This window comes from Pseudomonas sp. NPDC089401 (assembly GCF_044749485.1).
Lineage (GTDB): Bacteria > Pseudomonadota > Gammaproteobacteria > Pseudomonadales > Pseudomonadaceae > Aquipseudomonas.
In genome coordinates, this window is sequence record NZ_JBIVIA010000002.1 from 1 (window position 1) to 167,686 (window position 167,686).

At 64.6% G+C, this 167,686-nt stretch carries 140 protein-coding genes, 1 tRNA gene and 2 pseudogenes; 73 read left to right on the forward strand and 70 right to left on the reverse strand.

The genetic code is table 11. The annotated features are described in order from the left end of the window. Positions 1-324: 324 nt before the first annotated feature. The gene (gene tyrS / locus ACIP21_RS04185; protein WP_400684309.1) at positions 325-1,524 is read right to left on the reverse strand and encodes a tyrosine--tRNA ligase; all 1,200 of its coding nucleotides are present in this window, start codon (positions 1,522-1,524) and stop codon (positions 325-327) included. Between the two features lie 215 nt (positions 1,525-1,739). Between tyrS and ACIP21_RS04190 the strand changes: the two genes are divergently transcribed. Both ACIP21_RS04190 and ACIP21_RS04195 read left to right on the forward strand, forming a co-directional pair. Then, positions 1,740-3,152, forward strand: a complete 1,413-nt coding sequence (locus ACIP21_RS04190) for a peptidoglycan DD-metalloendopeptidase family protein (protein WP_400684311.1) — start codon at positions 1,740-1,742, stop codon at positions 3,150-3,152. A gap of 4 nt (positions 3,153-3,156) precedes the next feature. Further along, a complete protein-coding gene (locus ACIP21_RS04195; protein ID WP_400684314.1) occupies positions 3,157-4,248 on the forward strand; it encodes an anhydro-N-acetylmuramic acid kinase in 1,092 nt (363 codons plus the stop codon). 59 nt (positions 4,249-4,307) lie between these two features. Here ACIP21_RS04195 and erpA read toward each other — a convergent pair whose 3' ends face one another. Next, positions 4,308-4,658, reverse strand: a complete 351-nt coding sequence (gene erpA, locus ACIP21_RS04200; protein WP_172229747.1) for an iron-sulfur cluster insertion protein ErpA — start codon at positions 4,656-4,658, stop codon at positions 4,308-4,310. A 146-nt stretch (positions 4,659-4,804) separates the two neighbouring features. Further along, on the reverse strand, positions 4,805-5,839 hold the full coding sequence (gene argC, locus ACIP21_RS04205) for an N-acetyl-gamma-glutamyl-phosphate reductase (protein WP_019472953.1): 1,035 nt from the start codon (positions 5,837-5,839) through the stop codon (positions 4,805-4,807). 142 nt (positions 5,840-5,981) lie between these two features. Between argC and hemJ the strand changes: the two genes are divergently transcribed. The 6 genes from hemJ to ACIP21_RS04235 all read left to right on the forward strand — a co-directional run bounded on the left by hemJ (position 5,982) and on the right by ACIP21_RS04235 (position 10,411). After that, the gene (gene hemJ, locus ACIP21_RS04210) at positions 5,982-6,407 is read left to right on the forward strand and encodes a protoporphyrinogen oxidase HemJ (protein WP_400684316.1); all 426 of its coding nucleotides are present in this window, start codon (positions 5,982-5,984) and stop codon (positions 6,405-6,407) included. A gap of 30 nt (positions 6,408-6,437) precedes the next feature. Further along, positions 6,438-7,397, forward strand: coding sequence for an NAD(P)H-dependent flavin oxidoreductase (locus ACIP21_RS04215; RefSeq protein ID WP_400684319.1), 960 nt, complete (start codon positions 6,438-6,440; stop codon positions 7,395-7,397). Positions 7,398-7,461: 64 nt separating this feature from the next. Beyond that, the gene (locus ACIP21_RS04220; protein WP_400684321.1) at positions 7,462-8,244 is read left to right on the forward strand and encodes an SDR family NAD(P)-dependent oxidoreductase; all 783 of its coding nucleotides are present in this window, start codon (positions 7,462-7,464) and stop codon (positions 8,242-8,244) included. 63 nt (positions 8,245-8,307) lie between these two features. Further along, positions 8,308-8,646 (forward strand): histidine triad nucleotide-binding protein, encoded by a 339-nt coding sequence (locus ACIP21_RS04225; RefSeq protein WP_400684323.1) that lies wholly within the window; start codon positions 8,308-8,310, stop codon positions 8,644-8,646. A gap of 66 nt (positions 8,647-8,712) precedes the next feature. Next, a complete protein-coding gene (gene coq7, locus ACIP21_RS04230; RefSeq protein WP_400684325.1) occupies positions 8,713-9,360 on the forward strand; it encodes a 2-polyprenyl-3-methyl-6-methoxy-1,4-benzoquinone monooxygenase in 648 nt (215 codons plus the stop codon). Between the two features lie 10 nt (positions 9,361-9,370). Then, on the forward strand, positions 9,371-10,411 hold the full coding sequence (locus ACIP21_RS04235) for a DUF2157 domain-containing protein (RefSeq protein ID WP_400684328.1): 1,041 nt from the start codon (positions 9,371-9,373) through the stop codon (positions 10,409-10,411). A gap of 116 nt (positions 10,412-10,527) precedes the next feature. Here the strand turns inward: ACIP21_RS04235 and ACIP21_RS04240 are convergent, their stop codons facing one another. Next, the gene (locus ACIP21_RS04240; RefSeq protein ID WP_004376171.1) at positions 10,528-10,950 is read right to left on the reverse strand and encodes an OsmC family protein; all 423 of its coding nucleotides are present in this window, start codon (positions 10,948-10,950) and stop codon (positions 10,528-10,530) included. Positions 10,951-11,141: 191 nt separating this feature from the next. Here ACIP21_RS04240 and crp point away from each other — a divergent pair, with 191 nt between their 5' ends. Continuing rightward, a complete protein-coding gene (gene crp, locus ACIP21_RS04245) occupies positions 11,142-11,786 on the forward strand; it encodes a cAMP-activated global transcriptional regulator CRP (RefSeq protein ID WP_400684331.1) in 645 nt (214 codons plus the stop codon). Here the strand turns inward: crp and ACIP21_RS04250 are convergent. From ACIP21_RS04250 to ACIP21_RS04265, 4 genes are all read right to left on the reverse strand, one after another. Continuing rightward, positions 11,783-12,487, reverse strand: a complete 705-nt coding sequence (locus ACIP21_RS04250; protein WP_400684334.1) for a biotin/lipoate A/B protein ligase family protein — start codon at positions 12,485-12,487, stop codon at positions 11,783-11,785. The genes crp and ACIP21_RS04250 overlap by 4 nt on opposite strands. Positions 12,488-12,656: 169 nt before the next feature. Next, positions 12,657-13,490: an indole-3-glycerol phosphate synthase TrpC gene (gene trpC, locus ACIP21_RS04255; RefSeq protein ID WP_400684335.1), complete on the reverse strand. Its 834-nt coding sequence runs from the start codon at positions 13,488-13,490 to the stop codon at positions 12,657-12,659. Beyond that, positions 13,487-14,536, reverse strand: a complete 1,050-nt coding sequence (trpD, locus tag ACIP21_RS04260) for an anthranilate phosphoribosyltransferase (protein ID WP_400684338.1) — start codon at positions 14,534-14,536, stop codon at positions 13,487-13,489. Before trpD ends, trpC begins: the two co-directional genes overlap by 4 nt. A gap of 9 nt (positions 14,537-14,545) precedes the next feature. Next, positions 14,546-15,139: an aminodeoxychorismate/anthranilate synthase component II gene (locus tag ACIP21_RS04265; RefSeq protein WP_400684341.1), complete on the reverse strand. Its 594-nt coding sequence runs from the start codon at positions 15,137-15,139 to the stop codon at positions 14,546-14,548. A gap of 388 nt (positions 15,140-15,527) precedes the next feature. On the opposite strand from ACIP21_RS04265, the gene estP reads away from it, so the two are divergent. Then, positions 15,528-17,429, forward strand: coding sequence for an esterase EstP (gene estP, locus ACIP21_RS04270; RefSeq protein WP_400684343.1), 1,902 nt, complete (start codon positions 15,528-15,530; stop codon positions 17,427-17,429). A gap of 133 nt (positions 17,430-17,562) precedes the next feature. Here the strand turns inward: estP and trpE are convergent, their stop codons facing one another. From trpE to ACIP21_RS04315, 9 genes are all read right to left on the reverse strand, one after another. After that, positions 17,563-19,044 carry an anthranilate synthase component I gene (gene trpE / locus ACIP21_RS04275; protein WP_400684346.1) on the reverse strand — a complete coding sequence of 494 codons (1,482 nt, stop codon included), beginning with the start codon at positions 19,042-19,044 and terminating at the stop codon, positions 17,563-17,565. A gap of 70 nt (positions 19,045-19,114) precedes the next feature. Next, on the reverse strand, positions 19,115-19,933 hold the full coding sequence (locus ACIP21_RS04280) for a phosphoglycolate phosphatase (protein ID WP_400684349.1): 819 nt from the start codon (positions 19,931-19,933) through the stop codon (positions 19,115-19,117). Beyond that, the gene (gene rpe, locus ACIP21_RS04285) at positions 19,930-20,604 is read right to left on the reverse strand and encodes a ribulose-phosphate 3-epimerase (RefSeq protein ID WP_400684351.1); all 675 of its coding nucleotides are present in this window, start codon (positions 20,602-20,604) and stop codon (positions 19,930-19,932) included. The genes ACIP21_RS04280 and rpe overlap by 4 nt, the downstream gene beginning before the upstream one ends. 158 nt (positions 20,605-20,762) lie before the next feature. Next, the gene (locus ACIP21_RS04290) at positions 20,763-21,590 is read right to left on the reverse strand and encodes an ABC transporter permease (protein ID WP_400684354.1); all 828 of its coding nucleotides are present in this window, start codon (positions 21,588-21,590) and stop codon (positions 20,763-20,765) included. Positions 21,591-21,601: 11 nt separating this feature from the next. Next, complete coding sequence (locus tag ACIP21_RS04295) at positions 21,602-22,849, reverse strand: ABC transporter permease (protein ID WP_400684356.1); 1,248 nt, start codon at positions 22,847-22,849, stop codon at positions 21,602-21,604. 65 nt (positions 22,850-22,914) lie between these two features. Further along, the gene (locus ACIP21_RS04300) at positions 22,915-23,946 is read right to left on the reverse strand and encodes an ABC transporter substrate-binding protein (RefSeq protein ID WP_400684359.1); all 1,032 of its coding nucleotides are present in this window, start codon (positions 23,944-23,946) and stop codon (positions 22,915-22,917) included. Positions 23,947-23,986: 40 nt separating this feature from the next. Beyond that, positions 23,987-25,111 carry an ABC transporter ATP-binding protein gene (locus ACIP21_RS04305; RefSeq protein WP_400684362.1) on the reverse strand — a complete coding sequence of 375 codons (1,125 nt, stop codon included), beginning with the start codon at positions 25,109-25,111 and terminating at the stop codon, positions 23,987-23,989. Between the two features lie 293 nt (positions 25,112-25,404). After that, a complete protein-coding gene (locus tag ACIP21_RS04310; RefSeq protein ID WP_159408657.1) occupies positions 25,405-26,034 on the reverse strand; it encodes a response regulator transcription factor in 630 nt (209 codons plus the stop codon). Positions 26,035-26,044: 10 nt separating this feature from the next. After that, positions 26,045-28,429 carry a PAS domain S-box protein gene (locus tag ACIP21_RS04315; RefSeq protein WP_400684364.1) on the reverse strand — a complete coding sequence of 795 codons (2,385 nt, stop codon included), beginning with the start codon at positions 28,427-28,429 and terminating at the stop codon, positions 26,045-26,047. A 95-nt stretch (positions 28,430-28,524) separates the two neighbouring features. On the opposite strand from ACIP21_RS04315, the gene ACIP21_RS04320 reads away from it, so the two are divergent. Beyond that, positions 28,525-29,532 carry an alpha/beta hydrolase family protein gene (locus ACIP21_RS04320; RefSeq protein ID WP_400684366.1) on the forward strand — a complete coding sequence of 336 codons (1,008 nt, stop codon included), beginning with the start codon at positions 28,525-28,527 and terminating at the stop codon, positions 29,530-29,532. 102 nt (positions 29,533-29,634) lie between these two features. On the opposite strand, the gene ACIP21_RS04325 is transcribed toward ACIP21_RS04320, so the two are convergent. The 3 genes from ACIP21_RS04325 to ACIP21_RS04335 are packed head-to-tail and all read right to left on the reverse strand — an operon-like array spanning position 29,635 to position 32,088. After that, on the reverse strand, positions 29,635-30,399 hold the full coding sequence (locus tag ACIP21_RS04325) for a TerB family tellurite resistance protein (protein ID WP_400684368.1): 765 nt from the start codon (positions 30,397-30,399) through the stop codon (positions 29,635-29,637). 1 nt (position 30,400) lies between these two features. Next, positions 30,401-31,072, reverse strand: a complete 672-nt coding sequence (gene murU / locus ACIP21_RS04330) for an N-acetylmuramate alpha-1-phosphate uridylyltransferase MurU (protein ID WP_400684370.1) — start codon at positions 31,070-31,072, stop codon at positions 30,401-30,403. Continuing rightward, entirely contained in the window at positions 31,069-32,088 is a 1,020-nt protein-coding gene (locus ACIP21_RS04335) for an aminoglycoside phosphotransferase family protein (protein WP_400684373.1), read from the reverse strand. Before ACIP21_RS04335 ends, murU begins: the two co-directional genes overlap by 4 nt. A 131-nt stretch (positions 32,089-32,219) precedes the next feature. Here ACIP21_RS04335 and ACIP21_RS04340 point away from each other — a divergent pair, with 131 nt between their 5' ends. The 11 genes from ACIP21_RS04340 to ACIP21_RS04390 all read left to right on the forward strand — a co-directional run bounded on the left by ACIP21_RS04340 (position 32,220) and on the right by ACIP21_RS04390 (position 46,209). Continuing rightward, positions 32,220-35,027, forward strand: coding sequence for an LPS-assembly protein LptD (locus ACIP21_RS04340; RefSeq protein ID WP_400684376.1), 2,808 nt, complete (start codon positions 32,220-32,222; stop codon positions 35,025-35,027). Next, on the forward strand, positions 35,008-36,327 hold the full coding sequence (gene surA, locus ACIP21_RS04345; RefSeq protein WP_400684378.1) for a peptidylprolyl isomerase SurA: 1,320 nt from the start codon (positions 35,008-35,010) through the stop codon (positions 36,325-36,327). Before ACIP21_RS04340 ends, surA begins: the two co-directional genes overlap by 20 nt. Then, positions 36,324-37,313, forward strand: coding sequence for a 4-hydroxythreonine-4-phosphate dehydrogenase PdxA (gene pdxA, locus ACIP21_RS04350; RefSeq protein WP_400684381.1), 990 nt, complete (start codon positions 36,324-36,326; stop codon positions 37,311-37,313). The genes surA and pdxA overlap by 4 nt, the downstream gene beginning before the upstream one ends. Further along, positions 37,310-38,110, forward strand: a complete 801-nt coding sequence (gene rsmA / locus ACIP21_RS04355) for a 16S rRNA (adenine(1518)-N(6)/adenine(1519)-N(6))-dimethyltransferase RsmA (protein ID WP_400684384.1) — start codon at positions 37,310-37,312, stop codon at positions 38,108-38,110. Before pdxA ends, rsmA begins: the two co-directional genes overlap by 4 nt. A gap of 175 nt (positions 38,111-38,285) precedes the next feature. Continuing rightward, positions 38,286-38,666, forward strand: coding sequence for a Co2+/Mg2+ efflux protein ApaG (gene apaG / locus ACIP21_RS04360; protein ID WP_400684387.1), 381 nt, complete (start codon positions 38,286-38,288; stop codon positions 38,664-38,666). Further along, entirely contained in the window at positions 38,666-39,532 is an 867-nt protein-coding gene (locus ACIP21_RS04365) for a symmetrical bis(5'-nucleosyl)-tetraphosphatase (protein ID WP_400684389.1), read from the forward strand. Before apaG ends, ACIP21_RS04365 begins: the two co-directional genes overlap by 1 nt. 15 nt (positions 39,533-39,547) lie before the next feature. Next, positions 39,548-39,880, forward strand: a complete 333-nt coding sequence (gene glpE, locus ACIP21_RS04370) for a thiosulfate sulfurtransferase GlpE (RefSeq protein WP_400684391.1) — start codon at positions 39,548-39,550, stop codon at positions 39,878-39,880. Positions 39,881-40,163: 283 nt separating this feature from the next. Beyond that, on the forward strand, positions 40,164-42,086 hold the full coding sequence (locus tag ACIP21_RS04375) for a PrkA family serine protein kinase (protein ID WP_400684394.1): 1,923 nt from the start codon (positions 40,164-40,166) through the stop codon (positions 42,084-42,086). 128 nt (positions 42,087-42,214) lie between these two features. Beyond that, entirely contained in the window at positions 42,215-43,486 is a 1,272-nt protein-coding gene (locus ACIP21_RS04380; RefSeq protein WP_400684397.1) for a YeaH/YhbH family protein, read from the forward strand. Next, the gene (locus ACIP21_RS04385; protein WP_400684400.1) at positions 43,483-45,051 is read left to right on the forward strand and encodes a SpoVR family protein; all 1,569 of its coding nucleotides are present in this window, start codon (positions 43,483-43,485) and stop codon (positions 45,049-45,051) included. Before ACIP21_RS04380 ends, ACIP21_RS04385 begins: the two co-directional genes overlap by 4 nt. 60 nt (positions 45,052-45,111) lie before the next feature. Then, on the forward strand, positions 45,112-46,209 hold the full coding sequence (locus tag ACIP21_RS04390; protein WP_400684403.1) for a multifunctional CCA addition/repair protein: 1,098 nt from the start codon (positions 45,112-45,114) through the stop codon (positions 46,207-46,209). Between the two features lie 100 nt (positions 46,210-46,309). On the opposite strand, the gene folK is transcribed toward ACIP21_RS04390, so the two are convergent. Next, the gene (folK, locus tag ACIP21_RS04395; protein WP_400684405.1) at positions 46,310-46,819 is read right to left on the reverse strand and encodes a 2-amino-4-hydroxy-6-hydroxymethyldihydropteridine diphosphokinase; all 510 of its coding nucleotides are present in this window, start codon (positions 46,817-46,819) and stop codon (positions 46,310-46,312) included. After that, positions 46,810-47,166, reverse strand: coding sequence for a dihydroneopterin aldolase (gene folB / locus ACIP21_RS04400; RefSeq protein ID WP_400684408.1), 357 nt, complete (start codon positions 47,164-47,166; stop codon positions 46,810-46,812). The genes folK and folB overlap by 10 nt, the downstream gene beginning before the upstream one ends. A 74-nt stretch (positions 47,167-47,240) precedes the next feature. On the opposite strand from folB, the gene plsY reads away from it, so the two are divergent. Next, the gene (gene plsY, locus ACIP21_RS04405) at positions 47,241-47,810 is read left to right on the forward strand and encodes a glycerol-3-phosphate 1-O-acyltransferase PlsY (RefSeq protein ID WP_400684411.1); all 570 of its coding nucleotides are present in this window, start codon (positions 47,241-47,243) and stop codon (positions 47,808-47,810) included. Positions 47,811-47,826: 16 nt separating this feature from the next. Here the strand turns inward: plsY and tsaD are convergent, their stop codons facing one another. After that, positions 47,827-48,852 carry a tRNA (adenosine(37)-N6)-threonylcarbamoyltransferase complex transferase subunit TsaD gene (gene tsaD / locus ACIP21_RS04410; RefSeq protein WP_400684414.1) on the reverse strand — a complete coding sequence of 342 codons (1,026 nt, stop codon included), beginning with the start codon at positions 48,850-48,852 and terminating at the stop codon, positions 47,827-47,829. 205 nt (positions 48,853-49,057) lie between these two features. On the opposite strand from tsaD, the gene rpsU reads away from it, so the two are divergent. From rpsU to ACIP21_RS04440, 6 genes are all read left to right on the forward strand, one after another. Continuing rightward, a complete protein-coding gene (gene rpsU, locus ACIP21_RS04415; RefSeq protein ID WP_003255575.1) occupies positions 49,058-49,273 on the forward strand; it encodes a 30S ribosomal protein S21 in 216 nt (71 codons plus the stop codon). A 290-nt stretch (positions 49,274-49,563) separates the two neighbouring features. Then, on the forward strand, positions 49,564-51,546 hold the full coding sequence (dnaG, locus tag ACIP21_RS04420) for a DNA primase (RefSeq protein ID WP_400684417.1): 1,983 nt from the start codon (positions 49,564-49,566) through the stop codon (positions 51,544-51,546). Between the two features lie 67 nt (positions 51,547-51,613). Continuing rightward, entirely contained in the window at positions 51,614-53,464 is a 1,851-nt protein-coding gene (rpoD, locus tag ACIP21_RS04425) for an RNA polymerase sigma factor RpoD (RefSeq protein WP_400684419.1), read from the forward strand. Positions 53,465-53,585: 121 nt separating this feature from the next. Further along, entirely contained in the window at positions 53,586-57,329 is a 3,744-nt protein-coding gene (locus ACIP21_RS04430; RefSeq protein ID WP_400684422.1) for an EAL domain-containing protein, read from the forward strand. A gap of 15 nt (positions 57,330-57,344) precedes the next feature. After that, a tRNA-Ile gene (locus tag ACIP21_RS04435) sits at positions 57,345-57,421 on the forward strand. 187 nt (positions 57,422-57,608) lie between these two features. Continuing rightward, entirely contained in the window at positions 57,609-58,799 is a 1,191-nt protein-coding gene (locus tag ACIP21_RS04440) for a Fic family protein (RefSeq protein WP_400684425.1), read from the forward strand. Positions 58,800-58,806: 7 nt separating this feature from the next. Here ACIP21_RS04440 and ACIP21_RS04445 read toward each other — a convergent pair whose 3' ends face one another. Further along, positions 58,807-59,490: a glycosyltransferase family 25 protein gene (locus ACIP21_RS04445; protein WP_400684428.1), complete on the reverse strand. Its 684-nt coding sequence runs from the start codon at positions 59,488-59,490 to the stop codon at positions 58,807-58,809. A 230-nt stretch (positions 59,491-59,720) separates the two neighbouring features. On the opposite strand from ACIP21_RS04445, the gene ACIP21_RS04450 reads away from it, so the two are divergent. The 10 genes from ACIP21_RS04450 to ACIP21_RS04495 all read left to right on the forward strand — a co-directional run bounded on the left by ACIP21_RS04450 (position 59,721) and on the right by ACIP21_RS04495 (position 70,480). Then, positions 59,721-60,182 carry an Lrp/AsnC family transcriptional regulator gene (locus ACIP21_RS04450; protein ID WP_400684431.1) on the forward strand — a complete coding sequence of 154 codons (462 nt, stop codon included), beginning with the start codon at positions 59,721-59,723 and terminating at the stop codon, positions 60,180-60,182. A gap of 235 nt (positions 60,183-60,417) precedes the next feature. Continuing rightward, the gene (locus tag ACIP21_RS04455; protein WP_400684434.1) at positions 60,418-62,100 is read left to right on the forward strand and encodes a flavin monoamine oxidase family protein; all 1,683 of its coding nucleotides are present in this window, start codon (positions 60,418-60,420) and stop codon (positions 62,098-62,100) included. Positions 62,101-62,115: 15 nt separating this feature from the next. Continuing rightward, positions 62,116-62,910 carry a carbon-nitrogen hydrolase family protein gene (locus ACIP21_RS04460; protein WP_400684437.1) on the forward strand — a complete coding sequence of 265 codons (795 nt, stop codon included), beginning with the start codon at positions 62,116-62,118 and terminating at the stop codon, positions 62,908-62,910. A 112-nt stretch (positions 62,911-63,022) separates the two neighbouring features. Beyond that, a complete protein-coding gene (gene pqqF, locus ACIP21_RS04465) occupies positions 63,023-65,302 on the forward strand; it encodes a pyrroloquinoline quinone biosynthesis protein PqqF (RefSeq protein ID WP_400684439.1) in 2,280 nt (759 codons plus the stop codon). A gap of 168 nt (positions 65,303-65,470) precedes the next feature. Next, positions 65,471-65,542, forward strand: coding sequence for a pyrroloquinoline quinone precursor peptide PqqA (pqqA, locus tag ACIP21_RS04470; RefSeq protein WP_008365141.1), 72 nt, complete (start codon positions 65,471-65,473; stop codon positions 65,540-65,542). An 80-nt stretch (positions 65,543-65,622) separates the two neighbouring features. Beyond that, positions 65,623-66,534, forward strand: coding sequence for a pyrroloquinoline quinone biosynthesis protein PqqB (pqqB, locus tag ACIP21_RS04475; RefSeq protein ID WP_400684442.1), 912 nt, complete (start codon positions 65,623-65,625; stop codon positions 66,532-66,534). 27 nt (positions 66,535-66,561) lie between these two features. Further along, positions 66,562-67,299 (forward strand): pyrroloquinoline-quinone synthase PqqC, encoded by a 738-nt coding sequence (gene pqqC / locus ACIP21_RS04480; RefSeq protein ID WP_400685850.1) that lies wholly within the window; start codon positions 66,562-66,564, stop codon positions 67,297-67,299. Then, the gene (gene pqqD, locus ACIP21_RS04485) at positions 67,296-67,571 is read left to right on the forward strand and encodes a pyrroloquinoline quinone biosynthesis peptide chaperone PqqD (protein WP_400684445.1); all 276 of its coding nucleotides are present in this window, start codon (positions 67,296-67,298) and stop codon (positions 67,569-67,571) included. Before pqqC ends, pqqD begins: the two co-directional genes overlap by 4 nt. Next, entirely contained in the window at positions 67,543-68,691 is a 1,149-nt protein-coding gene (pqqE, locus tag ACIP21_RS04490; RefSeq protein WP_400684448.1) for a pyrroloquinoline quinone biosynthesis protein PqqE, read from the forward strand. Before pqqD ends, pqqE begins: the two co-directional genes overlap by 29 nt. Continuing rightward, positions 68,657-70,480, forward strand: coding sequence for a S9 family peptidase (locus tag ACIP21_RS04495; protein ID WP_400684450.1), 1,824 nt, complete (start codon positions 68,657-68,659; stop codon positions 70,478-70,480). The genes pqqE and ACIP21_RS04495 overlap by 35 nt, the downstream gene beginning before the upstream one ends. A 117-nt stretch (positions 70,481-70,597) precedes the next feature. Here ACIP21_RS04495 and ACIP21_RS04500 read toward each other — a convergent pair whose 3' ends face one another. Together ACIP21_RS04500 and ACIP21_RS04505 are read right to left on the reverse strand one after the other, a co-directional pair. Then, the gene (locus tag ACIP21_RS04500) at positions 70,598-70,756 is read right to left on the reverse strand and encodes a YqaE/Pmp3 family membrane protein (protein ID WP_009681539.1); all 159 of its coding nucleotides are present in this window, start codon (positions 70,754-70,756) and stop codon (positions 70,598-70,600) included. 139 nt (positions 70,757-70,895) lie between these two features. Next, positions 70,896-72,173 (reverse strand): aspartate aminotransferase family protein, encoded by a 1,278-nt coding sequence (locus tag ACIP21_RS04505; protein ID WP_400684453.1) that lies wholly within the window; start codon positions 72,171-72,173, stop codon positions 70,896-70,898. Between the two features lie 208 nt (positions 72,174-72,381). On the opposite strand from ACIP21_RS04505, the gene ACIP21_RS04510 reads away from it, so the two are divergent. Continuing rightward, entirely contained in the window at positions 72,382-73,284 is a 903-nt protein-coding gene (locus tag ACIP21_RS04510; protein WP_400684456.1) for a LysR family transcriptional regulator, read from the forward strand. A 350-nt stretch (positions 73,285-73,634) separates the two neighbouring features. Here ACIP21_RS04510 and ACIP21_RS04515 read toward each other — a convergent pair whose 3' ends face one another. The 10 genes from ACIP21_RS04515 to bioB all read right to left on the reverse strand — a co-directional run bounded on the left by ACIP21_RS04515 (position 73,635) and on the right by bioB (position 86,774). Further along, positions 73,635-75,413 (reverse strand): acyl-CoA dehydrogenase C-terminal domain-containing protein, encoded by a 1,779-nt coding sequence (locus tag ACIP21_RS04515; RefSeq protein ID WP_400684459.1) that lies wholly within the window; start codon positions 75,411-75,413, stop codon positions 73,635-73,637. 104 nt (positions 75,414-75,517) lie between these two features. Continuing rightward, entirely contained in the window at positions 75,518-76,801 is a 1,284-nt protein-coding gene (locus ACIP21_RS04520; protein WP_400684461.1) for a diguanylate cyclase, read from the reverse strand. 286 nt (positions 76,802-77,087) lie between these two features. Continuing rightward, positions 77,088-79,217 carry a cytochrome-c peroxidase gene (locus ACIP21_RS04525; RefSeq protein ID WP_400684464.1) on the reverse strand — a complete coding sequence of 710 codons (2,130 nt, stop codon included), beginning with the start codon at positions 79,215-79,217 and terminating at the stop codon, positions 77,088-77,090. A 465-nt stretch (positions 79,218-79,682) separates the two neighbouring features. Next, complete coding sequence (locus ACIP21_RS04530; RefSeq protein WP_400684467.1) at positions 79,683-81,488, reverse strand: phenylacyl-CoA dehydrogenase; 1,806 nt, start codon at positions 81,486-81,488, stop codon at positions 79,683-79,685. A gap of 304 nt (positions 81,489-81,792) precedes the next feature. After that, positions 81,793-82,089 carry a pyrroloquinoline quinone biosynthesis protein PqqE gene (locus ACIP21_RS04535; RefSeq protein ID WP_400684470.1) on the reverse strand — a complete coding sequence of 99 codons (297 nt, stop codon included), beginning with the start codon at positions 82,087-82,089 and terminating at the stop codon, positions 81,793-81,795. A 228-nt stretch (positions 82,090-82,317) separates the two neighbouring features. Further along, on the reverse strand, positions 82,318-82,998 hold the full coding sequence (gene bioD / locus ACIP21_RS04540) for a dethiobiotin synthase (RefSeq protein WP_400684472.1): 681 nt from the start codon (positions 82,996-82,998) through the stop codon (positions 82,318-82,320). A gap of 10 nt (positions 82,999-83,008) precedes the next feature. Next, positions 83,009-83,827 carry a malonyl-ACP O-methyltransferase BioC gene (gene bioC / locus ACIP21_RS04545; protein ID WP_400684474.1) on the reverse strand — a complete coding sequence of 273 codons (819 nt, stop codon included), beginning with the start codon at positions 83,825-83,827 and terminating at the stop codon, positions 83,009-83,011. Then, positions 83,820-84,551, reverse strand: a complete 732-nt coding sequence (locus ACIP21_RS04550; RefSeq protein WP_400684477.1) for an alpha/beta fold hydrolase — start codon at positions 84,549-84,551, stop codon at positions 83,820-83,822. The genes bioC and ACIP21_RS04550 overlap by 8 nt, the downstream gene beginning before the upstream one ends. Beyond that, on the reverse strand, positions 84,544-85,716 hold the full coding sequence (gene bioF / locus ACIP21_RS04555) for an 8-amino-7-oxononanoate synthase (RefSeq protein ID WP_400684480.1): 1,173 nt from the start codon (positions 85,714-85,716) through the stop codon (positions 84,544-84,546). The genes ACIP21_RS04550 and bioF overlap by 8 nt, the downstream gene beginning before the upstream one ends. Beyond that, positions 85,716-86,774, reverse strand: a complete 1,059-nt coding sequence (gene bioB / locus ACIP21_RS04560) for a biotin synthase BioB (RefSeq protein WP_400684483.1) — start codon at positions 86,772-86,774, stop codon at positions 85,716-85,718. The genes bioF and bioB overlap by 1 nt, the downstream gene beginning before the upstream one ends. An 89-nt stretch (positions 86,775-86,863) precedes the next feature. Here bioB and ACIP21_RS04565 point away from each other — a divergent pair, with 89 nt between their 5' ends. The 4 genes from ACIP21_RS04565 to rarD all read left to right on the forward strand — a co-directional run bounded on the left by ACIP21_RS04565 (position 86,864) and on the right by rarD (position 90,484). Beyond that, the gene (locus ACIP21_RS04565; RefSeq protein WP_400684486.1) at positions 86,864-87,601 is read left to right on the forward strand and encodes a ComF family protein; all 738 of its coding nucleotides are present in this window, start codon (positions 86,864-86,866) and stop codon (positions 87,599-87,601) included. A 26-nt stretch (positions 87,602-87,627) separates the two neighbouring features. After that, positions 87,628-88,392: a TOBE domain-containing protein gene (locus ACIP21_RS04570; RefSeq protein ID WP_400684489.1), complete on the forward strand. Its 765-nt coding sequence runs from the start codon at positions 87,628-87,630 to the stop codon at positions 88,390-88,392. Positions 88,393-88,566: 174 nt separating this feature from the next. Further along, the gene (locus ACIP21_RS04575) at positions 88,567-89,541 is read left to right on the forward strand and encodes a serine/threonine protein kinase (RefSeq protein WP_400684492.1); all 975 of its coding nucleotides are present in this window, start codon (positions 88,567-88,569) and stop codon (positions 89,539-89,541) included. Positions 89,542-89,596: 55 nt separating this feature from the next. After that, on the forward strand, positions 89,597-90,484 hold the full coding sequence (gene rarD / locus ACIP21_RS04580) for an EamA family transporter RarD (protein WP_400684495.1): 888 nt from the start codon (positions 89,597-89,599) through the stop codon (positions 90,482-90,484). A 329-nt stretch (positions 90,485-90,813) separates the two neighbouring features. Here the strand turns inward: rarD and ACIP21_RS04585 are convergent, their stop codons facing one another. Further along, a complete protein-coding gene (locus ACIP21_RS04585) occupies positions 90,814-91,332 on the reverse strand; it encodes a glycine cleavage system protein R (RefSeq protein WP_400684498.1) in 519 nt (172 codons plus the stop codon). Positions 91,333-91,784: 452 nt separating this feature from the next. Here ACIP21_RS04585 and ACIP21_RS04590 point away from each other — a divergent pair, with 452 nt between their 5' ends. After that, entirely contained in the window at positions 91,785-93,962 is a 2,178-nt protein-coding gene (locus ACIP21_RS04590) for a malate synthase G (protein ID WP_400684501.1), read from the forward strand. Between the two features lie 99 nt (positions 93,963-94,061). On the opposite strand, the gene ACIP21_RS04595 is transcribed toward ACIP21_RS04590, so the two are convergent. Continuing rightward, complete coding sequence (locus ACIP21_RS04595; protein ID WP_400684502.1) at positions 94,062-94,601, reverse strand: response regulator; 540 nt, start codon at positions 94,599-94,601, stop codon at positions 94,062-94,064. A gap of 115 nt (positions 94,602-94,716) precedes the next feature. Between ACIP21_RS04595 and ACIP21_RS04600 the strand changes: the two genes are divergently transcribed. From ACIP21_RS04600 to ACIP21_RS04635, 8 genes are all read left to right on the forward strand, one after another. Then, on the forward strand, positions 94,717-96,654 hold the full coding sequence (locus tag ACIP21_RS04600) for a DUF294 nucleotidyltransferase-like domain-containing protein (RefSeq protein ID WP_400684505.1): 1,938 nt from the start codon (positions 94,717-94,719) through the stop codon (positions 96,652-96,654). Continuing rightward, complete coding sequence (locus tag ACIP21_RS04605) at positions 96,651-97,361, forward strand: PolC-type DNA polymerase III (RefSeq protein ID WP_400684507.1); 711 nt, start codon at positions 96,651-96,653, stop codon at positions 97,359-97,361. Before ACIP21_RS04600 ends, ACIP21_RS04605 begins: the two co-directional genes overlap by 4 nt. 192 nt (positions 97,362-97,553) lie before the next feature. Then, the gene (locus ACIP21_RS04610) at positions 97,554-98,099 is read left to right on the forward strand and encodes an RNA polymerase sigma factor (protein WP_400684510.1); all 546 of its coding nucleotides are present in this window, start codon (positions 97,554-97,556) and stop codon (positions 98,097-98,099) included. After that, a complete protein-coding gene (locus tag ACIP21_RS04615; RefSeq protein ID WP_400684512.1) occupies positions 98,096-99,040 on the forward strand; it encodes a FecR domain-containing protein in 945 nt (314 codons plus the stop codon). Before ACIP21_RS04610 ends, ACIP21_RS04615 begins: the two co-directional genes overlap by 4 nt. 358 nt (positions 99,041-99,398) lie before the next feature. Continuing rightward, positions 99,399-101,831 carry a TonB-dependent siderophore receptor gene (locus tag ACIP21_RS04620; RefSeq protein ID WP_400684514.1) on the forward strand — a complete coding sequence of 811 codons (2,433 nt, stop codon included), beginning with the start codon at positions 99,399-99,401 and terminating at the stop codon, positions 101,829-101,831. 83 nt (positions 101,832-101,914) lie between these two features. Continuing rightward, on the forward strand, positions 101,915-103,027 hold the full coding sequence (locus ACIP21_RS04625; RefSeq protein WP_400684516.1) for a PepSY-associated TM helix domain-containing protein: 1,113 nt from the start codon (positions 101,915-101,917) through the stop codon (positions 103,025-103,027). Next, entirely contained in the window at positions 103,024-103,197 is a 174-nt protein-coding gene (locus ACIP21_RS04630) for a hypothetical protein (protein ID WP_400684519.1), read from the forward strand. The genes ACIP21_RS04625 and ACIP21_RS04630 overlap by 4 nt, the downstream gene beginning before the upstream one ends. A 70-nt stretch (positions 103,198-103,267) precedes the next feature. Next, the gene (locus tag ACIP21_RS04635) at positions 103,268-106,069 is read left to right on the forward strand and encodes a dermonecrotic toxin domain-containing protein (RefSeq protein ID WP_400684522.1); all 2,802 of its coding nucleotides are present in this window, start codon (positions 103,268-103,270) and stop codon (positions 106,067-106,069) included. On the opposite strand, the gene ACIP21_RS04640 is transcribed toward ACIP21_RS04635, so the two are convergent. The 8 genes from ACIP21_RS04640 to glnE all read right to left on the reverse strand — a co-directional run bounded on the left by ACIP21_RS04640 (position 106,030) and on the right by glnE (position 116,146). Further along, on the reverse strand, positions 106,030-107,472 hold the full coding sequence (locus tag ACIP21_RS04640) for a lipopolysaccharide kinase InaA family protein (RefSeq protein WP_400684525.1): 1,443 nt from the start codon (positions 107,470-107,472) through the stop codon (positions 106,030-106,032). The genes ACIP21_RS04635 and ACIP21_RS04640 overlap by 40 nt on opposite strands. After that, positions 107,472-108,224, reverse strand: coding sequence for a lipopolysaccharide kinase InaA family protein (locus tag ACIP21_RS04645; protein WP_400684527.1), 753 nt, complete (start codon positions 108,222-108,224; stop codon positions 107,472-107,474). The genes ACIP21_RS04640 and ACIP21_RS04645 overlap by 1 nt, the downstream gene beginning before the upstream one ends. Next, complete coding sequence (locus tag ACIP21_RS04650) at positions 108,221-108,955, reverse strand: lipopolysaccharide kinase InaA family protein (RefSeq protein WP_400684530.1); 735 nt, start codon at positions 108,953-108,955, stop codon at positions 108,221-108,223. The genes ACIP21_RS04645 and ACIP21_RS04650 overlap by 4 nt, the downstream gene beginning before the upstream one ends. Continuing rightward, on the reverse strand, positions 108,955-109,761 hold the full coding sequence (rfaP, locus tag ACIP21_RS04655; protein ID WP_400684533.1) for a lipopolysaccharide core heptose(I) kinase RfaP: 807 nt from the start codon (positions 109,759-109,761) through the stop codon (positions 108,955-108,957). Before rfaP ends, ACIP21_RS04650 begins: the two co-directional genes overlap by 1 nt. Further along, positions 109,758-110,882: a glycosyltransferase family 4 protein gene (locus ACIP21_RS04660; protein ID WP_400684535.1), complete on the reverse strand. Its 1,125-nt coding sequence runs from the start codon at positions 110,880-110,882 to the stop codon at positions 109,758-109,760. The genes rfaP and ACIP21_RS04660 overlap by 4 nt, the downstream gene beginning before the upstream one ends. Continuing rightward, positions 110,882-111,940, reverse strand: coding sequence for a lipopolysaccharide heptosyltransferase I (gene waaC / locus ACIP21_RS04665; protein WP_400684538.1), 1,059 nt, complete (start codon positions 111,938-111,940; stop codon positions 110,882-110,884). The genes ACIP21_RS04660 and waaC overlap by 1 nt, the downstream gene beginning before the upstream one ends. Beyond that, a complete protein-coding gene (gene waaF, locus ACIP21_RS04670) occupies positions 111,941-112,990 on the reverse strand; it encodes a lipopolysaccharide heptosyltransferase II (RefSeq protein ID WP_400684540.1) in 1,050 nt (349 codons plus the stop codon). Between the two features lie 222 nt (positions 112,991-113,212). After that, on the reverse strand, positions 113,213-116,146 hold the full coding sequence (gene glnE / locus ACIP21_RS04675) for a bifunctional [glutamate--ammonia ligase]-adenylyl-L-tyrosine phosphorylase/[glutamate--ammonia-ligase] adenylyltransferase (protein ID WP_400684543.1): 2,934 nt from the start codon (positions 116,144-116,146) through the stop codon (positions 113,213-113,215). Positions 116,147-116,529: 383 nt separating this feature from the next. Here glnE and aceE point away from each other — a divergent pair, with 383 nt between their 5' ends. The 5 genes from aceE to ACIP21_RS04700 all read left to right on the forward strand — a co-directional run bounded on the left by aceE (position 116,530) and on the right by ACIP21_RS04700 (position 125,322). Continuing rightward, the gene (aceE, locus tag ACIP21_RS04680; protein WP_400684545.1) at positions 116,530-119,175 is read left to right on the forward strand and encodes a pyruvate dehydrogenase (acetyl-transferring), homodimeric type; all 2,646 of its coding nucleotides are present in this window, start codon (positions 116,530-116,532) and stop codon (positions 119,173-119,175) included. Positions 119,176-119,188: 13 nt separating this feature from the next. Next, entirely contained in the window at positions 119,189-120,838 is a 1,650-nt protein-coding gene (aceF, locus tag ACIP21_RS04685; protein WP_400684547.1) for a dihydrolipoyllysine-residue acetyltransferase, read from the forward strand. A gap of 337 nt (positions 120,839-121,175) precedes the next feature. Next, entirely contained in the window at positions 121,176-123,860 is a 2,685-nt protein-coding gene (locus tag ACIP21_RS04690) for a putative bifunctional diguanylate cyclase/phosphodiesterase (RefSeq protein ID WP_400684549.1), read from the forward strand. A 168-nt stretch (positions 123,861-124,028) separates the two neighbouring features. Continuing rightward, positions 124,029-124,697, forward strand: coding sequence for a peptide-methionine (S)-S-oxide reductase MsrA (gene msrA / locus ACIP21_RS04695; protein WP_400684551.1), 669 nt, complete (start codon positions 124,029-124,031; stop codon positions 124,695-124,697). Position 124,698: 1 nt separating this feature from the next. After that, positions 124,699-125,322 carry a glutathione S-transferase gene (locus tag ACIP21_RS04700; protein WP_400684552.1) on the forward strand — a complete coding sequence of 208 codons (624 nt, stop codon included), beginning with the start codon at positions 124,699-124,701 and terminating at the stop codon, positions 125,320-125,322. 180 nt (positions 125,323-125,502) lie between these two features. On the opposite strand, the gene creD is transcribed toward ACIP21_RS04700, so the two are convergent. From creD to ACIP21_RS04720, 4 genes are all read right to left on the reverse strand, one after another. After that, positions 125,503-126,831 (reverse strand): cell envelope integrity protein CreD, encoded by a 1,329-nt coding sequence (gene creD, locus ACIP21_RS04705; protein ID WP_400684553.1) that lies wholly within the window; start codon positions 126,829-126,831, stop codon positions 125,503-125,505. Between the two features lie 84 nt (positions 126,832-126,915). Beyond that, positions 126,916-128,349 (reverse strand): two-component system sensor histidine kinase CreC, encoded by a 1,434-nt coding sequence (creC, locus tag ACIP21_RS04710; protein ID WP_400684555.1) that lies wholly within the window; start codon positions 128,347-128,349, stop codon positions 126,916-126,918. Then, positions 128,349-129,029, reverse strand: a complete 681-nt coding sequence (gene creB, locus ACIP21_RS04715) for a two-component system response regulator CreB (RefSeq protein WP_400684557.1) — start codon at positions 129,027-129,029, stop codon at positions 128,349-128,351. The genes creC and creB overlap by 1 nt, the downstream gene beginning before the upstream one ends. Before the next feature lie 188 nt (positions 129,030-129,217). Next, positions 129,218-129,718 (reverse strand): ATP-dependent zinc protease, encoded by a 501-nt coding sequence (locus ACIP21_RS04720; RefSeq protein ID WP_400684559.1) that lies wholly within the window; start codon positions 129,716-129,718, stop codon positions 129,218-129,220. 182 nt (positions 129,719-129,900) lie between these two features. On the opposite strand from ACIP21_RS04720, the gene ACIP21_RS04725 reads away from it, so the two are divergent. Together ACIP21_RS04725 and ACIP21_RS04730 are read left to right on the forward strand one after the other, a co-directional pair. After that, entirely contained in the window at positions 129,901-130,788 is an 888-nt protein-coding gene (locus tag ACIP21_RS04725) for an acyltransferase (RefSeq protein WP_400684561.1), read from the forward strand. Positions 130,789-130,974: 186 nt separating this feature from the next. Then, the gene (locus ACIP21_RS04730) at positions 130,975-132,315 is read left to right on the forward strand and encodes an APC family permease (RefSeq protein WP_400684563.1); all 1,341 of its coding nucleotides are present in this window, start codon (positions 130,975-130,977) and stop codon (positions 132,313-132,315) included. Between the two features lie 91 nt (positions 132,316-132,406). On the opposite strand, the gene ACIP21_RS04735 is transcribed toward ACIP21_RS04730, so the two are convergent. Further along, positions 132,407-132,979 carry a DUF2780 domain-containing protein gene (locus ACIP21_RS04735; protein WP_400684566.1) on the reverse strand — a complete coding sequence of 191 codons (573 nt, stop codon included), beginning with the start codon at positions 132,977-132,979 and terminating at the stop codon, positions 132,407-132,409. A gap of 180 nt (positions 132,980-133,159) precedes the next feature. Here ACIP21_RS04735 and ACIP21_RS04740 point away from each other — a divergent pair, with 180 nt between their 5' ends. Then, entirely contained in the window at positions 133,160-134,311 is a 1,152-nt protein-coding gene (locus ACIP21_RS04740; RefSeq protein ID WP_400684569.1) for an ATP/GTP-binding protein, read from the forward strand. Further along, positions 134,308-134,784 (forward strand): hypothetical protein, encoded by a 477-nt coding sequence (locus ACIP21_RS04745; protein WP_400684572.1) that lies wholly within the window; start codon positions 134,308-134,310, stop codon positions 134,782-134,784. Before ACIP21_RS04740 ends, ACIP21_RS04745 begins: the two co-directional genes overlap by 4 nt. 86 nt (positions 134,785-134,870) lie before the next feature. Here the strand turns inward: ACIP21_RS04745 and fdhA are convergent, their stop codons facing one another. The 7 genes from fdhA to ACIP21_RS04780 all read right to left on the reverse strand — a co-directional run bounded on the left by fdhA (position 134,871) and on the right by ACIP21_RS04780 (position 143,920). Further along, on the reverse strand, positions 134,871-136,070 hold the full coding sequence (gene fdhA, locus ACIP21_RS04750) for a formaldehyde dehydrogenase, glutathione-independent (RefSeq protein WP_016393294.1): 1,200 nt from the start codon (positions 136,068-136,070) through the stop codon (positions 134,871-134,873). Positions 136,071-136,365: 295 nt separating this feature from the next. Continuing rightward, entirely contained in the window at positions 136,366-137,223 is an 858-nt protein-coding gene (gene purU / locus ACIP21_RS04755) for a formyltetrahydrofolate deformylase (protein ID WP_400684574.1), read from the reverse strand. An 11-nt stretch (positions 137,224-137,234) separates the two neighbouring features. Continuing rightward, positions 137,235-137,867, reverse strand: coding sequence for a sarcosine oxidase subunit gamma (locus ACIP21_RS04760; RefSeq protein ID WP_400684576.1), 633 nt, complete (start codon positions 137,865-137,867; stop codon positions 137,235-137,237). Between the two features lie 172 nt (positions 137,868-138,039). Beyond that, positions 138,040-141,054 carry a sarcosine oxidase subunit alpha gene (locus tag ACIP21_RS04765; protein WP_400684577.1) on the reverse strand — a complete coding sequence of 1,005 codons (3,015 nt, stop codon included), beginning with the start codon at positions 141,052-141,054 and terminating at the stop codon, positions 138,040-138,042. After that, positions 141,051-141,386: a sarcosine oxidase subunit delta gene (locus tag ACIP21_RS04770; RefSeq protein ID WP_400684579.1), complete on the reverse strand. Its 336-nt coding sequence runs from the start codon at positions 141,384-141,386 to the stop codon at positions 141,051-141,053. Before ACIP21_RS04770 ends, ACIP21_RS04765 begins: the two co-directional genes overlap by 4 nt. 14 nt (positions 141,387-141,400) lie before the next feature. Continuing rightward, a complete protein-coding gene (locus ACIP21_RS04775; protein WP_003255680.1) occupies positions 141,401-142,651 on the reverse strand; it encodes a sarcosine oxidase subunit beta family protein in 1,251 nt (416 codons plus the stop codon). Between the two features lie 15 nt (positions 142,652-142,666). Continuing rightward, on the reverse strand, positions 142,667-143,920 hold the full coding sequence (locus ACIP21_RS04780; RefSeq protein WP_400684582.1) for a serine hydroxymethyltransferase: 1,254 nt from the start codon (positions 143,918-143,920) through the stop codon (positions 142,667-142,669). A gap of 335 nt (positions 143,921-144,255) precedes the next feature. Between ACIP21_RS04780 and ACIP21_RS04785 the strand changes: the two genes are divergently transcribed. Further along, positions 144,256-145,296: a low specificity L-threonine aldolase gene (locus tag ACIP21_RS04785; RefSeq protein WP_400684585.1), complete on the forward strand. Its 1,041-nt coding sequence runs from the start codon at positions 144,256-144,258 to the stop codon at positions 145,294-145,296. 106 nt (positions 145,297-145,402) lie between these two features. On the opposite strand, the gene ACIP21_RS04790 is transcribed toward ACIP21_RS04785, so the two are convergent. The 4 genes and pseudogenes from ACIP21_RS04790 to ACIP21_RS04805 form a co-directional block, all read right to left on the reverse strand. Then, a complete protein-coding gene (locus tag ACIP21_RS04790; RefSeq protein ID WP_400685853.1) occupies positions 145,403-146,140 on the reverse strand; it encodes a methyl-accepting chemotaxis protein in 738 nt (245 codons plus the stop codon). Between the two features lie 126 nt (positions 146,141-146,266). Next, positions 146,267-147,340, reverse strand: a pseudogene (locus ACIP21_RS04795) (cache domain-containing protein); the annotation flags it as partial. A gap of 181 nt (positions 147,341-147,521) precedes the next feature. Further along, entirely contained in the window at positions 147,522-147,824 is a 303-nt protein-coding gene (locus ACIP21_RS04800; RefSeq protein ID WP_400684587.1) for a cell division protein ZapA, read from the reverse strand. Continuing rightward, positions 147,821-148,051: a hypothetical protein gene (locus tag ACIP21_RS04805; protein ID WP_400684590.1), complete on the reverse strand. Its 231-nt coding sequence runs from the start codon at positions 148,049-148,051 to the stop codon at positions 147,821-147,823. Before ACIP21_RS04805 ends, ACIP21_RS04800 begins: the two co-directional genes overlap by 4 nt. A 292-nt stretch (positions 148,052-148,343) precedes the next feature. On the opposite strand from ACIP21_RS04805, the pseudogene ACIP21_RS04810 reads away from it, so the two are divergent. After that, positions 148,344-149,099, forward strand: a pseudogene (locus tag ACIP21_RS04810) (MCP four helix bundle domain-containing protein); the annotation flags it as partial. After that, entirely contained in the window at positions 149,091-149,954 is an 864-nt protein-coding gene (locus ACIP21_RS04815; RefSeq protein ID WP_400685856.1) for a methyl-accepting chemotaxis protein, read from the forward strand. The pseudogene ACIP21_RS04810 and the gene ACIP21_RS04815, both read left to right, overlap by 9 nt. A gap of 130 nt (positions 149,955-150,084) precedes the next feature. Here ACIP21_RS04815 and gbcB read toward each other — a convergent pair whose 3' ends face one another. Then, on the reverse strand, positions 150,085-151,185 hold the full coding sequence (gene gbcB / locus ACIP21_RS04820) for a glycine-betaine demethylase subunit GbcB (RefSeq protein WP_400684593.1): 1,101 nt from the start codon (positions 151,183-151,185) through the stop codon (positions 150,085-150,087). Between the two features lie 295 nt (positions 151,186-151,480). On the opposite strand from gbcB, the gene gbcA reads away from it, so the two are divergent. Both gbcA and ACIP21_RS04830 read left to right on the forward strand, forming a co-directional pair. Next, entirely contained in the window at positions 151,481-152,773 is a 1,293-nt protein-coding gene (gene gbcA, locus ACIP21_RS04825; RefSeq protein ID WP_400684596.1) for a glycine-betaine demethylase subunit GbcA, read from the forward strand. A 678-nt stretch (positions 152,774-153,451) separates the two neighbouring features. Next, complete coding sequence (locus ACIP21_RS04830; RefSeq protein WP_400684598.1) at positions 153,452-153,655, forward strand: cold-shock protein; 204 nt, start codon at positions 153,452-153,454, stop codon at positions 153,653-153,655. Positions 153,656-153,692: 37 nt separating this feature from the next. On the opposite strand, the gene ACIP21_RS04835 is transcribed toward ACIP21_RS04830, so the two are convergent. The 6 genes from ACIP21_RS04835 to ACIP21_RS04860 all read right to left on the reverse strand — a co-directional run bounded on the left by ACIP21_RS04835 (position 153,693) and on the right by ACIP21_RS04860 (position 161,496). Further along, on the reverse strand, positions 153,693-154,463 hold the full coding sequence (locus ACIP21_RS04835; protein ID WP_400684600.1) for an electron transfer flavoprotein subunit beta: 771 nt from the start codon (positions 154,461-154,463) through the stop codon (positions 153,693-153,695). Positions 154,464-154,473: 10 nt separating this feature from the next. Beyond that, positions 154,474-155,706 carry an electron transfer flavoprotein subunit alpha/FixB family protein gene (locus ACIP21_RS04840; RefSeq protein ID WP_400684602.1) on the reverse strand — a complete coding sequence of 411 codons (1,233 nt, stop codon included), beginning with the start codon at positions 155,704-155,706 and terminating at the stop codon, positions 154,474-154,476. After that, complete coding sequence (gene dgcB, locus ACIP21_RS04845) at positions 155,706-157,658, reverse strand: dimethylglycine demethylation protein DgcB (RefSeq protein WP_400684605.1); 1,953 nt, start codon at positions 157,656-157,658, stop codon at positions 155,706-155,708. Before dgcB ends, ACIP21_RS04840 begins: the two co-directional genes overlap by 1 nt. A gap of 177 nt (positions 157,659-157,835) precedes the next feature. Continuing rightward, positions 157,836-159,896: a dimethylglycine demethylation protein DgcA gene (gene dgcA / locus ACIP21_RS04850; protein WP_400684608.1), complete on the reverse strand. Its 2,061-nt coding sequence runs from the start codon at positions 159,894-159,896 to the stop codon at positions 157,836-157,838. A gap of 15 nt (positions 159,897-159,911) precedes the next feature. Beyond that, entirely contained in the window at positions 159,912-160,442 is a 531-nt protein-coding gene (locus ACIP21_RS04855; RefSeq protein WP_400684611.1) for a DUF5943 domain-containing protein, read from the reverse strand. Positions 160,443-160,518: 76 nt separating this feature from the next. Then, entirely contained in the window at positions 160,519-161,496 is a 978-nt protein-coding gene (locus ACIP21_RS04860) for a dipeptidase (protein WP_009682902.1), read from the reverse strand. 285 nt (positions 161,497-161,781) lie between these two features. On the opposite strand from ACIP21_RS04860, the gene ACIP21_RS04865 reads away from it, so the two are divergent. After that, complete coding sequence (locus ACIP21_RS04865; RefSeq protein WP_400684614.1) at positions 161,782-162,183, forward strand: lysozyme inhibitor LprI family protein; 402 nt, start codon at positions 161,782-161,784, stop codon at positions 162,181-162,183. 118 nt (positions 162,184-162,301) lie between these two features. Here ACIP21_RS04865 and ACIP21_RS04870 read toward each other — a convergent pair whose 3' ends face one another. Continuing rightward, positions 162,302-163,246, reverse strand: coding sequence for a GlxA family transcriptional regulator (locus ACIP21_RS04870; RefSeq protein WP_400684617.1), 945 nt, complete (start codon positions 163,244-163,246; stop codon positions 162,302-162,304). 146 nt (positions 163,247-163,392) lie between these two features. On the opposite strand from ACIP21_RS04870, the gene choX reads away from it, so the two are divergent. The 5 genes from choX (at position 163,393) to ACIP21_RS04895 (ending at position 167,372) form a co-directional block, all read left to right on the forward strand. Further along, the gene (gene choX, locus ACIP21_RS04875; protein ID WP_400684619.1) at positions 163,393-164,337 is read left to right on the forward strand and encodes a choline ABC transporter substrate-binding protein; all 945 of its coding nucleotides are present in this window, start codon (positions 163,393-163,395) and stop codon (positions 164,335-164,337) included. A gap of 167 nt (positions 164,338-164,504) precedes the next feature. After that, positions 164,505-165,389: a 3-keto-5-aminohexanoate cleavage protein gene (locus ACIP21_RS04880; RefSeq protein ID WP_400684622.1), complete on the forward strand. Its 885-nt coding sequence runs from the start codon at positions 164,505-164,507 to the stop codon at positions 165,387-165,389. Positions 165,390-165,407: 18 nt separating this feature from the next. Next, positions 165,408-166,373 (forward strand): L-carnitine dehydrogenase, encoded by a 966-nt coding sequence (locus ACIP21_RS04885; protein WP_400684625.1) that lies wholly within the window; start codon positions 165,408-165,410, stop codon positions 166,371-166,373. Between the two features lie 10 nt (positions 166,374-166,383). Then, complete coding sequence (locus ACIP21_RS04890; protein WP_400684628.1) at positions 166,384-166,851, forward strand: thioesterase family protein; 468 nt, start codon at positions 166,384-166,386, stop codon at positions 166,849-166,851. 263 nt (positions 166,852-167,114) lie between these two features. After that, a complete protein-coding gene (locus tag ACIP21_RS04895) occupies positions 167,115-167,372 on the forward strand; it encodes a hypothetical protein (RefSeq protein ID WP_159412923.1) in 258 nt (85 codons plus the stop codon). The last annotated feature ends 314 nt before the right edge of the window (positions 167,373-167,686 follow it).

Below are 167,686 nucleotides of genomic sequence, written 5' to 3' on the forward strand. Positions count from 1 at the left end.
GCGACCATGGCCTGACAGGTTCGGCACGTTGCAACAAATGTGGGAGCGGGTTTACCCGCGAAGCGCCGCGCGGGCGGCGCTCGATCTCACAGGCGGTGCAAGGGTTGTGGCGAACACCTCTCAAACCCAACACAACCCCAAGACAGACACTCTCAACCCCACCCCATCCTCAAGGCAGACACTCTCAACCCCACCCCATCCTCAAGACAGACACTCTCAACCCCAACCCAACCTCAAGACAGACACCCGCCAGCCCCACCACCAAAAACAAAGCGGGGAGGCCTTCCGGCCTCCCCGCTTCTATATAGCTACACCACCAGCCAATCACTCAGCCTTGAGGGTAACCCGGCCAAACGACTTCTTGCCCGCCTGGCACACATGGGTAGCACCCAGCGCAAACACGAAGTCCTTATCAACTACCGCGCCATCAACCTTCACCGCACCACCGCTCAGCAGATCCCGCGCCTGCGCCGAGTTCTTCACCAGGCCCGCACGATTCAGCACGGCAGCGATCGGCAGGTCTTCAGCCGCCACCACTTCGATCTCCGGCAGGTCCTCCGGCAGCTCGCCCTCCTTCATGCGGTTACCCGCCGCACGGTGAGCGTTGGCCGCAGCCTCCTCACCATGGAAGCGCGCCACGATCTCTTCCGCCAGCTTGATCTTGATGTCACGCGGATTGGCGCCATTGGCGACATCGGCACGGAACTGCTCGATCTCTTCCATCGAACGGAAGCTCAGCAGCTCGAAGTAACGCCACATCAGCGTGTCCGGGATCGACACCAGCTTGCTGTACATCACCCCCGGAGCTTCCTGGATGCCGACATAGTTGCCCAGCGACTTGGACATCTTCTTCACGCCATCGAGACCTTCGAGCAGCGGCATGGTCACGATGTTCTGCGCTTCCTGACCGTAGGAACGCTGCAACTCGCGCCCCATCAGCAGGTTGAACTTCTGGTCGGTACCGCCCAGCTCGACGTCAGCCTTCAGCGCAACCGAGTCATACCCCTGCACCAGCGGATAGAGGAACTCGTGAATGGCGATCGGCTGATTGGTGGTGTAGCGCTTGTCGAAGTCGTCACGCTCGAGCATGCGCGCCACGGTGTACTGCGACGCCAGGCGGATGAAGTCGGCCGGCGTCAGCTTGTCCATCCAGGTGGAGTTGAACGCGACTTCGGTCTTGGCCGGGTCGAGGATCTTGAACACCTGCTGCTTGTAGGTCTCGGCGTTGTCCAGCACCTGTTCGCGGGTCAGCGGCGGGCGGGTGGCGCTCTTGCCACTCGGGTCGCCGATCATGCCGGTGAAATCACCGATCAGGAAAATGACCTGGTGCCCCAGCTCCTGGAACTGGCGCAGCTTGTTGATCAGCACCGTGTGCCCCAGGTGCAGGTCAGGCGCAGTCGGGTCGAAGCCTGCCTTGATGCGCAGAGGCTGGCCGCGCTTGAGCTTCTCGACCAGTTCCGACTCGACCAACACCTCTTCCGCACCGCGCTTGATAAGCGCCAGCTGCTCTTCAACCGACTTCATAGACAGACCCGCAAGGCTCAGATTCAAAGGGAGCCAACCATACAAGATCGGCCATCAAATACAAGTTTCGAAATGGAATGTGACCTGACCGCCGCGTCACGGCGTCTACGCGCCCTTGCGCGAAGATGGATTTGGTTATATTTTATACAGTTATTTCATCTTCATCATGTCATTCATCTTTTCCATATTCATTTTTCTTCAAAGTCACCTTACCTATGAGCAACGAAACGCCTAAAGCGCCCCCGCTTTATCCGAAAAGCCATCTGCTGGCCGCAAGCGGCATTGCCGCCCTGCTCAGCCTGGCCCTGCTGGTATTTCCGTCCAGCGAAGTCGAGGCCAAGAAGACCACCCTCAGCCTGGAGCTGGAAAGCCCGGCCGACCAGCTGAAGGACGAATCCAGCGCCGCACCGCTGGTGCAGGCCGGTAACGAGCAGGATTCGCCTTTCGCCCAGATCGATGGCGCCGAATCCAACACCGCGCAGGCCAACGAAACCAAACCCGAAGCCAAGCCCGAAGCCAAGGACCCCGCGCATCGCGAAGTCACCGTGGCCAGCGGCGATACCCTGTCGACCCTGTTCGCCAAGGTCGGCCTGCCGGCCAACGCCGTGCACGACCTGCTGGCCAGCAACAAGCAGGCCAAACAGTTCAGCCAGCTCAAGCATGGCCAGGTCCTGCAGTTCGAGCTGGACAAGGACGGCCAGCTGGCCAGCCTGCACAGCAAGGTCAGCAACCTCGAAACCATTCGCCTGACCAAGAGCGCCAAGGGCTACACCTTCGACCGCGAAATCAGCAAGCCGGTGGTGCGTACCGCCTACGCCCACGGCGTGATCAAGAGCTCGCTGTCGGCCTCGGCCCAGCGCGCCGGCCTGTCCCACAGCATGACCATGGACATGGCCAAGGTGCTCGGCTACGACATCGACTTCGCCCAGGATATCCGCCCAGGCGACGAATTCGACGTGGTCTACGAGCAGAAGGTGATGGACGGCAAGGTGGTCGGCACCGGCAACATCCTCTCCGCGCGCTTCACCAACCGCGGCAAGACCTACACCGCCGTGCGCTACACCAACAAGCAGGGCAATACCAGCTACTACACCGCCGACGGCAACAGCCTGCGCAAGGCGTTCATCCGCACGCCGGTGGACTTCGCGCGCATCAGCTCGCGCTTCTCCGCCGGTCGCAAGCACCCGATCCTGAACAAGATCCGCGCCCACAAGGGTGTCGACTATGCGGCCCCACGCGGTACGCCGATCAAGGCTGCCGGTGACGGCCGCATCGAGCTGGCCGGCCGTCGCGGCGGTTACGGCAACACCGTGATCATTGCCCACGGCAACAGCTACAAGACCCTCTATGGGCACATGCAGGGCTTTGCCAAAGGCATCAAGACCGGCAGCAGCGTGAAGCAGGGCCAGATCATCGGCTACATCGGCACCACCGGCCTGTCCACCGGCCCGCACCTGCACTACGAGTTCCAGGTCAACGGCGTGCACGTCGACCCGCTCAGCCAGAAAGTGCCGATGGCCGACCCGATCGCCAAGAACGAGCGCCAGCGTTTCCTGCAGCAGAGCCAGCCACTGGTCGCCCGCATGGACCAGGAAAAGGCCACCCTGCTCGCCGCGAACAAGCGCTGAGCCCGTGGCGCGCTACCTGGGGGTGATGTCCGGCACCAGCCTCGATGGCCTGGACATCGCCTTGATCGAACAAGGCGAGCAGCTCGAACTGCTCGCCACCCGCTACCTGCCCATGCCCGGCGACCTGCGCCAGCAGTTGCTCGACCTGTGCAGCAGTGGCCCGGACGAGATCGCCCGGGCCGCCCTCGCCGAAAACCGCTGGGCCAGCCTGGCCGCCGAGGGCATCCAGCAGCTGCTGGCCGAGCAAGGGCTCCAGCCCGACGCCATACGCGCCATCGGCAGCCACGGCCAGACCATCCGCCATGAGCCCGCCCGCGGCTTCACCGTGCAGATCGGCAACCCCGCCCTCCTCGCCGAACTCACCGGCATCAGCGTGGTGGCCGACTTCCGTCGACGCGACGTAGCCGCCGGCGGCCAGGGCGCGCCCCTGGTGCCGGCCTTCCACGAAAGCCTGTTCGGCCACCTGGGCCAGCGCCTGGCGGTGCTCAACGTGGGCGGTTTCAGCAACCTCAGCCTGATCGAGCGCGACAGGCCGGTACACGGCTTCGACTGCGGCCCCGGCAATGTGCTGCTGGATGCCTGGATCGAGCGCAAGCACGGCAAGGCCTACGACGCCGATGGCGCCTGGGCGGCCAGTGGCAGCGTACAGGCGGGCCTGCTGAACAGCCTGTCGAGCGACCCGTTCTTCGCTGGCAGCGGCCCGAAGAGCACAGGCCGGGAAGTCTTCAACCTGCCCTGGCTGGATAGCCACCTGGCCGCCCTGCCCGCCTATCGCGACGAAGACGTGCAGGCGACACTGCTGGAACTGACCGCGCACAGCATCATCGAGTCCCTGCTGGGCGCCCAGCAAGGCACCGAAGCGCTGCTGGTGTGCGGCGGTGGCGCACGCAACGGTGCATTGATGGCCCGCCTCGGCGAACTGTTGCCCGGTGCCCAGGTTTCCAGCACCGGCGCCCACGGCGTGGACCCGGACTGGGTCGAGGCCATGGCCTTTGCCTGGCTCGCCCACTGCTGCCTGGAAGGCATTCCTGCCAACCGCCCAAGCGTCACGGCGGCCAAGGGCTTGCGCGTACTCGGCGCCATCTATCCAGCGTAAAGCCTACGGCAGAAAGCAAAACGCCGCGCAATTGCGCGGCGTTTTCGTACAGCCTGCAGCTAGATCGAGAACGACGAACCGCAGCCACAGGTGGTGGAAGCATTCGGGTTCTTGATGACGAAACGCGAACCTTCCAGGCCTTCCTGATAGTCCACCTCGGCGCCAGCCAGGTACTGGAAGCTCATCGGGTCGACCACCAGGGAAACGCCTTCGCGCTCGACGATGGTGTCGTCCTCGGCCACATCTTCATCGAAGGTGAAACCGTACTGGAAGCCCGAGCAGCCACCGCCGGTGACGAACACACGCAGCTTCAAGCGGTCGTTGCCTTCCTCGGAAACCAGGTTCTTCACCTTCTGCGCAGCGCCATGGGTGAATTCCAAAGCCGTGGGGGTGAAGGTTTCGACGCTCATGTTGATTCTCCCGGCGCGGTAGCCGCCATAAAACTCGATGACGCGCATTATCCGCTTCCCCGAGAAAATCGGTCAACAATTGTCCGCCTTTAGTCGTGACAAACAAAAAGGCCCGCACGAGGCGGGCCCTTTCCGGCAACGCCGGCTTACGGCAGCAGGCCGGCGTGGGAAAGACCCATGCGCTCGTCCAGGCCGAACAGGATGTTGAGGTTCTGCACCGCCTGGCCGGACGCGCCCTTGACCAGGTTGTCGATTACCGACAGCACCACCACCAGGTCACCACCCTGCGGGCGATGGACGGCGATACGGCAGACGTTGGCACCACGCACGCTGCGGGTTTCCGGATGGCTGCCGGCCGGCATCACGTCGACGAACGGCTCATCGGCGTAACGCTTCTCGAACAGCGCCTGCAGGTCGACCGAGGTGTCGACGACATTGGCGTACAAGGTGGCGTGAATGCCACGGATCATCGGCGTCAAGTGCGGCACGAAGGTCAGGCCAATGTCCTTGCCCGCTGCCAGGCGCAGGCCCTGGCTGATTTCCGGCAGGTGGCGATGGCCCTTGACCGCGTAGGCCTTCATGCTTTCACCGGCCTCACAGAACAGCGAGCCGACGGCAGCGCCACGGCCGGCACCGCTGACACCCGACTTGCAGTCGGCGATCAGCCGCGAGGGGTCGGCCAGGCCGGCTTCGAGCAGCGGCAGGAAGCCCAGCTGGGTGGCAGTCGGGTAGCAACCCGGCACGGCGATCAGACGCGCCTGGCGGATCTTCTCGCGGTTCACCTCGGGCAAGCCGTACACGGCGTCCTTGAGCAGTTCCGGCGCGCCGTGCGGCTGGCCGTACCACTTGCCCCACTCGGTAGCGTCCTGCAGGCGGAAGTCGGCGGACAGGTCGATGACCTTGGTGCCAGCGGCCAGCAGCTCGCCGGCCAGGGCGTGGGCCACGCCATGCGGAGTGGCGAAGAACACCACGTCGCAGGCCGCCAGGGCCTTGCTGTCCGGCACGCTGAAGGCCAGGCCGTCGTAGTGACCACGCAGGTTCGGGTACATGTCGGCGACCGCCACGCCCGCCTCGGAGCGCGAAGTGATGACCGCCACTTCGGCCTGTGGATGCTGTGCCAGCAGACGCAACAGTTCGACGCCGGTGTAACCCGTGCCGCCGACGATACCGACCTTGATCATAACGCTTGCCCCTTATCAACGAGCCGTCTGGAAAGCGCACGATAATAGGGGCGCGGGCCGCCTGTAACAACTCTTGGGGTGCCCCTTCGGGCGCTTGACCTCTACTATCTGACGACCGTGATTACCTGAAGGAACTCCCTCCATGCTCTACCTATGGATCAAAGCGCTGCATATTGTCAGCGTGGTCTGCTGGTTCGCCGGCCTGTTCTACCTGCCCAGATTGTTCGTCTACCACGCCCAGAGCCAGGACAGCATCAGTCAGCAACGCTTCGTCACCATGGAGCGCAAGCTGTACCGCGGCATCATGAACCCGGCGATGATCGCCACCTACGTGTTCGGCGCCTGGATGCTCTACCTCACGCCCGGCTGGCTGAGCCAGGGCTGGCTGCACGCCAAGCTGACCCTGGTGATCCTGCTGACCGGCTACCATCACATCTGCGGCGCCCAGCGCAAACGCTTCGAAGCGGGCACCAACACCCGCGGCCATGTGTACTACCGCTGGTTCAACGAGGTGCCGGTGCTGTTCCTGCTGGGCATCGTGATACTCGTGGTGGTCAAACCGTTCTGACATAAATCGACTCGTACTGGAGCCTCGCCCATGTCCCTGCCCGCTTCGCTCGAACAACGCCTGCGCCTGCCCGTGGTCGCAGCGCCGATGTTCCTGATTTCCAACCCGCAACTGGTGCTGGCCTGCTGTGCCAGCGGTGTGGTCGGCAGCTTCCCGGCGCTGAACCAGCGCGACAGCGCCGGCTTCAAGGCCTGGCTGGAAGAAATCGAGGCGGGCCTGGCGCAGCTGGAGGCGCCAGCCCCCTACGCGGTCAACCTGATCGTCCACCCGAGCAACCCCCGCCTGCAGGCGGACCTGGCCCTGTGCGTCGAGCACCGAGTGCCGATCGTCATCACCAGCCTCGGCGCTGTGAAAGAAGTAGTCGACGCTGTTCACAGCTATGGCGGCCTGGTGTTCCATGACGTGACTACAAGACGTCACGCGGAAAAGGCTGCCGAAGCCGGGGTCGATGGCCTGATCGCCGTGGCGGCGGGCGCGGGTGGGCATGCCGGTACCTGGAGCCCGTTCGCCCTGGCCGCCGAGATCCGCCAGTTCTTCGACAAGACCCTGCTGCTGGCCGGCTGCATCAACCATGGCCACGAGATCCTCGCCGCCCAGTTGCTCGGCGCCGACCTGGCCTACATGGGCACCCGCTTCATTGCCACCCAGGAAAGCCATGCCCAGGCCGACTACAAGCAGATGCTGCTCGACGCCCACGCCGCGGACATCGTCCACACCCCGGCCGTGTCCGGCATCCCCGCCAGCTTCCTGCGCCCCAGCCTGGAGCAGGCCGGCTACGACATGGCCGCACTGAAGTCCGGCCACGAACAGGGCAAGCTCAAACCCATCGACGAAGAAGCCAAGGTCTGGAAGACCGTCTGGTCCGCCGGGCAAGGGGTCGGCGCTATCCATGACCTGCCCAGCGCCACCGCGCTGATCGAGCGCCTGCAGGACGAGTACCGCGCAGCCCTCGCGCACAGCCAGGCCCTGCTGGCCTCGCAGAAGCAATAAGGCAACACGCTGTCAACGGGCAGGCTGTACACTAGGCGCCCTCTTTCGCCCCCAGGAGCCTTGCATGACCCGTTACGCCATGATCACCGGTGCTTCCAGCGGCCTGGGCCTGGCCCTGGCGGAAGCCCTGGCACGGCGCGGGCGCAACCTGATCCTGGTGGCACGCCACCGCGAAACCCTGGAGCCGGTCGCGCTCGAACTGGCCCAACGCTTTGGCGTCGAGGTGCTGTTGCGCGCCTGCGACCTCAGCCAGCCGCTGCGCCTCTCGGGTTTCGTGCTGGAGCTGGAAGAAGGCGAGCGGCGCATCGACCTGCTGGTCAACTGCGCCGGCCAACGGACCTATGGCCCGTTCCTGGCCCATGAGTGGGCCGACGAGCAGGACCTGCTGGAAGTCAACATTCTTGCCTTGAGCCGCCTGTGCCATGCCATCGGCAACCTGATGGCGGTGCAAGGCGGCGGGCAGATCCTCAACGTCGCCGGCCTGGCCGCCGTGGCGCCGGGCCCCTACATGGCCACCTACGCCGCCAGCAAGGCCTACGTGATGCACTTCAGCGAGGCCCTGCGCGAAGAGCTCAAGCCCGCCGGCATCAAGGTCTCGGTGCTCTGCCCCGGTCCGGTTCGCTCGTCGCGCCGGCCCATTCCCCGGCTCGACGGCAACAGCCGCTGCCTGAGCCCCGAGGAAGTGGCGTTGTACGCCGTGCGCGCACTGGCCAGCAACCGCGCGGTGATCATGCCCCTGCGCCGCAACCGCTGGCTGGCCTTCGCCCCGCGCCTGTTGCCGCGCTGGCTGGCACGCAAGCTGGCCGGCTTCATCCACCGCCGCTACTGCCCGGTCGGCATGGAATAGCCTCTGGGCGAGCGACGCCTGGCTGAGTACACTCGGCCCGACCCTCACCATGGAGCAAGTGCTGTGGACGATCTATTCCTCAAAATCATCAACCGGGAAATCCCGGCGGACATCATCTACGAAGATGAGCAGATCCTCGCCTTCAGGGACATCGCCCCTGCGGCGCCGGTGCATTTTCTGGTCATCCCGAAGAAACACATCCGCACCCTCAACGACCTGACCGAAGAGGACAAGGCCCTGGCCGGGCATATCCTGTTCACTGCCCAGCGCCTGGCGGTCGAGCAAGGCTGCGAGGAAGGCTTCCGGGTGGTCATGAACTGCAACCCGAAAGGCGGCCAGACCGTCTACCACATCCATATGCACGTCCTTGGCCAGCGCCAGATGAACTGGCCACCGGGCTGACCCAAGGCAAGCCCCTACCGGGCGATTGAGGTAAACTGTCGGGCATCACTTCAGCGGAGGTGCCCGATGGCCACCGAACGTCACTACTCGCCGCTCGACCGCTTGTTGCTGCAGGCCGATACCGCCATGCGCACCTTGCTGCCCTTCAGCGGCCAACCGTCCCGCCCATCGCCGGCGATCATCCAGCCGGACGCCGAACTGGACGACAACCAGACCCGCCACATCGCCGGGCTGATGCGCATCAACCACACCGGCGAAGTCTGCGCCCAGGCGCTGTATCAGGGCCAGGCCCTGACCGCCAAGTTGCCGCAGGTGCGCAAGGCCATGGAGCATGCCGCCGAGGAAGAGGTCGACCACCTGGCCTGGTGCGAGCAGCGCATCCGCCAGCTGGGCAGCCACCCGAGCGTGCTCAACCCGCTGTTCTATGGCATGTCGTTCGGCATCGGCGCCCTCGCCGGCCTGGTCAGCGACAAGGTCAGCCTTGGTTTCGTCGCCGCCACCGAGCATCAGGTGTGCAAACACCTGGACGAACACCTTGAGCAACTCCCCCAGGAAGACGAAAAGTCCCGCGCCATCCTCGAGCAGATGCGCGTGGACGAGGAGCAGCACGCCGAATCCGCCCTCGAAGCCGGCGGCTATCGCTTCCCGGCCCCGGTGCGCCTCGGCATGAGCCTGCTGGCCAAGGTCATGACCAAGAGCACCTACCGCATCTGAAGGCCCCGCCATGACGGACCGTATCGACGCCAAGGACCTGGCGCGCGCCGTCCAGGCCGGCATCCTCCAGCCCGGCCAGGACCAGGCTTTGCTGGCGTTCCTGCGCCAGCAGCCGGCCACCCGCGGCAGCTTCCAGCTGGCCCACGTCGCTTTCTACCTCGGCGCATTGCTGATCATGGGAGCGATGGGCTGGCTGCTCACCGAAGCCTGGATGCGTATCGGCGACGGGGCGCTGCTGGCCATCGCCGTCCTCTACATCGCCGCACTCACCCTCTTCGCCCTCAACCTGCAGAGTCGCCAGCAGCCTGTTGCCGCCGGCGTGCTTGCCGCAGTCGCGATCAGCATCGTGCCGCTGGCGGTGTTCGCCATCGAACGCCTGGCCGGCTGGTGGCCCCTGGATGACGCGCAAGCGGACTATCACCAGTACTACACCTATGTGCAGGACGGCTGGCTGGCGATGGAAGTAGCTACAGTGCTGGCCGGTTTGCTGATGCTGCGGCTGATCCCCTACCCGTTCATCGTCATGCCGATCGCCGTGGCGCTGTGGTTCATGTCGATGGACCTGAGCGAGTGGGTGTATGGCTCACCGTTCAGTTGGGAACAGCGACGCACGGTTTCGCTGTGGTTTGGGATCGCTTTGCTGCTGGTGTTCGTGGTGGTGGACGGGCGCACCCGTGAGGACTATGCGCACTGGGGCTACCTGGCGGGGCTTGCGGCGTTCTGGGGCGGGCTGACGATGATGGAAAGCGACAGTGAACTGGGCAAGGCAGCGTATTGCCTGATCAACCTGGGGCTGATGGGCCTGGCGGTGCTGCTGCGCCGGCCGCTGTTCATGGTGTTCGGGGCGCTGGGGGTGGCGGCATACCTTGGGTACCTGTCATACGAGGTGTTTGCCGAGTCGTTGCTGTTCCCGCTGGTGGTGACCTTGATCGGGCTGGGGGTGATCGGGCTGGGGCTGGGGTATCAGAAACGGCGGGAGCGGTTGAGTCGGGTGGTCAGGGGGTGGTTGCCGCAGTGGTTGCGAGTGGCACTGCCGGCCTTGCGTGACTGACTGACGATTGCCGGGGCCGCTTCGCGACCCTTTCGCGACACAAGGCCGCTCCTACAGGATTGTAGGAGCGGCCTTGTGTCGCGATAGGGCTGCAAAGCAGCCCCAAAATCTCTGCCTCAACCCAGCTCGACGATTTCATAGCCATGGGTGATTTCCACCCCGGCGCGCTCGAGCATGATCGACGCCGAGCAATACTTCTCCGCCGACAGCTCCACCGCACGCTTGACCTGGGCCTCTTTCAGCCCGCGCCCCTTGACCACGAAGTTCATGTGGATCTTGGTGAACACCTTGGGGTCTTCACTGGCACGCTCGGCCTCCAGGAACGCCTCGCAGCTTTCCACCGCCTGGCGCGACTTCTTCAGGATACTGACCACGTCGAAACTGCTGCAGCCACCCAGGCCGAGCAGGAGCATTTCCATCGGGCGCACGCCCAGGTTGCGGCCACCGGCCTCGGGCGGGCCGTCCATCACCACCACGTGGCCGCTCCCCGATTCGCCGAGGAACATCGCTTCACCGGCCCACTGGATGCGTGCCTTCATCTGTCCGTACTCCTGGATTTCGCAAAAGGGTGTCAGCTTAAGCCTTGTATGCCTGTCGGAAAAGCTCAACACGCGTCGCTTTAGTACCGAAACATCCCGCACTGTCTGATAAGCTGGCGCCAATTGACTGGCGCGTCGCGCCAGACAACCACTAACAAGAGCCTATGCGTCGCATCGAACAGGATTTCGTGATGGTTGCCTCCGCCCTACCCGCCAAGATCAAGAACATCGACAAGCTGCTGGTGCACTGCCAGCGCCGCCGCTACACCGCCAAGAGCAACATCATCTGCGCCGGTGATCGTGCCGAAACCCTGTCGTTCATCATCAAGGGCTCGGTCACCATCCTGATCGAGGACGACGAAGGCCACGAAATGATCATCGCCTACCTCAACAATGGCGATTTCTTCGGTGAGCTGGGGCTGTTCGAGCCGGCTGGCAGCGATCAGCAGCGCAGCGCCTGGGTACGCGCCAAGACCGAATGCGAAGTGGCGGAAATCAGCTACGACAAATTCCGCGAACTCGCACGCCAGGACCCGGACATCCTCTACGCCCTCGGTAGCCAGATGGCCCAGCGCCTGCGCAACACCACGCGCAAGGTCGGCGACCTGGCCTTCTTCGACGTCACCGGGCGTGTGGCCCGCTGCCTGCTCGACCTGTGCAAGCAGCCCGACGCCATGACCCACCCCGACGGCATGCAGATCAAGATCACCCGCCAGGAAATCGGCCGCATCGTCGGTTGTTCGCGGGAGATGGTCGGCCGCGTTCTCAAAGACCTCGAAGAACGCAGCCTGGTACAGGTCAAGGGCAAGACCATGGTGGTCTACGGCACCCGTTAATCTTTCGGCAAGGCGTCCAGCACGTCGCGATAGGCCAGGGACAGGCGCTCGAACCAGGGCGCCGCAGGCGCCACTTCGTGCAGGGCGATATGGCTGTCGGCGCGGCAGCGCTGCTCCAGGTCGCAACATTCATTGAAGCGGTTGACCGCCGCGACCATCGACTCGCGCTCGTTGTCCAGCAACAGCGCACCGTGCACCAGCACCACCGGGCGCTTGCCACCGAGCCCCTGGCGCCAGCGCTGGGCGGTGCCGACCAGCTTGCGGCCATTGAGGTTGACGTTGTAGCGGCCATCGCAGAAGGCACCGTCGATCTCGCCCACCGAGGCCACCCCACCCCACTCGCGCAGCACGTCGCACAACGGCAGGCACAAACGTTCGTAGGCATTTTCGATACGGCCATGGTCGCCCTCACTGCGTGGCGCGACGTAGACCAGAGCGACGTTCACGGTCGAATGCGACTGCGGCACCGGCTCGCCACCGGTTTCGCGCAACAGCACCGGCCAGCCGGCAATGGCCAGTTCGGAGCAGGCGGCCTCGAAGTTTTCCAGGCGGCTCATGCGCCGGGGCATGACCAGGGCGTGGTCGGTAGGGCGCCAGAACAGCACGCCGGAATCGCGTTCGCCGCGGCACACCGCAGCCAGCAGATCTTGTTCGGCGTGAAGGCCCTGCTCGACAGTCAGGGCGAGGGGTTGATCGGTCATTGATCCACCTTGGATGTCAGAATCACTGGCCTCTTCGCGGGTAAACCCGCTCCCACAGGATCTCAACCATGGTCAGGATTGTGGTGACCCTGTGGGAGCGGGTTTACCCGCGAAAGGGCCGGAACAGGCATACAAAAAAGCCGGCAACAAGCCGGCTTCATTTTTTCGATCAGTCCAGAGGCTGAACAGTCTTCTTCACCTGATCCGGGAAGAACAACCGCTGCAACTCCAGCCCCGGCTGCGCGGCGCGCATGAACGCCTCGCCGACCAGGAACGAGTAGACCTCGTTGATCTCCATCAGCTCGACGTCGGCGCGGTTGAGAATACCGCTCTCGGTAATCGCCAGACGGTCACGTGGAATGCGCGGCAGCAGGTCGAGGGTGGTGTCGAGGCTGACCTCGAAGGTGTGCAGGTTGCGGTTGTTGACCCCGACCAGCGGCGTGTCGAGGGTCTTCAGCGCGCGTTCCAGCTCGTCGCCGTCATGCACTTCGACCAGCACGTCGAGCCCGACGTCCTTGGCCGTGGCAGCCAGCTCGGCCATTTTCACATCATCCAGCGCCGAGACGATCAGCAGTACACAGTCGGCGCCCAGGGCACGGGCCTCGACGATCTGGTACGGGTCGACCATGAAGTCCTTGCGGATCACCGGCAACGATACCGCGGCGCGGGCCTGCTGCAGGTACTCGTCGGCACCCTGGAAGTAGTCCACGTCGGTCAATACCGACAGGCAGGTCGCCCCGCCCTTCTCGTAGCTGACGGCGATGTCCGCCGGCACGAAGTCCTCGCGGATCACGCCCTTGCTCGGCGAGGCTTTCTTGATTTCGGCGATGACTGCCGGCTTCTTGAGCTTGGCCTGCTCGATCAGGGCGTTGGCGAAACCACGGGGGGCATCGGCCGCCTTGGCCAGGCGCTCCAGCTCGGCGAGGCTCACGCGCGCGCTGCGCTCGGCCACTTCCTGGAACTTGCGGGCGATGATCCTTTCCAGCACCGTCGGCACACTCATGCTTCGTTCTCCACCTTGAATACTGCAGTAAAGGCGCCCAGTTCCTGCAGCTTCTCCCAGGCCAGGCCCGTGTGCAGTACGTCGTGGGCCAGTTCCACGCCCGACTTGAGGCTCATGGCATGGTCCGCGGCGTAAAGTGCCGCGCCAGCATTGAGCACGATCATTTCGGCGGCCTTCTGGCCGTTTTCGGTCTTGCGACGGCCCAGCGCATCACGGATCAGTTCCAGCGACGCCTGCGGGTTCTCGACCGCCAGGCCATGCAGGCTCTGGCTCTTCATGCCGAGGTCTTCCGGCTCGACCCAGTACTCGCTGATCTGGTCGTTCTTCAGCTCGGCGACGAAGGTCGGTGCGGCAAGGCTGAACTCGTCCAGGCCGTCCTTCGAATGCACCACCAGCACGTGCTTGCTACCCAGGCGCTGCAGCACCTCGGCCAGCGGGCGGCACAGCGCCTGGGTGAACACCCCGACCACCTGGTGCTTCACGCCAGCCGGATTCGTAAGCGGGCCCAGCATGTTGAACAGGGTGCGCAGGCCCAGGTCGCGACGCGGGCCGGCGGCGTACTTCATGGCGGTGTGATGGCTCTGGGCGAACATGAAGCCAATCCCCAGGCTGTCGATACAGCGGGCAACCTGGGTCGGGGTCAGGTTCAGGTAGATGCCGGCGGCTTCCAGCAGGTCGGCGCTGCCGCTCTTGCCGGAGACCGCGCGGTTGCCGTGCTTGGCCACGGTGCAGCCGGCCGCCGCGAGAACGAACGACGACGCGGTGGAAACGTTGAAGATGTTGGCGCCGTCACCGCCGGTGCCGACGATGTCGACCACACCGTCGAGGGATTTCAGTTCGACCTTGCCGCACAGCTCGCGCATCACCGACACCGCGCCGACGATCTCGTCGATGCTCTCGCTCTTCATGCGCATGGCCATCAGGAAGGCGCCGATCTGCGCCTCGCTGCACTGGCCGGTCATGATCTGGCGCATGACGTCGCGCATTTCCTCGGTGCTGAGGTCAAGCTGGCTGACCACGCGGTTCAGCGCACCTTTGATATCCATGATCGCTCCTTAGCGGTGGCCGCCGGTCTGTTTTAGGAAGTTGGCGAACAGCTCGTGGCCCTGCTCGGTGAGGATCGACTCGGGGTGGAACTGCACCCCTTCGATGTTCAGGGTCTTGTGGCGCAGGCCCATGATCTCGTCGACCGAACCGTCTTCGTGGGCAGTCCAGGCGGTGACCTCAAGGCAATCCGGCAGGGTTTCGCGCTTGACCACCAGGGAATGGTAGCGGGTCACGGTCAGCGGGTTGTTGAGTTCGGCGAACACGCCCAGGTCGCGGTGGTGCACCGGGCTGGTCTTGCCATGCATCACCTGGCGCGCGCGCACCACGTCACCGCCGAAGGCCTGGCCGATCGACTGGTGGCCGAGGCACACGCCGAGGATCGGCAGCTTGCCGGCAAAGTGCAGGATGGCCTCGATCGACACACCGGCCTCGCTCGGGGTGCACGGGCCTGGGGAAACGACGATGCGCTCGGGGTTGAGGGCTGCGATCTCGGCGAGGGTCATTTCGTCGTTGCGAATGACCTTGACCTCGGCACCCAGCTCGCCAAGGTATTGAACGACGTTGTAAGTGAATGAGTCGTAATTGTCGATCATCAGTAACATCGGGCTAAACCTCTTGAATCTACTGACTTCAAAATTCGAACCTTCCTACTCCTGTCGAAGTCAGCAACCACGGACGTGGCTTGGCCAAGAAGGACAGTCGCTATACAGGCGGGAAGGCAAACGGGGACGGGCCGGACGGGCCGGCAGGAGATAAAGTCAGGCGCGCCAACGCCAACGGGCGTGGGCCTTGATAACGCGCATCAAGAGTTTGCTGACGATCAACACAGGAATGGTCTCGCTCATACGTTCCGGCACAGTAGCTTACCGGGGCGGCGGGCGCAACATGCCCGTAAACACGGGGAAACGAATGGACTTGGGAGCGATGCCCGGCGATTTGCTATGGTCGATCCGGTAGTCCCCATAAAAACAATGAAAAGGATGTTCAACGATGCGAAAAGCTCCTTTATTGCGCTTTACCCTCGCTTCACTGGCCCTGGCCTGCAGCCAGGCATTTGCTGCACCCTCGCCCTACTCGACGTTGATCGTGTTCGGCGACAGCCTGAGCGACGCCGGGCAGTTTCCCGACCTGACCGGCGGTACCCTGGGCATGCGCTTCACCAACCGCGATGCCAACGGCAACTACGCGCCGGTGTCGCCGATGATCCTCGGTGGCAGGCTTGGCGTCAGCCCGAGCGAACTGGGCCCCTCGACTTCGCTGAGCTACCAGGCGCTGGGCCTGCCCGACGGCAACAACTGGGCGGTGGGCGGCTATACCACGCAACAGATCCTCGACTCGATTACCGACACTTCCGAAACGGTGATTCCACCAGGCACTGCTGGAGCGGGCCTGGTCCTGCGTGAGAAAGCGGGCTACCTGGCCAACGGCCTGCAAGCCGATCCCAACGCCCTGTACTACCTGACCGGCGGTGGCAACGACTTCCTCCAGGGCCTGGTCAACAGCGCCGGCGACGCCGCAGCCGCCGGCGCCCGCCTCGCTGCCAGCGCCCAGGCCCTGCAGCAAGGGGGCGCGCGCTACATCATGGTCTGGCTGCTGCCGGACCTGGGGCAGACGCCGAACTTCAGCGGTACCGCACAAGAAAATGCGCTGTCGCAACTGTCCGGGGTGTTCAACCAGTCGCTGCTCAGCCAGCTGCGCCAGGTCGATGCCGAAATCATCCCGCTGAACATTCCCGTGCTGCTCGGCGAAGCCCTGGCCAGCCCCGACCAGTTCGGCCTGGCCAGCGGGCAGAACCTTGTGGGCACCTGCTACAGCGGCAGCAACTGCGTCGAAAACCCGGTCTACGGCATCAACGGCAGCACGCCCGACGCGACAAAGCTGCTGTTCAACGATTCGGTGCACCCGACCATCGCCGGCCAGCAGCTGATTGCCGACTACGCCTACTCGATCCTCTCCGCCCCGTGGGAGCTGACACTGCTGCCGGAAATGGCCCACGCCAGCCTGCGCGCGCACCAGGACGAACTGCGCAACCAGTGGCAGACGCCCTGGCAAGCGGTGGGCCAATGGCAGGCGTTCGTCAGCACCGGCGCCCAGGACCTGGACTTCGACGACCAGCGCAGCGCCGCCAGCGGCGATGGTCGCGGCTACAACCTGACCCTGGGCGGCAGCTACCGGCTGAACGACGCGTGGCGCCTGGGCCTGGCCGGCGGTATATACCGGCAGAAGCTGGAAGCCGGTGAGCAGGACTCCGACTACAAGCTCGACAGTTACCTCGCCAGCGCCTTCGCCCAGTTCCGCCAGGACCGCTGGTGGGCCGATGCCGCCTTGACCGCCGGGCACCTGGACTATCGCGACCTCAAGCGCACCTTCGCCCTGGGCGTGAACGACCGCAGCGAAAAAGGCGACAGCGATGGCGAGGCCTGGGCGGTGACCGGCCGGTTGGGCTACAACCTGGCGGCCGACAGCAGCAGCTGGCAACTGGCGCCGTTCATCAGCGCCGACTATGCGCGGGTCAAGGTCGATGGCTATGACGAGAAGAGCGGGCGCTCGACGGCACTGGGCGTCGATGACCAGGAGCGGACGTCGCGGCGCCTGGGCGTGGGGTTGCTGGGCAGCGTGCAGGTGTTGCCGAGTACCAAGGTGTTCGCCGAGGTGGCGCAGGAGCATGAATTCGAGGATGACCAGCAGGATGTGACCCTGCACCTGACCACATTGCCGGGCAATGACTTCACCTTGACCGGGTATACGCCGCACAGCGATTCGACCCGGGCGAGCCTGGGGGTGAGCCATGAGCTGGTGGCGGGGGTGCATCTGCGTGGGAACTACAACTGGCGCAAGAGTGATGAGCTGACCCAGCAGGGGGTGAGCCTGGGCATTAGTGTCGACTTCTAAATTGTTGGGGCCGCTTTGCGGCCCATTCGCGGCTAAAGCCGCTCCCACAGGGACTGCACAGGTTTCAAGCCCAGCGTATTCCCTGTGGGAGCGGCTTTAGCCGCGAATGGGCTGCAAAGCAGCCCCAATCGATTTACTTGGCCGTGGTCTGCTCAGCAAGCGCCACCGCACGGAACATCGCCCGGCGCTTGTTGATGGTTTCTTCCCACTCCAGCGCCGGCACCGAGTCGGCGACGATGCCGCCACCGGCCTGCACATGCAGCTCGCCGTCCTTGATCACTGCGGTACGGATGGCAATCGCGGTGTCCATGTTGCCGTTCCAGGCGAAATAGCCGACAGCACCGCCATACACACCACGCTTGACCGGCTCCAGCTCGTCGATGATTTCCATCGCACGGATCTTCGGCGCGCCCGACAAGGTCCCCGCCGGCAGGATCGCCCGCAGCGCGTCCATCGCGGTCAGGCCCTCGCGCAGCTGGCCGGTGACGTTGGAGACGATGTGCATCACATTGGAGTAGCGCTCGATCACCATCTTCTCGGTCAGGCGCACACTGCCGGTGGACGACACACGGCCCACGTCGTTGCGCCCCAGGTCGATCAGCATCAGGTGCTCGGCGATCTCCTTGTCGTCCGACAGCAGGTCGTCTTCCAGCGCGCGGTCGGCTTCCTCGGTCGCCCCACGCGGACGGGTGCCGGCAATCGGGCGCACGGTGACCAGGTTGTCTTCCACCCGCACCAGCACCTCGGGCGAGCTGCCGACCACGTGGAAGTCGCCGAAGTTGAAGAAGTACATGTACGGCGTCGGGTTGAAGCAGCGCAGCGCGCGGTACAGGTCGATGGGCGCGGCCTTGAAGTCGATCGACATGCGCTGCGACGGCACCACCTGCATGCAGTCGCCGGCCAAGATGTATTCCTTGATCCGGCCCACGGCATTTTCGTAGTCGTCACGGGTGTAGCTGGAGCGGAACTCCGGCTCGGCGGCCATCGGCCCACTCAGATCCAGGCCGCGTCGCGGAGTGATCGGCTGGCGCAGGGTTTCGAGCAGGCCTTGCAGGCGTGCCTGGCCCTGTTCGAAGGCCTGTTCTTCGGCCGGGTCGACCAGCACGATGGCGTGCATCTTGCCCGCCAGGTTGTCGAACACCACCACCGCGTCGGAAACCATCAGCAGGATGTCCGGCACGCCCAGCGGGTCCGGGTTCGGGCTGGCACCCAGGCGCTTCTCGACATAGCGCACGCAGTCATAGCCGAAGTAGCCGACCAGGCCTCCGTTGAAACGCGGCAGGCCGGGGATGTCGGCGACCTTGTAGCGGTCCTTGAAGGACTCGACGAAGGCCAGCGGGTCCTCGACGTCATGGCTTTCCACCTCGACGCCATCCTGGAGGATGCTGACGTGGTAGCCATGCACACGCATCACGGTGCGCGACGGCAGGCCGATCATCGAGTAGCGGCCCCATTTCTCGCCGCCCTGCACGGACTCGAGCAGGTAGGAGTTGGGCTGGTCGGCCAGTTTCAGGTAGATCGACAGCGGCGTGTCGAAGTCGGCCAGGGTTTCGCAGGCCAAGGGAATGCGGTTGTAGCCGGCAGCGGCCAGGCGCAGGAATTCTTCGCGGGTCATGGAGTAGCCTCGTGGCAAGCAGCAATGGGTCAGGCAAACGGACGGGCCGGCACGCGCCGGCAGGCAGAAGTCAGGCGCGCCAACGCCAACGGGCCAGGGCCTTGATGACTTTCATCCAGAATTTGCCAGTGACCGCCACGGTGGACTCTCTGTCTTGGGAGGCTTGAAGGTCCGCCAACGTTATCCCAGTGGCCGGGTCTGCGCAACCGGGCAGCAGCGCACGCAGGTCATCGATCACCAGGCTCGGCGCCTCATCGGTGATCGGCCGGCCATGGTTGTAGCCATAGGTCAGGCCAACGCACTGCACGCCCGCCGCCTTGGCCGCCAGCACGTCGCTGCGCGAATCGCCGACGAACAGCGACTGCTGCGGGGTGACGCCGGCCATCTGCATGACGAACAGCAGCGCCGCCGGGTCGGGCTTTTTCTGCGGCAGGGTGTCGCCGCCGATGATCCAGCGGAAATAGCGGCCGATCTTCATCTGGTCGAGCAAGGGCGCGACGAAACGCTCCGGCTTGTTGGTGATCAGCGCCATCTCCACCCCCTGCTTCTGCACCCAGCGCAGGGTGTCCTTCACACCGGGATAGACCACGGTGAGCTCATGGCTTTCGGCATAGGCCTCCATGAACAGCGCCAGGCCCTGTTCGGCCAGCGCGTCGTCCACGCCAGCATGCTCGATGCCACCGGCCAGGGCCCGGCGCACCAGCACCTGGGCGCCATTGCCCACCCAGTGGCGCACCGCCTCGAGGCCGGCGGGCGGGCGCCCGAGTTCGAGCAGCATGCGGTCCACGGCGGCGGCCAGGTCGGGTACCGAATCGATCAAGGTACCGTCCAGATCGAACATCACCAGCCTGGGCAGCGTCCCCGGGAACAGCTGCTCGAAGCCGCTCATGGGCGGGCCTGGGCCAGTTCGGCGCGCATCTTGGCGATGACTTCCTGGTAGTCCGGGGCGTTGAAGATCGCCGAGCCGGCGACGAAGGTGTCGGCGCCAGCGGCGGCGATCTCGCGGATGTTGTTGACGTTGACGCCGCCATCGATCTCCAGGCGGATGTCACGGCCACTGGCGTCGATCAGCGCGCGCGCTTCGCGCAGCTTGTCGAGGGTGCCGGGGATGAACTTCTGCCCGCCGAAGCCTGGGTTGACGCTCATCAGCAGGACCATGTCGACCTTGTCCATCACGTACTTCAGCGCGTCCAGGCTGGTCGCCGGGTTGAACACCAGGCCGGCCTTGCAGCCACCGGCCTTGATCAGCTGCAGCGAGCGGTCGATGTGCTGCGAGGCTTCCGGGTGGAAGGTGATGTAGGTCGCACCGGCCTCGATGAAGTCGCCGATGATGCGGTCGACCGGGCTGACCATCAGGTGCACGTCGATCGGCGCGGTCACGCCATACTTGCGCAGCGCGGTGCAGACCATCGGGCCGATGGTCAGGTTGGGCACGTAGTGGTTGTCCATCACGTCGAAGTGGACGATGTCGGCACCTGCGGCCAGAACCTTGTCGACGTCCTCGCCGAGGCGGGCGAAGTCGGCGGAAAGAATGGAGGGGGCAATAGCGTAGGGCTGCATGGCGCACCTGTTGGGCAGAATCACGGTGGCGCGCATTGTAACCGTTTTAACCTGTACTGGCCTCTTCGCGGGTGAACCCGCTCCCACAGGATTTGTGCAGATCTGTGGACTGTGGGAGCGGCTTTAGCCGCGAAGAGGCCAGCACAGCCAACCCTTCATCAAGCGGGCTGCTGTGTCCTGAGCTTCTCGCTGCGCCCACGCAACCATTCCAGGGTCAGCAACAACACCACCGAAAACGCGATCAGCAAGGTCGCCGCCGCCGCGATGGTCGGGCTCAGGTTCTCGCGAATGCCACTGAACATCTGCCGCGGCAGGGTGGCCTGCTCGGGCCCGGCGAGGAACAGCGTCACCACCACTTCGTCGAACGAGGTGGCAAAGGCGAACAGCGCCCCCGAGATCACCCCGGGCGCGATCAGCGGCAAGGTCACCCGACGGAAGGCCAGCAATGGCGAGGCGCCGAGGCTGGCCGCTGCGCGCACCAGGTTGTAGTTGAAGCCCTGCAAGGTCGCCGACACGGTGATGATGACGAACGGCACCCCCAGCACCGCATGCACCAGGATCAAGGACACGAAGCTGTTGCCCATCCCCAGCGGCGCGAAGAACAGGTAGCTGGCCACGCCGATGATCACCACCGGCACCACCATGGGCGAAATCACCAGCGCCATCACCAGCGACTTGCCGGGGAAGTCGCCGCGGGTCAGGCCGATCGACGCCAGGGTGCCGAACACCATGGCCAGCACCGTGGCCGCCGGGGCGACGATGATGCTGTTCTTCAGCGCCCGCATCCATTCGGCCGAGGCGAAGAAGTCGTGGTACCACTGCAGCGAAAAGCCCTGCAGCGGGTAGACCAGGAAGCTGCCGCTGTTGAACGACAAGGGCACGATCACCAGCACCGGCAGCACCAGGAACAGCAGGATCAGGCCGCAGAGAATGCGCAGGGTGTAGAACCACACCCGCTCGACGGGCGACATGTACGGGCTCAGCATCTCGAGGCTCCTCAGCTCAGGCGCAGGCGGCTGGCGCCGACCAGCCAGCTATAGATCAGGTACAGCAGCACGGTCGCCAGCAGCAACAGCCCGCCCAGGGCGGTGGCCATGCCCCAGTTGATGCTGGTGTTGGTATAGAAGGCGACGAAGTAGCTGACCATCTGGTCGTTCGGGCTGCCGAGCAGCGCCGGGGTGATGTAGTAGCCGATGGCCAGAATGAACACCAGCAGGCAACCGGCGCCCACGCCCGCATAGGTCTGCGGGAAGTACACCCGCCAGAAGCTGGCGAACGGGTGGCAGCCCAGCGAGATCGCCGCGCGCATGTAGCTCGGCGAAATGCCCTTCATCACGCTGTACAGCGGCAGGATCATGAACGGCAGGAGGATGTGCACCATCGAGATGTACACGCCGGTGCGGTTGAACACCAGTTCCAGCGGCTGGTCGATGATGCCCATCGCCATCAGCGCGCTGTTGATCAGGCCGCCGGACTGCAGCAGCACGATCCACGCCGCCACCCGCACCAGGATCGAGGTCCAGAACGGCAGCAGCACCAGGATCATCAGCAGGTTGCTCTGCCGGGTCGGCAGGTTGGCCAGCAGGTACGCCAGCGGGTACGCCAGCAGCAGGCAGATGACGGTGATCACCACACCCATCCACAGGGTGCGGGCGAAGATATCCAGGTAGATGGCCTGGTCGGGGGTGGCCTTGGCCAGCTCGCCGAGGTCATCGATACGGTGGTCGAGCGATGCCAGCAGGTAGAACGAGGTGACCGAACTGGTGTTGCGGCGGATCGCCTGCCAGTAGGCCGGGTCGCCCCAGCGTTCGTCGAGGGCCTGCAAGGCATCTTTATAGGAGGCCGGCTCAGCCTTGAACGGCAGCGCCCGCGCCGTCTTGGCCAGCAGGCTGCGGTAGCCGGCCAGCTCCATGTTCAGGCGCTTGGAAAGGTCGCCCAGGGTCTGGTTCTTGCGCGATTCGGCCAGGTCCTGGCTCAGCGCCTTGTACACATCCTCGCCGGGCAGGCTCTTGCCGTCCCACTGGCCGATCACCTCGACCGTGCGCGGCAGGCCGCCGACCACTTCCGGGTTGCCGACGCTCTTGTACAGCAGCGCCGCGATCGGCACCAGGAACACCAGCAGGAGAAACAGCGCCAGCGGCGCGATCAACGCCTGCGCCTTCCAGCGGTTGACCCGCTCGGCGTGCTTGAGGCGCTGCTTGAGACTTGGACCTGCGCCTTCGTTGAGGGGCACTGCAATGGCCATGGCGGACTCCGCAAGACAGGGAAAACGGGGAGCGCCAGCCAGGCGGCCAGCGCTCCTTCAGGCGTTTACTTGGCCGCCCAGGCGTTGAAGCGTTGCTCCAGCTGCTCGCTGTTGTCGGCCCAGAAGGCCACGTCGATCTGCACCTGGTTGGCGATGTTCTCGGGCGTGGTCGGCATGTCCTTCTTCACCGCATCGGCCAGCAGCGGCACAGCTTTGGAGTTGGCCGGGCCGTAGGCGATGTTTTCCGAGTAGGTCTTCTGCTGCTCGGGCTGCACGGTGTAGGCGATGAACTTCTTCGCCTCGTCGGCATTCTTCGCGCCCTTCGGGATCGCCCAGGCATCGAAGTCGTAGATACCGCCGTTCCACACCACCTTGAGGTTGCTCTCCTTCTGCACCGCGGCAATACGGCCGTTGTAGGCCGAACTCATGACCACGTCACCCGAGGCCAGGTACTGCGGCGGCTGGGCGCCGGCTTCCCACCACTGGATACTCGGCTTGAGTTCGTCGAGTTTCTTGAAGGCGCGGTCCTGGCCTTCCTTGGTGCCCAATACCTGATACACGTCCTTGGGCGCCACGCCATCGGCCATCAGGGCGAATTCGAGGGTGTACTTGGCGCCCTTGCGCAGGCCGCGCTTGCCCGGGAATTTCTTCGTATCCCAGAAGTCCGCCCAGCTGGTCGGCGCGCTCTTGAGCTTGTCGGCGTTGTAGGCCAGCACCGTCGACCAGACGAAGAAGCCCACGCCGCAGGGCTGGATGGCGCCCTTCACGTAGTCCGACTCGTTGCCGAACAGGGCCGGGTCGAGCTCTTCGAACATGCCCTCGTCGCACCCCCGGGCCAGCTCCGGCGATTCCACCTCCACCAGGTTCCACGACACACTGTTGGTGTCGACCATGGCTTTGACCTTGGCCATTTCCCCGTTGTACTCGCCGGCGACGATCTTGCCCTTGCCGGCCTTCTCCCAAGGTTCGTAGAACGCCTTGACCTGGGCCGCCTTGTTGGCACCGCCGAAGGAGACCACGGTCAGGTCCGCCGCCATGGCCTGGCCGGCGACGCACAGGCCGAGGGCCAGGGCGGTCAGTTTCAACTGCTTGTGCATTATTGTTATCTCCACAGTACAGGGTTGATGAAGCAATCCATCAGTGGGCTTCGGCAATCGGATCGAGCGCGCGGGCGTGTTCCACCTCCCAGCCCAGCGGTACCACATCGCCCACGGCCAGGGCCGGGTCGAGTTCGGCGATCGGCTGCTTCACGAAGAAGTCGGCCTTGCCGCAGACTTCCAGGCGCACCCGTACGTGGTCGCCCAGGTAGATGAACTCGGCCACGCGGCCGGAAAAGCGGTTCACGCAGTTTTCGCTGTGGCCGTTCAGGCGCACGCGTTCCGGGCGCACCGACAAGGTCACCGGCTCGCCGGCCTGGCCGACGTTGACCGCCAGCGCCTCGACCCGCTCGCCCCGCGCCAGCTGCACCTGGCAGCGCTTGCCGTCGCTGGCCAGCAGGGTGCCGTTGATGCGGTTGTTCTCGCCGATGAAGTTGGCGACGAAGGTGTTGCGCGGCTCTTCGTAGAGCGTGCGCGGGTCGGCGATCTGCTGGATCTCGCCCTGGTGGAACACCGCCACGCGGTCGGACATGGTCAGCGCCTCGCCCTGGTCGTGGGTCACGTAGACCACGGTGACGCCGAGGCGCTGGTGGATGTGCTTGATCTCCATCTGCATGTGTTCGCGCAGCTGCTTGTCAAGCGCGCCGAGGGGTTCGTCCATCAGCACCAACTGCGGCTCGAACACCAGTGCCCGGGCCAGGGCCACGCGCTGCTGCTGGCCGCCGGACAGCTGGCCGGGGTAGCGCTTGGCGAAGGCATCGAGCTGGACCATGCCCAGCACCCGCTTGACCCGCTCGCTGATGTCGGTCTTGCTCAGGTTGCGCACGCTCAGCGGGAAGGCCAGGTTCTCGGCCACGGTCATGTGCGGGAACAGCGCGTAGTTCTGGAACACCATGCCGATGTCGCGCTTGTGCGGCGGCACGTTGTTGATCGAGCGGCCGGCCAGCTGGATCTCGCCGGCGGTCGGGGTCTCGAAGCCGGCGAGCATCATCAGGCTGGTGGTCTTGCCCGAGCCGGACGGGCCGAGCAGGGTGAGGAATTCCCCCTTGCGAATGTCCAGGTTGAGGTCTTTGACGATCAGCGATTCGCCGTCGTAGCTCTTCTGCACACCCCGGAAGCTGACCAGCGTCTCACCCGTGACCGCGTTCGAATTCGCCTCGCTCATGCCTGCACCTTCTTGTTGGAATGACTGCGTAGGCAAAAGAGTAGAAGAGGCGCAAGCCGGCGGAAATCGGGGCGACTGAGAGAATGCCATCATCCGGATGGAAGATTGGCTGTAGGGATCGCCCTACAAGAGCGGCGTATTCAGGAAAGATAAACAACCCTGTGGGAGCGGGCTTGCCCGCGAAGAGGCCGGCTCAGCCACCGATATCTGCAGGCCAGGCCCTTTCGCGGGCAAGCCCGCTTCCACAGGGAGTACCGCCGTGGCGGATAGAACACCTGTCGCAACCAGAACAATCAGACCAGCTTGTGCTCCATGGCGTATTTCACCAGCTCCGCCAGCGAATTGACCTTGAGCTTCTGCATCAGCCGCGCCTTGTGGGTGCTGATGGTCTTGCTCGACAGCGCCAGCTGCTGGGCAATGTCGTTGACGTTGGCGCCCTGGGCCAGGCGCTCGAACACCGAGAACTCGCGCTCCGACAGCAGCGTGTGCAGCGGCCGGGTCTCGGTCAGCCCGACCTCGAAGACCATGCGGTCGGCCAGCGCCGGATCGATGTAGCGCCCGCCCCCGGCGACCCGGCGGATCGCCGTGAGCAGCAGGGCCGGGTCGCTGTCCTTGGTCGCATACCCAGCGGCGCCGGCCTTCAGCGCCCGCGCCGCCATCTGCGCCTCGTCGTGCATCGACAGCATCAGGATCGCCGGCGCATCGTTCAGCGCGCGGATCCGCGGGATCGCCTCCAGGCCATTGACCCCGGGCATGGAGATATCCAGCAACACCACTTCGCACGGGGTATGGCGCAGGGTCTCGAGCAGTTGCTCGCCATTGCCCGCCTCCCCCGCCACCTGCATGTCTTTGGCCAGGCCGATCAATTGCTTGATGCCTTCCCGGACGATGGTGTGGTCTTCGGCCACCAGCACTCGTATCACGCTCGCTCTCCTATTCCAACGCAATGGCCACGCTCAGGCAGGTGCCCTCGCCCGGCTGACTGTCCAACGTCATGCTGCCGCCCAGCATCAGCACCCGCTCGCGCACACCGACCAGGCCGAACGAGGTCGGCCGGGCCTGGTCACGACAGAAGCCGATGCCATCGTCACTGACGCTCATGCGCAACTGCCCGTCCTCGCATACCAGTTCGATCTCCACACTGTGTGCCTGGGCATGGCGCATGACGTTGGTCAGCGCCTCCTGGAGGATGCGGAACAGGCCGGTGGCCTTGGCATCGCTCAATGCTGGCAGATTATCCGGCACCTGGACCAGACACGGGATCTGCGTGCGCGCTTCGAAGCGCCGCGCCTGCCACTCGATGGCCGAGGCGATGCCAGCGTCGAGGATCGGCGGGCGCAGCGCACTGGCCACGTCGCGCACCAGCTGGAACAACTGGGCGATCAGGCGCTTCATGCTGGCCAGGCGTTCGTTCAGGCCGGGGTCGAGCTCGGCGAAGGCCAGCTCGCACATCGACACCTCCAGCTTGAGCACGGTCAGCATCTGCCCCAGTTCATCGTGCACTTCGCGGGCGATGCGGGCCTTTTCTTCCTCGCGCACGCTTTCCAGGTGCGCCGACAGCTCGCGCAGTTGCTCCTGGGAGCGGGCCAACGCCAACTCGGCGCGCTTGCTCTGGGTGATGTCCCAGACGATGCCGTCCCACACCACCCGGCCGTCCGCCAGGCGCCGGGTGCTGGCCTTGATGTCGGCCCAACGCTGCTCGCCCTGGCGGGTGAGGATACGGCCCTGCCACGACCAGTCCTGGTCACCGGCGATGGCCAGGTCCTGGACCTGGTGATAGTCCGCCCGGTCTTCGGGGTGGACGAGGTTGCGCAGGCCCATCTGCGGGTCCTGGATCTGCGCGGGCGTATAGCCCACCAAGGCCTCGCTGCCCTCGCTGATATAGGGGAATTCCGGCGCGCCTTCGGCGGGCGAGGGCTCCAGGCGGAACACCAGCCCCGGCACGTTGCCGGCGATGCCCTTGAGCCGCCCTTCGCTTTCACGCAGCGCCGCCAGGGCCCGGTGGCGCTCGGTGACATCGGCGAGGTACACCACCAGGTACTCGGCATCCCGAAAACGCAGGAAGCTCAGCGATAGCTCCACCGGCAGCAGGCTGCCATCGGCGCGCAGGCAGTGGGTCTCGAACTGGCGCGTGCCGTCCCCGGTGCGCGCGCCCTTCCACAGCTGCAGCCAGCGGTCCATGCTCAGGTTCGGCTCGAAGGCGATCAGCGGGCGCTCCAGCAACTGCGCCTCGGCATAACCCAGCATGCGCTCCACGGCATGGTTGGCGTAGCGCACATGGCTGTCCCAGTTGACCCAGAGGATGCCCACGGTGCTCTGGTCGATGGCGAACTGGCTCAGGCGCAAGGCCTCCTCGCGCACCTGCCGCTCGGCCAGGTCTTCGCGCGTGGCCAGCAGCCTGCGCTCCAGCCGCCGTTGCTGGCGGCGCTGCAATGCCAGCGTGGCCAGGGCACACAGCAGCAGCAGGCCGAACACCAGGGCGAGGTTCTGCCAGAAACCGGGCGACTCGCTCAGGCGCGGGTACTTGGGTTGCAGCCAGCGCTGGTGCAATTGCTCCAGCGCCTTGGCCGGCATGGCCTGCAGGCCGCGTTCGAGGACATCGGCCAGGATGGGCCAGTCGCGCCGCGAGCCGATGCGCAGCAACTGCGGCAGGCCGATATCGCCCACCACCGCCAGCTCGCCGAATTCGCTCTCGCGCGACAGCCGGCCGAGCTGGGCCTCGTCGAGCACGGCATAGCTGGCCTGCCCGCCGACCACCAGCTGCAAGGCCTCGCGTTCGCTGGGCACACCCTGCAGGTTGAGGTTGGCGTAATTGCCGCGCAGGTAGTCGGCCAGCGCACTGGGCATGCGCACCGCCACGCGATCGTCACTGCCGAGCTTTTCCAGCTCCACGGCCATTGCCCCGGTACGTGGCCCGACCACCAGTTGCGGCACGCGCATGTACGGGTCGCTGAACAGCCACAGGCGCAGGCTGGCAGGCGTTTGCGTGAGGCCCGGGGCAAAATCGATCTCGCCGGCCTGCAACGCATGTTCGAGGGCCGCCTGGTCGGCGAAGTTGCGCCAGGTCAGGTCCAGCTGAAGGGCTTGTGCCAGGCCATCGAGCAGTTCGACATTGGCCCCGTACAACTGCTGCAGGCGGCGGTCGAACTGAGCGTAGGGGGCCTGCAGCACCAGGCCCACGCGCAGCTGGCGGTGCGCGTCCAGCCATTGCTGCTGGGCCGGCTCCAGTGCAGGCGCCGGTATCGCCTCGGGCCTTGCCAGGGCGATCAAGGGCAAGCACAACCAGCCGATAACCCACAGGCGACGCAATCGCTTCATCTACACGCTCGTCTTGGCAAAGGCGGCCATGCAGCATGGCCGCCACGGGCAAATACTATTAGGCTGCCGGTATCATTCTGGCCTTGGGTTGATTCATGTCCACACTTTATCGCACGACGCTGGCAATCTGCTGCCTGGCCTCGCTCCTCCCGCTCGGCGCCCTGGCCGCCGATGCCGAACAACCGCAGGCCGCTGCCGAAGCGCCGGCGGTCCCCACCACCCCACGCGCGCCCCTGCTCGAACGCAGCCAGGAGGACGCCCAGGCCCTGGAACGCCTGGTGCCCAAGGCCGAGCAGCAAACCCTGCAAGCCGGTGCCGACAGCTTCCTGGCGCTGTGGAAAGCGGCCAACGACAGCGACCCGAAAGGCGCGGTGATCATTGTCCCCGGTGCCGGCGAAACCGCCGACTGGCCCAATGCGGTCGGCCCGCTGCGGCGCAAGTTCCCCGATATCGGCTGGCACAGCCTGAGCGTGAGCCTGCCCGACCTGCTTGGCGACGCACCGGTGGCGCGGGCCGAGGCCAAGCCGGCCGAGCAGCCGGCCAAGGAGCAGGGCGAAAGCGCACCGGTCAAGGACACTCCGGCCGATGCCAACGCCAACGTCGCCCAGGCCACGGCGGCCGACGCCGATACGGCTGAGAGTACCGATGCCGAACAGGCCGGCGAGCAGAACGACAAGGCCGATGCCGAACGCATCTTCGCGCGCCTCGACGCGGCGGTAGCCTACGCCCAGCAGCACAACTCGCGCAGCATCGTGCTGATCGGCCATGGCAGCGGCGCCTACTGGGCCGCGCGCTACCTGAGCGAGAAACAGCCGCCACAGGTGCAGAAGCTGGTGATGGTGGCCGCGCAGACCCCGGCGCGGGTCGAGCACGACCTGGAAAGCCTGGCGCCAACCCTCAAGGTGCCGACGGCCGACCTCTACTACGCCACCCGCAGCGCCGACCGCAATGCCGCCGCGTTGCGCCTGCAGGCCAGCAAGCGGCAGAAGGACAGCCAGTACAAGCAGCTGTCGCTGATTGCCATGCCGGCGAACAGGGAGGGCGAGCAGGAGCAACTGTTCCGCCGGGTTCGCGGATGGATGAGCCCCACACCGCAGGAATAAACGGGTTGCGGCCTTCGCGGCTGAAGCCGCTCCCACACGGACTGCACAGGTCTTGGAGTCGGTGCAGTACCTGTGGGAGCGGCTTCAGCCGCGAAGAGGCCCTTACAGCCCCCGCCGCTTGCGGACGATGGCATAGGCCTGATGCAGCTCGCGGGTCCTTTCGGTCGCCTCGCGCACCTGCGCCTCACCGGCCCCGCTGCCGACGAGCTTGTCCGGATGATGCCGGCTGACCAGCCTCCGATAGGCCTGCTTGACCTTGTCCGCCTCGCTGTCGGCCTCGATCCCCAGCAATCGCAGGGCCGCCGCATAGGTCATCACATTGCCGGAAATCGCCGCCTTGCGCGGCTCGTACTCCAGCGACATGGCCTGCACCTGGCGCCGGCTCAGGCCCAGCTTCTCGCCCCACTCCAGCAAGAGATCGCGCTCTTGCTGCCCCGCCTTGCCATCTGCCCAGGCCATGCGCCAGCAGGCGCGCAGGGTACCCTCGGCGGCGTGCGGCTGCAGGCGGATGCGGCGCAGGTGGCTGGCCAGGCGGTCCTTGCCCGCCTTGCCGCGGTTGAACGCGGCGATGGCACGCAGGCGCGACGCTTCGGCCAGGTCCAGGCGCACCATTTCCTGGCGCGCCTGCTGGATGTGCTGCTCGGCCACCCGACCATCGCTCTTGGCCAGCCGCCCAAGCAGCACGAACAGCAGTTCCTCGTCACGCAATGCCGGGCGCCCGCCCAGGCGTTCGCGCATGTCGTCCCAATCCTGCACACGGATGCGCCGGTCCATGGCCTGGCCCAGCAGAGCGCCGAGCAACGCACCGGGAATGCTGGCGACGGCGAACCCCGCGCCCAGGCCGATCACCGTCCCTGGCCACCACATGTCAGGCGCGCTCGCCAATCAGGCGCTCGACCTCGGCCAGGCGCTCCAGGGTCCCTACATCGACCCAGTGGCCCGGGTAGTGCTCGCCGCTCACCTGCCCTGCCGCCATGGCCTGGCGCAGCAGGGGCGCGAGCTTGAAGGCAGCGGCCTGGCAACCGTCGAACAAGGCCGGGTGCAGCACCGACAGGCCGCTGAAGGTCAGGGTGCCGGGCCCCTCGTTGCCATCCACAACGCGTTCGCCCAACAGGCGGAAGTCGCCACGGCCGTGATGCCCCGGATTGTCGACCAGCACCAGATGGGCCAGGCCCGGCAACGGCGCACGCAGGCGGGCGAAATCGAAATCGGTCCAGACATCGCCGTTGATCAGGGCAAACGGCTCATCGCCAAGCAGAGGCAACGCCTTGAAAATACCGCCGCCGGTTTCCAGCGGCTCGCCCTCCGGGGAATAACGGATGCTCAGGCCGAAGCGGCTGCCGTCACCCAGGTGGTCCTCGATCTGCTGGCCAAGCCAGGCATGGTTGATCACCACCTCGGTAAAACCGGCGCCCGCCAGGGCGCGCAGGTGATACTCGATCAACGGCTGGCCTGCCACCGGCACCAGGGGTTTTGGCGTGTGCAGGGTCAGCGGGCGCATGCGCTCGCCTTTGCCCGCCGCCAGGATCATCGCTTTCATGCACGCGCTCCGGCTTTCAGTTCGGCGATCAGCTGGCCCAGATCGGCGAGCTCCGGGCGGCGGCCGATCACTTCATCTATATAGGCGAAGAAACGCGGCACGTCGGCCAGGTAACGCGGCTTGCCGTCACGGTGGCAGATGCGCGCGAAAATGCCGATGACCTTGAGGTGGCGCTGCACGCCCATCAGGTCGCTGGCGCGCTGGAAGTCCTCGAACGCCGGCTGCACCGGGATGCCGGCGGCCAGCGCCTTGCCCCAGTAAAGCCGCAGCCAGGCTTCGACCCGCGCTTGCGGCCAGCTGAGGAAGGCGTCCTTGAACAGGCAGGTGATGTCGTAGCTGACCGGGCCGTAGACGGCGTCCTGGAAGTCCAGCACACCTGGGTTCGGCGCGCTTTCCATGAGGTTGCGCGGCATGTAGTCGCGGTGCACGAACACCTTGGGCTGGGCCAGGGCGCTGTCGATCAGCAATTGGCTGATGCGCTGCCAGCTGGCCTTCTGGGCATCGCTGAAGGTCAGGCCGAGTTCGCGGCCCACGTACCATTCCGGGAACAGCTCCGCTTCGCGGCGCAGCAGGGCGTCGTCGTAGCTTGGCAGCGGCGCATCCATCGGCAGGCGCTGGAAGGCCAGCAGGGCCTCGATGGCATCGGCGAACAGCGCATCGGCGTTTTCTTCGCTGATGATGTCCAGGTAAGTCTGATGCCCCAGGTCGCCCAGCAGCAGGAAACCGCGCTCCAGGTCCTGGGCGTGGATCGTCGGCACATGCACGTCGGCGCTGGCCAGCAAATGATCGATGGCGACGAACGGTCGGCAGTTTTCCTGCGGCGGTGGCGCGTCCATGATCACGAAACTGTGGCCCGCGCCCTGCCAGCGGAAGTAGCGGCGAAAGCTCGCATCGCTGCTGGCGGCGGTCAGCGTGCCTTCCGGCACCTCGCCCCAGGCGTTGTCGCGGAAAAGCACAACGAGCTGCTCGTGGAGCCAGACCGTCAGTTGTTGCAGGCGTACATCGTGTTCAGGCATTACAAGGGTCTCCGACGGCCCTAGCCGTCAAGCGGGTCATGCTTTATTATCCAGCATCTTTTTCAGACCATCGAGAGGCGTGCGGCCCCCACACGCGGGCAGATGGCACGCAGGAAGCCCGGACTAATAAGATGGCATTGAAATCCCCCGCGTTTCGTAGAAAGTTCCCGTTGCTGGTGACCGGCGGTCTGCTGGCCCTGCAACCTCTGGCCACCTCGTATGTCGTGGCAGCCGAGCAGTTCGACTGCCAAGTGTCCGCCTCCGGTGGCTGGGACTGCAAGCCCAAGACCCCAACCAACAACCTGCCGCCGCGCCCGGTGCATGAAGGTGCTGCGCTCACGTCCGGTACCGAGGCCCCTGCGGCCGAAGCCGAGAGCGCGGACAAGCCGATGCTGGTCACCGAGGCCAAGGGCCGTGGCCTGAAGTCGCGCAGCGCCGACTACAGCCACCTGGACTGGGTCCCGCGGGAGAAGCTCACGGCTGCCCAGCTGGCCGAGACCGGCCCGTACTGCGGCGGCGCGTACATCGAGCCGACCCGCCCGGGCATGGCCGACACCACGCCCAAGGACGAGTCGCCGACCTACATCAACGCCAAGGTCTCCAAGTACCAGCAGGAGCAGCAGATCGCTACCCTCGCCGGTAACGTGGTAATGCGCCAGGGCAGCATGCAGGCCGAGGCCGATGAGGCCAACCTGTACCAGACCGAGAACCGTGGCGAGCTCAAGGGCAACGTCAAGATTCGCGACAACGGCTCGCTGGTGGTCGGCGACCAGGCCGAAATCCAGCTCGACACCGGCGAAGCCCAGGTCGACAACGCCGAATACGTGATGCACAAGTCGCACATCCGCGGCAACGCCCTGTACGCCAAGCGTGGCGAAAACGCCATCATCCGTCTCAAGGACGGTACGTACACCACCTGCGAACCGGGCAGCAACGCCTGGCAGCTGAAGGGCAACAACATCACCCTGAACCCGGCCACCGGCTTCGGTACCGCGACCAACGTCACCCTGCGGGTCAAGGATATTCCGGTGCTCTACACGCCGTATATCTACTTCCCGATCGACGACCGTCGCCAGTCCGGCTTCCTGCCGCCATCGTTCAGCTCCAGCAGCGACACCGGCTTCATGCTGGTCACGCCGTACTACTTCAACCTGGCGCCGAACTACGACGCCACGTTGTACCCGCGCTACATGGCCAAACGCGGCCTGTTGATGGAAGGCGAGTTCCGCTACCTGACCAAGTCCAGCGAAGGCCAGTTCGGTGGTGCGTACCTCAACGACGAGGACGACGACCGCAAGCTGCAGACGGATTACGAAAAACAGCGCTGGATGATCAACTGGCAGCATAAAGGTGGCCTGGACGAGCGCCTGATGACTGAAGTCGACTACACCGACATCAGCGACCCGTACTACTTCCAGGATCTGGAGTCCGACCAGATCGGTGTGGAGAACCGTGATTTCCTGAACCAGCAAGGTGCGCTCACCTGGCGTGGCGACAGCTACACCGCTCGCCTGAATGCACAAGCGTACGAGGCGGCGACCCTGTCGCAGATCACCCCGTACAACAAGCTGCCGCAGATCACCCTGGACGGCATGCTGCCGTACCACCCGGGCGGGTTCGACTTCAGCTATCAGACCGAAGCCGTGCGCTTTGATCGTGACCTGAAGAACGACTTCGTGACCGACAAGGATGGCAATCCGGACTTCACCGCAGGCGCTGCAGGTCGTCGCCTCGACGAAAACGTCTTCGGCGTTGCACGCGCCAACGGCACCCGCCTGAACCTCGCCCCGGCCATCAGCCTTCCGATGACCGCCAGCTACGGCTATGTCACGCCGAAGCTGAAATACATGTACACCCATTACGACCTGGACCTGGATGGCAAGGGCAAAAGCGACATCGCCAACAACCCTGGTACGGTCGCTCTCAATGGTGATTTCAACAGCACCCTGAACCGTGACGTGCCGATCTTCAGCGTCGACAGCGGCCTGTACTTCGACCGCAACACCTCGCTGTTCGGCACCAACTATCGCCAGACCCTCGAACCGCGCCTGTTCTACCTCTACGTCCCGTACAAGGACCAGAAGGACATCCCGCTGTTCGACTCGGGCGAAACACTGTTCAACTACGACTCGCTGTTCCGCGACAACCGCTTCAGCGGCACCGACCGCGTTGGCGACGAGAACAAGCTGTCGCTGGGCGTGACCACCCGCTGGATCGAGGAAAACGGCTTCGAGCGGCAGAACTTCAGCATTGGCCAGGCGTACTACTTCAAGGATCGCAAGGTCCAGCTGCCAGGCATCGACTACCGCACCCGCAAGGATTCGCAGTCCGATGTATCGCCGTACGCGCTGGTGTACAACTACTACTTCAACCGCGACTGGCGCTTCAATTCGGACTTCAACTGGGACCCGGACAGCCGCAGCACCCGCTCGGGCAGCGCGATGTTCCACTACCAGCCTGAAGACAACCCGAACAAGATCGTCAACCTCGGTTATCGCTACCGCAACGATACCATCGCCTACGACTCCACCACCGGTACCTGGAAGGTGGGCGGTGGCGACTACGGCACCCCGGGCAGCGACAACTACATCAAGGATTACTACAAGATCCAGCAGCACGACTTCTCGGTCATCTGGCCGGTCGTACCGCAATGGAACGTGATCGCCCGCTGGCAGCACGACTACAACCGTAACCGCACCCTGGAAGCCATGGGCGGTTTCGAGTACGACAACTGCTGCTGGAAACTGCGCCTGATCAACCGTTACTGGGTCGACTACGACGACTTCAGCCAGGCCACGCCGTCCAACGAAAAAGGCGACCACGGCATCTTCCTGCAGATCGTCCTCAAAGGACTCGGCGGCGTAGTGGGCAACAAGGTGGAATCGTTCCTCGACAAAGGCATTGAAGGTTACCGTACACGTGAAGACCAAGCTTATTGATCGACTGCGCCCGGTGTTGCTGGGCGCTGCTTTGCTGAGCGGCGCGGTGCATGCCGCGGTGCAACCCCTGGACCGCGTGGTAGCCATCGTCGACAACGACGTGGTCATGCAGAGCCAACTGGACCAGCGCGTCCACGAGGTTCAGCAGACCATCGCCAAGCGCGGCGGCGGCGTGCCGCCGACCGGCGCCCTGGAGCAGCAGGTACTGGAACGCCTGATCGTCGAGAACCTGCAACTGCAGATCGGCGAACGTTCGGGCATCCGCATCACCGACGAAGAGTTGAACCAGGCCATCGGCACCATTGCCCAGCGCAATGGCATGTCGCTGGAGCAGTTCCGCGCCGCCCTGGCCCATGACGGCCTGTCGTTCGACGACGCCCGCGAGCAGGTCAAGCGTGAGATGATCATCAGCCGCGTGCGCCAGCGCCGCGTGGCCGAGCGCATCCAGGTGTCGGAGCAGGAGGTGAAGAACTTCCTCGCCTCCGACCTGGGCAAGATGCAGATGTCGGAAGAGTACCGCCTCGCCAACATCCTCATCCCGACCCCGGAAGCCGCCAACTCGGAAGACATCCAGAAGGCAGCGCGCCAGGTCGGCGATGTCTATCAGCAGCTCAAGCAAGGCGCGGACTTCGGCCAGATGGCCATTGCCCGCTCCGCCAGCGAAAACGCCCTGGAAGGCGGCGAGATGGGCTGGCGCAAAGCCGGCCAGCTGCCTCCGGACTTCGCCAAGATGCTCAGCAGCATGGCCACCGGCGACATCACCCAGCCGATCCGCATCCCCAACGGCTTCATCATCCTCAAGCTCGAGGAGAAGCGCGGTGGCAGCGAGAACGTGCTGCGTGACGAAGTGCATGTGCGCCATATCCTGATCAAGCCGAGCGAAGTGCGCAGCGAAGCAGCCACCCAGCAGCTGGCCGAAAAGCTCTACGAGCGGATCAACAACGGTGAAGACTTCGCCACCCTGGCCAAGAGCTTCTCGGAAGACCCGGGCTCGGCGCTCAACGGTGGCGACCTCAACTGGGTCGACCCGAACAGCCTGGTACCGGAGTTCCGCGAGCAGATGGCCAACGCCCAGCAAGGCGTCGTGACCAAGCCGTTCAAGACCCAGTACGGCTGGCACGTCCTGGAAGTGCTGGGCCGCCGCGCCACCGACAGCACCGAACAGGCGCGCGAGCAACAGGCCCTGAACGTCCTGCGCAACCGCAAGTACGACGAAGAGCTGCAGACCTGGCTGCGCCAGATCCGCGACGAAGCCTACGTTGAAATCAAGCTGCCTGGCGCTGACCAGGCCGCGCAGTGAAGCCCCTGCGCTTCGCCGTCACCCCCGGCGAACCAGCCGGCATAGGCCCCGACCTGTGCCTGCTGCTCGCCGCCGACGCCCAGCCCCACCCCCTGATCGCCATCACCAGCCGTGACCTGCTCGCCGAGCGGGCCACGCAGCTGGGGCTGGCTGTCACCCTGCTGCCGGTGACGCCGGGCCAATGGCCCGACCAGCCAGCTGCAGCAGGCAGCCTGTACGTCTGGGATACCCCGTTGGCCGCCCCCGTGGTGCCAGGCCAGCTGGACACGGCCAACGCCGCGTTCGTGCTGGAGACCCTGAACCGCGCCGGCCAAGGCTGCCTCGACGGGCATTTTGCCGGGATGATCACGGCCCCGGTGCACAAGGGCGTGATCAACGAAAGCGGTATCGCCTTCTCCGGGCATACCGAGTTTCTCGCCGAGCTGACCCACACCGCCCAGGTGGTGATGATGCTGGCCACCCGCGGCCTGCGCGTGGCCCTGGTGACCACGCACCTGCCGCTGCGCGATATCGCCGATGCGATCACCGCCGAGCGCGTGGAACGGGTCACCCGCATCCTGCACGCCGACATGCGCGACAAGTTCGGCATCGCCAACCCGCGTATCCTGGTCTGCGGCCTCAACCCGCATGCCGGGGAAGGCGGCCACCTTGGCCGCGAAGAAATCGACATCATCGAGCCGACGCTGGAACGCCTGCGCACAGAAGGCATGGACCTGCGCGGCCCATTGCCGGCCGATACCCTGTTCACCCCCAAATATCTGGAGCACTGCGACGCGGTGCTGGCGATGTACCACGACCAGGGCCTGCCTGTACTCAAGTACAAAGGCTTTGGCGCTGCAGTGAACGTGACCCTGGGCCTGCCGATCATCCGCACGTCGGTCGATCACGGCACCGCCCTGGACCTGGCCGGCAGCGGCAAGGTCGACACCGGCAGCCTGCGCGTGGCCCTGGAAACCGCCTACCAGATGGCCGAGACACGACCATGAACGAGCAATACCAACACCGGGCGCGCAAGCGCTTCGGCCAGAACTTCCTGCACGACGCCGGCATCATCGACCGCATCCTGCGTGCCATCAACGCCAAGGCCGGCGAACACCTGCTGGAAATCGGCCCGGGCCAGGGCGCCCTGACCGAAGGCCTGCTGGGCAGCGGCGCACAGCTGGACGTGGTGGAACTGGACAAGGACCTGGTGCCGATCCTCCAGCACAAGTTCGCCGGCCGCGACAACTTCCGCCTGCACCAGGGCGACGCCCTGAAGTTCGACTTCAACCAGCTGGGTGTCCCGCCACGCAGCCTGAAAGTGGTCGGCAACCTGCCCTACAACATCTCCACCCCGCTGATCTTCCACCTGCTCAGCCACGCCGGGCTGATCCGCGACATGCACTTCATGCTGCAGAAGGAAGTGGTCGAGCGCATGGCCGCAGGGCCAGGCGGTGGTGACTGGGGCCGGCTGTCGATCATGGTCCAGTACCACTGCCGCGTGGAGCACCTGTTCAACGTTGGCCCAGGCGCGTTCAACCCGCCGCCGAAAGTCGACTCGGCGATCGTGCGCCTGGTGCCTCATGAGGTGCTGCCGCACCCGGCCAAGGATGCAAAGTTGCTGGAGCAGGTGGTCCGTGAAGCGTTCAACCAGCGCCGCAAGACCCTGCGCAACACCATGAAGGGCCTGCTCGACAGCGCCGCCATCGAGGCCGCTGGCGTAGATGGCAGCCTGCGCCCCGAACAGCTCGATCTGGCCGCCTTCGTGCGCCTGGCCGACCAGCTGGCCGACCAGCAAGCCTGACTCATTCCCACAGCGACCGCACAAGCTTCAACGCTGCGCGGTCCCTGTGGGAGCGGGTTCACCCGCGAAGAGGCCGGCACTGACTACACCTATCCACCAAGCCCCACACCGCTGGCCCTCCCCCCTCCCAATGGCCTAGACTGCGTTATTGCGTCAGCTCTCCCAAGGCCCTTGCATGTCCGACCCCCGCTATCAGATCGACGTCAGCGTCGTGACCCGCTACCTCAAAGAACAATCCGACCCCGAAAGCAGTCGCTTCGCGTTCGCCTACACCATCACCGTGCAGAACAACGGCTCGCTCAAGGCCAAGCTGCTGTCGCGCCACTGGCTGATCACCAACGGTGACGGCGAGGTGGAAGAAGTGCGCGGTGCCGGCGTCATCGGCCAGCAACCGACCATCGAGCCGGGCGCAAGCCACACCTACAGCAGCGGCGCGGTGATCAGCACCCACGTCGGCACCATGCAGGGCAGCTACCAGATGTTCGCCGAAGACGGCAAACGCTTCGACGCCGACATCGCGCCCTTCCGCCTGGCGGTCCCGGGGTCGCTGCACTGATGGCCACCTACGCCGTCGGTGACCTGCAAGGCTGCCTGCAGCCGCTCAAGTGCCTCCTCGAGCGGGTGAAGTTCGACCCCGCGGTCGACCGCCTGTGGCTGGTCGGTGACCTGGTCAACCGCGGCCCCGAGTCGCTGGAAACCCTGCGCTACCTGTACTCGATCCGCCAGTCGCTGGTCTGCGTGCTGGGCAATCATGACCTGCACTTGCTGGCCGCCTGGCACAACGTCGAGCGCCTGAAGAAAAGCGACACCCTGCGCGAGATCATCGAAGCCCCGGATGCCGACCAGCTGTTCGACTGGCTGCGCCAGCAGAAGCTGCTGCATTACGATGAACCGCGCGGCATTGCCCTGGTGCACGCCGGCATACCGCCACAGTGGACGCTTGGCCAGGCGCTGCAACTGGCGGCGGAAGTCGAGCAGGTGCTGCGCGACGACAACCGCCTGCCGCTGTACCTGGACGGCATGTACGGCAACGAGCCGAACAAGTGGAGCAAGCGCCTGGCCGGCGTCGAGCGCCTGCGGGTGATCACCAACTGCCTCACGCGCATGCGCTTCTGCACCGCCGAAGGCAAGCTCGACCTCAAGAGCAAGGAAGGCCTGGGCACCGCACCCAAGGGCTACAAGCCCTGGTACGCACACAAGGACCGCCGCTCGCGCCATGTGAAGATCATCTTCGGCCACTGGGCCGCACTCCAGGGCAAGGTCGACGAGCCCGGCATCATCGCCCTGGACACCGGCTGCGTGTGGGGCGGCGCGATGACCCTGTACAACGTCGACAGCGGCGAATACCACCACTGCGACTGCACCGACGACGGCCATGTCCGCCCACCGGCGCAACCCACTACACTGAATCATCAATTCTGAAGGAAGGCCTTACCCATGAGCGAATTCAAGCGCATCCCCCCCGAGCAGGCCTTGGAGCTTCGCAAGAAGGAAGGTGCGGTGGTCGTCGACATTCGCGACCCGCAAGCCTATGCCGCTGGACATATCACCGGGGCGAAACACCTGGACAACCATTCGGTGGCCGACTTCATCCGCAACGCCGACCTCGATGCCCCGACCCTGGTGGTCTGCTACCACGGCAACTCCAGCCAGAGCGCGGCCGCCTACCTGGTCGGCCAAGGCTTCTCCGAGGTGTACAGCGTCGATGGCGGCTTTGAGCTGTGGCGCGCCACCTACCCGGCCGAAACCGCCCAGGGCACTGCCGAATAATTTTTTCATTTTTACTGCAGCCCGCGCCCCACGCGGGTTCGCAGCCAAGCTGACGAACGGTCGTCGGCAACTTCTCCGCCCCTCGCCCTTGACCTTGCGGATAACCAACTATTCTTAAGCGCAGGCCATCCAGAAAAAGGGGAGAGCCGGTACACCGGCGTGCGGGTCATCGGTAGCGTTACAGGGTGTTCTGGGGGGTATACAGCAATCGGCCAACCCGGTTGCATGCCAGCATCAGCTGACTGATCCGGCGTCGTCTCCACGTATCGAGCGAGGTGACGTCATGAGTATTTTTAGCCACTTCCAACAACGCTTCGAGTCCACGCGTCAGGAAGAACTTTCGCTGCAGGAGTACCTCGAGCTGTGCAAAGAGGATCGCAGCGCTTACGCCTCCGCGGCTGAACGGCTATTGCTGGCCATCGGCGAGCCGGAACTGATCGACACCTCTAGCAACTCCAGGCTGTCGCGAATCTTCTCCAACAAGGTCATCCGCCGCTATCCGGCCTTTGCCGACTTCCATGGCATGGAAGAGTGCATCGACCAGATCGTCTCGTACTTCCGCCATGCCGCCCAAGGCCTGGAAGAGAAGAAGCAGATCCTCTACCTGCTGGGCCCGGTGGGCGGCGGCAAGTCGTCGCTGGCCGAGAAGCTCAAGCAACTGATGGAAAAGGTGCCCTTCTACGCCATCAAGGGTTCACCGGTATTCGAATCGCCACTGGGCTTGTTCAACGCTACCGAAGACGGGGCCATTCTCGAGGAAGAGTACGGTATCTCGCGGCGCTACCTGAACACCATCATGTCGCCCTGGGCCACCAAGCGCCTGCAGGAGTTCGGCGGCGATATCAGCAAGTTCACGGTGGTCAAGCTGTACCCGTCGATTCTCAACCAGATCGCCATCGCCAAGACCGAACCCGGTGACGAGAACAACCAGGACATCTCGGCGCTGGTCGGCAAGGTGGATATCCGCAAGCTCGAAGAATTCCCGCAGAACGACGCCGATGCCTACAGCTACTCGGGCGCGCTGTGCCGGGCCAACCAGGGCCTGATGGAATTCGTCGAGATGTTCAAGGCGCCGATCAAGGTCCTGCACCCCTTGCTCACCGCCACCCAGGAAGGCAACTACAACAGTACCGAGGGCCTGGGGGCCATTCCCTATACCGGTATCCTGCTGGCCCACTCCAACGAATCGGAGTGGCACACCTTCCGCAACAACAAGAACAACGAAGCGTTCATCGACCGGATCTACATCGTCAAGGTGCCCTACTGCCTGCGCGTCAGCGACGAGATCAAGATCTACGACAAGCTGCTGGTCAACAGCTCGCTGGCCAAGGCCCATTGCGCGCCGGACACCCTGAAGATGCTCGCCCAGTTCACCGTGCTCTCGCGCCTCAAGGAGCCGGAAAACTCCAACATCTACTCGAAGATGCGGGTCTACGACGGCGAAAACCTCAAGGACACCGATCCAAAGGCCAAATCGATCCAGGAGTACCGCGATTCTGCAGGCGTCGACGAAGGCATGAACGGCCTGTCGACCCGCTTCGCCTTCAAGATCCTCTCCAAGGTGTTCAACTTCGACCCGCATGAAATCGCCGCCAACCCGGTGCACCTGCTGTACGTGCTGGAGCAGCAGATCGAGCAGGAACAGTTCCCGGCCGAAGTGCGCGAGCGTTACCTGCGCTACCTGAAAGAGTACCTGGCGCCGCGCTATATCGAGTTCATCGGCAAGGAAATCCAGACGGCCTACCTGGAGTCCTACAGCGAATACGGCCAGAACATCTTCGACCGTTATGTGCTGTACGCCGACTTCTGGATCCAGGACCAGGAATACCGCGACCCGGAAACCGGCGAGATCCTCAACCGAATCGCCCTCAACGAGGAGCTGGAGAAGATCGAGAAACCGGCAGGCATCAGCAATCCGAAGGACTTCCGCAACGAGATCGTCAACTTCGTGCTGCGTGCCCGTGCCAACAACAACGGCAAGAACCCCAGCTGGCTCAGCTACGAGAAGCTGCGGGTGGTGATCGAGAAGAAAATGTTCTCCAACACCGAGGACCTGCTGCCGGTCATCAGCTTCAACGCCAAGGCCAGCAAGGAGGATCAACAGAAGCACAACGACTTCGTCACGCGGATGGTGGAGCGTGGCTACACCGACAAACAGGTGCGCCTGCTGTCGGAATGGTACCTGCGGGTCAGGAAATCGCAATAAGGCATCAAGCTACACGCCGCGCGTCCAAGGCTGGCCTGTCGGCCACGGGCCGCGGCGGCTTTGCTGCCTTGTACGTGCAGCAGCTCGTAGCTTGAAGCGTGCAGCTGTTCCCAGCTACCGGAGGGACCATGAGCTACGTTATCGACCGACGCCTGAACGGCAAGAACAAGAGCACGGTCAACCGCCAGCGCTTCCTGCGGCGTTACCGTGAACACATCAAGAAGGCCGTCGAAGAGGCCGTGAGCCGCCGCTCCATCATGGACATGGAGCACGGCGAGCAGATCAGCATCCCAGGCCGGGACATCGACGAGCCGGTGCTGCACCACGGTCGTGGCGGCAAGCAGACCATCGTGCATCCGGGCAACAAGGAATTCACCGCCGGCGAACACATCCCCAGGCCCCAGGGTGGTGGGGGTGGCGGCGGCCGCGGCAAGGCCGGCAACTCCGGCGAGGGCATGGACGAATTCGTCTTCCAGATCACCCAGGAAGAGTTCCTCGAATTCATGTTCGAAGACCTCGAGCTGCCCAACCTGGTCAAGCGCCACCTGACCGGCGCCGACACCTTCAAGACCGTACGCGCCGGTATCGCCAACGAAGGCAACCCGTCGCGCATCAACATCGTCCGCACCTTGCGCTCGGCCCACGCCCGGCGCATCGCCCTGACCGGAAGCAGCCGCGCGCTGCTGCGCGAGGCACAGAAGGAGCTGGACCGGCTGAAGGTCGAGGAGCCGGACAACTTCACCGACATCCAGGACGTCGAGCAGGAAATCGAACGGCTCAAGGCACGCATCAACCGCCTGCCCTTCCTCGACACCTTCGACCTCAAGTACAACCTGCTGGTCAAGCAGCCCAACCCCAGCTCCAAGGCGGTGATGTTCTGCCTGATGGACGTGTCCGGCTCGATGACCCAGGCCACCAAGGACATCGCCAAGCGCTTCTTCATCCTCTTGTACCTGTTCCTCAAGCGCAATTACGACCGCATCGAGGTGGTGTTCATCCGCCACCACACCAGCGCCCGCGAAGTCGACGAGGAAGAATTCTTCTATTCCCGGGAGACCGGCGGCACCATCGTCTCCAGCGCCCTGAAAATGATGCAGGAGATCATGGCCGAGCGTTACCCGGCGGCCGACTGGAACATCTACGCCGCCCAGGCCTCCGACGGCGACAACTGGAACGACGACTCGCCGATCTGCCGCGAAATCCTCTCCAAGCAGATCATGCCCCACGTGCAGTACTACACTTACGTCGAGATCACCCCCCGTGAACACCAGGCGTTGTGGTACGAGTACGAGCGAATCGGCGAGGCCTTCCCCGACACATTCGCCCAGCAGCAGTTGGTATCGGCCGGCGATATCTATCCGGTCTTCCGTGAACTCTTCCAGCGCAGGTTAGCCACATGACCGCCAGAGCACAGAGACGCCAACCCATCTCCACCGGGTCCGAGTGGACGTTCGAGCTGATCCAGACCTACGACCGGGAAATCAGCCGCCTGGCCGCGCGTTACGCCCTGGACACCTACCCCAACCAGATCGAGGTGATCACCGCCGAGCAGATGATGGATGCCTATGCTTCGGTCGGCATGCCATTGGGTTACCACCACTGGTCCTACGGCAAGCAGTTCCTAAGCACCGAAAAGTCCTACAGCCGTGGCCAGATGGGCCTGGCCTACGAGATCGTCATCAACTCCGATCCGTGCATCGCCTACCTGATGGAAGAAAACACCATGTGCATGCAGGCACTGGTCATCGCCCACGCCTGCTACGGCCACAACAGCTTCTTCAAGGGCAACTACCTGTTCCGCACCTGGACCGACGCGACATCGATCATCGACTACCTGGTATTCGCCAAGCAGTACATCGCCCAGTGCGAGGAGCGCCATGGCATCGATGCCGTCGAAGACCTGATCGACTCCTGCCACGCCCTGATGAACTACGGCGTGGATCGCTACAAGCGCCCTTATCCGATCTCCGCCGAAGAAGAGCGTCGGCGCCAGAAAGACCGTGAAGAGCACCTGCAGCGGCAGATCAACGACCTGTGGCGCACCATCCCCAAAAGCGCCGAAAAAGGAGGGGAACGGGACGATGTGCGGTTCCCGTCCGAACCCCAGGAAAACATCCTCTACTTCATCGAGAAGAACGCCCCGCTGCTGGAGCCCTGGCAGCGTGAAGTGGTGCGCATCGTGCGCAAGATCGCCCAGTACTTCTACCCCCAGCGCCAGACCCAGGTGATGAACGAGGGCTGGGCGACCTTCTGGCACTACACGCTGATGAACGACCTGTACGACGAAGGCCTGATCACCGAAGGCTTCATGATGGAGTTCCTGCAGTCACACACCAGCGTGGTGTTCCAGCCCGGCTTCGACAGCCCCTACTACAGCGGCATCAACCCGTACGCGCTGGGCTTCGCCATGTACACCGACATCCGCCGCATGTGCGAAGACCCGACCGAGGAGGATCGCCGCTGGTTCCCCGACGTTGCCGGCAGCGACTGGCTCTCCACCATCAAGTTCGCCATGAGCAGCTTCAAGGACGAAAGCTTCATCCTGCAGTACCTGTCACCCAAGGTGATGCGCGACCTGAAGCTGTTCAGCATCCTCGACGACGACCAGCGCGACGACCTGCTGGTCCCGGCGATCCACGACGAGGCCGGCTACCGGATCATCCGCGAGCAACTGGCGGCCCAGTACAACCTCGGCAACCGCGAGCCCAACGTGCAGATCTGGAGCATCGACCGCCGCGGTGACCGCTCGCTGACCCTGCGCCACCAGCAGCACAACCGCAAACCGCTGGGCGACTCCACCGAGGAAGTGCTCAAGCACCTGCACCGCCTGTGGGGCTTCGACATCCACCTGGAGACCGTGCAGGGCGACCAGATCATGAAAACCCACCACATGCCACCCCGTGGCGAACATGGCGACAGCGGTGATTACGGCCGCATGGACCTCGCCGTCATCCACCACCTCTAGCCACCGCCCACCACCGTTGCCGCCGACAGGGTATCCTGTCGGCAGTAATGGAGGCTGCACATGCACATCTACAAAGTCGGCGGCGCGGTACGCGACCGCCTGCTCGGGCGCCCGGTCAGCGATATCGACTGGCTGGTGGTCGGCGCCACGGTCGAAGACATGCACGCCCAGGGCTTTCGCCCGGTGGGCGCTGATTTCCCGGTGTTCCTGCACCCGAAGACGGGCGAGGAATATGCCTTGGCGCGCACCGAGCGCAAGAGCGGACGGGGTTACGGCGGGTTCACCTTCCACGCCAGCCCCGAGGTGACACTGGAAGAAGACCTGATTCGCCGCGACCTGACCATCAATGCCATGGCCGAGGATGAACAGGGCACCGTTCACGACCCCTACAACGGCAAGAGCGATCTCGAACAGCGCATCCTGCGCCATGTTTCCCCGGCGTTCGCCGAAGACCCCCTGCGCGTGCTGCGCGTTGCCCGTTTCGCGGCGCGCTATGCCCCACTGGGTTTTCACGTCGCCGAGGAAACACTGGCACTGATGCGCCAGATCGCCGAATCCGGCGAATTGCAGGCGCTGACGGCAGAACGCAGCTGGAAAGAGATCGAGCGGGCGCTGATGGAAAGCGAGCCGCAGGTGTTCATCCAGGTGCTTCGCTCATCTGGAGCCCTGCAGGAATTGATGCCGGAGCTGCAACACGCAGCGGATTCGCTGGCGGCGCTGCACCAGGCTGCCGTGCATCAGCAGCCGCTGGCAGTGCGCTGGGCGTGCCTGCTGCGCGGGCTGGAGCCGGTGGCGATAAAGGCGCTGAACCAGCGTTTCAAGGCACCGCGTGAATGCCAGGAACTGGCCGTGCTGGTGGGGGAGTTTGCCGCAGATGCTGACGATGCCTTGCAGCTAACGCCTGTGAAACTGCTGGAAATACTGCAGAAATTCGATGTCTATCGGCGGCCGCAACGCTTCGAGGATTTCATTGCGGCGTGTGCGATGGCCCAGGGTGATGCCAGTTATCCACAAGCCGACTATCTGCGCGGGGCAGCGGCCGCGGCGCGAGCGGTGGATGTGAAACCGCTGGTGGATGCCGGGCTGACCGGTCAGGCTCTAGGCGAAGCCCTCAAGGGGGAACGGTTGAAAGCGCTCCAGGCTTACAAGCTTGGCTGACTCTGCTGGCCTCTTCGCGGCTAAAGCCGCTCCCACAGGGGCCGCATGATGGCGAGGTCCCTGTGGGAGCGGCTTCAGCCGCGAAAGGGCCGGCACAGGCTCACATCTGGGTCAGCTGCAAGCCTCGCCACTCGAAGGCGACCGGTGCCAGCACCTGGTCGATCTGCGCCTCCTGCCACAACTGCGCCATGCTCTTCTGCGCCCCGGGGTGAACCAGCTCCGGTGCCAGTAGCGACAAAGGCCACAGCACGAAGGCATTCTTCAGGATCTCCGCCCGTGGCAGCACCAGCCCATCGAAGGTGCCATGCAGGTCGTCATACATCAGCACATCGATATCCAGCGGCAAACCCTTGCGGTCCGGCGCGTAGCGGCCATTGTCGGCCTCGATGAACTTGAGCCTGCGGTCCAGCTCGATCAGCGGCAGGTCGGTCTTGCCGGTCACCACGAAGTTGATGAACGGCCCGCTCTTGATCCCCACCGCCTGGCTCTCGAACGCTGGCGAGCAACGCATGTCCGAGAGCATCGCCGCCAGCGCATCGAGCCCGGCACACAGGTGCTGGTGGCGGTCGATGTTGCTGCCAAGGCCCAGGTAAACCGTGCTCAGAGACATCCGCGCTCGATCTCCACGCCAACGCCACCACGGGCCGCCGGCACCGCGCCTGGCTTGGTCAGTTTCAGCCGCACCCAAGGGATGTGGAATTCTTCCATCAGCACCGCGACCAGGCGCTCGGCAAAGGTCTCCACCAGCTCGAAACGCGCCTGCTCGGCAAAGGCCTGGACCCGTGCCGAGACGCTGGCGTAATCCAGCGCCAGTTCGAGGTCGTCACCGGCCGCCGCCGGGCGGTTGTCCCAGGCGAAACTCAAGTCCAGGCGCAGGCACTGGCGAATATCCCGTTCCCAGTCATAGGCACCGATCACGGTATCGACTTCCAGGCCTTCGATGAACACTCTGTCCAAGCACTTCTCTCCACAGCACGACAAGGGCGACGGGCGCCGTTAGAATCAGGGCGTCCTCGCCCGGAATAGTTAGCATGTTTTGGTTATTGGCGCTGCTCGCCTACCTGCTCGGCTCGCTGTCCTTCGCCATCGTCCTCAGCCGCCTTTCGGGCAGCCCGGACCCGCGTTCCAGCGGTTCGGGCAACGCCGGCGCCACCAACATGCTACGCCTGGCGGGCCGTAAACTAGCGATCCTGACCCTGCTCGGCGACCTGTGCAAGGGCTTGTTGCCTGTCCTGCTGGCCAGCGCCGCCGGCCTTGGCCTGCGGGACCAGGCCTGGGTCGGCGTCTGTGCGGTGCTCGGCCATCTGTTTCCGCTGTACTTCCGCTTCCAGGGCGGCAAGGGCGTCGCCACCGCCGCCGGCATGCTCATGGGCCTGTACTTCCCGGCTGCACTGCTGGCCATCGGCGCCTGGTTATTGACCTTCTACCTCACCCGCACCAGCTCGCTGGCGGCCCTGATCGCCACGCCGCTGACCCTGCCACTGCTGGCCTGGCGCGAGCCGGAGGCGCTGCTGCCGATCGCCGTACTGACGCTGATGATCGTCTGGCGCCACCGCAACAACCTGCGTGACTTGTTCGCCGGGCGCGAAAGGCACTTCTGACACACCCATCAACCGATCACAGCGGCGGCAGCTGCTCCATCGGCCAGCGCGCCTGCACACTGATCGCCAGGTCCTGCTGCTGCCCGGCCAACAGGCGCTGGCAACCGGCATAGGCGATCATCGCGCCGTTGTCGGTGCAGAACTGCGGACGGGCGTAATACACGTTGCCCTTGATACTGGCCAGCATGTCTTCCAGCGACGCACGCAGCGCCTTGTTGGCGCTCACGCCACCGGCGATGACCAGGCGCTTGAGGCCGGTCTGCTTGAGGGCACGCTTGCACTTGATGGTCAGAGTCTCCACCACCGCCTGCTGGAACGCCAGGGACAGGTCGCAACGGGTTTGCTCGCTGTCGTCACCAGCCTGCTTGCACTGCTGCCAGGTGTTCAGGGCAAAGGTCTTGAGGCCGCTGAAGCTGAACTCCAGGCCCGGACGATCGGTCATCGGCCGCGGGAACACGAAGCGCCCCGGCACACCCTGTTCGGCGAGGCGGGCGATTTCCGGCCCGCCCGGGTAATTCAGGCCGATCAGCTTGGCGGTCTTGTCGAACGCCTCGCCGGCCGCATCGTCCAGGCTCTCGCCCAGCAGCTCGTACTGGCCGATGCCATCGACCTTGACCAGCTGGGTGTGGCCGCCGGAGACCAACAAGGCGACGAACGGAAACTCCGGTGGATTTTCCTCCAGCATCGGCGCCAGCAGGTGGCCTTCCATGTGGTGCACGCCGACCGCCGGGATGTCCCAGGCGAACGCCAGGGCCTGGGCGCATGAAGCGCCCACCAGCAGCGCGCCGACCAGGCCAGGGCCCGCGGTGTAGGCGATGGCGTCGATCTCGGTGGCGACGCAGCCGGCCTCGGCCAGCACCTGACGGATCAGCGGCAGCATGCGCTTGACGTGGTCCCGCGAGGCAAGCTCGGGCACCACCCCACCGAACACGCGGTGCAGGTCGATCTGACTGAACAGCGCGTCGGCTAACAAACCGCGCTCACTGTCGTATAATGCGACGCCGGTTTCGTCGCAGGATGTTTCCAATCCCAGTACTAGCATGGGCTCGTCCCTTGTGGGGGCTGAATTCGAAGCCGCGCATGATAGTCCCCGTGCCGGGTGCCGACCAGCGGTTTTCGATCAGAGGCTTTGCATTCCGGCGTACTAAGGGTTAACATCCGCAACCCTTGAAAACCGACGTTCTCCAGCACACCTTTTGTTTTGCCAGGAGCACGTCTACCCCGGTAATGAATTAAGGTAGCCCTGGATGCCAGCCGTCAAAGTTAAAGAGAACGAACCCTTCGACGTCGCTCTGCGTCGTTTCAAGCGCTCCTGCGAAAAAGCCGGTGTACTGGCTGAAGTTCGTAGCCGCGAGTTTTACGAGAAGCCGACCGCCGAGCGCAAGCGCAAAGCAGCTGCCGCTGTCAAGCGTCACGCCAAGAAAGTTCAGCGCGAACAGCGCCGCGCCGTTCGCCTGTACTAATACAGACGTTCGACGCACAAGAGCTTCTGCCCTGCCCGGCTCACCGCCGGGCCGATGGCAGCAGCGTGCTTCAAGCCTTGAGCAGCTAGCCCAAGGTGCCCGTCGCAACCTGCAGTGGGCAAATGCATCAAAGCGTCAGAGCTGGCTCCGGCCAGGCGTGCACGTCCTGACTGACGGGCCCTTGCGGCTACCGACGAGCACATATTCCCTCGCACCTCTCCTATTCGGCATTCGCCCCTCTGCGGCGCGTTAGCGATTAGACTTGCCAGTTGCCAGATGACGAGACTGCCATGGCCGGGCTGATTCCCCAAAGCTTCATCGACGACCTGATCAACCGCCTCGACATCGTCGACGTGGTGAGTTCACGTGTCCAGCTGAAAAAGACCGGCAAGAACTACTCCGCCTGCTGCCCGTTCCACAAGGAGAAAACCCCCTCCTTCACGGTCAGCCCCGACAAGCAGTTCTACTACTGCTTCGGCTGCGGCGCCGGCGGCAACGCCCTCGGCTTCGTCATGGACCACGACAACCTGGACTTCCCCCAGGCCGTCGAGGAACTGGCCCGTGCCGCCGGCATGGAAGTCCCCCGCGAACAAGGCCGTCGTGACCACAAGCCACGCCAGCCGACCGATTCGCCGCTGTACCCGCTGCTGGACGCCGCTTCGGAGTTCTATCGCCAGGCCCTGCGCGGACACCCGACCCGCAAGGCCGCGGTGGACTACCTCAAGGGCCGCGGCCTGTCGGGCGAGATCGCCCGCGACTTCGGCCTGGGCTTCGCCCCGCCGGGCTGGGACAACCTGCTCAAGCACCTGGGCGCCGACACCCTGCAGCAGAAGGTGATGATCGATGCCGGCCTGCTGATCGAGAACGCCGAGAGCGGCAAACGCTACGACCGCTTCCGCGACCGCGTGATGTTCCCGATCCGCGACAGCCGCGGACGCATCATCGCCTTCGGCGGCCGGGTGCTCGGCGACGACAAGCCCAAGTACCTGAACTCCCCGGAAACCCCGGTATTCCACAAGGGCCAGGAACTCTACGGCCTGTACGAAGCGCGCAAGCACAACCGCAACCTCGACGAGATCATCGTCGTCGAAGGCTACATGGACGTCATCGCCCTGGCCCAGCAAGGCTTGCGCAACGCCGTGGCGACCCTCGGCACCGCCACCAGCGAAGAACATCTCAAGCGCCTGTTCCGCGTGGTGCCCAGCGTGCTGTTCTGCTTCGACGGCGACCAGGCCGGGCGCAAGGCCGCGTGGCGTGCGCTGGAGTCGACCTTGTCGGCCCTGCAGGACGGGCGCCGCGCGCGCTTCCTGTTCCTGCCCGAAGGCGAAGACCCCGACAGCCTGGTCCGCGCCGAAGGTACCGATGCCTTCAAGGCCCGCATCAACCAGCACGCCCAGCCGCTGGCCGACTATTTCTTCGAGCAGTTGAGCGCCGAAGCCGACCCGCGCTCGCTGGAAGGCAAGGCGCACATGGCGACCCTGGCCGCACCGTTGATCGAAAAGATCCCCGGCGCCAACCTGCGCCAGCTGATGCGCAACCGCCTGAAGGAGATCACCGGCCTCGACCCGCAGCAGGTCGAGCAGCTCGCCCAGCAGGCTCCAGCGCCCAGCAGCGTGCCGGACTACGACCCTGGCTACGACTACGATGCCATGGCCAGCTACACCCCCGACTACGGCGACATGCCGCAGCCCGACTATGCCCCGGCTCACCAGGAACCGGAGTGGAAACCGAACAAGGGTGGCGGGAAAAAGCCATGGAGCGACAAGCCCTGGGACAAGAACCGCAAGGGAGGCAAGCCCTGGCAGCAGCGCGATGAAGCCCCGCCCAGGGTGCCAGCACCGGTCGAGCCCCCCACCCTGGCCGCCCTGCGCACCCTGCTGCACCACCCGCTGCTGGCGGGCAAGGTCGAGGACGCCAGCCACTTCGCCGACGAAGAACACCTGTACAGCCAGTTGCTGGTGGCGTTGATCGAAGCCGCGCAGAAAAATCCTGGGCTAAGCTCAATGCAGTTGATCGCGCGCTGGCACGGCACCGAACAGGGCCGCCTGCTGCGGGCCCTGGCGGAAAAGGAATGGCTGATCGTGGCCGACAACCTTGAACAACAGTTTTTCGACACTATAACTAGCTTGTCCGCCCGCCAACGCGAGCGCAGCCTGGAACAACTGCTCAGGAAATCACGTCAAAGCGAATTGACCAGCGAGGAAAAAACCCAGCTCCTCGCCCTGCTGAGCCGGAATGTTCCCGCACAAACGCCGACCTCATCTGGCGCGTGAGGCCCATGCTCGGGTATAATCCTCGGCTTGTTTTTTGCCCGCCAAGACCTTCAGTGGATAGGGTGTTATGTCCGGAAAAGCGCAACAGCAGTCTCGTATCAAAGAGTTGATCACCCGCGGTCGTGAGCAGGGCTACCTGACTTACGCGGAGGTCAACGACCACCTGCCTGAGGATATTTCAGATCCGGAACAGGTGGAAGACATCATCCGCATGATCAACGACATGGGGATCAACGTATTCGAGAGTGCTCCGGATGCGGATGCCCTTCTGTTGGCGGAAGCCGACACCGACGAAGCCGCGGCCGAAGAAGCCGCTGCTGCGTTGGCGGCCGTTGAAACCGATATCGGCCGCACGACCGACCCGGTGCGCATGTACATGCGCGAAATGGGTACCGTCGAGTTGCTGACCCGCGAAGGCGAGATCGAAATCGCCAAGCGCATCGAGGAAGGCATCCGCGAAGTCATGGGCGCCATCGCCCACTTCCCGGGCACTGTCGACTATATCCTCGGCGAATACGACCGCGTCACCGCCGAAGGCGGCCGCCTGTCCGATGTCCTCAGCGGTTACATCGACCCTGACGACAACATTGCCGCGCCGACCGATGAAGTGCCGGTTCCAGGCGCCAAGGCCCCTGCGGCCAAGGAAGAGTCGGACGACGAAGACGAAGAAAGCGAAGGCGGTGATGACGAGGAAGAGACCGAAAGCGGTCCCGATCCCGTCATCGCGGCCCAGCGTTTCGGTGCCGTTGCCGATCAACTCCAGGCCACCAACAAGGTCCTGAAGAAGAGCGGCCGTGGCGTCAAGGAAAGCATCGAGGCCCTGCAGGCCCTGGCTGACCTGTTCATGCCGATCAAGCTGGTACCCAAGCAGTTCGACGTGCTGGTCGAGCGCGTGCGCGATGCCCTGAGCCGCCTGCGCCAGCAAGAGCGTGCGATCATGCAGCTGTGCGTGCGTGACGCCCGCATGCCGCGTGCCGACTTCCTGCGCCTGTTCCCGAGCAACGAGACCGACCAGACCTGGTCCGGTGACCTGGCCAAGCGCAGCACCAAATGGGCAGCCGCCCTGGGTGAAAAGGACGCCGCCATCGTCGCCTGCCAGCAGAAGCTGATCGACCTCGAGATCGAGACCGGCCTGACCGTCGCCGAGATCAAGGAAGTCAACCGTCGCATGTCCATCGGCGAGGCGAAAGCCCGTCGCGCCAAGAAGGAAATGGTCGAGGCGAACCTGCGTCTGGTGATTTCGATCGCCAAGAAGTACACCAACCGCGGCCTGCAGTTCCTCGACCTGATCCAGGAAGGCAACATCGGCCTGATGAAGGCGGTGGACAAGTTCGAATACCGTCGCGGCTACAAGTTCTCGACCTACGCCACCTGGTGGATCCGCCAGGCGATCACCCGCTCGATCGCCGACCAGGCGCGCACCATCCGTATTCCGGTGCACATGATCGAGACGATCAACAAGCTCAACCGTATTTCCCGCCAGATGTTGCAGGAAATGGGTCGTGAACCGACCCCGGAAGAGCTGGGTGAGCGCATGGAGATGCCTGAGGACAAGATCCGCAAGGTACTGAAGATCGCCAAAGAGCCGATCTCCATGGAAACCCCGATCGGTGACGACGAAGATTCGCACCTGGGCGATTTCATCGAGGACTCGACCATGCAGTCCCCGATCGACGTGGCCACGGTCGAAAGCCTCAAGGAAGCCACCCGTGACGTGCTCTCGGGCCTCACCGCACGCGAAGCCAAGGTGCTGCGCATGCGTTTCGGCATCGACATGAACACCGACCACACCCTCGAAGAGGTGGGCAAGCAGTTCGACGTGACCCGTGAGCGGATCCGTCAGATCGAAGCGAAGGCGTTGCGCAAATTGCGCCACCCGACTCGCAGCGAGCATCTGCGCTCCTTCCTCGACGAGTGATGACGAACCCCGGCCCAGGCCGGGGTTTTTCTTATGTGACAAATGGCTAGGGCAAGTAGCTATCCAGTGGGCAGATTGCCCGTCTACACTCGACTTCAGACCACCTGAACGAGAGGCCGCTATGCCGCCGATGCCGGCCATTCTGTTGCTGCTCCTTGTCCTTTGGAACACGACGGCCGGCGCCCTCACCCTGACAGACGAGGAAAAAACCTGGCTCTCTGCGCACCCGCAGCTGAAGCTGGGCGTCGACGCCTCCTGGCCACCGTTCGAGTTTCGGGACCAGGAAGGCCGGTACCAGGGATTGGCCGCCGATTACATCGCCTTGCTCCAGGAACGCCTTGGGGTCTCGCTCACGCCGGTCGAGCCCAGCAGCTGGACCGAAGTGCTGCAGCAGGCACGCCAAGGCAGCATCGACCTGCTACCGGGCATCATGTCGACCCCGGAGCGCCAGAACTACTTGGCCTTCACCCGCCCCTACCTGGATTTCCCCATCGTCATCCTTGCCCACGAAGGCAGGCCGCAGCCGCACACCCTCAAGGACCTCTACGGCCTGAAGGTTGCGGTGGTGGAGAACTACGCCCCCCACGAACTCCTGCGCACCCACCACCCGGACCTCAACCTGGTGGCCATGCCCAACGTGAGCTCGACCCTCCAGGCCTTGGCCACCGACGCCGTGGACGCCGTGGTCGGCGACCTCGCCTCGAGCATCTGGAGCCTGCGCCAGCTCAAGCTCGAAGGGCTGTATGTCAGCGGCGAAACACCCTACCGCTACCAGCTGGCAATGGCCGCGCCACGCGAGCAGCAGGTATTGATCGGCATTCTCGACAAGGTCATGGCCGACATGACCAGCGAGGAGGTCAGCCAGATCCAGCAACGCTGGGTCGGCAATGTGGTCGACCAGCGCAGCTTCTGGCATGACACCCTGATGTACGGCCTGCCGGCCGTGCTGCTGCTGGTCGCCATCCTGGCCGTGGTGATCCGCATCAACCGCCGCCTGAGCTCGGAAATCTCCCGGCGCATCGCCCTGGAACAGGAACTGCGCAGCAGCGAGTACCACTACCGCGGCCTGATCGAAAGCCTCTCGGCCATCGCCTGGGAGGCCGACGCCAACGATTTCACCTACAGCTACGTCTCGCCCCATGCCGAGGACCTGCTCGGCTACCCGCTGCACGACTGGCTCAAGCCAGGCTTCTGGCGCAGCGTGCTGCACCCGGAGGATGCACTCTGGGCCCAGGCCTTCTGCGAGAGCGAGACCGCCGCGGGCCGCGACCACAGCCTCGATTACCGGGTCATGCGCGCCGACGGCCAGGCGCTCTGGGTGCGCAACATCGTCAGCATGATCGAGCACGGCCACCAGCCGGTGATGCGCGGGCTGATGATCGACATCAGCGAAACCAAGCGCACCGAGGATGCCCTGCGCCTTTCCGAACAGAAGTTCGCCTCGGTGTTCGAACAGTGCCCGGACATCCTGCTGATCGCCCGCCACAGCGACGGTGCGCTGCTGGAGGTCAACGAAGCGTTCGAAGAACAGATCGGCCTGAGCCCTGGCGAGGTGATCGGCCGCACCGCCACCGAACTCAACCTGTGGGGCGCCGAGGGCATGGGCCCGAAGCTGCTCGAACGCCTGCACCAGGGCGGAATCCGCAACCTGGAGATGACCTTCCGCCGCAGCAACGGCCAGTTGTTCACCGGCCTGACCTCGGCCGAAACCTTCGAGCTCGATGGCCAGCTGGCGCTGGTGGTGGCAGTGCGCGACATCAGCCAGCTCAAGGAGACCCAGCAACAGCTGCAGACCTCCGAGGAAAAGTTCGCCAAAGCCTTCCACGCCTCGCCCGATGGCCTGCTGCTGTCGCGCCAGAGCGACGGCCTGCTGCTGGAGGTGAACGATGGTTTCTGCCGCCTGACCGGTTACGATTTCAATCCATCGGTCGACCAGACCTCGTTCGACCTGGGGATCTGGGTCGACCTGAACGAGCGCAAGCGCCTGATCGAGCAACTGGCCCGTGATGGTTTCGTGCGCGACTTCACCTCCCACCTGCGCCGCAGCGACGGCCAGATCCGCCTCTGCGAACTGTCGGTGCGGCCATTGCCGATCGCCGGCGTCGACTGCATGCTGACCATCGCCCGCGATATCACCGAACGCCACCTGATGCAGGAAAAACTGCAACTGGCCGCCACGGTATTCGAGAACACCGCCGAAGGCGTGCTGATCACCGACACCGACCAGCGCATCAGTGCGGTCAACCGCGCCTTCAGCGAGATCACCGGCTACAGCGAGATCGAAGCCCTCGGCCAGACCCCGCGCCTGCTCGCCTCCGGCCAGCACGACAGCGCCTTCTACGCGTCGATGTGGCATCAGCTGAACGACGAAGGCCACTGGCAGGGCGAGATCTACAACAAGCGCAAGAACGGCGAGCTGTACCCCGGCTGGCTGACCATCAGCGCCGTGCGCAACCACGAACGTGAGATCACCCACTTCGTCGCCGTGTTTGCCGACATTTCCAGCCTCAAGCATGCCCAGGCCAAGCTCGACTACCAAGCCCATCACGACCCGCTCACCGGCTTGCCCAACCGCGCCCTGTTCGAGAACCGCCTGCAGGCGGTGCTCACCTGCGCACAGGCGTCCAACCGCCAGGGCGCGGTGCTGTTCCTCGATCTCGACCGCTTCAAGCACATCAACGACAGCCTCGGCCACCCGGTCGGCGACCTGCTGCTCAAGGGCATCGCCCAGCGCCTCAAGGAGCAGGTCCGTGACGTCGACACCGTGGCCCGCCTGGGCGGCGACGAATTCATCATCCTCCTGCCCGGCCTGCACAAGCCCGCCGATGCCAGTGCCATCGCCAGCAAACTGCTGGCCTGCTTCGTCGCGCCGTTCCAGGCCGGGGAACACGAGTTCTTCACCAGCGCCAGCATCGGCATCAGCCTCTACCCCCAGGACGGCAGCGATGTTGCCACGCTGATCCGCAACGCCGACGCCGCCATGTACCGCTCCAAGGCCAAGGGCCGCAACCGCGTCGAGGCCTACACCCGCGACCTGACCGCCCAGGCCAGCGAACGCATCGCCCTGGAACACGAATTGCGCCGCGCCATCGAGCGCAACGAAATGAGCCTCAGCTACCAGCCCAAGTTCAGCCTCAAGACCCAGACCCTGGTCGGCGCCGAGGCGCTCATCCGCTGGAGCCACCCGACCTTCGGCGAAGTGCCGCCGGAGCACTTCATTCACCTCGCCGAAGAGAACGGCACCATCCTCCAGCTCGGCGACTGGGTACTGGAGCAGGCTTGCCAGCAGATGCACCGCTGGAAGAAACACTACCAGGCCTTCGGCCCGCTCTCGATCAACCTGGCCGGTGCCCAGCTGCGCCAGCCCAATCTGGCCAAGCGCATCGAACACCTGCTGCGCACCTACCAGCTCAAGGCCGGCGACCTGCAGCTGGAGATCACCGAGAACTTCATCATGAGCCAGGCCGAGGAAGCCCTGGCCGTGCTGCACCAGCTCAAGCAACTGGGCGTGCAGCTGGCGATCGACGATTTCGGCACCGGCTACTCGTCCCTGAGCTACCTCAAGCGCCTGCCGCTGGACATCCTCAAGATCGACAAGTCGTTCATCCGCGGCCTGCCGGACGACCCCCACGACGCCGCCATCGCCCGCGCCATCATCGCCCTGGGGCGCAGCATGCAACTGACCATCATCGCCGAGGGCGTGGAGAACCAGGCCCAACAGCGCTTCCTTGCCGCCGAGGGTTGCGAGCAGATCCAGGGCTACATCGTCAGCCTGCCGCTGCCGCCGGACGAGTTCGCGGCGACCTTTCTTCGTATAGCACTAAGTGATCTTTCGGATGGCACGGTCTGGAAACCCTCGTTATAATCCGCGCACTACTGAGGGCCTATAGCTCAGTCGGTTAGAGCAGAGGACTCATAATCCTTTGGTCCACGGTTCGAGTCCGTGTGGGCCCACCAGATACGACAAAGCCGCGCATCCGCGCGGCTTTTTTGTGCCCGCAGATCAACCCCCATCGCTCATTCCACCATCCTGGTTGGCCCTGGAACGCCCCAGTTGGACGATGAGCCGAATACGCACCATAATCGGCTCACAAAATGAGCCGAATAACCTCGCTATTCGGCTCACCCCCACCACGAGGCCTCCATGAACCTACCTTTCTGGATATGGCAGCAACCCGATTGGCCTGAACTCCACTGGCAGATGGATACGCTGGCGCCGTTACTACGTGCCTGTACCCAAGCCCTAGGCCGCTTATTGGGCATGGCGGGGGCTATCAGTACAGATGAGCAGGCGCAGAATACGCTCGATGCTTTGCTGCAAAACATCATCACTAGCTCGGCGATCGAGGGTGAGCGGCTCAATGTGGAGTCCGTGCGCTCATCGCTGGCCCGGCGCATGGGGCTGCCGGCCGAAGGGCAAGAGTCCGCTCGCAGCAAGGGGCTCGCCGAGTTGATGCTCGATGCCACTCAGTCCCATGGCGAACCTCTGACACTGGAGCGTCTGCTGCATTGGCACCAACTGCTCTTTCCTGCCTCCGAGCAACTGCTATCGACGCCTTTACGAATCGGCGAGTTGCGCGGTAGCGAACCCATGCAGGTCGTCTCGGGTCGCCTCGACAAACCGACGGTGCATTTCGAGGCGCCGCCCCGAGACGGCCTGGAGACTCAGTTGCAACGTTTCCTCGACTGGTTCAGCGACTGCCTGCACGATCCGAAGCTCGACCCGCTGTTGCGTGCAGGGATCGCGCACTTCTGGTTTGTCACACTTCATCCCTTCGACGACGGCAATGGCCGGCTTACCCGCGCCATCACCGACCTGGCGCTGACCCAGGCGCAGCCACAATCAATCCGGCTCTACGCCATGTCGGCCAGCATTCTCGAGGACCGACGTGGCTATTACGAGGCTCTGCAAAGCAGCCAGAGGGCGGGGATGGACATCACCGCATGGCTCGAATGGTTCCTGCAGACCCTGTTGAACAGCATCGAACAGGCCCTGGCGCGAATAGAACGGGTACTGGGCAAGGCCCGTTTCTGGCATAGCCACGGTCAGGGCGGATTGTCCAAGGAGCAAGTCAAGGTCCTCAACCGCCTGCTCGATGGCGATGTTCTCGATGCCCGTGGCGGTTTTGCCGATGGCATCAGTGCCAAGCAATATCAGGCCGTGGCCAAGGTGTCGAAGGCTACCGCCAGCCGTCACCTTGCTGACTTGCTGGAAAAGGGCTGCCTGGTGCGACTGCCAGGTGGCGGGCGAAGTACCCGCTACCAGATCAACTGGACCGGCGAAGCTGAAGGGACTGCAAGCGACGAATCTCTCGAGACCCCTTCAAAGCCTTGAGCGCAGTTTACAGATCCCGCAACAACAGCGTCTTGCCAAAATTCCTGAATACCTGCGTGTACTGCTTGCGCCAGTTGGCCGCCCAGAACGCGGCATCCGGGAAGGTGCCGTCATCCGAGCGCGCCGCCAGTACATCGCTGGGTGCGATCTCTTCCGGCTGTTGCTGGCTGAGCATGGGGAACGCCATGTAGGCCTTGAACTGCTTGGAGAACACCTTGTCGATGGCGATGCCTTTGTACGGCGCTTGCATCAGCAGGCGCTGGCAGCCCTCGTGGGAGAGGATGTAGGCATGGGTGCCCTTGGTGCGCACGCGGGCGATGCCGCGGGCCCAGGTCAGCCAGACCTTGCCGAGGTTGGCCCCCAGGTAGAACAGCTCGGGGTCACGCCGGCGGAAGAATGCGTTCATCTGCTTCACCTGCACCGGGGCGAATTCCAGCAGCGTGGCGTCATCCTCGAGGATCAGCACGCGGCGATAGTTACGCTCCAGCGCCAGCCGGGCACATTTCATATGGGAGTCGAAGCAACCCCGTTCCGGGCTCTGGCTATCGCGCTCGACAATCAGAAATTCGACATTCAAGCCGCTGCCGGCGAACTCCTGGGTCAGCAGTTCGCGACGGTCGATACGCTCTTGCAGGCTGATACAGAAAATGCCGTCGATTTGCAGGCGGCTGAGGTCCTTGGCCTTGGACATTCCACATTCTCACGATGCGTTACAGGGCACGCTTGGGCCCACGGGAGCGCCATTCTCAGGCAAGTAATGGCGGCGCGACATCAGTACAATCGTGAAAGAGTGTAAGCAATTTTCCAGTCGAATCGGCCCACCATGATGTCGGAGTATTCCTATCGCTGTTGCCCTCAACCTGGTATTGCCCTGCCGACCACAGGCTGGCTAGGCTAACGGGCCAACTGCCGAGACTTGCCATGCTGGATTCCCGCCCTATCACCCTCGATGAGATCGACCGCCAGTTGATCGCCCTCCTGCAGATCAACGCCCGCGAAAGCGTCGCCACCCTCGCCCGCCACCTGGGCATCGCGCGCACCACGGTCAATTCACGTCTCGAACGCCTGGAAAAGAACAAGGTCATCACCGGCTACGGCGTGCGCCTGGGCCAGCGCCTGATCGGCGGTGGGCTGCAGGCCTATGTCGGGATCAAGGTGCAGCCACGCTCCGGCAAGGAGGTGGTACGCCGCCTGAGCGGCATGGGTCAGGTGCAGCAGCTCTGCGCGGTCAGTGGCGAATTCGATTACGTGGCCTGGCTGCACAGCGAGTCGCCAGAGCAGCTGGATCAGTTGCTGGACCAGATCGGCAGCGTCGAAGGGGTGGAGAAGACCACCACGTCGATCATTCTCAGCAGCAAGGTGGACCGGGGGCAGCCCGTCTGACGCCACTACTGACTACCGGGCATGCAGTTCTGCTTGTTCACCCGGTATGAAGTACTTGGCTGCTCTGAGCCGAACCATCGAAATTAACAATTTAACCGTCGATATGACGACTCACAGTTCATTACGCCAACAATCTGCTTCTTAATTACGAGCAGCACGCTTCATAAAATGACCTCCAGCCATCTCCTATACTCAGGCTCCGCTCCCCGCGCAGCCGCTCTGGCAAGGTCAGTTCATGAACAAGAAAAACCGCCATCCCGCCGACGGCAAGCCGCCCATCACCATCTTCGGCCCAGACTTCCCCTTCGCCTTCGACGACTGGCTGGAGCACCCGGCCGGCCTGGGCAGCATCCCGGTCGAACGTCACGGTGAAGAAGTCGCCATCGTCGGTGCCGGCATCGCTGGCCTGGTGGCGGCGTACGAGCTGATGAAGCTGGGCCTCAAGCCGGTGGTGTACGAAGCTTCGAAGCTCGGTGGGCGCCTGCGTTCGCAGGCCTTCAACGGCGCCGACGGGATCATCGCCGAGCTGGGCGGCATGCGCTTCCCGGTGTCATCCACGGCGTTCTACCACTACGTCGACAAGCTGGGCCTGGAGACCAGACCCTTCCCCAACCCGCTGACCGCCGCCTCCCACAGCACGGTCATCGACCTCGAGGGCCAGACCTACTACGCGGAAAAGGCCAGCGACCTGCCCAAGCTGTTCCACGAAGTGGCCGATGCCTGGGCCGATGCGCTGGAAAGCGGCGCGCAGTTCGCCGACATCCAGCAAGCCATCCGCGACCGCGACGTCCCGCGCCTGAAAGCCCTGTGGAACAAGCTGGTTCCACTGTGGGACGACCGCACCTTCTACGACTTCGTCGCCACCTCGCGCGCGTTCGCCGAACTGAGCTTCCAGCACCGCGAAGTGTTCGGCCAGGTCGGTTTCGGCACCGGCGGCTGGGACTCGGACTTCCCCAACTCGATGCTGGAAATCTTTCGCGTGGTGATGACCAACTGCGATGACCACCAGCACCTGATCGTCGGGGGCGTGGAGCAGGTGCCGCAAGGCATCTGGCGCCACGTGCCGGCGCGCTGCGCGCACTGGCCCGAAGGCACCAGCCTCAGCTCGCTGCATGGCGGTGCGCCGCGCACCGGGGTCAAGCGCATCGCCCGTGCCGCCGACGGGCGCCTGGCAGTCACTGACAACTGGGGTGATACCCGCCACTACAGCGCCGTGCTCGCCACCTGCCAGAGCTGGCTGCTGACCACCCAGATCGACTGCGAGGAGTCGCTGTTCTCGCAGAAGATGTGGATGGCCCTGGACCGGACTCGCTACATGCAGTCATCGAAGACCTTCGTCATGGTCGACCGGCCGTTCTGGAAGGACAAGGACCCGCAGACCGGTCGCGACCTGATGAGCATGACCCTGACCGACCGCCTCACCCGCGGCACCTACCTGTTCGACAACGGCGATGACAAGCCAGGGGTGATCTGCCTGTCCTACGCCTGGATGAGCGACGCGCTGAAGATGCTCCCGCACCCCGTGGAAAAGCGCGTGCAACTGGCCCTGGATGCGCTGAAGAAGATCTACCCCAAGACCGATATCGCCGGGCACATCATCGGCGACCCGATCACCATTTCCTGGGAGGCCGACCCCCACTTCCTCGGCGCGTTCAAGGGCGCACTGCCGGGCCACTACCGCTACAACCAGCGCATGTACGCGCACTTCATGCAGCAGGACATGCCTGCCGAGCAGCGCGGCATGTTCATTGCCGGTGACGACGTGTCATGGACCCCGGCCTGGGTGGAAGGCGCGGTGCAGACTTCGCTGAACGCGGTGTGGGGTATCATGAACCACTTCGGTGGCCACACCCACCCGGACAACCCGGGCCCGGGCGATGTGTTCGATGAGATCGGGCCGATCGCCCTGGCCGACTGACACCAAGGAGGCAGCATGCGCATCGCTTTGTTCCAGGGCGCCCCCCAGCCGCTTGACGTCCCCGGCAACCTGCAACGGCTGCGCCACCAGGCGCAGCGGGCGGCCGAGCAAGGGGCGCAGCTGCTGGTGTGCCCGGAGATGTTCCTGAGCGGCTACAACATCGGCGTGGAACAGGTCGAACGGCTGGCCGAGGCCGAGGACGGCGCGGCTGCCATGGAGGTGGTGGAGATTGCCCAGGCGCACCGCATCGCCATCGTCTACGGCTATCCCGAGCGCACCGATGACGGGGCCATCTACAACAGCGTGCAATTGATCGATGCCCAGGGTCGCAGCCTGTGCAACTACCGCAAGACCCACCTGTTCGGCGAGCTGGACCGGGCCATGTTCAGCGCCGGCGCCGACCACTTCCCGGTGGTCGAGCTGGAAGGCTGGAAGGTCGGCCTGCTGATCTGCTACGACATCGAGTTCCCGGAAAATGCCCGGCGCCTGGCCTTGGCGGGCGCCGAGCTGATCCTGGTGCCGACCGCCAACATGACGCCGTACGACTTCGTCTGCCAGGTGACCGTGCGCTCGCGGGCGCAGGAAAACCAGTGCTACCTGGTATATGCCAACTACTGCGGCGCGGAGGGCGAGATCCAGTATTGCGGGCAGAGCAGCATCATCGGGCCGGATGGCAGCCTGCTGGCAATGGCCGGGCGCGAGGAGTGTCAATTGCTGGCGGAGCTTGAACGTGAGCGGGTGGTGCGCGGGCGCGAGGCGTTTCCGTACCTGACCGACCTGCGCCGGGAGCTGCATTTGCGTCAGCGCTGACAGGGGCCGCTCTGCGGCCCATTCGCGGGTAAACCCGCTCCCACAGGGACCCGCGAAGAGGCCGGGCCTGCCACCCAAATGGGTTAGCATGAACCCCTGCCCCGGAGTTCCCATGCCTGACACCACCCGCCACCTCACCCTCGCCAACGGCCTGCAGCTGACCCTGCGCCACGCCCCGCGCCTGAAGCGCTCGGCCGCCGCCGTGCGGGTGCATGCGGGCAGCCACGACGCCCCGCGCCAGTGGCCAGGCCTGGCCCACTTCCTCGAACACCTGTTCTTCCTGGGCACCGCACGCTTCCCCTTGGAAGACGGCCTGATGCGCTACGTCCAGGCCCTCGGCGGCCAGGTCAACGCCAGCACCCGCGAACGCACCACCGACTTCTTCTTCGAAGTACCGCCCAGCGCCCTGGGCGGCGGCCTGGAGCGGTTGTGCCAGATGCTCGCCGAGCCAGACCTGGGCCTTGAACGACAAGCCCGCGAGCGGGAAGTGATCCACGCCGAATTCATCGCCTGGTCACGCAACCCGCAAGCGCAGCAGCAGTTCGCCGTGCTGCAGTCAGTGGCAGGCGATCATCCGTTGGTCGGTTTTCATGCCGGCAACCGCTATACCCTCGCCCTGCGCAACAGTGCCTTCCAGCAAGCGCTCAAAGGCTTTCACCAGCGTTACTACCAGGGTGGCCAGATCACCCTGAGCCTCTGCGGCCCACAGTCGCTCGATGAGCTGGAGCGGATCGCCAGGCAGTTCGCCAGCGGCTTTGCGACGGGCGCCAAGGTGGTGCAGGCACCAGCCCCTGCCTTGGGCAGCAAACAGGCACTGCTGTTCGCCCACGAAGACCTGCCCGCAGCCGCCGAACAGGCCCTGGAGCTTCTGCTGGCCCTCCTCGACGACAACGCCTCTGGCGGTTGGCGGCATGCCTTGGAGCAGCGTGATTGGCTCAGCGGCTTCAAGGCCGAGAAACTCTACGCCTTTGCCGGGCAACTGCTCTGGCACCTGGACTTGCAGCTCGGCCCGGACGCCGATCGCGATGAAGCCCTGAAGCTGTTGCACGGCTGGTTCGCGTTCATCCGGCAGGCCGATCCCGTGCAGCTCAACAGCGCGTTCGGCCGCTTGCAGCAAAGCCGCGAACGCAATGCCAGCGCACTGGAACTGGCCCGCCGCGACAGCGCCGGGCAGCCATTTGCCGCACTGGATGCAGCGGGACTGGCCGCATTTCGAGCGCTGCTTGAACAGTTGCCATGCCACCCACGCGGGCAGTGGCAGCTGCCGACGACTGATACCTTGCTGCTCGATGAGCTGCCCGCCGCCCAGGCTGCACCGCTGCCGGCGGCACTGAGCACCTGCGGCCTGCTGCCGGCGGCTCGCCAGTACGCAGCGCTTTATCTGCGCTGGCAGATACCATCGGCGCAGCGCCAACGCTTGCAGACCGTGCTCGAGCGCGCCTTGCAGCCACTGCGGGCACGGTGCGAGCGCGCATCGGTGCAACTGCAGTTCAATGCGGCGGGCGAGTACTGGCAACTGCGCCTCACGGGCAATCCCCCAGCAGTGATCCGCGCCGCGGGACAAGCACTGGCACTGATGCAAGCGCCCTCCAACTGGCTGCCAACCGGGCCTGAAGCACCACCCCTGATACCGATCAGGGCACTGATCAATCAACTGCCTGACGCCCTGCTTGGCGCGGCCGCCACCACTGTTGTGCCGTGCGACCTTGACCAGGCGCTGCTTGGCCAGGCCTGGCAGCACAGCTGCTGGCACGGGTTGGCCGTGGGCTTCGATGCCAGCGCCTTGCAGGTACTGGGTGCCCACTTGGGAAACTGCCCTGGGCAAGGCACCATGCCCGCCCCCGTCCCCTGCTGGGCAGGGCAGCGCTGGCACCAGGCCAACGTGCCTGGCAGCGAAAACGCCCTGCTGCTGTTCTGCCCGCTGCGCCCTGCGCAACAGGCCGCTGGCCGCCTGCTCGCGCAGCTGCTGCAGGGCCCGGTGTACCAGCGTCTGCGCGTCGAGTTGCAACTGGGCTATGCGGTGTTCAGCACCTTCCGTCAGATCGAAGGCATCGGCGGCCTGTTGTTCGGCGTGCAGTCGCCCTTAGCCCGCCAGGCCGAAATCCTCGGCCACCTGCGCACGCTGCTGTCCGTTGGCGTCACCCTCGACACCAACGCCCGCCAGAACCTGGCCGGGCAGTTCGAGGAAACGGCCATGGCCAACGCCGAGGTCGCCGAATGGGCCTGGCAGACATACCTGGCCACACAACCCGCCGACCTGCCTGCGCTGCAACGGTCTATCCTGATGACGCAACAAGCGGATCTGGACGCCCTGCTTGGCGAACTTCTCGGCCCCGATCGCACCTGGCTGTGCCTGGCCAACGCCACCGCGCCAGACGCGTCCTGGCACTGATCACCCCGGGATTGTTACGTTTCATGCAAGGGCGCTTATCAAAGAATTAACCTTTCGGTACAAATTTTTCTTGTAAGATAACGCTATCTCAGCCAGCGGAACCTCCTGCTCCAGGCGGCACCCAATCATCAGCTGAAGTACCCCAACCCAACCTGAAGGAGAACGCCCATGTGGACCAAACCTGCATACACTGACCTGCGTATCGGCTTCGAAGTGACCATGTACTTCGCCAGCCGCTAAGCCCTGCTTTGCGGCATGACGCCTCGGTCCGCCGGGGCGTCGTCGTTTTCCGGATACGGCTTTTCGCAGAAGGAGTGGCCATGTACATCCAGATTCTCGGTTCCGCCGCCGGCGGTGGTTTCCCGCAGTGGAACTGCAACTGCGTCAACTGCAAGGGCTTTCGCGACGGCAGCCTGCGCGCCACGGCACGCACCCAGTCGTCCATCGCCCTGTCCGACGACGGTGAGCACTGGGTCCTGTGCAACGCCTCGCCCGACATCCGCGCCCAACTGCAGGCCTTCGCGCCGATGCAGCCGGCGCGTGCCCTGCGCGACAGCGGCATCAACGCCATCGTCCTGCTCGACAGCCAGATCGACCACACCACCGGCCTGCTCAGCCTGCGCGAAGGCTGCCCGCACCAGGTCTGGTGCACCGACATGGTCCACCAGGACCTGACCACCGGTTTCCCGCTGTTCAACATGCTCAGCCACTGGAACGGCGGCCTGCAGTGGAATCGCATCGCGCTCGAAGGCAGCTTCGTCATCGACGCCTGCCCCAACCTGCGCTTCACCCCCTTCCCGCTGCGCAGCGCCGCGCCGCCCTATTCGCCGCACCGCTTCGACCCGCACCCGGGCGACAACCTCGGCCTGCTGGTGGAAGACACCCGCACCGGCGGCAAGCTGTTCTATGCCCCCGGCCTGGGCCAGGTCGACGCCAAGCTGCTGCAGATGATGGACGGCGCCGACTGCCTGCTGGTCGACGGCACCCTGTGGGAGGATGATGAAATGCAGCGTCGCGGCGTCGGCACCCGCACCGGCCGCGAGATGGGCCACCTGGCGCAGAACGGCCCCGGCGGCATGCTCGAGGTGCTCGACGGCTTCCCGCGCCAGCGCAAGGTGCTCATCCACATCAACAACACCAACCCGATCCTCGATGAAGACTCCCCCGAGCGCGCCGAAGTCCTGCGCCGCGGTGTCGAAGTGGCCTTCGACGGCATGAGCATCGAGTTGTAAGGAGGCCTCGTGAGCGACGCACTGCCGATGTCCCCTGCCGAGTTCGAGCAGGCCCTGCGCGCCAAGGGCGCCTACTACCACATCCATCACCCGTATCACGTGGCGATGTACCAAGGCCGTGCCAGCCGCGAGCAGATCCAGGGCTGGGTGGCCAACCGCTTCTACTACCAGGTCAACATCCCGATGAAGGATGCCGCGATCCTGGCCAACTGCCCTGACCGCGAAATCCGCCGCGAGTGGATCCAGCGCCTGCTCGACCACGATGGCGCGCCCGGCGAGGACGGCGGCATCGAAGCCTGGCTGCGTCTTGGCCAGGCAGTCGGCCTCGACCCCGACCAGTTGCGCTCCCAGGAGCTGGTGCTGCCCGGCGTGCGCTTCGCCGTCGACGCCTATGTCAACTTCGCCCGCCGCGCCAGCTGGCAAGAAGCCGCCAGCAGCTCGCTGACCGAGCTGTTCGCCCCGCAGATCCACCAGTCGCGGCTGGACAGCTGGCCGCAGCACTACCCGTGGATCGACCCGGCCGGCTACGAATACTTCCGCACCCGCCTGGGCCAGGCCCGGCGTGACGTGGAACACGGTCTGGCGATCACCCTGCAGCACTACACCACCCGCGCGGGCCAGGAGCGTATGCTGGAAATCCTGCAGTTCAAGCTGGATATCCTCTGGAGCATGCTCGACGCCATGAGCATGGCCTACGAGCTGAACCGCCCGCCCTATCATTCCGTCACCCAGCAACGGGTCTGGCACAAGGGGATCGCCCTATGAGCTTCGAACGCAACCAGGTGCCGAACTGGCGCCCCGGCTACCGCTTCCAGTACGAACCGGCGCAAAAAGGCCACGTGCTGCTGTACCCCGAGGGCATGATCAAGCTCAACGACAGCGCCGCCCTGATCGGCGGGCTGATCGACGGCAAGCGCGACGTGGCGGCGATCATCGCCGAACTGCAAGAGCAATTCCCAGGTGTGCCCGAGGTCGCCGACGACATCGAGCAATTCATGGAGGTGGCCCGTGGCGAACACTGGATCACCCTCGCCTGAGGTGCCGGTCGGCCTGCCGCTGTGGCTGCTGGCCGAATTGACCTACCGCTGCCCGCTGCAGTGCCCGTACTGCTCCAACCCCCTGGACTTCGCCGCCCAGGGCCAGGAGCTGAGCACGGCGCAGTGGTTCAAGGTGATGGCCGAAGCCCGCGAGATGGGCGCCGCACAGATCGGTTTTTCCGGCGGTGAGCCGCTGGTGCGCCAGGACCTCGCCGAGCTGATCGGCGAGGCCCGCCGCCTGGGCTACTACACCAACCTGATCACCTCCGGCATCGGCCTCACCGAAGCGCGCATCGCCGCATTCAAGGACGCCGGGCTGGACCATATCCAGATCAGCTTCCAGGCCAGCGACGAGCAGGTCAACAACCTGCTGGCCGGCTCGAAGAAGGCCTTCGCGCAAAAACTGGCGATGGCCCGCGCGGTGAAGGCACACGGTTACCCGATGGTGCTCAACTTCGTCACCCACCGGCACAACATCGACAAGATCGACCGCATCATCGAACTGTGCATCGCCCTCGAAGCCGACTTCGTCGAACTCGCCACCTGCCAGTTCTACGGCTGGGCCCACCTCAACCGCCTGGGCCTGCTGCCGACCCGCGAACAACTGGAGCGCGCCGAGCGCATCACCAACGAGTACCGGGCAAAACTCAAGGCCGAGGGCAACCCGTGCAAGCTGATCTTCGTCACCCCGGACTACTACGAAGAGCGCCCCAAGGCCTGCATGAACGGCTGGGGCAGCCTGTTCCTGACCATCACCCCGGACGGCACCGCCCTGCCCTGCCACGGCGCGCGCCAGCTGCCGGTGCAGTTCCCCAACGTGCGCGAGCACGACCTGCACCACATCTGGTACGACTCGTTCGGCTTCAACCGCTTCCGCGGTTACGACTGGATGCCGGAACCCTGCCGCTCGTGCGACGAGAAGGAAAAGGACTTCGGCGGCTGTCGCTGCCAGGCCTTCATGCTCACCGGCGATGCCAGCAACGCCGACCCGGTGTGCGCCAAGTCAGCCGACCACGGCATCATCCTCAAGGCCCGCGAGGAGGCGCAAACCGCCGAACTCGCCATCGACGAGATGACTTTCCGCAATGAGCGCAACTCCCGTGTCATCGTCCGCGGCTGACTTCAGCGCCGCACAGGCGGTCGCCGCCGGCACCGACTTCAGCGAACTCAAGGTCAGCGAGGCGGGGCTGTTCTGGATCGAGTTCCGCCCGGCCGACGGCGCTTGCCGTATCTGGCACTGGTACGCAAACCAGGCCCGCTGCCTGACACCGGACGGCTTCAGCGCGCGCAGCCGGGTGTACGAATATGGCGGCGGCAGCTTCTGCCTGGGTGGCGACGGCTTGCTGTTCGTCAACGAGAAGGACCAGCAGGTCTATACCCAGAGCCTCGATGGCGGCGCGCCCCGCGCGCTGACCGGTGACGGATCACGACGTTACGGCGATGTGCAATGGCATGACGGTCGGGTACTGGCGGTGGAAGAGCAGCACGGCGCCACGGTCGAGCATCGCTTGGTGGCCTTGGGCGAGGGTTCGCGTGAGGTACTCGCCGAAGGTGCCGATTTCTATGCCTCGCCGACGCTCAGCCGCGATGGCCATCGCCTGGCCTGGATCGAATGGGACCGCCCGGCGCAACCCTGGACCGTCACCCGCTTGATGGGTCGCGAACGCGACGCCAGCGGTGGCTGGTGCGCAGCACGCTGCATCGCCGCCGAGGACGAGTCGTTGCAACAGCCGCGCTTCGATGCCCAAGGCCGCTTGTACTGCCTGTCCGACCGCAACGGGTTCTGGCAACCCTGGGGCGAAATCGCCGGCCACTGGCAGGCACTGCCGGCCCAGCCCGCGGACCACGCCTCCGCACCTTGGCAACTGGGCACCTGCACCTGGTTACCCGCCGGCCCGCAAGGCTATCTGGCCACCTGGTTCGAAGGCGGCTTCGGGCAACTGGGCCTGTGCGGTGAAGACGGCCGCACCGAGCGCTTCGCCAGCGCCTACACGCGCTTTCGCAACCTGGCCATGGATGCCGGGCACATCTACTGCGTCGCCGCCTCGCCGATCAGCCCGCCGGCGGTGATTTCGATTGACCGAAACAGCCACGAGGTCGATGTGCTGGCCGGTGGCGCCGAAGTGCTGCCGGCCGAGCGCATCAGCCTGCCGCAATCCATCCACTACGATAGCGGCGGTGCCACAGCCCATGGTTTCTTCTACCCTGCGGCTTCCCGCAAGGGCCCTTCGCCGTTGGTAGTATTCATTCATGGCGGCCCGACTTCGGCGTGCTATCCGGTGCTCGACCCACGCATCCAGTACTGGACCCAGCGTGGTTTTGCCGTCGCCGACCTGAATTACCGGGGCAGCACCGGTTATGGCCGTGCCTACCGCCAGGCGCTGCACCTGCGCTGGGGCGAAAGCGATGTGCAGGATGCCTGCGCGGCAGTCGAGTACCTGGCGGCACAAGGCCTGGTCGACCGCGACAAGGCCTTCATTCGCGGTGGCAGTGCCGGTGGCTACACCACCCTGTGCGCCCTGGCCTTCCACGACATGTTCCGCGCCGGCGCCAGTCTGTACGGGGTCAGCGACCCGATCGCCCTGGGCCACGCCACGCACAAGTTCGAAGGCGACTACCTCGACTGGCTGATCGGTGACCCACGGCAGGATGCCGAACGCTACCGCCAGCGCACGCCGCTTTTGCATGCGGGCCAGATCAAGGTGCCGGTGATCTTCTTCCAGGGTGAACTGGATGCTGTGGTGGTGCCACAGCAGACGCAATCGATGCTGGAGGCCTTGCAGGCCAATGGCATCGAGGCGGTGGGGCATTTCTACGCTGGGGAAAGGCACGGCTTGCGCAAGGCCCGGAACCTGGCGCATGCCCTGGAAGAAGAGTGGAAGTTCTACTGCCGAGTGTTGGAAGGCTGATGGTCGGGGGCTGCTTTGCAGCCCTTTCGCGACACAAGGCCGCTCCTACAAGGGCAGCGGTCTCCTGTAGGAGCGGCCTTGTGTCGCGAAAGGGCCGCACAGCGGCCCCCTGCGTTCTCAACGCTTGGCGATGATGTACACCGCATGCACGATTCCCGGAATGTACCCCAGCAGGGTCAGCAGAATATTCAGCCAGAACGCCCCGCCAAACCCCACCTGCAGGAACACGCCCAGCGGCGGCAGGATGATGGCGATGATGATGCGAATGAAGTCCATGCGGGTCACTCCTCAAGGGGTTAACAGAAAGACCCGCTGCGCTTGGCAGTGGTTCCACCGGCCAAAAAAAACGCCCCGGGCCAAGTGAAACAGGCCAGGGGCGATGCGCAGAAACGCCAGACGGTTCGTTGAGTTCGGATCAGGCCGGCATTTCCCGGCGGGCCTGTTGTTGCGCATGCAGCCGGGCAAAGGCCCGGGCCAGGCGCAGGAGCATTTCGTCGATGTTGCCCTTGCTCACGGTCAGCGCCGGCGAGAAGCGCACCACATCGGCCTGGGGTGCGTTGAGCAGCAGCCCTTCATGCAGGGCGGCCTCGACCAGGTCCTTGGCCAGGTCGTCCTGCAACTGCAGGGCCCAGAGCAGGCCCTGGCCGCGCACCTCGCCCTGGCCGTAACGGCCGGCCAGGCGGCTCAGGCCATCGCGCAGATGCCGGCCACTGTCCTGCACCTGCTGGAAAAAGCCCGGCTCCAGCACGCAGTCCAGCACGGCCAGGCCGGCCGCACTCATCAGCGCGTTGCCGTGGTGGCTGCCTTCCAGCTCGCCCGGCTCTGCGCAGCACGCCGTACCACGGGCCAGCAGGGCCGCCAGCGGTACGCCGCCGCCCAGGCCCTTGCCCAGGGTGATGATATCGGCGCGCACGCCGTAGGATTCTTCGGCCAGCATCGCGCCGCAGCGGCCGATGCCGGTCTGCACCTCGTCGAGGACCAGCAGGATGCCCAGTTCGCGACACAGCTTCTCGACGCCTTGCAGGTACTCGCGGCTGGCCGGAATCACCCCGGCCTCGCCCTGGATCGGCTCGAGCATGATCGCCACGGTGCGCGAGTCGACTTCGGCATGCAGCGCCGCCAGGTCGTTGAACGGCACCTTGCTGAAACCCGGCAGGCCCGGTTCGCAGCGATTGCACGGCAGCGGGTCGGACGCCGACAGCGCACCCAGGCTACGGCCGTGGCAGGCCTGGCTGGCGGTGATGATGTGGTAGGCGCCGTTGCGATGCCGCTGGCCCCACTTGCGCGCCAGCTTGATCGCCCCTTCGCAGGCCTCGGCACCGCTGTTGAGCAGGTAGGCCTGATCGCTGCCGGTGCTCTGGCAGAGGCGCTCGACCAGTGCCAGCAACACCCGGCTGTGGTAGCCAACGCCTGGGTTGATCAACGCCTGGGCCTGGTTGCCCAGGGCCTTGACCAGCGCGCTGGGGCTGTGGCCGAGGCTGTTGACCGCGCCGCCCTGGGTGAAGTCGAGGTAGGCATGCCCCTGGTTGTCCCACAGCCATGAGCCCTGGCCACGCACGAATACCTGCTCGGCACGTTCACTGCCGGGCATCAGCCGCTCGCGGGAAGGCGGCGCATCCGCCACCACCCGCGGCGCACGCTTGGCCTCGGCAACTGCGACAGGGGCCGAACGGCGCAGGTTGAACAGGTTCATCGGGGCTCCAGCCAATCACGATAAAGGGGCCAGGGTCCGGTCTTGATGCCGGCGCTGGTTATTTTGTCTTGCCTATCAAAAGTGTTTCTCAAAACCGGTAACAATGATCTGATCGATCGCTGTAACCCGTTGGAATACGGCGATAGACTAGGCGTCGGCAGCGATCGCGGCCATTTCGTTTTCCCAGCTTTTTCGATAAGTGTTGCTTATGGATTTCCGCCAACTGCGTTATTTCGTCGCGGTGTATGAAGAAGGCCACGTTGGCCGCGCCGCCGAACGCCTGTCCCTGTCCCAGCCGGCACTTTCCCAGCAGATCCGCCAGCTCGAGCACAGCCTCGACCTGAGCCTGTTCGAACGCAGCAACAAGCGCCTGCTGCCGACCCTGGCGGCGCATACCCTGTACAACCATGCCCTGCCCCTGCTCGATGGCCTGCAGCGGGCCCACGAGGCCATGCGCAACTTCAAGGGCCAGTCGCTGCGCACCCTGGCCATCGGCGTGCTGCAGACGGTGCGGCCGAGCCTGGTGCCACAGTTGCTGGAGCGCGTGCGCAAGGCGCAGCCGCACCTTGTAGTGCAGATCTACGAACTGTCGGGGCTGGAGATCGAACGGCGGCTGCTCAACGGCAATCTGGACATCGGCATCAGCTACCTGCCGCCGCGCCAGCCGGGGCTGCATGGGTCGCTGCTGTATGAAGACGAGTTACAGGTTGTCATCCCGGATACCCATCCCTTGAAGGACTTCAAGAAGGTATCCATCAAGCAGGCCGGCGAATTGCCGATGTTGATGCTGGGCGAGGAATTCCAGATCCGCCAGATCTGGAAGGAACAGCTGGCCGCCCAGGGGCGCAGGCCGCAGGTACAGGCGGAGATGAACAACATGGCAGGGATTCTCGACAGCCTGGCGCACACCTCGCTGGCCACCATCCTGCCCGGCCGGGCCAAGGACGCCGCCGAGGACGACCAGGGCCTGCTGTGGAAGCCGCTGAGCGAGCCGCGGGTGCCACTCAAGGTAGGCCTGGTGTTCCGCGATGCCCAGCGCCAGCAGGCGTCGGTGGAATTGCTGCGCACGCTGCTCGAGGAAGAGACGGATGCGCGGCAGCTGGGCAGCTGAAACACGCGCACAAAGAAAACCCCGCCGAAGCGGGGTTCTCTAGACTGTTTCCCTGTGACATCCCTATCGCCCCGCCATCCTGGCAGGAAATCCTTCGTTGTCCCTGTTCTGTCCTTTGCGCTTCCTGCGCAACGTCCATGTAGAAAGATTAACCGTGGATCCAATCTGACACCAGTGGCGAAAAGGCACCACGTAATGTAGGAAAATGCTTACAAGGGGTAATCATTCTCAGATAGATCGTGTGAGGGCCATTCGCGGGTAAACCCGCTCCCACAGAATCAGCGCAGGCCCTTGGACCTGTGCAGTACCTGTGGGAGCGGGTTCACCCGCGAAGGCCCTCACACGACCTGTCAGAACTGCTCGGCATCCAGCAGGTACAACGACTCACTCCCCGCCTTCACCGAAGCCACCAGCGAATCCACCCGAGGCAGCAACCGCGCAAAGTAGAACCGCGCCGTGCCCAGCTTGGCCGAGTAGAACGCCGCGTCCCCTTCACCGGCCTGTGCAGCCCGCGCCATCAGCGCCCACATATAGCCGTACGCCACGTACCCAAAGGCATGCAGGTATTCCACCGACGCCGCGCCAATCTCGTTCGGATTACCCTTGGCCTGTTCCAGCACCCACTCGGTCAGCCCGTCGAGTTGATCCAGGTAGCCGCCCAGCGGCTTGGCGAACTCGTCCAGCTCACGGCCAGCGCTGGTGATGAACTGGCGGACCTCGTCGGAGAACAGCTTGTAGTACGCGCCACCGCTGGCCACCACCTTGCGCCCCATCAGGTCGAGGGCCTGGATGCCGTTGGTGCCTTCGTAGATCTGGGTGATACGCACGTCGCGCACCAGCTGCTCCTGGCCCCATTCGCGAATGTAGCCGTGGCCACCGAACACCTGCTGGCCGTGCACGGTGCATTCCAGGCCGAGGTCGGTGAGGAAGGCCTTGGCCACCGGCGTCAGCAGCGCCACCAGCTCTTCGCTGCGCTTGCGGGTCTGCGGATCTTCGCTGTACTTGGCGCTGTCGAGTTGCATCGCCACGTAGGTGGAGAACGCACGCCCTCCCTCGATCAGCGCCTTCATGGTCAGCAGCATGCGGCGCACGTCCGGGTGGACGATGATCGGGTCGGCAGCCTTGTCCTTGGCCTGCGGGCCGGTCGGGGCACGGCTCTGCAGGCGGTCGCGGGCGTACTCCACAGCGTTCTGGTAGGAGCGCTCGGCCGAGGCCAGGCCCTGGATGCCGACCCCCAGGCGTTCGTAGTTCATCATGGTGAACATCGCTGCCAGGCCTTTGTTCGGCTCGCCGACGATGTAGCCGACCGCTTCGTCGAAATTCATCACGCAGGTGGCCGAGGCCTGGATGCCCATCTTGTGCTCGATCGAGCCGCAGGTGGCCGGGTTGCGTGGGCCAAGGCTGCCGTCGGCGTTGACCAGGAACTTCGGCACCAGGAACAGCGAGATGCCCTTGGGCCCCGCCGGGGCATCCGGCAGCTTGGCCAGCACCAGGTGGATGATGTTCTCGGTCAGGTCGTGCTCGCCACCGGTGATGAAGATCTTGGTGCCGCTGACCTTGTAGCTGCCGTCGGCCTGGGGTTCGGCCTTGGTGCGGATGATGCCCAGGTCGGTACCGGCGTGGGGCTCGGTCAGGCACATGGAGCCGGCCCAGACGCCGGCGTACATGTTCGGCAGGTACTGCTGCTTCAGCGCTTCGCTGGCGTGGGCATTGATCGACAGGCAGGCGCCGGCGGTCAGCATCGGGTACAGGCCGAAGGCCAGGCTGGAGGCATTGACCATTTCCTCGACCTGGGCCGAGATCGCCTTGGGCATGCCCATGCCGTCGAACCGAGGGTCGCCGCCCACACCGACCCAGCCGCCTTCGGCGTAGGTGGTGTAGGCCTCGATGAAGCCTGCCGGGGTGCGCACGGCGCCGTTGTCCCAGTGGCAACCTTCTTCGTCGGCGGCACGGCTGAGCGGGGCGATGGTCTTGCTGGTGACCTTGCCGGCCTCTTCCAGCACTGCCATGGCGGTGTCGGCGTCGACCGCCTCGGCCAGCTCGGGCAGTTGCGCCCAGAGCTCGGCCACGTTGAAGACTTCATTCAGAACGAAGCGCATGTCGCGCAGGGGCGCTTTATAGTCAGCCATGACAACCTCTCGCAGGTCGGGGTTGAAACCGGGGTTGAAACCAGTGTAACCGAACAACTTTTGCGAGACATAGGGTCATCACGCGACCATATGGTCAGCCTTGGTCACGCCATCCGCACTGCCCCGCGCCGTGATTGTTGACCATAGACCATGACACAGTTGCGCCCGGCACCCTTGGCGCTGTATAGCGCCTGGTCGGCGGACTTGAGCACTTCCTCGGGGTTGCGGTGGTCGACCAGGCGCTCGGCGACGCCAATGCTGATGGTCACCGAAACCGTGCCCGAGCCGCTGCCGTGGCGCCGCTGGCGCCCGGCGGAATCGTCCTGCGGGCGGCTGTTCTGGTCGCGCAGGTGCATGGTGTAGTTGGCGATCATCTCGCGCACCGCCTCCACGTGCGGCACGCATTCTTCGGCGGTCTTGCCGGCGAACACCAGGGCGAACTCCTCGCCGCCATAGCGGTAGGCGCGGCCACCGCCGGTCACCTTGGACAGGCGGCTGGCGACCAGGCGCAGCACCTGGTCGCCGACATCGTGGCCATGGGTGTCGTTGAATTTCTTGAAGTGGTCGACGTCGGTCATGGCGATCACATAGTTGCGCCCCAGGCGCTGCATGCGCTCGTTCAGCGCACGCCGACCCGGCAGCCCGGTGAGCTCGTCGCGGAAGGCCATCTGGTAGGCCTCGTGGGACACCGCCGCAGCGATCATCAGCATCACCTGGCTGCACATGATGTTCAGGGTGAACGGCAGGATGAAGGTCTTGGGCAGCATCCAGAAGATGCCGATCAGCCCGATCAACTGTGCGGCATGCAGCGGCCGCGGCTCGCGCAGGTACTGCACCACCAGCAGGATCAGCACCAGCAGGAACACCGGGTAGACCATCTGGATCAGGCTCATCCACTGGCCATGCAACGACGGCCAGCGGATCTCCGCCAGCCAGCCCAGCAGGGCCTGGGGAAAGCTCTGCTCGAGCGCCACCGCCACGCTGCCGACGGCGAACAGCACGGCGAAGCGCGCCAGCAGGTCCTGGGCCAGGTGGGTGCGCTCCTGCCAGGCGCCGAACAGGCCATACAGCATGGGCAGCAGCAGGCAGACAAGGTGGAAGATCACCGCGGCGTCCTCACGCACGCGGCCATTGTCGCGGTAGTAATCGGTCTGGGTATCGAGCAGGAAATAGGCGATGTACACCGTGACCATCAGGAACAGCTCGCGCTGGCGGCGGTACACGGCGCAGTAGGCGCCGCCCAGCAGCAGCACCAGGGTGGGCAGGACGTTGAACAGGGACGTGAAGAAGACGCTGAGGTCTCTTACGTAAGCCGCCGCGAGCCCGGCCAGCAACAGAATCAGCGAAGGCAGGAAATGGCTCGCGCGTACAGCGTTTAGACGAAACAAGGGTAATCTCCGACCCGGCAGATCAATAATAGCATTGTGCCTTTACTTAATCGGCAGCACACGTGAATAGATGAGTACACCGGTGGGTTAACGGCAGCGGGGGCGCAGGGCTTGAGCTTTTCTTGTAACCAGACATGGCCCGCAGGAGCGGCCTTGTGTCGCGAAAGGGCTGCGCAGCAGCCCCTGTGGTAGATGCATGATGCTCAGATCGAGGGGCTGCTGCGCAGCCCTTTCGCGACACAAGGCCGCTCCTACAAGGCGCTGCACAGCGCTATTCGGGTCGGCATCACAAGTCGTTGTTGAAGGGTTGCAGCGGACCCTGCTGGGCGCTGCGACCTTCGGCGCCGACGGCGTTGAGCTGGAAGTTGGCGTCCAGCGCTTGCCTGGAGGTACCGCTCGGGCTTTGCGCCACGGCGTTCTCATCCCCCTTCTGCCCCTGTGGCAGTACCAGTGACGGATGATCGAACGGTGCCCGCTCCCAAGCCACGCGCGGATCGGTCAGGCTGACCTCCATGAACTTGACCAGCGCAGTCAGTTCATCGTCGGTCAGGTTCAGTGCGGTCATGTCCGGATCGAGGTTGGAGCCGTTGTGCTGGTTGACCGCCGGGTGATCGAAGCCGCTGGTGTTGCTGGCGTCTTCGCCGCGCCGGTCACCGCCGCGGTTGTAGAACTCCATCACCTGCTGCAAGGTCGACCGGCTGCCATTGTGGAAGTACGGCCCGGTCAGCGCGATGTTGCGCAGGGTCGGGGTCTTGAAGGCGCCATCGACCGAGTCGCGGAAACCGACACTGGGCTTGAGGGTCGGGTCGCAGGGGAGCGCGGCGCTCAGCGGCACCTCGAAGGTGCACACATCGACATCCAGAGGGTCCGGAATGTTCGTGCCTTGCAGCAGGGTGTTGTACTGCCGGGTGAAGGACAGAGGGTTGCCCCAGGCATCCGAACCACCCAGCGCCAGGTCCTCGGAGGTCGGGCGCACGCCGGTGTTGTAGAAGCCGTTGTCGTAAAGCGTGGTCAGGCCATCCGCCATGACCATGCGTTCGATGCGCTCACGCGGCTGGAACAGCAGCCGGCTGCCGGCGTTGGTCAACTCCGCGCCACCATGGCAGGCGATACACTTGCCCTTGCCGAGGAACAGGTCCATGCCCTGCACCTGCTGAGCGTTCATGGCGCTGTGATCGCCCAGCAGATAGGCATCCAGCGGGGCCTGGTCGGAGATCAGGGTCGACTCGTACAGCTGAATCGCCAGGCCGAAGAACAGCGGGAAATTCGCCTCCATCTGGGTGTAGGGCACGCCGCCCAGCGAAACCTGTTGCGTGGCATTCCACAGGCGGGGCTGGAAGGCGTTCCTGATCAGCTCCCGATAGGTTGGCCGACGGGCGCCCGAGACGGACCCGAGCACCGAATCGGTAGGCGAGATCTTCTGCCCCTTGAGCATCATGCTGTCGAGCATGCGCCGGCCTATGTCGGCGAACGTCCGCCCGCCACAGGACATTTCCACCGCGCTGCCGGGAGGCCCGACCGCCTGCGAGGCCGCCGAGGCATCCTTGAGCGCCAGGCGTACCTTGGTCGCCACGCCGCTGCGATCACTGGTGACGAAGATCCCCGCGTCAGGGTCGCGGTTACCGAACGGTGAGAAGCCGTTGAACACGTTGTTGGCCCGCCCATCCCAGAAGTTGCGCACGTTGAAGGCCGCGTTGATCACCGACGGCGCATTACGCCCGGTGGCACGGCGCACGTTGATGCCGCCTACCTGGAAAATGCCGTCCGGTTGCTGGGTGCATTTGTCGAACCGCGATTGGCGGGGTTTGACGAAGTTGGCGTCGAACACACCTTGCGAGCCGATCACGTCATCGCTGGAATAGACGATCGCCGCGTTGCGGTCCAGCGGATTGGCCAGCACATGGGTCGGGAAATCGCCCTTTTTCAAGGTGTAGTTCGGGCCGCCCTTGCCACCGGAACGCATGGCGTAGCTGGGCACATCGCCGGGAATGTCGGCGGCCGTGAAGGGCTTGTTGAAGATCGACGCGACGTTGCCATTGGTGTTGGCCTGGCCCGGGTTGAGCTGGTTGGTGATCCGATGGTCGACACCCGCGTGGTAGTGGCACGAGGCGCAGGCGGTGGCGCCGTCACTGCCGATCGCCATGTCCCAGAACAGCGCCTTGCCCAGCAGCACTGCGGCCACGCGATCGGTGACGTAATCGGACATCAGGTCGACCTTGCGGCCCGCCTCGGTGCCGGAAGGGTCCGGTGGCAGCATGCCACGCAGTGGCTGCAGGCTGGGGACCTCCGGCACGGCCGGGGCAGGCTCGGCCGGGTCGGCGGCGCGAACGCCTGTCAAAGGCAGGCCGGCGGCGAGAGCCATTGCTATCGCACAGGCCAGGCGGGGGATTCGAAGATGACTTGGATACTTGACCATGATGGACTTCCCGACGGCTCAGGTTTATCAGGCTGATCGTTCACGCCACGGGGTGCGCTTAATGCCAACATAGCTGTAACAAAGTATTTCGACAGCGAACATTCAATGTTTTTTTAGATCGGTTTATTTAGGCCGTCATACCGATAAATGCTGAATCACGAACTTCCTCAATTCCGGTGTCAATTCCTCCCCACTAGTGGGTGCCATGCCCCATTCGCGCATCTGCAATTGCCCTGTGTTCGACTGAAAGCCGCTCAGCAAGGCCCTTGTCGCCTAAACACCGGGGCGTGAGAAAACTGGCAATGTAATTGCTACCTCATACTAAAAAGAAAACCACCCGCGCGCGAAAGTTGCGCTGCGCACGCTATTGGTATTTCACTGCTGCGAATAGAAAAGGGGGCAAAAACAGAACAAAAAAACGCCGCTCACTAGGAGCGGCGTTTAACTTCAGCACTTCAGCTGAGCTTAGTAACCCAGCGAGAAGTCTTCTTCTTTCATGTCCATCAAGTTGTTGGCGCCCGACAGCATGGTGGCCACGTGAGTGCGGGTACGCGGCAGGATGCGCTGGAAGTAGAAGCGCGCGGTCTGCAGCTTGGCCTTGTAGAAGGCTTCTTCGCTGGTGCCGGCCGCCAGTTTCTCGGCCGCCAGGCGGGCGATGTCGGCCCAGAAGTAGGCCAGGCAGGCATAACCGGAGTACATCAGGTAATCCACCGAAGCGGCGCCCACTTCCTCGCGGTCCTTCATGGCGGCCATGCCGACTTTCATGGTCAGCTCGCCCCACTCCTTGTTGATCGCGGCCAGCGGCTCGACGAATTCCTTGACCGCCTCGACACCTTCTTGCGCCTGGCAGAACTTGTGCACGATCTTGGTGAAGCCCTTGAGCGCCTCGCCCTGGGTCATCAGCACCTTGCGGCCCAGCAGGTCGAGGGCCTGGATGCCGGTGGTGCCTTCGTACAGCATGGAAATGCGGCTGTCGCGCACGTTCTGCTCCATGCCCCACTCGGCGATGAAGCCATGGCCACCGTAGATCTGCACGCCGTGGTTGGCAGCCTCGAAGCCGACTTCGGTCATGAACGCCTTGGCGATCGGGGTCAGGAAGGCCAGCAGGGCATCGGCCTTCTTGCGCTCTTCTTCGTCCTGGCTGTACTTGACGATGTCCACCTGCTTGGCGGTGAAGTACACCATCGCACGGTTGCCCTCGGCGAAGGCTTTCATGGTCAGCAGCATGCGGCGCACGTCCGGGTGGACGATGATCGGGTCGGCGGCCTTGTCCGGGGCTTTCGGGCCGGTCAGGGAGCGCATCTGCAGGCGGTCACGGGCGTACTTCAGGCCGCCCTGGAACGCTACTTCGGCGTGGGCCAGGCCTTGCAGCGCGGTACCCAGGCGCGCGGTGTTCATGAAGGTGAACATGCAGTTCAGGCCTTTGTTGGCCGGGCCGATCAGGTAGCCGGTGGCGCCGTCGAAGTTCATCACGCAGGTGGCGTTGCCGTGGATGCCCATCTTGTGCTCGAGGGAGCCGCAGCTCACGCCGTTGCGCTGGCCCACGCCGCCTTCGGCGTCGGGCAGGAACTTGGGCACGATGAACAGCGAAATGCCTTTGGTGCCGGCCGGTGCATCCGGCAGGCGGGCCAGGACGATATGGACGATGTTGTCGGCCATGTCGTGCTCACCGGCCGAGATGAAGATCTTGGTGCCGCTGACCTTGTAGCTGCCGTCGGCCTGTGGCTCGGCCTTGGTGCGCAGCATGCCCAGGTCGGTGCCGCAGTGCGGCTCGGTCAGGCACATGGTGCCGGTCCATTCGCCGGACACCAGCTTGGTCAGGTAGGTGTGCTGCTGTTCGGCGGTGCCGTGGGCGGAGATGGTGTTCATCGCGCCGTGGGACAGGCCCGGGTACATGCCCCACGACCAGTTCGAGCCGCCGACCATTTCGCTCAGGGCCAGGCCCAGGGACTCTGGCAGGCCCTGGCCGCCGTGCTCGACGTCATGGGCCAGGCTCGGCCAGCCGCCTTCGACGAACTGCTGGTAGGCCTCCTTGAACCCGGTCGGCGTCTTCACGCCCGACTCGCTCCAGGTGCAGCCTTCCAGGTCACCGACGCGGTTCAGCGGAGACAACACCTGCTCACAGAATTTCGCGCCTTCTTCGAGGATTGCATCGACCATGTCGGGCGTTGCGTCCTGGCAACCCGGCAGGCTCTGATAGTGCGCCTCGTAGCCGAGCAGCTCGTCGCGGACGAAACGAATATCACGCAAGGGGGCTTTGTAATCAGGCATTGCGATGAACCTCTGTGATGAGTTCGGTGGGGAGACCGCTGATACCGACCAGCTCTTGGCGGCTTTCGATCAAACAGTTGTTTGAAACTTACGTTTAGGACCGCCCGATGTCAAGAAGGGACTATGGTGCCATTTACGCCACGAAACATGGCGTTTATGCCATCGCCTCAAATCCCGGGCATAAACGACTGTGGGAGCGGGTTTACCCGCGAAAGGGCCAGGCCAGACAGTAGAGATGTCTGGGCGGACGCATTCGCGGGTAAACCCGCTCCCACAGGGTTGGCCGGGGGGCTGTGATCAAGAATCAGGCGTAGGTGTCGATGAACCGACCGAGCATTTCGTCGGAAGCCTTGGCGACCTTTGCGCCCGCTTCGACTTCGGTCTTGCCCAGCGCCAATTGCACGGTGCTGGTGGCCATGTCCATCTGCTGGCTACGGTCGACCGAACGCAGCCGCTCGGCCTGAAAATCGCTGGACTGGCTGGTGGACGAACGCTCGACCGAGGCGTTGGCGATCTGGCCGGCGGCCTGATCGACACGGTTCTGGCCGTTGTAGATGGCGTTGAGGCCCGCGTAGTACGCGGTGCTGCCGCTGATTTCCATGTCAGGACTCCGATGACGCTGGATTTGCAATGGCCTAATTAAAGCAGGCCGAGTGGCAAAAGGCCCGTTTAAATCCCTAATGGCTCAGTGCTAGCTGATAGGCCATGGGTATATCTCTGCCGGCCCTTTCGCGGGTGAACCCGCTGCCACAGAGGCTCGCGTGGCCTGAAAGCTGCTCTATCCCTGCGGGAGCGGGTTTACCCGCGAAAGGGCCGGACCTGCCAGCACTCAATCCAGCAGGTCGAGCTGCAGGTGCTCGGCCACCGCGTCGGCAGTCGCCAGCTTGAGCTTGGGCACCCGCCCCAGGCACGGCGCCGGCAAGCGCTCCGCCAGGCTGGCCAGGTTCTCCTCCAGCCGCGAGGTCCTCGGTTCGATGATGTTCGCCACCCAGCCCGCCAACTGCAGCCCGTCACGGGCTATCGCCTCGGCACTGAGCAGCGCGTGGCTGATACACCCCAGGCGCACGCCCACCACCAGGATCACCGGCAGCCTCAAGGCAATCGCCAGGTCCGACAGGTTGGCCAGGCCCGACAACGGCACCCGCCAGCCGCCCGCGCCTTCCACCAGGGTGAAGTCCGCCTCCTGGGCCAGCACGTGACGCATGGCCTTGAGCAACACCGGCACTTCCAGCGCAACCCCCGCCTCGCGGGCAGCCACGTGCGGCGCGATGGCCGGTTCGAAGGCAAACGGGTTGACCTCCTCATAGGGCAACTTGATCGAGCTCTCGTCGATCAGCGCCTGCGCATCGCTGTTGCGCAGGCCTTTCGGGGTCATCGTGCAGCCCGACGCCACCGGCTTGGCCCCCAGCGTGCTCAGCCCCTGCAGGCGTGCCGCATGCAGCAACCCGGCGGCAATGGTGGTCTTGCCGACGTCGGTGTCGGTCCCGGCGATGAAATAGGCCTGGCTCATCTCGCTCCTCTCATGCCTGTGGCTTGCGCAACACACCATAGACCACCTGGTAGGTGGCGGGCAGCCCCTGGGGCTGGCGGAACCCTTCGTAGGCCTGCAACAGGCCCTGCAGGCGCGCCCGCCCGGTCAGGCCGGCAGGCCGTCCAGGGTTGAGATTGTGCGCACCGAGGGCCTTGAGCTCGTGGGTCAGGCTACGCACGTCAGGGTAGTGCAGCACATGGGGCTGGCGCTGCAAGCCAAGCAGTTCGAAGCCACTGGCCGCACACAGCCGCTGATAGTCCTCGAAACGGCGGAAGCGGTTGACGTGGACACTCCCGTCCACTGCCTGCCAGCTGGCACGCAGCTCCTCGAGGGTACCGACGCACAGGCTGCTGAAGGCCAGCACGCCACCTGGACGCAGGACCCGCAGCGCTTCGCCCAGCACGCTGGCGAACTGGCCGCACCATTGCACCGCCAGGCTGGTGAATACCAGGTCGACGCTGGCATCGCACAGCGGCAGGCGCTCGGCGTCGCCGGCCACATGGTAGAGCGCCCCGCCCTGCTCACCGCGGGCATGGCGCAGCATGCCTTCGGCGATGTCCACCGCCACACCGCTGGCTGCCGCGAAGCGCTCGGCCAGCACCCGGCTGAAATGCCCCGTGCCGCTGCCCAGGTCGAGCCAGCGCGATGGCGCCAGGTCGCCCGGCAACTGCTCCAGCAGGCGCATGCCGACCGCCCGTTGCAGGGCCGCCACGCTGTCGTAGCTGGCTGCCGCACGGGAGAACGAGGCGGCGACCTGGCGTTTGTCCGGCAAGTCGCCGGGCAGGGTTGGACGGGATAGGTCAGTCATCGCCACTCTCATGCAGGAAACTCTTGATACCCGCCGCCAGCTCCTGTGGGTATTCCAGCAGGAAGGCGTGGGAACTGTCTTCGACCAGGCCGACTTCGACATCGGGCAGCAGCTCGCTCAACGCCTTTGCCGCCTCCGCCGGGACCAGTGCATCGCTGCCGGCGAACAGGTGCAACTGCGGGCCGCCGTAGGCCTGCAAGGCGTCCCGGGTATCGAGCCTGGCCAGTACTTCCAGGCCGGTGGCCAGGTACAGCGGATCGGTGTCCGGCACGCCGACACCCAGCTGGCGCAGCAAGGTGCGCGGCTGCAGGGCGCCGTCGCTGCACAGGGTGCGAAAGCGCTTCAAGGTGACCGAGGTGTGGCTGCGGCAGCCATCGAGGAAGGTGCCGAAGGTGTCGTCGGCCATGCCGTGGGGCCAATCGGCGCGGGCCACGAAGCTGGGGTTACTGCCCAGGGTCAGCAGCCCGCAGCAGTGATCGCCGCGCTTGCGCGCCAGCTCGCTGGCGAGCATGCCGCCGAGCGACCAGCCACCCAGCCAGGTGTCGGTGGGCAACTTGCGATCGAGGTAGTCGACCCATGCCTGCACATCGGCGTCGGGCAGTTCCGGCAGGGGCATCAGCTCGACCTGCAGGCGCGCGTCCTGGGCGCGCAGGCTGGCGGCCAGCGGCTCCAGTGCGGCGGTGCCCAGGCCCCAGCCGGGCAGAAGGATCATTCGGTTACGCATCGGCGGCCTCCAGCTGTGGATAACACTCGGCCAATGCATTCAACAATAGCTGCACCTGCGCCTGGCTGTGGGCGGCGCTCAGGGTCACCCGCAGGCGAGCGCTGCCGGCCGGCACGGTCGGCGGGCGAATGGCGGTCACCAACAGGCCGCGTTCGCGCAACCTGCGTGACAGCTCCAGCGCCTTGGCGCTGTCGCCGATCAGGATTGGCTGGATCGGCGTCGGGCTGTCCACCAGTTGCAGGCCGATTTGCTCGGCACCCTCGCGGAACTGGCGAATCAGCGCGGCCAGGTGCTCGCGGCGCCAGCTTTCGCGGCGCAGCAGCTCGAGGCTCTTGAGCGTGGCACAGGCCAGCGCCGGTGGCTGGCTGGTGGTGTAGATGTAGGGCCGGGCGAACTGCACCAGCGCTTCGATCAACGCCTCGCTGCCAGCGACGAAGGCGCCGGCCGTGCCGCAGGCCTTGCCCAGGGTGCCGATCAGCACCGGCACATCATCGATGCCCAGGCCGAAATGCTCGACGATACCGCCGCCCTGTTCACCCAGGGTGCCCAGGCCGTGAGCGTCGTCGACCATCAGCCAGGCACCGCGCGCACGGGCGGCCGCAGCCAGGGCCGGCAGGTCGGCGAGGTCGCCGTCCATGCTGAACACGCCATCGGTGACCACCAGGGTATTCCCACTGGCCTTCTCCAGGCGGCTGGCCAGGCTGGCCGGGTCGTTGTGCAGGTAACGGCTGAAGCGGGCACCGCTGAGCAGCCCGCCATCGAGCAGCGAGGCATGGTTGAGGCGGTCCTGCAGCACCGTGTCGCCCTGCCCCACCAGCGCGGTGATGGCGCCGAGGTTGGCCATGTAGCCGGTGGAAAACAGCAGCGCGCGCGGGCGCCCGGTCAGCTCGGCCAGCGCCTCTTCGACCTGATGGTGCGGGGTACTGTGGCCAATCACCAGGTGCGAAGCGCCACCGCCGACGCCCCAGCGCTCGGCGCCGGCCTGCCAGGCGGCAATTACCTCGGGGTGATTGGCCAGGCCCAGGTAGTCATTGCTGCAGAAGGCCAGCAGCCGCTGGCCGTCGACCACCACTTCCGGCCCCTGCGGGCTTTCCAGCAGCGGCCGCTGCCGATAAAGGTCTGCGGCGCGCCGTTCGGCCAGGCGCGCCGCCAGGTCGAAGGCCATCAGGCCGTCGCGGCGTCGTAGAACAGCTCGCTGCTGCGTTGTTCGACCAAGGCCTGCTCGATGGCCGCCTGGTGTACTTCGTCGGCGTGCTCTTCGCGCGCTTCGGGCTGGATGCCGAGGCGGGCGAACAGCTGCATGTCCTTGTCGGCCTGCGGGTTGGCGGTGGTCAGCAGTTTTTCGCCGTAGAAGATCGAGTTGGCGCCGGCCATGAAGGCCAGGGCCTGCATCTGCTCGTTCATCTGCTCACGGCCGGCGGACAGGCGCACGTGCGACTTGGGCATGAGGATACGGGCCACCGCCAGCATGCGGATGAAGTCGAACGGGTCGACGTCCTCTTCCTCGGCCAGCGGCGTGCCGGCGACCTTGACCAGCATGTTGATCGGCACCGATTCCGGGTGCTCGGGCAGGTTGGCCAGCTGGATCAACAGGCCTGCGCGGTCGTCCAGCGACTCGCCCATGCCGAGGATGCCACCGGAGCAGATCTTCATCCCGGCGTCACGCACGTAGGCCAAGGTCTGCAGGCGCTCGCTGTAGGTGCGGGTGGTGATGATGCTGCCGTAGAACTCCGGCGAGGTGTCGAGGTTGTGGTTGTAGTAGTCAAGGCCGGCCTGGGCCAGGGCCGCGGTCTGCTCCTGGTCGAGCTTGCCGAGGGTCATGCAGGTTTCCAGGCCCATGGCCTTGACCCCTTTGACCATCTCCAGCACGTAGGGCATGTCCTTGGCCGACGGGTGCTTCCAGGCTGCGCCCATGCAGAAGCGCGTGGAGCCGATGGCCTTGGCCCGCGCGGCTTCCTCGAGCACCTTCTGCACTTCCATCAGCTTCTGTTTTTCCAGGCCGGTGTTGTAGTGGCCGGACTGCGGACAATATTTGCAATCTTCCGGGCAGGCGCCGGTCTTGATCGACAGCAGCGTCGAGACCTGAACGCGGTTCGGGTCGAAGTGCGCGCGGTGCACGGTCTGCGCCTGGAACAACAGGTCGTTGAACGGTTGCTGGAACAGTGCCTTGACCTCTGGCAGGGACCAGTCGTGACGTGTTGTTGCAGTTGTGCTGGCGCTCATCGGCGTTTCCTTGTTTAGGCTGTAGCTGGCGCCGAGGCACAAGTGCCCGCCAGCGCATCACGGATAGCTCGCATAGTCATGGAAGGCCTATGAACTGTCAACCTTGGTTGAAAGCACTGGTTTACAAGTGTACGAATATTAATCAAACGTGCTTGCTTTGCGACGAAGCCGCCGGGCAGCCCCGGCCGATCTGCTCCGCCTGCGAACTGACGCTGCCCTGGCTGCACCAGCATTGCCTGCGCTGCGCCCTGCCCCTGGCCATGGCCGGCCTGGTCTGCGGCCAGTGCAGCCGCCGCCCGCCCGCCTTCGAGCAGGTGATCGCGCCCTGGCACTATGGCTTCCCCCTGGACACGCTGATCAGCCGCTTCAAGCACAACAGCCAATGGCCGCTGGGGCGCCTGCTGGCCGAGATGCTCAGCCTCGACCTGGGCCATCGCTTCGCCGAAGGCCTGCCCAGGCCGGCACTGCTGTTGCCCGTGCCGCTGGCCAGGCGACGGCTGCGGGAACGCGGCTTCAACCAGGCCGGCATGCTGGCGCGCTGGCTGGCCAAGGGGCTGGGCATTGCCTGCCATGAGGGTTTGCTGCTGCGCACCCGTGAAACGCCGGCACAGCAGACCCTCGATGCCAGGGCTCGACGGCGCAATCTGCGCCAGGCGTTCAGGGTGCTCGACAACGACGCCTTGCAGGGCCGGCATGTGGCCCTGGTCGATGACGTGGTGACCACCGGCGCCACCGCCCAGGCCATCGCCAAGGTGCTGCGCCAGGCCGGCGCAAGCCGGGTCGACGTGTATTGCCTGGCACGCACGGCAAAACCGGGGCAAGCTTGACGGGTCCGTTACCGATAGGCGCCAACATGTCCCTGCCCACTGTCCTCACCCAGCACATTGCCCGTCGCCCGCAGCGCATTGCCTTGCTGCAGCACATCGCCGAGCAAGGCTCGATCACCCGCGCGGCCAAGGCTGCCGGCATCAGCTACAAGGCCGCCTGGGATGCCATCGACGAACTCAACAACCTGGCCAGCCAGCCGCTGGTCGAGCGCAGCACCGGCGGGCGTGGCGGTGGCGGTGCGCGGCTGTCGGTCGAAGGCCAGCGGGTGTTGCGCCTGTACCAGAAGGTGCAAGCGTTGCAGGCACAGATTCTCGAGGCCGCGGAAGAGTCCAGCGACCTCGACCTGCTCGGCCGGCTGATGCTGCGCACCAGTGCGCGAAATCAGTTGCAGGGGCAGGTCAGCGGGCTGCGCCGCGAAGGGCGGCATGACCGGGTCAGCCTGGCCTTGGGCGGCGGGCTGGAGATCGAGGCGCTGATTACCCACGACAGCACGGCGCGGCTGGAGCTGACCCTGGGGACCACGGTGATGGCGCTGCTCAAGGCGGGGTGGGTGCAGTTGCTCGGGGCAAGCGAAGAAGCCGAGGCTGGCAGCAATGTGTTGAAGGCCACGGTCGAGGAAGTGCTGGCGGATGCGCAGGGGGACAGTGAAGTGCGGTTGGCGCTGGGTAATGGGCAGACGTTGTGCGCGTTTGCCGAGGCGGGATGGTTGGCTGGGCAATCAGTCGTTGAAGGGAGCAAGGTGCGGGTGCAGTTTCATCCGTCCTATGTGTTGCTGGGAGTGCCGGTTTAGCCTGTTCCGGCCTCTTCGCGGGCAAGCCCGCTCCCACAGGTATTGCGCCACATTCAAGTGTTGTACAAATCCTGTGGGAGCGGGTTTGCCCGCGAAGAGGCCGGAACAGGCGACATCAGAATGGACTCCGGAATGCGGTACCATGCCCACACGCCGCCCACCCCCGGAGTCTCCATGTCCCACCCCTTCGACACCCTCACCCCCGACCTGGTCCTGGACGCCGTGGAAAGCCTCGGTTTCCTCAGCGACGCCCGGGTCCTGGCGCTGAACAGCTACGAAAACCGCGTGTACCAGGTGGGCATCGAAGACGCGCAGCCGCTGATCGCCAAGTTCTACCGCCCAGGCCGCTGGAGCAACGCAGCGATCCTCGAGGAGCACCAGTTCACCGCCGAGCTCGCCGATTGCGAAGTCCCGGTGGTGGCCCCGCTGCAGCACGGCGGCCAGACCCTGTTCGAACACCAGGGCTTCCGCTTTGCCCTGTTCCCGCGCCGCGGCGGCCATGCCCCGGAACCCGGCAACCTCGACCAGCTCTACCGCCTCGGCCAATTGCTCGGCCGCCTGCACGCCGTCGGCGCGGCGCGCCCGTTCGAGCATCGCGAAGCCTTGGCTGTGGACAACTTCGGCCATGCCTCGCTGAACACCCTGCTCGAAGGCGGCTTCGTACCCCGCGAGCTGCTACCGGCCTTCGAGTCCGTGGCCCGCGATCTGCTCAAACGGGTCGAGGACATCTACGCCCGTACCCCGCACCAGCTCATCCGCCTGCACGGCGACCTGCACCCCGGCAACCTGATGCACCGCGACGAGATCTACCACGTGGTCGACCTCGACGACTGCCGCATGGGCCCGGCCGTGCAGGACTTGTGGATGATGCTGGCCGGCAACCGCGAGGAACGCCTGGGCCAGTTGGCCGAACTGGTCGACGGCTACAACGAGTTCCACGACTTCGACCCGCGCGAACTGGCCCTGATCGAACCCCTGCGCGCCCTGCGCCAGTTGCACTACAGCGCCTGGCTGGCGCGGCGCTGGGACGACCCGGCGTTCCCGCCGAGCTTCCCGTGGTTCGGCCAGCCACGCTACTGGGGCGATCAGATCCTCGCCCTGCGCGAGCAAATGGCCGCGCTGGATGAAGCACCGCTGAAATTGTTCTAGGTGCAGGCGCGCCTCTGTCTACAATAGGCGTCGCTTTGTTCAGCAAGGATTCTTCATGCATGCTGCAAACCCGCGCCGCGGGTATCTCCTGGGCCTTGGCGCCTACATCATCTGGGGCTTGTTCCCGCTTTACTTCAAGGCCATTCAGAGCGTCCCGGCGGTAGAGATCATCGTCCACCGGGTGCTCTGGTCGGCGCTGTTCGGTTCACTGTTGCTGCTGGTGTGGAAGCACCCGGGCTGGTGGCGTGAGCTGCGCGAAAACCCCAAGCGGCTGGCCATCCTGGCCCTGAGCGGGACGCTGATCGCCGGCAACTGGCTGACCTACGTGTGGGCGGTGAACAACGGCCGCATGCTCGAAGCCAGCCTGGGCTACTACATCAACCCCTTGATCAACGTGCTGCTGGGCATGCTGTTGCTGGGCGAGCGCCTGCGTCGCCTGCAATGGCTGGCGGTGAGCATGGCCGCCGTCGGCGTGGCGCAGCAAGTGTGGCAGGTCGGCAGCCTGCCCTGGGTGTCGCTGGTACTGGCGCTGACCTTCGGCTTCTACGGCTTGATCCGCAAGCAGGCACCGGTGGCGGCACTACCCGGGCTGGTGGTGGAAACCTGGATGCTGGTACCGCTGGCGGCGGGGTGGTTGCTGCTGCACCCAGCGGCGACGAGCGCCCAGGGCGACTTCTATGCCAGCAGCGAAGCGCTGTGGCTGATGGCGGCAGGGCCGGTGACGCTGGTGCCGCTGGTGTGCTTCAACGCCGCTGCGCGCCACCTGCCCTACACCACCCTGGGCTTTCTGCAATACCTGGCGCCGACGCTGGTGCTGCTGCAGGCGGTGCTGTTGTTCGACGAGCAGATGTCGTCGAGCAGCCTGCTGGCCTTCGTCTTCATCTGGGCGGGCCTGGCGGTCTACAGCGTCGATGCCTGGCTCAACCTGCGCAAACGTGCCTGATCAATAAATAATCAAGTTGATGCAGGCCACGTATTTCGTGGCCTGCATCAATGTCTCCAAAGGTTATCCACACCCTCGTCCCCGTGCTTTGTGCACAAACGTCTGATTTCTGTACGTTTTTTGCTCAAACCTCGGGAGAGCTTGCCTTGCCTGGGCTGGCGAGGTGCGCCCCCAGGTTATCCACAGGGCCTTCCCCGTTAAATCGGGATAACCCGGGGGCCGCTGCGCAGCCCTTTCGCGACACAAGGCCGCTCCTACAGGCATCGCGTTTCCTGTAGGAGCGGCCATGTGTCGCGAAAGGGTCGCGAAGCGGCCCCAGCATTCTCGACTCAGTCCTCCGGCCTCAACCTCAACTCCACCATCAAGTCATCCGCCAGGCTCTCCAGCTTCTGCTGCAAATCATCCAGCGACAACGTCAAAGGCAGCGCCAGCAGCGCATCGGCATGAAACAACGGCTCGCTGCTCATCGGCGCCGGGCGCACCTCGGTGGTGAAGCGCTCCAGGTTGACCCCCAGGTCGGCCAGCAAACGGGTGATATCGCGCACGATCCCTGGCCGATCATTACCCACCAGCTCCATCGCGATCGGTTTCCAGGTGCATGACGGCTCGATGCCGCTCTCGGCAATCAGCACGCGAATGTCGTACTGCCCCAAGGCTTCCAGCGCATTCACCAGCTCATCGTAGTTCTCCGCCGGCACCGCCACCCGCAGAATCCCGGCGAATTGCCCGGCCATCCGCGACATGCGACTCTCCAGCCAGTTGCCGTTGTGGTCGGCAATGCACTGGGCAATGCGCTCCACCTGGCCGGCCTTGTCCGGGGCGATCACGGTCAATACAAGATGATCCACAGGCCCTTTCCTCTGTGTCGGGCCGCCCGAGGCGGCGGAAATACGGGGGATCGACTCAGTATAGGCAAGGCGCGGCAACCTGCCGCAGGGCAATCCGCTTGACCAATCGTGTACTGTTTCAAGATTTATCTGGAACAATCCATCTGTTTTTTGCGAACATACAACCTCCCAGCGTGACCCTACGCGACCAACCGGTCGTATAACGGCGCTTTTAGTCTGATTTTGCCCCGCCTACTGCTTCATGTAGTATCCCGTGGCGCGGACTACAAAACGTCGTTTGGATGTCTGCCAAGGCGCCTGTGAAAATACGCACATCGTCAGCCAGCCTGCCTGGCCGACGGCACCCAGCCGCCCTCGGGTCTAGTCCGATGGCAAGCACTGGTACGTGTTTAGAGAAGCGCTACAGGCTTAATACAGAAGAGCGAAATAGCTGAGCAGAGGTGAGGCAAGCAATGACTGGATACGTTCAAGTCGGTGGCCTTCAGGTCGCCAAGGCCCTGTACGACTTCGTCAACAACGAAGCGATTCCTGGGACCGGCATCGAAGCCGAGAAGTTCTGGGCCGGGGCGGCAGAGATCATTAAAGACCTCGCTCCAAAGAACAAAGCCCTGCTCGCCAAGCGCGACGAGCTGCAAGCCAAGATCGACGCCTGGCACCAGGCACGTCAAGGCCAGGCGCACGACGCGGTGGCCTACAAGGCATTCCTCCAGGAAATCGGCTACCTGCTGCCACAAGCCGACGATTTCCAGGCCACCACCCAGAACGTCGACGAAGAAATCGCCCACATGGCCGGCCCGCAGCTGGTCGTCCCGGTGATGAACGCCCGTTTCGCCCTGAACGCCGCCAATGCCCGCTGGGGTTCGCTGTATGATGCCCTGTACGGCACCGACGCCATCAGCGATGAAGGCGGCGCCGAGAAAGGCCAGGGTTACAACAAAGTGCGTGGCGACAAGGTCATCGCCTTTGCCCGCGCCTTCCTCGACGAAGCCGCGCCACTGGCTGCCGGCTCCCACGTCGACTCCACCGGCTACCGCATCGATGCCGGCAAGCTGGTGGTCGCCCTCAAGGGCGGCAGCAACAGCGGCCTGCGTGACGACGCCCAGCTGATCGGCTTCCATGGCGACGCCAAGGCGCCGACCGCAGTACTGCTCAAGCACAACGGCCTGCACTTCGAGATCCAGGTCGACGCCAGCACCCCGGTCGGCAGCACCGACGCCGCCGGCGTCAAAGACATCCTGATGGAATCGGCACTGACCACCATCATGGACTGCGAAGACTCGGTCGCCGCCGTCGACGCCGACGACAAGGTCATCGTCTACCGCAACTGGCTGGGCCTGATGAAAGGCGACCTGGCCGAGAGCGTGAGCAAGGGTGGCAAGACCTTCACCCGCACCATGAACCCGGATCGCGAGTACGCCGCGCCCAACGGCGGCAGCGTGACCCTGCACGGTCGCTCGCTGCTGTTCGTGCGCAACGTCGGCCACCTGATGACCAACCCGGCGATCCTCGACGGCCAGGGCAACGAAATCCCTGAAGGTATCCAGGACGGCCTGTTCACCAACCTGATCGCCCTGCACAACCTCAACGGCAACACCAGCCGCAAGAACACCCGCAGCGGCAGCGTGTACATCGTCAAGCCGAAGATGCACGGCCCGGAAGAAGTCGCCTTCGCCGGCGAGATCTTCAGCCGCGTCGAAGACTTGCTGGGCATGCCGCGCAACACCGTCAAGGTCGGCATCATGGACGAGGAGCGCCGGACCACGGTCAACCTCAAGTCCTGCATCAAGGCCGCCGCCGAGCGCGTGGCGTTCATCAACACCGGCTTCCTCGACCGCACCGGTGACGAAATCCACACCTCGATGGAAGCCGGCGCCGTGGTGCGCAAGGGCGCCATGAAGAACGAGAAGTGGATCGGCGCCTACGAGAACAACAACGTCGACGTCGGCCTGGCCACCGGCCTGCAAGGCCGCGCGCAGATCGGCAAGGGCATGTGGGCGATGCCCGACCTGATGGCCGCCATGCTCGAGCAGAAGATCGCCCACCCACTGGCCGGTGCCAACACCGCCTGGGTGCCGTCGCCGACCGCCGCCACCCTGCACGCCCTGCACTACCACAAGGTCGACGTGCAGGCCCGTCAGCGCGAGCTGGCCTCGCGCACGCCGGCTTCGGTCGACGACATCCTGGCCATCCCGCTGGCCGCCGACACCAACTGGTCGGCCGAAGAAATCCGCAACGAGCTGGACAACAACGCCCAGGGCATCCTCGGCTATGTGGTGCGCTGGATCGACCAGGGCGTGGGTTGCTCGAAGGTGCCGGACATCAACGATGTCGGCCTGATGGAAGACCGCGCCACCCTGCGCATCTCGGCCCAGCTGCTGGCCAACTGGCTGCGCCACGGCGTGGTCAGCCAGGAGCAGGTGCTGGAAAGCCTCAAGCGCATGGCTGCGGTGGTGGACAAGCAGAACGCCGGTGACGCCCTGTACCGCCCGATGGCGCCGAACTTCGATGACAACATCGCGTTCCAGGCGGCCATCGAACTGGTGATCGAAGGTGCCAAGCAGCCAAATGGCTACACCGAGCCGGTGCTGCACCGCCGCCGTCGCGAGTTCAAGGCGCGTAACGGGTTGTAAGGCCCATTCGCGGGCTAGCCCGCTCCCACAGTTCACCGCTGCCTTCACGGGCAATGGGCTCTTGTGGAAGCGGGCTTGCCCGCGAATGCTCTCACGCCATTATTCGATCCGTAACTCTCTCTTCACCAACCCCAGCAGTTTCCCCAGGTCCACCGGTTTCAGCAGAAAATCCACCACCCCCAGGTGCATCACGTCCACCGCCTCCTTCACATCGGTGTCGCCCGACACCACGATGATCGACAACGCCGCCCGCTCCGACTCGCGAATCCGCCGGATCAGCTCCAGGCCATCGTTGGGCTGCATGCGCAGGTCGGTGATCATCAAGGCGATGCGCGGCTCGTAATGCAGCTTGAGCATCGCTTCCTGGGCTCCATCGGCGGTCATGCTCTCGATGCCCCTGCTCTTGAGGTACAGCTTCAGTGCCTCGCTGTTCACCGGATTGTCGTCTACAACCAGCACGACAGGGCTCGGCGCCAAAGGCGCACTCAACACGGCCAAGGCTTCACGCTCGTCGTCACTCAGAATCTCGTCATGCTCAGCCATGGTCATCTCGTCAAAAAAATCCCGCTCAACGGTTAGGACCGCAAAACCCGCGCAACCCGGTTCGCCTTTCGTCGGGGCTTTGACAACGTCGCCCATAGACTTACGTCCAATGGGCACCATGCCGCCGCCAGTCGACCATGGGGACCGAGAACAACAAGGCCGCTCCTATATATAGATATATATAGTTCGGCGTAGCGATACGGTCAGTGTCATGAGCAAAAAGGACGCCTACAGCCAGGCGGGCAGGACGGCAGTGCTGCAGAACATCCAGGGCACCTTGCAGTTCCTGCAGCGCTTCCCGCCGTTCAACCAGATGGAACACAGCCACCTGGCCTTCCTGGTGGAACAGTGCCAGCTGCGCTTTTATGCCAGCGGCGAGAGCATCATCAAGCCCACGGACGGGCCGGTGGAGCACTTCTACATCGTCAAGCAGGGCCGTGTGGTCGGCGAGCGCCAGCACCTGGTCAAGCCCGGCGTGGAAACCACTTTCGAGATCACCAGCGGCGAATGCTTCCCGCTGGCGGCATTGCTGGGCGAGCGTGCCACGCGCACCGAGCACCTGGCCGGCGAGGACACCTTCTGCCTGCAACTGAACAAGGCCGCCTTCATCCGCCTGTTCTCCCTCTCGGAAGTGTTCCGCGACTTTGCCCTGCGCGGCGTCAGCAGCCTGCTCGACCAGGTCAACCAGCAGGTGCGCCAGCGCGCCGTGGAAACCCTCGGCACCCAGTACTCGCTGAACACCCCGCTGGGCGAACTGGCCATGCGTCACCCGGTGGTCTGCGCGCCAGGCACGCCGCTGCGCGAGGCCGTGCGGCTGATGCACGAGCAGCAGGTCGGCAGCATCGTGGTGGTCGATCCGCAGCGCTACCCGGTCGGCATCTTCACCCTGCGCGACCTGCGCCAGGTGGTGGCGGCGATCGACGCCGACCTCGGCGCACCGATCGAACGGCACATGACCGCCCGGCCTTTCTACCTCGCGCCCCAGGCCAGCGCCTTCGACGCGGCCATGGCCATGACCGAGCGGCACATCGCCCACGTCTGCCTGGTGGAGAGCGGGCGCCTGTGCGGCGTGGTCTCCGAGCGTGACCTGTTCTCCCTGCAACGGGTCGACCTGGTGCACCTGGCACGGACCATCCGCCACGCACCGCGCCTCGATTCACTGGTGCAACTGCGCGGCGAAATCGGCCAGCTGGTCGAGCGCATGCTCGCCCACGGCGCGTCCTCGACGCAGATCACCCAGATCATCACCCTGCTCAACGACCACACCGTGTGCCGGGTGATCGAGCTGGCCATCGCCGAACGCGGCGACCCCGGCGTAGCGTTCAGCTGGTTGTGCTTCGGCAGCGAAGGGCGCCGCGAGCAGACCCTGCACACCGACCAGGACAACGGCATCCTCTTCGAAGCAGCCGACGCCAGCGCAGCGGATGCCATCCGTGCGCGCCTGCTGCCGTTGGCGCAGTACGTCAATCAGGGCCTGGCCCAGTGCGGCTTCACCCTGTGCAAAGGCAATGTCATGGCCGGCAACCCCGAGCTGTGCCTGTCACGCACCGAATGGGCGCGGCGCTTTGCCGGCTTCGTGCGCGAAGCCAGCCCGGAAAACCTGCTGGGGTCGAGCATCTATTTCGACCTGCGTGTGGTCTGGGGCGATGAAAGCGGTTGTGAACAGCTGCGCCGGCAACTGCTGGAGCAGGTGGCGGACAACCGCATCTTCCAGCGCATGCTCGCCGACAACGCCTTGCGGCAGAAGCCACCGGTAGGCCGCCTGCGCGAATTCGTGCTGACCCGCCAGGGCAACGACAAGGCCGCCACCCTCGACCTCAAGGTGCAGGGCCTGACACCGTTCGTCGACGGCGCCCGGATACTGGCCCTGGCCAACGGCATTGCCGCCTGCAACACCGTCGAACGCCTGCGCCAACTGGTCGCCAACGGTGTGATCGATGCACTGGATGGCGCCGCCTATGAAGAGGCCTACCACTTCATCCAGCAAACCCGCATGCAGCAGCACCAGCGCCAGACCCGCGACAACCTGGCGTATTCCAACCGCCTCGACCCGGACAGCCTCAACCACCTGGACCGGCGCATCCTGCGTGAGTCCCTGCGCCAGGCCCAACGCCTGCAAAGCAGCCTGGCCCTGCGGTACCAGCTATGAGCCTGTTCGCCTGGCTACGCGCGGCCGCGCCCCACTTGGACGAAGCCTCGCGCCAGCGCCTTGGGCGATTGCCCAGGGCGAAACCTTTGGGCGTGTGTTCGCTGCGCGAGCAGCGCTGGGTGGTGCTCGACCTGGAAACCAGCGGCCTGAACCCCAACCGCGACCAGGTACTGTCGATCGGTGCGGTGACCATCGAGGACGGCGCCATCGACTTCGCCCAGCAGTTCGAGCGCACCCTGCACCGCCCCGAACAGAAGACCAACGCCAGCGTGCTGATCCATGGCCTTGGGCCCAGTGCCCTGGCTGCGGGTTGCGACCCGGCCGGGGCGCTGCTCGACCTGCTCGAGTTCATCGGCGACAGCCCGGTGCTGGCATTCCATGCCCCCTTCGACCAGCGCATGCTGGCCCGCGCGCTCAAGGAAAGCCTGGGGTATCGCCTGCCGTTGCGGTTTCTCGACGTCGCCGAACTGGCGCCGATGCTCAACCCCGACACCGTGCTGCGTGAAGCCGGGCTGGACGACTGGGTGGCGCGTTTCGGCCTGCAGGTGGAGGAGCGCCACCATGCCAGCGCCGATGCCCAGGTCACGGCCGAGCTGGCGTTGATCCTGTTCAGCCAGGCCCGGCGCCAGCAACTGGACAGCCCATTGCAGCTGGAGCAGCGGCTGCACGGGTGGAGGCGGCGCCAAGTGCATAATCACAGCCTTTAGATTTGCATTGGCCTTGCCGGCCCTTTCGCCCGTAAACCCGCTCCCACAGGGATCGCGCGGTCCTTGTGGGAGCGGGTTTACCCGCGAAAGGGCCGGCACAGGCAACACACCTTGGATGATGGCAATCCGATAAGCGTCCATTGCACCCCACCCCCCGCCTCTGCAACAATCGCGAATAATTATCGTTAGTTAATGCATTCGTTCCAGGGGGGACGCTGCGTGTCTTCTGCCCACAGCCCACACGCCGACCTGGTCGGCACGCTCTACCGCGACCATCGCGGCTGGCTGCTCGCCTGGCTGCAGCGCAGCATGGCCTGCCGCCAGCGTGCCGAAGACCTGAGCCAGGACACCTTCGTGCGCCTGCTCGGCCGCCCGCAGCTCGACGCCCCGCGCGAGCCGCGGGCGTTTCTCGCCGCCGTGGCCAAGGGCCTGATGTTCGACCACTTCCGTCGCGCTGCCCTGGAGCAGGCCTACCTGGCCGAGCTGGCGCTGATCCCCGAAGCCGAACAACCCTCCCCGGAAATCCAGCTGCTGATCCTCGAAGACCTCAAGGCCATCGACCGCCTGCTCGGCAAGCTGTCGAGCAAGGCCCGCGCCGCCTTCCTGCACAACCGCCTGGACGGCATGGGCCACGGCGAAATCGCCGAACGCCTGGGCGTGTCGGTTTCCCGCGTGCGCCAGTACATCGCCCAGGGCATGCGTCAGTGCTACGTGGCCCTGTACGGGGAGCCGACGTGAACAACGCCCCCGTCTCGGCCCGGGTGCTCGAAGCCGCCATCGCCTGGAAGATGAGCCTCGACGACAGCAGCGGCTCTGCGGACTTCATGCGCTGGCACGCAGCGAGCGAAGAGCACGCCCGCGCCTGGCGCCAGCTCGGCGCCCTCGACCAGCGTGTCGGCGCCGCCGCCGGCCCGGCCCGCCAGGCCCTGCTGCAATCACGCGCCAACCTGCGCCGACGCGTCGGCAAGGCCGGCAGCGGGCTGGCCGGGATGTTCCTGCTGGGTACGCTGCTGGCCTGGCTCGGCGCGCCGTCGCTGGCGCCCAGCTACTGGCTGGCCGACCAGCGCACCGCCACTGGCGAACTGCGCACCCTGCGCCTTGAAGACGGCACCCTGCTGAGCCTGAACACCCACACCGCCGTGGACATCGACTACGACGGCGAGCAGCGCGTGCTGGTGCTGCACCAAGGGGAAATTTCCGTCGAAACCGGCCACAACGACCCGCGCCCGCTGCTGGTGCGCACCGACGACGGCCGCCTGCGCCCGCTCGGCACTCGCTTCCTGGTGCGCCGCGAGCGTGCCGGCACGCGCCTGGAGGTGCTGCAGTCGTCGGTTGCCGCCATGGCGCACAACAGCGGCGACGAACAGGTGCTGCACGAAGGCCAGCAGGTGCTGATGAGCGCCGACGGCCTGGGCCGGGTCGGCCCGGTGGCGGCCGGCGCCGATGCCTGGACCCGCGGCATGCTGGTGGTCGACAACGTGCGCCTGGCCGACCTGCTGAAGCAGTTGGGCCAGTACCGCACGGGCCACCTGGGCGTGGCCGACGAAGTGGCCGACCTGCGCGTGACCGGCAGCTTCCCGCTGACCGACACCGACCTGGCACTGGCCTCGCTGGTGCCGGCGCTGCCGGTGAAGGTCGAGCAGCATACGCCGTGGTGGGTGACGGTCGTTCCCAAGTAAACCTGTACCGGCCTCTTCGCGGGTAAACCCGCTCCCACAGGTGCTCCACAGATCTCAAAGACTGTGAAGTTCCTGTGGGACCACAGGTCCTTCACAAATTTCAAAGGCTGTGAAGTTTCTGTGGGACCACAGGTCCTTCACAAATTTCAAAGGCTGTGAAGTTTCTGTGGGACCACAGGTCCTTCACAGATTTCAAAGGCTGTGAAGTTTCTGTGGGAGCGGGTTTACCCGCGAAGAGGCCGGCACAGGCAAACACCGGATCCAAATAATTCTCACTTTTTTTCCGATTCCCCCTGTCACTTTGCAAATCTCGTGCGGCAAGGAAGCAGTTAGCACTTATCCGTCTAGGAGCCGCTGAATGTCCCGTGCCGTTGATCGTATCCTGCGTCCCAGCCTGATGGCCTTGGCCGTCGCCCTGGCCACGCCGTTGGCCAGCCCTGCCCTGTTCGCCGCCGAACAGTCCGCGCCGCGCGCCTACAACCTGCCCGCCGCGCCGCTGGCCACCACCCTGAACCAGATCGCCAGCCAATCGGGCATCGCCCTGGCCATCGACCCGGCACTGGTCAACGGCCGCACCTCGGCCCCGGTCAACGGCCAGTACAACGGCCTCGGTGCGCTGCAGGCCGCCCTGCTCGGCACCGGCCTGCAACTGCAACAGAGCAGCGCCGGCAGCTACAGCCTGGTAGCCGTGCCGGAGGGCGCCCTGGCCCTGCCGGAAACCACCATCAACGCCGCCGGCACCTCCGAAAGCGCCTGGGGCCCGGTCGACGGCTACCTGGCCAAGCGCACCGCCGCCGGCACCAAGACCGACACCGCCCTGGTCGAAGTGCCCCGCTCGATCTCCGTGGCCACCCGCCAGCAGATGAGCGACCGTGGCGTGCACAGCCTGGACGACGCCGTGAAGTACATGCCGGGCATCGTCTCCGCCAGCTTCGGCAGCGACACCCGCTACGACTGGATGCGCGTGCGCGGCTTCGAGCCGACCCAGTACCTCGACGGCCTGCCGCTGCCCCGTGGCGTGTACGCCAACCCGAAAGCCGAAACCTGGAACCTCGACCGCCTGGCCCTGCTGCGCGGCCCGGCCTCCTCGCTGTATGGCCAGACCCCGCCCGGCGGCCTGCTGGACATGGTCAGCCGCCGCCCGCAAGCCGAAAGCGCCCATGAGATCGAGGTGCAGTACGGCAGCGACAACCACCGCCAGATCAACTTCGCCAGCACCGGCAAGATCGACGACCAGGGCCAGTTCCTGTACAGCGTCAGCGGTGTGATCCGCGACGGCGGCACGCAGATCGACCACATCGACGACAAGCGCTACAACATCGCCCCGAGCCTGACCTGGAACATCGACGAGGACACCTCGCTGACCTTGCTGACCCAGTTCACCCGCGACGATACCGGCGTCACCAGCCAGTTCCGGCCGATCCAGGGCACCAAGATCGACATGCCGTTCGGCAAGATCTCCCACCACAAGAACCTCGGCGACCCGGACTACGAGTTCTACGACCGTACCTACTACGCCCTCGGCTATGCCTTCGAGCATCGCTTCAACGATGTCTGGCAGTTCCGTCAGAACCTGCGCTACACCAAGTCTGACCTGTCGTTCCAGACCATCACCGTCAACAGCTACATGCCCCAGTACGGCATGGTCGTGGACAACGACGGCAATGTCGGTCGCGGCACCACCAACGTCGACGAAGACATCAGCCAGTTCGCCGTCGACAACAACTTCCAGGGTGACTTCAAGACCGGCGACATCAGCCACACCCTGCTGATCGGCCTGGACCACCAGCGCACCAACAACAACTTCCTGACGATCTACGGCTCCGCCCCCAGCATCAACGTGAACAATCCGTCGTACGGCTTGCCCATCACCCGTCCGGATCGCTCCACGGCTTACTACGACTATGATCAGAAGACCCGCCAGACCGGTGTCTATGTTCAAGATCAGATGGCACTGGGCAACTGGCGCCTGACCCTGGGTGGCCGCGAGGACTGGGTACATACCAGCACCAAGTTCTTCAACAAGGGTGACGCCACCAACACCCAGCGTGACAGCAACTTCAGCGGCAACGCTGCAATCAGCTATGTCTTCGATTCGGGCTTCGTGCCTTACCTGTCCTATGCCGAGTCGTTCCAGCCCTCCAGCAAAGCCGAAGTCGATCCAACCAGCGCGTTCAAGCCGACCGAGGGTAAACAGTGGGAACTGGGCATCAAGTACCAGCCACCCGGTTCCAACACCCTGCTTTCTGCAGCGGTCTATGACCTGACCCAGAAAAACGTGCTGGTCACCAGCAACTCGGGCAACGTCACCGTCACCAGCCAGACCGGCGAAGTGAAAGTCCGCGGCCTGGAGCTCGAAGCGGTATCGGACGTCACCGAGAACCTCAAGCTGACCGCCGCCTACACCTTGGCCAAGTCCGAGGTGCAGGATGGCCAGTACAAGGGCAACCGCCTGCAACTGATGCCCAACCAGCAAGCCTCGCTGTGGGCCGACTACACCTGGCACAGCGGTGTGCTCGACGGCTTCGGCATCGGTGGTGGCGCGCGCTACACCGGCAACACCTACGGCGACCAGGGCAACACCTACCTGGGCAAGGCCAACGCCTACACCGTGTTCGACGCCTCCGTGCACTACGACCTGGGCCGCCTGAGCAACAGCCTCAAGGGCGCGTCGCTGGCAGTCAACGCCACCAACCTGTTCAACAAGGACTACATTTCCACTTGCGACAGCTACTACTGCTACTACGGCGACGAACGCAGCGTCGTTGCCAGTGCGTCCTACAAGTGGTGATGGCCTGAGCAACCCCGCGTGCCGACCAAGCCGTCCCTCCGGGGGCGGCTTTGGTCTTTCTGGACACCGAGAAACATAATGAAATGAAAAGCCCAACCCTGCGCCGCTGGTCCGTGGTCCACACCTGGAGCAGCCTGGTCTGTACCCTGTTCCTGCTGTTGCTGGCGCTCACCGGCCTGCCGCTGATCTTCCACCACGAGCTGGAACATCTGCTCGGCGACGCCGCCGAGCTGCGCGAAATGCCCGCCGGCACCCCGCACCTGGACCTCCAGCAGCTTGTGCACAAAGCCGAGCAGCATCGCCCGGGCGAGGTGGTGCAATACTTGGGCTTCGACAAGGACGAGCCCGATGGCGTGCTTGCCATCACCGCCGCCACTGCCGGAACCGAGCCCAATTCGTCGCACACCTTCATGCTCGATGCCCGCACCGGCGAAGCCGTGGCCATGCCGGCCGCCAACGGCGGCTTCATGATGCTCATGCTGCGCCTGCACGTGGACATGTTCGCCGGCCTGCCCGGCAAGCTGCTGCTGGCCTTCATGGGCGTGCTGTTCGTCGTCGCGATCGTCTCCGGCACCGTGCTCTATGCGCCGTTCATGCGCCGCCTGGACTTCGCCACCGTGCGCCACGACAAATCCCGCCGCCTGCGCTGGCTCGACCTGCACAACCTGATCGGCGTGGTGACCCTGGCCTGGGCCCTGACCGTCGGTGTCACCGGGGTGATCAGCGCCCTCTCCGACCTGGTCATCGCTGCCTGGCGCAACGACAGCCTGGCGGCGATGGTCGCCCCCTACCGTGACGCTCCGCCGCTCACCGAGCGCGCGCCGGCCACACGCCTGCTGGAAATCGCCGAACAGGCCGCCCCCGGCATGCGCCCGGACTTCATCGCCTTCCCCGGCACACGCTTTTCCAGCGAGCACCACTACGCCGTGTTCATGAACGGCGCCACCCACCTGAGCGCGCACCTGTTCACACCGGTGCTGATCGATGCCCGCACCCTGGCGCTGACCGCCGTTGGCGAACGGCCGTGGTACATGGACGCCATGGGCCTGTCGCAGCCCCTGCACTTCGGCGACTATGGCGGCCGGCCGATGCAGATCCTCTGGGCGGTGCTCGACGTGCTGACCATCATCGTGCTCGGCAGCGGCGTCTATCTGTGGCTGGCCAAACATCGTCGCAGCCGAGAGGCAAGGTCATGAGCCACCGTTCGCAATCCACCGCCAGGGTATTCGCCTGGCCGGCGGCCATCGCCGCGCTCGGCGCGCTGGGGCTGTTCGCCGCCCTGCTCGGCGATGGCCCCTGGGACATGCTGGCCTGGCTCGGCCTGGGCATACCGGCGTACCTCGGCGTGCGCGCCCTGTGGCGGTGAGGTAGCGGGTAACCACCTGCCCGCTGCGCGCCCCTTCACCATGCCCGCTCCCTGAAGCCAGGAGCGGAGCATGCTACCCCTGCAACGTATCGACTTTCTCAATCAGCAACTGCTGGAGTTGCTCGAAGCCATGCCGGCTCCGGCAGAGCCTCTGCCATCGCGCCAGCAGTTGCATGGCGAACTCGCCGGGTTCTGGGCCGCCGCGGACAGCCAAGGCCGCTCGCGGCGGGTTCGCCTGGCCGACATCCGCCGCGCGATGATGCACGCCGAAGCCTCCCTGCGCCAGGCAGACCAGACCTTGAGCGCGCCACTGGCCGCGGTCATCGGCACCTTTCTCGACCTGCCCCACGCCTGGCAACGGCGGCCCCAGCCACGGGCGCAACGGGCCCAGGCCTATCGCCCGGTGCTGTTGCGCAGCAGTCCGGCATGGCGGGCCGCGCTGCCCGGCATGTTCGTGATCGTCACCGGCATGGACGAAGGGGTGGACCTCAGCGCGGATCAGTCGACCGGGCCGGTACTGCTCTGCGGGCTGTGCCAAGGCATGGAGGTCTACCCTTCGCTGGGCGAACTGCACCAGGAGTTGTGCGAGCGCCTTGACGACCCACTGCAGAGCACCTCGCTGCTGCAGTTGATGGTGAGCGAGGCACAGCTGGACAACGCCCGGCAGGCCGACCGCCTGCGCTATGAGTGGTACGCCGACGACCCGCTGCAGGCGCAGGTCGACAGCCTGCTGGAGGTGCAGCGCCAGCGCCTGAACCTGGCCTGGCCGACACTGCCGCCCGCTGCGCGCGACGCCGCCGAAACATTGCGCCAGGCCATGGCGCTCGCTGTCGAGTCAGGCAGCAAGGCGCTGCTCGACACCCGCTATGCGCTGTTGCTGGAAAAGAACCTGCCCCCCTGGCTGCGCGCGGCCAGCCCCGCGGCGCTCGCGCATATCATGCAAGGCATGCAGGAACTCATCGCTGCCGGCCAGAGCGTCGCGGCCCCCGGCATCCTCACGCTGCGGCAGTTTCAGCAAGCCAACACGTTGCGCGAATGGACCAGGGAACGCCTGCAGGCCCAGCTGCGCAACGACCTGGGGGTGACGCTGGCGCCTGAGAACGTGCTCGTCCAGGTGACTCACACGCGTCAGACCGGGCCCTGGATCTACCCCTTGCAACCCTCGAGCTACGTCACCTGGCGGGGGTTCGAAAAAGTCCGGGGCGAGATGGTGGAAGCCGTTCGCGTGAGCTACCCGCTCGATGAGCTGGCCATGCGCAACCTGGCCTGGTTCGACTACGACTACTGGCTGACCGCACGGGTGCTCGCAAAGGATGACACGCCCCTGCCGAGCGAACTGAACAGCACCTTTATCAAGGCGCTGGTGAGGAGCCTGAACGTTGGCGACAGCTACGCCAGCTACCTGCGCACCCAGCTGCTCGACTCGTCCACAGGCAAGTGGCGCCTGCAGGCCCATGCCAAGGTCAACCGGGCACGCATGCGCGCCGAAGCGGCCAAGGCGCGCTACGCCGGGCACCTGTCCAATGCCTGGTCGGAACGGCACTACCGCTGGGTGCAGCAGGTACTGCTCGAACCCCACAATGCCCTGCGCCCAAGGGTGGACGGGCACGCCGTGGTCGTGCGCCAGCTGCTGATCGACCGGCACACCTTGCAGGGCGTGTTGCTGCTGGCCAGCCCCAGCCCCAGCGTCACCTCGTTCGTGCTGTACACGCCAGATGCCCCCGACCGCCGGGCCTGGCGCTCGTTTTCCGGCCCGCGCGAACTGCTCAGGCTGTTGCGCAAGCGCCCTACCCTGCGCACCTACGTCGCCGAGCGCCTGGCGCTGCTGCCGCCCGCCAGGGTCGAACGCTTGCTGCTCAAAGGGCAGCTGGGCAAAGTGCTGCAGACACCCGCCATCGATGACGAGCTGTTCTTCGCCGGCTACCAGGCCGAAGTGCGCAGCCTGCTGGCGGCGGCCGATGCCGACAGCCATAGCACTGCGCAAGCCGACGCCAGGCAAGCGCTGACCTTCGGCATGACCGTGCTCGACCTGATCAGCATCTTCCTGCCGGTCAAGGTGATGATCCCGCTGGCCCTGGGGCGCATGGCGCTGGAAATCTGGAACGGCGTCGAGGCCTATCGCGCGGAAGACCTCAATGGGGTGCTGACCCATGCCTACAACGCGCTCAGCTGCATCAACGATGCAGGTACCAGCCTTGCCAGCACCGGGATGTTGCGCCGCATCATGCGCGGCATGCCCAAGCAGCCGCCCATGCCCTTGCCACTGCGCTTCAGCATCACGCCCTCCACCAGCAACCTGCGTTATCGCATCGATGGTGAGTACGGCGAAGAGGTGTATGAAAAGGTCTCGACCTTCGAGGGCTTGTCCGAGTACTTCATTCAGGATGCCGACAAGCGATATTTCAAGGTGTCGTTCGATGGCAGCCGGTGGCGGGCGATCGACCCGGATCGCCCGGATGCCTACCTGACCCAACCGATCAAACGCCTTGCCGAAGGCAACTGGGTCATCGACTCGCCATTGCTGTGGTACGACGGCCTGCCGGACCTGCAGCAGCTGTTCGCAGACTGCAGCTTGCAGCCAGCGCTCACCGGCACCTCGGTCGACCCGGCGCACGGTGTGTATCAAGCCGCCGAGCAGCTCTACCTGCAGACCCGCGGCGGCCAACTGCCGTTGCGCCGCCATCTGCTGCCCAGCCACTACCACTTGCCCATACCCGGCGCCGACAAGGCCGGCGTCGTGCCCTGGGCCGTCTTGCGCTGGCAGGACGGCCAATGGCGCATTCGCTTGCGCCAGGCGGGGCGCAGCAGCGAGTGGCTGGCTTTTCCCGAGGCTTACTCGGTCAGCCTGGGCAGCAGGCGGTCGAGCCTTTGATGCAGGGCGCTGCCCGCAGGCCAGTTGCGCAGCAGCCGCGCGCGGTCACGGGCATAGGCCGGGGCGAAGCTGAGCTGGGTGGCGTGCTGGCACATGGCATCAAGGTCGATCAACGACCACTGGCCGTTGTCCCAGAACAGGTTGTGGCCTTTGAAGTCGCCATGGCTGATGCGTTCGCGGATCAGCTGCTGCATCACCTGCACCAGCGCGTCGACCTGTTCTTCCGGCGCATCGCCGTTGTCCACGTAGGGCGCGAAGCACGCGGTCAGGTCCGGGCCATCGACGTACTCGGTGACCAGGTACGCGCGGCTGCGCAGGCCCATCACGCGCTGCTCCAGCACCGCCAGCGGGCGTGGCGTGGCGATATCGAGAAATTCCAGGCGGTGGCCTTCGATCCACGAATGCCAGGCCCGGCTCGGCCGCCAGAAGCGCTTGAACCAGTGGGCAGTGTTCTTGATGTTGTAGCGTTTGAGCACCAGCTGGCGGCCGTCGACCTCGATACGCGCCACGCTGGCAGCGCCACCGGTCTTGTATAGGTGGCCCTGGTCGATCAGCCTGTCGGCCTGCTCCAGCACCGGCAGCATGGCCTCGACTTCACCGCGACGGATCGCCCGCAAGCCCGAAAGGCTGCGCTCGACACTGAACAGGCTGCATTCACGGCCAGCCTTCTCCAGGTAATCCTTCTGGCGCCAGTTGCGCACCTTGTCCACCTGCTTCTGCAGCGCTTCCAGGGGCAGCGCATGCTCGGCGTTGGCCAGCAGGTAATGCACCAGCAGTTCTTCGATGAACGGCTCCAGGCGCTTGGGCAACTGGGCGAAGAACACCCCGAGGTTTTCCAGCACGCGTGGGCGCGACAGCTGCTGACCAGGCGTTTCGGCCTTGATGCCGGCGCCGTCGATCAGGTACAGCTTGCCGCCGTGGCGCAGCAGGTTGTCTAGGTGCAGGTCTTCCTGCCACAGGCCCTGGGCGTGCATCTGCGCAACCGCCGTGAGCGCCTCGCCGAGCACCAGGTGCTGCTCGTCGGCCAGCACCGGCAGTTGTTCCACCGCTGCCCAGGCATCGGCCAGGCTTTCGGCGCCGTCGAGGTACTCGAACAGCAGCCAGCCGCCTTCGCCCTCCTTGAGGCCATCGGCCAGAAGCCGAGGCGTGGTCAGGCGTTGTTCGGCGAGCAGCTTCACGCCTTGCAGCTCGCGCTGGAAGTGGCGCGCGGCATTGCCGCCGACCAGCAACTTGGCCAGCACCGGGGTGCCGCGCCAGATGCCGGCGCCGACATAGCGCTGGCCAGGCAGCACGCGCAGCAGGCTGAGCAATTGCAGGTCGGCACTGCCGGCGGCATCGGCCAGGGTAATGCTCAGGGGCAACGACGGGCTGCGCCCGGCGTCCTTGAGTTCAGACAAACGCATCAGCGGGCCTCTTTTTCACGACGGCGTTGCGTCAGGCGCTTGAGCCAGGTGCCGACCAGCGAGCTGTCGGCAGGTTGATCCAGGTAACTGGCCAGCAGCTGACGCACCTCTTGCTCGCCCCAGGCGCGCGCGCGACGCAGCAACGGCTCCAGGTCCTTGAGGCGGTCACGCATGCCGAACAGCAGCGGCCGGGTCTTTTCCAGGTCGATCAGCTGCGCTTCCCAGCCTTCCCGGCGTGGGCGCAGGAAGATGTGCTTGGGGTAGAAGCAGCCGTGCACCTGGCCGGCCTTGTGCAGCGTGCGCGCCAGTTGGCCGCAGGCCTTGAGGATGGCCGCGCGCGCGTCGGCATCGAGCTGCGGCCACTCGGCCAGCAGGCCATCGAGGTCGCGCCACTCGTCGAGGGCACGGGTCATCAGAATCGCCCGATGCTTGCCACCCTGCTTGCGCTCGCCGTAGAACACCGCCTGCAACGCCGGGATGCGCAGTTTCTGGTAGCGGCTGATGTTGCGGAACTCGCGGGCGAAGGTCGGCTCGCCGAACGGGCTGTGCAGGGTGCGGGTCAGGTAGTCGCTCTGGCGCTTGAGGTAATAGCCTTTGCCCTCGAGCTCCAGGCGATAGACGCTGCTCCAGCCACCGCGGCCGGTGTTGGGTTCGTCCACGGCGTCGAGTTGCAGCGCCCACAGCGCCTCGAAATCGTTGAGGCCGTGGCGTTTGAGCAGCGCGAGGTCCGCGCTGGCCAGGTAATCGGTCATTCCCTTCCCTCGAAGAAGCTCAGCACCTGGCGAATGCGCCGCTTGTCGCGCGCATTCAGGCGCTGGCGCCCGCGGTACTGCAGGTAGAAGCGCAGGCGCTGGGTCGCCGACAGGTGGTATTTGGCGACCTTGTCCAGGCACGCCAGGTCCTTGACCATCCGGTGACGCCACATGAAGCCGCGCCAGAAGTCGCCGGTCGGGCAATCGATGAAGAATAGCGTGCCCAGGTCGTCGACCAGCAGGTTGCGCCACTTCAGGTCGTTGTGGGCGAAGCGGTGCTCGTGCATCACCCGGGTGTGGCGCGCCAGCTGGCGGCTGAGCTTGTCGACCCAGAACCGGTCAGACAGGCGCGGGTCATTGCGCTCGGCCAGGGCCGAAAGATCCTCGGTGCGTGGCAGCTCCCGGGTGACCATGGCCCCGCGGCCAAAGGCCAGGCCATTGCGTTCCAGGCCCCAGGCCACCACCTCGGCGGTAGGGATGTCCCACTTGGCGAACTGCTTGAGGTTCTGCCATTCGGCCTTGATCCGTGGCCGGCCCAGGTAGCGGCGCATGTGCTTGCCGGCGCCGGTATAGCGCTTGACGTAGTAGTTGACCCCGTCACGCTCGATGCGGATGACCTCGCTGAGCGGGTCACGGGTCAGGCGCTCGCCCTGGATGGCGAATACCGCGTCGAGGCTGCCGAAGTCCGCCGCCAGGTGCTCGTAGCCAGGCGCCAGTGTCCAACCCGCCATCAGAGTGCATCCCCATAGCGTTGCTTGCGATCGTAGAGTTTCTGCGCCTTGCGCTCGAGCCAGGCGAGCAGCGCGGCTTCCTCCTGAAGGATCTGCCGCAGCGGACGCTGGAAGTAGCCACGCAGGAAGCGCAGCTTGTCGCGCCGGGTCAGGCCGATGTCCAGCGCCGAGAAGTACAGCGCGGCCAGGTCCTTGTCGCGCCAGCGGCGGCTGATGGTCGCACGGGTCTGGGCGCGGTGCAGGTCGATGACCGACAGTTTGAAGTCATCCGCCGTCACCGGGCGGTCGGTGTGCAACAGGAAGTGGCAGATGTAGCAGTCGCGGTGGTTGACCCCGGCGCGGTGCATGCCGCCGGTCATCTTCGCCACTTCGGCGATCAGCGCACGCTTGAGACGCGGCTCGGGCGGCTGCCTGACCCAGTCGAGGCTGTAGTCCTCCAGGCTGATGGTCGGCGCCAGCTCCTCGGTGACGATGAACGAGTGCTGGCTGGCCGGGTTGCTGCCGCGCTCGCCGTAGGCCACCGCGGTCATGGTCGGCACGCCGACTTCATGCAGGCGCTGGATGGCCTGCCATTCCTGGCCGGCACCGAGCACCGGCAGCTTGGCGGTGAACAGGTTCTTGAAGATCTCGCCCCAGCCGATGCCACGGTGGATCTTGACGAAGAAGCCTTCGCCGGCAACCTCGGTGCGCAGCGTGCGGCGGCCTTCCAGCTCGCGGTAGACCTCGCCTTGCAGCGCTTCCACGGCCTCGAAGGCATCGCGCCCGGCCCACAGGCGCTTGAACGGTTCGGCCAGTATCAGCTTCATGCGGTCTCCTGCCCCAGAATCACGTCGGCGGCATGCTGCGGCATGCTGTACAAGTCAGCGCTGTCGGCGAACGCCAGACCGTTGCGCGCCCAGGCGGCACGGGCCTGCCCGTCTTCGAGCATGCGTTGCAGGTAGCCGTTGAGCTGTTCCTGTTCGAACGGCTCGTCCAGCACCAGGCCGCAGTCGGCCTCGGCAATATAGTGGGCGTAGCCGCAGACCTTGGACACCAGCACCGGCAGGCCAGCCACCAGGGCTTCGAGCAGCACGGTGCCGGTGTTTTCGTTGTAGGCCGGGTGGATCAGCAGGTCGGCCCCCAGCAGGAAGCGCGGGATGTCGCTGCGACCCTTGAGGAACTGCACCTGCTCGCCCAGGCCCAGGGTGGCGCTTTGCAGCTGGAACACCTTGGGGTCGTCCTGGCCGATCACCATCAGCCGGGTGCGCTTGCGCAGCGCCGACGGCAGCGCGGCCAGGGCCTTGAGGCTGCGGTCGACGCCCTTGGTCTTGAAGCCCGAACCGATCTGCACCAGCAGCAGGTCGTCATCGCCCAGGTTGAACTCCTTGCGGAACTCGGCGCGGATCTCTGCGGCGTTGGCCGGCGCCCGGCGGTCCTGGGAAATGCCCGGCGGCAGCAGGTGGAAGCGTTCCACGGGGGTGCCGTAGTGCTTGATGAACAGCGGCTGCTGCACTTCGGAAATCATCAGCACCTCGGTGCGGGCGTCCTTGGCGAACACCGCGCGCTCGTACTCGGCGAAGTGCCGGTAGCGGCCCCAGCGACGGTACAGGCCGCCGCGCAGGGTCTGGGCCTTGTCCTCGAAGCAGCCATCGGCGGCGTAGTACACGTCCAGCCCCGGCATCTTGTTGAAGCCGATCAGGCGGTCGACCGGGCGCTTGGCCAGGTCCGCGGCCATCCAGGCACTGAGCTTCTCGTTGCGGCGGTGGTTGAAGATCGCCTTCACCGGCGCCACCAGCACTTCGAAGCCCGGCGGAATGTCACCCTCCCAGATCAGCGTGTACACGCGGATCTGGTGGCCCCGCTTCTGGCACTCCAGGGCAATGCGCATGAAGTCGCGCTGCAGCCCGCCGAAGGGGAAATATTTGTAAAGCACGAAAGCCAGTTGCATCAACGAACATCCTCAGCCAGCAGCAGCGCGCTCAGGCGGCTCGCCACATGCTCGGGATTCAGGCGAGTGAAGCACAACGGCCACTCGCGTTTGATATCGAACCGGCGCAGGTCATCGGCGCTCGGTTTGTAGGTGCACTTCTTCTGCAGGCACGGGGCGCAGGGGAAGTCGCTGGCCTGGTGCACCTGCACCCGGCCGTAGGCGCCGGTCAGGCCCGGGTTGGTCGGGCCGAACAGCGAAATGGTCGGCACATCCAGCGCCGCGGCCAGGTGGCCGAGGCCGGTGTCCACCGCCACGCAGGCCTTGGCGGCCGCCAGTACGCGGGCGACGCCGGCCAGGTTCAATTTGGGGAGCACCTGGCAGTTGTTCAAGCCCTGGGCGATGCGTTCGGCGCGCGCCTTCTCGGCCGGGTTGCCCCAGGGCAGGCGCACTTGCAGCTTGCGCCGGCCCAGGCGCTCGGCCAGTTCGCGCCAGTAGGCCTCGGGCCAATGCTTGGTGGCCCACGTGGTGCCGTGCAGGAACACCACGTAGGGCGCGGCTGGCGGCAACTGCAGGCGGTCGAGGTCGAGGCCGTAGTGGCCGATGCCTTCGGGCAGGTCGTAGGCCAGGGCCATGGCGAACAGCTGGCGCACGCGTTCCACGGCATGCTGGCCGACGGCGACCGACAGGCGCCGGTCGTAGAAGCGGCTGGCCAGCCCTTCACGGGCGGAATAGCGGTCCAGGCCGGCCACCGGCGCCTTGACGTAACGGGTCAGCCAGGCCGACTTGACCAGGCCCTGGGCGTCGATCACCAGGTCATAGGTGTGCTCGCGCAGGCGCTGCTTGAACGCCTTCCACTCGCCGCTCTTGAGGGTCTGCCAGAGGTTCTTGCGCCAGCGGCGGATCGCCACCGGGATCACCCGGTCGACCGCCGGGTGCCAGCTGGGGATCTCGGCGAAGCCTTCTTCCACCACCCAGTCGAAACGAATGCCCGGGATCGCGTGGGCGGCATCGGTGAGCGCCGGCAGGGTGTGGATCACATCACCCAGCGACGAGGTCTTGATGATCAGTACCCGCACTTAGTCGACCTCGGCCACGCTATCGATCAGGTTCGGGCCGCCCAGGCTGTGCAGGGCGGCGATGACTTTGCCCGGTTCCAGCAGGCGCAGGCAATTGTAGTGGCCGAAACGGCAGGTGCGCTCGAAACATGGGCTGCACTCGATGCCGGTGCGCACCACCTCCACCTGCTCGGCCAGCGGCGGGGTGAAGCCCGGCGAGGTCGAACCGTACACCGCCACCAGCGGGCGGTTGAGGGCGGCGGCCACGTGCATCAGGCCGGAGTCGTTGGAAACCACGGCATCGGCGCAGGACATCAGGTCGATGGCTTCGGCCAGCGAGGTTTCGCCGGCCAGGTTGCTGGACTCTTCGCGAAGCCCCGGGATCAGGCGCTCGCGGATCTGCTCGCCGACCGGGTGATCGCTCTTCGAGCCGAACAGCCAGACCTGCCAGCCCTGGCGAATCATCGCATCGGCCACTTCGGCGTAGTGCTCGGCCGGCCAACGCTTGGCCTCGCCGAATTCGGCGCCAGGGCACAGGGCCAGCACCGGGCGGTCGAGTTGCAGGCCGAACTTGGCCAGGGCGACCTCGCGGCTCTGCGCTTCGATCTGCAGGCTCGGCCGTGGGTACGGCTGCGGCAGCTCGGCGCCGGGCGCGTAGGCCAGGGCCATGAAGCGCTCGATCATCAACGGGTAGCGTGCCTTGTCCAGCTTGCGCACGTCGTTGAGCAGGCCGAAGCGCATCTCGCCGCGCCAGCCGGTGCGCTTGGGAATACCGGCGAAGAACGGCACCAGTGCCGACTTCAGCGAGTTGGGCAGCAGGATGGCCTGGTCGTACTGGCCGGCCAGGGACTTGCCGATGCGCCGCCGCGTGGCCAGTTCCAGCGCGCCGTGGCCGAGCGGGAAGCTCAAGGCCTGGCGCACTTCGGGCATGCGTTCGAGGATCGGCCGGCTCCACTCGGGTGCCAGCACATCGATCACGCAGTCGGGGTGCTGCTGTTTCAGGCACTGGAACAGGGTCTGCGCCATCACCATGTCGCCGACCCAGCTGGGGCCAATGATCAGTATTCTCATGCTTAGTCCAGAAACGCTCGGGGAGGCTACAGGCTGCTTACAGCCTGGCCTCCCCTCTTTATATTCAGGCTATGTGGCGGACAGTGTACCACCGAGGCATATCTGCCGCTGATCGCAGACCCTGTGGGAGCGGGTTCACCCGCGAACACCGGCGAAGCCGGTGCCATGCACCGCGTCGTCTTCTTCGCGGGTAAACCCGCTCCCACAGGGCTGGCGGCGGCTTCAAGTAAGACCCAGCTCGCCCCAGATCCGCCGCACTTCGCGGCGTTCATCGGCAAACTGCGCCGCGTCGATCACCCCGGCCTGCTTCTGCAGGGCCTGACGGTGCGACGCCGAACGGAACGCCTTGTACACCTCTCGCAACAGCACCGCGTCGCTGGCCGGCATCAGGCCCGCCTGCTCCAGCTCTTCCAGAATGCGGATGTTGTCGGTCCATCGAAGAATGGCCGGATGGTCGTGGGACCAGGCCAAAGCGGCGTATTGCACCATAAATTCGATATCGACGATACCGCCGGCATCCTGCTTGATATCGAACTCCACGCCGGCGTCGAAGGCATTGGCCGCAGTGCCGGCGGCAGTGGCCTTGGTGCCGAGGTTGTCGCGCATCTTGGCGCGCATCTCGCTCACCTCGGTACGCAGTTTCTCCAGCTCCCGAGCCTGGCCGAGCACCTTGGCGCGCACGCCCTCGAAGGCCGTGGCCACCAGCTTGCAGCCGACCAGCACGCGGGCCCGCACCAGGGCCTGGTGCTCCCAGGTCCAGGCTTCGTTCTGCTGGTAGCGCTCGAACGCACCCAGCGAGCTGACCAGCAAGCCTGCGGCGCCGGACGGGCGCAGGCGCATGTCGACGTCGTAGAGCTGGCCGGAGTTGGTCTGGGTAGTCAGCAGGTGGATGATGCGCTGGCCCAGGCGGGTGAAGAACTGCGCGCTGTCGATCGGCTTGGCGCCATCGGTCTCGGCCTGCGGGTCGCCATCGTGGATGAACACCAGGTCCAGGTCCGAGCCATGGCCCAGTTCCAGGCCGCCGACCTTGCCGTAGCCGAGGATGATGAAGCCCGGGTCGCACAGGCTGCCGTCGCTGCGCCTGGGCTGGCCGTGGCGGGCCACGGTCTGGCGCCAGGCCAGGGCCAGCACCTGGTCGAGGATGGCCTCGGCCAGCCAGGTCAGGTAGTCGCTGACTTTCATCAGCGGCAAGTTGCCGCTGATCTCCGACGCCGCCACCCGCAGGCTGTGGGCCAGCTTGAAATGGCGCAGCGCTTCCATCTGCTGTTCCAGGTCGTCCTCGGGGATGCGCGTCAGGCGCTCGCGCAATTCGGCCGCCAGCTCCGGCGCCAGCGGCGGGCTGAACAGCCGGCCTTCGTTGAGCAGTTCGTCGAGCAGCAGCGGGTAGCGGGCGATCTGTTCGGCGATCCACGGGCTGGCCGCGCACAGGGTCAGCAGGCGGCGCAGGGCACCGGGGTTTTCGGTGAGCAGCACCAGGTACGCCGAACGCCGTGCCACCGCTTCGACCAGCGGCAGTACGCGTTCCAGCACCAGGTCCGGGTTGTCGTGCTCCACGGCCTGGGCCAGCAGGCGCGGGATGAAGGCATCCAGGCGCTCGCGGCCGATGCGCTGCATCGAGCGCAGCTGCGGGCTGGCACGCAGGCCGGCGAGGCGACGCAGGGCGTCGGCCGGTTGCTTGAAGCCGGCTTCCTGCAGCTGGCGGCCGGCAGCCTCCTCGTCCTGGGCCTGCTCCCACAGCGGCGACCACTCGCCGCCCACCACCAGCTCGCCCTCGCCTTCTTCTTCATCGGGGTCGGCGATGACCTGGCGGAAGTGCCAGTCGACCCGGCCGCGCCAGTACATCAACTGGTCATGGAAGCCCTGCCAGTCGGCAAAGCCGAGGATGTAGGCGACCCGCGCGCGGTCGAGGTCGCTGTCCGGCAGCATCTGCGTCTGGCGGTCGGCGATGGCCTGGATCGCATGCTCGGTGTAGCGCAGGAACTCATAGCCTTCGCGCAGCTCGGCAACCACCGCCGGCGGCAGGTAGCCCTGGCCCTCCAAGGTCGCCAGCACCTTGAGCAGCGGCCGCTGCTGCAGGCTCAGGTCGCGCCCGCCGTGGATCAGCTGGAACGCCTGGGCGATGAACTCGACCTCGCGGATACCACCGGCGCCGAGCTTGATGTTGTCGGCCATGCCCTTGCGCCGCACTTCCTGCTGGATCAGCTGCTTCATGGTGCGCAGCGCTTCGATCGCCGAGAAGTCCAGGTAACGCCGGTAGACGAACGGCCGCAGCATTTCCTGCAACTGCGCGCCGGCCGCCTGGTCGCCGGCCACCACCCGCGCCTTGATCATCGCGTAGCGTTCCCAGTCGCGGCCCTGGTCCTGGTAGTACTGCTCCAGGGCATTGAAGCTGAGCACCAGCGCGCCGGCCGAGCCGTAGGGGCGCAGGCGCATGTCGACGCGGAACACGAAGCCGTCGACGGTCACCGGGTCGAGTGCCTTGATCAGGCGCTGGCCGAGGCGGGTGAAGAACTCCTGGTTTTCCAGCGAGCGTTTCACGCCCTCGGTTTCACCGCCCTCGGGGAAGGCGAAGATCAGGTCGATGTCCGACGACAGGTTCAGCTCCACCGCGCCCAGCTTGCCCATGCCCAGCACCACCATGTGCTGCGGCTGGCCGCTGCGGTTGCCGATCGGCGTGCCGAACTGCTGGCAGTGGCGCGGGTACAGCCACTGGTAGGCTTCGTCGATGGCGGCATCGGCGAGGTCGGACAGGTCGCGGCAGGTCTCGCCCAGCTCGGCCTGGCGGGTGATGTCACGCCAGATGATGCGCAGCTGCTGGCGGTTGCGCTCGCGGCGCAGGTTGCGCGCCAGCTCCTCCTCGCTCTGCGCCGCCTGGGCCACCGCGGCCACCTGCCCACGCAGCTCGCCCGGGGCGTGGCGGCGGTCCAGCTGGCCACTGGCGATCAGCGCGAACAGCATGGCTGGCTCGCGCTGGGCCAGGCCGAGGACGAAGTCGCTGGCGGCCGCCACCTGGTCGAACTGCTGGCGGTGGGCCGGGCTCAGGGCGCTGAGGTCGAGATCAGCCTGGCCGGCGACGGCATCGCGCAGAAACTGCTGGTTGCGGGCGACCAGCGGTTGCAGGGTGGTAGGCAGATCGAGCGGCAAAGGCAGGCGCATGGTCTATCCTTGATCGGCGTGAAAGTGAGGGGTAAACGCGGCCACGGGAGCGCTGGACCACGGTTGGACTGTCATACAAAAGTTGGAAATAGCTGAAAAAATCCAATCATTGGCAAGAAACATCAACAATCACCCGTTCGTGGCACAACGCCAACCAACATGAACGTTTTTCCCCACAAGCCAAGGTGCGACCAAACGTCGCATTTGTGTAGTTTTACTACTACCCCTGGCGCGCAAAAGCATGAAATGCCAGAGCAAATGTAGTAAAACTACACGGCGCCGGGAGACACCCCGGTAATCCAAGAATTCACGACGTCTGCCCATAAGGCCAGTCGCAAACTCAGGCCCCCGATTCTGGTGGCCTTTCCGCCCTGGAGCAAGCCATGCAAGACCTCGATCCAATCGAAACCCAGGAATGGCTGGATGCCCTGGAGTCGGTCCTCGACAAAGAAGGCGAAGACCGCGCTCATTACCTGATGACCCGCATGGGCGAGCTGGCCACCCGCAGTGGCTCCCAGCTGCCGTACGCAATCACCACGCCATACCGCAACACCATCCCTGTCACCCACGAAGCACGCATGCCTGGCGACCTGTTCATGGAACGCCGCATTCGCTCGATGGTGCGTTGGAACGCGCTGGCCATGGTGATGCGCACCAACCTGAAGGACTCGGACCTGGGCGGCCACATCTCCAGCTTCGCTTCCAGTGCCACCCTGTACGACATCGGCTTCAACTACTTCTTCCAGGCCCCGACCGACGAACACGGCGGCGACCTGGTGTTCTTCCAGGGCCACGCCTCGCCAGGCGTCTACGCCCGCGCCTTCATGGAAGGCCGCATCAACGAAGAGCAGATGAACAACTTCCGTCAGGAAGTGGACGGCAACGGCCTGTCTTCGTACCCGCACCCATGGCTGATGCCTGACTTCTGGCAGTTCCCGACCGTTTCGATGGGTCTGGGCCCGATCCAGGCCATCTACCAGGCCCGCTTCATGAAGTACCTGGAAGCGCGCGGCTTCATCCCGGCCGGCAAGCAGAAGGTCTGGTGCTTCATGGGCGACGGCGAGTGCGACGAGCCGGAATCCCTGGGCGCGATCGCCCTGGCCGGCCGCGAGAAGCTGGACAACCTGATCTTCGTCATCAACTGCAACCTGCAGCGCCTCGACGGCCCGGTTCGCGGCAACGGCAAGATCATCCAGGAACTCGAAGGCGTGTTCCGTGGCGGTGGCTGGAACGTCAACAAGGTGGTCTGGGGCCGCTTCTGGGACCCACTGCTGGCCAAGGACACCAACGGTGCCCTGCAGCGCCGCATGGACGAAGTCATCGACGGCGAGTACCAGAACTACAAGGCCAAGGACGGCGCGTACGTTCGTGAGAACTTCTTCAACACTCCAGAGCTCAAGGCCATGGTCGAAGACCTGTCCGACGACGAGATCTGGAAGCTCAACCGTGGCGGCCACGACCCGTACAAGGTCTACGCGGCGTACCACCAGGCCGTGAACCACAAAGAGCAGCCGACTGTCATCCTGGCCAAGACCATCAAGGGTTACGGTACCGGTGCCGGCGAAGCCAAGAACACCGCGCACAACACCAAGAAGGTCGACGTCGACAGCCTGCGTCACTTCCGTGACCGCTTCGACATCCCGGTCAAGGATGCCGACCTCGAGAACCTGCCGTTCTTCAAGCCCGAAGAAGGTTCTGCCGAAGCCAAGTACCTGGCCGAGCGCCGTGCTGCCCTGGGCGGTTTCGTGCCACAGCGCCGCGCCAAGAGCTTCAGCGTGCCGACCCCGCCACTGGAAACGCTGAAAGCGATCCTGGACGGCTCGGGCGACCGCGAAATCTCCACCACCATGGCCTTCGTGCGCATCCTCGCGCAGCTGGTCAAGGACAAGGACATCGGCCAGCGCATCGTTCCGATCATCCCGGACGAAGCCCGTACCTTCGGTATGGAAGGCATGTTCCGCCAGCTGGGCATCTACTCGTCGGTCGGCCAGCTCTACGAGCCAGTCGACAAAGACCAGGTGATGTTCTACCGCGAAGACAAGAAGGGCCAGATCCTCGAGGAAGGCATCAACGAAGCCGGCGCCATGTCGTCGTTCATCGCTGCCGGTACCTCGTACAGCTGCCACAACCAGCCGATGCTGCCGTTCTACATCTTCTACTCGATGTTCGGCTTCCAGCGTATCGGCGACCTGGCCTGGGCCGCTGGCGACAGCCGCACCCGTGGCTTCCTGATCGGCGGTACCGCCGGCCGTACCACCCTCAACGGTGAAGGCCTGCAGCACGAAGACGGTCACAGCCACATGATGGCGGGCACCATCCCGAACTGCCGCACCTACGATCCGACCTACGGCTACGAGCTGGCGGTGATCATCCAGGACGGCATGAAGAAGATGACCGAAGAGCAACAGGACATCTTCTACTACATCACCGTGATGAACGAATCCTACCAGCAGCCAGCCATGCCGGCCGGTGTCGAGGAAGGCATCATCAAGGGCATGTACCTGCTGGAAGAAGACACCCGCGAAGCCGCGCACCACGTACAGCTGATGGGCTCCGGCACCATCCTGCGCGAAGTCCGCGAAGCGGCGAAGATCCTGCGCGAAGAGTTCAACGTCGGTGCCGACGTGTGGAGCGTCACCAGCTTCAACGAACTGCGTCGCGACGGCCTCGCCGTGGAACGCGCCAACCGCCTGAAGCCTGGCCAGAAGCCACAGCAGACCTACGTCGAGCAGTGCCTGAACGGTCGCAAAGGCCCGGTCATCGCCTCCACCGACTACATGAAGCTGTTCGCCGAGCAGATCCGCCAGTGGGTGCCGAGCAAAGAGTTCAAGGTCCTGGGTACCGACGGTTACGGTCGCAGCGACAGCCGCAAGAAGCTGCGTCACTTCTTCGAAGTCGATCGCCACTTCGTGGTGCTGGCTGCCCTGGAAGCCCTGGCTGACCGCGGCGAGATCGAACCCAAGGTTGTGGCTGACGCCATCGTCAAGTTCGGCATCGACCCGGACAAGCGCAACCCACTGGACTGCTGAGGAGTATTTTTAAGTGAGCGAACTCATTCGCGTACCTGACATCGGCAGCGGTGAAGGTGAAATCATCGAGCTGTTCGTCAAGGTCGGTGATCGTATCGAGGCTGACCAGAGCCTGCTGACCCTGGAGTCCGACAAGGCCTCCATGGAGATCCCGGCCCCCAAGGCCGGCGTGATCAAGGAACTCAAGGTCAAGCTGGGCGACCGCCTGAAAGAAGGCGACGAGCTGCTGGTCCTGGAAGCCGAGGGCGCCGCTGCTGCGGCCCCTGAGGCTCCGGCCGCTGCCCCGGCCCAGGCTGCCGCTCCAGCGCCAGCCGCTGAAGCCGCCCCGGCTCCTGCTGCGGCTGCGGCCCCGGCTGCTGCCAGCGTGCAGGACATCCACGTGCCGGACATCGGTTCGTCGGGCAAGGCCAAGATCATCGAAGTGCTGGTCAAGGTCGGCGACACCGTCGAAGCCGACCAGTCGCTGATCACCCTGGAGTCCGACAAGGCCTCCATGGAGATCCCGTCGCCGGCTGCCGGCGTGGTCGAAGAAGTGCTGTGCAAGCTGGAAGACGAAGTCGGCACTGGCGACCTGATCTTCAAGCTCAAGGTTGCTGGCGCAGCACCTGCTGCTGCCCCGGCTCCGGCCGCCGCTGCACCTGCCCCTGCTGCCGCTGCACCTGCCGCGCCTGCCGCCGCCGCTCCAGCTGCTGCTCCGGCCGCAGCACCAGCACCGGTCGCCACCGCACCGGGTGCCGGCAGCAACGCCAAGGTTCACGCCGGCCCGGCGGTTCGCCAGCTGGCCCGTGAATTCGGTGTCGACCTGGGCGCAGTGGCCGCGACCGGTCCGCACGGCCGTATCCTGAAAGAAGACGTGCAGGTCTACGTCAAGGCGATGATGCAGAAGGCCAAGGAGGCACCAGCAGCCGCTGGCGCAACCGGCGGCGCCGGCATCCCGCCGATCCCGGCCGTCGACTTCAGCAAGTTCGGTGAAGTGGAAGAAGTGGCCCTGACCCGCCTGATGCAGGTCGGTGCCGCCAACCTGCACCGCAGCTGGCTGAACGTGCCGCACGTGACCCAGTTCGATTCCGCCGACATCACCGAGCTGGAAGCCTTCCGCGTGGCGCAGAAGGCCGTGGCCGAGAAGGCTGGCGTCAAGCTGACCGTGCTGCCGCTGCTGCTCAAGGCCTGCGCCTTCCTGCTCAAGGAACTGCCGGACTTCAACAGCTCGCTGGCGCCAAGCGGCAAGGCCGTGATCCGCAAGAAGTACGTGCACATCGGCTTCGCCGTGGACACCCCGGACGGCCTGCTGGTCCCGGTGATCAAGAACGTCGACCAGAAGAGCCTGCTGCAACTGGCTGCCGAAGCCGCTGCACTGGCCGAGAAGGCGCGCACCAAGAAGCTGTCGGCCGACGACATGCAAGGTGCCTGCTTCACCATCTCCAGCCTCGGCCACATTGGCGGCACCGGCTTCACGCCGATCGTCAACGCGCCTGAGGTGGCTATCCTGGGCGTCTCCAAGGCGACCATGCAGCCGGTCTGGGATGGCAAGGCCTTCCAGCCGAAGCTGATGCTGCCGCTGTCGCTGTCCTACGATCACCGTGTGATCAACGGCGCTGCCGCCGCGCGCTTCACCAAGCGCCTGGGCGACGTGCTGGGCGACATCCGCACCATGCTGCTGTAAGGCGGCACACTGCCCCTCCTTGCGAGGGGCAGTACTCTTTTCGAGCTGCCACGCTCGTACCTCAACCCCGCCACCTGGCGGGGCTTTTTTTGCCTGTAGCAACGCATTCGCGGGCAAGCCCGCTCCCACAGGAGTGCGGTACCTGTGGGAGCGGGCTTGCCCGCGAATGGGCTGCAAGGCAGCCCAAATTCACACGCGGAACTAAGGATTTCATCCCAGCGGCCGAAAACATATACATGACATCCCTCATGGCCGCTTGCCAGCCTTGGGGACATGATGCAACCTTGCCAGATGCGTCGCCGCCCAGGCCGCGTCCCTTCTTCCAAGCGAGTCTTCGATGAAAAGCCAACCCGATGCCGCCAGCCGTGTGGCGGCCGAGGTCGTCAGGCAGCTTCCCGTGCCTTCGCGGCTCGGCATGCTGCGTTTCGAAAGGCTAAACGAGGCCACCTGGGCAATGCTCTACCTGGACCCCGCCTGCGAACGCCAGTTCGGCCTGGCCGCGTCGGAACTCTGCGCGCTGGTCGACGCGCCCTATGCCAGCCTGATGGAGCCCGAGGCGCGCTACCGGCTGCATGACGAGATCCAGCAGCAGCTCGGCAGCCGCGGCTACTACCGGGTGCGCTATACCCTGCATGGCAAGCCACGCGCCCTGCGCGTACTGGAAGCCGGCGAAGCCTTCAAGCAGCACAACCGCCAGCTGCTGCGCGGCTTCCTCACCGTGCTCGACGATGAAGACGTCGCCGAGCCAGGCGCCACCGACCTGGAGTCGCGCAACAACCGCCTGCAGCTGGCCTTGCACCTCAACCAGCGTGCCCAGCAGGAGCAGCTCGAACACCTGGACCGCGTGCGCGGCCAGCAGGACCTGATCCTGCGCCTCGCCCGCCAGCGCTACAGCGCCGAGAACTCGCTGCTCGAAGCCGCCCGGCTGATCACCCGCAGCGCCTGCGAGATCTACAAGGTCGACAGCGCCAGCATCTGGCACCTCGAAGGCCAGCGCCTCGAGCCGATCAGCGCCTGGCTGCGCCACGAGCAGGCCCACAGCCTGCCCGAGCCGATCGATGCCAGCCGCTTCCCCGATTACCTGGAAGCCCTGCACGCCAGCCGCGCCATCGACGCGCACAACGCCAACCATGACCCGCGCACCCGCGATCTGGCCGAGAGCCTGTACGCCGACAACAACGCCATGCTCGACGCCAGCATCCGCGTCGATGGCCAGGTGGTCGGCGTGCTGTGCCTGGAGCAGACCGGCCAGCCGCGGGCCTGGCAGTCGGACGAAATCGCCTTTGCCGGCGAGCTGGCCGACCAGTTCGCCCAGGTCATCACCAACCACAACCGGCGCACCGCCGCCAGCGCCCTGCACCTGTTCCAGCGCGCGGTGGAGCAAAGCGCCAGCGCCTTCCTGCTGGTCAACCGCGACGGCGTGGTGGAATACGTCAACCCGAGCTTCACGGCGATCACCCAGTACAGCACCGAGGAAGTCCAGGGCCACCACCTGGCCGAGCTGCCGGCCCTGGAAAACCTCAGCGAGCTGCTGTTCGACTCGCCGTCGAGCCTGGCCATGGGCAACAGCTGGCAGGGTGAATTCAAGAGCCGGCGCAAGAACCTCGAGCCCTACTGGGGCCAGCTGTCGATTTCCAAGGTGTACGGCGACAACCGCGAGCTGACCCACTACATCGGCATCTACGAAGACGTCACCCAGACCAAGCTCGCCCAGCAGCGCATCGAGCGCCTGGCCTACACCGACAACCTGACCAACCTGGGCAACCGCCCGGCGTTCATCCGCAACCTCGACGAGCGTTTCGCCCGCGATGGCGAGAACCCGATCTGCCTGCTGCTGGTGGACATCGACAACTTCAAGCGGATCAACGACAGCCTTGGCCACCAGACCGGCGACAAGCTGCTGATCAGCCTGGCCCGGCGCCTGCGCAACAGCCTCAGCCCCAATGGCATCCTCGCCCGCTTCGCCAGCAACGAGTTCGCCGTGCTGCTCGACGGCACCAGCCTGGAAGACGGCCAGGGCGTGGCCCAGCAGCTGCTGCGCACCCTCGACAAACCGATGTTCGTCGACAACCAGTTGATCAACGTCACCGCCTCCGTGGGCCTGGCCTGCGCACCGCTGCACGGCAGCGAGCCGGCGACCCTGATGAAGAACGCGGGCCTTGCCCTGCACAAGGCCAAGGCCAACGGCAAGCACCAGGTGCAGGTGTTCACCGAAGTGCTCAACGCCGAGGCCAGCTACAAGCTGTTCGTCGAGAACAACCTGCGCCGTGCCCTGACCCAGAACGAGCTGGAGGTGTTCTACCAGCCCAAGCTGTGCCTGCGCAGCGGCCGTCTGCTGGGCCTGGAGGCACTGCTGCGCTGGAACCACCCCGAACGCGGCATGATCCGCCCGGACCAGTTCATCAGCGTGGCCGAAGAAACTGGCCTGATCATCCCCATCGGCAAGTGGGTGGTGCGCCAGTCGTGCCGCATGAGCCTTGAGCTGCGCAAAGCCGGCCTGGGTGACCTGCACGTGGCCATCAACCTGTCGCCCAAGCAGTTCTCCGACCCAGACCTGGTTGCCTCGATCGGTTCGATCCTCAAGGAAGAAGCCCTTTCCCCGCACCTGCTGGAGCTGGAGCTGACCGAAGGCCTGCTGCTCGAGGCCACCGAAGACACCCACCGCCAGCTCGACGAACTCAAGGCCCTGGGCCTCACCCTGGCCATGGACGACTTCGGCACCGGCTACTCGTCGCTGAGCTACCTGAAGAAGTTCCCGATCGACATCATCAAGATCGACCGCAGCTTCATCAACGAGATCCCCGACAACCAGGACGACATGGAAATCACCTCGGCGGTGGTGGCCATGGCCCACAACCTCAAGCTCAAGGTGGTGGCCGAAGGCATCGAGACGCCGGAGCAGTTGGCGTTCCTGCGCCAGCACCGCTGCGACGTCGGCCAGGGCTACCTGTTCGACAGGCCGATCCCGGGCCGCGAGCTTGCGGAAAAACTCAAGCGCTACCCGCGCGGTCCAATGGCCTGACAGCAGCGTTATCCTCGGGCACTATAGAGCCCATTCGGGCCTCTTCGCGGGTAAACCCGCTCCCACAGGTACCCCACTGCATTTGAACCCTGTGCTGCCCCTGTGGGAGCGGGTTTACCCGCGAAGGCCCCAACACCTATCCAACTGAATAAACACAGAGGAACGGCCATGGTCCTGCGTTCGGAAATCCTGGTGAACAAAAATGTCATGCCTACCGCGGAGCAGGCCCTGCCTGGCCGCGAGGCGCCAATGTCCCTGCCCGAGTTCCATTACGTGTTCGAAGGCACCCCGCTGCTCGGCCCGTTCTTCGAGGGCAGCATCGATTTCGCCATCTTCGGCCTGGGTTGCTTCTGGGGCGCCGAGCGCCGCTTCTGGCAGCGTGAAGGCGTGGTCAGCACGGTGGTCGGCTATGCCGGCGGCTTCACCCCGAACCCGACCTACGAAGAAGTCTGCTCGGGCCTGACCGGCCACACCGAAGTGGTGCTGGTGGTGTTCGACAAGGACAAGGTCAGCTACCGCGAGCTGCTGGCGATGTTCTGGGAACTGCACAACCCGACCCAGGGCATGCGCCAGGGCAACGACATCGGCACCCAGTATCGCTCGGCCATCTACTGCACCAGCCCGGAACAGCTGGAACAGGCCAAGGCCAGCCGCGACGCCTTCCAGGCCGAGTTGGGCAAGGCCGGTTTCGGCGAGATCACCACCGAGATCGACCAGGCGCCGACCGTGTACTTCGCCGAGGCCTACCACCAGCAGTACCTGGCCAAGAACCCGGAAGGCTACTGCGGCATCGGCGGCACCGGCGTGTGCCTGCCACCGAGCCTGCAGGGCAACTGACATGAGCACGATGACCCTGTTCCATTCGCCGCTGTCGCCGTTCGTGCGCAAGGTCATGGTGGTGCTGCACGAGACCGGCCAGCTCGAGCGTGTCAGCCTGCAGCCGGTCAACGTCAGCCCGGTGAACGGCGACGCCCAGCTCAACCAGGGCAACCCGATCGGCAAGATCCCGGCCCTGCGTCTGGAAGACGGCACCGTGCTGCATGACAGCCGGGTGATCTGCGAGTACCTCGACCTGCAGCATGTCGGCATGCCGCTGCTGCCGCGCGAGGGCTCGGCGCGCTGGCGGCGCATGACCCTGGCCTCCCAGGCCGATGCGATCATGGATGCTGCGGTGTCGAGCCGTTACGAGAGCTTCCTGCGGCCTGAGGACAAGCGCTGGGATGGCTGGCTCGAGGCTCAAGGCGAGAAGATTCGCCGCAGCCTGGCGAACCTGGAGCAGGAGCACCTGGCCGAACTGGCCTCGGGGTTCGACCTGGCGGCGATTGGCGTGGCCTGTGCGCTGGGCTATCTGGACCTGCGCCAGCCTGGGTTCGGCTGGCGTGAGCGCCAGCCTGGATTGGCGGCGTGGTATGCCGAAGTGAGCCAGCGACCTTCGATGGTCGCAACAGCTCCTGTGGCGTGAAGGGCCTCTTCGCGGCGGTTCGGCGCCCCGATGAACCCGCTCCCACAGGTACGGCGCACATTTCGAATCTGGCGCTGTACCTGTGGGAGCGGGTTTACCCGCGAAGGCCTCACCTCGGTATCACAGGAAACAGCATCCCGATCCTGTAGGCCAACCAGCGCCCGATCTCTCTATCTTCCCTCATGCCGCCCTCCCCACCCGCGCCCAGTCCAGCCGACGGGTCAGCACCATGAACACCCCCAGCAAGCCAAAGCACAGCAACGACCCCATCAACAGCGCATAGTCCTCGGCACTGAGCAGCCCGTAGAGCATCGCGTACAGCGCCGCCAGCCCCGCCGCGAACCCTATCCCGCGCCCCAGGCTGTGCAGCACATGGCTCAGGTAGAAGCCCAGCAGCAATACACAGGCCGATGCCGACAGCCCATACGCCGGGCCAAAGCCGATGTGCTCGGACAGCGACAGCAGCAACAGGTAGAAGAACGCCAGCGCCACGCCGACCAGGGTGTACTGCACCGGGTGCACGCTGAGGTTCTTCAGCACCTCGAACAGGAAGAAACCGGCAAAGGTCAGGGCGATGAACAGCAAGGCGTACTTGATCGCCCGCTCGCTCTTGAGGTACTGGTCCACCGGGTCGACGAAACTCACGCCGAAGGTACGCTCGCTGAAGTCCGCGCATTGCCCGCCGGTGGCGCACTGGCGCACGGCATCTTCCAGGTTGGTGGCGAAGAACGAGGTCTGCCAGTGGGCAGTGAAGCCTTTTTCATCGATGTCACGCCGGCTGGGCAGGTAGCTGCCGACAAAGCTTGGGTGCGGCCAGTTGGCGCGCATGTCGACGCTGCTGGTGCGCCCCACCGGCAACAGGTGCAGTTGCCCGGTACCCTGCAGGGCCAGGTCGAAGCCGTAGCTGAACTCGCGAGCCTGCTGGCCATCGAGTTGCGGCAACGCCACGCGCACGCCGCTACGCAGCCAGTCCAGGCCGGTGCCGGCCTCGAACGGCAGGCGCTGATCGTCGAAGCTCAGTTCCAGGGCATTGCCGATGCCGCGGATATCGCTGATACCGACCACCATGAACGGCTTGTCGAAGCGATAGTCGTCGAGGTCCTTGTCGATGCCCCAGTGCTGCGGCAGCTTGAAGCGCCCGGCGATCCGGCCCTTGGCGTGAAACAGCCGGGCCTGGTAGATGCCACGCGAACGCAGCTCGGTGTCCACGCCGAGGTCGGCGTCGAAGGTTTCCGGGAGAAAGTACAGGTGGCCGCTGAGGGTGCTGGTTTCCTGCACGCTGTGGCCGTCCTTCTCGATCCAGCGGCGCTCGTACTTGCGGTACGGCACCACCAGCAGCGGGCCGCTGATCTGCTGGTCGTAGCTGGCGCTCTGGGCGATGTCGTGGAGCACGCCGTCACGCAGGTTCTGGCGCTCGCTGATCAGCCCGCCAATCATCAGCAACGGGATCAACAGCAGCAGTGTGAGCAAGGCGATGGTGCCGAGCTTGTAGGCGAGGGTCTTGTTCATGGGGCCTCCTGTGGCAGTGGGCGCAGTGTCTGCGCCTTGCGTGGAGGCTTTATGGAGACCGTGTGTGGATCTGGTGTTTTTGGCTCAGCCGATACGCCGCGCGGGCAACCACAACCGTACTCGCACCCCGCCCTCGACGTTCTCCACCGCCAGCGCCCCGCCATGCAACTGCATCACCTCGGCCACGAAGTTCAGCCCAAGGCCGGTGCTCTTGCGCCCGCCCCCAGGCCTTGGCAGCGAGTAGAACCGTTCGCTGACGCGGTCCAGGGCGTACGCCGGTATCGCCTCGCCCTGGTTGAACACGCTCAGCGCCACCCGCCCCGCCTCACGCTCCAGCTCGAACAGCAGCGTGCCTCCCGCCGGGGTGAAGTCCAGCGCGTTGTCGAGCAGGTTGGCCAGTGCCTGGCGCATCAGGAATGGGTCGCACAGCAAGCGCAGGCCCACCGGCAACCGCTGACGCACGTGCAGGCCGCTGACCTCGATACGCGCCGCATGGGCCAGCAGCAACTCGTCGACCAGGGCCGCCAGGCCAACCTGCTGCTCATCCTCCAGCGCCTGCATCTGCTCGACCCTGGCCAAATTGAGCAAGCGCTCGATCATCTGCTGCAAGCGCTCGCTCTCGCGCTCGATATTGCCGGCGAAACGTGCCCGCTGTTCGGCGGGCATGTCGCCCTGCAGCAGCTCCGACGCCCCACGGATCGCCGCCAGCGGGCTTTTCAGTTCGTGGGTCAAGGTGTGCACATAACGCTCGACGTAGGCCTTGCCCTCCAGTTGCGTACGCATGCGCTCCACCGCCTCGGCCAGGTGCGCCAGCTCGCCGCCCTTGTAGTAGGGCAGCGCCGCACGCTCACCCTCGCTGACGGCCTGGGCATAACGCGCCAGCCGGCGCAGCGAGCGCACCAGCCACCAGGACAGCGCCGCACCAATCAGCAGGCCGAAGACGATCAGCCCCAACCCCAGGGTCAACAGCCGCCGTTCGGAGCGGTCGACGTAGGGCTGCAACGAGCTGTTGGGCTTGGCGACGGTGACCACGCCGATGATCTTGCCTTCATCGACGATCGGCGCCGCCACGTGCATCACCGAGGTATTTTCATCCTCCTCGACACTGCGCGTGGACCGGGCGCCGTACTGGCCGCGCAGGGTCAGGTAGACGTCGTTCCACTTCGAATAGTCCTTGCCCAGGTCCTGGCCAAAGGAGTCGAGCAGGACGATGCCGTGGGCATCGGTGACGTAGATGCGGTGGCTGACCTGGGTCTTTTCCAGGCCCCAGATCTGCGCACCGGGGCTGCGCAGGCCATAGGCCTTGAGCACCTCGGGCAAGCGACTGTGGGCCAGGGTACCGGCCTTGACGTCATCGTGGAGGATTTCCGCCAGCAGGTTGGCGGTGTCGACCAGGGTTTCCTCGGAGGACTGGCGCACCACCGGGCGGATCTGCTCGCGCACGGTGTTGAGCAGGAAGTAGCCGGCCAGGCCGACGAACAGGAAGTACACCAGGAAAATGCGGATGCCCAGGCGCATCAGGCGTTGTCCGGGCTGTAGCTGTAGCCCAGGCCGCGGTGGGTCTGGATCGGCTCGGCGTCGGCGGCCACCAGGCGCAGCTTGGCCCGCAGGCTCTTGATATGGCTGTCGATGGTACGCTCGTAGCCCACGTCGGAGGCCACGCCCAGGCCGTCGAGCAACTGCTCGCGGCTGAACACCCGCTGGGGCTGCTCCAGCAGGCATTGCAGCAGGCGGAATTCGTGGCGGGTCAGGGCCAGCGGCTGGCCGCGGTAGCTGATCTGCATGCGCAGGGTGTCGAGCTGGAACAGCGACGCTTCAGCCACCGGCTCGGGACGCGGCGCCATGCGCTTGAGGATCGCCCGCACCCGGGCCGCCACTTCCCGTGGGCTGAAGGGTTTGACCACGTAATCGTCGGCGCCGATCTCCAGGCCCACCACCCGGTCGATCTCGCCGTCGCGGGCACTGAGGAACATCACCGGCACCTCGCTGAAGCGGCGCAGCTGGCGACAGGTCTCGAAACCGCTGATATCGGGCAGGCCGATGTCGAGGATGATCAGGTCGGCGGGGCGCAGGCGCTGCTGCTCGAGGGCGGCGCTGCCCAGGCTCACCCATTCGGTGCTGTGGCCGTCGGCCTGCAGGGCATAGACCAGGGTGTCGGCGATCGCGGCTTCGTCTTCGACGATGAGAATGTGAGGCATGGCATCCGGCCTTGCTGGGAGCTGGGTTGGCCATTTAAGCAAGTTTCAGGGACGACGCAATCTTTCCTTTGTAGGAGCGGCCTTGTGTCGCGAAAGGGCTGCGTAGCGGCCCCGGGGGTTCAGCATCACAGCAAACATCGCCGGGGCCGCTCTGCGGCCCTTTCGCGACACAAGGCCGCTCCTACAGGTCAGCAATCAGGCGTGCCAGCCGTGAAGCGCTTGGCCGGGTTGACCGCCGCCTTGAACTCGCGCAGCGCCTTGGCGCCCACCAGCAGCGGATAGTTGAAGTTGCTGCGGTCAACCAGGTTGACCTCCACGGTACGCTTCACGTCACCCAGGCACAGCTCCAGGTCGACCACCGGGCGCTTGGCGCTCTCCGGCGCATCGCCCTCTTCCTCGTCGTCGGCACGGCCCTTGATCTTGCTGATGCGCGAGACCTGGTGCTCGTACACCTTGCCGTCGGCATCCTTGGTCGCCAGGCGGAAGCGCACCCATTCCTCGCCATCGCGCTTGAACAGCTCGATATCCTTGGCCGACAGCGACGCGGTGTAGGCGCCGGTGTCCATCTTGGCCTTCAGGGTCTGGCCCAGCTCGGGCAGCGCGATGTTCTCGTAGCGGCCATACAGCGTGGGCTCGGCGGCCATCACCGGCAACGCCAACAGCGACAACAGGGCAAGCAGAGATTTCACAGGCAGGCTTCCTTGAAAAGGGTCAGTGCTTAGACTGCACTGGCAGGATAGGTTCGCTGTCACAAGGTTAACCAACAAATTGTGAAACATTTGTCCCCGCCGCCGGGCACTGGGCATTTGGCGATGGCCACGGCGCTGCTTATCATGGCGCCCTGCTCACTTCCCACAACAAGAGTTACTTTATGCGTCGCCTGTTTACCGGCATGTTCACGACCCTCCTGCTGCTGATCAACACCGTGGTCATGATCTGCCCGCTGCTGATCTTCGCCCTGCTCAAACTGGTCCTGCCGGGCCGTGGCCGTGACTACGCCTCGGCGGCAGTGATGTGGGTCGCCGAAGCCTGGTCGGAGATCGACAAGGCCATCTTCGCCCTGTGCATCCCCACCCAATGGGACATCCGCGGCGTCGAGAACCTGCGCACGGACACCTCGTACCTGGCCGTCAGCAACCACCAGACCTGGGTCGACATCCCGGCCTTGATCGAGAGCCTCAACCGCCGCACACCGTTCTTCAAATTCTTCCTCAAGAAGGAGCTGATCTGGGTGCCACTGCTGGGCCTGGCGTGGTGGGGCCTGGATTACCCGTTCATGAAGCGCTACAGCAAGGCCTTCCTGGACAAGCACCCGCAACTCAAGGGCAAGGACCTGGAAATCACCAAGGCCGCCTGCGAGCTGTTCAAGCGCCAGCCGGTGACCGTGGTCAACTACCTCGAAGGCACCCGCTTCAGCGAGGCCAAGCGCCTGGAGCAACGCTCGCCGTATCGCCATCTGCTCAAGCCCAAGGCCGGTGGCGTGGCTTTCGTGCTGGCGGCGCTGGGCGAGCAACTGGATGCACTGCTGGACGTGACCATCGTCTATCCCGGCAAGCAGGCGCCGGGGTTCTGGGATTTGCTCAATGGCAGCATCAGCCGGGTGATTATCGACATTCAGGTGCGTGAGCTGGACCCGGTGCTGTGGGCGGGGGATTACGAGAACGATCCTGAATTCCGCCAGACCGTGCAGGCCTGGGTGAACCAGTTGTGGCTCGACAAGGATCAGCGGATCGAGCAACTGCGGGCGGAAATGGGCTGAGGTCATTGCTGCTTGTGCCGGCCTCTTCGCGGGTAAACCCGCTCCCACAGAGGCCCGCACAGGGCGGCCCATGGCCCGATTAAAACCCAGGCTAATAATCAGAATAAGTAATACTTTTTTGTCATCACCCACCCAAGTGGATAAAAATCGACCAAAGCACAACTACAAAAAAGCCAGGATCGATCGATGGCCCACCCACCCAGCTCCAACTCCGCCCAACTGCGTCGCGTCCTCGGCCTCCCCGCCCTGGTGTTCTTCGGCCTGGTGTACATGGTCCCGCTGACCATCTTCACCACCTACGGCATCGTCACCGAGCTCACCGGTGGCCGCACCGCCAGCGCCTACATGGTCACCTTGCTGGCCATGCTGTTCACCGCCGCGTCCTACAGCTTCATGGTCAAACGCTTCCCGGTCGCGGGCTCGGCGTACTCCTACACCAACATGGCCTTCGGCCCCAATGCCGGTTTCCTCGCCGGCTGGTCGCTGCTGCTCGACTACCTGTTCCTGCCGATGATCAATTACCTGTTGATCGGCCTGTTCCTCAACATCGCCTTCCCGGCCATCCCGGCCTGGTCGATCGCGCTGGCCTCGATCGTGCTGGTGACGGTGCTCAACGTGGTCGGCATCCATTCGGTGGCCAAGACCAGCAACCTGATCGTCGGCGCGCAGATCGTCTTCATCTTCGTGTTCGTCGCCCTGTCCTGCCAGTCGCTGGCCGGCCAGCCGCTGGACCTGCTGTCCCCCCTGACGGGCGACGGTTCCCAGCCGGGCTTTGCCCCGATCATGGCTGGTGCGGCGGTGCTATGCCTGTCGTTCCTGGGCTTCGATGCCGTTTCGACCCTGGCCGAGGAATGCCGCGATGCCCGCCGCGACGTGCCACGGGCGATCATCCTCACCACCCTGGTGGCCGGTGTGCTGTTCACCGTGCTGGCCTACGTCAGCCAGCTGGTGCTGCCGGGCAGCACCTTCGCCAATGCCGATGCTGCGGCCAACGAGGTGATGTTCAAGGCCGGCGGGCAGTTCCTCGCCAACTTCTTCACCGCCGCCTACGTCGCCGGCAGCCTGGGTTCGGCGCTGGCCTCGCAGGCGGCGGTGTCGCGCATCCTGTTCACCATGGGCCGTGACAACGTGCTGCCACGGCGCAGCTTTGGTTACCTGTCGCCGCGCTTCGGCACGCCGGTGGTCGCCATCTTGCTGGTGTCGGCGTTCTCGTTGCTGGCACTGGTGATCGACCTGGCCACGCTCGCCTCGCTGATCAGCTTCGGCGCACTGGTGGCGTTCTCGGCGGTGAACCTGGCGGTGGTGAAGACCCACCTGATGGGCGCTGATGCCCAGCGTAATCTCAAGGGGCTGCTGTGCTATGGCGTGGTGCCGCTGGTGGGGATGGCGCTGACCTTGTGGCTGTGGACCAGCCTGTCGTCGCTGACCCTGGTCATCGGCCTCTGCTGGTTCGCCCTGGGCCTGGCGTATCTGGCCGTGCTGACATCAGGCTTCCGCCGCCCGGTTCAGTTGGTGGAATCCTTGTAGGAGCGGCCTTGCGTCGCGAAAGGGCCGCGCAGCGGCCCCAGCGATGTTTGCATCAACACTGAATCCTGGCCTGCCGACCCGGTGTCTGGCTTCAGACCGACGGCTGAGCCAACGGCGCTGGCGTCGTCCACAGGCTGCCCAGGTTCTGCAGCAACGACCCGGCAATGCCCTGCTGCCCCAGGTACTGGAGGATCAGCGGGGCGAACTGGCCGATCATGCCGGTATCCATCCCCAGCGCCTTGAACGCGGCGTCCAGGTCGGTACGGTTTTCCACATCGTTGCCCAGCGCCTGATCCAGGGCCGACTGGCTGCCCTTGTTGCTGCCCAGCAGATCGCCCAACCCGCTCAACCCACCCAGGGCATTGGCCCCCGACAACAGGTCGAGGCCCGGCACCGCCTTGGTCAGCTGGCCATAGTCGTCGCTGCTGAGGTTGTTGCGCGCCAGCCCGAGCATGGCCCCTGCGCCACCCACCGCCTGTTCCGGGGTGATGTTCAGCTGGCTGCCCAGGGTGTTGAGCAGGTTGGCCTGCCCCGCCGGGGCCTGCACCTGGCCTTGCTGTTGGTTCTGCATGGAGGACACGGCGTTGGCCGCGTCGCCGAGGTTGAAGGCGAACACCGGGCTTGCGGCCAGGGTCATCAGGGTTGCCAGGGTGAATGCTTTCATCGGGAGGGACCTCGTCGGCCGGGATGGCCGGGGAAACGAGGCTTTGGACTGGAACCCAAGAGGTTTGTTCCACCTCTCCGACAAACGAAGGCACATAGGAGAAAACTTCCCCATGATGTCAAAAATGGATTTTCAGACAAAATTGACATAAAATCTATTTTTCGAATAGCAGGGGTCGTTATGCTAATCAAATATGGTTTCAAAAACTTCTTTTCGTTCAAAGAAGAATCTTTCATTTCGTTTGAACTCGACAAAAATGTTCCAGATGATGTTTCTCAGGGACGAAGCTTCACAACGATAATGGGTATTAAAGGCGCCAATTCATCAGGCAAGACCAATATCATCAAGGCTCTCAGTTTTTTATCTGAGTTCATCACTTCATCCTCAAATAAAGAGAAATATAAACTCGCAGCATTTCCATTCTTTGACAGCAAAGAAAAAACTTTCCTCTATGCGGAGTTAGGGCACGCAGGAAAACAGTATAGATACGAAGTCGAAATATTTGAAAAAGAAGTCATATCAGAAAAAGTATTCAGAAAAAATCGGAAATGGGTACCCATACTTTCCAGAGAAAAAACAGACATTACCTATGCGATATCTGATTTCGAAAAGTCAAAAGAAATAAAAATCAGTAAAGACGCCTCTGCAATCAGCACACTTAGCAACTTCAGAATGTTCGATAGCATGCTGGACCTCAAAAATATATATGACTGTTTTGACAATGTCATTTACAACGTCAGCGCCAGTGATGGAATGCTCCCTATACCGACAGATTTCCGCAAAGTTTCAGGAATCTACAATATAGACAAGAGAATTTTCGAGTTCACGAAATCATTTCTTCAAAAAGCTGATCCAACCTTGATCGATATAGAAATCAATCAAGATGTTGATAAGGACGGAGAAGAGCGCTTTACTCCAATCTTTATACACCAATATGCTGACAACCGTAAAAAACTACAATTCCGTGATGAGTCCAGCGGTACAAAAACTCTTTATATAATGCTTTGTGCCTATCAATGGGTAATCTACAAAGGCGGCGTACTAGCGCTAGACGAGTTTGACATACACTTGCACGCCATGTTACTTCCACATATCCTTAAGCTTTTCACTGATCCGGAAAACAACAGCAAAAACTCTCAATTCATCTTCACAGCCCACAACACTGAAATCATTGATGAACTGGGAAGATATAGAACGACTCTAGTCAACAAAGAAGACTGCGAAAGTTATTGCTATCGTCTCGATGAAATTGGTGGTCAAATACTTCGCAACGACCGTCCCATTTCCCCGATATACACAAAAGGGCTTATTGGGGGGACACCTCAATTATGAACCTGAAAAAAACAAAATTTCTAAAAAGTATTCCAACCACTGACATAGAAAGCAGCGAATTGGTCAGGATGCTTAAGTTTAACTTCCAATTTTTTGATGGCGAGCAAGACTGGGGAAGTTCATTCGACGACCTTACCGCTGATGCGTCGATTAAGCTATTAAAAAAACTTAAGGATTTTTCAGGAAAATCATTGAATGACTGGGCTAAGGAAAACGCTGGCGGGAACGGGCTCACCGTTTATGCACGCTATGACGACTTCCCCAAAAATTCAGACTTTAAGCACCCGATCCATGTGCCACATGACGTGCTATGGGGGCGTTTCAGGCTAGGCAATAAATACAGGCTGGCCGGCTTTGTTATCCCCGATACGCTTCATGGGCAAACCAGAGGTGGCTTTCACTTTGATAAAAACACTTTTTACGTAGTATTTATCGACATGGAGCACCGCTTCTACAAAAAGGAAAAACCATAGTGCGCTGCACATAACGTCATGTGAAACTTAGTCTTGAAAAAATGTCTTAAAAAACCCCTCACTTGGAGGGGTTCATTTCAGATCTGTCAGGCCGCGCCCCACATCTTGTGCGGGTCAATCACGAATTTCTTCGGCACGCCGGCATCGAACTCGCCATAGCCTTCCGGCGCCTGGTCGAGGTTGATCACCTGCACACCCACCACTTCGGCGATGTTGATGCGGTCCCACATGATCGCCTGCATCAGCTGGCGGTTGTACTTCATGGTCGGGGTCTGGCCGGTGTGGAAGCTGTGCGACTTGGCCCAGCCCAGGCCGAAGCGGATGCTCAACGCGCCGATCTTGGCGGCGGCGTCCACCGCACCCGGGTCCTCGGTCACGTACAGGCCTGGGATACCGATGCTGCCGGCCACACGGGTCACCTGCATCAGCGAGTTCAGCACGGTAGCCGGTGCCTCGTGCTTGGCACCTTCGTGGCCATGGCCGCGGGCCTCGAAGCCGACGGCGTCGACGGCGCAGTCCACTTCCGGCTCGCCGAGGATGTCGACGATCTGCTCGTGCAGCGGGGTGTCCTTGGACAGGTCGACCACTTCGAAGCCCTGGGACTTGGCGTGGGCCAGGCGGGCCGGGTTGAGGTCGCCGACGATCACGCAGGCGGCGCCCAGCAGGCGGGCCGAGGCAGCGGCGGCCAGGCCGACCGGGCCGGCACCGGCAACGTAGACGGTGCTGCCTGGGCCTACACCGGCGGTAACGGCGCCGTGGTAGCCGGTCGGCAGGATGTCGGAGAGGCAGGTCAGGTCGCGGATCTTCTCCATGGCCTTGTCGCGATCCGGCAGTTTCAGCAGGTTGAAGTCGGCGTAAGGCACCAGCACGTACTCGGCCTGGCCACCGGTCCAGTCGCCCATGTCGACATAGCCGTAGGCACCGCCGGCGCGGGCCGGGTTGACGGTGAGGCAGACGCCGGTGTGCATCTCTTTGCACGAGCGGCAGCGGCCGCAGGCGACATTGAACGGTACCGACACCAGGTCGCCGATCTTCAGGCGTTCGACATCACGCCCCAGCTCGACGATTTCACCGGTGATTTCGTGGCCCAGGACCAGGCCGACCTGGGCAGTGGTGCGGCCGCGGACCATGTGCTGGTCGGAGCCGCAAATGTTGGTGGAGACCACCTTGAGGATCACGCCGTGCTCGATCTTCTTGCCGCGTGGGTCTTGCATTTTCGGGTAGTCGATCTTCTGCACCTCGACCTTGCCCGCGCCGAGATACACCACTCCACGATTGCCAGACATGCTCTTACCTCGCTTGATTTTTTATGTATGCAGCGGTGGTGAACGCGCCGCCGTCCATGGGCGGCTTGTGTTACTGGAATGCAGGGAATTGTGGGCCGGATACGGCGATTTGCACTGACTGGAAACGACAGGGGGATGCCTTTTAGCGGCAGAGGTGTCGCTGGGGAACAAGAGAGGTGGTGGCCTGTTCTGGCCTCTTCGCGGCTAAAGCCGCTCCCACAGGTACTGCACAGCATTCGAAATCTGTGCAGTACCTGTGGGAGCGGCTTTAGCCGCGAAGAGGCCGGTACAGGCGTTAGAGAACGACTGTCCGGTTGGCGTTGAGGAACACCCGCCGCTCGATGTGGTAACCGACCGCGCGCGCCAGGGTAAGGCACTCGATATCCCGCCCCTTGGCGATCAGGTCTTCCGGGTAATGGCTGTGGTCCACCACCTCGACGCCCTGGGCAATGATCGGCCCTTCGTCGAGGTCGTTGTTGATATAGTGCGCCGTGGCGCCGACCATCTTCACGCCCTTGTTGTAGGCCTGGTGATAAGGCTTGGCGCCCTTGAAACCCGGCAGCAACGAGTGGTGGATGTTGATCGCCCAGCCATCCAGGCGCCGGCACAGCTCCGGCGACAGCACTTGCATGTAGCGGGCCAGCACCACCAGCTCGGCCCCGGTCTCCTCGATCACCTGGATCACCTTGCGCTCCTGCGCCGGTTTGTCGTTCGGATCGAGGGCGAAGTGGTAGTAGGGAATCTTGTGCCAGTGCGCCAAGGGTTCGAGGTCGGGGTGGTTGGACACCACCGCGACCACGTCCATGGCCAGTTGGCCGATGCGCTGGCGATACAGCAGGTCGTTCAGGCAATGGTCGGCCTTGGACACCATGATCACCACCTTGGGGCGGTGATTGGGCGCGGTCAGCTCGAAGGTCATGCCAAACGCTTCGCTGCGCTCGGCGAGGCCGGCGCGCAAGCCTGCCTCGTCGAAATCGTCCGGCTGGCGGAACTCCACGCGAATGAAGAAACGCCCCGACAGCCGGTCATCGAAGGAGTGGTGCTCGGTGACGTAGCAGCGCTGCTCGTAGAGGTAACGCGTCACCACGTCGACGGTGCCGAGCATGCTCGGGCAGTCGGCGGTGAGAATCCAGGTATCCGGTGCCCGACTCATGTCCGCTCTCCTTACGCCTCGATGCTCAGGCCGTATTCGGCCGAAGCGTCCTGCAGCCACAGCCACCAGTAATCGGAGAAGCTGCGGCGGATCACCAGTTCCCAGGTGTCTTCGGCGGTGCGGCGGATCACCAGTTGCGACTTGGCGAACACGGTGCCGACAGCCTTGCCGACCGGGAAGTTGTTCGGGTGGACATCATAGCTGGTGGACTTCATCAGCACTTCGCGCACGTTCGGGCCGCGCAGTTCCAGCAGGCTCTGCCCGCCGCTGACGTTGACCACCTGGATGTGCTGGCCATCGAGGGCCGCGCGCAGCTTCTGCTCGACCGCCAGTTCCTGGCCGCCGGGGACGATCAGCAGCCACTCGTCGGGGCCGACCCACTGCAGCGAGGTGTCACCGTTGGCGACCACGGTCAGGGCTACCGGCAGCTCCAGGCCCAGGGCCTTGTGCACGCCGGCGGCGAACTCGGGGTTGTGGCCATCGCCACGGATGGTCAGGTGCCCGAGGAATTTCTTTTCCCGCAGGGTCACGCCTGCGTTCTTGCGGCCTTTGCCAACCAGGCTGGCCAGGTCGGCGTGGTGCAGTGGCGACTGGGCCTTGGCCTCGGCGCCGGGGTTTTGCTGGAAGACGTTGATAGCGCTCATTTCTTACCTGCCTTGAATTCTGTAGGTCGCATGCGGTGCTATGGCTGGTGGTGCTTCCTGTGGGAGCGGGTTTACCCGCGAATGCGATGGTGGATTCACCGCCCTCTTCGCGGGTGAACCCGCTCCCACAGAGACCTCATTCCCAACTCAGCACCGTGTGCCATCCGGGGCCTTAGACGTTCTGCCGCTCACCCTTCGGATCGAAGAACACCGAAGACACGATTTCCGCCTCGATCACGCTGCCATCGGCCTGCGGCGAGTACACCCGCTCGCCCATGCGCTTGAGGCCGCCCTTGACCACGCCCATGGCGAACGAATAGCCCAGGGAGTTGGAGGCGTAGCTGGAGGTGACGTGGCCGACCATGTCCATCGGGATCGGCTGCTTCGGATCGAACACCAGCTGGGCGCCTTCGGGCAGCCATTTGGTCGGGTCGATCGGCTTCAGGCCCACCAGCTGCTTGCGGTTCTCGCGCACGCAGTCCTCGCGGTTCATGCCACGCAGGCCGATCCACGAGAACGGCTTGTTGCGGCCCACGCACCAGCTCATGTTGAGGTCGTCCGGGTTCATCGAGCCATCGGTGTCCTGGCCAACGATGATGAAGCCCTTCTCGGCGCGCAGCACGTGCATGGTCTCGGTGCCGTACGGGGTCAGGTTGTACTTCTTGCCCGCCTCGATGATCTGTTCCAGCACGCCCATGGCGTAGTTGGCCTGCACGTTGACTTCGTACGACAGCTCGCCGGTGAACGAGATGCGGAACACGCGGGCCGGCACGCCGCCGACGTTGCCTTCCTTCCAGGTCATGAACGGGAAGGCTTCCTTGTCCATGTCGATGTCGGTCAGCTCGCTGAGCAGCTTGCGGCTGTTCGGCCCGGACAGGGTCATGGTCGCCCAGTGGTCGGTGACCGAGGTGAAGTACACCTTCAGTTCCGGCCATTCGGTCTGGTGGTACAGCTCCATCCACTGCAGCACGCGGGCCGCGCCGCCGGTGGTGGTGGTCATGATGAAGTGGTTGTCGCCGACACAGGCGGTGACGCCGTCGTCGAAGACCATGCCGTCTTCCTTGCACATCAGGCCGTAGCGGGCCTTGCCCACGTCGAGCTTGGTCCAGGCGTTGGTGTAGATGCGGTTGAGGAATTCACGCGCGTCCGGGCCCTGGATGTCGATCTTGCCCAGGGTCGAGGCGTCCAGCAGGCCCACGCTGTCGCGCACGGCCTTGCACTCGCGGGCCACGGCGGCATGGATGTCTTCACCGGCTTTGGGGAAGTACCACGGGCGCTTCCACTGGCCGACGTCCTCGAACTCGGCGCCGTTCTTCACGTGCCAGGCATGCAGGGCGGTGAAGCGCACGGGCTCGAACAGGTGACCACAGTGGCGACCGGCTACCGCGCCGAAGGTCACCGGCGTGTAGTTCGGGCGGAACATGGTGGTGCCCATTTCCGGGATGGTGATGCCGATCGAACGGGCGGCGATGGCCAGGCCGTTGATGTTGCCCAGTTTGCCCTGGTCGGTACCGAAGCCCAGCGCGGTGTAGCGTTTCACGTGCTCGACCGACTCGAAGCCTTCGCGGGTGGCCAGTTCGATACCGGCGGCGGTCACGTCATTCTGTTGGTCGACGAACTGCTTGGGCCCTTTGGTGCCTTTATCGTGCGGCACCTGGAACAGTGCCACGGTGGCCTCTTCCTTGCGTGCAACGGTTTTCGGCAAGGTGCCAACGGTAGCCTTGAAGCCTGCTTCGGTAGCTGCGCGCACGCCGCCTTCGAAGCCATCGGCAATCACGTCGCCCAGGGCGTAAACGCCGTTGATACCACCCACGCACTCGCGTTTCTGCGGCGCATCGCCCGGCACGAAGCCGAGGATGTCGTCACGCCATACCGGGCGACCGCCCAGGTGCGAAGCCAGGTGGACGATCGGGCTGTAGCCGCCGGACGTTGCGATCAGGTCGCACTCGAGGGTTTCGCCCGGGCTGGTGACTTTGTGCGCCTGCACGTCGATGGCTGCCACGCGGGCGCCGGTCACGTGCTTGCTGCCTTTGGCCTCGACCACGGCGCTGGAGGTGAGGATGCGGATGCCTTTGGCACGCGCTTCTTCAACCAACGAACCCCGTGGGTTGTGGCGGGCATCGGCGATGGCGACCACTTGCAGGCCAGCGTCGTGCCAGTCCAGCGCGGCGCGGTAGGCGTGGTCGTTGTTGGTCGACAGCACCAGCTTGCGGCCCGGGGCCACGCCGTAGCGGCGCACGTAGGTGGAAACAGCACCGGCCAGCATGTTGCCCGGCACGTCGTTGTTGCCGTACACCAGCGGACGCTCGTGGGCGCCGGGCGCCAGTACCACACGCTTGGCGCGCACGCGGTGCACGCGGTGGCGGACCTGGCCGATCGGCGCGCGGTCGCCGAGGTGGTCGGTGAGGCGCTCGTGGATGGTCAGGAAGTTGTGGTCGTGGTAGCCGTTGACCGTGGCGCGTGGCAGCAGGGTCACTTCCGGCAGGCTTTCCAGCTCCTTGACCACGGCGTTGACCCAATCGGCGGCAGGCTTGCCGTCGAGGGTTTCGCGGGAGTCGAGCAGGCTGCCGCCGAACTCTTCCTGCTCGTCGGCCAGGATCACCCGGGCACCGCTGCGCGCGGCGGCCAGGGCGGCGGCCAGGCCAGCCGGGCCGGCACCGACGATCAGCACGTCGCAGTGCTGGTTCATGTAGTCGTAGCTGTCCGGGTCGTTCTGCAGCGGCGCGCGGCCCAGGCCTGCGGCCTTGCGGATGTACTTCTCGTAGGTCATCCAGAACGATTTCGGGTACATGAAGGTTTTGTAGTAGAAGCCCGGCGGCATCATGCTGCCGCCAACCTTGCCGAGGATGCCCATGACGTCGTTGTTGACGTTCGGCCAGCCGTTGGTGCTGGTGGCGACCAGGCCTGCGTACAGCGCCTGCTGGGTGGCACGCACGTTGGGGATCTGGGTGGCTTCGCTGGAGCCGATCTGCAGGATGGCGTTCGGCTCTTCGGTGCCGGCGGCGATGATGCCGCGCGGACGCGAGTACTTGAAGCTGCGGCCGACGATGTCGACGCCGTTGGCCAGCAACGCGGCGGCCAGGCTGTCACCGGCATAGCCCTGGTAGGTCTTGCCGTTGAAGCTGAAGTTCAGGACCTTGCTGCGGTCGATGCGGCCGCCGCTGGCGAGGCGATAGGTCTGGCTCATACTTTTTCCCCTTGGCCTTTGACGGTCGACGGTGCGCTGCTCTGCTTGCCGGCTTCGGTCACTTGCGGCTTCTCGCCAATCTTGTAGGTTTCCAGAATTTCGTAGGTCACGGTGTTGCGGGTGACGTTGAAGTACTGACGGCAGCCGGCGACGTGGTCCCACAGTTCGTGGTGAATACCGCGTGGGTTGTCACGGTAGAACATGTAGGTGCCCCACTCTTCGTCGGAGCAGGCGGCAGGGTCCAGCGGGCGGGCGATGTGCGCCTGGCCAGAGGCGTGGAACTCTTCTTCGGAGCGCAGCTCGCCGCAATGGGGACAGAAAATATGCAACATGACGGTGGCTCCGGTTAGTGGGCGACGGCGGCGGCGCCGTGTTCGTCGATCAGTGCGCCGTTGTAGAAACGGTCCATGGAGAACGGCGCGGCCAGTGGGTGCATTTCGCCCTTGGCCAGGCTCGCGGCGAAGACGTTGCCCGAACCTGGAGTGGCCTTGAAGCCGCCGGTGCCCCAACCGCAGTTGAAGAACATGTTCTTGACCGGGGTCTTGGTGATGATCGGGCACGCGTCCGGCGAGGTGTCGACGATGCCGCCCCACTGGCGGTTCATGCGCACGCGCGAGAGGTTGGGGAACATCTCGACGATGGCCTGCAGGGTGTGCTCGATCACCGGGTACGAACCGCGCTGGCCGTAGCCGACCCAGCCGTCGATGCCGGCGCCGATCACCAGGTCGCCCTTGTCGGACTGGCTGATATAGCCGTGCACGGCGTTGGACATGATCACGCTGTCGATGATCGGCTTGATCGGCTCGGAGACCAGCGCCTGCAGCGGGTGCGATTCCAGCGGCAGGCGGAAGCCGGCGAGCTTGGCCATGTGCCCGGAGTTACCGGCGGTGACCACGCCGACGCGCTTGGCGCCGATGAAGCCTTTGTTGGTTTCCACGCCGATGACCGCACCGTTTTCCTTGCGGAATCCGATCACTTCGGTCTGCTGGATCAGGTCCACGCCCAGGGCGTCGGCGGCACGGGCGAAGCCCCAGGCCACGGCGTCGTGGCGGGCTACGCCGCCACGGCGTTGTACGGTAGCGCCGAGGATCGGGTAGCGGGTGTTCTTCGAGCAGTCCAGGTACGGGATTTCCGCCGCGACCTGGGCGGTGTTGAGCAGCTCGCCATCGACGCCGTTGAGGCGGTTGGCGCTGACGCGGCGCTCGGAGTCACGCATGTCCTGCAGGGTGTGGCAAAGGTTGTAGACGCCGCGCTGGGAGAACATCACGTTGTAGTTGAGGTCCTGGGACAGGCCCTCCCACAGCTTCATGGCATGTTCGTACAGGTGCGCCGACTCGTCCCACAGGTAGTTGGAACGCACGATGGTGGTGTTACGGGCGGTGTTGCCGCCGCCCAGGTAACCCTTCTCGATCACCGCGACGTTGGTGATGCCGTGTTCTTTGGCCAGGTAGTAGGCCGTGGCCAGGCCATGGCCGCCACCGCCGACGATGACCACGTCGTAGACCTTTTTAGGGGTCGGCGTGCGCCACATGCGCTGCCAGTTCTCGTGGTGGCTGAGGGAGTGCTTGAAAAGGCCGAAGCCCGAGTAGCGTTGCATGGTCGTTTACTCCACTCAGCGGTAAACAGGGAAATCAGCGCACAGGGCGGCGACGTTCTTCGCCACATCGGCTTCGACATCGGCGTCACCGAGGTTGTCGAGGATGTCGCAGATCCAGCCGGCCAGGGCTACACATTGCGCGACCTTGAAGCCGCGGGTGGTGACGGCCGGGGTGCCGATGCGCAGGCCCGAAGTGACGAACGGCGACTGCGGGTCGTTCGGCACGGCGTTCTTGTTGACGGTGATGTGCGCGCGGCCCAGGGCGGCGTCGGCGTCCTTGCCGGTCAGGCCCTGGCGGATCAGGCTGACCAGGAACAGGTGGTTGTCGGTGCCGCCGGAGACCACGTCGTAACCGCGATCGACGAACACCTGGGCCATGGCCTGGGCGTTTTCGATGACTTGTTTCTGGTAGGCCTTGAAGCCTGGCTCCAGTGCTTCCTTGAAGCACACGGCCTTGGCCGCGATCACGTGCATCAGCGGACCGCCCTGGGCACCCGGGAACACCGCGGCGTTGAGCTTCTTCTCGATCTCTTCGTTGGACTTGGCCAGGATCAGGCCGCCACGTGGACCGCGCAGGGTCTTGTGGGTGGTGGTGGTGACCACGTCGGCGAACGGGATCGGGTTCGGGTACAGGCCAGCGGCAACCAGGCCGGCGACGTGGGCCATGTCGACGAACAGCAGCGCACCGACCTTGTCGGCGATGGCGCGGAAGCGTGGGAAATCGAGGGTCTTGGAGTAGGCCGAGAAGCCGGCGACGATCATCTTCGGCTTGTGCTCGACGGCCAGGCGCTCGACTTCGTCGTAGTCGATCAGGCCGGTGTCGGTGTTGATGCCATATTGAACGGCGTTGTACAGCTTGCCCGAGGACGACACCTTGGCGCCGTGGGTCAGGTGGCCGCCGTGGGCCAGGCTCATGCCGAGGATGGTATCGCCGGCCTGCAGCAGGGCCAGGTAGACCGCGCCGTTGGCCGAAGAGCCGGAGTGCGGCTGGACGTTGGCGTAGTCGGCGCCGAACAGCTGCTTGGCGCGCTCGATGGCCAGGGCTTCGACCTTGTCGACGTGCTCGCAGCCACCGTAGTAGCGCTTGCCCGGGTAGCCTTCGGCGTACTTGTTGGTCAGGCCGCTGCCTTGGGCCTGCATGACGCGCTTGGAGGTGTAGTTCTCCGAGGCGATCAGCTCGATGTGGTCTTCCTGGCGCTGTTCTTCGGCATTCATCGCCGCCAGCAGTGCATCGTCGTAACCCTGGATCTGGTCTTGCTTGCTGAACATCGTGTCTCTCCCGGCAGCGATCGTTTTTTGTCGTGGGGCACCGTGGCCCTTTGTGGCGATGTTATGACTGGCCGGGGCGGGTCAGATGCCTGCGCACGCCTTGCAATGGCGCGTTTACGACATTCGTTGCCGTGTCGTGCCTGTGCCGGCCCTTTCGCGGGTAAACCCGCTCCCACAGGGATTCCACAGTCTTCAAGGCCTGCGCAGTACCTGTGGGAGCGGGTTTACCCGCGAAAGGGCCGGCACAGGCAAAACCAGGTCGCGCTCGGGTTGTATAGGCAACCGCCGAATCGATGGTTTAGAGTGCTGTTCTGCGTCGTTCACAGGACAGAGCCATGACAGACAAGAGCCAACAATTCGCCAGCGACAACTATTCCGGCATCTGCCCCGAAGCCTGGGCCGCGATGGAGAAGGCCAACCATGGCCACGACCGCGCCTACGGCGACGACCAATGGACCGAGCGTGCGTCGGAATATTTCCGCAAGCTGTTCGAAACCGACTGCGAAGTGTTCTTCGCCTTCAACGGCACTGCCGCCAACTCCCTGGCCCTGGCCTCGCTGTGCCAGAGCTACCACAGCGTGATCTGCTCCGAGACCGCCCACGTCGAGACCGACGAATGCGGCGCGCCGGAGTTCTTCTCCAACGGTTCCAAGCTGCTCACCGCGCCCAGCGTCAACGGCAAGCTCACGCCAGAATCGATCCGCGAAGTGGCACTCAAGCGCCAGGACATCCATTACCCCAAGCCACGGGTGGTCACCCTCACCCAGGCCACCGAGGTCGGCACCGTCTATCGCCCCGACGAGCTCAAGGCGATCAGTGCCACCTGCAAGGAACTGGGCCTGAACCTGCACATGGACGGCGCACGCTTCACCAATGCCTGCGCATTTCTCGGTTGCAGCCCGGCCGAACTGACCTGGAAGGCCGGCGTCGATGTGCTGTGCTTCGGCGGCACCAAGAACGGCATGGCGGTGGGCGAGGCGATCCTGTTCTTCAATCGCCAGCTGGCCGAGGACTTCGATTACCGCTGCAAGCAGGCCGGGCAACTGGCGTCGAAGATGCGCTTCCTGTCGGCGCCGTGGGTCGGGCTGCTGGAGGATGGCGCGTGGCTGCGCCATGGCAACCACGCCAACCATTGCGCGCAGTTGCTGGCGTCGTTGGTGAGTGATCTGCCGGGGGTGCAACTGATGTTCCCGGTGGAGGCCAATGGCGTGTTCCTGCAGATGCCGGAACACGCCATTGAAGCCCTGCGCGGGAAGGGGTGGCGGTTCTATACCTTCATTGGCAGCGGCGGGGCGCGGTTCATGTGCTCGTGGGATACGGAGGAAGAGCGGGTGCGTGAGCTGGCGGCGGATATTCGCAGCATCATCGCCGCCTGACAGGACGCATTCGCGGGTAAACCCGCTCCCACAGGTACGGCGCCTTCCCTTAGGTGGACGCCCCTCCTGTGGGAGCGGGTTTACCGGCGAAGAAGCCAACACCGATCTACAGCTTGAAGCCACCCATCTGCCGCGCCAGGTCATCGGCCAACCCGCGCAACGCCTGACACTCCTCACGACACCCTCGCACCTCGGCCGCCGTCTCCCGCGCCAGGTCGGAAATCCCCTGCACCGTCCGGTTGATCTCCTCGGTCACCGCCGACTGCTCCTCGGTCGCCGTGGCCACCTGCTGGTTCATGTCGCTGATGTGCTCGACCTGATCGGTGATCGCCCCCAGCGAAGCCCCCGTGCGCTGGCTCGACTCCACGCCGCTGCCAGTCGCCTGCTGCCCCGCCTGCATCGAGCTCACCGCCGAACCTGCGCCATGCTTGAGGCGCTGGATCATTTGCTGCACCTCATCGGTGGACAACTGCGTGCGCCGTGCCAGGGTCCGCACTTCATCGGCCACCACGGCAAACCCGCGGCCCATCTCCCCTGCCCTGGCCGCTTCGATGGCGGCGTTCAGCGCCAGCAGGTTGGTCTGTTCGGAAATACTGCGGATCACCGCGAGCACCTCATCGATCGAGGCGACTTCATCGGCCAACTGGCTGACCGCATCGGCCGCTTTGCCGATATCGCCCGACATACCCTCGATACCGCGGATCGAGCGCTGCACCACCTCGCGCGCCTGCAACGCTTCATCCCGAGCCGACTCCGAAGCCTGGGCCGCAGCCCCGGCATTGCGGGCGATATCCTGTACGGTCAGGCCCATCTCGTGCACGGCGGTGGCGACCATCTCGGTCATTTCCTGTTGCCGGCCGGAACGCACGGCGGTGTTGTCGACGACCTGGGTCACCTGCTCGACGGCCCGGTGCAGGCGTTCGGTGGTCCGCAGCACTTGACCGATCAAGGCACGCTGGCTGTCGAGGAAGCGGTTGAAACCACGGGCCAGGTCGCCCAGCTCGTCCTGGCGCCCATCGTCCAGGCGCTGGCTGAGGTCGCCGGCGCCGCTGCCGATCTGCACCAGCGCGGCCGTGACGCGGCGGATCGGCCGCACCAGGCCACGGGCCAGCAGGACCACCAACAGCAGCGAGAGCAGCGCCACGGCGCCACCGATCAGGCTGGTGAGCCACACGGCCTGGCGCATCTGCGCGTAGATTTCCGCCTCGGGCACCTCGGCCACCAGGGTCCAGTTCAGGTCACGCAGGGGCAACCCCAGCGCCAGGTAGTCTGCGCCATCGCGTCTGAACCGGCCGCTGTGCAACTGCTCGCCCTGGGTCATCACCGCCTTGGCCGCGTCGCTGCCGATCTGCTCGGCAAGCTGGCGCTTGCCGCTGAAGGCGTTGTCCGGGTGCACCTGAATCAGGCCGTCATTGCGCACCAGGAACACCTTGCCGTGCTCGCCGAAACTGAAGTCGTGGATCAGTTGCGACAGCTCGGCCATGCGCAGGCCCATGCCAGCCACACCCACCAGCTTGCCGGCTTTTTCCACGCGGTAGTCGATGAACAGCGCCAGCTCGCCGGTGGCACCGTCGATGTCGATATTGATCAGGCGCTCGGCGCCGCTGTCGGTGTAGCCGTAGAACCACTGGTCCTTGGGGTTGCTGCGGCTGAGGGTACGGTCCAGACCGTTCTCGTTGTAGTAGTGGCCGGTTTCGGTGGCGACGAACAGTGTGGTGAAGGCGCGATTGCGCTGCTTGGCGGCCTGCAGGTAGTCGAGAAATTGCGGGGCCTGGGCGGGGTCTTCGCCTGCGGCGAGCCAGTCGCGCAGCAGGGTGTTGCCGGCGATGTCCGCTGCGGCCGTCAGGGGCTGGCCAAGCATGCGCTCGATGTCGTTGCGGATGGCCTCGATGCTGGCCGGCAAGGCTGTGTCGACCAGGTAACGCTCGGTCAGGCGGTTGAGCGCCACCGCGAAAATGACCACCACCACCAGGATGCTCGCCAGCAGGGCGGCGCCCATGCTCGCAATCAATTGCCACTGGATGCTGTTACGCCAGATACGCATGCCCCTTGCTCCCCGCACATTATTGTTTTGCGAGAAGTGTATACACTTGCGTATTCAGTTTATCCAGTGATCTGGAGCAAGCAACCGACCGTTGTGGGAGCGGGTTCACCCGCGATTGCGGTCGTGGATGCACTGACGCATTCGCGGGTAAACCCGCTCCCACAGGCGGCTGGTGCAGCCCTTACTGTTCGGCGATGGTGCGAACGATGGCATCCACCGTGGCGTCGATCTGCGCCTGGGTACGCTCGAGGGTCTGCTGGTGTTCCTTCTGCAGTTCGACCTGCCTGGAACACAGGTTCAACGCAGCCAGCACCAGCAACTTGTCGCCAATCAGCGTCGGGTACTGACGCTTGGTTTCGTTCAGCGCGGTGTTGAGCATCCGCACTGCCTGGGCCAGGGTTTCCTCCTGGCCCTCGGGCGCCTTGATCGAATAGTCGATGCCGAGGATCGACACGACATTGATCGGCTGCGCTTGCAGTCTCATGCGCCGACGGCGCCTGCGTTGGCGCGGTCAACCAAGGCCTGCAGGCGTGCGGCGGTGCTGCCGTTCTTCTCTTCCTGCTCCATCAGCGACAGCTGCAGGGTCTCGTTTTCTTCCTTGGCCTGGGCCAGTTCCTGGCCGAGGGTGGTGTTCTGCTCGGTGAGTTGAGCGTTTTTCTGCATCAGGTCGCTGACCAGTTGCTCGATTTGATTCAGGGAGGCTTCCAGCATGGGGTCTATCTCGGGTTGTTGCAAAGGGCGCACACGATAAAGAAAAGTGTGAGCCCCCGCCATTAAATATCGGATTCACAAGGTTTCTAACCCGCAGATTGACAGGGTAACCATGCCCTTGTTCCGGCCTGGATCAACCGCCGGTCAGGTAAATAGATAGCTGGCTCACATTTTTCACCGATTGCGCTCAAGACTGATGCGCCACGACCGATACCCAGGCAAGTCATATTTCGTCGCACGGATCGCCTCCTCTTCCCCTGCCTGGACTTTTCTCCCCATGTCTCTACGCAACATGAACACCGCCCCGCGCGCGTTGCTCGGGTTCGCCCTGATCGGCGTGATCATGCTCGGCCTCGGTATCTTCTCGCTCATGCAGATGGGCAATATCCGACAGGCCGGCGTGCAGATCGAAACCAACAGCGTGCCCGCCATCAAGACCCTCGACGAGCTGACCGCGCTCAACCTGCGCATGCGCACCCTGTCGTACCGCCTGCTGCTCAACCGCGAACCGCAGACCCTGCGCGAAACCCTGACCCTGCTCGACCAACGCAACGCCCAGATCGACCGCGCGCACCAGGCCTATCTGCCGATGATCAATGCCGCCGATGAGCGCGCCGCATTCGATCAGTACACCCAGTTGCTCAACCAGTACCGCCAGCTGGAATCGCGCATGCGCAGCCTGAGCCAGGACGGCCGCGTGGACGACTTGCGCGACCTGTTGAACAACGACCTGCTGAGCAACTCCGACCAGATCAACAAGGTCATGGACTCCCTGGTACAGATCAACACCGACCAGACCCGTGAAACCAACGCAACCGCCGCCAGCCAATATGCCGCGGCGTTCGCCCTGGTGATCAGCCTGCTGGTCGCCGCCGCTGTGCTGACCTTCGTCTGCGCCTTCCTGCTGACCCGCAGCATCGTCAAGCCGATCGAAGAAGCGCTGCAAGCCGCCGAGCAGATCGCCGATGGCGACCTGACCCACACCATCCGTGCCGAGGGCACCGACGAAGCCGCACGCCTGCTGCGCGCCATGGCTCGCATGCAGGACAAGCTGCGCGACACCCTGCAACTGATCGCAGGCTCCGCCACCCAGCTGGCCTCGGCCGCCGAAGAGCTGAACTGCGTCACCGACGAAAGCGCCCGCGGCCTGCAGCAGCAGAACAACGAGATCGAGCAGGCCGCCACCGCGGTCACCGAAATGACCAGCGCCGTGGAAGAAGTGGCGCGCAATGCGGTCAGCACCTCGGAAGCCTCCAGCGAAGCCAGCCGCTCGGCCGGCGATGGCCGCGACCTGGTCATGGAAACCGTCGGCGCCATCGAGCGCATGAGCGGCGACGTGCAGGCCACCGCCAAGCTGATCACCCACCTGGCCGAGCAGTCGCGCGACATCGGCAAGGTGCTCGATGTGATCCGCGGCCTGGCCGACCAGACCAACCTGCTGGCCTTGAACGCGGCCATCGAAGCGGCCCGTGCCGGCGAAGCCGGCCGGGGCTTTGCCGTGGTGGCCGATGAGGTGCGGGCGCTGGCCCACCGCACCCAGCAGTCGACCAGCGAGATCGAGCGCATGATCGGCAGCATCCAGGGCGGCACCGAAGAAGCGGTGGACTCGATGCGCACCAGCACCGAACGCGCCGAATCGACGCTGAACATCGCCAAGGGTGCCGGCATGGCGCTGGATACCATCGCTGGCGCCGTGGCGCAGATCAACGAGCGCAACCTGGTGATCGCCAGTGCGGCGGAAGAACAGGCCCAGGTGGCGCGCGAGGTAGACCGCAACCTGGTCAACATCAACGACCTGTCGGTGCAGAGCGCCACCGGGGCGCATCAGACCAGCGCGGCGAGTGCCGAGCTGTCGCGCCTGGCTGTGGACCTGAACGGGTTGGTGGCACGCTTCCGTACCTGACTTCAGAAAGCCGGGGCCGCTTTGCGGCCCTTTCGCGACACAAGGCCGCTCCTACAGGAGATACGTGTTCCCTTGTAGGAGCGGCCTTGTGTCGCGAAAGGGCTGCAAAGCAGCCCCCAACAATTTCGGATCAATAATCGATCCGCACATCCCCTTTCGGCACACTGCAGCACGACAGGATGTAGCCCTCGGCTTCGTCCTCCTCGGTGATCCCGCCGTTGTGCTCCATCTCCACCTCGCCGCCCAGCTTGAGCACCTTGCAGGTCCCGCAGATGCCCATGCCGCAGGCCTTGGGGATCATCAGCCCGACCTTCGCCGCCGCCGCATGCACGGTCTCGCCCGGGGCGACGCGGATGCTCTTCTCGCTGCCGATGAACTCCACCAGGTTGAGGTCCGAGGCATCCACCTCCGGCGCATCGGCCGCCTGCTCGGCGTGCTCGACGGCATCGGCCTTGGCCTCCGGCGGGGTCGCGCCAAACGACTCCTCGTGGTAGTTCTTCATGTCGAAGCCGACCGCCTCGAGCATGCGCTTCACCGCGGTCATGTACGGCGTCGGGCCGCAGCAGAACACCACCCGCTCCATGTAGTCCGGCGCGATCAGCTCCATCAGGCGCTGGTTCAGGTAACCCCGGTAGCCCGCCCAGGGCTCACCCAGCCCGTGCTTCTCGCAGATGATGTGCAGGCTGAAGTTGGGGATGCGCGAGGCCATCTGTTCCAGCTCGCGGTGGTAGATGATGTCCTTCGGCGAACGGGCGCTGTGGACGAAGACCATGTCGACGTTGGCGTTGGTGTCGTAGAACCAGCGCGCCATCGACATCACCGGGGTGATGCCGACGCCGCCGGAGAGGTACAGCACCTTGCCCGCCGGGAAGTCGATGGCGTTGAACAGCCCCACCGGGCCGTGCACCGGCAGCTCGGCGCCTTCGTGCATGGTGTCGTGGAGGAAGTTGGACACCAGCCCGCCCGGCACGCGCTTGACCGTGATCGAGAAGCTGTAGGGCACCGACGGCGAACTGGAGATGGTGTACGAACGCATCACCGGCTTGCCTTCGATCTCCAGTTCCAGGGTGACGAACTGCCCGGGCTTGAAGAAGAACATGATCGGCGCGTCGGCCATGAAGCAGAAGGTGCGCACGTCCCAGGTCTCCTGGATGACCTTGACGCAGCGCACGATGTGGCGGCCGTTGGCCCAGGTCTGAGTGCTGACCGGATTGAGGAAGGTATCGGACATGTTCATCTCCAGCGGCCGACAATTGGCCTTTTTATGGCTGGGATAATGCGCAAGCTTGCGACGGCGTACATTCCTGCCAGCGACATCCGCATGCTTAACGCGACCAGCCCCGCACTACAAGGGCTGGCGCGTCGTAATTCAAATCGGCCATGTCGCCCATGGATACGGTTCATGGCGTCTTCGGACGCACACTCCACGGCAAAAGAACCTGCCATTTTCTTGAAGGCAGCTCAGCGGCACCACAACAACGATTAGCCACCTTTTGCCGGCCGCGCACGGCCCCGAGGAATACACGATGGACGTCACCGCAACCCTGAGCCTGGGCGATCCACTGGAACCTGCACGCAAGGCCACCGCCGAGATGCTGCAGACCCGCGAGCGCACCTACTCGCTGCCCCAGCCGTTCTACACCGACGAGCGTCTGTTCCAGATCGACATGCAGGAGATCTTCCACAAGGAGTGGCTGATCGCCGGCATGACCTGCGAGATCCCGGCCAAGGGCAACTACATCACCCTGCAGATCGGCAAGAACCCGATCCTGGTGGTGCGCGGTGCCGAGGGCAAGGTGCACGCCTTCCACAACGTCTGCCGCCACCGCGGCTCGCGGCTGTGCGTCAGCGACAAGGGCAAGGTGGCCAAGCTGGTCTGCCACTACCACCAGTGGACCTACGAACTGGACGGCCGCCTGCTGTTCGCCGGCACCGAAATGGGCGCCGACTTCGACATGAAGGAATACGGCCTCAAGCCTGTGAACGTGAAGGTCGCCGGCGGCTACATCTTCATCAACCTGTCGGAAAACCCGCCCGCCATCGACGAGTTCCTGGCCACCCTGGACCACTACATGGAACCGTACGACATGGAGAACACCAAGGTGGCGGTGCAGACCACCTTGATGGAAAAGGCCAACTGGAAGCTGGTGCTGGAAAACAACCGCGAGTGCTACCACTGCTCCGGTTCGCACCCGGAACTGCTGCAGACCTTGCTGGAATGGGACGACACCAACGACCCGCGCGCCAGCCAGGAATTCAAGGACCACGTGGCCGCCTCCGCCGCCGCCTGGGAAGCCGAGAAGATCCCGTACCTGCACAAGAGCCACGGCCTGCGTAACCGCATCGTGCGCATGCCGCTGCTCAAGGGCACCGTGTCGATGACCATGGACGGCAAGCAGGCCTGCCAGAAGCTGATGGGCCGCATCAAGAACCCGGACCTGGGCTCGATGCGCATCCTGCACCTGCCGCACTCGTGGAACCACTGCATGGGCGACCACATCATCGTCTTCACCGTGTGGCCGATCAGCGCCCAGGAGACCATGGTCACCACCAAGTGGCTGGTGCACAAGGATGCCGTCGAAGGCGTGGACTACGACCCGGAGCGCATGCGCAAGGTGTGGGACGCCACCAACGACCAGGACCGCCGCCTGGCTGAAGAGAACCAGCGCGGGATCAACTCCACCGCCTACCAGCCAGGGCCCTACTCGAAGACCTACGAGTTCGGCGTGGTGAATTTCATCGACTGGTACAGCCAGCGCGTGCTGGAGAACCTGGGGGCCGAGCCGGCGCCATACCTGAAGGAAGTGAAAGCGCAGTAACTCCACTGCGGCATGTAAAACGCCACGGCCGGGTCACCGGCCGTGGCGTTTTACATGGCGATCCAGAGCTTTGTCACACCTTATCCACAGCTTTTCCGGCAACCTCCCCTGGCGGCGCCGCAACGGCGCAGGCGAAATCCGCTTGCTGGCACTGATCATTATTTGATCATAAACCTGCAAGCCAATGCTGACGTGGCCTACAGCGCTTATCGAACATCTTGTCCACAGAAGCGCCAACAGATTTTGTGAGCAGATGCCTTCTCTTTGAAAACACCTTGTGGATAAACACTTCAACTACCCGAAAACATTAGGTCTGCACGAATTTTGACGATTTTGATCATTAATTGATCAATAGGCCGCAGACCACTTGGTTCGCGGGCTTCGGCAGTTGCCAAACAGATTATCCACAGACCCGCCAACAGCGATTGTGGGAAACCTGTCCTCTACCGCTCATGGACACACAGCCGGGCGCTCTGCCGCAGCTGATCATTTTTTGAACATATCCATGCAGACACCGTCAGCCCTGGCTCACAGCGAAGCGCAAACACTTTATCCACACAGTGACGAACAGATTCCGTGGGCAATTTGCGACGTACCTGACATTTTTGCCAGTTTCGCCCGGTTGGCATCTGTGTTTCAGTAATCGCCACTACTTTGGCATTACTCCAGGGGTGACTTATGCACAGCCGCCTGACGGGCACTGTGAAGTGGTTCGACAAGGGCAAAGGGGTGGGGATGATCAGCGCTGAGGGGCAGGCTTCGGAGTACCTGGTGTTGCGCCGTGCGGTCAGGGGGGCGGGATTGTCGGCAGGGGAGCGGGTTTCGTTTCAACCGGTGAGCGAAGGGCTGGCGAATTGGGCGTTCGATGTGGTCCGCCAGTAGCAGCGAGCGTTGCTCGCTCCTACTGGCGGACCATTGCCTAGCGCAGCACGCCCTCCTCCACCAGCAACTTGAGAATGGCCTCGGCGCCTTCCTGTGGCGAAACATCCTTGAGCACCTTGCCGCCACCGCCACTGGCCTTGGCCGTCGCTGCCTTCATCCGGTCCGCACCGCTCTTGGCCTTGATCACCTTGAGCCGCTTGGGCCGTGGCCGCGCCGGCTGCAGCTCGGCATCGGCCAGCAGTTCATCCTCGACGATCGCCACGTTGCGCGCCGCCAGCACACCGCGGCGCGCCGGCCCGAAGGCACTCTGGCGCGGCTTGGGCGCGGCGTTATCCACAGTCGCCAGCAACGGCAGGCGCACCTTCAACCGGCGCCGCTGGCCACGCGGCAAGGCCTGCAGCAACTGCGCCGTACCGTTCTCGATCGATTCCACTTCGGCCAGGCCGACGATCAGCGGCCAGCCCAGCTTCTCGGCCAGCAGGAACGGCAGCATGCCCGAACCTTCACCGGTCTCGGCCTGGCTGCCGGTCAGCACCAGCTGGGCCCCGGCATCGCGCAGGTAATCACCCAGCACACCGAGCACATCGGCCCCGGCCGGCTGTTCCAGCACATCCAAGTGCTCCAGGCCCATGCCCAGGTAGGCGCGCAGCGCTTCTTCACGCGGGTCGCCGGCATGCACCACCTGCAAGTCATCCCCAGCCAGCTGCAAGCCCAGCTCCACCGCACGTGCATCCTGCTCGGCGCGGCGCGCGCGGCCGGAGCTGGGGTGGGCACCGATGGAAACCAGGCTGATCACTTTCGTACTCATGCTCGTGCCCTTATGCCGCGTCGCGCTGGCCGCCGCTGCGGAAGTTGTCCACAGCCTCGATCAGTGCCTGGAGAATCGCCGAACTGTCGCCAATCACCGACAGGTCGGCCCGTTTGATCATGTCGCAGCCTGGGTCCATGTTGATCGCCACCACCTTGTCGCAGGCACCGATGCCCTGCAGGTGCTGGATCGCGCCGGAGATCCCCACCGCCACGTAGACCCGTGCGGTGACCCAGGTGCCCGTGGCGCCGACCTGGCGGTTGCGCGGCATGAACCCGTCGTCCACCGCCACCCGCGAGGCGCCTTCGGTGGCGCCGAGGGCTGCGGTGGCCTTGTGATACAAGTCCCAGTCCTTGACGCCATTGCCCCCGGAGACGATGAACTCGGCTTCGGCCATGGCAATCGTTGCCGGGTCGACGGCCACCGAGCCGAGGTCTTCGATGCGCGACAGGCTGCGCGCCACGCTTGTGGACAACTCCACCGGCAGCGCTTCATGACGGGTTTCGCTGACCGGCTCGGCGCATTCCGCCGCGCCCAGGATCAGGCGTGGCACGGCACGTTGCAGGTCCTGCTGGCCGGCACCGGCGCGGCCGATGCACTGGCCGTCCTTGACCTGCCAGACCCGCGTCGCCGGGCGTTCGCCCAGGGCCGCGCCGAGGCGGCGGCCCAGTTCGCCGCCACCGCTGCGGCTGTCGGGCAGCAGCCAGTGGCGCGGGGCGAACTGGTTATCCACAGCGCGCAGGCCCTGGACCAGTTGCTCCGGTGCATAACCTTGGTAGGCCTCACCCTCGATGACCAGCAGGCGGTCGACCCCGGCTGTGGAAAAGTGGCTTTCCTTGTGCTCGCCGAACACCACCGCCAGTACTGCGCCGTCGCTGCCGGCCAGCCCGTGGGCCAGGCCGAGCAGGTCGCGGTCGTGGCTGCTCAGGCGGCCGCCGACCATGTCCGGCACCACGGCGATGTAGAACGCCGGCGCCGGTACCTGGTGCAGCGGCAGCTGCACTTCGGCCGCCGCCGTGCGCCGGCCGCCGACACCGGTGCCTTGCTGGGCGCCGCTGCGGTCGATGCGCTTGAGGCCCGCCGGGCCGATGAAGCCTGCGGCCAGTGCATGGGGGTTCTTGCGGATCAGGCCGTTGGGCCCCATCCAGCGGGTCTGTTGCGTCTGCATCGCCGCGTGCAGCGGGTGCAGACGGTTACGGGCGATCCACTCGGCGCGTGGATCGCGGCGGATGACGTCGCTCATCAGTGCACCTCCGCAGGTTCACGTTTTGCCGTTGGCGACTTTGCGGCCGACGGGGTTTGCTCTTCGATAAGCACATCGGCCACCAGCTCGGCGAGGTCCTTGATCTGTGGGCGCGGTTCGACCACGCCTTCGAGCATCGCGGTGCACTGCGGGCAACCCACGGCCACCAGCTCGGCCTCGGTCTCGCGGATGTCGTCCATGCGCATGTCCGGGATCCGCTGCTTGCCGGGGATGTCGGTGATCGGCGCGCCGCCGCCACCGCCGCAGCAGCGGGAGCGGAAGCCCGAGCGCTGCATCTCGCGCACTTCGATGCCCAACGCCTTGAGCACGGCGCGCGGGGCTTCGTACTCGCCGTTGTAGCGGCCCAGGTAGCAAGGGTCGTGGTAGGTGACGCTGCCGCCCTTGTGCTGGCCGAGGTTGAGTTTGTTCGCCGCGATCAGCTCGGCGATGTAGGTGCTGTGGTGCTGCACTTGATAGTCGCCGCCGAGCGCACCGTACTCGTTCTTCAGCACATGGAAGCTGTGCGGGTCACAGGTGACGATGCGCTGGAAGCGGTACTTGGCCAGGGTCTGGATATTGCGCCTGGCCAGTTGCTGGAAGGTCGCCTCGTCGCCCAGCCGGCGCGCCACGTCGCCGCTGTCGCGCTCTTCCAGGCCGAGCACGGCGAAGTCCACGCCGGAGGCCTTGAGCACCTTGACGAACGAACGCAGGGTGCGCTGGTTGCGCATGTCGAAGGCGCCGTCACCGACCCAGAACAGCACGTCGGTGGCCTTCACCTCCGAGAGCAGTTGCAGGTTGAGGTCGGCCGCCCAGTTCATCCGCCCGCCCGGGGCGAAGCCGCCCGGGTTGTCGGTGGCGATCAGGTTGTCCAGCACCTCGGCGCCCTTGTTTGGGGTCGCGCCCTTTTCCAGGGTGAGGTGGCGGCGCATGTCGACGATGGCATCGACGTGCTCGATCATCATCGGGCATTCCTCGACGCAGGCGCGGCAGGTGGTGCACGACCACAGCGTCTCGGCGTCGACCAGGCCGTTGACGATCGGCTGGTGCGGGCTGCCGCCATGCTCGCCGATCGGCTTGCCGGGGTACGGGCTGCCGGCGAACTGCGCGTCGGTGCCGCCGGCCAGGCCGATGACCATGTCCTGGATCAGCTTTTTCGGGTTCAGCGGCTGGCCGGCGGCGTATGCCGGGCACATGGCTTCGCACTTGCCGCACTGCACGCAGGCGTCGAAGCCGAGCAGCTGGTTCCAGGTGAAATCGACCGGTTTCTCCACCCCCAGTGGCGCATTGCGGTCTTCCAGGTCCAGCGGCTTGAGGCCGGTGGAGCGCCCGCCACCGAAGCGTTCGGCGCGGCGGTGCCAGGCCAGGTGCAGGGCACCGGCGAAGGCGTGTTTCATCGGGCCGCCCCAGGTCATGCCGAAGAACAGCTCCGACACGCCCCACAGCACGCCCAGGCCGAGAATGCCGACCATCACCCAGCCGCCGGTGTTGGCGGGGAGGATGCCGGCGACCGGCAAGGTGGCGATGAAGAAGCTCGCGGCGAACACCAGCAGGCTCTTCGGCAGCCGCATCCACGGGCCCTTGGACAGGCGCGAAGGCGGGTTGAGGCGGCGTTTGAAGACGAAGATGGCGCCGCTGAACATGATCAGCGTGGCGACCAGCAGCGCATAGCCGAGGATCTTGCTCTGCAGGCCGAAGCCATGCACCAGGATCGCCAGGGCGGCCGACAGCACGAAGCCGCCGGCGGTGGCCACGTGGGTCTTGGACATGTACTTGTCGCGCTCGACCACGTGGTGCAGGTCCACCAGGTAGCGCCGCGGCATGGCCAGCAGGCCGCCGATCAGGTCGACCTTGCTGGGCCGGCCACGCCGCCACATGCGCACCCGGCGCAGGGCGCCGAGCACCGCCAGGCCAAGGGCAGCGAACAGCAGGATGGGTAGAAGGGTGTTCAACATGGGAGGCTCCCACAACAGCTGGATTCTTGCGTCACTGTGATGATGGGATTGGCCCCCTGTGGGAGCGGGTTTACCCGCGAATGCGTCCGATCAGGCAACGGCGTTGTCAGTACTGACGCATTCGCGGGTGAACCCGCTCCCACAGGGACCGCGCCCGGTGGCGACGATGGGTATCGATCAGAAGTCCTTGCACAGGCGCAGGGCGTCGTAGATCGCCGCATGCACATTGCGCTGGGCCACGCAGTCGCCGATGCGGTACAGCAGGTAGCCTTCGCCCGGCTGGCTGAGGATCGGCTGTGGCTTGATGGCGAACAGCGCCTCCACGTCGATCTGGCCCTTGTTGCGCGAACCGTCCTTGAGCGCGTAGTACAACTGCTCGTCAGGGCGCACGCCGTTCTCCACCACCACCTGGTCGACCACGCGTTCTTCCTTGGCGCCGGTGTATTCGTTCTCCAGCACCGCCACCAGCTTGTCGCCTTCGCGGTAGACCTTTTCCAGCATCATGTCGCCGGTCATGATCACTTCTTTCGGGTACATGCTGCGGTAGTAGGTCGGGAAGGTGGTGCCGCCCATGGCCACGCCCGGTTTGATGTCGTCGGTGACGATCTCTACCTGGCTGCCCTTGTCGGCGATGAAGTCGGCCACCGACATGCCGGTGAATTCGCAGATGGTGTCGTACACCAGCACGTTCTTGCCCGGCGCGACCTTGCCGTCGAGCACGTCCCAGCTGCTCACCACCAGCCCTTCGGCGGCGCCCCAGTGCTCGTTCTGCTCGAGGAACGAATGGCCGCCGACGGCCAGCACGATGATGTCCGGGCGCAGGTCCTGGATGGTCGCGACATCCGCGGCGGTGCCCAGGCGCAGGTCGATCTTCAGGCGGGCGAACTCCAGCTGGTACCAGCGGGTGATGCCGGCGATCTGGTCGCGCTGCGGGGCCTTGGCGGCGATGGTGATCTGCCCGCCGATCTGTTCCTTCTTCTCGAACACGGTGACGTCGTGGCCACGTTCGGCAGCCACGCGGGCCGCTTCCATGCCCGCCGGGCCTGCGCCAACGATCACCACCTTGCGCTTGGCGCCGGTGGTCTTCTCGATGATGTGCGGCACGCCCATGTATTCACGGGAAGTTGCGGCGTTCTGGATGCACAGCACATCCAGGCCCTGGTACTGGCGGTCGATGCAGTAGTTGGCACCGACGCACTGCTTGATCTGGTCGATCTGGCCCATTTTGATCTTGGCGATCAGGTGCGGGTCGGCGATGTGCGCGCGGGTCATGCCGACCATGTCGACGTAGCCGCCTTCCAGAATGCGCGTGGCCTGGTTCGGGTCCTTGATGTTCTGCGCGTGCAGCACCGGGACCTTGACCACTTCCTTGATGCCGGCCGCCAGGTGCAGGAACGGCTCCGGCGGGTAGCTCATGTTGGGGATGACGTTGGCCAGGGTGTTGTGGGTGTCGCAGCCCGAGCCGACCACGCCGACGAAGTCGATCATGCCGGTGGCGTCGTAGTAGGCGGCGATCTGCTTCATGTCCTCGTGGCTGAGGCCATCGGGGTGGAACTCGTCACCGCAGATGCGCATGCCCACGCAGAAGTCGTCGCCGACTTCGGCGCGCACGGCCTTGAGCACTTCCAGGCCGAACTTCATGCGGCCTTCGAAGGTGCCGCCCCATTCGTCGGTGCGCTTGTTGACCCGCGGGCTCCAGAACTGGTCGATCATGTGCTGGTGCACCGCCGACAGCTCGACGCCGTCCAGGCCGCCTTCCTTGGCCCGGCGCGCGGCCTGGGCGTAGTTGCCGATCACCCGCCAGATCTCTTCCACCTCGATGGTCTTGCAGGTGGCGCGGTGCACCGGTTCACGGATGCCCGACGGCGACATCAGGGTCGGCCAGTTGAAGCCGTCCCAACGCGAGCGACGGCCCATGTGGGTAATCTGGATCATGATCTTGGCGCCATGCTTGTGCATGGCGTCGGCGAGGTTCTGGAAGTGCGGAATGATGCGGTCGGTCGACAGGTTGACCGACGACCACCACTCCTGCGGGCTGTCGATGGCGACCACCGACGAACCGCCGCAGATCGCCAGGCCGATGCCGCCCTTGGCCTTCTCTTCGTAGTACTTCACATAGCGGTCGGTGGTCATCCCGCCGTCGGTGGCATACACCTCGGCGTGCGCGGTGCTGAGCACACGGTTGCGGATGGTCAGTTTGCCGATCTGGATCGGCTGGAACATTGCTTCGAAGGCCATGACGCTATCTCCGGCTTACAACGGCTTTGTAACGAACAGGCCATCTTCGTGGCCTTCTTCCGACCCGCCGTAGACCTGTTCGGCCACCGTGCGGATCTTGCTGCCGCGGGCAGCGAGAATCTGGTCCATGGCACCGGCGAACCAGCCGGTGAACATGTAGTCGACCTTGCGCCCGACCTTGCCGTAGACGTAGACGAACGCCGAGTGCTCGAGCTTGACGCTGCAGGTGCCCTTGTCCAGGTCGATGTCCTGGATCTTGAACAGGCCCCAGCCACGCTGGCTCAGGCGCTTCATGTAGTGCTCGAACACCGCCACGCCTTCCAGGCCATGGCACTCGGCCTCTTTTTCACACCAGTGCCAGGCGGACTTGTAACCGGCCTTGTAGAGGATCTCGGCGTAGGCGTCGGCGCCCAGCACTTCCTCGATACCCATGTGGTTGTTGACGAAGAAATGCCGCGGCACGTACAGCATCGGCAGGGCATCGCTGGTCCAGACACCGGTCTCGCTGTCGACTTCGATTGGCAATTGCGGGGCGATCTTGGCCATGGAAACTCAACTCCATACAATTTTTATGTGGGTGCCCCGGCGTTGCTGGCAGGGGCTATCAGGCTTGGAGAGCGGCTTACTCGCCCCAGACGTCCTTGAGGACGTTGACCCAGTTCTCGCCCATGATCTTGCGCACCACGCGCTCGGAATGGCCGCGCTTGAGCAGGGTTTCGGTGAGGTTGGGGAATTCGCCGACGGTGCGAATGCCCAGCGGGTTGATGATCTTGCCGAAGTTGGTCAGGCGACGGGCGTAGCCCTTGTCGTGGGTCAGGTACTCGAAGAAGTCCTGGCCGTGGCCCTGGGTGAAGTCGGTGCCGATACCGATGGCGTCTTCACCGACGATGTTCATGGTGTACTCGATGGCCTCGGCGTAGTCGTCGATGGTCGAGTCGATGCCCTTGGCCAGGAACGGCGCGAACATGGTCACGCCGACGAAGCCGCCGTGGTCGGCGATGAACTTCAGCTCTGCGTCCGACTTGTTGCGCGGGTGTTCCTTCAGGCCCGACGGCAGGCAGTGGGAGTAGCAGACCGGCTTCTTCGACTCGAGGATGACTTCCTCGCTGGTCTTCGAACCGACGTGGGACAAGTCGCACATGATGCCGACGCGGTTCATCTCGGCGACGATCTCGCGGCCGAAGCCCGACAGGCCGCCATCACGCTCGTAGCAACCGGTGCCGACCAGGTTCTGGGTGTTGTAGCACATCTGCACGATGCCCACGCCCAGCTGCTTGAACACGTCGACGTAGGCGATCTGGTCTTCGAAGGCGTGGGCGTTCTGGAAGCCGAAGAGGATGCCGGTCTTGCCCAGCTCCTTGGCCTTGCGGATGTCGGCGGTGGTGCGCACCGGCATCACCAGGTCGCTGTTGTCGCGGATCAGCTTCTGGCTGGCGGCGATCTGGTCGACGGTGGCCTTGAAGCCTTCCCACACCGACACCGTGCAGTTGGCCGCGGTCAGGCCGCCTTTGCGCATGTCTTCGAACAGCTCGCGGTTCCATTTGGCAATGATCAAACCGTCGATGACGATGCTGTCGGCGTGCAGTTCGGCTGGGCTCATCAGGCTGTCCCCTTTTATTGAGTTGGGTCTCGCCGAACGATGTGCCGGCGCTTTGGGGCCAGCATATGCCTGTGCCCAAAGGCGCCCCGATGCAAAAACGACAGGGGGTTTGCCGAAAGCGTCAATGCGCGACATCGCGCCCTCAAGCATGCCGCCTGGCGATGCGAGCCAGTCTCGATAACGACATTTGTAGGCATTAGATGAACATTTCGTCAGAGATCTATCGTCTTGCTGACGGCTGAGCGAGAATTCAGCCGATTCGTCAGCCTGTTAAGGAGAAAACGGATGAGATCGATGGCATGGCTGGTGTTGCTGGCCGTGGTGACCGGCGCGCACGCCGGCGAGGAAGAGAGCACGCCGTGCGACAACGTCGACAGCGACCAGCAGACCTATGCCTGCGCGGCGTTCAACAAACAGACCGCCGAGCGTGAGCTGAAGTCGGCGTATGACGACCTGATCCAGCGCATTCGCGACCAGTATGCCGATGATGGCGACAACGCCAAGGCGTTGGTCGAGCGCATGGATGCGGCTGAGAAGCTCTGGACGCAATTGCGCGATGCCGATTGCAGGGTCGAGACCTATGCCGAGAAGCCAGGCAGCAAGGCGCTCCAGGCGGCGTGGGATACCTGCGTGGCGCAGCGCAGCGATGACCGCTCGGAGTACCTGCAGTCCATCGGCCAGCAATAAACCTGTGCCGGCCCTTTCGCGGGTAAACCCGCTCCCACAGGTACGGCACACACCTTCAGTCCTGTGGTGATCCCTGTGGGAGCGGGTTTACCCGCGAAAGGGCCGGCACAGGCAAACATCAGATCGCCCGAGCCAACCTGTCCTCCCGCGGGCAACGCTCGAACCTGGCCCGATAGCACCGGGTAAAGTAAGAAGCCGACTCGAACCCGCAAGCCACTCCCACCTCCAGCACGCTCATGTCGGTCTGGCGCAACAGCTGCCGCGCCTTGTCCAGCCGAATCCGCAGATAAAAGCCACTGGGCGTGTCGTTCAGGTGCAGACGGAACAACCGCTCCAGCTGCCGCCGGGTCACCTGCACCGCTTCGGCCAGCACCTGGGTGTTGAGCGGCTGCTCGGTATTGCGCTCCATCTCGCCGATCACCTTCACCAGCTTCTTGTTGCTGATGCCGTAACGGCTGGCGATCTGCATGCGCTGGTGGTCCTGACGCGGGCGTATGCGCCCGAGCACGAACTGCTCGGACACCTGCACCGCCAGCTCGCTGCCGTGGGCCTGGGCGATCAGGTCGAGCATCAGGTCGATCGACGCGGTGCCGCCGGCACAGGTGATGCGCCGGCGGTCGATCTCGAACAGCTCCTGGGTCACCTGCAAACGCGGGTAGCGCTCCTTGAAGGCATCCAGCGCTTCCCAGTGCAAGGTCGCACGATAACCGTCGAGCAGGCCGGCTTCGGCCAGCACCACCGGGCCGGTGTCGATCCCGCCAAGGATCACCCCCTCGTGGTCGAGCCGGCGCAGCGCCTGCTGCAACGACGGCCCGTAACAGGCCAGCGGCTCGAAGCCGGCAACGATCAGCAGCACCCCGCCCGGCTCGCCGTCCCCCAAGGCGCCATCGGCATTCACCGACATGCCATTGCTGGCCTGCACGGCGCCGCCATCCAGGCTCAGCACGCGCCAGCGGTATGAAGGCCCCTTGAAACGGTTGGCCACCCGCAGCGGTTCGAGGGCACTGATGAAGCCCATCGCCGAGAACCCCGGCAACAACAGGAAATGAATCAGTTGCGGCATTGCATGCTCCACGGTCGAAGGTGGTCGCCTCCGTGCAAATCTTGGTCGCCAGGGTGCGATTTCCCACCCTGGCAGCAGCGTAGCGTGTTCACACGGTCCAGAGAGATCGGCCCCAATAAAAAATGCCCTGCCGATGGAGAGCCACCATGCATCGCTTGATCCGCCGCAGCCTGTTGCCCCTTGCCCTGAGCAGCCTCGTCGCCACCCCGCTTTTCGCCGCCGAGCCCGCGGCGTGCAAGAACGTCCGCCTGGGCGTGGTCAACTGGACCGATGTCATCGCCACCAGCGCCATGGCCCAGGTCCTGCTCGACGGCCTGGGCTACCAGACCAAGCAGACCAGCGCCTCGCAGCAGATCATCTTCGCCGGCATCCGCGACAAGCGCCTGGACATGTTCCTGGGTTACTGGAACCCGATCATGACCCAGACCATCACCCCGTTCGTCGACGCCCAGCAGGTCAAAGTGCTGGATAAACCCAGCCTGGAAGACGCCCGCGCCACCCTCGCCGTGCCCAAGTATCTGTACGACAAGGGCCTGAAGACCTTTGCCGACATCCACAAGTTCGAGAAGGAGCTCGGCGGCAAGCTCTACGGCATCGAGCCTGGCTCCGGGGCCAACACCCAGATCAAGGCGATGATCACCAAGAACCAGTTCGACCTGGGCAAGTTCCAGCTGGTCGAGTCCAGCGAGGCCGGCATGCTCGCCGCCGTCGATCGCGCCGTGCGGCGCAAGGAGGCGGTGGTGTTCTTCGGCTGGGCGCCGCACCCGATGAACGTGAACATCGACATGGCCTACCTGGGCGACAGCCAGGACGCCCTGGGCCCGGACGAAGGCCGTGCCACGGTGTGGACGGTAACCGCCCCGGACTACGCCGAACGCTGCCCCAACGCCCACCGCCTGCTGGCCAACCTGAACTTCAGCGCCGAGGACGAGAGCCGCATGATGCAGCCGCTGCTCGACCACAAGGACGCGCTGGAGTCGGCCCGCCAGTGGCTCAAGGACCATCCCGAGGACAAGGCCCGCTGGCTTGAGGGTGTGACCACCTTCGATGGCAAGCCGGCTGCCGACAACCTCAAGCTCACCGCCAACTGACAGGGCCTATTCGCCTGTAGGAGCGGCCTTGTGTCGCGAAAGGGCTGCGCCAGCAGCCCCAGGATTTGTGCGCGCTGCAGAAAGCTGGGGCCGCTTCGCGCCCCTTTCGCGACACAAGGCCGCTCCTACAAGCGAAAAGGCCAACACCGACACCACAAGGAACCACCATGAACCACGACGTCATCATCACCTGCGCCCTCACCGGCGCCGGCGACACGGTCGCCAAGAGCCACCTGGTCCCGGTCACCCCCGCACAGATCGCCGCCGCCGCCGTGGAAGCCGCCAAGGCCGGCGCCACCGTGGTCCACTGCCATGTCCGCGACCCCGACACCGGCCGTTTCAGCCGTGACGTCGCGCTGTACCGCGAAGTCATGGAGCGCATCCGCGAGGCCGACGTCGACGTCATCGTCAACCTCACCGCCGGCATGGGCGGCGATCTGGAGATCGGCCCGGGCGAGTCGCCGATGGAATTCGGACCGGGCACCGACCTGATCGGCCCGCTGGAACGCCTGGCCCACGTCGAAGCGCTGTTGCCGGAAATCTGCACCCTCGACTGCGGCACCCTCAACTTCGGCGACGGCAACGCCATCTATGTTTCCACACCAGCGCAACTGCGCGCTGGCGCCAAGCGCATCACCGAGCTGGGCGTGAAAGCCGAACTGGAAATCTTCGACACCGGCCACCTGTGGTTCGCCAAGCAGATGATCAAGGAAGGCCTGCTCGATGACCCGCTGTTCCAGCTGTGCCTGGGCATCCCGTGGGGCGCGCCGGCCGACACCACCACCATGAAGGCGATGGTCGACAACCTGCCGGCCAACGTCACCTGGGCCGGCTTCGGCATCGGCCGCATGCAGATGCCGATGGCGGCGCAGGCCGTGCTGCTTGGCGGCAACGTGCGCGTGGGCCTGGAAGACAACCTGTACCTGGACCGCGGCGTGCTGGCCAGCAACGGCCAGTTGGTGGAACGGGCGGCGGAAATCATCACCCGCATGGGTGGCCGCGTGCTCACCCCGGCAGAAGGCCGGGCAACAATGAACCTCAAGCGCCGCTGATCCATTCAGGAGACCGATATGCCCTTCATCACCGAGATCAAGACCTTCGCCGCCCTGGGGAGCGGCGTGATCGGCAGCGGCTGGGTTGCCCGCGCCCTGGCCCATGGCCTGGACGTGGTCGCCTGGGATCCGGCGCCCGGCGCCGAGCAGGCCCTGCGCAAGCGCATCGCCAATGCCTGGCCGGCGCTGGAGAAACAAGGCCTGGCGCCTGGCGCTGCGCAAGACCGGCTGAAATTCGTGACGACCATCGAAGCCTGCGTGCGTGACGCCGACTTCATCCAGGAGAGCGCGCCAGAGCGCCTCGACCTCAAGCTCGACCTGCACGCGAAGATCAGCGCCGCGGCCAAGCCCGACGCGATCATCGGCTCCAGCACCTCGGGCCTGCTGCCCAGCGAATTTTACGAATCCTCCACCCACCCCGAGCGCTGCGTGGTCGGCCACCCGTTCAACCCGGTGTACCTGCTGCCTCTGGTGGAAATCGTCGGCGGCAGCCGCACCGCGCCAGAGGCCATCGAGGCGGCGAAAACCATCTACACCGCCCTGGGCATGCGCCCACTGCACGTGCGCAAGGAAGTCCCCGGCTTCATCGCCGACCGCCTGCTCGAAGCGCTGTGGCGCGAGGCCCTGCACCTGGTCAACGACGGTGTGGCGACCACCGGCGAAATCGACGACGCCATCCGCTTCGGTGCCGGCCTGCGCTGGTCGTTCATGGGTACCTTCCTCACCTACACCCTGGCCGGTGGCGACGCTGGCATGCGCCATTTCATGTCGCAGTTCGGCCCAGCCCTGAAACTGCCCTGGACCTATCTGCCGGCACCGGAACTGACCGACAAGCTGATCGACGATGTGGTCGACGGCACCTCCGATCAACTGGGTGAGCGCAGCATCGCCGCACTGGAGCGCTATCGTGATGACACGCTGCTGGCGGTGCTGGAAGCGGTGAAGACAAGTAAAGCCAGCCACGGCATGGCCTTCGGCGACTGAGGAGCCCACGATGCCCGCACTGATCACCTACCGCACCCCAGTCCAGGAGGACTGGGTCGACTACAACGGCCACCTGCGCGATGCCTACTACCTGCTGATCTTCAGCTACGCCACCGACGCGCTGATGGAGCGCATCGGCCTGGACGCCGACAGCCGAGGGCAGAGCGGCAACTCGCTGTTCACTCTGGAGGCGCACATCAACTACCTTCACGAGGTGAAACTCGGCAGCGAAGTGTGGGTACAGACGCAGGTCATCGGCTTCGACCGCAAGCGCCTGCACGTCTACCACAGCCTGCACCGGGCCGGGTCTGACCATGCGCTGGCGGCCAGCGAACAGATGCTGCTGCACGTGGACCTTAACGGGCCGAAGTCGGCGCCGTTCAGCGAACACAGCGCTGCGTTGCTGCAAGGGCTGGTGGATGAGCAGGCCGACCTGCCGCCAGCCGAGCATGTAGGCCGGGTGATCGCCCTGCCTTGAAAAAAATAACCCCGGAAAGCCGTGAGCATCCGGGGCCAAGAGCGAGCAACATCCACTGTGCATGAGTGAGGGTGACCAAACCCTCGAGGACCGTGAATGGCTGCAGTCTGCTGGCTTCGCGACTCGGGCAATTAGCCGGGAGCGACCTGTTCTTAGCCAAACCAGCCATTGCGACATTCTGCCCTTGCGGGCCTGTCGCTGCGGACACAGAATCGGTCGTAAATCACAGCAGCACTCTCTTCGCGATAAAAGGGACAACAGCCATGATGCATGCGGATTTGATTGACCAGGACGACCTGGCAGGCCACCTGCGCGCGCGCGGGTTCGACATTCCCGCCGGGGCCAGCGCCGAACAGGCCTGCGAGGCGGTGGTGCGCGGGCTGACCGAGCCCAATGCGCGGGCGTTGAAGGGCATGGTCGAGCAGATGTATACCGGCAGTGCGACCATCCTGCCGGCGGTGCGCCAGGCCATCGACAAGCAGCTGTTGCCGGCGCTGGCCCAGTTCAGCCGGCGCGCCTGATTCCTCCTGTTCCGGCCCTTTCGCGGGTAAACCCGCTCCCACAGGAAAATCACCAGCCTCAGGGTGATGAGTAACTTGTGGGAGCCACAGGAAAATCACCAGCCTCAGGGTGATGAGTAGCTTGTGGGAGCCACAGGAAAATCACCAGCCTCAGGGTGATGAGTAACTTGTGGGAGCCACAGGAAAATCATCAGCCTCAGGGTGATGAGTAGCTTGTGGGAGCCACAGGAAAATCACCAACCCCAAGGTGATGAGTAACTTGTGGGAGCCACAGGAAAATCACCAACCCCAAGGTGATGAGTAACTTGTGGGAG

Excerpts from the sequence above, each read along its gene's own strand:
- tyrS (WP_400684309.1), bottom strand. The coding sequence starts at position 1,524 with ATGAAGTCGGTTGAAGAGCAGCTGGCGCTTATCAAGCGCGGTGCGGAA.
- ACIP21_RS04190 (WP_400684311.1), top strand. The coding sequence starts at position 1,740 with ATGAGCAACGAAACGCCTAAAGCGCCCCCGCTTTATCCGAAAAGCCAT.
- erpA (WP_172229747.1), bottom strand. The coding sequence starts at position 4,658 with ATGAGCGTCGAAACCTTCACCCCCACGGCTTTGGAATTCACCCATGGC.
- argC (WP_019472953.1), bottom strand. The coding sequence starts at position 5,839 with ATGATCAAGGTCGGTATCGTCGGCGGCACGGGTTACACCGGCGTCGAA.
- hemJ (WP_400684316.1), top strand. The coding sequence starts at position 5,982 with ATGCTCTACCTATGGATCAAAGCGCTGCATATTGTCAGCGTGGTCTGC.
- ACIP21_RS04215 (WP_400684319.1), top strand. The coding sequence starts at position 6,438 with ATGTCCCTGCCCGCTTCGCTCGAACAACGCCTGCGCCTGCCCGTGGTC.
- ACIP21_RS04220 (WP_400684321.1), top strand. The coding sequence starts at position 7,462 with ATGACCCGTTACGCCATGATCACCGGTGCTTCCAGCGGCCTGGGCCTG.
- coq7 (WP_400684325.1), top strand. The coding sequence starts at position 8,713 with ATGGCCACCGAACGTCACTACTCGCCGCTCGACCGCTTGTTGCTGCAG.
- ACIP21_RS04235 (WP_400684328.1), top strand. The coding sequence starts at position 9,371 with ATGACGGACCGTATCGACGCCAAGGACCTGGCGCGCGCCGTCCAGGCC.
- ACIP21_RS04240 (WP_004376171.1), bottom strand. The coding sequence starts at position 10,950 with ATGAAGGCACGCATCCAGTGGGCCGGTGAAGCGATGTTCCTCGGCGAA.
- crp (WP_400684331.1), top strand. The coding sequence starts at position 11,142 with ATGGTTGCCTCCGCCCTACCCGCCAAGATCAAGAACATCGACAAGCTG.
- ACIP21_RS04250 (WP_400684334.1), bottom strand. The coding sequence starts at position 12,487 with ATGACCGATCAACCCCTCGCCCTGACTGTCGAGCAGGGCCTTCACGCC.
- trpC (WP_400684335.1), bottom strand. The coding sequence starts at position 13,490 with ATGAGTGTGCCGACGGTGCTGGAAAGGATCATCGCCCGCAAGTTCCAG.
- trpD (WP_400684338.1), bottom strand. The coding sequence starts at position 14,536 with ATGGATATCAAAGGTGCGCTGAACCGCGTGGTCAGCCAGCTTGACCTC.
- ACIP21_RS04265 (WP_400684341.1), bottom strand. The coding sequence starts at position 15,139 with ATGTTACTGATGATCGACAATTACGACTCATTCACTTACAACGTCGTT.
- estP (WP_400684343.1), top strand. The coding sequence starts at position 15,528 with ATGCGAAAAGCTCCTTTATTGCGCTTTACCCTCGCTTCACTGGCCCTG.
- trpE (WP_400684346.1), bottom strand. The coding sequence starts at position 19,044 with ATGACCCGCGAAGAATTCCTGCGCCTGGCCGCTGCCGGCTACAACCGC.
- ACIP21_RS04280 (WP_400684349.1), bottom strand. The coding sequence starts at position 19,933 with ATGAGCGGCTTCGAGCAGCTGTTCCCGGGGACGCTGCCCAGGCTGGTG.
- rpe (WP_400684351.1), bottom strand. The coding sequence starts at position 20,604 with ATGCAGCCCTACGCTATTGCCCCCTCCATTCTTTCCGCCGACTTCGCC.
- ACIP21_RS04290 (WP_400684354.1), bottom strand. The coding sequence starts at position 21,590 with ATGCTGAGCCCGTACATGTCGCCCGTCGAGCGGGTGTGGTTCTACACC.
- ACIP21_RS04295 (WP_400684356.1), bottom strand. The coding sequence starts at position 22,849 with ATGGCCATTGCAGTGCCCCTCAACGAAGGCGCAGGTCCAAGTCTCAAG.
- ACIP21_RS04300 (WP_400684359.1), bottom strand. The coding sequence starts at position 23,946 with ATGCACAAGCAGTTGAAACTGACCGCCCTGGCCCTCGGCCTGTGCGTC.
- ACIP21_RS04305 (WP_400684362.1), bottom strand. The coding sequence starts at position 25,111 with ATGAGCGAGGCGAATTCGAACGCGGTCACGGGTGAGACGCTGGTCAGC.
- ACIP21_RS04315 (WP_400684364.1), bottom strand. The coding sequence starts at position 28,429 with ATGAAGCGATTGCGTCGCCTGTGGGTTATCGGCTGGTTGTGCTTGCCC.
- ACIP21_RS04320 (WP_400684366.1), top strand. The coding sequence starts at position 28,525 with ATGTCCACACTTTATCGCACGACGCTGGCAATCTGCTGCCTGGCCTCG.
- ACIP21_RS04325 (WP_400684368.1), bottom strand. The coding sequence starts at position 30,399 with ATGTGGTGGCCAGGGACGGTGATCGGCCTGGGCGCGGGGTTCGCCGTC.
- murU (WP_400684370.1), bottom strand. The coding sequence starts at position 31,072 with ATGAAAGCGATGATCCTGGCGGCGGGCAAAGGCGAGCGCATGCGCCCG.
- ACIP21_RS04335 (WP_400684373.1), bottom strand. The coding sequence starts at position 32,088 with ATGCCTGAACACGATGTACGCCTGCAACAACTGACGGTCTGGCTCCAC.
- ACIP21_RS04340 (WP_400684376.1), top strand. The coding sequence starts at position 32,220 with ATGGCATTGAAATCCCCCGCGTTTCGTAGAAAGTTCCCGTTGCTGGTG.
- rsmA (WP_400684384.1), top strand. The coding sequence starts at position 37,310 with ATGAACGAGCAATACCAACACCGGGCGCGCAAGCGCTTCGGCCAGAAC.
- apaG (WP_400684387.1), top strand. The coding sequence starts at position 38,286 with ATGTCCGACCCCCGCTATCAGATCGACGTCAGCGTCGTGACCCGCTAC.
- ACIP21_RS04365 (WP_400684389.1), top strand. The coding sequence starts at position 38,666 with ATGGCCACCTACGCCGTCGGTGACCTGCAAGGCTGCCTGCAGCCGCTC.
- glpE (WP_400684391.1), top strand. The coding sequence starts at position 39,548 with ATGAGCGAATTCAAGCGCATCCCCCCCGAGCAGGCCTTGGAGCTTCGC.
- ACIP21_RS04375 (WP_400684394.1), top strand. The coding sequence starts at position 40,164 with ATGAGTATTTTTAGCCACTTCCAACAACGCTTCGAGTCCACGCGTCAG.
- ACIP21_RS04380 (WP_400684397.1), top strand. The coding sequence starts at position 42,215 with ATGAGCTACGTTATCGACCGACGCCTGAACGGCAAGAACAAGAGCACG.
- ACIP21_RS04385 (WP_400684400.1), top strand. The coding sequence starts at position 43,483 with ATGACCGCCAGAGCACAGAGACGCCAACCCATCTCCACCGGGTCCGAG.
- ACIP21_RS04390 (WP_400684403.1), top strand. The coding sequence starts at position 45,112 with ATGCACATCTACAAAGTCGGCGGCGCGGTACGCGACCGCCTGCTCGGG.
- folK (WP_400684405.1), bottom strand. The coding sequence starts at position 46,819 with ATGTCTCTGAGCACGGTTTACCTGGGCCTTGGCAGCAACATCGACCGC.
- plsY (WP_400684411.1), top strand. The coding sequence starts at position 47,241 with ATGTTTTGGTTATTGGCGCTGCTCGCCTACCTGCTCGGCTCGCTGTCC.
- tsaD (WP_400684414.1), bottom strand. The coding sequence starts at position 48,852 with ATGCTAGTACTGGGATTGGAAACATCCTGCGACGAAACCGGCGTCGCA.
- rpsU (WP_003255575.1), top strand. The coding sequence starts at position 49,058 with ATGCCAGCCGTCAAAGTTAAAGAGAACGAACCCTTCGACGTCGCTCTG.
- dnaG (WP_400684417.1), top strand. The coding sequence starts at position 49,564 with ATGGCCGGGCTGATTCCCCAAAGCTTCATCGACGACCTGATCAACCGC.
- rpoD (WP_400684419.1), top strand. The coding sequence starts at position 51,614 with ATGTCCGGAAAAGCGCAACAGCAGTCTCGTATCAAAGAGTTGATCACC.
- ACIP21_RS04430 (WP_400684422.1), top strand. The coding sequence starts at position 53,586 with ATGCCGCCGATGCCGGCCATTCTGTTGCTGCTCCTTGTCCTTTGGAAC.
- ACIP21_RS04440 (WP_400684425.1), top strand. The coding sequence starts at position 57,609 with ATGAACCTACCTTTCTGGATATGGCAGCAACCCGATTGGCCTGAACTC.
- ACIP21_RS04445 (WP_400684428.1), bottom strand. The coding sequence starts at position 59,490 with ATGTCCAAGGCCAAGGACCTCAGCCGCCTGCAAATCGACGGCATTTTC.
- ACIP21_RS04450 (WP_400684431.1), top strand. The coding sequence starts at position 59,721 with ATGCTGGATTCCCGCCCTATCACCCTCGATGAGATCGACCGCCAGTTG.
- ACIP21_RS04455 (WP_400684434.1), top strand. The coding sequence starts at position 60,418 with ATGAACAAGAAAAACCGCCATCCCGCCGACGGCAAGCCGCCCATCACC.
- ACIP21_RS04460 (WP_400684437.1), top strand. The coding sequence starts at position 62,116 with ATGCGCATCGCTTTGTTCCAGGGCGCCCCCCAGCCGCTTGACGTCCCC.
- pqqF (WP_400684439.1), top strand. The coding sequence starts at position 63,023 with ATGCCTGACACCACCCGCCACCTCACCCTCGCCAACGGCCTGCAGCTG.
- pqqB (WP_400684442.1), top strand. The coding sequence starts at position 65,623 with ATGTACATCCAGATTCTCGGTTCCGCCGCCGGCGGTGGTTTCCCGCAG.
- pqqC (WP_400685850.1), top strand. The coding sequence starts at position 66,562 with ATGTCCCCTGCCGAGTTCGAGCAGGCCCTGCGCGCCAAGGGCGCCTAC.
- pqqD (WP_400684445.1), top strand. The coding sequence starts at position 67,296 with ATGAGCTTCGAACGCAACCAGGTGCCGAACTGGCGCCCCGGCTACCGC.
- ACIP21_RS04495 (WP_400684450.1), top strand. The coding sequence starts at position 68,657 with ATGAGCGCAACTCCCGTGTCATCGTCCGCGGCTGACTTCAGCGCCGCA.
- ACIP21_RS04500 (WP_009681539.1), bottom strand. The coding sequence starts at position 70,756 with ATGGACTTCATTCGCATCATCATCGCCATCATCCTGCCGCCGCTGGGC.
- ACIP21_RS04505 (WP_400684453.1), bottom strand. The coding sequence starts at position 72,173 with ATGAACCTGTTCAACCTGCGCCGTTCGGCCCCTGTCGCAGTTGCCGAG.
- ACIP21_RS04510 (WP_400684456.1), top strand. The coding sequence starts at position 72,382 with ATGGATTTCCGCCAACTGCGTTATTTCGTCGCGGTGTATGAAGAAGGC.
- ACIP21_RS04515 (WP_400684459.1), bottom strand. The coding sequence starts at position 75,413 with ATGGCTGACTATAAAGCGCCCCTGCGCGACATGCGCTTCGTTCTGAAT.
- ACIP21_RS04525 (WP_400684464.1), bottom strand. The coding sequence starts at position 79,217 with ATGGTCAAGTATCCAAGTCATCTTCGAATCCCCCGCCTGGCCTGTGCG.
- ACIP21_RS04530 (WP_400684467.1), bottom strand. The coding sequence starts at position 81,488 with ATGCCTGATTACAAAGCCCCCTTGCGTGATATTCGTTTCGTCCGCGAC.
- ACIP21_RS04535 (WP_400684470.1), bottom strand. The coding sequence starts at position 82,089 with ATGGAAATCAGCGGCAGCACCGCGTACTACGCGGGCCTCAACGCCATC.
- bioD (WP_400684472.1), bottom strand. The coding sequence starts at position 82,998 with ATGAGCCAGGCCTATTTCATCGCCGGGACCGACACCGACGTCGGCAAG.
- bioC (WP_400684474.1), bottom strand. The coding sequence starts at position 83,827 with ATGACTGACCTATCCCGTCCAACCCTGCCCGGCGACTTGCCGGACAAA.
- ACIP21_RS04550 (WP_400684477.1), bottom strand. The coding sequence starts at position 84,551 with ATGCGTAACCGAATGATCCTTCTGCCCGGCTGGGGCCTGGGCACCGCC.
- bioF (WP_400684480.1), bottom strand. The coding sequence starts at position 85,716 with ATGGCCTTCGACCTGGCGGCGCGCCTGGCCGAACGGCGCGCCGCAGAC.
- bioB (WP_400684483.1), bottom strand. The coding sequence starts at position 86,774 with ATGAGCGCCAGCACAACTGCAACAACACGTCACGACTGGTCCCTGCCA.
- ACIP21_RS04565 (WP_400684486.1), top strand. The coding sequence starts at position 86,864 with ATGAACTGTCAACCTTGGTTGAAAGCACTGGTTTACAAGTGTACGAAT.
- ACIP21_RS04570 (WP_400684489.1), top strand. The coding sequence starts at position 87,628 with ATGTCCCTGCCCACTGTCCTCACCCAGCACATTGCCCGTCGCCCGCAG.
- ACIP21_RS04575 (WP_400684492.1), top strand. The coding sequence starts at position 88,567 with ATGTCCCACCCCTTCGACACCCTCACCCCCGACCTGGTCCTGGACGCC.
- rarD (WP_400684495.1), top strand. The coding sequence starts at position 89,597 with ATGCATGCTGCAAACCCGCGCCGCGGGTATCTCCTGGGCCTTGGCGCC.
- ACIP21_RS04590 (WP_400684501.1), top strand. The coding sequence starts at position 91,785 with ATGACTGGATACGTTCAAGTCGGTGGCCTTCAGGTCGCCAAGGCCCTG.
- ACIP21_RS04595 (WP_400684502.1), bottom strand. The coding sequence starts at position 94,601 with ATGGGCGACGTTGTCAAAGCCCCGACGAAAGGCGAACCGGGTTGCGCG.
- ACIP21_RS04600 (WP_400684505.1), top strand. The coding sequence starts at position 94,717 with ATGAGCAAAAAGGACGCCTACAGCCAGGCGGGCAGGACGGCAGTGCTG.
- ACIP21_RS04605 (WP_400684507.1), top strand. The coding sequence starts at position 96,651 with ATGAGCCTGTTCGCCTGGCTACGCGCGGCCGCGCCCCACTTGGACGAA.
- ACIP21_RS04610 (WP_400684510.1), top strand. The coding sequence starts at position 97,554 with ATGCATTCGTTCCAGGGGGGACGCTGCGTGTCTTCTGCCCACAGCCCA.
- ACIP21_RS04620 (WP_400684514.1), top strand. The coding sequence starts at position 99,399 with ATGTCCCGTGCCGTTGATCGTATCCTGCGTCCCAGCCTGATGGCCTTG.
- ACIP21_RS04625 (WP_400684516.1), top strand. The coding sequence starts at position 101,915 with ATGAAAAGCCCAACCCTGCGCCGCTGGTCCGTGGTCCACACCTGGAGC.
- ACIP21_RS04630 (WP_400684519.1), top strand. The coding sequence starts at position 103,024 with ATGAGCCACCGTTCGCAATCCACCGCCAGGGTATTCGCCTGGCCGGCG.
- ACIP21_RS04635 (WP_400684522.1), top strand. The coding sequence starts at position 103,268 with ATGCTACCCCTGCAACGTATCGACTTTCTCAATCAGCAACTGCTGGAG.
- ACIP21_RS04640 (WP_400684525.1), bottom strand. The coding sequence starts at position 107,472 with ATGCGTTTGTCTGAACTCAAGGACGCCGGGCGCAGCCCGTCGTTGCCC.
- ACIP21_RS04645 (WP_400684527.1), bottom strand. The coding sequence starts at position 108,224 with ATGACCGATTACCTGGCCAGCGCGGACCTCGCGCTGCTCAAACGCCAC.
- ACIP21_RS04650 (WP_400684530.1), bottom strand. The coding sequence starts at position 108,955 with ATGGCGGGTTGGACACTGGCGCCTGGCTACGAGCACCTGGCGGCGGAC.
- rfaP (WP_400684533.1), bottom strand. The coding sequence starts at position 109,761 with ATGAAGCTGATACTGGCCGAACCGTTCAAGCGCCTGTGGGCCGGGCGC.
- ACIP21_RS04660 (WP_400684535.1), bottom strand. The coding sequence starts at position 110,882 with ATGCAACTGGCTTTCGTGCTTTACAAATATTTCCCCTTCGGCGGGCTG.
- waaF (WP_400684540.1), bottom strand. The coding sequence starts at position 112,990 with ATGAGAATACTGATCATTGGCCCCAGCTGGGTCGGCGACATGGTGATG.
- glnE (WP_400684543.1), bottom strand. The coding sequence starts at position 116,146 with ATGCGCCTGCCTTTGCCGCTCGATCTGCCTACCACCCTGCAACCGCTG.
- aceE (WP_400684545.1), top strand. The coding sequence starts at position 116,530 with ATGCAAGACCTCGATCCAATCGAAACCCAGGAATGGCTGGATGCCCTG.
- ACIP21_RS04690 (WP_400684549.1), top strand. The coding sequence starts at position 121,176 with ATGAAAAGCCAACCCGATGCCGCCAGCCGTGTGGCGGCCGAGGTCGTC.
- msrA (WP_400684551.1), top strand. The coding sequence starts at position 124,029 with ATGGTCCTGCGTTCGGAAATCCTGGTGAACAAAAATGTCATGCCTACC.
- ACIP21_RS04700 (WP_400684552.1), top strand. The coding sequence starts at position 124,699 with ATGAGCACGATGACCCTGTTCCATTCGCCGCTGTCGCCGTTCGTGCGC.
- creD (WP_400684553.1), bottom strand. The coding sequence starts at position 126,831 with ATGAACAAGACCCTCGCCTACAAGCTCGGCACCATCGCCTTGCTCACA.
- creC (WP_400684555.1), bottom strand. The coding sequence starts at position 128,349 with ATGCGCCTGGGCATCCGCATTTTCCTGGTGTACTTCCTGTTCGTCGGC.
- creB (WP_400684557.1), bottom strand. The coding sequence starts at position 129,029 with ATGCCTCACATTCTCATCGTCGAAGACGAAGCCGCGATCGCCGACACC.
- ACIP21_RS04725 (WP_400684561.1), top strand. The coding sequence starts at position 129,901 with ATGCGTCGCCTGTTTACCGGCATGTTCACGACCCTCCTGCTGCTGATC.
- ACIP21_RS04730 (WP_400684563.1), top strand. The coding sequence starts at position 130,975 with ATGGCCCACCCACCCAGCTCCAACTCCGCCCAACTGCGTCGCGTCCTC.
- ACIP21_RS04735 (WP_400684566.1), bottom strand. The coding sequence starts at position 132,979 with ATGAAAGCATTCACCCTGGCAACCCTGATGACCCTGGCCGCAAGCCCG.
- ACIP21_RS04740 (WP_400684569.1), top strand. The coding sequence starts at position 133,160 with ATGCTAATCAAATATGGTTTCAAAAACTTCTTTTCGTTCAAAGAAGAA.
- ACIP21_RS04745 (WP_400684572.1), top strand. The coding sequence starts at position 134,308 with ATGAACCTGAAAAAAACAAAATTTCTAAAAAGTATTCCAACCACTGAC.
- fdhA (WP_016393294.1), bottom strand. The coding sequence starts at position 136,070 with ATGTCTGGCAATCGTGGAGTGGTGTATCTCGGCGCGGGCAAGGTCGAG.
- purU (WP_400684574.1), bottom strand. The coding sequence starts at position 137,223 with ATGAGTCGGGCACCGGATACCTGGATTCTCACCGCCGACTGCCCGAGC.
- ACIP21_RS04760 (WP_400684576.1), bottom strand. The coding sequence starts at position 137,867 with ATGAGCGCTATCAACGTCTTCCAGCAAAACCCCGGCGCCGAGGCCAAG.
- ACIP21_RS04765 (WP_400684577.1), bottom strand. The coding sequence starts at position 141,054 with ATGAGCCAGACCTATCGCCTCGCCAGCGGCGGCCGCATCGACCGCAGC.
- ACIP21_RS04770 (WP_400684579.1), bottom strand. The coding sequence starts at position 141,386 with ATGTTGCATATTTTCTGTCCCCATTGCGGCGAGCTGCGCTCCGAAGAA.
- ACIP21_RS04775 (WP_003255680.1), bottom strand. The coding sequence starts at position 142,651 with ATGCAACGCTACTCGGGCTTCGGCCTTTTCAAGCACTCCCTCAGCCAC.
- ACIP21_RS04780 (WP_400684582.1), bottom strand. The coding sequence starts at position 143,920 with ATGTTCAGCAAGCAAGACCAGATCCAGGGTTACGACGATGCACTGCTG.
- ACIP21_RS04785 (WP_400684585.1), top strand. The coding sequence starts at position 144,256 with ATGACAGACAAGAGCCAACAATTCGCCAGCGACAACTATTCCGGCATC.
- ACIP21_RS04790 (WP_400685853.1), bottom strand. The coding sequence starts at position 146,140 with ATGACCGAGATGGTCGCCACCGCCGTGCACGAGATGGGCCTGACCGTA.
- ACIP21_RS04800 (WP_400684587.1), bottom strand. The coding sequence starts at position 147,824 with ATGAGACTGCAAGCGCAGCCGATCAATGTCGTGTCGATCCTCGGCATC.
- ACIP21_RS04805 (WP_400684590.1), bottom strand. The coding sequence starts at position 148,051 with ATGCTGGAAGCCTCCCTGAATCAAATCGAGCAACTGGTCAGCGACCTG.
- ACIP21_RS04815 (WP_400685856.1), top strand. The coding sequence starts at position 149,091 with ATGCAGGACAAGCTGCGCGACACCCTGCAACTGATCGCAGGCTCCGCC.
- gbcB (WP_400684593.1), bottom strand. The coding sequence starts at position 151,185 with ATGTCCGATACCTTCCTCAATCCGGTCAGCACTCAGACCTGGGCCAAC.
- gbcA (WP_400684596.1), top strand. The coding sequence starts at position 151,481 with ATGGACGTCACCGCAACCCTGAGCCTGGGCGATCCACTGGAACCTGCA.
- ACIP21_RS04830 (WP_400684598.1), top strand. The coding sequence starts at position 153,452 with ATGCACAGCCGCCTGACGGGCACTGTGAAGTGGTTCGACAAGGGCAAA.
- ACIP21_RS04835 (WP_400684600.1), bottom strand. The coding sequence starts at position 154,463 with ATGAGTACGAAAGTGATCAGCCTGGTTTCCATCGGTGCCCACCCCAGC.
- ACIP21_RS04840 (WP_400684602.1), bottom strand. The coding sequence starts at position 155,706 with ATGAGCGACGTCATCCGCCGCGATCCACGCGCCGAGTGGATCGCCCGT.
- dgcB (WP_400684605.1), bottom strand. The coding sequence starts at position 157,658 with ATGTTGAACACCCTTCTACCCATCCTGCTGTTCGCTGCCCTTGGCCTG.
- dgcA (WP_400684608.1), bottom strand. The coding sequence starts at position 159,896 with ATGGCCTTCGAAGCAATGTTCCAGCCGATCCAGATCGGCAAACTGACC.
- ACIP21_RS04855 (WP_400684611.1), bottom strand. The coding sequence starts at position 160,442 with ATGGCCAAGATCGCCCCGCAATTGCCAATCGAAGTCGACAGCGAGACC.
- ACIP21_RS04860 (WP_009682902.1), bottom strand. The coding sequence starts at position 161,496 with ATGAGCCCAGCCGAACTGCACGCCGACAGCATCGTCATCGACGGTTTG.
- ACIP21_RS04865 (WP_400684614.1), top strand. The coding sequence starts at position 161,782 with ATGAGATCGATGGCATGGCTGGTGTTGCTGGCCGTGGTGACCGGCGCG.
- ACIP21_RS04870 (WP_400684617.1), bottom strand. The coding sequence starts at position 163,246 with ATGCCGCAACTGATTCATTTCCTGTTGTTGCCGGGGTTCTCGGCGATG.
- choX (WP_400684619.1), top strand. The coding sequence starts at position 163,393 with ATGCATCGCTTGATCCGCCGCAGCCTGTTGCCCCTTGCCCTGAGCAGC.
- ACIP21_RS04880 (WP_400684622.1), top strand. The coding sequence starts at position 164,505 with ATGAACCACGACGTCATCATCACCTGCGCCCTCACCGGCGCCGGCGAC.
- ACIP21_RS04885 (WP_400684625.1), top strand. The coding sequence starts at position 165,408 with ATGCCCTTCATCACCGAGATCAAGACCTTCGCCGCCCTGGGGAGCGGC.
- ACIP21_RS04890 (WP_400684628.1), top strand. The coding sequence starts at position 166,384 with ATGCCCGCACTGATCACCTACCGCACCCCAGTCCAGGAGGACTGGGTC.
- ACIP21_RS04895 (WP_159412923.1), top strand. The coding sequence starts at position 167,115 with ATGATGCATGCGGATTTGATTGACCAGGACGACCTGGCAGGCCACCTG.